Here is a 228,943-nt window from a genome sequence, read left to right as displayed (position 1 = left end):
ATCCGAGGGCGACACGGAGTCGGTCCGCGGCGTCCTCCACGGCGCCGACCGCGACCGCGGCGAGCTCGAGGACGGCGAATCGCGAGGCCAGGAGCCCCGTCGGCCCGATCGCGTCACGGTCGACACCTGGCAGGCTCAGCCCCACGGCATGGCGCAGGGCGTCGTCGACGAGGAAGGAGCTGGCCATGGGCATCAGGCTAGACCCACAGCGGACGGTGTCGGTGTGACCATCGCGCTGGACGACGAAGGCCGTGGTCCCCGTACGGGAGGACCACGGCCTTCGGCTACCACATCCGACTAGAGGACGTCGCCCACCTTGTGGACGCGGATGTCGTTCGTCGTTCCGGGGATCCCGGGAGGGGAACCGGAGATGATGATGACGGGCTCGCCGACCGCGGCCTTACCGGTGGCGACGAGGACCTCGTCCACCTGGGCGACCATCTGGTCGGTGTGCGTGACGCGCTCCACCACGAAGGACTCGACGCCCCAGTTGAGCGCCATGCGACGACGGATCGCCGGGTCGGGCGTGAACGCGAGGATCGGGATCCGGTTGCGCAGGCGCGCCATCCGGCGCACCGACTCCCCCGACTCCGTGAAGACGCAGAGGAACTTCGCCTCGACGAAGTCGGCGACCTCGACCGCCGCGAGGGTGATCGCACCGGCCTGCGTGCGCGGCTTCGTGCCGAGCGGCGGGACACGGTCGAGACCGTGGATCTCGGTCGACTCCACGATGCGGGCCATGGTCTGGACCGTGATCACCGGGTAGGCGCCGACGCTGGTCTCGCCACTCAGCATGACCGCGTCCGCGCCGTCGAGCACCGCGTTCGCGACGTCGGAGGTCTCAGCGCGCGTCGGGATCGGGCTGGAGATCATCGACTCGAGCATCTGCGTCGCCACGATGACCGGCTTCGCCATGCGGCGGGCCAGCTCGACCGCGCGCTTCTGCACGATCGGGACGGCCTCGAGCGGGAGCTCGACACCCAGGTCGCCGCGGGCGACCATGATGGCGTCGAACGCTTCGACGATGCTCTCGAGGTTCTCGACGGCCTGCGGCTTCTCGATCTTGGCGATCACGGGGACCTTGCGGCCCTCCTCCGCCATGATCTCGTGCACGCGGTCGATGTCCGCTGCGTCACGGACGAACGACAGCGCGATGAGGTCGGCGCCGAGACGCAGTCCCCAACGGAGGTCCGCTTCGTCCTTCTCGCTGAGCGCTGGGACGTTGACGGCGACACCCGGGAGGTTGATGCCCTTGTTGTTCGACACCGGACCGGCGACGATCACGCGGGTGGTCACGACGGTGTCGTCCGCTTCAACGACCTCGACCTTGACCTTGCCGTCGTCGATCAGCAGGAAGTCGCCCGGCTTGACGTCCTGGGGCAGGCCCTTGAAGGTCGTCGAGGAGATCTCCTTCGTCCCGAGGATGTCCTCGGTGGTGATCTTGAAGATGTCGCCGACGGCGAGGTCGTACGGGCCGCCCTCGAACTTGCCGAGGCGGATCTTCGGGCCCTGGAGGTCGACGAGGACGGCGACCGCGCGGCCGGAGTCCTCCGTCGCCTTCCGCACGTTGGCGTAGATGGCCTCGTGCACGTCATAGCTGCCGTGGCTCAGGTTCATCCGGGTGACATCGACCCCCGCATCGATGATGGCCCGGATGTTCTCATAGCTGGAGACCGCAGGGCCCAGCGTTGCGACGATCTTGGCTCGTCTCATGTGTGTGTGTTCTCCATGGTTTCTGCGCACAAGGCGCTTCGGTACTCACTGCTCGGCATGATGCGTCCGACGCTTGTCGTCCGCTTGAAAGCCTAGAGGGAGATGGGCTGGTCCGTGGGACGGACCGGGGAGGGAAGCTGGGTGGCGCCTTCGAGGTACTCGTCGACCGCCGCTGCGGCTGCACGACCCTCGGCGATCGCCCACACGATGAGCGACTGACCGCGACCGGCGTCGCCGGCCACGAACACGCCGGGCTGGTTCGTCTGGTAGTCCTGCTCCCTGGCCACGTTGCCGCGACCCGTGAACGGGAGCTGGAACTGCGACTCGAGGGCCGCCTCCTCCGGGCCGGTGAAGCCGAGGGCGAGCAGCACGAGGTCCGCGGGGATCTCCCGTTCGGTCCCGCTCTTCGGGACGCGGCGGCCGTCGACGAACTCCGTCTCCGCGACGCGGATGGCTCGCACCTCCCCGGCGTCGTTCGCGAGGAACTCGACGGTGGACACCAGGAACTCGCGGTCGCCACCCTCCTCGTGCGCGCTCGCGACCTCGAACAGGGTCGGCATCATGGGCCACGGCTGGTGCTCGGGTCGCTCCCCCGCCGGCTGGGTGCCGATCGCGAGGTTCGTGACGGACGCGGCACCCTGACGGTGGGCCGTGCCGATGCAGTCGGCGCCGGTGTCGCCGCCGCCGAGGACGACGACGTGCTTGTCCTCGGCCGTGATCTGGTCCGAGACCGTGTCTCCCGCGCCGACCCGGTTCGCCTGGACGAGGTATTCCATCGCGAAGTGCACGCCCGAGAGGTCGCGACCCGGGATCGGGAGGTCGCGAGGCACCATCGCGCCGGTGGCGATGACGACGGCGTCGTACCGGGCGCGGAGTTCGTCCCAGGTGATGTCGACACCGATGTTCACGCCGGCGCGGAAGCGGGTCCCCTCGTCCTGCATCTGCTTCAGCCGGATGTCGAGATGCTTCTTCTCCATCTTGAAGTCCGGGATGCCGTACCGCAGCAGACCGCCGATGCGGTCGTCACGCTCGTAGACGGCCACGGTGTGGCCCGCCCGGGTGAGCTGCTGGGCAGCCGCGAGACCGGCAGGTCCCGATCCGACGACGGCGACCGTCTTCCCGGTCAACCGCTCCGGCGGGTGCGACTCGACCCAACCGTTGGCGAAGGCCTGGTCGATGATCGACACCTCGACCTGCTTGATGGTGACCGCGGGCTGGTTGATCCCCAGGACGCACGAACTCTCGCAGGGGGCCGGGCACAGGCGTCCAGTGAACTCCGGGAAGTTGTTGGTGGCGTGCAGGCGCTCGATGGCCGAACGACCCTCGCCACGCCACATCAGGTCGTTCCACTCGGGGATGAGGTTGCCGAGCGGGCAGCCCTGGTGACAGAACGGGATGCCGCAGTCCATGCAACGCCCGGCCTGCTTCCGCACGGTCGCCGGATCGCTCTGCTCGTAGACCTCTTTCCAGTCCATGATGCGGACCGGCACAGGCCGACGTTTCGGGAGCTCCCGCTCCGGTACCTTCAGAAATCCCTTGGGATCAGCCACCGGTCACCTCCAAGATTCGGTTCCAAACGATGTCGCCGTCGGGGTCGAGCCCCTCGTCGAGCGCGGTCTGTCGGGTCGCCAGGACCGCTGCGTAGTCGCGCGGCAGGACCTTGACGAATCTGGCGACCGTGTCCTCGAAGTCCGCGAGCAGGCGGCCGGCGAGCGGCGACCCCGTCTCGAGGACGTGTCGCTCGAGGAGGTCGTGGACGATCTCGACGTCGGCGCTGTCGAGCTCCGACAGGGTCAGCTCACCGGAAGCGAGCGAGTCGCGGTTCACCTGGTCGCGCTGCAGGTCGAACACGTAGGCGGTCCCTCCGGACATGCCGGCACCCAGGTTCCTGCCGGTCTGCCCGAGGATGAGCGCGAGCCCACCGGTCATGTACTCCAGGGCGTGGTCGCCGACGCCCTCGACGACCGCCGTGGCACCGGAGTTGCGCACCAGGAAGCGCTCGCCGACGATACCGCCGAGGAACATCGTGCCCTGGGTCGCACCGTAGCCGATGACGTTGCCGGCGATGACGTTGTCCTCCGGAAGGAACGCGGCGCTCTCGGGAGGCCTGACGACGATCTGCCCACCGGACAGGCCCTTGCCGACGTAGTCGTTCGAGTCGCCGACCAGGCGCAGCGAGATGCCGCCCGGGAGGAACGCGCCGAACGACTGCCCGGCCGAGCCGCGCAGCGTGACGTCGATGCTGCCTGCGGGAAGGCCGTTCTCGCCGTGACGGCGGGTGACCTCGTGGCCCAGCATGGTGCCGACGGCGCGCTCGGTGTTGCGGATGGGCAGGTCGACGGAGAAGTGACCGCCGTGCTCCAAGACCTCCGCTGCTGCGGCGATGAGCTGCTGGTCGAAGTGCTTGTCGAGTTCGTGCTCCTGCGCCCGACGGTTGATCCGCGGTTCGTCATCGGCGAAGACGGGGCCGACGAGGACGGGCGACAGATCGAGACCGGACGCCTTCCAATGGCTGATCGCGCGATCCGCGTCGATCAGCTCGTTGTGGCCGATGGCCTCCTCGAGCGTGCGGAACCCGAGCTCGGCGAGGTACTCGCGAACCTCCTGAGCGATGAACTCGAAGAAGTTGACGACGAACTCCGGCTTGCCGGTGAACCGCTGCCGGAGCACGGGGTTCTGGGTCGCGACGCCGACCGGGCAGGTGTCGAGATGGCAGACGCGCATCATGACACAGCCGGAGACGACGAGCGGCGCGGTCGCGAACCCGAACTCCTCCGCACCGAGCAGCGCACCGATGACGACGTCACGACCGGTCTTCATCTGACCGTCCACCTGCACGACGACGCGGTCGCGCATGTTGTTGAGCATCAGGGTCTGCTGGGTCTCGGCGAGACCGAGCTCCCAGGGTGTGCCGGCGTGCTTCAGCGAGTTCAGCGGGCTCGCGCCCGTCCCGCCATCGTGGCCTGAGACGAGGATCACGTCGGAGAGCGCCTTCGCGACACCCGCCGCGACCGCACCGATGCCCGACTGGCTCACGAGCTTCGTGTGGATCCGGGCCTTCGGGTTGGCGCGCTTCAGATCGAAGATGAGCTGCTTGAGGTCCTCGATGGAGTAGATGTCGTGGTGCGGCGGCGGCGAGATCAAGCCGACACCGGCCGTCGCGTGCCGGGTCCTGGCCACCCACGGGTAGACCTTCGTCGGCGGCAGCTGCCCACCCTCGCCGGGCTTGGCGCCCTGGGCGAGCTTGATCTGGATGTCGTCGGCGTGCGTCAGGTACATGCTCGTCACGCCGAACCGGCCCGACGCGACCTGCTTGATCGCACTGCGTCGTGTCGGATCCAGCAGACGATCGACGTCTTCGCCGCCCTCGCCGGTGTTCGACTTCGCGCCGATGCTGTTCATGGCGATCGCCAGCGTCTCGTGGGCCTCTCTCGAGATCGAGCCGTAGCTCATCGCCCCGGTCGAGAACCGCTTGACGATCGAGGAGACAGACTCCACCTCGTCGAGCGGGACCGGCGGACGGGCGCCGGTGCGGAGGGTGAACATCCCTCGGAGCGTCATGAGCTGCGCAGCCTGCGAGTCGACCAGGTGCGTGTACTCACGGAAGATGTCGTACCGGCGGGTCTTCGTGGCGTGCTGGAGCTTGAAGACGGTCTCCGGGTTGAAGAGGTGCGGTGAGCCGTCGCGGCGCCACTGGTACTCGCCACCGGACTGCAAGCGTTCGTGCGCGGTCGACGCGGCGTCCTCCGGGTAGGCGTAACGGTGACGCTTCGCGTTCTCCTCGGCGATCACGTCGATGCCGACACCGCCGAGCTTCGTCTCGGTGCCGGTGAAGTAGGTCTCGACGAGCTGCTCGCTCAGGCCGACCGCTTCGAACGCCTGTGCGCCCGCATACGAGGAGACGGTCGAAATGCCCATCTTGGACATGATCTTCAGAACGCCCTTGCCGAGCGCCTTGATCACGTTCTTCACGGCCTGCTCGCGCGTGACACCCTGGATGAGACCGCTGCGGACGAGGTCCTCGCAGCTCTCCATCGCCAGGTACGGGTTGATCGCCGATGCGCCGTATCCGATCAGCAAAGCGACGTGGTGCACCTCGCGGACGTCGCCGGCTTCGACGACGAGCCCGACCTTCATCCGGTTCTCGGCGCGGATGAGGTGGTGGTGGACCGCGGCGAGAGACAGCAGCGACGGGATCGGGGCGAGATCGGAGTTCGAGTCGCGATCGCTGAGCACGATGAACTCCGAGCCCGCGAGGATCGCCTCGTCGACCTCGGCGCACATCTCACGGAGCCTCGACTCGAGGCCTGCAGCTCCGTCCTCGACCCGGTACAGCGCCCGCACCGTGGCCGTCAGCGGGCTCCCGGGGGTCGGGTCGATGTGCTGGATCTTCGCGAGCTCGTCGTTGTCGATGACGGGGAAGTCGAGCACGACCTGCTTCGCATGCTCCGGACCCCAGGAGAGGAGGTTGCGCTCCGGTCCGAGGCCGAGCTTCAGTGAGGTGACGACCTCCTCGCGGATGGAGTCGAGCGGCGGGTTCGTCACCTGCGCGAACTGCTGCACGAAGTAGTCGAACAGGAGCCGTGGGCGATCCGAGAGCACGGCGATCGGCGTGTCGGAGCCCATCGCCCCGAGCGGCTCCGCGCCGTTCTGGCCCATCGGCTGGAGGAGGATGCGCACCTCCTCCTCCGTGTACCCGAACGTCCGCTGACGGCGGGTCACCGAGGCGGGCGTGTGCACGATGTGCTCACGCTCGGGGAGGTCGCTGAGGTTGATCCGGCCCTGCTCGAGCCACTCACCCCAGGGGGCGGAGGCGGACAGCTCATCCTTGATCTCGTCGTCCTCGATGATGCGTCCTGCGACGGTGTCGACGAGGAACATCTTGCCCGGGCGCAGACGGCCCTTGCGCTTCACCCGACTCGGTTCGATGTCGAGCACGCCGATCTCACTGCCGAGGACGACGAGACCGTCGGTGGTCTCCAGCCAGCGTCCCGGGCGCAGCCCGTTACGGTCGAGCGTGGCGCCCACGAGCGAGCCGTCGGTGAAGGTGAGGGCGGCCGGACCGTCCCACGGTTCCATCTGCATGGAGTTGAACTCGTAGAAGTCGCGCCGCTGCTGCGAGAGACCGGTCTGCTTCTCCCAGGCCTCGGGCACCATCATCATCATCGCGTGCGGCAGCGACCGACCCGTCAGCGTCAGCAGCTCGAGCACCTCGTCGAAGGACGCGGAGTCGCTCGCGCCAGGCGTGATGATGGGGAGCAGCGGCCGGACGTCGCCGATGAGTTCGGACTCGAGCTGCGACTGACGGGCGCGCATCCAGTTGCGGTTGCCCTCCACCGTGTTGATCTCGCCGTTGTGCGCCATCATCCGCAGGGGCTGCGCGAGCGGCCACGACGGGAACGTGTTGGTGGAGTACCGGGAGTGCACGATGGCGAGCTTGGTCGCGAACCGTTCGTCGGAGAGATCCGGGTAGAAGGGTTCGAGCTGCAGGGTGGTGACCATGCCCTTGTAGACGAGGGTCCGGCTCGAGAGGGAGATGAAGTACGCACCGAGTTCGCGCTCCGCGCGTTTCCGCAGCCGGAAAGCGAGGCGGTCGAGTGCGATCCCGGACGGCTTCGAGGGGTCCGAACCGGTGACGAACAGCTGCTCGAAGGCGGGCATGGCGGCGCGCGCGAGCTTGCCCAGTTCGTCGGGGTCGACCGGGACCTCACGCCAGCCGAGCACCGTGAGCTGCTCGTCGGCGGCGATCGCGGCGATCTGGGACTGGAGGAGCGCTCGTGCCGAGTCGTCGGTGGGCAGGAAGGCGATCCCCACGGCGTACTCGCCGAGGGGCGGGAGTTCGAACCCGGCGACGCCGCGCAGGAACTCATCGGGCATCTGGGTGAGGATGCCGGCGCCGTCACCGGTGCCCGCGTCAGAACCGATCGCACCTCGGTGCTCCAGGTTCCGGAGCGAGCCGAGGGCCGCGTCGATGATGCTGTGCGAGGCGTCGCCCGTCAGGGTCGCCACCATCGCGAGACCGCAGGCGTCCTTCTCGTTCGCCGGGTCGTACATGCCCTGCTTGGGCGGGACTGCGCTGAACGAAGCGTACGGTGCATGCGCCATGGGATTACCGTCCTCACGAATGGGGGATCAGAAGCGGGACGTCACTGGCCCTGGAACGAAACGGTTGGTGAACCCCGTGCGTCGTCGGGATCCGCCCGGCCGGAGAGAGGGTACGCCTGGCCTAGGAGGGTGAGCCGGTCTTGCTTGTGGCGACCGTGTCCTTGGACGTCGGAGTGGACGATGCAGCGCTCCGTGATCCACCGGCATCATCGCCGGTCGCGGCACTGCGCAGCCCCAGGTTCTCCGCGTCGGTGTCGTAATAGTCTACCGCAGCCTTCGGATCGTTCCAGGCGCGGCCGGCGACATAGGCCGACGGCTCCGTGCCGGTGTGACGACGCGACTGGATGACGATGATGGCGATACCCACGACGATCGCGAGGATGGCGGCCCACACGTTGGCGCGGATGCCGAAGAGGTACTCGCTCGGGTCGATCCGGATGGTCTCCCAGACGGTGCGGCCGGCGCCGTACCAGATGAGGTAGACGCCGAAGAGCCGACCCCACTGCGGGTTGAAGCGGCGGCCGATCCACAGGATGACGGCGACGCCGAGGAGGTTCCAGACGATCTCGTACAGGAACGTCGGGTGGAACAGCGTGCCGGCCGGCAGGCCGATCGGGAACGCCGGGTTGCTCGCCTCGATCTCGAGGCCCCACGGCAGGTCGGTCGGCAGACCGTACAGTTCGTGGTTGAAGTAGTTGCCCAGGCGGCCGAAGGCCTGTGCGAGCAGCAGCCCTGGTGCCAGCGCGTCGGCGAAGGTCCAGAAGCGGATGCCCGTCATCCGGCAGCCGATGTACGCGCCGACGGCTCCACCGAGGAGCGAACCGAAGATCGCGATGCCGCCCTCCCAGATGTAGAGCGTGCGCAGGAGGTCGGCGCCCGGGTAGAAGTAGTCGCCTGGGTGCGTCAGGACGTGGAAGATCCGCGCTCCGATGATGCCGAGCGGAATGGCCCACAGGATGATGTCGAGCACGATGCCCGGCTCGGCTCCGCGCTTGGTCAGTCGGCGGGACGTCAGGATGGTCGCGACGACGATCCCGGCGATGATGCACAGCGCGTACATGTGCACCGTGAACGGACCCACGCTGAACGACGCGATGTCCGGGTTCGGGCTCGGGATGCTGAGGGGTGCAATCACTGCAGTGGTCGCCTTTCGTTACGAACTCTGATCGAGTGTACGGCCTTCGGCATCACGGACGTGCTGAGGCTACCCTCAGCGCGCCCGTCGACGGAACGCCGCGACGGGTCCGGGCTTGCGGCTCAGCGGTTGGTGCCGGCTGCGAGCGACCGGACGACCTCGGTGACGGCGGGAACGCCACCGTCGGCGAGGGCCTTGACGAAGACGGACCCGACGATCGCGCCGTCGGCGTACTCGAGGACGGATCGCACCTGCTCGGCCGTCGAGATCCCGATCCCCACGCAGGCGTGCGAGGCGCCGGCTGCACGGAGGCGCCCGACGAGCGTCTTGGCGGCGGCGTCGAGATCCTGCCGCGCTCCCGTGATGCCCATCGTCGAGACGGTGTAGACGAACCCCTTCGAGTGCCCGGTCACGAGCGAGAGGCGCTCGTCACTCGATGTCGGGGCGGCGAGGAAGACGCGGTCGAGCCCCAGTCGCTCGCTGACGTCCAGCCACTCCGCGGCGGCGTCCGGGGTGATGTCCGGCGTGATGAGACCGGCTCCCCCTGCTGCCGCGAGGTCTGAGGCGAAGCGCTCGACGCCGTACTGCGTCACCGGGTTCCAATAGGTCATGACGAGCACCGGGACGTCGACCGCGGCGCGGATCGCACTGACCGCCGTGAAGACGTCGCGCAGTCTGAAGCCGCCCGCCAACGCCGTCATGGTGGCGGCCTGGATGACGGCACCGTCCATGACCGGATCGGAGTAGGGCACACCCAGCTCGAGGACGTCGACGCCGTTCTGCGCCAAGGCGATGGCGGCGTCGATGCTCGTCTGGAGGTCGGGGAACCCGACCGGCAGGTACCCGATGAGTGCGCCGGCTCGTTCGGTCGCTGCGGCGTCGATGGCCGTCGAGACGGCCGACGCCACGGCGGCGTCCGCCTGCTGAGCGGTCATGCGTTGTGTCCGGCTTCGTCGAGGAGCCCGAAGTAGGCGCCCGCGGTCTCGACGTCCTTGTCGCCGCGTCCCGACAGGTTCACCAGGATGGTCGCGTCTGGACCCAGCTCCTTGCCGAGGACGATGGCACCCGCGAGGGCGTGCGCCGACTCGATGGCCGGGATGATTCCCTCGGTACGGCTCAGGAGCCTGAATGCCTCCATCGCCTCCGCGTCGGTCGCGGGGACGTACGTGGCGCGTCCGGTGTCGGCGAGCCACGCGTGCTCAGGGCCGACGCCCGGGTAGTCGAGCCCGGCCGAGATGGAGTGCGACTCGACGGTCTGGCCGTCGTCGTCCTGGAGCACGAAGGTCCGGGCACCGTGCAGGACGCCGGGGCGACCACGTCCGATGGAAGCGGCGTGCCGAGGGGTGTCGACGCCGTCGCCGGCCGCCTCGACGCCGTAGAGCGCGACGTCCGCGTCGTCGAGGAAGGCGTGGAAGATGCCGATGGCGTTCGAGCCGCCGCCGACGCAGGCGACGACCGCGTCGGGGAGGGACCCGTTCAGCTCGAGGAGCTGGGCGCGAGCCTCCTCACCGATGATCTTCTGGAAGTCGCGCACCATGACGGGGAAGGGGTGTGGTCCTGCAGCGGTGCCGAAGAGGTAGTTCGTCGTCTCGACCGAGGCCACCCAGTCGCGGTATGCCTCGTTGATCGCGTCCTTGAGCGTGCGCGAGCCGGAGGTGACCGGGACGACGGTGGCGCCGAGGAGTCGCATGCGTGCGACGTTGAGCGCCTGTCGTTCGGTGTCGACCTCGCCCATGTAGATCGTGCAGTCGAGACCGAACAGGGCGGCCGCGGTCGCCGTGGCGACCCCGTGCTGACCTGCCCCGGTCTCGGCGATCACGCGGGTCTTGCCGATGCGCTTCGTCAGCAGCGCCTGGCCGAGGACGTTGTTGATCTTGTGGGAACCCGTGTGGTTGAGGTCCTCGCGCTTGAGGAAGATGCGCGCTCCCCCGGCGGAGGCTGCGAACCGCGGGACCTCCGTGATGATCGATGGCCGGCCGGCGTAGTCGCGCAGCAGCGTGGTGAGTTCGGCCTGGAAGGTCTCATCGACCTTCGCGGCCTCGTAGGCGGCCGCCAGCTCGTCGACCGCGGCGATGAGCGCCTCCGGCATGTAGCGTCCGCCGAAGTCGCCGAAGAACGGGCCGGCTTCGTCTCGCAGGTGGGTGGGCTCGGTGTCCGCGGGCGTGGGGGGTGACAGGGTCATTCGGATGCTCCCAGGAACTGTTCGAGGGTGGCGACGGGGTCGCCGGTGACGAGTGCTTCGCCGACCAGCACGACGTCCGCGCCGTCACGTCGGTAGGCGGCGACGTCCGACGCGCCGAGCACGGCGGACTCGGCGATCTTGATCGCGTCGGCGGGGAACCGGTCCGTCAGCGAGCCGAAGAGGTTGCGGTCGAGTTCGAAGGTGCTGAGGTTCCTCGCGTTGACGCCGATGAGCCGGGCGCCGATGTCGCTCGCCCGAGCGAGTTCGTCGGCCGAGTGGGTCTCGACCAGGGGCGTCATGCCGAGCTGGACGACGAGCTCGTGCAGCGACAGCAGGGTGGACTGGTCGAGGCCGGCGACGATGAGCAGGACGAGGTCCGCGCCCGCGGCGCGAGCCTCGAAGACCTGGTAGGGCAGCGAGATGAAGTCCTTGCGCAACACGGGGATCCGGATCGACGCACGAACGGCTTCGAGGTCGTCCAGCGAACCGCCGAACTTCCGACCTTCCGTGAGGACGCTGACCGCGCTGGCGCCGCCCTGCTCGTACAACGAGGCGAGGAGCGCCGGGTCGGGGATGTCGGCCAAGGCACCTCGAGAGGGGCTCGACCGCTTGACCTCGGCGATGATCTTCACCCGCTCGGCAGGAGCGAGCGCGGCAAGCGCGTCGATCGCCGGAGGGGCATGGACCGCCAGGGCCTCGACGGCTGCAGCCGGACGGCCCGCGAGGCGCCCGAGGGCGTCCTCCTTCGCGCCGGCCATCAGGTCGGCGAGCATGTTCAGTGCTCTTTCGCCAGGGTCTCGGAGCCGCCGACGCCGTACCCGGCCTTGGCGAGGATGCCGCCGGTGATCCAACCGAGGAGCAGCACACCGGCCGAGATCCAGACGAGCAGGGGCATGTCGAGCCAGAAGAAGACCGTACCGGCGGCGAACGCGACCAACATGATGATCACGGCGGTCCAGGCGGCGGGCGAGTGTCCGTGGCCGGGGTCCGAGGGGTCGGTGCTCATGGTTCTCCTTCTGTGCGGGTGCGGATTCCAGTGTACCGGCAAGACGTGGACGCTTCCGTGCGTGGGCCACGAGTTCCCAGGTGGCTTCAGGACGTGCCTCGACTCAGCGGGTCGGGTCGTCGCCGCGACTGAGGTCGTCCCAGGCGCCGACGGGATCGGCGCTCGGCGACGCCTCGACCTGCGTGAAGCGCACGGCCTGGTACTTGCGCGACGGGCCGGGCCACATCCGGTGCGTGACCGCGGTGGCGAGGCCGGCGAGACCGAGGACGATGCCGAGGACCAGCGCGACGGCCGGCCACGCGGTGAGCGACGTCGCGGCGACGAGGTCGACGGTCGACTGGTTGCCGGCGACGCCCGTCGCCTCCGTCACCGCCGCTGCGCCGGCGGTCGCGGGAGCGGTGAGGACGGTGATCGCCGAGATCGCGACGCACACGCCGATCACCGCCTCGAGCACGCCGAGGATGATCCGGAAGACCGGTCCGGCGATCGCCAGGGCGGCGACGAGCGCCAGGCCGGCCAACGCGAGGGCCGAGAGGGCTGGGGCCGCGACGGATCCGACCACGTCGAGGGCGCCGGAGTGCGGTCCGACGCCGACGAGGCTGATCGAGAGCCAGGACTGCGTCCACGCGGCGAGGATGAGGGCGTTCGCCAGGACCGCGATGACGAGCAGCAGCGTCTTCAGACGGCGCTGTCGGCTGCGGACGGCTCGTGCCTCGAGGTCGTCGGCCGGGGACTCCTCCGGCACAGGGGGTTCTTCGTTGGTCTCGGTCATGCTCGAACTCGATTCATGGTGTCGACGATGGCGCGGCGACGACGTCGAGGCTCCGGGCGTCGAAGCAGCTGCGGGTACCCGTGTGGCACGCTGCACCGAGCTGGTCGACCTCCACCAACAGGGTATCGCCGTCGCAGTCGTAGGAGACGCCCCGCACGAACTGCGCGTGCCCGGAGGTGTCGCCCTTGCGCCAGTACTCCTGGCGGGATCGCGACCAGTAGGTGACGCGTCCCTCGGTCATCGTGCGTCGCACGGCCTCGGCGTCCATCCAGCCGAGCATGAGGACCTCCCGCGAGTCCCACTGCTGGACCACGGCGGGGATCAGCCCCTGCGCGTCGAAGGTGAGCTGCCGGATCGCGGTCTCCGGGTCGGCACCGACGGGGATGGTGATGTCGGCGCTCATGCTCGGACCGTCCAACCCGCATCGGCGAGCTCCTGTTTGACCTGGCCGATCGTCAGTTCCCCGTTGTGGAAGACGCTGGCTGCGAGGACAGCGTCCGCACCCGCGGCGATCGCCGGAGGGAAGTCGGCGAGCTTGCCCGCCCCGCCCGACGCGATCACCGGCACCCGGCTCACCTCGCGCATGGCGCGGATGAGCTCGGTGTCGAAGCCGGCCTTGGTGCCGTCGGCGTCGATCGAGTTCACCAGCAACTCCCCCGCGCCGCGTTCGATCGCCTCGGCCGCCCAGGCGAGCGCGTCGAGTTCGGTCTCACGACGACCACCGTGCGTCGTGACGATCCATCCCGACGCGCTGCCGGCGTGCCGCTTGACGTCCAGTGACAGCACCAGCACCTGCGCACCGAACCGGTCGGCGATCTCTCCGATGAGCTCGGGCCGCGCGATCGCTGCGCTGTTCACCCCGACCTTGTCGGCTCCGCTCGCGAGGAGCCGCGACACGTCGTGCGTGGTCCGCACGCCGCCGCCCACGGTCAGCGGGATGAAGACCTGTTCCGCCGTGCGGCTGACGAGGTCGTAGGTGGTCTCGCGTTCGGAGACGGTCGCGGTGACGTCGAGGAAGGTGAGTTCGTCCGCGCCCTGCTCGGCGTACCGCTTGGCGAGCTCGACGGGATCGCCCGCGTCGCGGAGATCGAGGAAGTTGACCCCCTTCACGACGCGGCCGTCGGCGACGTCGAGGCAGGGGATGACTCTGGTGGCGAGTGACACGATGGCCTCCGCGGGGCGACTGGAGCGGTCTGGGATGGGGTGGATACTCAGAGTCGAGCCGCGTGGATCGCCGTGACGAGGATCGCGCGCGCGCCGAGCTCGTAGAGGCGGTCCATGACGTCGTTCGCCTCGCCGCGCGGGATCATGACCCGGACGGCCACCCACTCGGGGTCGCGCAGCGGCGAGATCGTCGGCGACTCGATGCCACCGGCGACCGCGGTGGCCTGCTCCAGGAGCCGGACGGGGAGGTCGTAGTCGACGAGCACGTACTGCCTCGCGACGAGGACGCCCTGCAGACGACGGATGAGGGTGGCCGTGCTGGGCTTCGTCTCGGGAGAGGCGATGAGGACGGCCGTGGAGTCGAGGATCACGGGGCCGAAGATGCCGAGGCCGGCCTTCCTGAGGGTCGTGCCGGTGGAGACCACGTCGGCGACCGCGTCGGCCACCCCGAGCTGGACGGCGGATTCGACCGCGCCGTCGAGGTGGACGAGCGTCGCGTCGACACCGGCGTCGCGCAGGAAGTTGCCCACCAGGCCGGGGTAGCTCGTGGCGACGGTCTTCCCGGCGAGGTCGGAGAGTTCCGCGAACTCCCCCGCCGGACCGGCGAAGCGGAAGGTGGAACCCCCGAAGCCGAGTTCGGCGAGTTCGGTCGCCGCGGAGTGCGAGTCGAGCAGGAGGTCGCGGCCCGTGATGCCGATGTCGAGTGCGCCCGATCCGACGTACGTGGCGATGTCCCGCGGGCGCAGGTAGAAGAACTCGACGTCGTTCCGCGCGTCGACGACGTGCAGCTCCTTGGTGTCGCGACGGGTGGCGTACCCGGCCTCCTGGAGCATCTCGACGGCGGTCTCGGACAGCGAGCCCTTGTTGGGCACGGCGACTCTCAGCATGTGGATCTCATCTCGTGACGTGGTGGCGAGCGGGGTGCGCGGACCCGTGGCGTCGGGGTCCGTCCGTGACGGTTTCCGGAAGCAGCGGTGCTCCGGACGCGTCTGGCCTACAGATGTCGGTAGACGTCGGCGGGGGTGAGCCCCTTCGCCACCATCATCACCTGCACGTGGTAGATCAGCTGGGAGATCTCCTCGGCCGTCTCGATGTCGCTCTGGTACTCGGCCGCCATCCAGACCTCGGCCGCCTCTTCGACGATCTTCTTCCCGATGCCGTGCACGCCGGTGTCGAGTTCGCGGACCGTGCCGGACCCCTCCGGCCGGGTCTCGGCCTTCTGGCGCAGCTCGTCGAACAGCTCGTCGAAGGTTTTCACGTGCTCCAGGGTACCGGTTCCGAGCGGAGGTGCGCGCCGCCGGGGTGGACGGAGCGGGTCAGGGGCTCAGTGGCTGTGCGTCGACGCCTCGGCGGCGGCCCGCAGGAGCGCGATGTTGGCCGCCGGGTCGGACCCGCCGTAGACCGCTGACCCGGCGACGAAGGTGTTCGCGCCGGCTTCCGCGGCGATCCCGATCGTGTCCGCGGAGATCCCACCGTCGACCTGCAGCCAGACGTCGAGACCCGTACGCGCGACCTCGGCGGCGAGCGCGCGCAGTTTCGGCATGGTCTCCGGCATGAACGACTGCCCACCGAAGCCCGGTTCGACCGTCATGACGAGCACCTGGTCGAACTCCGGCAACAGCTCGAGGTACGGCTCGATGGGCGTGCCCGGCTTCACGGCGATCCCGGCGCGCGCCCCGATGGAGCGCAGGCGCCTGGCCAGCGCCACGGGGTCGCTGGCCGCCTCGGCGTGGAACGTCACGGAGTACGCGCCGAGCTCGGCGTAACCGGGGGCCCAGCGGTCGGCGTCAGAGATCATGAGGTGGACGTCGAGCGGGATCGGCGAGACGTCCTGGATCCGTCCGACCATCTGCGTGCCGAAGGTGAGGTTCGGGACGAAGTGGTTGTCCATGACGTCGACATGGACGAGGTCGGCGGTGGCGATCCGGTCCAGGTCGGCCTGGAGGTTCACGAAGTCGGCGGACAGGATGCTCGGGTTGATACGCACGGACATGGGAACGAGCCTAGCGATCGACAGTGGGTTCGACCGACGGCGACGGCTTCCGCAGCAGCGCGATGAACATGGCGTCGGTCCCCTGCCGGTGCGGCCAGAGCTGCACGGCGCCGCCTGGGGCGGCCGCATCGAGCGGTTCCACCGTGACCCGGTCGAGGACTTCGGCCGTGTCGATCCGCTGCATCGTCGGGTGGGCGCGGAGGGCGCTCTCCACGATGAGGGCGGTCTCGGCGACGTGGGGTGAGCAGGTCACGTACGCGACGATGCCGCCGGGCGCGAGCGCCAGGATCGCGGCGTCGAGGAGCGACGACTGCAGACGGGTCAGGTCGGCCACGTCCTTCTGGGTCTTCCGCCAGCGCGCCTCCGGTCGTCGTCGCAGCGCTCCGAGGCCCGTGCACGGGGCGTCGAGGAGGATGCGGTCGTACCCTTCCGGACGTGAGGCCGCGAGCGTCGCGCCGTCGGCGGTCGACACCGCCACCTCGAGCGGTACCCCGGCGAGCGCGCGCTCGACGAGGCGTGCCCGAGCGGGGACGAGTTCGTTCGCGTCGAGGTGGGCTCCCCCGGCCAGGGCTTCGGCGGCCAGGAGGGCCGCTTTCCCGCCGGGTCCTGCGCAGAGGTCGAGCCAGCGTTCGCCGGCAGTGACCGGCTCGGCCCGGGTGAGCGCGAGTGCTGCGAGCTGCGAGCCTTCGTCCTGCACCCGGAGGCGGCCGCCGCCGGTGCCGACGAGCTGGACCGGGTCTCCGCCGGAGCTCCGGAATCCGTAGGGCGAGAACCGGTTGGGCTCGGCGTCGGTCGGCCGTTCGGCGAGGCCTGGCAGCGCGACGAGGTTGACCTGCGGCGCGAGGTTGTCGGCGCCGAGGGCGGCTTCGAGCTCGTCGCCGTGCCCTTGGAGGTCGAGGGACTGGCGGATGGCCCGGACGACCCACGAGGGGTGGGCGGTCGTGACGGCGAGGCGATCGGTGTCGTTCGTGACCTCGCCGAGCAGGAGGCGCTCCCACTCGGCGGGTTCCGTCCGTGAGATGGTGCGCAGCACACCGTTGGTGAATCCGGCGGCCGACCGCGACCCGGCCGAGCGGGCGAGTTCGACCGACTCGTTCACCGCGGCGTGGCCGGCGACACGCATGGAGAGCAGCTGATGTGCGCCGAGCCGGAGGACGTCGAGGATCGCGTCGTCGATCTCCGTGACGGGGCGCTTCGCGACGAGCGCGATCACCCGGTCGTAGTAGCCGCGACGACGGAGTGTGCCGTAGGTCAACTCAGTGGCGAGTCCGGCGTCCGCCGGATTCAGCTTCGCCTCCGCGAGACGGTGCGGGAGCAGGAGGTTCGCGTACGCGTCTGAGGTGCTGACCGCGTGGATGACGTCGAAGGCGACCCGACGGGCGGGTTGCACGGTCGACGAGTCGCGCGGCCGGGTGGGACGCTGCCGCCCTCGTCGTGGTTCCTCGACCCGGGGACGTCGGTCGCGGCGCGGTCTGTTGTCGGGTTGCTGCGCGCTCATGCGGTCACCAGCCGTTCTGCACCGTTGGCGGCGCCCCGCCACCAGTCAGCGGCCGACATGGTGGTCCGCCCGGCCGGCTGTACCTGGAGCAGCTGCAGCGGGGTGTCGCCGGTCCCCACGAGCACCAGGCCGTCGACCTGGACGACCGTGCCCGGTGCCGGCGGATCCATCGTGTGTTCGGGCGCCAGAGCGGCGGCGTGCACCTTCAGCCGTGCGTCGTCGATGACGGTGTACGCGCCGGGCTCCGGCGTGACCCCCCGGATCTGTGACCACACGTCGTTGCCGGGACGGTCCCACTGGATGCGGCCGGCGAGGCCGTCGAGCTTCGGTGCGAGCGTGGGCGGCCCATCCTGTGGCACGGCGACGGCGGTCCCCGCGGCGATCCTGGCGACGACGTCCACGGTCAGCGGCGCCCCGAGTTCCGCGAGGCGGTCGAGGAGTTCCCCCGCGGTCTCCCCCGCGCCGATGGGCGTCTCGATCGTTGCGAAGACGTCGCCGGCGTCGAGCGCCGGCACGAGCTGGAAGACCGACGCCCCGGTGACCTGGTCCCCGGCCATCACGGAGCGCTGGACGGGAGCGGCTCCGCGCCAGGCCGGAAGCAGGGAGAAGTGGAGGTTGATCCACCCGTGCTCGGGAGCCGACAGGAGCGGCTCACGCACGAGCCCGCCGTACGCGACGATGACACCGAGATCAGGACGCAGGGCCGAGATGTGCGCGGTCGCCTCGTCGTCGAGCCTCGCAGCGCGGATGACGTCGAGCCCGAGGCGCTCGGCGGCTGTGGCGACGGGTGACGGCGTGAGGACGCGTTTGCGACCGATCGGCGCGTCGGGACGGGTCACCACGGCGGTGATCTCGTGCCCGGCTTCGACGAGTGCCTCGAGGGTCGGAACGGCGACGGCCGGGGTTCCGGCGAAGACGAGCCTCACGCGGTTCGGCATTCGTGGTCGGGGTGGATCATGACAGCATCTCCGGATCGTCGAATCGTACTCTGAGTGTAGGCGGGGCCTTCGGCGCTCGCCTGCCGGGGGTCGGTCGTCGGCGCTTCGCCGCTTGGGCGACGACCGTCGCTCGCAACTGCTCCGCGACCGCACGGGCGTGTCCGTAGTCGACGCGGAGGATCGCGACGGTCTCTCCCGCGTCGTCGACCGTCGGGCCGAGGACTCGGCTCCGGTACTCCGGCGGCAGGCCGGCGAGGGCGGCGTCGACCGCCTCGCGGGTGCCGGTGAGCGTCGCGCTCCTGACCGCCGGTGGGAAGCCGAGCTCGCGGCGTTCGGCGAGTTCTTCACTCGCGAACCGTGGCTGTTGCCAGAGGGCGAGGGCGTTCGCGACCGGCGCTTCGACGCCGATGAGCAGCACCGGAGCGCGTGGCGCCGCCAGCGCTGCGGCGTTCGACCACCATCGGAGGCAGTCCTCGGCCACGCGGAGCGATTCACGCGCGAGCATGCGGTCGGCGTCGACCAGGAGGACGGCTGCGTACCCGCCGTCCGCGATCGGTTCGGCACCCCGCGTCGCGATCACGAGGGCCGGTTCCGGCCCCACCTCGAGCTTCGGAGCGTCGCCGTCGGAGACCACGACCCGGTATCGGGGGAAGGCACGACCGAGTTCCTCCGCGGTCCGACCCGTCCCGGCCGCCGTGACGCGGAACGCGGTGTCGTGGCACGTCTCGCACGACCACCCGGTGGCGAGGTGACCGCACCAACGGCAGGAGGGCTGCGACCGTGCCGTCGCCAGGTGGAGTGGACCGTGACACACCGAGCAGTGCGCCCTCGTCCCGCAACGGCGGCAGGCGAGATGCGGCGCGTACCCGGGACGTGCGACCTGCACGAGCACCGGACCGTGGTGCAGCGCCTCGTCGACGGCCCGCCACGCGCTCGACGGGATGCGGGCCTGGCTCGTCATGGCGTCGTCACCGCTCGCGCGGGACACCACCACCCTCGGACGGACGGGGGGCGTCGGCGACACCTCGCGCAACCATCCGAGCTCGACCAGCCGCTGCGTCTCGGTGCTCCGCGAGTGGGCCGCGAAGACGAGGGCGGCACCGCTCATCTCCTGCCTCGTCAGAGCGACGTCGCGGGCGTGGACGTACGGGGCGAGCTGTTCCTGATGGAGTGGATCGCCGTCGTCCCAGAGGGCGATGAGGCCGAGGTCGTGGGCGGGCGCGTACACGGCCGAACGATTGCCCACCACGATCCGCGGAACGGGGTGCAGTCCGTCCAAGTAGGAGCGGTACCGCGCCGCGGGGGTCTGCTTCGCGTCGGCTCGAGCGACGGCGGACCCGGCCCCGAGGTCCTCCAGAGCGGCGAGGAGGTGCTCGACGTCGCGATAGTCGGGCACGGCGAGGATCGTGCTGCGTCCCGCCGCGAGCTGGTTCACCGCGAGGGCCGCGAAGGTGAAGGACCAGTCGGGCAGCGACGTGCCGCCCGAGGTGGCCGTCAGCGCCGGGATCGCCGTGACCGCGTACCGCTCACCAGGCTCGACGCGGTCGAGCGTGCCGGGGGCGAAGCCTGGGACGGTGCGCCGCTCGATGACGACCGGTTCCGGTGGCGCGGTCGCTGCCCACGTCTTCTCCACCCGGACCTGCCGTGGCGGGATCGCGAGGCGCAGGACGTCCATCGCGCTGCCGGCGCTGCGATCGGCGACGCGGCGGGCGAGCGTCCAAAGGTCCGGGGTCAGCACGGGTACCGACGACACCACCGACTGCACCGGACTGAGCGTCCCACCGAACTCGCTCGAATCCGTGAGATCGACGATGAACCCGTTCGCCGACCTCCCCGCCGACCGGAACGGGACCGTCACCCGGGCACCGAGCACCGCGTCGTCGGCGAGCTCGGCGGGGACGGCGTAGTCGAACAGGTGGTCGAGCTGCGGCAACGGCGAGTCGAGTACCACCCTGGCGACCCTCGCGCCTGCCACGACTAGAGCCCGGCTGCTGACCGCAACGCCTCCACCCGGTCGAGACGCTCCCAGGTGAAGTCGGGGAGCTCGCGGCCGAAGTGCCCGTAGGCGGCGGTGGCGGCGTAGATGGGCCGGATGAGGTCGAGGTCGGCGATGATCGCGGCGGGCCGGAGGTCGAAGACATCCCGGATCGCTCGGGTGATGTCGGCTTCGGGCACGTGTGCCGTTCCGAACGTCTCGACGTAGAGCCCGACCGGCGCCGCCTTGCCGATGGCATAGGCGACCTGCACCTCGAGGCGCTCCGCGAAGCCGGCGGCCACGGCGTTCTTCGCGACCCATCGCATCGCGTACGCGGCCGAGCGGTCGACCTTCGACGGGTCCTTACCGCTGAACGCGCCGCCGCCATGACGCGCCGCGCCACCGTAGGTGTCGATGATGATCTTGCGTCCGGTGAGGCCGGCGTCGCCCATGGGGCCACCGACGACGAAGATGCCGGTCGGGTTGATCAGGTGGGTGACGTTCGAGCTGTCGAGTTCGACGGTCGCGAGGACCGGCTCGATGACGTGGCGCTGGACGTCGCGACGCAGCTGCTCCGTCGAGACACCCGGTCGGTGCTGGGTCGACACGACGACGGTCTCGACCGTCTTCGGGATGAACCCCTCGTAGCCGATGGTGACCTGGGTCTTGCCGTCCGGACGCAGGTAGTCGAGCTGGCCCGACTTGCGGACCTCGGCGAGTCGCTCGGCCAGGCGGTGCGCGATCCAGCTCGGAAGCGGCATGTACTGCGGCGTCTCGGTCGTCGCGAACCCGAACATGATGCCCTGGTCGCCCGCACCCTGGAGGTCGTAGGCGTCCACGCTGGACTGCTCGCGGGACTCGAAGGCGTGATCGACCCCTGCGGCGATGTCGGCGGACTGGGAGCCGATCGATACGCTGACCCCGCAGGAGTCCCCGTCGAAGCCGATGTCCGACGAGGTGTATCCGATCGCACGGATGCGGTCGCGGACGATCGTCGGGATGTCGACGTAGCCGCTCGTGGAGACTTCACCGGCGACGTGGACGAGGCCGGTGGTGACGAGCGTCTCGACGGCGACTCGGCTGCGCGGATCCACCTCGAGGAGTGCGTCGAGGATGCTGTCCGAGATCTGGTCGCAGATCTTGTCGGGGTGGCCCTCGGTCACGGATTCGGAGGTGAACAGGCGCAGCTCGGTCATGCGGTCTCCCGTCGGAAGTGGTGGAGCGGAGGTGGAGGGGCGGCCGTCGCAGACGTCGAGGCCAGAGCCTTCATCACTCTAGCCCAGGCCTCCGACGTGGCATCCGTCCGTGACGCGGGACGTCATCGGCGGCACGCCGTGCCCGGACACGACGAATCCGCCGGTCGTCTCGCGCCCGGCGGATTCGTCGTGGTGAGGGTGCTACTCGGCGATCGGCTTGATCTGGAGCTTGTCCTCGTTGATCTCGTGCATCGCGATGGAGAGCGGCTTGTCCTCGACGGACGAGTCGACCAGCGGCCCGACGTTGTCGAACAGGCTGCCCTCGTGGAGGTCGGCGTAGTAGTCGTTGATCTGGCGCGCGCGCTTGGACGCGAAGATCACGAGCGCGTACTTGGACTCGACCTTGGTGAGCAGGGAGTCGATGGGCGGATCGATGATGCCCTTGAGCTTGTCAGCCATGCAGGTTCACACTCCTCGTGTGGTTGTGTTCGGGGAAGATCTGATCGATGCGGGGTGCGCGTCGGACGTCAATCCCCGTGAATCTTCATCAAGTCTACGACCTCTTGGGCCGCACGGGCCACGTCGTCGTTCACGACACGGTGGTCGAACTCGTCGGCAGCGGCCAGTTCGACCTTCGCTGTGCGCAGTCTACGCTCCCGTTCCTCCTCGTCCTCGGTGCCCCGACCCACGAGCCGACGGACGAGTTCGTCCCAGCTCGGCGGGAGGAGGAAGACCAGGGTCGCCTCCGGCATCGCCGCCCTGACCTGCCTGGCGCCCTGGATGTCGATCTCCAGGAGCGCGCTGTCTCCGGCGGCGAGGGCACGCTCGATCGGCTCGCGCGGCGTGCCGTAGCGGTACGCGTTGTGCACCGTCGCGTACTCGAGCAGCCGGTCGCCGGCGATGAGCCCGTCGAACTCGTCGTCGTCCACGAAGTAGTAGTTGACCTCGTGCTGTTCACCCGGGCGCGGCTTCCGCGTCGTGGCGGAGACGGAGAGGTGCACCTCCGGATAGTGGTCGCGGATGTAGGCCGCGACCGTGCCCTTGCCGACGGCCGTCGGGCCGGCGAGCACCACGAGTCGGCTGCGGGTCGTGCCCGGGTACCGTTCCGCGATGAACGCGCGGAGGCGTTCCCGCTGCAGTCGGCCGAGTCCGCCGAGGCGTTTGACGGAGGAGATACCGAGCGATTCGAGGATGCGCCCGAGCTTCGTGACCCCGATACTCGGGATGCTCAGGAGGTACTCGGTGACGCGGACGCCGCCTTCGATACCGTCCGGCTCGGCCGTCGCGGCGTCGAGGACCTCGAGCGGCGTGCGCGCGCCCGAGGCGATGGAGGCCTTCACAGTGGCGCGCGCGCGGCGCTTGCGCACGGCCTCCCGGGAGGCGGCTGCGCGGTCGACCTCCGGCATGTTCCTCGCGCGCTGGTCCGGTTCCTGGTCAACCACGGGCGCTCCTCACGGCTGCGGCGGAGCGCTCGACGGCGTCCGCGATCCCCGAGGGTCCGGCAGCGAGGATGCTGCGGGACTCGGAGACGATGACGCCTGGAGCGAGGTCGCCGTAGATGGACTCGAGGTCGGCGACCGCTGCACCCTGATGGCCGAAGCCGGGTGCGAGGATCGGGACGACCGATGAGAGCGGCACCTCGGTCAGGCCGAACTCCTCGGGGTGGAGCGTCGCACCGATGACGGCACCGATCGACCCGGTCGAACCGGGGTGGTGCCGCCGGTTCCAATGGTCGATCTCCTCGAGGATCAACGCTGCGACGGTCGTACCGGTACCGTCCTCGGCGAGCTGGACGTCGTGTCCTTCGGGATTCGAGGTCGCCGTGAGCACGAACAGTCCCTTGCCCTCGTGTTCGGCGAGCTCGAGCGCCGGCTGGAGCGAGCCGAAACCCAGGTACGGGTTCACGGTGAGGGCGTCGACTTCGAGCGGGGACCCCGGCGTCAGCCAGGCCTCGGCATACCCCTCCATGCTCGTGCCGATCTCACCGCGCTTCGCATCGCCGATCACGAGGAGTCCGGCGTCGCGTGCCGCGGCGAGGACACCCTCCAGTGCGACGTAGCCCGCCGACCCGAACCGTTCGAAGAACGCCACCTGCGGCTTGACGATGCCGGCCCGGCCCGCGGTCGCCTCGACGACGGCCAGCCCGAAGGCCCCGGCGCCGGCTGCGGTGTCGGGCAGACCCCACGCCTTGAGCAGGAAGCGGTGCGGATCGATGCCGACGCAGAGCCGACCCGACCGGACGAAGACCTCGTCCAGCCGGGTTCCGAAGGAAGCCGTCACGAGCGTGCAGCCCGATCGAGCGCGTACTCCTGGAGGGAACGGACCTCGAAGCCCCCGCCGAGTGCCTCGAAGGAGCCGACCGCGGCCGTCAACTGCGCGATCGTCGTGAAGAGCGGCTTGTCCGCAGCGACCGCGGCCGCGCGGATCTCGTAGCCGTCCGCGCGGGCGGACCGGCCACTCGGCGTGTTGATGACCATGTCGACCTCGTCACGGTTGATGAGGTCGACGATCGAGTCGTCCTCCCCCGCCGCGGTCGTCTCGCTGTACTTGCGGACCGTGCGCGCGCTGATGCCGTTCCGGTTCAGGACCTCCGCCGTGCCGTCGGTCGCGAGGATGTCGAAGCCGAGCTGCTGGAGGCGGAGCACCGGGAGGATGATCGAGCGCTTGTCGCGGTCGGAGACCGAGACGAACACCGTGCCGCTCGAGGGCAGGCCGCCGTACGCCGCCTCCTGGCTCTTCGCGAACGCGCGCGGGAAGTCCTTGTCGATGCCCATCACCTCGCCGGTGGAGCGCATCTCCGGCCCGAGCACACTATCGACGATCTGGCCGTCCTTCGTGCGGAACCGCTTGAAGGGCAGCACGGCCTCCTTCACGGACACCGGTGAGTCGATCGGCACGCGCGACCCGTCGACCGGGGGCAGGAGTCCCGAGTCCTTGAGTTCGGCGACCGTCGCTCCGGTCATGATGAGGGATGCGGCCTTCGCCAGCGGGATGCCGAGCGCCTTCGAGACGAACGGCACGGTGCGGGAGGCCCGCGGGTTGGCCTCGATCACGTAGAGGATGCCGGCGCCGATGGCGAACTGCACGTTGAGCAGGCCGCGGACACCGATCCCCTGGGCGATCGCGAGCGTGGCGGTGCGGACCCGGTCGATCTCGGCACGGCCGAGGGAGACCGGAGGCAGGGTGCAGCTGGAGTCGCCCGAGTGGATCCCGGCCTCCTCGATGTGCTCCATCACACCGCCGATGTAGAGTTCCTCACCGTCGAACAGGGCGTCCACGTCGATCTCGATCGCGTCGTCGAGGAAGTGGTCGACGAGCAGCGGCTGCGCCGGGCCCACGATGCCCTGGTCCTCGATGCGCACGAAGTAGTCCTTCAGCGAAGCGCTGTCGTAGATGATCTCCATGCCGCGACCGCCGAGGACGAAGCTCGGACGCACGAGGACCGGGTAGCCGATCTCCTCGGCGACCCGAAGGGCGCCCTCGATCTCGACGGCGGTGCCGTTCTTCGGTGCGACGAGCCCGGCGGCGTCGAGGATCTGCTGGAACTGTCCGCGCTCCTCGGCGAGGTCGATGGCGGTCGGCGTGGTGCCGAGGATCGGGACGCCGGCGGCTTCAAGCCCCTTCGCGAGGCCGAGGGCCGTCTGACCGCCCAGCTGGACGACGACCCCGACGAGCTCGCCGGACTCGCTCTCCGCGTGGATGACCTCGAGCACGTCTTCGAGCGTGAGCGGCTCGAAGTACAGGCGGTCGCTCGTGTCGTAGTCCGTGGAGACCGTCTCGGGGTTGCAGTTGATCATGATGGTCTCGAAGCCGGCGGCCTGCAGCGCGAACGAGGCGTGCACACAGGAGTAGTCGAACTCGATGCCCTGACCGATCCGGTTGGGACCGGAGCCGAGGATGACCACCTTGCGACGGTCGCTCGCGACCACCTCGGTCTCCGTGTCGTAGCTGGAGTAGTGGTACGGCGTGAGGGCGGGGAACTCCCCGGCGCAGGTGTCGACCGTCTTGTACACGGGACGCACGCCGAGGATGTGCCGGACCTCTCTGACCTCCTGCTCGCCGAAACCGCGCAGCTGACCGATCTGCGCGTCGGAGAAGCCGTGGTTCTTGGCGGTCCGGAGCACCTCGGTGTCGAGGCGTTCGGCTGCGGCGATCCACTCGGCGACGTCGTTGATGAGGACGATCTGGTCGATGAACCAGGGGTCGATCTTGGTCGCCTCGAAGACCTGCTCGGCGGTCGCACCCATCCGGAGCGCCTGCTGGACCACGACGATGCGGCCGTCGGTCGGCGTCTTCGAGATCTCGAGCAGCTCGTCGGCGCTGCGGGGCTCCTCGCCCCAGTGGAAGCTGGAGCCGCGCTTCTCGAGCGAGCGGAGCGCCTTCTGGAGGGCCGTGGCGTAGTTGCGGCCGATCGCCATCGCCTCGCCCACCGACTTCATGGTCGTGGTCAGCGTCGGGTCCGCGGCCGGGAACTTCTCGAACGCGAAGCGCGGGACCTTGACGACCACGTAGTCGAGCGTGGGCTCGAAGCTCGCCGGGGTGACCTTGGTGATGTCGTTCGGGATCTCGTCGAGACGGTAGCCGATGGCCAGCTTCGCCGCGATCTTCGCGATCGGGAAGCCGGTCGCCTTCGAGGCGAGGGCGCTCGAGCGGGAGACGCGGGGGTTCATCTCGATGACGATGATGCGGCCGTCGGCCGGGTCGACCGCGAACTGGATGTTGCAACCACCGGTGTCGACACCGACGGCGCGGATGATGTCGATGCCGATGTCGCGGAGCTTCTGGTACTCACGGTCGGTGAGCGTCAGGGCGGGAGCCACCGTGATCGAGTCTCCCGTGTGGACCCCGACGGGGTCGACGTTCTCGATCGAGCAGACGACGACGGTGTTGTCGGCCGTGTCGCGCATGAGTTCGAGCTCGTACTCCTTCCAACCGAGGATCGACTCCTCGAGGAGCACCTCGGTGGTCGGGCTCTGGTGCAGGCCGTCGCCGACGATCCGCCGGAGCTCCGCCTCGGTGTACGCGAAGCCGGAGCCGAGACCGCCCATGGTGAACGAGGGACGGACGACGAGCGGGTAGCCGAGGTCCTCGGCGTAGCCGACGGCCTCCTCGACCGTGTGGGCGATGTACGAGCGGGCCACGTCGGCGCCGGCGTCGAGGACGAGCTGCTTGAAGATCTGGCGGTCCTCGCCCTTGTTGATCGCCTCGAAGTTCGCGCCGATGAGCTCGACGTCGTACTTCTCGAGGATCCCGTGCTCGTGGAGCTGGATCGCCGCGTTGAGGGCCGTCTGGCCGCCGAGCGTCGGGAGGATGGCGTCGGGCTTCTCCTTCGCGATGATCGTCTCGATGACCTGCCACGTGATCGGCTCGACGTAGGTCGCGTCGGCGAAGTCGGGGTCGGTCATGATCGTCGCCGGGTTCGAGTTGACGAGGATGACGCGGACGCCCTCCTCGCGCAGCACCCGACAGGCCTGGGTGCCCGAGTAGTCGAACTCCGCGGCCTGCCCGATGACGATCGGCCCGGAGCCGATGACGAGGACGCTGTTGATGTCGTCGCGCTTGGGCACTAGTTGTTCTCCTTGGTGCTGGAAGTGGTGGCGTGGCCGGTCACAAGGTCGCGGAACCGGTCGAACAGGTAGACCGCGTCGTGCGGACCGGAGGCGGACTCCGGGTGGTACTGGACCGAGAAGGCGGGGATGTCGATGCAGTTGATGCCTTCGACGACCTCGTCGTTCAGGCTGTAGTGGCTGACCTCGGCGAGGCCGAACCCGGCAGGCGTCTCGTGACGGCCCTCGATGGGCAGGTCGACCGCGAACCCGTGGTTCTGGGAGGTGATCTCCACCCGACCGGTCGCCTTGTCGAGGACCGGCTGGTTGATCCCGCGGTGCCCGAAGGGCAGCTTGTAGGTGTCGAAGCCGAGCGCGCGGCCCAGCAGCTGGTTGCCGAAGCAGATCCCGAAGTACGGCACGCCGGCCCGGAGCACGTCCTGCAGCAGCGCGACGTGCGCGTCGCTGGCAGCGGGGTCGCCGGGGCCGTTCGAGAAGAACAGGGCGGAGGGCTCGAGTGCGAGGACCTCGGCCGAGGTCACCGACTGCGGCAGCACCACGACGTCGAAGCCGCGGGCGGCGAGGTGGTTGAGCGTCGAGGTCTTGACGCCGAGGTCGAGGACCGCGACGGAACCGACGCGCTCGCCCACCGCCTCGACGGTGTACTGCTCGGTGGTGGAGACCTGACCGGACAGGTTGAGACCGGCCATCTGCGCGCCGGCGCGGACGAGACTGAGCTGCTCGGCGCCGGAGAGCTCGAAGTCCTCGCCGGAGAACACGCCGCCGCGCATGGAGCCGGCGGAACGGATGTGGCGGGTCACCGCGCGCGTGTCGATGCCGCTGATGCCCACGACGCCGTCCTGGACGAGTTCGTCGTCGAGCGAGCGGTCGGCACGGAAGTTGGAGACGACGCGCGAGGCGTCGCGCACCACGTACCCGGCGACCCAGACGCGGGCGGACTCCATGTCCTCACGGTTGACGCCGGTGTTGCCGATGTGCGGCGCCGTCATGAGGACGATCTGGCCGGCGTAGGACGGGTCGGTCAGCGTCTCCTGGTAGCCGGTCATGCCGGTCGCGAAGACGACCTCGCCGAGGGTGCGGCCGGTCGCACCGTAGGCGTGCCCGACGTACCGGTTGCCGTCCTCGAGGACGAGTACCGCTGGACTGGGTGGGGTGAAGGAGGTCATGGTCGAGCCCTCTCGTGAGGCGGTGGGGTGCGGTCGTCGGTCGAGGAGGCCTCGACGACGGTGTCTGGGGTGCCGGTCGGCCGGAGTCCGGCGTCCGCGGCGGGGATGATGCTCGTGACGGCGTCGATGATGCGGGCGCGGTCGGCCTGCTCGAGGACGCGGAAGGTGCTGTCGGCGATCACGGACGGGACGGGGTGCCAGCTCAGACGGAGGAGCCCGCCCGGCTCGACGACCCGGTCGATCGTGAGGTTGGTCTGGTCGATCCCGACGATGCGAGTCGCCGGGATGAACGTCGGGCGCTCCCTCGGGACGTCGACGACGACACCGGCGGCTCCGAGCTCGAGCGTCACCCGCGAGCGGTAGCGCAGGCCTTCGAGGGCCAGACGCTCGAGCGGCTGATCGTGTTTCGAGGTCGCGACGTAGAGCACCTCGACCGTCAGGGACGGGACCGGACGGGGCTCGGGGAGCTCGGGAAGCGGTCCGATCAGGGCGTCGCGCGAGACCCGGCGTCGCCAGGCGAGCGCCATGAGCGCGAGGACGCCGAGGAGGAACACGGCGACGAGGATACCGGCGAGGATGCGCCCGTCCATCAGTGCTCGACCTCGGCGGAGCGCGCGGCGCGTCGTGCGGCGGCCGCGACCCGCTCCGACGGCAGCACGGCGCCGTCCAGCACGGTCGCGTAGCCCCGGTGGAAGGTGGCGATGACCCGGCCGGGCAGCTCCAAGCCGAGGTAGGGCGAGTTCACGCCCTTGCCGGCCAGGTCGACGGTGCCGAACGGCCGGGTGGCGGCGGTGTCGTACAGCACGAGTTCCGCGGGAGCGCCCACCTCGATCGGAGAGCCCTGACCGGTGATCCGTCCGATCCTCGCCGGCGTCGCCGACAGCACCCGGGCGACGTCGTTCCAGTCGAGCAGCCCGGTCGCCACCATCGACGTGTGCACGACGGACAGGGCGGACTCGAGGCCCACCATGCCGTTCGCCGCGGCGTCCCACTCGCAGTCCTTCGCCTCGACCGGGTGGGGTGCGTGGTCCGTCGCGACGATGTCGATCGTGCCGTCCGCGAGGGCCTCGCGCAGTGCCTGGACGTCCTCGGCGCGGCGCAGCGGCGGGTTCACCTTGTACCGGGCGTCGTAGCTCGCCACGGACTGCTCGGTGAGCAGCAGGTGGTGCGGCGTGACCTCGGCGGTGACGGGGATCCCGCGGGCCTTGGCCCACCGGATGACGTCGACGGAACCGGCCGTCGAGACGTGACAGATGTGCAGGCGGGAACCGACGTGCTCGGCGAGGAGCACGTCCCGCGCGATGATCGACTCCTCGGCGACCGCGGGCCAGCCCGTGAGGCCGAGCTCGCCGGAGAGGGCGCCCTCGTTCATCTGTGCGCCCACCGTGAGCCGCGGTTCCTGCGCGTGCTGCGCGATGACGCCGTCGAAGGCCTTCACGTACTCCAGCGCGCGGCGCATGAGCAGCGGATCGGAGACGCAGAGGCCGTCGTCCGAGAAGACCCGCACCTTGGCGCGCGAGGAGGCCATCGCACCGAGTTCGGCGAGCCGCTCCCCCGCGAGTCCGACCGTCACGGCACCGATCGGCTGCACCGTGGCGTAGCCTGCGAGTTCACCGAGCGACCGTTCCTGCTCGACGACGCCGGCGGTGTCGGCCACCGGCGAGGTGTTGGCCATCGCGAACACCGCAGTGAAGCCGCCGGCCGCCGCGGCACGAGTGCCGGTGAGCACCGTCTCGCTCTGCTCGAAGCCGGGCTCGCGGAGATGCGTGTGGAGGTCGACGAGCCCGGGCAGCGCCAGCAGGCCGTCCGCATCGACGACGGTGGCACCCGCGGCACTCAGGCCGGAGCCGAGCTCGGCGATCCGTCCTTCGCGCAGGAGGAGGTCGGTGCGTGACCCGTCGGCGAGCGTCGCTCCGGAGATCAGCGTGACGTCAGAGTTCGATACGGGCTCAGACACGGGTGGATTCCTCTCGATCGCCGGACAGCAGCAGGTACAGCGCGGCCATCCGGACCGACACCCCGTTGGCGACCTGTTCGAGGACGGTGGACCGGGGCGAGTCAGCTGCCCCGGACGAGATCTCCAGTCCGCGGTTCATCGGTCCGGGGTGCATGACAATGCTAGCCGGGTCGAGGCGCGCGAGCCGTTCATCGTCGAGCCCCCAGCGCCTGGAATACTCCCGGCTGTTCGGGAAAAAGGCGGCCTGCATGCGTTCGGACTGGATCCGGAGCATCATCAGGACGTCGGGGCGCTGGGCGATGGCGTCGTCCAGGTCGTAGCGGACGGTCGCCGGCCAGGGGCCGAGGTCCACCGGGAGCAGCGTCGGCGGGGCGACGAGGGTGACCTCGGCGCCGAGGGTGTCCAGCAACCAGACGTTCGAGCGGGCGACGCGCGAGTGGAGGATGTCACCGACGATCGTCACCGCGACGCCGTCGAGCGCCCGTCCGCGTGACCCGCCACCGTGGATGCGCTTACGCATCGTGAACGCGTCGAGGAGGGCCTGCGTCGGGTGCTCGTGCGTGCCGTCACCCGCGTTGAGGATGCCGGCGTCGATCCACCCGCTGTCCGCGAGCGTCTGCGGAGCCCCTGAGGCGGAGTGCCGGATCACGACGGCGTCGGCGTGCATGGCGGCGAGCGTCTGCGCGGTGTCCTTGAGGCTCTCGCCCTTCGAGACGCTCGACCCCTTGGCGCTGAAGGTGATCACATCGGCCGACAACCGCTTCGCCGCAGCCTCGAAGGAGATCCTGGTGCGGGTCGAGTCCTCGAAGAACAGGTTCACGACCGTCTTGCCTCGGAGCGTCGGAAGCTTCCTGACCTCGCGCGACTGCGTGTCGGCCATGTCCTCGGCGACGTCGAGGATCTCGATCGCCTCGTCGCGCGTCAGCGTCTTCGTCGACAGCAGGTGCCTCACTCGCCGCTCCCCTCGATCGTGACCGCGTCGACCCCGTCGAACTCGGCGAGCCTGACGTAGATGCGCTCCGCCTGTGAGGACGGCAGGTTCTTGCCCACGAAGTCGGGTCGGATCGGGAGTTCGCGGTGGCCGCGGTCGACGAGGGCGGCGAGCCGCACGACGCGCGGGCGGCCGAGGTCCGTGAGGGCGTCGAGGGCGGCGCGGATCGTGCGTCCCGAGTACAGGACATCGTCGACGAGGACGACCGTGCGGCCGTCGATGCCCTCCGGTGGGAGCGTCGTCGGCTGCGGTGCACGGGTCGGGTGCTTCGCCAGATCGTCGCGGTACATCGTGACGTCGAGGGCACCGGAGCGGATGGTCGCGCCGGAGATGGCGGAGATCGAGGCGGCGATCCGCTTTGCGAGGATGACCCCGCGGGTGGGGATGCCGAGGATGACGAGGTCGTCCGCTCCGCGGTTGGACTCGAGGATCTCGTGGGAGATCCGAGTCAACGCCCGCGTGATGTCAGCTTCGTGCAGCACGGTACGTGCGCTCATCGCCGACTCCCTTCTCCGCCTCTCTGGACGGTCTTAAAGGTTGTCTTGGTCAACACCCGAGCCTAGCAGCCGGATCAGGCCTCGTAGAGCTCCAACGGGAGACCGTCGGGGTCGAAGAAGAACAGCATCTTCCGCGAGGTGTGCGGATCGATCCGGACCTCTTCGACGCGGACACCCAGCTCGACCAGACGGGCACGGCCGGCGTCGACGTCGTCGACCGCGAACGCGAGGTGCCGCAGGCCGAGCGCTTCCGGCCCTGATGCGCGCGCCGGCGGATCCGGGAAGGAGAACAGCTCGATGAGGTATTCGCCGTTCAGGGCGAGGTCGCCCATCCAGGAGTCACGCTCCGCGCGGTACACCTCGGTGATCAGCTCGCAGCCGAGCACGGAGGTGTAGAAGCGCTTCGACCGCTCGTAGTCGCTTGCGATGATCGCGATGTGGTGCACGCGCTTCAGCGGGAGAGCCCGGCTGGTCTCGTCGCCCACGGTCATCGCGGGTTGATCTGCGAGATCTTGCCGAGGAGCCCGTTGATGAACCCCGCCGAGTCGTCGGTCGACAGCGTCTTGGCCGCCTCGACCGCTTCGTCGATGGCGACGCCGTGCGGCACCTCGTCGTTGAACAGGATCTCCCAGATGGCGATCCGGAGGATGGCGCGGTCGACCGTCGGCATCCGCGCGAGGGTCCAGCCCTGGGCGTACGTCTCGATCTGCTCGTCGATCTCCTCGGCGTGGTCGCCGACGCCGTCGACGATCTCACGGGCGTACAGCCAGGAGGCCTGGCGGTCGGGTTCGCTGACCGCACGTGCCGCCTCAGCCGAGAGGACCTCGGCGAGGGTCTGCTGACGGACGTCGGCTTGGTACAGGAGATCGAGGGCGCGCTTCCGCGCCTTGGTGCGAGCGCTCACTCGTTGACGCGACCGAGGTAGTCACCCGTGCGGGTGTCGACCTTGACCTTGGTGCCGGTCTCGAGGAACAGCGGGACCTGGATCTCGTAGCCGGTCTCGACGGTCGCCGGCTTCGTGCCACCGGTCGAGCGGTCGCCCTGGAGACCGGGCTCCGTGTAGGTGACCTCGAGGATGACCGACGCGGGGAGCTCGACGTACAGCGGGTTGCCGTTGTTGAGGGCGACCGTGACGTCCTGGTTCTCCAGGAGGAAGTTCTTGGTGTCACCGACGACGACGGCGGGGATCGTGATCTGGTCGTAGTCGCTCTTGTCCATGAACACGAAGGAGTCGCCGTCCGCGTACAGGTACGTGAAATCGCGGCGGTCGACGTTCTCGACGTCGATCTTCGTGCCCGCGTTGTACGTCTTGTCGACGACCTTGCCGGTCATGATGTTCTTCATCTTGGTGCGGACGAACGCGCCACCCTTGCCCGGCTTGACGTGCTGGAACTCGATCACCGTCCAGAGCTGCCCGTCGATGTTCAGGACGATGCCGTTCTTGATGTCAGCGGTAGAAGCCATGCGCGAGAATGTCCGTTCGTGGAAAGTGTGCGGCCGGATACGACCCAACGAACGAGTGTAACCGCTGGGAGGACCGCTGACCAACGCGGCCGTGGCGTTCCGGGCCGTGTCGGTCGTCAGGCGGCGCTGCGCCGCACCACGAGGTCGAGGGCCAGACGGTAGGAGTCGAACCCGAATCCGGCGATCACCCCGGTCGCGACCGCCGAGATGACACTCGTGTGCCGGAAGACCTCCCGGGCGTGCGGATTCGACAGGTGCACCTCGACGAGGATGAGGCCCGCTTTGGTGACCATGGCCGCGGCATCCCGGAGGCCGTAGCTGTAATGCGTGAACGCGGCCGGATTCAGGATCACGGGTGTCCGTGCATCAACGGCCTCGTGGAGCCAGCCGATGAGTTCGCCCTCGTCGTCCGTCTGGCGCAGGTCGATCCGCGTCCCGGAGTCCGCCTCCCCCTCGAGCACGGTGCGCAGCGCGTCGAGGTCGGCCGAGCCGTAGACGTCGGGTTCGCGGCTGCCGAGGCGTCCGAGATTCGGTCCGTTGAGGACGAGCACGGTGGTCATGTGTCGAGGGTATCCGTTCGGGACGAGCGCTCGGGGCGCGCGTGGGTGTCGATCAGGAGCCGATCTCCTGGTAGGCGGCGAACAGCAGCGAGGTCTCGGGACCCTGCAGGACCGTCGGCTTGGCCAAGTCGTCGAGCACGATGAACCGCAACATCGATCCACGGGTCTTCTTGTCGCGCTGCATGGTGGCGAGGAGGGTGTTCCAGCGACCGACGGGATAGGAGATCGGCAGGCTGAGCAGCTCCAGGACGCGGCGGTGGCGGTCGACGACCTCGTCCGACAGCCGACCCGCGAGGCGGGACAGCTCCGCGACGTACATCATGCCGATCGCGACGGCGGCACCGTGCCGCCACTGGTAGCGCTCGGCGTGCTCGATCGCGTGACCCAGCGTGTGGCCGTAGTTCAGGATCTCGCGGAGTCCCTGCTCGGTGAAGTCCTCGCTGACGACGTCGGCCTTCATCCGGATCGCCAGTTCGATGCACCGGCGGAAGGCCGGGGTCGTCGGATCGGTGGCCGCGTCGACGTCCGCCTCGATGAGGTCGAGGATCTCGGGGTAACGGATGAACCCGGCCTTCGCGACCTCCGCGAAGCCGGCGAGGATCTCGTTCTTCGGCAGCGTGTCGAGGGTGTCGAGGTCCGCGACCACGGCGGCGGGTGCGTAGAACGCGCCGACGAGGTTCTTGCCCTCGGCCGTGTTGATGCCGGTCTTCCCGCCGACGGCCGCATCGACCATGCCGAGGACCGTCGTCGGGAGCTGCACGAGTCGCACGCCGCGCAGCCAGGTGGCCGCCACGAAGCCGGCGAGGTCGGTGACGGCGCCACCGCCGAAGCCGATGACCGCGTCGGATCGCGTGAAATCGGCCTGGCCGAGCACGCCCCAACAGAACGCGGCGACCTCGACGCGCTTGCCCGCTTCGGCGTCGGGCACCTCGGCGAGGAGCACCTGGTACCGGTCGCTGAGGGACTCGCGCAGTTTCGAGGCCTTCTCCCCCAGTGTCGACGGGTGCACGATGAGGACGCGCTGTACGCCCGTGCCGAGCGCGTCGACGATCGTGTCCTCGAGCCCCCGGCCGATCGTGATCGAATACGGCGCGGAGCCCGTGACCTCGATGACGGTCCGCTCGGACGAGGTGGTCGGTTCGATGCTCATGCAGGCTCCTTCACCCAGGCGACGAGCTCGTCGACGATGCCTGAGATGGGTCGGTGCGAGGTGTCGAAGGTGACATCCGCGAGTCGTTCGTAGAGGGGGCGTCGGGCTGCGGCGATACGGGACCAGGCTCCGGGATCGTCGCGCAGGAGCGGACGCTTGTCGAGGTTGGCCCGAGCCAGCACGGCCTGCTCGGTCACGGTCAGCAGCACGACCCGCGCGTCGGTGAGTTCGTTCTGCGTGTGCTCGTCGAGCACCGCTCCTCCGCCGAGTGACACGATCGCCGGCTGTCCGAGTGCCGCCGCGACCGCCTCCCGCTCGAGGGCGCGGAAGCGGGCTTCACCATGTTGCTCGAAGATCCGCGCGATCGGGCCGTGTTCGCCGGAGACGACGTTGTCGGTGTCGATGAACGGGAGCCCGAGGCGTTTCGCGAGCTGCTTGCCGACTCGGCTCTTCCCCGAGCCCATCGGTCCGATGAGGACGACCGGGAGCCGCAGCCCGTCGGCCTGATCAGGCATCGGCGCCGGAGGCGTGGTCGCCTCGCGTGCGCAGGTTCGACGGGATCGCCGCGAGGTATCCGTCGAGGTTGCGCTTCGTCTCGGTGACCGAGTCGCCGCCGAACTTCTCCAGCACCGCCTCGGCGAGCACGAGGGCGACCATGGCCTCTGCCACGACGCCCGAGGCGGGCACCGCACAGACGTCGGACCGCTGATGGTGGGCGGTCGCGGCCTCGCTCGTCGCGACGTCGACCGTCCGGAGCGAGCGCGGGACCGTCGCGATGGGCTTCATGCCGGCGCGGACGCGGAGGACCGTGCCCGTCGTCATGCCGCCCTCGGTGCCGCCGGCGCGATCGCTCTGACGGGCGATGCCGTCGGCCTCCTGGACCAGTTCGTCGTGCGCTGCCGAGCCACGGCGTGTCGTGGTGAGGAAGCCGTCGCCGACCTCGACGCCCTTGATGGCTTGGATGCCCATGAGCGCGGCCGCGAGCCGGGCGTCGAGTCGCCGATCCCAGTGGACGTACGAGCCGAGCCCCGGTGGGAGGCCGTAGGCCAGGACCTCGACGATGCCGCCGAGGGTGTCGCCGTCCTTCTTGGCCGCGTCGACCTCGGCGACCATCCGCTCGGACGTGGCGGCATCGAAGCAGCGCAGCGGATCGGTGTCGAGTGCGTCGACGTCGGACGGGAGCGGCAGCCGGGCGTCTTCCGGAACGCGGACGGGGCCGATCGACAGGGTGTGGCTGACGAGCGTGATCCCGAGCTCAGCGAGGAAGGATCGCGCGACGGCACCGAGGGCGACACGGGCTGCGGTCTCCCGAGCGCTCGCGCGCTCGAGGACGGGGCGGGCCTCGTCGAAGCCGTACTTCTGCATGCCGGCGAGATCGGCGTGACCGGGGCGAGGACGGGTGAGCGCCGCGCTGCGACCGCGGGACTTCTCGGAGACCTCGGTCGGCTCGGGGCTCATCACCTCTTCCCACTTCGGCCACTCGGTGTTGCCGACGCGGATCGCGACCGGGCTGCCCATCGAGAAGCCGTGACGGACGCCACCCGAGAGGTGCAGCTCGTCCGCCTCGAACTTCATGCGGGAGCCGCGGCCGTACCCGAGCTTGCGGCGGGCGAGGTCGGCACGGATGCCGTCCATGGACACGGGGACGCCGGACGGGAGTCCCTCGAGGACGGCGATGAGTTCCGGGCCGTGAGACTCTCCGGCAGTGAGCCAACGAAGCATGGGTCCTATCCTTCCACAGTGCTGGGACCCACCAGTGCGCGGGAGGCTGGACGTCGGCCGATCGTGATTCGATCGGTCATCTCGACGGGCGGGCCCCAGCGACCGGTGTCCCCGCCGCGTCCAGGTCGACGGCTGCGAGCATCGCGCTGAGGACCGCCGGTTCGTCGTCGAGCGGGACCGAGGGGTCGCCGTCCACGAAGATCCGCACCTGCAGCAGCGCCTGATGGACGAGCATCGACAACCCGCTGAGTACGGACCCTCCGGCCGCCGACCAGGCCGTCGCGAGCGCGCTCGGCCAGGGATCGTACGCGACGTCGAGGAGGAGCCCGCCGGGCGCGAGCGTCAGGACCGGACCTGGCTCGGTGAGCGCACCGCCAGGGAGCGTGCTGATGACGAGTGGTGCGTCAGGCATCCGACCGCCGATCGGTCCCGAACCGAATCGCAGCCCCAGGTGCTCGGCCAGCGTCTGGAGCGGCTGCGCCTGCGCCGGCGTGCGAAGTGCCACGTGCACCTCCTGGGCGCCGAGCTCTGCCACCGCCATGACCGCGGAGGACGCCGTCGCTCCCCCGCCGAGCACGACCGCGGCGGTGACGGTGTCGACACCCGCCGCACCGATCGCACGCACGATCCCGCCGACGTCGGTGTTGAATCCCTCCACCCGCCGTGAGCCGTTCTCGGTGTACCCGATGCGAAGGGTGTTGACGGCTCCGGTCTCGTGAGCCGCACGGTCAGCGTGGTCGACGAGTTCGAGCGCGCGATGCTTCAACGGCATGGTCAGGGAGAGGCCACGCCAGGCCGGGCCGAGGTCCGCGAGGAAGCCTTCGAGCCGCGCGGCGTCGAGTTCGTGCCGACCGTAGCTCCAGTCGAGGTCCAGCACGCGGTAGGCGGCTGCATGCAGCGCCGGTGACTTGGAGTGCTCGATGGGAGACCCGAGCACGGCGAGGTGCGATCGGCTCTCGCCCCCGTCAGTCGCTTCCGTCCCACGCATGGTGTCCTGCACGGCCGCTACTGGTACTCGGGGTGTTCGTCCATCCAGGACAACCACTTGTCGACCGCCGCCTCGTGCTCCTCCTGGGTGGTGGAGAAGATGGTCTCGCCGGAATCGAGGTTCCAGGTGACGAAGTAGAGCCAAGGCCCGTCCGCCGGGTGCAATGCGGCGTCGATCGCCAGGTCCCCCGGGTTGGAGATCGGACGCACGACCATCCCCGGGTGGACGTAGGTGTTGTATGGGTTCGAGGCGTCCTCGCGCTCGGCGTCCGTGGTCGAGACGCGGTGCGTGTTCCCCGTGCCGTAGGCCACCGTCGCGTCGGACTGCAAGAGGCCGCTCTCCCACTGGGACGGGTCGAGACGGTTGAGGAAGACGCGCGAGACCTTGTAGTAGTCGTCGCGGAGGCCGGCCTCCTTCTGGATGAGCGAGGCGAGGACGATCGTCTTCCAGCGGTCCTCGGGCTTCACGCCGGCGTCGTCGAGGGCCTGGAAGGAGCGGTTCACGAGGGTCTGCAGGACGGCGTGCGCGTCGCCGCCGTCCGGGAGGCTGTACGTGGCCGGGAAGAGGAAGCCCTCGAGGGAGGTCGCCTCGGCGGGCAGACCGAACGACGCGACGTCCGCAGCCGCGGCCTGCAGCTCCTCCAGCGGGATGCCGGTGCCCTCGGCGATCGACGGCAGGGCGTCCTGCTCGGCCGTGCCTTCGGGGATCACGAAGGTGTCCTCCATGCGGTTCGCCTCGTCCGTCAACGCCGCGAGGGCGGAATCGGCACTCATCTTGAGCTTCAGCTTGTACGCGCCGGGGAAGAACTCCGGCTGGGTCGGCTGCGCGAGGAGGAGGTCGTAGAACGCGTCGAACGACTTCGTGACGCCGGCGTCGTGCAGGTTCGTCGCGATGTCCTCGCCGATGTCGCCCTCGTTGATCATCACGACGACCTCACCGCTCCCGGCGCCCTCGAAGTCGTTGGGCTCCTCCCAACCGAGCACCTTCCGGATCTGCGGCTCGTAGCTCGTCCAGACGACCGCGGCACAGGCCACGAGACCGCCGACGACGACGATCGAGACGATGAGGGCGATGAGTCCACGACGACCGCGGCGCCGCTTCGGTGGCTCGCCGCCCGCCAAAGCGCGGCGTCGTCCGCGGTGGATCGGCTGCGCGCCGGCGTCGTCGGCGGAGTCGTCCTCGAGGAGCAGGTCCTCGAACGCCGGGATGGTCGTCGTCCTGGCCGGCTTCGGCGACGGCTCTTTGCCGAGCGAACGGGCCTCGGACGACTCGGGATGGACCGGCACCGGGGTTGGTGCGCTCGGCTCGGGCGACTCAGGGATGGCCGGCGAAGCATCGGACGGCTCGGACGGCAGCGGGCCGAGCGGGGTGGTCGGAACCGATGCGGATGGGTCCGAGGGGGCTGATTCCGACGCGGTGGCGCTCGGGGTCGCTTCGCCGGATGCCTGCGCGGTCTCACGGTCCGCAGCATCCGCGGGGTCGCCCTGGTCGGCCGGCGTCGATGCGGCGGCGGCTGCTTCGCGTCGCTGGCGGGCCTCCCGACGGGACATCGGTACCGGCGGCTCGGAGCCCGCGGCGTTCCGCTCGGACGTGAAGAGGTCCGCCAGCGGGTCGTCTTCTGGGCTGTTCTGAGGTGTCAGATTCGACACAGGCACGTCCTGTTCACGGGTCGACGGGGGTTCCGGGGGGACGCCCCGAACCGCGTTCGGCGTCGAGGGCGTACTGCAAGAGTATGACGGCCGCCACTTGATCGACAATCGAACGCGTCTGCTTCTGTCGTTTCCCAGCCGAGCGCAAGGCGCTGTGCGCGGTCACCGTCGTCAACCGCTCGTCGACCAGTCGGCCTGGGACACCCGTCAGCCCCACCAGCCTCGCCGCGAACTCCCTGGCGTCCTGCGTGGACGCGGTGTCCTTGCCGGACAACGCGATGGGGAGTCCGACGACCAGCTCGACGGCGCCGAGGTCCGTCGCGATCGCGGCGATCGCCCTGATGTCGGCGTCACCCCCGAGGTCGCGCTGCACCGTCTCCACCGGGGTGGCGAGCAGGCCGTCGGGGTCGCTCCGCGCGACCCCGACCCGCGCCTTCCCGACGTCGACGCCGAGGCGTACGCCCCGGCGGAACGCCTCCACGTCAGCCGATCTCACGGGCGACGGCCGCGAGCGCGTCGCCCAGCGCGGAGGCGTCGACGCCGCCACCCTGTGCCATGTCGTCCTTGCCGCCACCGTTGCCACCGAGCACGCCGGCGGCGACCCGCACGAGCGCGCCCGCCTTGAGGCCCGCGTCGCGAGCGCCCTGGTTCGTCGCCACGACGATCGCAGGCTTCCCGGCGACGACGGCACCGAGCGCGACGACCGCCGGCGCGGCACCGAGGCGTTCCCGCAGCTGTGTGACCAGCGTGCGGACGTCGTTCGGAGAACCGAGCTCGCCGAGGTGCTCGGCCACGAGCGACACCGCTCCGACCTGGTGCGCGGTCTGCACGAGCGCCGGGAGGCGTTCACTCAAGCCGCGGGCTTCGAACGCCGCGATCTTCTTCTCGGCGGCCTTGAGGCTCGCTACGAGCTCGGAGATGCGCTCGGGCAACTGCTCCTTCGGGGTCTTCAAGCTGCTGGAGAGCTGCGACACGAGTGCCCGCTCAGCCGTGAGGTCACGGAAGGCCTCCAGCCCGACGAGGGACTCGACACGACGGTTCGTCGAACCGACCGAGGACTCGCTGATCAAACTGATGAGCCCGATCTCGGCGCTGGAGTCGACGTGCGTCCCCGCGCACAGTTCGCGAGACCAGGGGCCACCGATGTCGACGACCCGGACCGTCTCGCCGTACTTCTCGCCGAAGAGCGCCATGGCACCGAGCGCCTTGGCGTCGTCCAACGCCATCTCGCGGGTGGACACCTGGAGGTTGTCGCGAATCGCGTTGTTCGAGATCTCCTCGATCTCCGTCTTCGTCGCCGGAGAGAGCGGCTGGTTCCAGGTGAAGTCGAGCCGCAGGTAGCCTGCCTTGTTCGACGAGCCGGACTGGTGCGCGCTGGAACCGAGGACCTGCCGGAGGGCGGCGTGGATGATGTGCGTCCCCGAGTGCGCCTGCTGGGCCCCTCTCCGGTAGCTCGCGTCGACGACCGTGGTCGCCGGGGCGTCGAGACCGACCTCGCCTTGGCTCACCTGCACCTTGTGCGCGATGAGGCCCTTCACCGGCTTCTGGACGTCGAGGACCTCGAGCTCGAACCCGGGACCGACGATGACGCCCTGGTCGGCCTCCTGACCGCCGGACTCGGCGTAGAGGGAGGTTTCCGCGAGGATCACCTCGGCGATGTCTCCGGCGACCGCACGCTGGACGGGGTGTCCGTCGACGATGATCCCGAGGATGCGGCTCTCCGTCTCGAGCTCGGTGTACCCGGTGAACACCGTCTCGCCCTTGGCGCGGATGTCGCTGTACACGGAGAGATCGGCGAGGACGCTCTTCTTCGCCTTCGCGTCGGCCTTCGCCCGCTGGCGCTGTGCCGTCATGAGGGAGTCGAACGCGCCTCGGTCGACGGAGAGGCCCGCCTCCTCCGCGATCTCGAGCGTCAGGTCGATGGGGAACCCGTAGGTGTCGTGCAGGAGGAAGGCCGAGTCTCCGGCGAGTGCCTGCCGACCGGATTCCTTGGTCTTCTCGAGGGCGAGGTCGAGGATCGTCGTGCCACTGGCCAGCGTGCGGAGGAAGGTCTCCTCTTCGGCGTAGGCGCTCTGCGAGATCCGGCCGAAGTCGGTCTCCACCTCGGGATAGGCCGCCTTCATGGCGTCGCGAGAGGCGGAGAAGAGCTCGGGGAAGGTGGCCGTGTCGACACCGAGGAGGCGCATGGCACGGACGGTCCGACGCATCAGACGGCGCAGGATGTACCCACGGCCCTCGTTCGACGGGGTGATCCCGTCGCTCATGAGCATGAGCGAGGACCGCACGTGGTCGGCGATGACCCGCATGCGGACGTCGTCGTCGTGATCCGCGCCGTATCGACGGCCGCTCAACTCCGCCGCGCGGTCGAGCACGGGCCGGACCTGGTCGATCTCGTACATGTTCTCGACGCCCTGCTTGAGGAAGGCGACGCGCTCGAGACCCATCCCGGTGTCGATGTTCTTCTTCGGGAGCTCGCCGACGATGTCGAAGTCGACCTTGCCGCGCACGTTCTCGATCAGGTACTGCATGAAGACGAGGTTCCAGATCTCCACGTAGCGGTCGTCGTCCGTGGCGGGACCACCGTCGATGCCGTACTTCGGGCCTCGGTCGAAGAAGATCTCCGAGCAGGGTCCGGCGGGACCGGGCTGGCCGGTCGACCAGTAGTTGGTGTCCTTGTCGAGACGCTGGATCCGGTGCTCCGGCAGGCCGGCGACCCGCTTCCACAGGTCGATCGCCTCGTCGTCGTCCTTGTAGACGGTGACCCAGAGGTCCTTCTCGTCGAAGGCGAGGCCGCCACTCGACTCGCTGCCGGTGAGGAGCTCCCAGGCGTAGGTGATCGCCCCCTCTTTGAAGTAGTCGCCGAAGGAGAAGTTCCCGTTCATCTGGAAGAAGGTGCCGTGACGCGGCGTCTTGCCGACCTCTTCGATGTCATTGGTCCTGATGCACTTCTGGACGCTCGTCGCACGATCGAACGGGGCGGGGACGACCCCGGTGAGGTACGGCACGAAGGGCACCATGCCAGCGACCGTGAAGAGCAACGACGGGTCGTCACTGACGAGGGAGGCGGAGGGGACGACGGTGTGCCCCCGATCGCCGAAGAAGGTGAGCCAGCGGGAGCGGATGTCAGCGGTGTCCATGGTGTCCGTACGTCAGGGGGTGTGCGTGTCGATGTTCGTGTAGCGGCGGCGCCCGGGTGGGCGGCCCGTCACGGCTTGGTGAGGCCTTCGGCGGCGTCCTCGACGCGGGAGACGACGGTCTCCGCCGAGTCGCGCAACTGCGCCTCGCGCTCCTTGTAGGCGTCGCCGACGGTTTCGGTGAACTCCCTGATGCGGGAGTCGAGCTCGGAGAAGAACCGCTTGCCGGACTGTGTCTTGTTGATCTCATGGGCGACGACGAAGCCGGCGCCGATACCGACGATCAGCCAGAACACGTTCTTCATGGGGACTCCTCATCTGCGGTGCGATCGCCCGGGTGTGCTCGGGCGTGCCAAGCAACCATCGTAGTCGAGCCCTGGAACCGGATGGCGTCGGTGAACGACGAAGAGGCACCGGCCGGAGCCGATGCCTCTTCGTGGTTCGCCCGGGACCGGGCAGCAGTCCTAGCGGGCTGCGTAGTACTCGACGACGAGCTGGACCTCGCAGGTCACGGGGATCTCGGCGCGCTTGGGGCGACGCTCGAGCCGTGCCTGGAGCTTGTCGAGCTCGACCGAGAGGTACGACGGCACCTTCGGAAGGACGTCGACGTGGCCGCCGGCTGCAGCGACCTGGAAGGGCTCGGTGCCCTCGGAGCGCGGCTTGACGTGGATGAGCTGACCCGGCTTCACACGGAACGACGGGCGGTCGACGAGCTGGCCGTCGACCATGATGTGACGGTGCACGACCATCTGGCGGGCCTGGGCCGTGGTGCGGGCGAAACCGGCGCGGAGGACGAGCGCGTCGAGACGCGTCTCGAGGATCTCGACGAGGTTCTCACCGGTCAGGCCCTGCGTGCGACGCGCCTCCTGGAAGGCGATCTTGAGCTGGGCCTCGCGGATGCCGTACTGGGCACGCAGACGCTGCTTCTCGCGCAGACGGACGGCGTAGTCGCTGTCGGCCTTGCGCTTGGTGCGGCCGTGCTCACCGGGAGCGTAGGGACGCTTCTCGAGGTACTTGGCAGCCTTCGGGGTGAGGGCGATGCCGAGGGCCCGCGAGAGGCGGGTCTTGCTGCGGGTACGTGACTTGGTAGACACGGTTTCCTTTCAATGAAGTCTCAAACGATGAATGACCGACGCGAGAACGCGCCGGTGATCCGGAATCACACCGGACAAAGTCAGAGGGGTCCGCCGGGGCTGTTCGGCTACAGAACGCGCCCGTCGAACACGGTGATCGAGCAGCCGCGCAGTCACACCGGTTCTAGGCGGATCAATACTAGCACGAGGTGCCCTCTGAACACGGACGGCGACGCGGCTGGCTCACTCGCCTCTGACGATCTTGCGGAGCTTGTCCAATCGCGCCGAGATGTCGCGCTCGTGACCGTGGTCGGTGGGCTCGTAGTAGCGCACCTCGGTGAGCTCGTCGGGGAGGTACTGCTGGGCGACGACGCCGATCGGGTGGTCGTGCGGGTAGCGGTAGCCCTTGCCGTGTCCGAGACGCTTGGCGCCCGCGTAGTGGGCGTCACGCATGGGCTTGGGCACGCGACCGAACGCTCCGGCGCGGACGTCGGCGATGGCCCGGTCGATCGCGACATACGCCGCGTTCGACTTCGCCGCCGTGGCCAGGTACACCACGGCTTCGGCGAGCGGGATCCTGCCTTCCGGCATGCCGATGAACTGGACGGCGTCGGCCGCCGCGACCGCGATCGGCAGCGCCTGCGGGTCGGCGATGCCGATGTCCTCGGCCGCCGAGATGATGATCCGGCGAGCGATGAAGCGAGGGTCTTCCCCGGCCTCGATCATGCGAGCCAGGTAATGCAGCGCGGCGTCGACGTCCGAACCCCTGATGCTCTTGATGAACGCGCTGATGACGTCGTAGTGCTCGTCGCCGTTCCGGTCGTATCGCAGCAGGGCGCGGTCGACCGCCTGGGACACGAGCTCGTCGGTGATGACGGGACCGCGCGGTGCGGCATCATCTGCGTCCGACGCCTCCTCGTCCTCGTCCTCGTCGTCGTCGCCGACGTCCAGAAGACCGACGTCGTCGAGGTCGAGCTCGTCCGGGTCGATCGCGGCCCCGAGGTCGGAGTCGGCCGCGATCGCCGCCGCCTCCAACGCGGTGAGGGCTCGGCGGGCGTCGCCGGAGGAGAGCTGGATGATCGCAGCCCGCGCTTCGGGGGTGACCGTGAAACGACCGGCGAGGCCACGTGGATCCGTGACGGCGCGGTCGATGAGGATGCCCAGGTCGTCGTCGCTGAGCTGCTCGAGCGTGAGCAGGAGCGAACGGGACAGCAACGGGGAGATGACGGAGAACGACGGGTTCTCGGTCGTGGCGGCCACGAGGATGACCCAGCCGTTCTCCACTCCCGGCAGCAGGGCGTCCTGTTGCGCTTTCGTGAAGCGGTGGATCTCGTCGAGGAAGAGGACGGTCGAACTGCCGTAGAGGTCACGGCTCGACATCGCCTCTTCCATGACCTGACGGACATCCTTCACACCGGCGGTCACCGCCGAGAGCTCGACGAAGCGTCGGCCGGAGCTGTGGGCGATCGCCTGGGCCAGTGTCGTCTTGCCGGTGCCCGGCGGGCCCCAGAGGATGACCGAAACGGCCGCCTGCGTCCCCTCGCGGTCGCTGGCCAGACGGACGAGCGGTGAACCCGGGCGCAGCAGGTGCTGTTGACCGGCGACCTCCTCGAGGCTACGAGGGCGCATGCGCACGGCGAGTGGGACCGGTGCGCCGGCGATGCCGGGTCCTCGACTGAACATTCCTCCAGGCTAGCCGCAGCCTCGGACACGGTTCCACGAAGCGTCGTTTGGTCCGCGCGGAGCGGTCCCCGTAAGGTTCTCCTGGGCAGCCCCCCACAGGCGGGATGCTCAGACGACAGCGCGATGCCGCCGCTCACCGCGGCGGCACCTGGAGGGAACGACGTGGCAACGAGCAAGGGTCCGGACAAAGAGGCACGCGCAGCACGCGCACGGCTGCGTGCCTACAACGCCCGTCGCACCGTGCACGAGCACCGCTCGAAGCGGCGTGTGCGGGACAACGTCATCGCGGCTGCGGCGCTCGTCCTCGTCCTGGCCGGGGCGACAGCCGCACAGGTCTTCTTCTTCGCCGGCGGCCCAGGTGCCCCGGTGGCGACGCCGACCGCGTCCGCCGAGGCGGGAGCGTGCGGCGTGACCGGCGCGACCGACGGAGCGAACACGGGAACGGTGCCCGCGACCACGGTCGCCGAGGATCGCGACTGGACCGGCGAGATGACGATCAACGACGTCGTCATGAATTTGACCCTCGACGGAGCCTGCGCACCGCAGGGCGTGTCGTCCTTCATCTCCCTCGCGCAGTCCGGCTTCTACGACGGGGTGACCTGCCACCGCCTCACGACGAGCGGGATCTTCGTCCTCCAGTGCGGCGACCCGGACGGCACCGGCACCGGTGGACCCGGGTACAGCTACGGCCCGGTCGAGAACGCCCCGACGGACGACGTCTACCCGGCCGGCACCATCGCGATGGCCCGTCAGGGCGGGAACGGGTACAGCAACGGCTCGCAGTTCTTCCTCGTCTACCAGGACTCGACCATCCCGTCCGACGCCGCAGGCGGGTACACCGTCCTCGGGCAGATCACGAGCGGTCTGGACCAGCTCGTCTCCGGCGTCGTGTCCGGCGGCGTCGCGGACGGCAGCGGCGACGGGAAGCCGGCGGTGCCGGCAACGATCACCTCGGTGACGGTGCAGTAGCCGGTGCAGTAACCTGCACCAGACGGAACCGACCGGCGCAAGCGGTCTCGCCGAGCCCTGCTCGGGGTAATAGGCTTGTGGATCGATCACGATCGCCATCAACGGCGGTCAACACACAGCAAGGGTGATGCGCGTGACCAGTCCAGAGATCGAACCGTGGGGCCGTGTCGACGACGACGGTACCGTCTACGTCCGTGAGGCGGACGGCGAGCGAGTGGTCGGCCAGTATCCTGACGGCTCCAAGGAGGAGGCGCTCGCCTACTTCGAACGGAAGTTCACCGATCTCGCCGGGCAGGTGACGCTGCTCGAACAGCGCGCCAAGCGCGGTGCCCCGGCAGCCGACGTCGCCAAGGCGGTCAAGTCGATCACCAAGCAGGTCGAATCGGCGAACGCGGTCGGCAACCTGCAGGCCCTCCTGACCCGCCTCGCCGCCCTCGACGGCACGGTGACCGAGTTGACGGAGGCGCAGAGCCAGGAGAGCAAGGCGGCCCTCGACGAGGCGGTCCGAGCTCGCCTCACCATCGTCGAGGAGGCCGAACAGCTCGCGCAGCAGGATCCCGCGCGGGTGCAGTGGAAGCAGACCTCCAGCCGACTCGACGAGCTGTTCGCCGAGTGGCAGCGCCAGCAGCACGACGGACCACGGCTCCCGAAGAACGACGCGAACGACCTGTGGAAGCGGTTCAGGACCGCCCGCGCGGCGATCGAGCAGCACCGGCGCGCCTTCTACACCGAGCTCGACTCGGTGCACAAGGAGGCCCGCGCGATCAAGCAGAAGCTGGTCGAGCGCGCCGAGGAACTCATCGCGAAGGGTGCTGACGGCATCCCGGCCTACCGCAGCCTGCTCGACGAGTGGAAGCAGTCCCCCCGTGCCGGGAAGCGTCAGGACGACGCGCTCTGGGCCAAGTTCAAGGCCGCCGGCGACGCGATCTACGGTGCCAAGGCCGAGATCGACGCACGCGACAACGAGGAGTTCCAGGGCAACCTGGATCTGAAGCTCGCGCTGCTCGCCGAGGCCGAACCGATCCTGTCGAACACGAACCGCGATTCGGCCCGCAAGGCGCTCACTGACATCCAGCGTCGTTGGGACGAGATCGGCAAGGTCCCTCGCGAGCAGGTGCGGGTCGTCGAAGACCGACTCCGCAAGGTCGAGTCACACGTGAAGCAGCTCGAGGACGAGCACTGGAAGCGGAACAACCCGGAGACGAAGGCGCGCACCGAGGGGCTCGCGAGCCAGCTCGCCGACGCCATCGCCAAGCTCGAGGACGAGGTGGAGGCTGCTCGCGCCTCCGGCGACGCCGACCGGCTCACGGCGGCCATCGAAGCCCTCGACGCACGGAAGGCGTGGCTCGGCGCGATCCGCTGAGCGAACACGCTCCACGCGCCGTCCGCCGGTCGCGTTCTCCACAGATGCATCCCACGATCCTCCTGCAGGAGCACTCCTGCAGGAGGATCGTCGTATGTCCACGGCACTTCCGACTCGCTCCCCTGGCCGAACCCCCACCAGCTCGACTACGGGGGCGCACTCCGGTCGCCTGGCGGTCTACCTGCAGCCCCCAGAGCTCTCGGTCGCCGAGTTCGCCGCCGCACGCTTGGACGGCGAGGTCTTCGCCTTCGAAGACGGCTACTGCAGTGTCGACGAACCGGACACGGTCCGGCTGCGTGCCGCTGTCCTGACACGGTTGTCGGGTCTGGACGGTGCGACCATCGCCGAGACGAGTGCTGCCTGGCTCCATGGCGCGGCCCTGGTCGCACCTCGCGTCCACACGGGGTTCGTGACGCCGGACCGCCGGAGTCGACGGGTGGCCCGGGTACAGCTCCGCCAGGTGTCCTTGCGACCGGATGACAGCGAGCCGTGCGGCCCGCTGCGGGTCACGACGCCCACCCGCACCGTGGCCGACCTGGCTCGGCGGACCGGCGCGGACGCCGAACCGGCGTTGGCCACGATCCGCAACTACTTCCTGCTCGGTCTGACCAGCCCTGAGGAGGTCGTCGCCTGGGTCCGCTCGGCACCGCGGGTCCTCGGGGGCTCGCGGATCCTCCGCGTCGTGTCGGGCGCGACCGAGGTGATGCTCTCCGGTCTCGAACCGAGCGCCGGGGAACTCGCCTCGTGGTCGCTCCCGCTCAGCCGCCGTTGACGCGGTAGACGTCGTAGACCGTGTCGATGCGCCGGACGGCGTTGAGGACGCGGTCGAGGTGGGTGGTGTCGCCCATCTCGAACACGAAACGACTGATCGCCAGACGGTCGCTCGAGGTGTTGACCGTCGCGGAGAGGATGTTGACGTGGTACTCGGACAGCACCCGAGTGACATCCGAAAGGAGGCCGGCGCGGTCCAAGGCCTCGACCTGGATCTGCACGAGGAACACGCTCTTCGACGACGGCGCCCACTCGACGTCGATCATCCGCTCGGGCTCCTGCAGCAGGCTCTGCACGTTGTGGCAGTCGCCCCGATGGACGGAGACGCCGGACCCCCGGGTGACGAACCCGACGATCTCGTCCCCCGGCACCGGGGTGCAGCACTTGGCGAGCTTGACGAGGATGTCGGGGGCACCCAGCACCAGGACGCCGGAGTCGCTGTTCTGCAGCCGCTCGCGTCGGCTCCCACGGACCGGAACGGTGTACTCCGCGTGCTCGCTGTCCGCATCCTTCTGCAGCAGCGCGACGACCTTCTCGAGCACTGACTGCGTCGACACGTGGCCCTCGCCGACGGCGGCATAGAGAGCGGTGACGTCCTCGTAGCGCAACTGCGCCGCGACCTCGGCGAAGGAGTCCTGGTTCATCAGCTTCTGCAGGGGCAGGTTCTGCTTCCGCATGGCGCGTGCGATGGCGTCGCGACCCTGCTCGATCGCCTCGTCCCGACGTTCCTTGGTGAACCACTGACGGATCTTGTTGCGGGCCCTGGGACTCTTGACGAAGTTCAACCAGTCCTGGCTCGGACCAGAATCGGGGTTCTTCGAGGTGAACACCTCGACGACGTCACCGGTGTTCAACGAACTCTCGAGCGGCACGAGACGACCGTTGACCCGGGCTCCCATCGTGCGGTGGCCGACCTCCGTGTGGACCGCGTACGCGAAGTCGACCGGGGTGGCGCCGGCGGGCAGCCCGACGACGCGGCCCTTCGGGGTGAAGACGTAGACCTCTTTCGCGCCGATCTCGAAGCGGAGCGAGTCGAGGAACTCCCCCGGGTCGGCGGTCTCGGCCTGCCAGTCCGATATGTGTGCGAGCCAGGCCATGGAGTTGTCGGGTTCAGTGGAGGTGGCGGTCTTCCCGCTGTTCATCCGCTCCTTGTACTTCCAGTGCGCCGCGACACCGAACTCGGCTCGCTGGTGCATCTCGTTCGTCCGGATCTGGATCTCCACCGGCTTGCCACCGGGGCCGACGACGGTGGTGTGCAGCGACTGGTACAGGTTGAACTTCGGCGTCGCGATGTAGTCCTTGAATCGACCGGGGACGGGCGTCCAGCGCGCGTGGATCGAGCCGAGGACCGCGTAACAGTCGCGCAGCGAATTGACGAGCACCCGGATGCCGACGAGGTCGTAGATGTCGTCGAACTCGCGGCCCCGGACCACCATCTTCTGGTAGATCGAGTAGTACTGCTTGGGTCGACCGGCCACCTTGCCGCGGATCTTCTGTGCCTTGAGGTCTTCGTTCACCGCATCGATGACGTGCTGCACGTACTCCTCGCGCTGCGGCGTCCGCTGCTTCACAAGGGACTCGATCTCGGCATACAGCTTGGGGTACAGCACGGCGAACGAGAGGTCCTCGAGCTCCCACTTGATCGCCTGGATACCGAGCCGGTGGGCGAGCGGCGCATAGATCTCGAGCGTCTCGGTGGCCTTCTTCGCGGCCTTCTCCGCGGGGACGAAGCCCCAGGTGCGCGCATTGTGCAGACGGTCCGCGAGTTTGATGATCAGGACCCGGATGTCCTTCGACATCGCGACGATCATCTTGCGGACCGTCTCGGCCTGCGCGCTGTCGCCGTACTTGACCTTGTCGAGCTTCGTCACCCCGTCGACGAGCATCGCGACTTCGTCGCCGAAGTCCGCGTGCAATTGGTCGAGCGAGTACTCGGTGTCTTCGACCGTGTCGTGCAGGAGTGCCGCGACGATGGTCTTCGGGCCGATACCGAGATCGGCCAGGATCTGGGAGACGGCGACCGGGTGGGTGATGTAGGGCTCGCCACTCTGGCGCTTCTGGCCCGAGTGGGCCCGCTCGGCCACCGTGTACGCGCGCTCGATGAGCGCGAGGTCCGCCTTGGGGTGGTGCTGACGTACCGTCCGCATCAGCGTGTCGACGGCTCCCGCAGGCTGCGCCTTCGAGAAGATCCGAGGGACGAGACGGCGCAGGGAGGCCGTCGAGGATGTCGTGGTGTCCGCCATCTCAGGCCTCCCTGCGTCCGTGCACGCGGTTGTTCGTCGCTGTCAGGTCAACGCGCCAGCGGCGCGTCAGCTTCCGTGCGTTCGCCGTCGGCGGCATCCGATCCCTGGGCCCGCTCGCGCGCCTGCAGCACGCGCTTGTCGTGCTTGGCGATGCGAGGCTCGTTGTGCCGGAAGTTCGCGTAGAGCGGCGCGGCGACGAAGATCGTCGAGTACGTCCCCACCAGGATACCGACGAGCAGGGCGAGGGAGATGTCGCGCAGGGTGTCGGCTCCGAGTACGAAGGCGCCGAAGAAGAGGATCGCGGCGACCGGGAGGGCAGCCACGACACCCGTGTTGATCGAGCGGACGAGGGTCTGGTTCACCGCGAGGTTCACCGACTCCCCGAACGTGCGCGCAGCGCCATCGGCGTCGAGCGTCGTGTTCTCGCGGATCTTGTCGAACACCACCACGGTGTCGTAGAGCGAGAAGCCGAGGATGGTGAGGAACCCGATCATCGCCGCCGGGGTGATCTCCCACCCGGTCGCGGCATACACACCCGCGGTGATCACGAGGTCGTGCATGAGGGACAGCAGGGCAGCCGCCGACATCTTCCAGGTGCGGAAGTACAGCGCCATGAGGATCGCCGCGAGCACCAAGAAGACGATCAGTCCGACGATCGCCTGCTTGGAGACGTCCTGACCCCAGGACGGACCGATGAACGAGCTGGTGATGTCGGACTGCTCGACCCCGTAGGCGTCGGCCAGTGCCGCGGCGACCTGCTGGGTCACCTTGTCGTTCTCGAGCTGATCGGTCTGGACGCGGACGGCGTCTCCACCCACGACGGTCACGTGGGTCGTCGCGCCGGCGACGACGGAGGAGACCGCGTCTTCCGCGAGGGTCTGATCGGTGCTCTTGACGTCGGCGATCTGGAACTGCGAACCACCGCGGAACTCGATGCCGAAGTTGAAGCCGCCCTTGACGACGGGGATCAGGATGGAGGCGACGACCGCGATGATGGCGATCGTGTACCAGATCTTGCGCTTACCGACGAAGTCGTAGGAGCGCTTGCCCGTGTAGAGCTCGTTTCCGAACCGTGCGAACGCACCCATCAGGAGTCCTTCCCATCGGTCGGCAGATCGTCTGATCTGGTCTCGGAGCCGCCGCCGACGAGCGCGGCCTGCTTCCGCTCGGCGATCGTCTGCCGCTTCGCCGCTTCCCGGCTGCTGGACGCCGACTTGGCTCCGGGGACGCCAGCGGGCTTCCGGAACTCGGCGCGACCGCGATAGATCGCCCCGAGCGCGGACGGGTCGAGACCCGTGAACGGCTTGCCGCTGTTGAACAGCTTCGTCTGCCCGAGGAGCTGCATCATCGGGTGGGTGAAGAGCAGGACGACGATGACGTCGATGATGGTCGTCACGCCGAGGGTCAACGCGAACCCGCGGACGTTGCCGATGGCGAGGACGTAGAGCACGACCGCCGACAGCAGGTTGACGCCCTTCGCAGCGTAGATGGTGCGCTTCGCGCGCTTCCAGCCGGCCTCGACCGCGGACTCCAGCCCGCGGCCGTCGCGGAGTTCGTCCTTGATGCGTTCGAAGTACACGATGAACGAGTCGGCCGTGAATCCGATGGCCACGATCAACCCCGCTATACCGGCGAGCGAGAGCCGGAAGCCCTGTCGCCAGGACATGAGCAGGATCACGATGTACGTCAGGACCGCAGCCGCGACGAGCGAGGCGATGGTCACGGTACCCAACAACCGGTATTGGAACAGGGTGTAGATCACGACGAGGATGAGTCCGATGAGCCCGGCGATCAAGCCGCTCTCGAGCTGCGTGGACCCGAGGGTCGCCGAGATGGTGTCCTGGCTCTGGACCACGAAGCTGATGGGCAACGCACCGAACTTGAGCTGATCGGCGAGGGTCTTCGCGGACTCCTCGGTGAACGAGCCGCTGATCTCAGGCTTGCCGTCGGAGATGACGGCGAGGGACTGCGGTGCGGAGATGACGTTGCCGTCGAGGACGATCGCGAACTGGTTCTGCGGGCTCTGCAGCGCGGTGAGTCGGCCGGTGACGTCGGCGAAGAGCTTCGTGCCCTGCTCGTTGAAGACCGGGTAGACGGCCCACTCGCCGGTGCTGGCGCCGTTCTGCGTGGTCTTGATGCCGGCGCTCGCGTCCGAGAGGTCCTGACCGGACACCTCGACGGGACCGAGGACGTACTTGAAGGTGCCGTCGACGTCGCAGGTGACGAGCGGTTCCGCAGCCGGTGCTGCGGTGGCGTCCAGCGAGTCGGCCTCGGCGGCGCAGTCGTACGACTGGAACTGCGCGTACAGTGCCGGCGTGACCTGGGAGAGGTCGCTCGCGTCGGTGGGGGCGGCCGTCGGGGTGCTCTGCAGACCGGGGTCGGGTGTGGGGTACGGCGTCGATGCGCCGTCCTCGCCGATGAAGGTGTTCGACGGCTGGCCGGGTGTCAGCTGCTGCGACGTCAGGACCGGCCGGAACTCGAGCTTCGCCGAGGACTGGATGCGCTGCAGCGTCGCCTCGTCGGGCGTGCCGGGGATGGCGACGACGACGTTCTGGCCCTGCGTGGTGATCTCGGCTTCGGAGACACCGGACGCGTCCACGCGCTGCCGGATGATCGCGACCGCCTGGTTGAGCTGCTCGTTCGAGACCGTCTGGCCGGACTCGAGCTTCGGCGCCAGGATGATCTGCGTGCCACCCTCGAGGTCGAGGGCCAGCTTGGGCGCCCAGGAACTGTTCCCCCAGAGTACTCCGGCCGCGTTGATCGCGAACAAACCGATGAGGATTACGCCAAGCCACGTGAGCGAACGCCACGCTTTCTTGACCGGAGTCGACTTTGCCAAACTCGGAACTCAGCTTTCTCTGCGAGCAGACGCACGACGGCGCCTGCTCGGGAAGGGATTGGGACTAGTCGTCGCTCTTCTGCGGCTTCGAGGAGTCCTCGACGCGCTGACCGTACTCGGCCTTGGTCTCGACGCCTGCGGCGTCGTCCGGGATCGACTCGACGACGGGAGCGTCATCGGTGGTCTCGGAGACGGCCGGGGGCACGACGGCACCGGCGTAGCGGGGGTCGATCGTGACGATGACCCCGGGAGCGATCTCGACGTCGGCCTTGCGGGCGTCGCGGTCCATGGAGATGAGCGTGCCGTACACGCCGAAGCCGGTGAGCACCTCTGCACCCGGGAGGAGCTTCTGCTCCGTCTCCGCGGCCTGCTTCTTCCGCTTGTTGTTGCTCACCATCATGAACACGATCATGACGCCGGCGAGGCCGAACAGGACGAGGGTCATTGCATCCACGATGGGAACCTTCCAGAGGAGATTGAGGGCGGGAGACGTTGGGAACGCACCGCCAAAGGGAAATTATAGGCCATCGAGGGTGGCGCCGGGCTGGGAACGTGTTCTCCCGAAGTGGCGCCAGGCGGACGGCGTCGCCACACGGCCCCGCGGCGTGCGCGTGATGAGGCCGATCCGGACGAGGAACGGCTCCACGACCGACTCGATCGTCTCGGGTTCCTCCCCCACGGAGACGGCCAGGGTGCTGAGGCCGACCGGTCCTCCGGCGAAGCGGTCCAACATGCCCTCCATGACCGAGCGGTCGAGACGGTCGAGGCCGAGGGCGTCGACGTCGTAGAGCTCGAGGGCAGCCCGGACGGTGTCGAGATCGGCACGGCCACCGTGCACCAGCGCATAGTCGCGGACACGACGCAACAGCCGGTTCGCGATCCGAGGGGTTCCCCGACACCGTCCGGCGATCTCCGCGACCGCGCGGGCGTCGATGTCGAGCCCGAGCATGTCGGCTGTCCGATGGAGCACCTGCTGGAGCTCGGGCTCGTCGTAGAACTCGAGGTGCGCGGTGAAGCCGAAGCGGTCACGCAGCGGGTTGGGCAGGAGCCCGGACCTGGTCGTCGCACCGACGAGCGTGAACGGGGCGAGCTCCAGCGGGATGCTCGTCGCGCCGGCGCCCTTGCCGACCATGATGTCGATGCGGAAGTCCTCCATCGCGAGGTAGAGCATCTCCTCCGCCGGCCGTGCCATGCGGTGGATCTCGTCGATGAACAGGACCTCGCCCGGAGTCAGGGAGGACAGGACGGCGGCGAGGTCGCCGGCGTGCTGGATCGCCGGGCCGCTCGTCAGCCGAAGCGGTTTACCCGTCTCGTGCGCGACGATCATGGCGAGGGTCGTCTTGCCGAGTCCGGGCGGACCCGCGAGGAGGATGTGGTCCGGCGTGCGGTTCTGCATCCCGGCTGCGGTGATCAGCAGCTGCAGTTGCCCGCGCGCCTTGGACTGCCCGACGAACTCGGACAGTGATCGCGGACGCAGCGCTCCTTCGAACGCCAGTTCGGCGTCGGACTCGGATGCCGGGTTGGTGAGGTGTTCCGGGGTGTCCGTCACGAGGTGCGGCCTCCGGCATGCGGCGGTCCGAGTCTCCCGAGGGCGAGACGGATGAGCGACGGCACCGCGGAGAGGTCGGCTGCGCTCGCCTCGGCCGATGCCTCGACGACTGCCTGTGTCGCGGTCTTCTCAGGCCACCCCAGGCCGATGAGGGCCGTCACGACCTGATCGGCTACCGCGGCCGCGTTGACCGTGGTGGCCGGGGCCTCCGGGGCTGCGCGCGTGACGCGCAGCTTGCCTGCGAGCGAGAGCGTGATGAGCTTGGCGGTCTTCGGTCCGATCCCGGAGACCTTCCGGAAGGGCGCGTCGTCGTCGGCGGCGATGGCGGTCGCGACCTGCTCCGGGGTCAGCGCCTCGAGCACGCCGAGCGCCGACTTCGGGCCGACGCCGGTGACGCTGACGAGGAGTTCGAAGACCGACAACTCCTCGGCTGACCGGAAACCGAACAGGGACAGCGAGTCCTCGCGGACGATGAGCGTGGTGGAAAGGAGGGCCTCGGAGCCGACGCGCAGCGACAGCGCATGCGCCGGGGTCACTTGGACGGCGAACCCGACCCCGCCGACCTCGACCACCACGAGGTTGCCGACCGCGCTCAGGACGGTGCCACGGAGGGAGGAGATCATGCTCCCAGCCTAGGGCTCTGGGCGGAGCGGGCTCGGACCGCCGCCTCGCGAGGACCCCCGCCGCGCTCCGCAGCAGCCCAGGCGAGCTGCGCCGGGGTGAGGGTGGCGCTCCCCCGTGGCTGTGAGCCGGCCGGCGCCGCTGCGGTCGATACGACCGGTCTCCAGGCGTGACAGATGGCGAGTGCCAGGGCATCGGCGGCGTCGGCCGGTTTGGGCAGCTCCTCGAGACCGAGGATTCGGGCGACCATCGTCTGCACCTGGAGCTTGTCGGCGCGCCCATACCCGGTCACGGCGGCCTTGACCTCGCTCGGCGTGTGCAGGCCGACGGGGATCCCGTTCGCGGCTGCGGCATGCAAGGCGAGGCCACTCGCCTGGGCCGTGCCCATCACGGTCCGGACGTTGTGCTGCGCGAACACCCGCTCGACGGCCATGGCGGTCGGCGACGTGCGTTCGATCGCCTCGGTGATGCCCTGAGCGATCATCAACAGTCGTTGTTCAAGAGGCGCGTGGGCGTCGGTGCGGATGACGCCGTACTCCACCATGGTGGCCTTGCGTCCCGGCATGACGTCCACGACGCCCACCCCGCATCGGGTCAGGCCGGGATCGATGCCGAGGACGCGCAGAGTCATGGTCCGACCCTAAGCGAGCCCCGGCAGACTGACGGCTCCCCGAGACGGAGTGTCGTACATCCGTTCGAACGCTGCTCGCTGAAGCAAGACGGGCGACTACTCGTCGTCGGACTCCAACTCGGCCTGCACCTCGGGGGTCAGGTCGAAGTTGCTGTAGATGTTCTGGACGTCGTCGTTGTCCTCGAGTGCATCGATCAGCTTGAAGACCTTCCGGGCGGTGTCGGCGTCGATCTCGACCTTGAGGCTCGGGACGAAGGCGACATCGGCCGAGTCGTAGTCGATGCCCGCCTCCTGCAACGCGGTGCGGGTCGCGACCATGTCGCTCGGCTCGGTGACGACCTCGAAGGTCTCGGCCTCGGCGTTGACCTCCTCGGCGCCGGCGTCGAGCACCGCGGCGAGGACGTCGTCCTCGGTGGTGCCCTCGGCCTGGACCACGATGAGTCCCTTGCGCTGGAAGTTGTAGGCCACGGAGCCCGGGTCGGCCATGGTGCCGCCGTTGCGGGACATCAGCGTCCGGACGTCGGCAGCGGCTCGGTTCTTGTTGTCGGTGAGGCACTCGACGAGGAGCGCGACGCCGTTCGGGCCGTACCCCTCGTACATGATCGTGGTGTAGTCGATGACCTCACCGGTGAGGCCTGCGCCACGCTTGACGGCGCGGTCGATGTTGTCGTTCGGGACCGAGGTCTTCTTCGCCTTCTGGATGGCGTCTTGCAGCGTCGGGTTGCCCGCGAGGTCTGCACCGCCCATCTTGGCGGCGACCTCGATGTTCTTGATGAGCTTGGCGAAGGACTTCGCGCGACGGCCGTCGATGACCGCCTTCTTGTGCTTGGTCGTGGCCCACTTGGAGTGTCCGGACATGTGCTCCCTAACTGCGTGAAAAGAACCTGACCAGTCTAGGCCAGCGTCCCGGAACTCGCGATCACGGTGCGCGTCGCGGCGGTGCCGCGCCCGAGATTCAGACGGCCGAACGGACCGTGTCGAGGAAGTAGGCGTGGAAGCGGGTGTCCCCGGTCACCTCCGGGTGGAACGAGGTGCCGAGCAGTCGCCCCTGCTGGACGGCGACCATCCGGCCGTCCGGCAACGAGGCGAGTGGCGTCACGTCGGGACCGGCCGCCTCCACGACCGGCGCGCGGATGAAGACCGCGTGCACCGGGGGTTCGCCGAGGACCGGGATGCGCAGCTCGGTCTCGAAGGAGTCGAGCTGCGAACCGAAGGCGTTGCGGCGGACGGACACGTCGAGTCCGCCGAGACCGTGCTGTCCGGCGATGCCGTCGAGGATGCGATCCGCCAGCAGGATCAGGCCGGCGCAGGTGCCGTACACCGGGAGTCCCTCGGCGATCGCCTGGCGCAACGGGTCGACGAGGTCGAAGGCGCGCGCGAGTTTCTCGATGACACTCGACTCGCCACCGGGGAGGACGAGTCCGTCGACCTCCGACAACTCGGACGGACGCCTGACCAGCCTGACGTCCGCTCCGAGGTGTTCGAGCACCGCCGCGTGCTCGCGGAAGTCCCCTTGGAGCGCGAGGACCCCGACCCGCGGTCGCGTCGTCATCGCCCGACCTGGGCCGAGGCGTCGCGCAGCGCCGGGAGGCCGCTACCAGCCACGCTCGGAGAGCCGGTGCGGGGCCGCGAGGTCGGCGACGTTGATGCCGACCATCGCCTCGCCGAGTCCGCGCGAGACCTCGGCGATGACGGCTGGATCGTCGAAGAACGTCGTCGCCTTGACGACCGCCGCCGCACGCTGCGCGGGGTTGCCCGACTTGAAGATGCCCGAGCCGACGAAGACCCCGTCTGCTCCGAGCTGCATCATCATCGCGGCGTCGGCAGGGGTCGCGACGCCGCCGGCGGTGAACAGCACCACGGGCAGCTTGCCGGTCTCAGCGATCTCGACGACGAGGTCGTAGGGCGCCTGCAGCTCCTTGGCGGCGACGTAGAGCTCGTCCTTCGACATCGACGACAGGCTCGCGATCTCCGAGCGGATCTTCCGGATGTGCTTCGTCGCCTCGGAGACGTCGCCGGTGCCGGCCTCTCCCTTCGAACGGATCATCGCGGCGCCCTCGGTGATCCGTCGCAGCGCCTCGCCCAGGTTGGTCGCGCCGCAGACGAACGGGACGTCGAAGTTCCACTTGTCGATGTGGTTGGCGTAGTCGGCCGGGCTCAGCACCTCGGACTCGTCGATGTAGTCGACGTCGAGCGCCTGCAGCACCTGCGCCTCGACGAAGTGGCCGATACGGGCCTTCGCCATGACCGGGATCGACACCTCGGCGATGATGGACTCGATGAGGTCGGGGTCGCTCATCCGGGCGACGCCACCCTGCGACCGGATGTCGGCGGGAACGCGCTCGAGGGCCATCACGGCGACGGCCCCGGCGTCCTCGGCGATGCGGGCCTGCTCGGCGGTGACGACGTCCATGATGACGCCGCCCTTGAGCATCTCGGCGAGGCCTCGCTTCACGCGGTTCGAGCCGTGCTGTCCAGTGGTCGTGCTGCTGTCGGTCATGGTGGCGAGCGTATCCCCGAGTGGCCTGGTGATGCTCCGTCCAACGGCCGGAAATTGGACTTGGGCTCGAGCGGTCTCGGCCCGGATCGGATCAGTCGGCGGTCGGCCAGGCCTCCGCGATGGATCGGCGCACGTCGCCGAGGAGCTGCGGGAGCGCCTTGGTCTGGGCGATGATCGGGAAGAAGTTCGCGTCCGTCGCCCAGCGCGGGACGATGTGCTGGTGGAGGTGCGCAGCGATCCCGGCACCGGCGACCGCACCCTGGTTCATCCCCAGGTTGAAGCCGTCGTTGTTCGACACCGATCGGAGGACCCGCATCGCCGTCTGCGTCAGACTCCCGATCTCCGCGACCTCGGCAGGCGTCGCGTCGTCGTACATCGCGACGTGGCGGTATGGGCAGACGAGCAGGTGCCCGGAGTTGTACGGGAACAGGTTGAGGAGCACGAAGGCGTGTTCTCCGCGGTGCACGATGAGCGCGGACTCGTCGTCGAGGGTCGGTGCGATGCAGAACGGGCAGCCGTCGTCGGACGGTTGACCCTGTTTGATGTACACCATCCGGTGGGGCGTCCACAGGCGCTGGAACGCGTCCGGGACGCCCACCAGGTGGGAGGTGTCGATCGACTCGAACGACTCCGGATCCGTGCCCGAGGTCATGCGGGCAGGTCCGATGCGGTGTTCACCTGCAGCTTCGCCGCGATGGCGGCACGGATGCGTCGCACGGCGTCCGCGACCGGGACGCCGTTCTCCTGGGTGCCGTCGCGGAAGCGGAAGCTCACCGCACCGTTGGCCTGGTCCTCCTCGCCCACGATCAGCTGCACCGGGGTCTTGGCCTTGGTGTGGTTGCGGATCTTCTTCTGCATGCGGTCGTCGGAGGCGTCGAGCTCGGCGCGGACGCCGGACGAGCGCAACTCGGCGACGACCCCACCGAGGAACTCCTCGTACTGCTCGGACACCGGGATGCCGACGACCTGGACGGGGGCGAGCCACACGGGGAACGCTCCGGCGTAGTGCTCGAGGAGGATCGCGAAGAAGCGCTCGATCGAGCCGAGCAGTGCCCGGTGGATCATCGCCGGGCGCTTCCGGGTGCCGTCCGCCGCCGTGTACTCGAGCTCGAAGAGCTCGGGCAGGTTGAAGTCGAGCTGCACGGTGGACAGCTGCCACGTGCGTCCGATCGCGTCCCGGGCCTGCACGGAGATCTTCGGACCGTAGAACGCCGCGCCCGCCGGATCGAGGACGAGCTCGAGGCCGGATTCGATCGCGACCTCCCGCAGGGTCTCCGTCGCTTCGTCCCAGACCTCGTCGGTGCCGACGTACTTGTCGGGGTCCTTCGTCGAGAGTTCGAGGTAGAAGTCGTCGAGGCCGTACCCACGGAGGGTCTCCAGGACGAACTGCAGCTGACGCCCGACCTCCTCCTTGACCTGGTCGTCGGTCACGTAGATGTGGGCGTCGTCCTGGGTGAGCCCACGGACGCGGGTCAGGCCGGAGAGCGTCCCGCTCTTCTCGTACCGGTAGACCGTGCCGAACTCGGCGAGCCGGAGCGGGAGCTCGCGATAGCTGCGGCCCCGCGCCCGGTAGATCAGGTTGTGCATCGGGCAGTTCATGGGCTTCAGGTAGTAGTCCTGCCCCTGACGCGTGACGTGGCCGTCGGCGTCGACCTCCTGGTCGAGGTGCATCGCCGGGAACATGCCGTCCTTGTACCAGGCGAGGTGCTGGCTGACCTCGAAGAGGTGCCCCTTGGTGATGTGCGGGGTGTTGACCAGCTCGTAGCCGGATGCGAGCAGGCGCTCCCGCATGTAGTTCTCGATCTCGTTGCGGATGATGCCGCCCTTGGGATGGAACACCGCGAGACCGGAGCCGATCTCCTCCGGGAAGCTGAAGAGGTCGAGTTCGGCACCGAGCTTGCGGTGGTCGCGCTTGGCCGCCTCCTCGATCCGGGTCTGGTAGGCGCGGAGCTCGTCCTTCGTCGCCCAGGCCGTGCCGTAGATGCGCTGCAGCTGCGGGTTCTTCTCACTCCCCCGCCAGTACGCGGCGGCGAGGCGGGTCAGAGCCCAGCCGTTGCCGATCATGCGGGTGTTCGGGAGGTGCGGTCCGCGGCAGAGGTCCTTCCAGACCGTCTCCCCCGTCTTCGGGTCGACGTTGTCGTAGATGGTGAGCTCGGCGCCGCCGACCTCGACGTTCTCATCGTCGGCCGCCGAACCGCCCTTGAGCCCGATCAGCTCGAGCTTGTAGGGCTCCCCCGCGAGTTCCGCGCGGGCCTCGTCCTCGGTCACGACGCGGCGCACGAACCGCTGGCCCTGACGGATGATGCGCTCCATCGTCTTCTGCAGCACCTTGAGCGCCTCAGGCGTGAAGGGCGCGGCGACGTCGAAGTCGTAGTAGAAGCCGTCGGTGACGGGCGGTCCGATGCCGAGGTTGGCATGCGGGTCGATCTGCTGCACGGCCTGTGCGAGCACGTGGGCGGCCGAGTGGCGCAGGATGCTGAGACCGTCCGGCGAGTCGAGGTGGACCGGTTCGACGGTGTCCGTCTCCGTCACGGTGGCCGCGAGGTCCTTCAGTTCGCCGTTGACGCGCATGGCGACCACGGATCGGTCGGTGAACAGTGCGAACCCGTCACTCACGGATGATCTCTCTTTCTCAGGTGAAACCTTGGCCGTGCAAGCCTATCGTCGTCCGCGGCGGCGAGACGCTGCGGCCATGGTCCGCACTCGGCCGCATCGCTAGAGTGAAGGCCTACGACGTGACGGGGGTGGCGCTGATGACGGCTGGGCAGAGGACCGGGGCGGCGACAGCGCTCTTCGCCGCACTGCCCGCAGTCGCCCTCGTGCACATCGTCGCCCTCGCCTCCGGCCAGGAGTGGCTGTCGCTCCTCACGAAGCCGTTCATCATGTTGGTCCTCGCGCTGGCGCTCGTCTGGTCGATCCGACGACTGACGGCCGCTGCGGTCACCGCGCTCGTCGCGATCCTCTGCAGCTGGGCGGGCGACATCGCCCTCATGATCCCGGGGCAACTCGCGTTCGGCGTGGGGATCCTGTTCTTCATGCTCGCGCAGGCCGGCTACGTCGTCCTCTTCGTCCGGCATCTGCGGACCAGGAAGCGTCCGCCCGTCTGGGCCCTCGTGTACCTGGTGTGGCTCGTCGCCGGCGTCGCACTGCTCAGCCAGCAGGACATGGGGGCGCTCTATCCGGCGGTCGTCCTCTACGCCATCGTGATCGGGGCCATGGCGGCGGCCTCGACGATGACGACGCCGACGATCGCCGTCGGCGGTGCGCTGTTCCTGGTCTCGGACTCGCTGATCGGGCTCGACCGCTTCGTCCCCGCGGTCACGGTCTGGGCGGCGGACGAGATCATCATGGCCACCTACGCTGCTGGCCAGGGCCTTATCGTGTGGGGTGTCGCGGAGATCCTGCGCCGCCGCGAACGGTCGGTCGTCTCCGTCTGAGCGGAGATCCGACCCGTGCGTCGGGGTTCAACACGAAGGGCCCGAGCTGATCGCTCGGGCCCTTCGTGTTCCTGTGGGCGATACTGGGATCGAACCAGTGACCTCTTCCGTGTCAGGGAAGCGCGCTACCGCTGCGCCAATCGCCCAGGTGAGTGGTGTTGTACCGAGGTGGCGACGGGATTCGAACCCGTGTGGACGGCTTTGCAGGCCGCTGCCTAGCCTCTCGGCCACGCCACCACGTGTGACTGAACACACTGTCGAGCGGGACGTTCACACGATCCTGCTGACACTCGAGCGGATGACGAGATTCGAACTCGCGACCCTCACCTTGGCAAGGTGATGCGCTACCACTGCGCCACATCCGCATTCACACCCGTTTCCGGGTGCTTGGAAACTCTAGCCGATCTTCGAGCCCCCTGGTGACACGTCCGCCTCGGCGAGTCACCAGGATCCTTGATGTTCCGGGGAAAAACGCGGGTGAAAATCGATGTTTCCGGGCGCGTCGCGGTGCGGTGCCGAGTCTCCGGCGGCGGGCGATGTGGGGAAACGGCGACGGCCCCGGACGTGTTCGTCCGGGGCCGTCGTGATGCTGGTGGGCGATACTGGGATCGAACCAGTGACCTCTTCCGTGTCAGGGAAGCGCGCTACCGCTGCGCCAATCGCCCGGGTGGCGTGTGTGGACACGACGCCGGGATGTTGCTGATGGAACCGATGCTACCGAGTGGAGGTGGCGACGGGATTCGAACCCGTGTGGACGGCTTTGCAGGCCGCTGCCTAGCCTCTCGGCCACGCCACCATGTGTGACCGAACACACTGCCGAATGGGGTTCCTCACGGAACGACACCACTGACACTCGAGCGGATGACGAGATTCGAACTCGCGACCCTCACCTTGGCAAGGTGATGCGCTACCACTGCGCCACATCCGCATTGCTCGCATCACTGCGTGCTCGAACGACTCTAGCCGAAAGCGGGACCGATGTTCAAACCGGCGCGCACGCCGCGCTGTGCGCGTGGCCGATGTGCGTTCGACACTCGGCATCGGCTAGTATCGTGACTCGCGGCTGTTCGGCACCCCGGTGCGAACGACCTGCGGGCGATTGGCGCAGTTGGTAGCGCGCTTCCTTCACACGGAAGAGGTCATCGGTTCGAGTCCGGTATCGCCCACAGCACACTCCTGGTCCGCCAGGAGTTTTTTCGTTGGTCAGCACCCGTCCCCGCGGGTGCAGGCCGTTCCGGCTCGGCCTCCGCCTCCGGTCATGCGTGGGTCCGGCTCGGGAAGAAGTGTCGCTCGACGGGCTCGCCCTCGGTGTGCTCCAACGCTGCCGAACGGATGTCGCGGTCGCGGCCGGTGAGACGCTGCGTCTCCTGCCGCCGGAACTCCCCCCACGACGGCACCATGAAGGTCTCCAGCTGCACGTCGGCAACCTCGCCGCTCCGGTACAGGGCCCATCTGGATGCGCCGGTTCGGCGACGGGAGCTCTCGACGCGACCCATCGCGGTCTGGAACGCGGCGAGCGAGTCGGGGTGGACCGTGTAGGAGATCTGCACGAGCACCGGCCCGTCGGTCGGCTGCGGCTCGAACACCAGCGTGGGCGTGGGCCACGACATCGTGATGCTGCGGTCGATGGTGCCCGTTCCCGGCAGCAGGGGCAGCACCCGCACACTGACCGCCACGAGGAGCAGCAGGACCGCCGAAGCGGCGTAGGCGACCGACGTCCCGAGTGCCTGCGCGGCGAGTCCCCAACCGATCGACCCGATGGCCATCGTTCCCATGAAGACGAGGATGTAGATCGAGGCTCCGCGGGACCGCACCCACTGCGGCAGGGTGAGCTGCAGGGCGGCGTTCAGCACGGTGAGCGTGCCGATCCAGGCCAGCCCCGCGAGCACCAGCAGGACGAGGGTCGGTACGACTGGCAGGAACGCCGCCGCGAGCGACCCCGCGGCGAAGAGCAGCGCACTCGCCGCGATGACGAGGTTGTCGGAGAACTGGCGTCGAGCGAGCGGCAGGGCGAAGATGCCCAGGACGGCACCGAGGCCGAGCGCGCCGAGCAGGAAGCCGTACCCGCTCGAATCGAGATGGAGCCGCTTCGCGGTGAGGGGCAGCAGCGCCCAGAGTGCGCTGGCCGGGAGGGCGAAGAGTGCGGACCGCAGCAGGATCCGGCGGACGAGGTGCGCGGAAGCGACGTAGCGGACCCCCGCCTGCAGTGCGGCGCCGAACCGCTCGCGGTCGTCGAGACCGGTCTGCGCCGGCCGCTTCCACCACACGAGGGCGATCACGGCCCCGACGAAGCTCAGCGCGTTGATCCCGAACACGACGGGCGCGCCGAAGGCCGACAGCGCGGCGCCGGCCAGGGCGGGACCGACCGCGCGAGCACCGTTCACCGTCACCCCACCGAGCGCGGACGACGCCGCGATGAGGTTGCGGGGCACGAGCTCCGGCTGGATCGCCTGCCACGCCGGCGATGTCAGGGTGGAGGTGATGCCGAGCAGGAAGGTGAACCCGAGGATCGTCCAGGGGGTCAGTGCACCGGTCGCCGCCACCACCGTGAGGGCGGCTGCGAGGACGGCGCTCGCCGACGACCCCCAGATCAGCAGTCGTCGTCGGTCGAGCGAGTCCGCGAGGACCCCGGCCGGGAGGGCCACCAGGATGGCCGGTGCGAGGCTCGCGGTCTGCACGAGGGCGATCACCGCCGCTCCTGCAGCGGTTTCGACCAGGTACCACTGGGCTCCGACGGTCTGCATCCAGGTCCCGATGTTGCTGCCCAACTGGGCGAACCACAGCACCCTGAAGGCGGTGATCGCCATGGGTGCCCATGCCGACGGTTGCGCGGGTGGGGTTGCAGAAGGTGCAGGCATGGTCGAACGATAGGACGCGCTCGTCGGTCGTGCATCGTCGCTTTGTCGCAAACGCGGATGAACCGAGATCCGACTCCACCAGCGGCCCGCGACCTCGGCCCATGCCGGATCATCGGCGAATCGTCAAGGTGTGTGACCGCGGAGAACGGCTGATTAGCGTGGGTGGATGGCCATCACGGAACTCATCCTCGTCCGCCACGGTGAAAGCGCCGGCAACGTCGCAGCACACGAAGCCGAACGCACCGGGGCTCACCGGATCGCCGTCCCGGATCGCGACGCCGACGTCTCGCTGTCACCCCTCGGGGTGGAACAGGCCGCCGCGGTCGGCACCCGTCTGGCGGGTCTGGCACCGACGGACCACCCGGACATCGTGTTCAGTTCGCCCTTCCGACGCGCCCACGAGACCGCGGTCGTCGCCCTCCGCGCGGCCGCCATGGACGCCGACGGCTTGCGCCCGCTCATCGACGAACGACTCCGCGACCGCGACCTCGGGATCCTCGACACGTTCACCTCACTCGGCGTCGATGCCGAATTCCCGGACGAGGCCGCCAGACGGCGCTTCCTCGGGAAGTTCTACTACCGGCCGCCGGGAGGTGAGTCGTGGACCGACGTGGCGCTCCGCATCCGCTCGTTCGTCCGGGACCTCGACCGATACCCGGACCGCACTCGCGCCCTGGTGGTCTGCCACGACGCCGTGATCTCGCTCTTCCGCTACGTGTGCGAGGGGTGGGACGAACACCGCGTCCTCGAGGAGGCGGCGTTGCGCCCCACCCCGAACGCCTCGTTCACCCACCTGGTCCACGACGGTCGGGCTTGGCGAGCGCGGGCCGCGAACGCGACGGCCCATCTGCAGCAGGAGCTGGTCGCGGTCACCGAGCACGCGGGGGTGCCTGATGTCCACCACTGAACCCGTCGCCCTCACGCCGGGCGCGCTCGCCGCCTGGCCGCTTCCTGATCCCGGCTCGTCCAAGGACGATCGCGGATCGGTGCTCGTCGTCGGCGGAGCTCGGAGGACCCCTGGGGCCGTCGCCTTGGCCGGGCTCGCCGCATTGCGGGTCGGTGCGGGCAGGATCACCCTCGCGGTCGGTGAGTCGGCGGCGTCCGCGCTCGCCGTGGCCTTCCCGGAGGCGGGCGTGATCGGCCTGGCCGAGACCACCGACGGAGCCGTCCGGGGTGACGCCGTCGACCGTCTCGACGACGAACTGGACGTCGACTGCGTCCTGCTCGGCCCCGGCCTCGACGACGCGGATGAAGCCGTCGCCCTGCTCCGGCGGATCCGGCCGTCGCTGGGCGCGGAGACGGTCGTGATCCTCGACGCCTTCGGCCTCGGGGCGCTCTCGCACCTCCCCGAGTTCTCGACGGGGCTCGAGGGCCGGCTCGTCTTCACTCCGAACGTCGCGGAGGCGGCGATCCTGCTCGACGTCGACGAGGCGGACCCCGAGACCGCGCCAGGCGAGCTGGCACGACGCCACGGTGCCACCGTCACCTGCCAGGGACGGATCTCGGACGGGCGTCAGGACTTCGTCGCGCCCGGTGGCGGCCCGGTCCTCGGCACCGCCGGGAGCGGAGACGTCCTCGCCGGAGCGATCGCTGGGCTCGCTGCGAGAGGACTCTCCCCGCTGGCGGCGAGCTGCTGGGGCACCGTGCTCCACGCCTCGTCCGGCGATCAGGTCGCCGAACGGGTCGGACCCTTGGGCGCCCTCGCCCGTGAGTTCGCCGACGAGTTCCCGATGCTGCTGCAGTCCTTCGACCGCTCGAGCGACGAGGCCCCCTAGGAGACCACCGGCCAGCGCCAGGAGGTGATCTCGGGCGCATCCTCACCGAACTCGCGCGTGTGCTCCTGTGCACGATGCCGGGCGTCCTGCATCTCCTGGCGGAGTTCCGCGTACCGTTCGCCGAGCCCGGGAGTCCGGTCGATGGCGTCGCAGACGAGCGAATAGCGGTCGATCCGGTTGAGCATCACCATGTCGAACGGCGTGGTCGTGGTCCCGTTCTCCAGGTACCCGCGGACGTGCAACTGCTCGTGTCCGTGGCGTTTGTAGGTCAGCCGATGGATGAGCCACGGGTACCCGTGGTACGCGAAGACGACCGGCCGATCCGTGGTGAACACGCTGTCGTACTCCGCGTCCGAGATGCCGTGGGGATGCTGGTCCTCACTCATGAGCCGCATGAGGTCGACGACGTTCACGACGCGGACGGCGAGACCGGGGATGCGCTCCCGGAGGATGCTGACGGCGGCCAGCGTCTCCAGGGTGGGGACGTCCCCCGCGCAGGCCATCACGAGGTCCGGCTGCTCCCCCGGGCGCTCCGAGCCGGCGAAGGGCAGGACACCGAGCCCGCGGGCACAGTGCTCACGCGCGTCGTCGACGCCGAGCCAGACCGGCTCGACGTCCTTCCCGGCGACGATCACATTGATCTCGTCCGTGCTCCGCAGGCAGTGCTCCGCGACGACGAGGAGCGTGTTCGCGTCGAATGGGAGGTAGACCCGGATGACGCCCGGCTTCTTGTTGACGACGTGGTCGATGAACCCAGGATCCTGATGGGAGAACCCGTTGTGGTCCTGACGCCACACGTGGCTCGTGAGCAGGTAGTTCAAGCTCGCCACCGGGCGACGCCATTCCAGTGCACGAGCGCCGTTCAGCCATTTCGCGTGCTGGTTGAACATGGAGTCGACGATGTGGATGAAGGCCTCGTAGCAGGTGAAGAGACCGTGCCTGCCCGTCAGCAGATAGCCCTCCAGCCAGCCCTCGCACTGGTGTTCGCTGAGCATCTCCATCACGCGGCCGACGCGGGCCAGATGTTCGTCTCCCGGGACGGTCTCCGCGTTCCATTGGCGCTCGGTGACGTCGAACACCGCCTGGAGTCGGTTGCTGGCGAGCTCGTCGGGAGCGAAGATCCGGAAGCTCGTCGGGTTCCGTCGGATGACGTCGGCGAGCCAGTGGCCGAGGACACCGGTCGCGCCGGCATCGACAGCGCCGGGCGCTGCGGAGACGACCGCGGCGTCGTCGATCGGCGGCAGGTCGAGGTCCGTGCGCAGGAGGCCGCCGTTGGCGTGCGGCGTCGCGCTCATCCTGGCGTTCCCGCGCGGTGCCAGGGCGCGCACCTCGGTGATCACCGCCCCATGCTCGTCGAACAGCTCCTCGGGCCGGTAGCTCCGCATCCAGGCCTCGAGGATCGCCGTATGCTCCTCGGTGTCGCGGGCGTTCGCGAGCGGGACCTGGTGCGCATGGAAGGTCCCTTCGACCTGTGCCCCGTCGATCTCCTCGGGGCAGGTCCACCCCTTCGGGGTGCGCAGGACGATCATCGGCCAGACGGGCCGCTCGGTGTCCCCCGCAGCGGCTCTGGCCTTGATCGTCGCGATGCGGTCGAGCACGACGTCGAGGACCTCGGCCAGGCGCCGGTGCACGTGCATGGGATCCTCGCCGTCGAAGCCGCCCTCGACGAAGAACGGCTCGTGACCGTACCCGCGGAGCAGGCTGTCGAGCTCGGCCTGCGGGATGCGGGCCAGGAGCGTCGGGTTCGCGATCTTGTAGCCGTTCAGGTGGAGGATCGGGAGGACCACGCCGTCCTGAATCGGGTCGATGAACTTGTTGGAATGCCAGCTCGTCGCGAGCGGGCCGGTCTCCGCCTCCCCGTCGCCGACGACCGCGGCGACGAGGAGGTCGGGGTTGTCGAAGGCGGCGCCGTAGGCGTGACTGAGGACGTATCCCAGCTCGCCGCCCTCATGGATGCTCCCCGGGGTCTCGGGTGCCGCGTGACTCGGCACCCCGCCCGGGAAGCTGAACTGCCGGAAGAAGCGGGTGAGGCCCGCCTCGGACTCGGCGACGTCGGGGTAGATCTCGCTGTAGGTGCCCTCCAGATAGGCGCTCGCGAGGATCGCCGGACCACCGTGACCGGGTCCGGCGATGAACATCGCCGACTGCCTGCGTTCCACGATGACCCGGTTGAGGTGGGCGTAGGCGAGGTTCAGACCGGGAGCGGTCCCCCAGTGACCGAGCAGCCGGCGCTTGATGTGGCCCGCCTCGAGCGGGCGCCGGAGCAGTGGGTTGTCGAGCAGGTAGATCTGCCCGACCGACAGGTAGTTCGCGGCACGCCACCAGGCGTCGACCTGCGAAAGGGTCGCGTCCGACACCGGTGCTCCGCCCTCCCGCGATGGCCAGGAGCCGGTCGGTGATGCGTGCTGTTCATCATGCGTCATCGTCCAACCGTCCCAGAATCCCGGATCGGACGACAGGGGTGGCGCTCGCGCGGAACGGCGTGCAGGCATCCGGCTCGGCGGCCCCGGTCCGACCCGTCGCTCCGTCGGCGGCATGGTGGTGCAGCGGGGCTGCCGCGTCAAGGGTCCAGGGCAGTCTGATCATCGGCCCTATCGTCGGATGACGGCGTGTTCATACGCCGTCATATCCGTGCGCATCGCGCCCGCAGTCGAACAGGGGATTCCGCCATGCAGTCGATCGTGACGCCACATCCCGGGGCCCGAGTCGCCGAACCCTCGACCCGCCCGATCCGGGTCGTGTCGGTACCGGCGGCGCACCCCTACGTCCGCCGGATCTCCGCGTCGACCGAGATCGAGGTGCTGAGCGATCCGCCGGTCGACGGCGCACCGGCCGGTGTCTGGTGGCCACCGGTCGCCCTCGACCCGGCGTGGATCCGAGCGAACGCCGCCGAGGCGGACCTCCTCCACATCCACTTCGGGACGGAATCCTTCCCACCCGGGTACGTCACCGCGTGCCTCGCGGCTGCACACGAGGTGGGCTGGCCCGTCGTGTACACCGTGCACGACCTCGAGCACCCGCAGCTCGAGGAGCAGGCAGCCTACGACGACCAGCTCGACGAGCTCGTCCGCGGTGCCGACGCCCTGGTGACCCTCACGCAGGGTGCCGCCGACGGGATCCGTGAGCGCTGGGGTCGCGACGCGACCGTCATCCGGCACCCGTCGCTGCTTTCGGACGAGGTCCGTGTCCCGGCCGTCCTGGCCTCCGCCGAGATCCGCGTCGGCGTCCACCTGAAGGACCTCCGTCCCAACGTCGACGCGGTCGGCACCGTCACCACGCTCCTCCACGCTGTCGGGCGACTCCGTGCCAAGGGCACCGCCGTCGTCGCCGAGGTACGGCTGCACCACTCCGTCCGCGATCGGGAGGCTCGGGACGCGGTCCGGCGGCTCGCGGCGGCGTCGGACGCCGCCCTCCTCATCGAGCACGAACGTCTGGACGACGACGGACTCGCCATCGCCCTCAGCCGACTCGACGTCTGCGTCCTCCCCTACCGTCACGGCACGCACTCCGGTTGGCTCGAGCTCTGCTGGGACCTCGCCGTCCCCGTCGCGGTCCCGGACGGGGTCGGGCAGTACGCCGAGCAACACGCTGACGACACCGTCGTCGCCTATCGCCCGGGAGACGCCGCCGCTCTGGAGCGTGCCCTCGACGACCTCGTGCAGGCGGAGGGCACGACCCGTCCGGGTTCCCCCGACCGCCTCACCGCCGTGGCGGAGCGTCGCTCCCGCCGCGCCACCACGGATGCCGACGGGGTCGCCGCCCACCTCGCGGTGTACCACCGGGTCCTCGCCGAGCGGGCCTCGTGACGGCCGGTCGCCGACTGCGCGTCGTCGTCGTCGCCCCGCTGCGGTTCCCCATCCGGCGCCCGCACGCCGGCGGACTCGAATCCGCCGTCTGGTCGGAGGTGGCGGCGCTGCGGGCCAGGGGCCACGAGGTGACGTTCATCGGTGTCCGCGGATCCGACTTCGTCGAGCGTGGCAGCGCCTTCGAGCTCCCCGAACTGCGGTGGCCGCGTTGGGCCTCGCCGGACGACGAGCGCTACCCGCCGAGCCACGCGACACGCTCGATCCCGGCGCTCCGGCGTGCGCTCGAGGCGGTCTCCGCCCGACCGGGACGGTACGACGTCGTCTCGAACCACTGCCTGGACGCGCTCCCGGTGGAGTTGGCACCCCGGCTGGGCGTCCCGATGATCACCACGCTGCATACCCCGGTCGACGCCTCGGTGGCTGCTGCGGCCAACCGTTCCGGTGCTGCGGGAAGCCGATTCCTGTCGGTGAGCGAGTACACCCGACGGACCTGGGCGGACGCGGGTGTCGAGTCCGAGGTGCTGCTCAACGGCATCGATCCGACGGCATGGCCGGCAGGACGTGGTGGTGAGGACCTCGTCTGGTTCGGCCGGATCGTCGCGGAGAAGGCACCGCACCTCGCGGTCGATGTCGCGCGGCGACTCGGACGACGCCTCGTCATCGCCGGCCGGGTCGGTGATCCGGCCTACGCCGAGCGCGTCCTGGCGCCTCTGCTCGGTCGCGACGTCCGCCATGTCGGCCCCCTCGAACCGACCCGGCTCGCCGCACTCGTCGGCCGCAGCGCCGCAGCCGTGTCGACGCCGGCCTGGGCGGAACCGTTCGGGCTCGTGGCGCCGGAAGCACTCATGACGGGGACGCCGGTCGTCAGCTTCGCCGTCGGTGGCGTCCCGGAGATCGCACAGGCGAGCGTTGGCATGCAGGTCGTCGCCGCCGGTGATCTGGCCGCGATGGCGGACCGGGTCGACGGGCTCATCAGGCAGTCGGAACTGGATCGCGGGTTCCGGAACACGATCCGGGCGTCGGCCCTCGCGCGGTTCTCCCTCGAAGCCCGGGTGAGCCGACTCGAACGCCACTTCGACGCGCTCCTGGCCGGTTCGCCCGTGCTCGGCACTGGGCGTGTCGACGAGCTGACCTCGTGAGGCCGCTGATCGGGTGGTACGTGCACCACCATGGTCGGGGTCATGTCACGCGACTGCTCGCCGTCCTCCCCCACCTCGACGCCGACGTCGTCTGCTTCAGTTCGCTTCCGCGCCCTGACGCGCTTCCGCAGCACTGCACCTGGGTGCGGCTCGACCGTGATGACGAGGTACCGGAGGGTGGACCGCGGCCGGACGAGTCCGACCCGACCGCCGACGGACTGCTCCACTGGGCGCCGCTCGGACACGTCGGGCATCGAGCGCGTCTCGCGACCATCGCCGAGACGCTCGCACGGCGACGCATCGACACGATGGTGGTCGACGTGTCGGCCGAGGTCGTGTTGCTCGCCCGGCTGCTCGGCGTCGCCACCGTGGTCATCGCGCAGCCGGGCCGACGCGACGACCCACCACACACCCTGGCGTTCCGCGCTGCGTCGCGGATCATCGCGCCGTGGCCGGCCGGGTTGCTGGACCTCGACCACCTCCGGCCCGTCCAGGACAAGGTGGTCCACACCGGTGGGATCAGCCGGTTCGAGGGTCGCGACCGTCCGCGCCCGGGCAGCGAGCGGAGCGGCGTGCTGCTCCTCGGCGGGGCGGGCGGTAGCGCGGTCTCGGTCGAAGCGATCGAAGCCGCGGCTCGTGCAAGCGGGCGTCGTTGGGCATCCCTCGGTGCCGGTGCCGGATCCGTCTGGGCCGACGACCCGTGGGACGCGCTGTGCCGCGCCGAGGTGGTCGTGTCCTGGGCCGGTCAGAACGCCGTCGCCGACCTCGCCGCCGTCGGAGCCAAGGCCGTGGTCGTCCCGCAGGAACGGCCGTTCGAAGAACAGGCGACGACGGCTCTGGCCCTCCAGCGGGCCGGCCTGGCGATCGTCCCGGACGGCTGGCCGGATCCCGACGAGTGGCCGGGCCTCGTCGACCGCGCAGCGACGCTCGAACCCGATTGGGACCGATGGCAGGTGGTCGGTGCGGCTCGCCGGGCGGCGGCGGTCATCGAGGCCGTCGCCGCCGACGCGCCGTCCGGAGGAGACCGATGAGGATCGCCGTGGTCACGATGTGTTCGAGCCCGAGGCTGCTACACCTCGAACGTCAGCTCGAGGCCGTCGGAGCATCGATCGGCACGTCGGCGGACGTGGTGGAACGCGTCGTCGTCTGGATCGGTCACGACGAACCACCGGACCTCGACGCCGAGCGGGTGCTCCATGTCCCGCCCGGACCGGACGGGTTGCGACTGGCGGCCGGCCGCAACGCCGGTGCGACGCTCGCGATCGAGCACGGGGCCGAGCTCCTGGTGTTCCTCGACGCGGACTGCGTCCCCGGACCGGCGCTGCTCCCCCGCTACCGCGAGGCGTCCGACCGGCACGTCGACGCCGTGCTCTGCGGGCCGGTGACCTACCTCCAGCCGGGGACAAACGTCTCCGATGTGCGCGTACTGGCCGCCGCGACCGCGCCCCATCCGGCCCGACCGGATCCCCCGGCGGACGACGAACGTGTCGCGACGGCGGACGAATACCCGCTGTTCTGGTCGTTGTCCTTCGCGACCAGTGCCGCGACCTGGTCCGCGACCGCCGGGTTCGATGAGGGGTATGAGGGGTACGGCGGCGAGGACACCGACTTCGCGTTCGCCCTCCGCGAGGTGGGAACACCGCTGGTCTGGGTCGGTGGCGCACACGCCTATCACCAGTACCACGAGACGCAACGCCCACCGTGGCAGCACCTCGACGACATCCTCCGGAACGGAGCCCGCTTCGCCGAGCGATGGGGCACGTGGCCCATGACGGGGTGGCTGGAGGCGTTCGCCGAGGCCGGAGCCGTGCGGAACGTCGGCGGTGGTTGGGTCCGCGTTCAGCCGGCCCGGCCGAGCAGTCCGTCGACGGCGGCCACCAGATCCCTGGCGACGGGATCGGGCGCGTAACGGTCGACGGTCTGCGCCGCGACCGATGCCCGGTGCCTCGCGGCGACCGGGTCCTGGAGGATCTCACGGAGCGCCTCGGCGAGCGCACCGACGTCGCAGGGCCGCACCATCGAGCAGTCGACGCCGTCGGTGCAGAAGTCGTCGTACCCGCTGCCGGACGTCACGACGAGCGGTGTTCCGATCGTCCGTACCTCGAGTGCGACGTTCCCGAACCCCTCCCACCGCGACGGGCACATCACCACGGATGCCGATGCCACGGCCCGGAACAGCTCGTCCCCTGGCACGTGTCCCAGCCAGACGACCTGGCCGCGTGCCGAAGCGGGGACCAGGTCGAGGAGCGCGGCCACCTGCGGTTCGAACCGGCCGTCGCCGCTGGCTCCGGCGAGGACGAGGCGGGCGTCCGGCGCGTCCTGCACGAGTCTGGCGTAGGCCGAGACCGCCTCGACGACCCCTTTGCGTCGTTCGAGTCGTCCGAGGAAGAGCACAGTGGGCGCCGATCCGGACGGCCATCGCTCGGGAAGCGCGGAAGTCGTAGCGGCGATCCGGACGGCTGCCACGTCGATGCAGTTGCGGACGACGACGAACGGCGGCAGGTCGCCGACGAGGTCGTGCGTCCGGGCGAGCATGGCGGTCGAGATCGCGACGAGGGCGGCGGACCTGGTGATCTGGCGGGTCTCGAGCGCGTCCTGGACGACCACGGCGAAGCGGTCGGCCGCTGGGAAGTCCCGGAGGGTGAACCCCGAGATCCGGTTGGACAACCGCAGGCTGGTCGCCAGGTTGGTCACGAGCGGTGCCGACCGCGGCAGCGCCGATCCGAGGGCGCTCCACTCGGGCAGGAGGACGCGGTCGTATCGCCGTCGTCGGTACGCCCGGCGGACGACCCGCGCGTTCCGGATCATCGTGCGCACGCGCGAAGACCGTCCGAGGGTCTCGGCGGTCGCCACGAGCCGGACACCGCCGAGGTCCACGTCGGTCGACAGCCCGCCGTCGGCACAGACGACGAGGTCGACGTCGACCCCGGCTCGGACGAGCGCGGGGAGGAGCGCCGCATAGTGCCGTCCGATCCCACCCGTGTAGTTCGTCAGCCCCGCGTACTCCGTCGTGGCCACGAGCCAGCGCTGCCGACGCGGCCCGCCGAGCGGCTCGGTCATCGGTACCGCCTCGGCACCGTCCACCAGGAGCCGAACTCCGCGTTGTACGACTCGGGGTCGAAGGGGCTGTCGCCACCGGCGGGGTAGCTCGTCAGCTCGCCGAACACGATCCGATCACCGAGGTCGTAGAGGTCGACCCGCACGAAGTCGGTTCCCGCCGCCAGCCGTTCGGCCATCCCGATCATCTCGTCGAGCCGCTGGGGCGCCTGCGGTTCCGGATCGGCCCACGGCGGGCCGCCGCTCATCGGGAGGTGGCTCCAGTTCGGTCGGAAGAAGTCCTGGGTCCGGCGTCCGAACCGGCCGGCGTCGACCTGGATGTACCGGCAGCGTCCGTGGAACACGAACAGCTTGTAGTCGTCGGGAATGCCGCCGTCCGGTCCGGTCAGCAACTCCTCGACGATGATCCGCCGTGGCACCTGGCCGTAGACCCACTCGCGGTTCGGTCCCTGTCCGTACAGCTGGGCCACCCAGCCGTCGGCGATGGAGACGAGTGCATCGCGGCTGACCGCTTCAGGACGGACGTGTCGGTACACCCAGCTACCGGGCTCGGTGGGCAGCCGGGTATCGGCCGAGGCCGCCGGCGAGACGACGATGGCCGCGCCACTCCCATGCGTCGGCTTCACCACGTACGACTCCGGGAGGTCCAGCTCGCGCAGCGCGCGTGGATCGTCGAGGACCCCGTACGCCTGCGGAAGCGCCGAGGAGCCGATGCGCGAGGCGACATACTCGCGGACGGCGGCCTTGTCGGCGAAGGTGACGATCATCGGCCGCCGGTCGCGGAGCATCTTGTACCGGACCTTCTCCCGGAAGGTCTGCGGCCGACGGGTGCGCCAGCGTCGGGCGGCGAGCACGAGTGCGCTGCGTTCCCGCCAGCGCACGCTCGGCGACCCGGTGGGAGCCGCCGTCACCGCCGCATGCAACCGCACGGTGTGATGCGCCCATCGGACGATCGGCAACTCCTGCGGCCAGTGCACCCGTAACGTCGTCCACCCACGACGGAGACGGACCGCCAGCGATGCGGCATCACTGAACGGGCGCATCGACATCCCCATCCCGAGCTCCCGGTCGTAGCGGACGCGTCGGTCGAGGCCCAGGTGAGCCGACACGTCCAGGTCGTCGTGCAACTCGGCATCGTGGCGATGCACCGCGTGGGCGATCTCGTCCCACGTCGCCCGGCGGATCGCGCAGTTGGATCCGAAGATCGGCGTCTGCGCGAGGGCCGCGCCGACGAGGAGTCGGTACGCGCCGAGGTAGACGGCCGCGAGCGGCGCCCGGAGCGGACGAGGACCGTCGATGAACGTCGCCGGTCCCGTGAGCGCGTCGAGCTCGGGCTCCGCCCGGAAAGCCTCGGCGATCCGGCTCAGCCAGTCGGGCGGTGGCACGCAGTCCGCATCGAGCCTCGCCACGACGGTCGCCGTCGCCCGGTCGAACCCGGCTGCGTTGGCGGCCGGGATGCCGGGCACCGGCTCGTCGATGAGGACGGCCCCGTACCGCTCCGCGATAGCGGCGACCTCTGCCCGGTCGAGGCTGCCGTTGTCGACGACGATGATCGACGCCGGCTGGGTGTCCTGTGCCCGCAGCGAGCGCAGGCAGCGGCGCAGGAGCGCGGCGTCGTCCTTCACCGGTACGACCACGTCGACCGTCACGGTCTCGAGGTCGGTGCTCTCGATCGTCATGCTTCCCCTCCATCGGCGAGTAGCTGTGCCTCGGCGAACACCCGAGGGTGCGCGAGGATCCGGAAGTGGCCGCCGGTGTCCAGCTGCACGTTCTTGGCCCCGTCGAGTCGGCTTCCTCCGGGGATGTGCGGGTCGAAGCGGCCGTAGACGGACACGATTCTCGGGTTCACGGCCGCCTCGCGGGTCAAGGCGAGGATCGTCGGGTCGTTCGGGATGAAGATCCGCAGACTCGGGAGGAGCATGAGCCTCGCGTAGCGCGATCCGGCGAACGGTGCGGCGACGGCCAGCATCCCGGCGATCCGGTCGCCGCTTCCGCCGAGCGACATGACGTACTTCCCCACGAGGCCGCCCTTGCTGTGTGCGAGGAGCACCGCGTCCTCGAGGTCGGTGGCCTCCAGGTAGTCGGCGACCAGGCGGGCCGCGACCGGGACCGTCCGGTCGTTGCGCCCGAGCGGGTCGATCACGTGCACCGGGTGACCGTCGTCGTGGAGGCGACGGATGAGCGGCTCGAGGAAGCGCCAGGTCTCGAAGACGCCCGGCAGGACGACGACGGGTGATCGGTCGCCGGAGAGGAACCCGTGCGGGTCCGTCCGGCTGACGAACGCCCGCACCTGCCAGACGACGGCGTAGGCGTAGTCGCGGATCCACCAGCCGAGCGTCCGCAGTGCGGACCGGATCACCGTCGCACCGCCGTCCGCCTCAATCGTCTCCCCGCCGAAGGCCGGGGCGTGCACCTGTTCCCATCCCATCACCGTATCGGGGGCGCTCGGCACGGCCGCGGACCTTGACAGGAGGCCCTGCTCCACCCCGCTGGCCGTCGAGCGGGGCGCGACGCTGATAATCTTGCTCCTGCAGTGGCCTCGGGGTGTTCGTGTGCCCGGACGATCGAGGAGCGCAGTGGGAGAGATCGACGGCGAGTTCGACCGTGTCCGGAACGCTCTGGAGCGGCCAGCCATCCGTTTGCTGAGTCGTCCAACGGCGCCGGCCGTCGTCGCGATCTTCCGCACCACCTTCGGTCGGGACGTCCAGTTCGTCGCGGCCGATCGTTTCCACCTGCAGGTGGAGGAGTATCTCGCGGAGCTCGGAGCCCGTGGCGCCCGCATCCCGGCCGGCGGTGACGAGCGCGGTGGTGGCCGGACCCTCTGCCGGGAGTGGGTGCACGATCAGTGGCTCGTCCGCACCAGCACCGACGACGGCGAGGAGCAGTACTCGCTCACGTCACACGCGCTGGAGGCGGTGTCGCTCGTCGACGGACTGGCGCACGACCGGGCGTTGATCAGCGAATCGCGGCTGACGATGATCCTCGACTCCGTCCGTCGCTGGGCGCTGCAGGCCGACCCCGATCGGGAGGAGCATCTGCGGCGCATCGACGCTCAACTCGCCGAACTCCAGGCGGAGCGCGAGCGTGTCGCGGCCGGTGGGACGGTCGTCGCCGCGAGCGACGACCGCATGCACGACGGCTACGCCAACATCGCCGACCTCATCCGCCAGCTCCCGAGCGACTTCCGTCGGGTCGAGGAGTCCGTGATCGCGATGCACCGGCGCATCGTCGAGGACTTCCGGAACGACACCCGGCCAATCGGTGAGATCCTCGACGACTACCTCCGACGCACCGACGAACTGATGACGGCCACCGCCGAGGGTCGAGCGTTCGAGGGTGCGTTCGAGCTGCTGCGCAACGACGAGCTGCTGCAGGACCTCAAACGCGACCTCTCGACGATCCTCGACCACCCCTTCTCCTCCCGCCTCGGCCCGGCGGAGCTCCGGGGCTTCCGCGGCGCCGTCGGGATCATCCGGCAGGGCATCGACGACGTCCTCGCACAGCGGCGTCGGCTCACCGCGACGCTCCGCGACCACATCGTCCATCACGACGTCGTCCAGGACCGCGAGCTCGACACGACGCTGCGCGCGCTCAACCAACGACTCGGCATCTGGATGCGGACCGCTGGTCCCCGCGCGACGGTCGACGTGCCGCTGCTCCCCGAGGCGATCGACGTCGAACACCTGCGTGAGCGCTTCTACGACCCCGACGTCGAGGCCGCTCCCCCGCCGATCACCACGGCGCCGGAACGGACGGACGTCGCGTCCATGTCGCTCGACACCTTGCGATCCCAGGGCGGCCCGCTCCTGGACGAACTCAGAGCGGGGCTCCTCGCGGCGGCGACGTCCGGAGCCTCGGACGCCCACACGGCGTTCACCGGGCTCGACCCCGAGTTGCGGCGCCCCGTCGAACTGTTCGGTCTGGTCCATCTGATGACGCAGCTCGGCGCGTACGACGAGGCGGGTCCCCGACGCCGCTATGAGACGGTCCGCCCCGACGGGACGACGGCGGCCTTCGACCTTCCGGCCTTCCCCCTCGACGAGACCGGCATCACCGGCTTGACCCGGGCCACGACGACCTCGACCACGGCGGCCCGCGATCGCGCGTCGCGCGGAACGGAATGACATGACTATCGAACCGGAACCCAACCTCAGCGGATCGGCCGACGCGGCGACCGACGGCGACCTCGGAGCCGTCCCGGTCGCGACGCCGGACCGCCCCTCGGACGCCGAGTCGTTCGCGCTCTTCGAGGGCGACGAAGGTCGACTCGACGCCGCTCAGCGCCGCGCGCTGGTCGCCCTGCTGAAGCACCGGTACGTCAGCCCGGCGCTGCAACCGGCGGAATGGCGGACCATCCTCGAGTCGGAGGCCCTGCTCGGATCGCGGCTGAACGAACTGTTCCTGGAACTCGTGGTCGACCGGTCCGCCGAGGTCGCCTTCAAACGCCAGGCCGGCTCCGAGAGCGGCCGGCGTCCGTTCCCGACGCTGCTCCACGACACGAGTTACAGTCGCGAGGAGACGATCCTGCTCGTCTACCTGCGCACCCGCTTGCGCACCGAACTCGCGAACGGCGCTCGCGCCGCCATCGTGGAGCACGACGAGCTCCTCGGCTTCGTTGCGAGCTTCCGCCCCGAGCACGCCACCGACCGGGCCCGCGACGACGGCCGGGTGGAGCGCGCGATCGAGAAGCTCCTGACCGCCCGTGTCCTCCTCCGCACCAAGGACGCCCGTCGTCATCGCATCGCCTCCGTCGTCGAGACGCTCCTCCCGCTCGAACGCCTCCAGGAGCTGCTCGAGTGGCTGGAGACACAGACGCCCGCGGCCGATGCATCGCAATCCGAGCAGGAGCCGGACACGCCGTCCAGTCCGGGGGCAGCAGCCACCGACGGAGACGACGACGCCGAACCCGACGAGGACGACCCGGACGACCTGGCTCCGGAGACCGCGTCACGACCAGGAGAGGACGGACGATGAGCCGCCCCACCGACACCGACACACTGCTCGACCTCGTCGAGCAGTGGCGCATCGAGCGCATGCAGCTCATCAACTGGGGTGGGTTCGACGGGTACCGCTCGGTCGACTTCGCCTCACGGGCGACGCTCATCTCCGGCGCGTCCGGCACCGGCAAGAGCTCACTCATGGACGCGTATCTCGCGGTCATGATGCCGTCGGACGTCCCGTTCAACGGGGCATCGAACGATGCGGCCGTGGGACGAGCGCGCAACCCGGACCAGCGGAACCTGCTGACCTACCTGCGCGGCAAGGTCGACTCGGCCAGGGACCCGCAGACCGGCGCCATGCGCGACATCAACCTCCGTGGATCGGAGCAACTCACCTGGGGCGCCGTTGCGGTGACCTTCCTCAACGACGACGACCGACGGTTCACCGTCGTCCGCGCGTACCTCGTCCCTCGACGCGCGCTCCGCACCGGCGACCTGTCGATGACGATGGCGACGGTCGACGGACCCTTCGACCTCACCGAGCTCGAGGCGTTCGTCGCCAAGCGGTTCGACGCCGGCGAGCTCCAGGGTCGGATCCCCGGGTTCGTCGTCCGCGACACCTACGCGGAGCTGTCCTACACGCTGCACACCCGCCTCGGCATCGGCGCCGGCGGTGACGGCGGCCGTGCGATGCGGTTGTTGGCGCGCATCCAGGCCGGGCAGCACCTGCCCACGGTCGACGGACTGTACAAGTCGATGGTGCTGGAGCGACCGAGCACCTATGAGGCGGCCGATCGCGCGCTCTCCCACTTCGAAGCGCTCGGCGAGGCCTACCTCGCCATGGAGACCGAGAGCCGGAAGGCGCGGGTCCTGGAACGGCTCGGCGAACTCCGCCGGGACTACGAGGACGGACACCGGGCCGCAGCCGAACTCGAGCGGCTCGGCTTCGCTGAAGACGGCGAAACGCCCTTCGCCGTGTGGCGCAGTCGCGCGCACGAGGCGTTGCTCGACGAGGCCGTCTCTCGGAACCGCCGGGAGAAGCTCGCCGCCAGTGCCACCCTCGAGGCGGCTCGAGCCAGGGCGACCGCCGCCGGAATCCGGGTGCGGGAGCTCGAACGCCAGGTGTCCGAGCAGGGCGGGAGTGCGCTGCGCCGGGCGGAGGAACGTCGCGAGGCGGCGGAAGCGGCCCACGCCGAGGCCGTCCGGGCGCGAGCCCTGTTCGACGAGCGGACCGAACCCCTCGACGAACCGCTCTCCGATGAGGCCTCGTTCGTGGCGGCGCTCAGCCGCAGCGAGGAGTTCCTCGACGACGACGACGCGGCGCTCGAGGCCATCGAGGCCGAACGCGCCGAGCTCCACCGCGAAGCGTTCCCGCTCGAGGAGCGGAACACCGAACTCCGGCTCGAGCTGCAGTCGCTCCGTGGTCGCGACGGCGCGGTGCCCGATCGGCTCCACCGGGCGAGACTCGCGCTGGCCGAAGCCGCCGGACTCGATCCGGAGCAGCTGCCGTTCGTCGCGGAGCTCATCGACGTGGCGCCGACGCACGCCGCCTGGCGTCCGGCGATCGAGGTCACCCTGCACGGACTCGCCAGGACGGTGCTGGTCGACGAGGACCACCTCGACGCGTTCGGGCGGGCGATCGACGCGGTGCGCATCCCGGTCCGCCTGCAGTTCGAGGGGGCGCGGCTCGGCGCGAGCACGGCTCCGGCGCCGGGTGATCCCGCCTTCGTCTCAGGCCGCGTCACCTACAAGGCCTCGCCGTTCAGTGCCTGGGTCGAGCAGCGGGTGACGTCGGACCGCATCGACGCCCGATGCGTCGACTCGCCGTCCCAGCTCTCGGGAGGTGGCCGACGGGTCACGGCCAGCGGCCAGCTGCGCGACGGACGTCGTGGCTCACACGGTGATCCCGGCGGCGCTCCGATCCTCGGCTTCACGAACGAGGCACGGATAGCGTCCATCGAGTCCGAGATGGCCGAGCTCCGCGGGCGACTCGAGCTCATCGCCGGTCGCCAGGCCGCGGTCCAGCGGCGCCTGGCGGGCCGGGAGGCAGAGCGTGCCGCCCATCGCTACCGCCTCGACAGCGAATGGTCGCGGATCGACGTCGACGGAGCCGCAGCGCGTCGGGATGCCGCCACGGCGGACCTCGAACGTCTGCTCGACGCCAGCGACGTGCTGCAGGAGCTGCAGGGTTCGGTGACGGCCGCCCAGCGCGAACTCGATGCCGCGAACGCCGAGCGGTTCCCCGCCGAGGACCGCGTCCGACGCTTGGACGAGGAACACGGTTCGCTCGTCGACCAGCAGGACGCGGCGACGACCGTGATCGACCGCTTCGAGCGTTCCGGCGTCGACGAGGTCTCGGCCGATGACGTCGAACGCATCGAGGCCGCCCTCGCCGCCGCGGGAGGCGTCCCCTCCCTGGCCGGCTTCGCGGACGCGATGAAACGGCTCCGCACCCGTCTCGGTGACGAGTTGAGCGCCGCCGTGCGCCTGGCGGAGCAGGCCGCCCTCGCCCAGGTCCACGTGTTCGAGCACTACCAGTCGATCTGGCACGACCCCAACCTCGGCACGACGCTCGAGTCCTACGGGGACTACCGCGCCATCCTCGACGGCATCCTCGGCACCGGCCTGCCCGAGCGCCGCCAGGAGTGGCGCCGCCGGTTGTCCCAGTGGAGCGGTGAGGACCTCGTGCCCCTCAGCAGCGCGTTCGACAGCGCGGTCGAGGAGATCGAGGACCGGCTCGTCCCCGTCAACGACATCCTGCGCGACCTCCCGTTCGGGCCCGCGCATGACCGGCTGAAGATCGTCCTCCGCCGGGTGCACCGCGAGGAGGCCGCCTCCTTCCGACGGGAGCTCCGGGCGCTCTCCGGCGAGGTGACCGCCGAGCTCGACGACGACGCCCTGGAGGGCCGGTTCCAGCGCCTGCGCGGCTTCATGGAGTCGATGCGGGACACCGCCGCCACCTCGAGTTCGGCGTCCACCCGCGACCAGGTGCTCGACGTCCGTCGACACGTCGAGATCACCGCCGTGCGGTACGACACCTCCGGTCGCGATGTGAGCGTCTACTCCTCGCTCGGCGACAAGAGTGGTGGCGAGACCCAGGAGCTCGTCGCGTTCATCGTCGGTGCCGCCCTCCGCTACCAGCTCGGTGACGAGGACCGGCCGCGGCCGCGGTTCGCGCCTGTCCTGCTCGACGAAGGCTTCATCAAGGCGGACTCGGAGTTCGCCGGCCGGGCCGTGGTCGCCTGGCTCCGTCTCGGGTTCCAGCTCGTGATCGGCGCCCCGCTCGACAAGGTGACGGCGCTCGAGCCCTACATGGATCGCCTCCTGTCCATCCGGAAGGACCCGGAGACACGACACGCCTGGGTGGCGGAGATCGAGCGTGCCGAGCCCGTCGAGCCGCTCGAACGGATTGGGTGACCCGGAGCTCGGGTGGCGACCGCCCGCACTCGACTTGACTCCGGAAGGAATCGAACATATGTTCGAATCATGCCGGATCCGAGTGCTGCATCGCGTGTCGAGGCCCCGCCGATCCGTATCGGCGAGGCCGAATGGATCATCATGCGCGAAGAACCGGACCGGCCTGCCGCGCTGGTGAAGTACTTCGCGCCCAGCGGAGCGCCGGCATACTTCCGGTGCGTCTCGTGGGCACCGCGTTCAGCGGATCGCCGACTGATCGGCCGCTTCGCGACGCTCGCGGAGGCGGAGCGATCCGTGCCCGTCGGCCGACGGACGGCTCCGTCGCCGAAGCCGGCCACGGGCGATGATCCGTGGGAACACGGCCAGGTGCCGTGGGACGCCGCGCCTCGTCGGAGCGACCGCTACGCCTGAACCGTGCGGCTCGCGGTCGTCAGCGCCATCCGTATCGCGCGCGCAAGGCCGCGGCGACCCGGCTGAAGCGGTCGCGAGGGACCTGCGCCGCCTCTCGCCGCATCCCGTCCGGGTGGACGTGGAACACCCGATCGAGGTTCGCCCAGCTCGGGCGGCCGGCATTGTCCCAGTGACCTGAGCCGAGCGGGACGAAGTCGCCCTCCTGCGAGTGGTCCTTGCTCGTCAGCTGCACCGCGAGTACCCGGTCGCCGGTCGACCGGGCCACGATGAGGACCGGGCGGTCCTTGCCGCGCCCGTCGCGCTCCTCGTACGGGACCCAGGTCCAGACGATCTCCCCCGGGTCGGGGTCGCCGTCGACGACCGGCGCGTACTCGAGCGAGACGCCGCGGACAGCCCGCGGATCCACTTCAACCGTCGCGGTCGGACCGGTCCGTCCCGGTGAGGCGGTCGTGGTCGCGGTGGAGGCGTGCGTCGTGGTCGGAGCGGACGAGCGGCGAGCCGTGCGAGCGGCGCTCGAGGCGGCGCTGGTCGACGGGCCGAGGAGGGCACCCGCCACCCGGCGGAGGATGGAGACGAAGGTTGGCACGCCGTCACCCTACCGTCCGCCGCCTGACCGTCGGTCCTGGCCCAGGGCCTGCAACGCGGAGTGGGTGCCGTCCAGTTGGACGACACCCACTCCGTGGTGCACTGCGATGCGCGTCAGTCGACGAGGGCGTACCCCTCCTCGCCGTGCACGGAGGTGTCGACGCCGGCGATCTCGTCCTCGTTCTTGACGCGGAAGCCGATCGTCTTCTCGATCGCGAAGCCGATGATGAAGGCCACGACGAAGGAGTAGACGAGGACGGCGAAGGCGGCGATGGCCTGGACAGCGAGCTGCTCGATGCCGCCGCCGACGAAGAGGCCCGTTCCGGTGGCGAAGAAACCGAGGTACAGCGTGCCGATGAGGCCACCGACGAGGTGGATGCCGACGACGTCGAGCGAGTCGTCGAAGCCGAGCTTGAACTTCAGCTCGACGGCGATGGCGCAGACGGCGCCGGCCACGATGCCGAGCAGCAGCGCCCAACCCGGAGTCAGGTTCGCGCACGCCGGGGTGATGGCGACGAGACCCGCGACGGCACCGGATGCGGCGCCCACCGAGGTCGCCTTGCCGTCCTTGAACTTCTCGACGACGATCCAACCGATGATGGCGGCAGCGGTCGCCCCGACGGTGTTGACGACGATGAGTCCGACGTTCGCGAGTTCGTTCAGCCACTCCGCACCGGCGTTGAAGCCGAACCAGCCGAACCACAGGATGGCCGCACCGAGGAGGGTGAGCGGCACGTTGTGCGGCTTCGTGATGCCCTTCTGGAAGCCGATGCGCTTGCCGAGGACCAGCGCGAGGGCGAGGGCCGCGGCTCCGGCGTTGATGTGCACCGCGGTTCCACCTGCGTAGTCGATGACGCCGATGCCGGCGTCCTCGCCGAACAGCGTCGTGCCGAGGTTCATGATCCAGCCGCCGCCCCAGACCCAGGCGGCGATCGGGAAGTAGGCGATGGTCGCGAAGAGGCCGGCGAAGATCATCCAGGAGCCGAACTTCGCGCGGTCGGCGATGGCGCCGGAGATCAGCGCGATCGTGATGATCGCGAAGGTGGCGCCGTAGGTCGCTCCCACGAGGTCGGTGTTCGCCGTCTCGCCGCTCGCGAGCGCGGTCATCCCGAAGTCGGAGAACGGGTTGCCCGCGAACTCCAGTGGGCTGCCGACGGCCGACATGTTGAAGCCGTAGAGGATCCACAGCACGCTGATGAGGCCCAGTGCGCCGAAGCTCATCATCATCATGCTGACGACGCTCTTCGCCTTCACGAGGCCGCCGTAGAAGAATGCGACGCCGGGGGTCATGAACAGCACCAGAGCGGTTGCCGTGACTCCCCAGGCGATACTGCCTGTATCCATTGGATCTTCCTCACACATCGTGGTCTTGCAACGGGTGACCGAGACGGTGAGGGCGGCTGAGCTCGGTCCGACCGTCCGACTCGGTACAGCGACCAGTCTGCGGAACGGAGGTTTCGGCGCGACGGTGAGCGTGTTTCCGATGTGTTACGCGAGCGCCGCCCAGGTAAACAGCGTGTTTCCTGACCCGGCGGGACCGGTCACTCCATCGAGGTGAGGGCGATCATGCGCGACATCGCCCGCAGGTACTTCTTGCGGTAGCCACCGTTCAGCATGTCGCCGCCGAAGACCTCGTCCAGGGCGGTCCCGGTCGTGACCATGGGGATCTGGGCGTCGTACACGCGGTCGATGAAGGCGACGAGGCGCAGCGCCTGGCCCTGGTCGGTGAGGACGTGCACCTCGCGGAGCGCGATGACGTCGACCCCCTCGAGCAGTCCGATGAACCGGGAGGGATGCACGGCCGCGAGATGGGTGATGAGCTCGTCGAAGCCGTCGACGGTGACGTGGCGCCCGGCGGCTGCGGCGTCCGCGACGCGTTCGTCGAACCGCTCGTCGGAACTCACGACCGCGTGTCCCTCGATGCTGCGGCGGCGGTAGTCGGTCCCGTCGATGCGCAGCGTCTCGAAGTTGGCGCTGATGGCCTGGATCTCGCGGAGGAAGTCGGCTGCGGCGAAGCGACCCTCGCCGAGGGCGTTCGGCGGCGTGTTGGAGGTCGCCGCGATCCGGGTGCCGGTCGAGACGAGTTCGCCGAGCAGTCGGGTCATCACCATGGTGTCGCCTGGGTCGTCGAGCTCGAACTCGTCGATGCAGATGAGCGTGGCACCGCTCAGTTCGGCGACCGTCGCCGCGTACCCGAGCGCGCCGACGAGTGCGGTGTACTCGATGAAGGTGCCGAAGTACTTCTTCCGACCGGGTGCGTCGTGCCAGAGCGCCGCCAGCAGGTGAGTCTTACCGACACCGAAGCCGCCGTCGAGGTAGACGCCGGGCTTGGCCTTCGGTTCCTTGGACTTCCGTCGGCCGAAGAAGCCGCCTCCGCCGCCGGCCTGCGGAGCGAAGAATCCACGCAACTGTTCGACGGCGGCCGCCTGGCCCGGGTAGTCGGGATCGGGACGGTACGAGTCGAAGCTCGCCTCGTGGAACTGTCGCGGCGGCGTCAGGCTGGCGACGATCTCGGCTCCGCTGACTGCCGGATTGCGGTCCGTGAGGCTGCGGTTCCCGGTCGGGACGGAGGACGTGGTCACGGCAAACCTCTGGCTCTGAGTCTGGTGCAGGGTTACGGCGTCTGACGGATCGGTGCGGGGCGACGGCCCGGACGGCGTACTGTCGAAGGGACAGGCTTCCAGCCTAGATGCACGACACCCGAGCCCCATCGCAGCCAGCTGCACGACCGGAGGTACCCATGACCGTCGACGCCGATTCGACCTCGACCAAGTTCGCCGCCTACGCCCACCCCGAGCGCCTCGTCACGGCGGATTGGCTGGAAGCGCACCTGGGCGAACCGGGGCTCGTCGTCGTCGAGTCCGACGAGGACGTGTTGCTGTACGAAGCCGGTCACATCCCGGGTGCGGTGAAGATCGACTGGCACACGGACCTCAACGACCCCGTCGAGCGCGACTACATCGACGGCGCAGCCTTCGCGGAACTGCTCGGCTCCCGAGGGATCTCCCGTGACGACACGATCGTCGTCTACGGCGACAAGAACAACTGGTGGGCCGCCTACGCGCTCTGGGTGTTCAGCCTCTTCGGACACGAGGACGTCCGCCTGCTGGACGGCGGGCGCGACAAGTGGATAGCGGACGGCCGGGCGATCACCCGCGACGTCGCCGACCGCGAGGCGACCACCTACCCCGTCGTCGAGCGCGACGACTCGAAGCTCCGCGCCTACAAGGACGACGTGCTCGCGCACCTCGGGAAGCCGCTCATCGACGTGCGCTCCCCCGAGGAGTACAGCGGCGAGCGGACGACCGCTCCCGCCTACCCCGAGGAGGGTGCGCTCCGCGCCGGGCACATCCCGAGCGCCCAGAGTGTCCCGTGGGGCAAGGCCGTGGCCGAGGACGGCACGTTCCGCCCGGTCGAGGAGCTGGACGCGATCTACCGGGACGGGGCCGGTCTGGCCGAGGGCGACGAGGTGATCGCCTACTGCCGCATCGGTGAGCGGTCGAGCCACACCTGGTTCGTGCTGCAGCACCTCCTGGGCTTCGACGACGTCCGCAACTACGACGGCTCGTGGACGGAGTGGGGCAGCGCCGTGCGGGTGCCGATCACGCAGGGCTCCGAGCCCGGTGCGGTGCCGACGCGCTGACCGCGCGTTCCCTGACCGCCCTCCGAGACCCGTCCGCGGCTCGGAGGGCGGTTCCGCGTCCGGTGGCTGCGATACTGGAGGAACCATGACCGATGCCCTCCTCGCCCCGAACCTCGCCGAGATCCGCGACGAATTCCTCGCCGTCGAGGAACGATCCCGGCTCCAACTGCTGCTCGAGTTCAGCGACGAGTTGCCGCCGCTGCCCGAGCGCTACCGCGACCACCCGGACCTCATGGAACGCGTGCTCGAGTGTCAGGCGCCCGTGTTCTTCTTCATCGAGGTCGACGAGGACGGGATCGTGCACCTGTTCGCCACGGCGCCGGAGGAGGCACCGACGACGCGCGGGTTCGCGAGCATCCTGGTCCAGGGGCTCGAGGGCTTGACGGTCGACGAGGTGCTCGCCGTCCCGGACGACTTCCCGCAGATGATCGGACTGTCGCGCGCGGTCTCCCCGCTCCGACTGCGAGGGATGTCGGCCCTCCTCGGTCGCGCCAAGCGTCGCCTCCGCGAGTTCGCCTGACGGTGCCGCCACCCCTGCTCGCCCGCCGAGCCGGCGTACGGTCGCGGGAGCACCCGCGGAATCCCGTTCAGTGCCCGGGTGGGAGCGGCACGATCTCGTCGAGCCAGTCCGACACTGCCGCGGTCCAGCGCTCCGGGTCGTAGTTCCAGAGCTTCGTGTGTCTGGCGACGGTGAACGGGACGAAGGTCACGATGTCCGGGCGGGCGAGCGCGAGGGCCCTCGACGGTCCGGCCGGGACGTACCCGTCGTCGTCGCTGTGCATCAGGAGGATGGGCAGCGCGAGGTCGGCGGCGTTGGCGACGTAGTCGAGTCTGGCGAGGTCGATGCTCGTCGCCTGTCCGGTGAGGAGTCTCCCCCACCGACGGCTGATGGCGAGCAGCGCGACGCGCCCCACCACGCTCGGGATGCGGTTCTCCCGGGCCTGGTGCTGCAGGACGTCCACCCAGTCGATGACCGGCGAGTCGAGGGCGACGGCACGGATCAGCTCGGGGTGCGTCGTCCGGCGTGAGGCCTGCAGCACGATGGCACCGCCCATGGACCATCCCATGAGCACCACGTCCGCGGCACCCTGTTCGCGCACCCAGTCGATCGCCGCGTCGACGTCCCGCCACTCCTCGTCGCCGAGGGCGTACCGGAAGTCGAGTGCCGGCGGTGCGTCCCCGTCGTTCCGGTAGGAGACGAGGAGGCAGGAGTACCCGGCGTTCCGGAAGCTGGGTACGGCCCGCAGGGCTTCGGACCGGGTGGTTCCCCGACCGTGCACGAGCACGGCCCATCGCGTCGACGGGCCTTCCTCCGGATGGATCGCCCACGCCGGGGCGGGGCCGAGCGGTGTCGGTACGAGCACATCCTCCGCGGCGAGACCCAGTTCGTCGGGCCGCCGGAAGAACCACCCGCTGAACTCGGCCTCCTGACCGACCCGGAGCGCGTCGACGTCTCCGCCCAGCAGCGTGCGGACGACGGTGTGCTGGCGCATCTCGACGATGTCGCCCAGTTGCACGTAGGCGGCCCGCCGGGTGACCCAGCTGCCGTACCGGCCGGGGACCACGGTGTCCGGGGTCGCGACCAGTTCGAGCGTCCCCGCCTCTCGATCGAGCGCGAGGATGCGCGCCTCGCTCGGTCGGTCGCGGGCGGGCACCACGACCTTCCGAGCGATGGTCGCCACGATCGCGAGCCCCAGAGCGCCGACGGCGGCCGTTGCGCCACCCGCGATCAAGACCGCGTCGGTGACCGGTGAACGTCGCCGACGGACCTCGCTGATCGTCGATCCAAGACCGCCCGTCCACGACCCGGGTCCGCGTCTCCGCCCGGCGTGCCTCTGCCCATTCATCGGGATGTAACTCTAGTCTTCAGTCGTGGTAGAGAGTCCGACGACGGCAAAGGTTCCCGAAGAGTTCGCCCGAGCGGTGGACGCTGTTCGCGCGGCTGCCGTCCGACCCGATCTGCGGGTCACGGAGATCCCTGCGCCGAGCAACCTCGCGCCGTTCGCGATCGCCCTCGCGGCGGACGTCTCGCCGAGTCGACACGACGCGGACTCGGACCTCGGCACGGGACGCTTCGTGCTCCTCTACGACCCGGAGGGCTCGGAGGCCTGGGGTGGTCGCTTCCGCGTCGTCTGCTTCGCGCAGGCGCCGCTGGAGACCGAGATCGGCCTCGACCCCTTCCTCGCCGACGTCGCCTGGTCCTGGCTCGTCGACGCATTGGACACCCGGGGTGCCACCTACCAGGCCGCGTCCGGGACGGCGACGAAGATCATCTCGAGCGGCTTCGGCGAACTGGCTCGCCAGGGCGACGGCGCCCAGATCGAGCTCCGGGCCTCGTGGACCCCGCTCGAGAGCGACGTCGCGGCGCACGTGGAAGGATGGGGAGAGCTGCTGTGCATGCTCGCCGGCTTGCCTCCGACCACCGAAGGGGTGTCCCTGTTGTCCGTCAAACGAGCTCACCGTGAGTGACGCGGCCCCCGAACCAGCACCGCTGCTCGACCCACCCGCGCCCAGCGGACCACGGATCGTCACCGACACCCGCGAGGTCTACCTCGCCTCGCTCGAGGTCCTGGCAGCCGGGAACGGCCCGTTCGCGCTCGACGCCGAGCGTGCTTCCGGGTACCGCTACTCCCAGCGTGCCTACCTCATCCAGGTCTACCGCCGCGGCGCGGGTGTGTTCCTGTACGACCCGCCGGCGATCGGCTCCATGGCCGAACTCGGCGAGCTGATCCAGGGTGAGCGGTCGATCCTCCATGCCGCGAGTCAGGACCTCGCCTGTCTCCGCGAGGTGGGCGTCGATCCGAGTGAACTCTTCGACACCGAACTCGGTGCGCGGCTGCTCGGCCTGCCGCGGGTCGGGCTCGGCGCCGTGGTCGAGGAGCTGCTGGGGATCCACCTGGCCAAGGAGCACTCCGCGGCCGACTGGTCGACCCGTCCACTGCCTGCCGCCTGGCTCGAATACGCGGCGCTCGACGTCGAACTCCTCGTGGATGCCGCGGAGGAACTGGCGGCCCGCATCGAGGAGGCAGGCAAGAGCGACATCGCCCGTCAAGAGTTCGAGGCGACCCTCGCGCGCGAGGCCAAAGCGCCCCGGGCTGAACCGTGGCGTCGGCTCTCCGGACTCCACGCCGTCCGCGGGCAGCGGAACCTCGCGGTCGCCCGAGAGCTGTGGCTCGCTCGTGACGCCCTCGCACAGCGCCGCGACACCGCGCCGGGTCGACTCATCCCCGATGCGTCGATCACCGCCGCCGCGAAGGCGAACCCGGCGTCGAAGCGCGACCTCGCGGCACTCTCCGACTTCCGAGGTCGTGCGAGCCGCACGGAGCTCGACCTCTGGTGGAATGCGATCCACACGGGCCAGACCACCGAGGACCTGCCCGGCGCCCGCCCGAGCAGCGACACGCTCCCTCCCCCGCGCAGCTGGTCCGACAAGAACCCGGAGGCGCACGCCAGGTACACCGCGGCCCGGACGCGGATCCTCGCGACGGCGGAGTTCCTGACGATGCCCGTCGAGAATCTGCTCACCCCCGAGACGCTGCGCCGCCTGGCGTGGTCGCCGCCCGAGCCGCTCTCCGTCGAAGCGGTCGCCGCAGCCCTCGCGGAGCACGAGGCTCGGCCCTGGCAGATCGATGCGACGGCACGCGCGATCACCGACGCCTTTGTGGAGTCGGCCCAATCGCTCGAGGAGCCTGCCCCGGACGCTTCGTAGGAAGCGTTGCACCCGGGTGTCGGCACGCGTCCGCCGCCTAGGATCGGGGCGTACCCGAGAATGAGGAGGCAACGTGGCCGAACAAGCCGACGTCGTATTCGTTGATGGAGTCCGGACGCCGTTCGGACGAGCCGGCGAGAAGGGCATGTACTGGAACACCAGGGCCGACGATCTGATCGTCAAGGCGATCATCGGATTGCTCGAACGCCACCCTGGTCTGCCACTCGACCGGATCGACGAGGTGGCCATCGCCGCCACGACCCAGCAGGGTGACCAGGGGCTCACGCTCGGCCGCACCGCGGCACTGCTCGCGGGCCTGCCGAAGTCCGTCCCCGGCTTCGCGATCGACCGCATGTGCGCGGGGGCGATGACCTCGGTCACCACCCTGGGCAGCGGCATCGCGTTCGGTGCCTACGACCTCGTCCTCGCCGGCGGTGTCGAGCACATGGGCCGCCACCCGATGGGGCTCGACGCCGACCCGAACCCCCGCTTCCTCGCCGAGCGACTCGTGAGCGAGGACGCGCTGAACATGGGCAAGACGGCGGAACGCATCCACGACCGGTTCCCGCACCTGACGAAGGAACGCTCCGACCGCTTCGGCATGCGGAGTCAGCAGAAGGTCGCGGCGGCCTACGAGGCGGGACGCCTCCAGCCGGACCTCATCCCGGTCGCCCTCCGGAGCGACAGCGGTTGGGGACTCGCCACGAGCGACGAAGGTCTGCGGCCCGAGACCACCATGGAGGGTCTCGCCGGACTGAAGACGCCGTTCCGGCCGCACGGCCGCGTCACGGCCGGCAACGCCTCGCCGTTGACCGACGGAGCGACCGTGAGCATGCTCGCGAGCGCCGAGACGGCCAAGGAGCTGGGCCTGACGTCGAAGATGCGGCTCGTCAGCTTCGCCTTCGCCGGTGTCGAACCGGAGATCATGGGCATCGGCCCCGTTCCGTCCACCGAGAAGGCCCTGCGCAAGGCGGGTCTCTCCATCGACGACATCGGCCTGTTCGAACTGAACGAGGCCTTCGCCGTCCAGGTGCTCTCCTTCCTCGACCACTTCGGCATCGACGACGAAGACCCGCGGGTGAACCCGTGGGGCGGCGCGATCGCCGTCGGACACCCGCTCGCGGCATCCGGCGTCCGGCTCATGATCCAGCTCGCCGCCCAGTTCGCCGAGCACCCCGAGGTGCGGTACGGACTCACCGCCATGTGCGTCGGGCTCGGCCAGGGTGGCACCGTGATCTGGGAGAACCCGCACTTCACCGGCAAGAAGGGACGCAAGTAGATGACCGACTACACGACCATCGACTTCTCGGAACTCGTCGCGATCAGCGGCGACGACGAGGTCGTCACCCGCTCGTACGTCAAGGACGTCACGATGGCGAGCGGGCGCACGATCGCGCTCATCACCCTCGACAACGGACGCGACCACACCCGGCCGAACACCCTCGGCCCGGTGACCCTGCTCGAACTCGACGGCGTCATCGAGGCGCAGCGGACGCGTGCCGACGCCGGCGAGATCGACGGCGTCGCCATCACGGGCAAGCCGTTCATCCTCGCGGCGGGCGCCGACCTGAGCAAGGTCGGCGACATCCCGTCCCGTGCGGTGGCCACGAAGCTCGCCCAGCTCGGCCACCACGTGTTCGGCAAGCTGGAGGACCTCGGCGTCCCGACGTTCGTCTTCATCAACGGGCTCGCGCTCGGAGGAGGCCTCGAGATCGGCCTCAATGCGAACTACCGCACCGTCGACGCCTCTGCCCCCGCGATCGCCCTCCCCGAGGTGTTCCTCGGGCTCATCCCCGGGTGGGGTGGCGCCTACCTGCTCCCGAACCTCATCGGGATCGAGAACGCGCTCAACGTCGTGATCTCCAACCCGTTGAAGAACAACCGGATGCTCAAAGCGCAGGACGCCCTCGCCTACGGGATCGCCGACGTCATGTTCCCCGCCGCCACCTTCCTCGAGGACTCCTTGCGCTGGGCCGACGGCGTGCTTGGCGGGACGGTCACCGTGCACCGCAAGAACGTCCCCGGCAAGGTCGAGCGCACGATCAAGTGGCCACTCGCCATCAGCACCGCCCGCAAGATGCTCGAGAGCAAGATCGGCACGGTCGCGAAGTCGCCCTACGTGGCCCTCGACCTGCTCGAGGCCGCCCGCAGCGGCACGAAGGCGCAGGGCTTCGAGCGCGAGGACCGGGCGCTGTCCGAGCTCATCGTCGGCGACCAGTTCCAGGCGAGCATGTACGCGTTCGACCTCGTGCAGAAGCGCGCCAAGCGGCCCGCGGGTGCACCGGACAAGCAGCTCGCGCGCCGGGTCACGAAGGTCGGCATCGTCGGTGCCGGGCTCATGGCCAGTCAGTTCGCATTGCTCTTCCTCCGACGTCTGCAGGTCCCGGTCGTCATCACCGACCTCGACCAGGGGCACGTGGACGCCGGTGTCGCGCGGATCCACGGCGAGATCGACACCCTCCGCGAGAAGGGTCGCATCTCCCCCGACGAGTCGAACCGCTTGAAGGCGCTCCTGTCCGGCACCACGGACAAGGCCGACTTCGCGGACTGCGACTGGGTCATCGAGGCCGTCTTCGAAGAGGTCGGGGTCAAGCAGAGCGTGTTCGCCGAGGTCGAGCAGTACGTCTCGGAGCAGACCGTCCTCGCGACGAACACCTCGTCACTCTCCGTCGAGGAGATCGGCGCCAAGCTCGCGCACCCCGAGCGCCTCGTCGGCTTCCACTTCTTCAACCCGGTGGCCGTCATGCCGCTGCTGGAGGTGGTGCGGACACCGCAGACCGACGACGAGACGCTCGCGACGGCCTTCGCCACGGCGGCGAAGCTGAAGAAGAGTGCGATCCTCACCGCCGACGCACCCGGCTTCATCGTCAACCGGCTCCTCGCGAAGGTCATGGGCGAGGCGGCTCACGCGCTCGACGCCGGTACCCCGGTGCTGACCGTCGAACGCGCCTTCGCGCCCATCGGCCTCCCCATGACGCCGTTCCAGCTCATCGACCTCGTCGGGTGGAAGGTCGCCGCCCACGTCCAGGACACGATGGTCGGCAAGTTCCCGGACCGCTTCTTCGCCTCCGAGAACCTGCACCGACTGGCCGCGCTGGACTCGGTCGTCGAGAAGGACAAGGGCGGCAAGGTGACGGGCTTCACGAAGCAGGCGCAGAAGGTGCTCGTCACGGGCGATGCTCCGCTCTCGGAGGCCGAGATCCTGCGTCGGGTCGAGGACGGCCTCGCGTCGGAGATCAAGCTCATGCTGGACGAGGGCGTCGTCGCAGCGGCACAGGACATCGATCTCGGTCTCATCCTGGGGGCCGGCTGGCCGTTCCAAGACGGTGGGGCCACGCCGTACCTCGACCGTGTGGGTGCCAGTGAGCGCTCCTTCGGCGACACCTTCCACCACCCGCCCATCCGCGGCGTCCAGGCGTAGTCCGCCCGGTATCGCGAGAGCGGGGTGTCGTCCACGATCAGTGGACGACACCCCGCTCTCGTGGTGGTGGCTTGAGCGAGATTGGCGCTCAACCGCTCGGAGCTCAGCGGTTGACGGTGGTCATGTCCGGGTACCGGTCGCCGGCCGGGAGTCGGAGCGCGTCGAGTCGAGCGAGCGCGTCGGACGACAGCGTGAGTCCGTCGGCGCCGAGGTTCTCCTCGAGGTACGGGATCCGCTTCGTGCCGGGGATCGGCGAGATGTCGTCACCCTGGGCCAGCAACCAGGCGAGCGCCACCTGGGCTGGTGTCGCATCGAGGGACGCGGCGATCCGGTCGACCTCCTCGACGATCGCGATGTTCGCGGCGAGGTTGTCCCCCGTGAAGCGCGGGTTGGCCCGTCGGAAGTCGGTTTCGTCGAGCACGTCGAGCGATCGGATCGTGCCGGTGAGGAACCCTCGACCGAGCGGCGAGTACGGGACGAACCCGATGCCCAGCTCACGCACGGTCGGCAGGATCTCCGCCTCGGGGTCGCGGCTCCACAGTGAGTACTCCGTCTGCAGGGCGGTGATCGGGTGCACGGCGTGTGCACGCCGGATCGTGTCCGGGGCCGCCTCCGACAGGCCGATGTACCGGATCTTTCCCTCGGTGACGAGCTCCGAGAGCGCACCAACCGTCTCCTCGATGGGCACGCCCGGATCCACGCGGTGGAGGTAGTAGAGGTCCACGACGTCGGTCTTGAGCCGGCGCAGCGATCCCTCGATCGAGAGGCGGACGTTCGCAGCGCTGCCGTCGGCACCGGGCTCCCCGTCGCTCGAATTGCGGATCGTGCCGCACTTGGTCGCGAGCGTCACCTCGTCCCGGCGTGAGCCGAGTGCAGCTCCGAGCAGTTCCTCGTTGAGGTACGGCCCGTACATCTCAGCCGTGTCGAAGAAGGTGACGCCGAGGTCCAAGGCACGGTGGATCGTCGCGGTCGACGCTGCGTCGTCGAGGGCGGCCCCGGTGTAGAAGGCGGACATCCCCATGCAGCCGAGGCCGATCCGGGCGATGTCTGGTCCGGCAGTGCCGAGTGTGATGTGCTTCATCGTGTTGCCACCTGTTCTGTGTAGAGTTCGATCTTGCGATCGATGACCTCCAGCGACTGCTGCATCTCCTCGAGGCGGGCCAGGAACGAGATCCGATGCCGCAGCAGCAGCTCGAGTCTCGCCTCGGCGGTGTCGTCACCGCGCCCGGCCAACGCCGTGTAGTCACGCAACGTCGCGATCGACATGCCCGTCGATCGGAGCCTCGTCAGGAACACGACCCAGGACACGTCGCCGTCGGTGTAGCGGCGGTGTGTCGATGAGCTGCGGCCGATCGGACGTGGCATGAGACCCGCGCGCTCGTAGTACCGGAGTGTGTGGACGCTCAGCCCGGTGCGGTCGGCGACGTCGGAGATGGCGTAGCCCTCGTGGAGAGTGGTCATGCCCACACGATACGACTTCGAGTGCGCTCGAGGTCAAGCGCGTCGCAATCCGCGATCAGGCGCCGTGCGGCCCCGTCGTGCTCCGCTCCGACGACGCGTCGTCCTCGACGCGGTCGCCGGGCAGTGGTCGGGCGACGGGGATGCGACTCCCGAGGACCTGCGCCACCACGTCTCGGGCGATCTGTTGCGCGGTGAGGCCTGCGTCCTCGAGGATCTCCTCCCGGGAGGCGTGGTCGATGAACTCGTCCGGCACACCGAGTTCGTCGACGGCCGTGTCGACACCGGCCTCGCGGAGGGTCTGCCGGATGCGGGTGCCGATGCCTCCGACCCGGATGCCGTCCTCGATGGTGATCACGAGCCGATGTGCGGCCGAAAGCCCGACGAGGGACTCGGCGACGGGGACCACCCAGCGGGGGTCGACGACGGTCGCGCCGATGCCCTGCTGGGCGAGGCGGTCCGCCACCTCGATCGCGATGGGCGCCATCGGACCGACGGCGACGATGAGGACGTCCGGCTGCTCGGTCGTCCGGAGGACGTCGACGCCGTCGTGCAGCCGCTCGACCGCAGGGAGTTCGGCGGGGGCGCTGCCCTTCGGGAACCGGACGACCGTCGGAGCGTCGTCGATGGCGACGGCCTCGCGGAGCTCCTCCCGCAGCCGCTCACCGTCGCGCGGGGCGGCGATCCGGATGCCGGGGACGACCTGCAGGATGGCGAGGTCCCAGATGCCGTGGTGGCTGGGGCCGTCGGGACCGGTCACCCCGGCGCGGTCGAGCACGATCGTGACCCCGGCGCGGTGCAACGCGACGTCCATGAGTAGTTGGTCGAAGGCACGGTTCACGAAGGTCGCGTACACCGCCACCACCGGGTGCAGACCACCGAAGGCGAGCCCTGCGGCCGAGGTGAACGCATGCTGCTCGGCGATCCCGACGTCGTGCACCCGCGCGGGGAAGCGTTCGGCGAAGGCGTGGAGACCGACCGGTCGCAGCATGGCCGCGGTGATCGCGACCACGCGGTCGTCAGCCTCGGCCACCGCGAGCATCTCCTCGCTGAAGACCGCGGTCCAGGACGGCCGTGCCGACGCCCCGACCGGTTCCCCGGTCTCGGGGTCGATGACGCCGACCGCATGGAACTGATCGGCGTCGTCGTCTCGAGCCGGCTGGAACCCGCGGCCCTTCTCGGTGATCGCGTGGACGATGACGGGCGCGCCGTAGTGCTTCGCCTGCGTCAGTGCCTCCTCCATGGCGTGGAGGTCGTGGCCGTCGACCGGGCCGATGTACTTGATGTCGAGGTTGGAGTACAGCGCCTCGTTGTTCGTGAGGCGGGACAGGAACCCGTGGGCGCCTCCGCGGACGCCCCGGTAGATGGCACGACCGGGTGCCCCGAGCAGATTGAACGCGCGCTGGCTGCGTTCGCGCAGGTCGCGGTACGTCCGGCGGGTGCGGACGCCGCTCAGGAAGCGCGCCATGCCGCCGATCGTCGGCGCGTAGGAGCGCCCGTTGTCGTTCACGATGATGACCAGTCGGCGGGTGTTGTCGTCGCTGATGTTGTTGAGCGCCTCCCACGTCATCCCACCGGTGAGGGCACCATCGCCGACGACGGCGACGACGTGTCGTTCGTCCTGCCCGGTCATCTGGAAGGCGCGGGAGATGCCGTCCGCCCAGCTGAGGGAACTCGACGCGTGGGAACTCTCGACGATGTCGTGCTCGGACTCGGAGCGCTGCGGGTAGCCGGCGAGGCCTCCACGGGTCCGGAGACCGGAGAACTCCTGGCGGCCGGTCAGGAGTTTGTGCACGTACGACTGGTGACCGGTGTCGAACACCATCGGATCCGCCGGGGAGTCGAACACCCGGTGCATGGCGATCGTGAGTTCGACGACGCCGAGGTTCGGCCCGAGGTGCCCGCCGGTCTTGGAGACGTTGGCGATGAGGAAGGCACGGATGTCTCCGGCGAGTTCGACGAGTTCCGCCTCCGTGAGGCGGTCGAGGTCCCGTGGGCCGTTCACCTGATCGAGCACTGTCACGCTGTCGTCCCTCCACCGTGGGCCTCCCGATCGCTCGGAGCCCGTCGTTCGAGTGTACGCGTCGTGGGCGGGGTGGGCGGCGAACGCCGCAGGCCGGCCCCGACGATTGCTGTCGGGACCGGCCTGGTGGTAGAGCCTCGGCGTCAGACGAGGCTGCGGAGCACGTACTGCAGGATGCCGCCGTTGCGGTAGTAGTCTGCCTCGCCCGGGGTGTCGATGCGGACGACCGCGTCGAACTCGACGGTCTCCTTGCCGGGAGCCGAGTGCTCGCTCGGAGCAGCCGTCACGCGGACCGTCTTCGGCGTGGTGCCGTTGTTGAGCTCCTCGAGGCCGGCGATCGAGACGACCTCCGTGCCGTCGAGACCGAGGGACGACCAGCTCTCACCGGCCGGGAACTGCAGGGGCACGACACCCATGCCGATGAGGTTCGAGCGGTGGATGCGCTCGAAGCTCTCGGTGATGACCGCCTTGACGCCGAGGAGGCTCGTGCCCTTCGCCGCCCAGTCGCGGGAGGAACCGGAGCCGTACTCCTTGCCACCGAAGATGACGAGGGGCGTGCCCTGGGCCTGGTAGTTCTGCGACGCGTCGTAGATGAAGGACTGCGGTGCGTCGGCCTGCGTGAAGTCGCGGGTGTAACCGCCCTCGACGCCGTCGAGCAGCTGGTTCTTCAGGCGGATGTTCGCGAACGTGCCGCGGATCATGACCTCGTGGTTCCCGCGGCGCGAGCCGTAGGAGTTGTAGTCCTTGCGACCGACGCCGTGCTCGTCGAGGTACCGACCTGCGGGCGAGTCGGCCTTGATGTTGCCGGCCGGGCTGATGTGGTCGGTCGTGACCGAGTCGCCGAGCTTCGCCAGGACGCGGGCACCGACGATGTCGGAGACGGGAGTCGTCTCCATGGTCATGCCGTCGAAGTACGGGGGCTTCCGCACGTACGTCGACTGCTCGTCCCACTCGAAGGTCGAGCCCTCGGGGGTCTGGAGCGAACGCCAGCGCTCGTCGCCGTCGAAGACACCGCTGTATTCGTGGTCGAACATCTCCTTGTTGATGGACGAGTCGATCGTGTCCTGGACCTCGGCCGCGTCGGGCCAGATGTCCTTCAGGAAGATGTCATTGCCGTCGGCGTCGACACCCAGGGCGTCGACCTCGAAGTCGAAGTTCATCGATCCGGCGAGGGCGTAGGCGATGACGAGCGGCGGGCTCGCCAGGTAGTTCATCTTCACGTCGGGGTTGATGCGCCCCTCGAAGTTGCGGTTACCCGAGAGCACCGCGGTGACGGCGAGGTCGTTGTCCTGGACGGCGGTCGAGATCTCGTCAAGCAGTGGACCGGAGTTGCCGATGCAGGTCGTGCAGCCGTAGCCGACGGTGTAGAAGCCGAGGTCCTCGAGGTACTCGGTGAGGCCTGCCTTCGCGTAGTAGTCGGTGACGACCTTGGAACCCGGGGCGAGCGTGGTCTTCACCCACGGCTTCGCCTTCAGGCCCTTCTTGCTGGCGTTGCGGGCCAGGAGGCCTGCGGCCAGCATGACCGAGGGGTTCGAGGTGTTCGTGCACGAGGTGATCGCCGCGATGGCGACGGCCCCGTGGTCGAGGGTGAAGTCGACCCCGTTCTCCTCGAGCCTGACCGACGTCGGCTTGGACAGCGACTTCGGCGCGTGGCTGCGGTGGGTGTGGTGGTGCTGGTTGTCCTCGTCCTGCGGCGTCGTGCCGGCGGGGTCGGATGCGGGGAACGAGTCGGCGCCGACGAGGTCGACGATGTCGTGCTCGACGGAGGCGTAGTCCACCAGGTCGCGCTCGAACTGCGACTTCGCGTCGCTCAGCTCGATGCGGTCCTGCGGGCGCTTCGGGCCGGCGATCGAGGGGACGACCGTCGCCAGGTCGAGCTCGAGGTACTCGCTGAAGGCTGGCTCGACGTCGGCATCGTGCCAGAGCTTCTGGGTCTTGGCATAGGCCTCGACCAGGGCGATCTGCTCCTCGCTACGGCCGGTGAGGCGCAGGTAGTCGAGCGTGACGTCGTCGATCGGGAACATGGCGGCGGTCGAACCGAACTCGGGGCTCATGTTGCCGATGGTGGCGCGGTTGGCCAGCGGGACCTCGGCGACACCGGCGCCGTAGAACTCGACGAACTTGCCGACCACACCGTGCTTACGGAGCATCTGCGTGATCGTCAGCACCACGTCGGTCGCCGTGACACCGGTCGGGATCGAGCCGTTGAGCTTGAAGCCGACGACCTTCGGGATGAGCATGGAGACCGGCTGGCCGAGCATCGCGGCCTCGGCCTCGATGCCGCCGACGCCCCAGCCGAGCACGCCGAGGCCGTTCACCATGGTCGTGTGGGAGTCGGTGCCGACGCAGGTGTCGGGGTAGGCACGGAGGACGCCGCCGACCTCGCGGGTCATGGTGACGCGCGCCAGGTACTCGATGTTCACCTGGTGCACGATGCCGGTTCCCGGCGGAACGACCTTGAAGTCGTCGAACGCGGTCTGGCCCCAACGGAGGAACTGGTACCGCTCGCCGTTGCGCTCGTACTCGAGTTCGACGTTGCGCTCGAGGGCGTTCTCGCTGCCGAAGAGGTCGGCGATGACAGAGTGGTCGATGACCATCTCGGCCGGGGCGAGCGGGTTGATCTTGTCTGCGGAACCACCGAGGGCCTCGACGGCCTCACGCATGGTGGCGAGGTCGACGATGCACGGGACGCCGGTGAAGTCCTGCATCACGACGCGGGCCGGCGTGAACTGGATCTCGGTGTCGGGCTCGGCGGTCGGGACCCACTCGCCGATGGCGCGGATGTGCGCGTCGGTGATGTTCGCGCCGTCCTCGGTCCGCAGCAGGTTCTCGAGGAGCACCTTCAGGCTGAACGGCAGCTTCTCGTGGCCCTCCACCGTGTCGATGCGATAGATCTCGTAGTCGGTCGTCCCGACAGTCAGGGTGTCTTTCGCCCCGAAGCTGTTCACGGTGGACATAACGTCTTCTCCTTCATTGGCGGCGGCGAGTACTCACGTGCGTTGCGACCAATCTTGCTTCGGCCGGGGTCTCCGGGGCTAGCAAGGCTTGCCTAACTACAGGGTCGGAGTCGTCGTGTCATCTCTGCACCGCGCATATATCTTGATGTCGAGACAATTCTAGCACCGCGACGTCGCGATCCCGGACAGCACGAGAGCCCGGTGCCGAACGCACGACGGCGTCGGTCCGGGCTCTCGATCAGGGTCACGCGACGGCGGACGACGGGGCCTTCGGGAAGACGGCCCGCACGACGAGCCAGCTGAGGACGAGCAGTGGAGCGTACAGCGGGATCCCCATCAGGAGGCGGAGGGTTCCGAGCAGCTCGACGTTCCCGCTGAAGTACAGCGGGAGCTGGACGAGGAGACGGGCCGCGAACATCGCGACCCACACGAGCGTCAACCAGCGCATGGCGCGACGCTGTCCCGGGTGGGTGCGCCAGCTGGTGCCACTCCCCATGAGATACCCGGCGACGAGTCCGACGGCCGGCCATCCGACGAGCACGGAGACGAGCAAGGCGACGGCATACGCCCCGTTCGTCCAGAATCCGAGGACGTAGAAGTCCTCTGCGCGCCCGGAGAGCAACGCGAGGGCGGCTGAGAGTGCGATCCCGAGCAGCCCGCCGACGGCTTGGGTCACCGGCTGTCGCTGCACGAGTCTCGCGATGGCGAACAGGACACCGAGCGCGACGGGAGCCACGATCGACGGCACCAGGTCGAAGGTGAGCGTGTAGACGATGAGGAAGACGAGTCCAGGCAGGATCGCCTCGGCGATGCCCCGGACACCGCCCATGGCTGCGAGGAGCGCCTTCCCTGTCGGGGCGTCACCCTCCGCCATGGCGCCGAGGCCCGACTTGCGGGCGGCCGCACCGAAGGCGGCGCTCATCGACGAACCCGACTGCGGGCGACCGTCCTCGGGCGCCGGGTCGGCACCATCGGCCGCGGCGGGCCGCTCAGGTTCGTGCGGCCCGGTTCCTGCTGCTTCCGACATGCTCTAGGCGCTCGTGGCCGTCGGCATGCGCAGCGGGATCAGGTCGCGCGGCGGCATCGGCGAGTTGCCCCTGACGACGACGAGGCTGCGGAAGAGGTCGTCGACGAGCGCTGCGGCGTCCGGCTTCGAGGCCCCCTCGCCAGCGACCACGCCACGGAGGAACCATCGAGGACCGTCGACCCCGATGAACCGTGCGAGGTGGGTGGCTTCGGCGCCGGCGGCGCCGCCGGTCGGGACCTCCGCGACGAGTTCCGGACCGAACTCCCCTTCACGCTCGGTGACCGTCCCACCCTGCTGCGCGATCTGCTCGGCGATCTGCGCGCGGGTCTCGTTCCACAGTCCGGTGGACCGCGGGGCTGCGAAGGGCTGGACCTGCAGGGTCGAGCCGGCGTAGTCGAGCCCGACGGCGACGACACGCTTGGTCGCCTCCTCGACCTCGAGACGGAGGTTCAGGCCCTCGCGCGGCAACACCTTGACGCCGCCGAGGTCGATGTACGGACGGACCGGGTTCGCCTCGCTCTCGTCGAACGGGCCGGCGCTGTCGCGGTCCTCCGGCGCGGACTTCGCGTCGTCAGGCAGCTCGGCGTCGACGTCGAGGTCGGGAAGGTCTTCGAGTTCGCTCATGCGAGGGTTCCTGTCTGCGCTGCACCGTGGGTGCTGGTGGATGAGTCGGTGGCGGCGGGTGCGTGAGCGAGGGCGCCACGGCCGGTCGAGCCGAACCCGCCCGTCCCACGTGCGCTCCCCGGCAGGCGATCCACCGGGATGAAGTTGGCACGGGCGACCGGCATCACGATGAGCTGGGCGATCCGGTCGCCGGGTTCGATCGTGAACGCGGCGTCGCGATCCGTGTTGAGGAGGGTGACCTTGACCTCGCCCCGGTAGCCCGCGTCGACGGTGCCCGGCGCGTTGACGACCGTGATGCCGTGCTTCGCCGCGAGTCCGCTCCGGGGTACGACGAAGGCGGCGAACCCGTCGGGCAGGGCGATGGACACGCCGGTTCCGACGAGGGCACGCTCCCCCGGCTGGAGGACGACGTGTTCGGCGGAGACGAGATCGGCTCCCGCATCGCCCGGGTGTGCGTAGCCGGGCAGATCCGGCGCGATAATGAGTACGTCAACGCTTTCGGTCACGAATCGAGGGTAGTGCAGTTCTCTGAGACAAGGCAGACATGCAGCCGTACCGTGAAACCCTCTGGCCCAGTCCCTGGGTCATCATCGCCCTCGCCCTCGTGGTGCCGGCGACCATGCTCGTCCTCGCGCCGGTGTCGCTTCCGGCCGGGGTCATCGGGGCGGTGGTGCTCTACGGCGGTTGCCTCGCGCTCGCCTTCGGGTCGGCGCCGAGGATCGAGGTCTCCGGCGCGACCCTGTCGGTCGGCAAGGCGTCCATCCCGCTCGCGCAGGTCGGCGACGTCGTCGTGTACACCGGAGCGGACGCAACCGCGCAGCTGCGCACCAAGCTCGACGCCAGGGCGTGGCTGATGATCCGCGGGTTGGTCCACAGCCTCGTCAAGGTGGAGATCACCGACCCGGCCGACCCGACGCCGTACTGGTTGTTGTCGTCCCGTCGGCCGCAGCTGCTCGCCGACGCGATCGCCGCTGCACGCTCGACCGTCTGAATCCGGGCGAGCCGCACCCGCCCGGAGCGGCAACGACGGAACCCCTCCGGATCTCGATCCGGAGGGGTTCCGTCTACCGCTGATGCGGTGGTGTCGTCAGGCTGCGCACTCCGCGCAGATCGGGCCGAACTTGCCCTCGTGGTCCAGCTGCGACCGGTGCTTCACGAGGAAGCACTCCATGCAGGTGAACTCGTCCGCCTGAGGCGGGAGCACGACGACGTCGAGGTCGAGGTCGGAGAGGTCGGATCCACCCAGGTTGTAGTCACCCGGGTTGTCGGCGTCTTCGGAGTCGACGACTCCCGACAGCTTGTCTGGAACGCGCTCCTTCAGGGCCTCGATCGACTCGGAATCGTCGTCGGTCTTGCGGGGAGCGTCGTAATCAGTTGCCATGCCTATCCACTTCTCGATGCCGTCGGATACAAAATCGGCGGGCACAGTTTGCATCAGTTCCGCGTGAATAGCAAACCGTGTTCAGGAGGGGGTGCGGAACCTTCCCGTGCAACTGACGGCACGCCCGGTGTATTCCCCGGATCACCCGGTGATCCGTGAGAACGTGGGTCAATCACGTGGCGCGCTGAGAGGCATTCATCATGCAGGAATTGAAGGTAGTCGGGGCGGAGCTCGGAGCTCTGATCGTTGCTGATCGGAACGAGGAGGAGTACCGCCTCATCGTCGACGACGCATTCCACGTCCACCTCCGGCGGGCGAAACCGGCCGGGGCCCCCATCGGCGGCGCCACCAAGATCAGCCCGCGCGAAGTGCAGGCGCACATCCGCAGCGGCCTGTCCGCCGAGGACGTCGCCGCGGTCACCGGTGCGTCCCTGGAATACGTCCAGCGGTTCGAGGGCCCGGTGATGGCGGAACGCGAACACATCGTCGGCACCGCCCTCGGCGTCGCCGTCCTTCCGACGACGGACACCACCGCCGACGACATCGAGGCGACCTTCGGGAACGTCATCCGGGCCCGGCTCGAGAAGCTCGGAGCGAGTGACGAGCGCTGGACCAGTTGGAAGGAGCCGGAGGGCGGGTGGATCGTCAAGCTCTCCTTCACCGCCGATCAGGTCGACCACGACGCCCGCTGGGCGTTCGAACCGAAGAAGCTCGCGCTGACCCCCATCGGCAGCGAAGCCACCACGCTGTCCCGGCAGGGCGACCTCCCGGCCGCCTTGATCCCCCGTCTGCGCGCCGTCGACACCGACGACTCCCCCGACACCTCCCGCTTCGACAGCGGCGCGTTCTCGCTCGACCGGGTGTCCACTGAACCGCCCGCGGACTCGGTTCGGGCGGCGGAGACCCGTCCGATCGATCCACTGCCGTTCGCTGCCGACACCGGCTTCGGTCGCGCGCCCTCCTCGAAGGCGGCGACCCAGGCAGCCATCAACCGCGAGGCCTCCAGCCCCGATCAGCACAACCAGACCGCGGACCTCCTCGAGGCGCTCCGCAAGCGTCGGGGTGAGCGGGAGTCCGCGCCCAGCGAACCCGAACCCGCGGAACGGCCGAGCACGCCGCATGCCGTACCGGACCAGCAGACACCCCTGGCGGTGTTCGACACCGGTGAGTTCGAGGCTGCGCAGCAGCGACGCTCCGGCGACACCGATCCCCTCGGTGACGGCGCGGCACCCGCGGGAGCGAAAGCCCGACGCGGCCGGGCGTCGATGCCGTCCTGGGACGAGATCGTCTTCGGCGCGAAGTCCGACGACGACCCCGTCTGAGCGGCGGAGCGGTCAGGGCTCGTAGCGCCCGAGGCCGAGGAGCGGGATCCGACGTTCGTCGTCGGTGAGTGACCCGTGCTGGCCGATCATGCCGCGTGCACTCTGATCGGTCGGCCGCGAGTCGTAGTAGGCGATGCGTTTCCGGGCGGCCACGATGACGTCTCCGATGCGCGGCAGCACCTCCGGATCGACCTCGCCGTACCAGCCGTGCTCGATCGCCTCGGCTCGCGTCGCGACCCAGGACCGCGCGCCCTCCTCGGACCTCCACGACGCCGCCAGCCGCTCGTGATCCGCGGCGTCCGCGTCGGCGTCGAGATAGAGGTGCAGGCATCGCGGCTCGCCGCCGACGTGCCGCACGCCGTCCACGAGCGCCGGCACCTGATCGAAGAGGACGTGCTGGTGTGCCTGGACGTCGATGATTCCATGGTCGGCGGTGACGAGGGCGCCGACGGTGTTCGGCAGCCGGGCCGACCACCGTCTCAGGTCACCGTCGAGCTCCTCGAGCAGCGCCGTCCAGCGGCCGGACTCCCACCCGTACTCGTGCGCCGCCTGGTCGAGTTCAGGGACGTACACGTAGCTCAGGGTCCGTCCGGTGCTCCCGGCGACGACGTCGAGCGCCGCGTCGAGACGATCGGACATGGAGCGTCCCGCCCGGTAGTCCGCGCCACGGAGGACCGCTCGGGTGAAGCCCGAACCGCGGTACCGCTCCTGGCCGATGGCGGTGGTGGTGACGCCCTCGGCGCGTGCCCGTTCGAACACGGTGGGTAGGCGCTGCCAGGTCTCGGGGACCATGCCCGGGTCCCAGCCGCTCAGCTGGTTGACGACCCGGTCTCCGGCGACGTCCCTGGCTCGATAGCTGACGAGTCCGTGACGGCCGGGAAGCGCCCCGGTGGTCAGCGTCGCGATCCCGGCCGCGGTCGTGGACGGGAACGCCGAGGTCGTCGTGGACCGAGGGCCGAGACGGGGGGCGAGGAAGCGGGCGTGGGCGGCTGCTCCGCGAAGGTTCGCAGCGCCGAGGCCGTCGACGAGGACGACGACGGCATGGTCGGCCGACGGCAGTGATCCACCGCTCGAGGTCAGGGATGCGAGGCAATCCGGAAGGACATCGGCAAGGCTGCGCGAGTCAGGATCGACCGTCGGTAGCATGGAGGTCATCGGGCTCAGTCTCGCACACCGCATGGTCGAGCGAGCCCCGCCATCACCGCCGAGCATCGGCTCGGTGTCCCTCAGCAGAGACACGGAATGACCCGCCAACAGCAGACCCCGCCGACGGAGCCCAGTGGCGAGCGCATCGAGGACATCGATGTCTCGTCGGAGATGCAGACCTCCTTCCTGGAATACGCCTATTCGGTCATCTACGCCCGCGCCCTCCCCGATGCACGCGACGGGCTGAAGCCGGTCCAGCGGCGCATCCTCTATCAGATGACCGAGATGGGTCTCCGCCCGGATCGCGGCCATGTGAAGTCGGCTCGAGTCGTCGGCGAGGTGATGGGCAAGCTACACCCGCACGGCGACACGGCGATCTACGACGCGCTCGTCCGCCTCGCGCAGTCGTTCACCCTGCGTGTGCCCTTGATCGACGGCCACGGCAACTTCGGCTCGCTCGACGACGGGCCGGCGGCCCCGCGTTACACGGAGGCACGGCTCGCCGCCGCCGCCCTCGCGCTCACCGCCGACCTCGACGAGGACGTCGTCGACTTCGTCCCGAACTACGACAACCAGTTCATGCAGCCGGAGGTGCTGCCTGCGGCGTTCCCCAACCTGCTCGTGAACGGCGCCAGCGGCATCGCCGTCGGTATGGCGACGAATATGGCGCCGCACAACCTCGTCGAGGTCATCGGCGCCGCCCGGCACCTCATCGCGCACCCGCAGGCCACCCTCGAGGACCTCATGGAGTTCGTCCCCGGGCCGGACCTGCCGTCCGGCGGGACGATCGTGGGGCTCGACGGCATCAAGGACGCCTACGCGACGGGCCGTGGTTCCTTCAAGACGCGCGCCAAGGTGTCCGTTGAACCGGTGACCGCCCGGAAGACCGGCCTCGTCATCACGGAACTGCCGTACCTGGTCGGGCCCGAGAAGATCATCGAGAAGATCAAGGACGGCGTCACCTCCAAGAAGCTCAACGGCATCTCGGACGTCACCGACCTCACCGACCGGATGCACGGACTCCGGCTCGTGATCGGGATCAAGACCGGCTTTTCCCCCGAAGCCGTCCTCGAGCAGCTCTACCGGTACACCCCCCTCGAGGATTCGTTCAGCATCAACAACGTGGCCCTCGTGGACGGCGGCCCGCAGACGCTCGGTCTCCGCGAGCTGCTCCAGGTGTACGTCGACCACCGCATCAGCGTGGTCACCCGCCGGAGCCGGTTCCGGCTGGCTAGGCGGAAGGAACGCCTGCACCTCGTCGAGGGCCTCCTCATCGCGATCCTCGACATCGACGAGGTCATCCAGGTCATCCGGGCGAGCGACGACTCGGAGCAGGCCCGCGCGAGACTGATCGAGGTCTTCGACCTGTCCCAGCTGCAGGCCGAGTACATCCTCGAGCTCCGGCTTCGACGGCTCACGAAGTTCTCCCGGATCGAACTCGAGGCGGAGCGCGACAAACTGCTCGCGGAGATCGCGGAACTCGAGCGCCTGCTCGGAAGCCAGCGACTGATCCGGGCTGCGGTCTCGGCGGAACTCGCCGCCGCCGCCGAGCAGTTCGGCACCCCACGCCGGACGATGTTGACGAACGCCAAGCCGAGCGTCGCGACGACCGGGCGAGGCAAGAGCGCCCCGATCCTCGAGCTCGCCGACACCCCGTGCCGCGTCTACCTCAGCGCGACGGGACGGGCGCTCCGCGTCGACCTCGACCCGGATGCTCAGGCGCCCCGGCCAGGACGTCGGAGCAAGCACGATGCGATCCTGAGCGTCGTCGAGACCACCAGCCGTACCGAGCTCGGCGCCGTCACGAGCACGGGACGGCTCATCCGGTTCACGCCGCTCGACCTCCCCGCGGTGCCGGCGGCGTCGATCCAGCTCGCGGCCGGCGTCCGGATCGGTGAGTACCTCTCCCTGCCCGACCGCGATGAGCGGGTGCTCGCCATCGTCTCCCTGTCCAGCGAGCAGCCGATCGTGCTCGGCACCGAGACCGGCGTCGTCAAACGCGTCATCCCCGGCGATCTGCCCGCGAAGCCCGACGTCGAGGTCATCACGCTGAAGCCGCGCGATCGTGTCATCGGTGCGGCGCAGGTCGGCGACGATGCGGAACTCGTGTTCGTCGCCTCCGACGCGCAGCTCCTCCGCTTCGCCGCGTCGTCCGTCCGGCCGCAGGGCCGTGCCGCGGGTGGCATGGCCGGCATCAACCTCGCCGCCGGTGCGAAGGTCATCTCCTTCACCGCTGTCCTCCCGGACGACGAGGTGGTCGTCGTCACCGTCGCGACGAACTCACTCACGCTCGCCGGAACGGACACCGGCAGTGCGAAGGTGTCCGAGTTCTCGGAGTTCCCCGCCAAGGGTCGGGCGACGGGCGGGGTCCGGTCTCAACGCTTCCTGAAGGGTGAGGACCAGCTGGCCGTCGCCTGGGTCGGTGCCGCTCCGGCACACGCCGTCGGCACGGACGGGACGCCTCGGACGCTTCCGGAGGTCGGGGCCAAGCGCGACGCGTCCGGCACGCCGCTCGACGCTCCCATCGGGTTCATCGGCAACGCGATCGCACCGCCGGTCGCCCCGCCGGCTACGGACGACACGACCGCCGACGGCGAACCCGCCTGAGTCCCGTCCTGCACCGACGAGGCCCGGTCTGAGCATCCGCTCGCACCGGGCCTCGACCGTTCCCCGGGCCAGCGCCTCATTGCCGGACGGTGCCGAGCCCGGGCGCTGCCGAGCCCGGGTGGGGGTCAGACGTCGATGCTTTCGCGGGACAGTCGGTCGGAGCTGTCCACGATGAACTCCTTCCTCGGGGCCACGTCGTTGCCCATGAGGAGTTCGAAGATGCGCCCGGCCGACTCGGCGTCCTCCACGCGCACGCGGCGGAGCGTGCGGTGGCGTCGATCCATGGTCGTCGTCGCCAACTGGTCGGCGTCCATCTCACCGAGTCCCTTGTATCGCTGGATCGGTTCCTGGTGCTTCTTGCCGGTGCGCTTGAGGTCGCCGAGCACGGCGTGCAGCTCGGCCTCGGAGTAGGTGTAGATCGTCTCGTTCGGCTTCGAACCGGGGTTGATGACGATGACCCGGTGGAGCGGGGGCACCGCAGCGAAGACGCGGCCGGCCTCGATGAGCGGCCGCATGTAGCGGAAGAAGAGCGTGAGGAGGAGGGTGCGGATGTGCGCACCGTCGACGTCCGCGTCGCTCATCAGGATGATCTTCCCGTACCGGGCGGCGTCGAGGTCGAAGGATCGACCCGACCCGGCTCCGATGACCTGGATGATCGACGCGCACTCGGTGTTCGAGAGCATGTCGGAGACGGAGGCCTTCTGCACGTTCAGGATCTTGCCGCGGATCGGGAGGAGCGCCTGGTACGAGCTGTCGCGCGCCAGCTTCGCCGTCCCGAGTGCGGAGTCACCCTCGACGATGAACAGCTCGCTCGATTCGAGGTTGCCCGAGCGGCAGTCGACCAGCTTGGCCGGCAGTGACGAGTTCTCGAGCGCGTTCTTCCGCCGCTGCGTCTCCTTGTGGGTCCGCGCCGAGATCCGGGACTTCATCTCGGACACGATCTTCTCGAGCACGAGCGCCGTCTGCGCCTTGTCGTCGCGTTTCGTCGACGCGAACCGCTCCTTCAGCTCCTTGGCGACCACGTTCGCCACGATGGCCCGCACCGCGGGCGTCCCCAGGATCTCCTTCGTCTGGCCCTCGAACTGCGGCTCGGCGAGCCGGACCGTCAGCACGGCGGTCAGGCCGGCGAGGACGTCGTCCTTCTCGAGCTTGTCCGAGCCGACCTTCAGCCGACGGGCGTTCTGCTCCACCTGGGTTCGGAGGAACTTCAACAGCCCCTGGTCGAAGCCCAGCTGGTGCGTGCCGCCCTTCGGTGTGGCGATGATGTTGACGAAGCTCCGCATGACCGTCTCGTACCCGGTGCCCCACCGCAGGGCGATGTCGACCTCGGCCTCGCGCTCCACCTCGGTCGCGACCATGGTGCCCGACGGCGACAGGACCGGCACCGTCTCGGTGAACGTGCCGCTTCCGGTGAGGCGCCAGGTGTCGGTGAGGGCGGTGTCGCCCGCCAGGTAGTCGACGAACTCGGAGATGCCGCCCTCGTAGCGGTACATGGCTTCGGTCGGTTCCTCGACGGTCTCGTCGCGGATGTGGATGCCGAGCCCCTTGATGAGGAAGGCCGTCTGGCGGGCTCGGCCCAACAGCTCCTCAGCCTGGAACTGCGCACCCTTCGTGAAGATCTGGCGGTCGGCCCAGTAGCGGATCCGCGTGCCCGTCACGCCACGCTTGGTCTTTCCGATGACCCGGAGTTCGCTCTGCTTCTCGAAGGGGGTGAACGGCGCGTCCGGCGTGGGCTCACCGGTGTCGGCGAAGATGCCGGGCTCGCCACGGTGGAAGGACATCGCGTAGGTCTTGCCACCGCGGTCCACCTCGACGTCGAGCCGTTCCGAGAGCGCATTGACGACGGAGGCTCCGACGCCGTGCAGCCCACCCGACGCGGCGTAGGACCCGCCGCCGAACTTGCCGCCGGCGTGCAGCTTCGTGAACACGACCTCGACGCCCGACAGGCCGGTCTTCGGCTCGATGTCGACCGGGATGCCTCGCGCGTGGTCTCGGACCTCGACGCTCTGGTCGGCGTGCAGGATGATCTCGATCTCATCACCGTGCCCGCCGAGTGCCTCGTCGACCGAGTTGTCGATGATCTCCCAGAGGCAGTGCATGAGGCCCCGCGAGTCCGTCGATCCGATGTACATGCCGGGTCGCTTGCGCACCGCCTCGAGGCCTTCGAGGACGGAGAGATGCCGGGCGGAGTAGTCGCTGCTCACCTCTCAAGAGTAGTCTCCGCGTCCGACACGCCGATGGTGACACTCGGCGACGATCCCGCCATCCTGCATTCCGGCCGGCCACCCATCCGGCTGACGGTCTGGTCCGAATGATCTACGCGCAGAGCGAAACGAACGCGCAAAGGCACACCGTTGCGGCGAACGCGTGCTTTCATGAGTACTACGAGTTTCGTAGCCGCCCGAGTCAGGAGGAGCACATGTCACAGACTGCTACCGAGAGCACGCCGAGTGACCTCGACGCCCAGCAACTGACTGCCGCCGATCGTTGCGATCTGTGCGGAGCACAGGCCTACATCCGCGTGCAGATGAACAGCGGTGAGCTGCTGTTCTGCGCGCACCACGGCAAGAAGTACCAGGAGAAGCTGACGCAGGTCGCGACCGACTGGCACGACGAGTCCGCGCGGCTCTTCACCGAGCAGCGCGCGTAGCCTCCCCAGTCATGACGAAGGGCCCCGGATCCGAGATCCGGGGCCCTTCGTCATGGGTTCAACCGATGGACGTGACGACCTGTGCCCGTGTCTGTGCGGCGATCTCGTCCAGGGCGCGCAGTTCCGCCGAATCGTCGAGCATCGACGTCCCACCGGCGACGACGATGGCCTGACGGAGCAGACGGTCGGCCAGTTCGGGGTTCTTCGCCAGCACCGGTCCGTGCAGATGGGTGCCGATGAACGGACCGACCATCGCCCCCTCGGTGCCGTCTCCGTTGCCGCGGCCGTGGCGCACGGCACCGACAGCCTTGACGCCCGTACCGCCGCGGAAGTCCCTCGCGTGGTTCTCGTAGCCCACGAGGACGGGCGACTCCAGTTCGAGGTCGCCGGCCGGTACGACGAGCAAGTCGTCGCTGGCCCGGGCGCCGCGGAGCGGGGCGTCCCCCTCGATGATCGCGAGTCCGTCCACCCAGCTGCCTGGCGCCAGTTCGAGACGACGGGTGAGGAGCTTCCATCCGTTCGCCACCGCGAGGATCGGCACACCCGCCTCCACCCACGCGATGAAGGCGTCGTGGAACGGCCGGAGCGCTTCGAGGACAGCCGGGGCGGACGGGTCGTCGCAGGAACCGAGCACGACGGCGTGGACCGCCTCGGGCAGGTCCGCCACCGACTCGACCGGGACCAGCTCGACGGTGAGTCCTCGAGCGCGACCACGGCGAGCGAGGACCGAGCCGTTCTCGGCGTCGCCGTTGACGTTGCAGCTCGACGGCAGCAGGACGGCGATGATGATCGTCGGCTCGGTCGTCATGCGTCGTCCTGATCGTTCGAGGCGAGCCCGAGGTGCGCGCGCGTGCGACGCATCGAGTCGGCGGTGAAGATGACGGTCTTTCGGCCGACACCAGGGGCGGGGAGTGCCAGGAACGCGTCCAGGGCCGCACCGAGATCCGGCTCGATGCGATCGATCTCGACGCCGTCGTACCCGAGCTGGAGCGCCGCCTCCCAAGCCTTCGAACCGGAGACGACGGCGACACGACCCAGACGGGCCGTGTCGACCGGCCACAGGTAGGACGGGTCGCGGACGTCGCTGCCGACGGCCACCAGGATCTGTTCCGTGTCCGGGGCGAGACTGTCGATGTTGAGTTGGAAACTCGCCGGGTTCTGGACGAGCACGAACTCCACCTCGACGCCACGCACGGTGGTCACTTCGCCACGGCCGAACACCGGAGTCAGGGCCTCGAACGAGGCTGCCGCCGTCGCGAGCCGGAACTCCGGCCCGAGGATGGCCGCAGCACCGGAGATGGCCGCGGCCGCGTCGACCGCGTAGTGCACGCCGCGAGCAGGAAGACGGAACCGCGCGGACTCGCCTCGGTGCGCGATGACCACCTCGTCGCCGACCAGCGACTGCACCACTGTGCCGGCGTCCGCATCGACACGATCCGGAGCGGTCGAGCTGTAGCCGAGGCCACGCGGGCTGGCTTCCAGGACCGAGGCCGACACGCCGTACCGCCACCGGGTCGCGGCGCTCCCAGAGGCGACCGCGTCGACCAGCGCGTCGTCGCCGTTCAGGACCAGCGAACCGGTCGATCGTCCGGCGATCGCATCGAGCATGCGGGACACCATGGCGGCATCGTGGAAGCGGTCGATCTGATCGACCGACACGTTCGTCAGGATGACGTGCGCCGGGCGGAGTCGCGGGGCGATCAGAGCCCCATGGCCCTCGTCCATCTCGAGCACGCCCAGATCCGCGTCGATCCGACCTCGGAGGTCGGCCCGTTCGAGGAGTGCCGAGGTGAGGCCCTGGGAGATGTTCGCCGTGGACGGGTTCGTGAACACGGAGACCTGATGCGCGCGCAGGATGCCCACGAGCATCTTGGTCGTGGTCGACTTCCCGCTTGAGCCACTCACGATCACGAGGCCACGCGGGAAGCTGTTCAGCGTGTCTGGCAGGAACCCGGGAGCGACGCGGTTGACCACGAGGCCGGGAACGGCCGATCCCCCGCCCGGCTTACGCAGCCTGGCGAGGAATCGGACGGCTCGGCCCGCGAGGATGGCGGGGGCGTAGCGCATGCTCCTACTCGAGGTAGTCGCGGAGCGACTGGGATCGGCTCGGGTGACGCAGCTTCGCCATGGTCTTCGACTCGATCTGTCGGATCCGCTCGCGCGTGACGCCGAACGTGTCGCCGATCTGGTCCAGCGTCTTCGGCATGCCGTCTCCGAGGCCGAAGCGCATCCGGATGACACCGGCTTCGCGCTCGGACAGCGAATCGAGGAGCGACTCCAGCTGCTTCTGCAGCATGGTGAAGCTCACCGCGTCGGCCGGGACGACCGCCTCGGTGTCCTCGATCAGGTCGCCGAACTCGCTGTCGCCGTCCTCGCCCAGTGGGGTGTGCAGTGAGATGGGCTCGCGGCCGTACTTCTGGACCTCGATGACCTTCTCAGGTGTCATGTCGAGCTCGCGGCTCAGTTCCTCAGGCGTGGGTTCGCGACCGAGGTCCTGGAGCATCTGGCGCTGCACGCGGGCGAGCTTGTTGATGACCTCGACCATGTGCACGGGGATGCGGATGGTCCGTGCCTGGTCGGCCATGGCACGTGTGATGGCCTGGCGGATCCACCAGGTCGCGTACGTGGAGAACTTGAAGCCCTTCGTGTAGTCGAACTTCTCGACCGCACGGATGAGCCCGAGGTTGCCCTCCTGGATGAGGTCGAGGAACTGCATGCCTCGTCCGGTGTAGCGCTTGGCGAGGCTCACGACGAGTCGCAGGTTGGCGCCGAGCAGGTGGCTCTTCGCCCGGGCTCCGTCCTTCGCGACCCACTGGAGTTCCCGGCCGACGCGCGAACGCTTCTCGAGGTCGGACAGCTGGGAGAGCTTGTCCTCCGCGAAGAGTCCGGCCTCGATGCGCATGGCGAGTTCGACCTCTTCCGCTGCATTGAGGAGGGCGACCTTACCGATCTGCTTGAGGTAGTCCTTCACCGGGTCGGCGGTCGCGCCGGTGATCGCCGCGGAGTAGACGGGGATCTCGTCGTCGTCGCTGTTGGAGAGCACGAGTGCGTCGGTGGGGAGCGTGATCTCGGGGACGGACTTGTCGTCCTCCTCCTCGACCGTCTCCGTCGCCTCGCCGGCGGGTGCGTCGACCACGGCGTCGTCTGCGACGACCTCGACGACGACGTCCTCGTCGTCTGAAGCCTCATCGGGCTCCGAGCCCGCCTTCGGGGCGGCCTTGGCACGCGTGGCCTTCGCCTTGGGAGCGGCTTTCGTGCGCGGCGTGGCGGCCTTGGTGGTCCGAGCCTTCGCTGCGGGAGCCTCCGTGGCCTCGTCTGCCGGCGCTGCTTCGTCTGCGCGAGCGGTCTTGGTGGCCATAGCTGCACCTTCCTGTTCGGACCCGGCTTCGAGAGTCAACGCCGGATCGTCCGTGATTTCGGACATTACGAGGACCCATGTCAAGTCTTGGCGCAGTGCAACCCGAAAAGGGCCGCCGACATTCCGAGAGGTGAACGGGTCCGAGATCCATTATAGCGCGCTACGGAAGGCCATAGAGCCACCGGCGATTTGTCAAGACCCGGTCCGTCGCACGAGGCGAACGCTCAGCGACGGCGACCGAGTCGGGCACGGACGGCGATCCACAGTGGGCCGACCGCGATCCCCTCCTCTTCGACGAAGCGCTTCCGCGTGCGTGACCTGGCCACGAGCAGCATGGCGACGCCGAACCCGATCACGAGGTACTGCACGGAGAACGCGATCCTGAAACTGTCCATCGAGTAGTCGGCGCGAGAGCCGCCACTCACCGCGTCGATGATGAGGCCGATCAGGAACATGATGACGAAGCTCGCGAGGAACCCGCCGACGTTGACGATGCCGTTCGCGCCACCGAGTGCCCGGATGGGGTTGAAGGTCCTGGCGAAGTCGAACCCGATCAGCGACCCGGGCCCGCCGACCCCGACGACGACGAACAGGACGATGACGAGCCACATCGGAGGGACGCCGGGCCACAGGAGCAGGGCCGCCCATGCGAGGCCCATGACCGTCACGATGCAGAGCACCAGGTTGCTGCGTCGATACGGGAACCGTGCGGTGAGCACACCGATGATCGGTCCCGCGATCATGCCGGAGACGACGATCACGATGAGGAGTGACGCCGCCAGCGGCTGCGAGTACCCGAGTGCGTAGACCATGAACGGGAAGCCCCAGAGCAGGGTGAGGACGGTTCCGGAGGACTGGGTCACGAAGTGCGACCAGAACCCGAGACGGGTGCCGGGCCGCCGCAGGCTGACCACGACCTCGCGGACGACGTGTCTCCAGCTCTCCGGCCGAGGCGCCTCGTCCGACCCGGTTGGGCGGTCACGCACGACGATCAGCACGCCCACGAGGGCGAGGAGGACGAGACCCGCTGCGCCGAGGAACGCCGGCGACCACCCGAGGGCGTGCAGGACGAAGGAGAAGGGGACCGCAGACAGGACTTGGCCGATCTGCCCGATGTTCCCGACCCACTGCGAGACGATCGGCACGCGGTACGTCGGGAACCAGGAGTTCACGAGCCGGAGGACCGAGGTGAACACGGCGGCGTCGCCGAGGCCCACGAGCATCCGCCCGATGATGGCGCCTCCCAGTTCGGTCGTGAGCCCCAACCAGATCTGACCGATCATGACGACCGACAAACCGGCTGCGATGAGGATTCGTGGACCGAGGCGGTCGATGAGGACACCGACGGGGACCTGCATCGCGGCGTAGACGATCAGCTGCGCGACCGCCAGCGTCGAGAGCGCGGCGGCATCGATGTGGAACCGCCCCGTGGCGTCGACGGCTGCGACACCGAGGGTCGACCGCTGCATGACCGTGATGAGGTAGGCGAACACTCCGACGCCGAACACCCACCAGACGCGTCGAGATCCCACCGATCCAGTTTAGGCGCTCGAACGGTCCTCGTCGCCGTGCCGCCTGCTGGCGAGGAACTTCTCGAGTTCGGCCGCGATCTCGTCCGCGGTCGGCAGGGCGCCGTCGATGTCGGTCAGCGGTGACTTCGGGGAGTTGTCGGCCATGTAGGCGTCGTAGCGTTCCTCGAGCGTCGTGACGAGCTGACCGAGTTCGTGGTTCGTTCCGACCTGCTCGTCGATCTTGGCGAGGAAGTCCCGGCCGTCCTCGCGGAGGCGGTCCGTCGGGAAGATCAAGCCGGTCGCGGCGCTCAGGCTCTCGATGGCCATGATCGCCGCAGCGGGGAACTCCGTGTCGGCGAGGTAGTGCGGGACGAGGAGGACGAACGCCGCGATGCTGTCGCCGCGTTCGTAGAGACGGTGCTCGAGCAGGTGCAGCACGTTGGACGGCACCTGCGTCCGCGGGCGCCAGACCGACAGCGACTCGATGAGGTCGAAGCGGTTGCCGCTGACGGTGACGCCGATGGGTCGGGTGTGCGGAACCGGCATGGGGATCGCGTGGACCCAGGTCGTGTCGCTCACTCGGAACCGGTCGACGAGTTCCAGCACCGCGGCGACGAAACGCCCCCACAGGAAGTCCGGCTCGAAGCCGGTCAGGAGGAGGAACGGCGATCCGAGCTCGTCATGCGCGAGCGAGAGCGTCAACCGCGGCGGACGGTACTCCGTGAGGTGGTCCTGGTCGAAGGAGATGATCGGGCGGCGTGCGCGGTAGTCGAGCAGCACGTCGGCGTCGAACTCGGCGACGACCGTCGTGTCGAGCACCTCGTCGAGATAGGAGTTCAGCTGCCCGACCGCTCCCCCGGCGTCGGAGAAACCGGTGAGCCCCGCGACCAGGTGCAGGCCGGCCGGCACGTCGATCTCTGCGTGCACCTCGTAGAGGTCGTCTGGCGTAGGCATGGTCCAACTCTAAACGGGGGTGTCGTGGGGCTCCGCCCCTCTGGCCCCTCCTGGTACCGCCGAGAGCGAACAGCGGCGGCAGCGCGTCCGGCCCGCGGTGCGCGTGCCTACGATGGAAGCATGACGATCCCCGCACTGTCCGTCGTGTCCGCCACCGTGGAGCAGCTCGAGGGCGAGTTGCTCGTCCTCGCGGTGAGGCAGGGCCAGGACGGCCCGGAACTCCTCGCTCCCGAGCCCTACACGGTACTGACCGCAGAGCTTCCCGCCTTCGGTATCTCCGGGGCCGAAGACCAGGTGCGCCGGCTCCCCGATCGATTCGGCACCGCGGCGGGTCTCGTCCTCATGGGACTCGGCGCCGACACGGACCCCGCGGCCTTCCGTCGCGCCGCAGGCGCGGTGACCCGAGGGCTGGACGGCCACACCTCCATCACGTTCGCATTGACGGAGGAGACGGCGGAGGCAGCGGAAGCCGTCCTCGAAGGCGCGGCCATCGGCGCGTACCGCTACACCGCTTCCCGGGGCACCGGAACGCCGTCGGCGCCCGACCCCCTCGAGCGCGTCACGGTCGTCGTCCCGCCCGCCCTCGACGCCCCTGGCATCGATGTCGCCCAGCACGCTGCGGCGGTCGCCGAAGCCATCGGGCTCGTCAAGGACCTCGTCAACACCCCACCGAACGAGCTCTACCCGGCGACCTTCGCCGACGCCGCGCGGGCCGCCGTCGACGGCCTCGACGTCGAGGTCGAGGTATGGGACGAGACCCGCCTGGCGGAGGACGGCTTCGGCGGCATCCTCGGGGTCGGGCAGGGATCCTCACGGCCCCCGCGTCTCGTGAAGCTGAGCTACCACCCGGAGGCGGCTCGAACGCACCTCGCGCTCGTCGGCAAGGGCATCACCTTCGACAGCGGTGGGCTGTCGTTGAAGCCGCCGGTGTCGATGGTCGGCATGAAGTACGACATGACCGGGGCGGCCACCGTCCTCGCCGTCCTGGCCGCCGCCGCGCGCCTGGGAGTGCCGACGAGGCTCACCGCCTGGTTGTGTCTCGCCGAGAACCTCCCCTCCGGGACCGCGATCCGACCGAATGACGTCCTCACGATCCGTGGCGGTCGTACGGTCGAGGTCACCAACACCGACGCCGAGGGCCGTCTGGTCCTGGCCGACGGCCTGGTCGCCGCCGCTGAGGAGGAGCCCGACGCGATCATCGACGTCGCGACCCTCACCGGTGCCGCCGTGGTGGCGCTGGGCAACCGCTACACCGGGGTCATGGGCGACGCCGCGTTCGTGACCGACCTCATCGCGACCGGGTCCGGTGCCGACGAGCTCTTCTGGCCGATGCCGTTCCCAGCGGAACTCCGCAGGGTGCTCGACTCGGACGTGGCCGACCTCGCCAACGCGAAGCCGGGAACCACCGCGGGCGGCATGCTCGTCGCCGGGACCTTCCTCCAGGAGTTCATCCCCGAACGCACCGATGCCGAGGGCGTGGCGACCCGCATCCCGTGGGCGCACCTCGACATCGCCGGCAGCGCCATGAACGGCGACGCGGCGTACGGGTTCACCGCCAAGGGACCGACCGGTGTCGCGGTCCGCACGCTCCTCGCAATGGCCGAGGAGATTAGCCACCCGTAGTAAGGTCGATGGGGGCGGTTCGACCTGCCTCGACACCGCCGAACACACCACGACGGTTTCCGATCGACCACGAAGCACACACAAGGAGCAACGGAGTGTCCGAGCAGAATTTTGACCTGGTAGTCCTGGGAGGCGGAAGCGGCGGATACGCTGCGGCGCTGCGCGCTTCGCAGCTCGGCCTCACCGTCGGCATGATCGAGAAGGACAAGGTCGGCGGCACCTGCTTGCACCGCGGCTGCATCCCGACCAAGGCGCTGTTGCACTCCGCCGAGGTCGCCGACGCGTCCCGCGAGTCCGAGAAGTTCGGCGTCAAGTCGACCTTCGAGGGCATCGACATCGAGGGCGTCACGAAGTACCGCGAGGGCATCGTCGCGAAGAAGTACAAGGGCCTCCAGGGCCTCGTGAAGGCTCGTGGCATCACCACGATCGAGGGTGAGGGCCGTCTGGTCTCCCCGACGAGCGTGCAGGTCGGCGACGACCTCATCACCGGCAAGAACGTCATCCTCGCGACGGGTTCGTACAGCCGCTCGCTCCCCGGCCTCGAGATCGGCGGCCGTGTCATCACGAGCGAGCAGGCCCTGCAGCTCGACTTCGTGCCCAAGAAGGTCGCCGTGCTCGGCGGCGGCGTGATCGGTGTCGAGTTCGCCAGCGTGTGGAAGTCCTTCGGCACCGAGGTGACGATCATCGAGGCGCTCCCCCACCTGGTCCCCAACGAGGACGAGGCCATCAGCAAGGCTCTCGAGCGCGCGTTCCGCAAGCGCGGGATCGACTACTCACTCGGCGTCCGGTTCCAGGGCGTCACGCAGGACGACCAGGGCGTGCACATCACGCTCGAAGACGGCAAGACCATCGACGCCGAGCTGCTGCTCGTCGCCGTCGGCCGTGGCCCGTCGACCGCCGGCCTCGGTTTCGAGGAGGTCGGTGTCGCGATCGACCGCGGCTTCGTCATCACCAACGACCGCCTCGAGACGAACATCCCCGGCCTCTACGCCGTCGGCGACATCGTCCCCGGCCTCCAGCTCGCACACCGCGGCTTCCAGCAGGGCATCTTCGTCGCCGAGGAGATCGCCGGCCTCAAGCCGGTCGTCATCGAGGACATCAACATCCCGAAGGTCACCTACAGCGACCCTGAGATCGCTTCCGTCGGTCTGAGCGAGGCGAAGGCGGCGGAGCAGTACGGCGCCGACAACATCACGAGCTACGACTTCAACCTCGCCGGCAACGGCAAGAGCGAGATCATCGGCACGAGCGGCAACGTCAAGGTCATCCGGGTCAACGACGGTCCGGTGATCGGCGTCCACATGATCGGTGCCCGCGTCGGCGAGCTCATCGCCGAAGGCCAGCTCGCCGTCAACTGGGAGGCATACCCGGAGGACATCGCGCCGCTCATCCACGCGCACCCCACGCAGAACGAGGCGCTCGGCGAAGCATTCCTCGCGCTCGCAGGCAAGCCCCTGCACGCGCTGTGACGCGGCCCGAACACCCCAATAAGCTAAAGCACACACAACAGGTTTCAAAGGAGACAAGGTCATGAGCGAATCCGTCAGCCTCCCGGCACTCGGCGAGAGTGTCACCGAGGGTACGGTCACCCGCTGGCTGAAGAATGTCGGCGACACCGTGGAGGTCGACGAGCCGTTGCTCGAAGTTTCGACCGACAAGGTCGACACCGAGATCCCTTCGCCCGTCGCAGGTGTCATCGAAGCGATCCTCGTCCAGGAAGACGAGACCGTCGAGGTCGGTACCGCCCTCGTGACCATCGGTGATGGTTCGGGCGCGGCCGCAGCCGAAGAGCCCGCCCCCGCGGCGGAGCCGGCAGCTGAGGCCCCCGCCGCCGAGCCCGAACCTGCGCCGGCACCTGAGCCCGAGCCGGCTCCGGCTCCCGCCGCTGCTCCGGCTCCCGCTGCTGCTCCGGCTCCGACCGCTGCTCCGGCTCCGACCGCTGCTCCGGCTCCGGCACCTGCTGCCGCTCCGGCTCCCGCCGCTGCTCCGGCACCTGCTGCTTCCGAGCAGCCCTCCGGTGTCGTCAACTCCGGCTACGTCACGCCGCTCGTCCGCCGCCTGGCGAACCAGCACGGGGTCGACCTCAACACCGTCACCGGCACCGGTGTCGGTGGACGCATCCGCAAGGAGGACGTCCTCCAGGCACAGCGTGCCGGCAGCACGACCGACACCGAGACCGCAGCGGCACCCGCCGTCCAGGTCTCGGAACTCCGCGGCACGAGCAAGGCCATGTCGCGTCTGCGCAAGGTCGTAGCCGAGCGCGCCGTCGCTTCGATGCAGGGCACCGCCCAGCTCACGAGCGTCGTCGAGGTCGACGTCACGAAGGTCGCCGCACTGCGCACGGCCGTCAAGGACGAGTTCCTGGCCAAGACCGGCAACAAGCTCTCCTTCCTGCCGTTCTTCGCCCTCGCAGCCAGCGAGGCGCTCCAGACGTACCCGATCATCAACGCCACGGTCGACGGCGATCAGATCGTCTACCCGGAGACCGAGAACCTCGCGATCGCGGTCGACACCGAGCGTGGTCTCCTCACCCCGGTCATCCGTGACTCCGGCTCCAAGTCGATCGCGGAGCTCGGCGCGGAGATCGCCGACCTCGCCCAGCGGACGCGCGACAACAAGCTGCAGCCCGACGAACTCTCCGGTGGCACGTTCACGCTGACCAACACCGGATCGCGGGGTGCGCTCTTCGACACCCCGATCGTGTTCCTGCCGCAGTCGGCGATCCTCGGAACCGGCATCGTGACCAAGAAGCCTGTCGTCGTGACGGTCGACGGGGCTGACGCCATCGCCATCCGTTCGACGGTCTACCTCGCCCTGAGCTACGACCACCGGATCATCGACGGCGCGGACGCTGCACGCTTCCTCGTCCAGGTGAAGAACCGCCTCGAAGCAGGCGACTTCCGCGGCTCGCTCGGGATCTGATCGCAGCACGACCACCCGGGGATCACCGCCTCATCCGGCGGTGAAGACCTCCCGCAGACGCCAGCCCGTCTCGCCCCTCACCACGAGGAGCGTGACGGGCTGGCGTCGTTTCGGCGCAACGTCGTCCGTGGCCGCAGCCTCGGCCGTACCTCGAAGGACTGCCGCGTCGCCCTGGCGGTCGACGAGCTCCAGGGTCGCCGCCTCGATCGGTCCGATCCCGTCGCCGACCTGCTCCTCGTCCCCGAACGGCGATCCCGGTTCGACAGCTTCCCAGAGGCACGTTGCATCCGAACTCGAACGGCACTGGTCGCGTCTGAGCACGAGTGCGCGGGCGGCTGCGAGCGGATCATCGCCCTCCACGGCGTCGACGGCGTCTACGGCCTCGGCGGATGCGGCGGCATCGGCCTGCACGGAGGGGACCGGCGCAGGAGTGGAGGACCGGGGCTCCGGCGTCGAGGGCTGCTGCGAGCTCGATCCGGCGTCGGCGGTGCTCGGCGCCTCCGGCGGCAGGAGCACCATCGCGGTCGACGCCAGCACCACGGCCGCGCCTGCTCCGCCGAGGACCAGGCGACGGCGCGACGGGCTGCCGCGCCGCGCCTCCGGGCGGTCGGCGGCCGCGACGGGTGAGCGGCGACCCGGGCGCACGTCGAGACGCTGACGAAACCTCGCCGCCACGGGCGTGCGGCGTCTCGCCTCGGCGGCAGCACGTCTCGTCGGCGGCGTGGTCGCCCGCATCGCCCGGTCATGTTCGACGGCGGCACGGATGTCGTCGGCTGCGGTACCCGTCGGAGGATCGACGCGGTCCAGGAGGACCGGCAGGGGTCTCGCGAGGGCATGGATCCGTTGCTGCAGGCGGTTGGCGATCTCATGATCGGCGAGTCCTGGTGCGAGCTCCGCGACCCACGGCTCGGTCGTTGGCTGGTCGGCGGACGGCGTCGATCGCAGCACGCCGTCCATGAGTCTGGAGAACGCCGACCAGTCCTCGACGAACCCCGGGTCGGGGCGGCCGGTCCCGCCGCTGAGACCGGGTCGGTCGACGGCGACGGCCTGGGACCAACCGGCGAGGACCGGTCGACCGTCGGCGGCGAACGACACCGCCGTGGCCGCGATGCCACCGTGAGCGATGCCCGCGAGATGCGCCGCGCGGACGGCGTCGACCAGCGGAGCCAGGATGGTTACGGCTTCGCCCGGAGCGATCGACTCGCGGCGTCGCAACAACTCCCCCAGCGTGCCGCCGGCGAGCCGTTCGACCAGCAGGCACGGCAGACCGCCGGGATCCTCGGCGACATCGATGAGTTTCACGATGTGGGGATGGTCGAGACGCGACAGGATGGCCGTTCGGCGCCAGAGGCCCCGCTCGGCGGCGTCCGCCCTGGCGCGGAGCAGCACCGCATCGACGACGGTCGGAGCCAGGACCCCGCCGCCGCGACCGGCGGGATCGGCGTCGACGGGCACCGTCGAGTAGGCCGTCCACTCCTGGCCGGTGCCCAGGCGTCTGACGAGGCGACGGCCTGCCACGGTGACTGCTGCATCGGACGGATCGATCGACGTTTCCATACCCCGATCCTGTGACGTCCGGTATCCGCTGCCTCGGTCCACACCGATGGTTGTGGACAAGGAACCGGAGGGGTGCTCCTGTGGAGCACATCGCAGCATCACGACCCTCCGGCACCGGCTATCCTGGGTGTATGGCTCAGAAGGACGCGCCCCCGGCGGCGCAGAAGGAACCAGGGCGGATCAAGCAGCTCTGGCAGGTGTTCCAGCTCACCCGTCGCCACGACAAGGCGGCGCAGTGGTTGATGCTCGGTGGGTTCATCCTGCCGGTGCTCATCGGCATCGCCGTGGCGCTGCTGTTCTCCGCCGGCAACATCTTCGCGCTCGTCATGTGGATCATCGCGGGCGTGCTCGCGGGCATCCTGGCCGCGCTGTTCATCCTCACCCGTCGCGCGGACAAGGTCGTCTACACGCAGATCGAGGGTCGACCGGGTGCTGTCGGGCAGGTCCTCCGTGCAGCACCACGCTCGTGGCAGACGAGCGAGATGCCCGTCGCCGTGAACCCCAAGACCCAGGACGCGATCTACCGTGCCGTCGGCCGCGGCGGCGTCGCCCTGATCGCGGAAGGACCACGATCGCGGACCTCACGCCTGCTCGAGGACGAGAAGCGCAAGGTCACCCGTATCCTCCCGAACGTGCCGATCACGGTCTTCCACGTCGGCCCCGACGCCGACTCCGTGCAGCTCCGTCAGCTCTCCGGTGCCCTCCGGAAGGTCAAGAAGTCCCTGACCAACCCCGAGGTGCTCGCCGTGAGCAACCGCCTGTCGTCGTTCGGCACCCAGCTCCCGATCCCGAAGGGCGTCGACCCGATGCGGGTCCGCCCGCAGCGCGCACGCTGATCACCTGATATCGCGCGGAGTCTCCCGCGCAACCGCGACGGCCGCCCTCTCCGGAGGGCGGCCGTCGCTGCGTGTACCGATCGTCGACGCGGATTCAGCGCACGCGGAGGAGCACCGTGCCGGCGACCTTGTCGTGGAACCCGCGCTGGTCCGAGTCCCAGACGAGCGCCGGCACGACGACGCACAGGAGCACCGTCCGGACGACGGGTCGCCAGAGCCCGACCCACCCGCCCGTGAGCGGCATCAACCGCATGCCGCACAGGCGGTGACCGATGCTGCCACCGATCGTGGGGATGAACACGAGCTGCATGATCGCGAAGATGACGAGCGTCGCCGTGGCGTCGTAGGCGAAGAAGGCGACGGAGAGCACCACGGCGAGAGCCCAGTCGATCACGAGGGCGATGATGCGCCGCCCGACCCGCGCGACCGAACGGACGCCGCTCTCGGGAAGCCCGAGCCGTTCGCCAGGGAAGGCACTGGGAGGAAGCTCACCGAAGGTCCGTGGATTCTGCGGGGTCTGGGGCACTGTGCCATTCTATTCGGGCGGGGATTCTCGTAACATCCACGAAACATGGGTGTCATGGCGGGGTAACCCCCTCCCCGTAGTCTCACAGGTGGCTGCGCTGTGCAGCCTCCCTGTACCAACCCCATTTGGAGCCATTCACATGTTCAGTGATTCTTCCGAAGTGCTCAAGTTCATCAAGGACACCGATGTCAAGTTCCTCGACATCCGCTTCACGGACCTTCCCGGCGTGCAGCAGCACTTCAACATCCCGGCCAGCACCGTCGACGAGGAGTTCTTCACCGTCGGCCAGCTCTTCGATGGCTCGTCCATCCGTGGCTTCGCCAACATCCACGAGTCCGACATGCAGCTCATCCCGGATGTCTCCACCGCCTACATCGACGCCTTCCGTGCCGAGCGCACGCTCATCATGGTGTTCGACATCTACAACCCCCGCAACGGCGAGATCTACTCGAAGGACCCGCGTCAGGTCGCCAAGAAGGCTGAGAAGTACCTCGCCTCGACCGGCATCGCCGACACCGCGTTCTTCGCCCCCGAAGCAGAGTTCTACATCTTCGACGACGTCCGCTACGAGGTGAACCAGCACTCGAGCTTCTACTCGGTGGACTCCGAAGAGGGAGCCTGGAACACCGGTCGCGCCGAAGAGGGCGGCAACCTCGGCAACAAGACGCCGTACAAGGGTGGCTACTTCCCCGTCAGCCCCGTCGACAAGCAGGCCGACCTCCGCGACGACATCAGCCTCAAGCTGATCGACGCCGGCCTCATCCTCGAGCGCGCTCACCACGAAGTGGGCACCGGCGGCCAGGCCGAGATCAACTACCGCTTCGACACCATGGTCGCCGCGGCTGACGACATCCTGAAGTTCAAGTACATCGTCAAGAACACGGCTGAGCTGTGGGGCAAGACCGCGACCTTCATGCCGAAGCCGCTCTTCGGTGACAACGGTTCGGGCATGCACACGCACCAGTCGCTCTGGAGTGACGGCAAGCCGCTCTTCTACGACGAGAACGGCTACGGCGGCCTCTCCGACCTCGCCCGCTGGTACATCGGTGGTCTGCTGAAGCACGCTCCCGCGGTCCTCGCCTTCACGAACCCGACGGTGAACTCCTACCACCGCCTCGTCCCGGGCTTCGAAGCTCCGGTCAACCTGGTCTACTCGGCCGGCAACCGCTCGGCGTCGATCCGGATCCCGATCACGGGCACGAACCCGAAGGCGAAGCGCATCGAGTTCCGCGCGCCCGACGCCTCCGGCAACCCGTACCTCGCGTTCGCCGCGCAGCTGATGGCTGGCCTCGACGGCATCAAGAACCGCATTGAGCCGCACGAGCCCGTCGACAAGGACCTCTACGAGCTTCCCCCCGAGGAGGCCAAGAACATCCCGCAGGTGCCCGCGTCGCTCGGCGCCGCACTCGAGGCACTCGAGGCGGACCACGAGTTCCTGCTCGCCGGCAACGTCTTCACGCCGGAGCTCATCGAGACCTGGATCCAGTACAAGCGCGAGAACGAGATCAAGCCGCTGGCCCAGCGCCCGCACCCGTTCGAGTTCGAGCTGTACTACGGCGTCTGAGTCCCTTCAGCACCCCGAACCGCCCCGTCATCCTCCCGGATGGCGGGGCGGTTCCGCGTGATCGTGACGACGGGTGTGGCCGGCTCAGAGCCCGTAGAATCCGTGCTCGAAGACCGCGCGGGCTCGACGGGTGGCGGCGAGGTAGTCCTGCTCCAGGAGGCTCGCCGATCCGGTCGGGTACTCCAGCAGCCGTGCGACGCCCTCGAGCTGCAATCGGTCGCTCGGCAGCACGTCCTGGGTCTTGTTCAACCACAGGGTCATCGCCGAGCGGATCCGCGACGCCAGGATCCAAGCCTCACGAAGTCGGTCGGCGGACTCCCGATCGACCAGGTCCGCCTCCACCGCCGCGTCGAGTGCCCGGAGCGTCGACGTCGTCCGGAGCGCCGGGACATGGACTCCATGTTCGAGCTGCAGAAGCTGCACGAACCACTCGACATCGCTGAGCGATCCGCGGCCGAGTTTGAGGTGTCGGGTCGGATCAGCGCCCTGCGGCAGTCGTTCGTTCTCCACCCGTGCCTTGATCCGCTTCACCTCACGGACGGACTGCTCGCTGATGTCCGCCGGATAGCGGACGGTGTCGGCCACCTCGGTGAAGGCGGCGATGAGGTCCGGATCGCCGACGACGCCGGCAGCCCGCAGGAGCGCCTGCGCCTCCCAAGTGAGTGACCATCGCGCGTAGTAGTTCCGGTAGGAGTCGAGGGACCGCACGAGAGGCCCGTTCTTACCCTCCGGACGCAGGTCGAGGTCGAGGTCGAGCGGGAGGCGGGCGTCCTCGCTCAACCGGTTGAGCTCCGCGGCGATCGCGGCCGCCTGCCGTTGCGCGAGCTGTGGATCGACGTCCGGTAGCGCCCGGAACACGTAGAGGACGTCCAGGTCCGACCCGAGGCCCAACTCGGCACCGCCGTACCGTCCCATCGCGATGATCGCGAACTCGATGTCGGCTCCGAGCCCGCCGATACGGCGGACCGCGCCGAGGAGCCCGGCCAGCGTGGCCGTCGAGACATCGGTGAGTCCGGAGGCCAGCCCCTGGACGTCGAGCATGCCGACGGTGGAGGACATCGCGAGGCGCAGGACCTCGCGTCGTCGCACCGCGCGGATGGCCGCAGCTGCGGAGTCGGGCGAGTCGTGTCGTCGGAGGATCGCAGCGATCTCCTCGCCGAGCGCCGCCGACGACCTGGGGCGGAGGTCTTCATCGCCGGCGAGCCACGCAGCGGACTCCGGGATCCGGTCCATCAGCTCGCCGATGAACCGCGATCCGGACAGGACCCGGGTGAGGCGCTCCGCCGCACCCGAGGAGTCGCGCAGCATCCGCAGGAACCAGTGCGACTCACCGAGCGACTCACTGAGCCGTCGGAACGCGAGCAGGCCGTAGTCGGGATCGGCGCCGTCGGCGAACCATCCGAGCATGACGGGGAGGAGATGCCGTTGGATGTTCGCGCGTCGAGACACCCCGGCGGTGAGGGCGCCGATGTGGGCCAGCGCGCCGCGGGGGTCGACGAAGCCGATCGCCGCGAGCCGGGCCTCCGCCTGCCCGCTGGTCAAACTCAGTCCGCTCTCGGGCAGGGCGGCGACCGCCGAGAGCAACGGGCGGTAGAAGAGCCGCTCGTGCAGTTGCCGGACACCGTGCTTCGTCGTCTCCCACCGGGAGACGAGCGCCTGGGCGGTCGTCGCGAGCGTACTCGAGCGTGCCAGCGACCGGAGCGACGGCTCATCGCGCGGCATCATGTGGGTGCGCTGGAGCCGCGTCAGCTGCAAGCGGTGTTCCAGGACCCGGAGGAGCCGGTAGTCGTGCGCGAACTCCTGCGCTTCGGCGCGACCGATGTACCCGGCCGTGGCGAGGCCGTCGAGCGCGGCGAGGGTGCCCCGCTGGTGGACGGAGTCGTCGAGCTGGCCGTGGACCAGCTGCAGGAGCTGCACGGTGAACTCGATGTCGCGGAGACCACCCGGACCGAGCTTCAACTGGTAGTGGACGTCCTCCGCGGGGATGTTCTCGGTGACCCGCTCCCGCATGCGCTGGACCGACTCGACGAAGCCCTCGCGGGAGGCACTCCCCCACACCTTCGGCTGCACCGCCTCGATGTAGCGCGCTCCGAGCTCCAGATCGCCGGCGAGGGCCCTGGCCTTGAGGAGCGCCTGGAACTCCCAGCTCTTCGCCCACCGGTCGTAGTAGACGAGGTGCGACTCGAGGGTCCGTACCAGGGCACCCGCCTTGCCCTCCGGACGCAGGTTCGGGTCGACCTCCCAGAGGCTCGGCTCGAGACCGGCCTGGCCGAGACCGCGCATGGTGAGGACGGCGAGTCGGGTGGCGATCTCGACGGCGCGACCGTTGTCGAGGCCACCCTCGTCATCCCCCGAGCCCTCACCGACGAAGATGACGTCCACGTCGGAGACGTAGTTGAGCTCGCGCGCGCCGGCCTTGCCCATACCGATGATGGCGAACCGCGTCGCCGCGACCTCCTCACGCGGATAGACGCCGGGGCCCCGCACGCCGCTGGTCTGCGTTCTGGCGACCGCTATCGACGCCTCCAGGGCGCCCGCAGCGAGGTCGGAGAGGGCACTGGCGACCCGGTCGAGGACGATGATGGGATCGGGGGCGCAGAGATCGAAGAGCGCGACCTCAGCGAGCAGGCGGCGGTAGACGACGCGGATCGCATCCCAGGCCGGTTCCTCGACGATCTCCGCGAAGCCGTCCGCGGCGCCGACGCTCGCGAGCAGCTCATCGCGAGCTTCGCCGAGGGTCGGGACCCTCGTGACCGGCAACTCGAAGACCGACAACTGGTCGGGGTGCCGCAGGAAGAAGTCGATGAACCCCTGCGATGCGCCCAACAACCGGAACAAGCGTTCGGTCGACGCCTGATCGGCGAGGAGCCCGGCAAGCTCGTCCGGCGACTTCCGGCCGATCATGAGCACGCCGACCAGCGCTGCGTCGGGATCCGCCGCGACGGCGAACGACGGCGTGATGACCGCCGGGTCGACCGGGACGAGCGCGGCGAGTTCCTGCAGCCGATCCCGCGCCTCACCGAGACCGGTGAAGCCGAGCCTCGCGAGGGTGCTGAGTGAGATGTTCTCCCGGACCATACGACCCACCGGCCCCCTCGGTTAGAGCATCTCCAGGTTGCTGGCCAACTCGAACGGGGTCACCTGGGCGCGGTACTCCTGCCACTCCTGGCGCTTGTTGAGCAGGACGTAGTTGAAGACCTGCTCACCGAGCGTCTCCGCGACGAGCTCGGAACCCTCCATGAGGCTCACGGCGCGGTCGAGGCTGGCGGGCAGGGCGTTGTACCCGAGGGCACGACGCTCCGTGTCGGAGAGGGTCCAGACGTTGTCCTCGGCCTCGGGGGGGAGCTCGTAGCCCTCTTCGATGCCCTTCAGGCCGGCCGCGAGCATGAGCGAGAACGCGAGGTACGGGTTGGCCGCCGAATCGATGGCGCGGTACTCGACCCGAGCGCTCTGCCCCTTGTTGGGCTTGTAGAGCGGAACGCGGACGAGCGCCGAGCGGTTGTTGTGACCCCAGCAGACGAAGCTCGGCGCCTCCGAGAGCTTGTTCGGTCCGACGCCACCCCACAGTCGCTTGTAGGAGTTGACGAACTGGTTGGTGACCGCGGTGATCTCCGGAGCGTGCGTGAGGAGCCCGGCGATGAACTGTCGGCCCGTCTTGGAGAGCTGGTACTGCGCTCCGGCCTCGTAGAACGCGTTGGAATCGCCCTCGAACAGCGACATGTGCGTGTGCATGCCGCTCCCCGGCTGGTGGACGAGGGGCTTCGGCATGAAGGTCGCGTAGACGCCCTGCTCGATCGCCACCTCCTTCACGACGGTGCGGAAGGTCATGATGTTGTCCGCCGTGGTGAGGGCGTCCGCGTAGCGGAGGTCGATCTCGTTCTGACCCGGCCCGGCCTCATGGTGGCTGAACTCGACGGAGATGCCCAGGTCTTCCAGCATCCGGACGGAGCGACGACGGAAGTCGTGCGCGGTACCACCGGGGACGTTGTCGAAGTACCCGGCGGAGTCCACGGGCTCCGGACCGTCGACGCCGTACTGCGAGGACTTCAGGAGGTAGAACTCGATCTCGGGGTGCGTGTAGAAGGTGAACCCCATGTCGGCCGCCTTGGCCAGGGTGCGCTTCAGGACGTTCCGCGGGTCGGCCACGGCCGGCTGGCCGTCGGGCGTCGTGATGTCGCAGAACATGCGCGCGGTCGGGTCGATCTCGCCGCGCCACGGGAGGATCTGGAAGGTCGTCGGATCCGGGTGCGCGAGCAGGTCCGACTCGTAGGAACGGCTGAGCCCCTCGATCGCGGAACCGTCGAAGCCGAGGCCTTCGGAGAACGCGCCTTCGACCTCGGCCGGCGCGATGGCGACGGACTTGAGGGTGCCCACGACGTCGGTGAACCACAGCCGGACGAACTTGACGCCCCGCTCCTCGATCGTGCGGAGAACGAAGTCGCGCTGCTTATCCATCTGCCCCTCTTCCTTCGGCCGGCGGCCCATGTCTAGGCTACTGGCTCCGTCCGTCTTCGCGCTCATCAGCACGCCAGGCGGAGGCGTTCGACCGGTCCGTCACCACCAGGCGAGGACATAGATCGTCGTCCAGAGCGCGGTCGCCGCCCACAGCGTCGAGATCGCCACGGTCCTGACCCGCGAACCGCGGCGCGCCCCCTCCCAGACCGGCACCAGGCCCATGCAGCTGACGAGGAGCGCGATCGACAGCCACGGGAGGGCGGCCGGGACGCCGATCAGCCCGACCGCCGGGCTCGACAGGCCGTCGCGCACGAGCAGTGCGGCCGCACCCACGGCCCAACTCGCGCCGAACACCGGCGCGATCCCCAGGCGGAGTCCGGCCTGCACCGGTTCGTGTCTGAGCGCCTGGGCGAACAGTCGGTAGGCCCAAGCGATGGACCACCCGATCGCGACCAGGGCGAACAGGATCGGGAGCACGAGGACGGGCCACGGCCCGCCGATCCCGGCCGTGTCCGCCGACCACCTGGCGCTCGTCGAGACGTCGGCGGCGTCGATGACGGGGATCGCGGCGTCGTCGCCGGCGCACAGTGCCGCTCGGTGGCTCGAGGGTTCGCTCAGCCAGGAGCGGACCATGACCGACGCGCAGGAGCTGTTCGCCGTGGGGACCGCGCCGGAGCCGGGGAAGACCGCGGCGACGGCCGCGGTGGCCAGGTCGGTGGGTGGGGACGCCCAGGCGGCGTCCTGCTCGGGTGCACTGACGACGAGGAGGGGGAGGTCGAGTGGCGGTGGAGTGGGGCTCGCCGCCACACCGAACGCGGTACAGGCCGCCGCGGCGACGTCCTCGAGGAGGGTCGTCGTCTGGGGCTCGGGACCTGTCCGTTCGGTCGCTCCCGGCCAGGCGGCCGTCGAACACCCGAGCACGCGGCCGAGGACGCCACCCCGCGAGAGGTCGTCGACCGCCGCAGCGGCCAGCGGGTCGAGCGGGGCGCGGTGGCCGTCCGCGACGGTCTCCAACAGGACAGGCAGGGCCGCCTGGGTCGTCGGGTCGGACAGACCGTGCGAGACGAGGGCGAGCAATGCGTCGCCACCGATCGTCGTCGGCCGCGCTCCCCCTGTCCGGTGCGGGCTCGCCGTGAGCGCCTCGCTCGCCGCCGTCAGCCGCTCAGCCGACCAGGAGGTGTCGAGGATCGGTGCCGAAGCGGTCGCCGGTCCTGCATCACTCGTTCCGGTCTCCTCGGGGGTCGACGGAGACGGTGCGCGATCGTCGCCCCGCGCGCGGATCATGGAGAGCGAAGCTTCGACCCCTCCGGAGGACACGATCCCCGGCGCGCCCAGATCAGGTCCGTCGAGGAGGACCCCCTCGACGCCCTCCGGGTCGACGCCCGTCGCCGTGAGCGCGACACCGGCCGAGGAACCGACCGCCAGCAGGGTCCAGCGCGCATAGCCCAGTTCCTGCCGGAGGTCCCGCAGGTCCGCAGCCGCAGCCTGCACCCCGAAGTCGCTCGCCGAGAAGCCGTCCTCCTGCCAGGCCTCGGCACAGCCGGTGAAGGCGGCGGCGACGGCGGCGACCCGTTCCTCCCGGCTCCCCTCGGTGCCGAGCGCCGACCGGAACGCCTCGACCGCCGGATCGCATGCCAGCGTCGGGGCCGCATCCGCTCCGCCTCGGCGCTCGACGAAGACCACGTCGCGGTCGGCCGCGAGTCCACGCTCGACCGCCAGCGCGGAGACGTCGAGTTCGGAGAGCGGTGTGTCTCCGGCGAGGTAGACGAGGGGCATCCGACCGGTGTCCAACGTCGCCGGCACCACCACATATGGGAGCGTCGCCTGGGCCGATTCGGCCACCTCCCGCGAGATCGGGACGCTCAGCTCACCGCAGCGAGAGCCACCCGGCACCTCGACCACGCACTCGGCCGTGCGGACCTCGGCCCGAGCCGTCGGCGCGGCGAGCACCGGAAGGGCCGGCAGCAGGATGACGGCGGCCACGAGGACCACGGCCGTTCTCCAGGGCGCGCTGCGTAGCCTTTGCGGACGGTCGATCCTGTGCATGTTCCCCCCGCTCGAGCTTCATCGCTCGGCCCATCCTGGCGGAACACACCGCAGTGGCGGAAGAGGGCAGACCCGCACTCCCATCGCCACGCGAGGCGGGGGATCAGTCGTCGGCGGCTTCCTCGGCGTCCCACTTGGCGCTGTTCGCGCGCAAACGGTCGAGCGCGTGCGAGGCCTCCGCGGCCGTCTCGAAGGGGCCGACACGGTCGACGACGCTCGACTCGAAGCCGAACTCGACCTGACCGGTCTTCGTGTTGTACCAGTACTGCTCGGACGGTTCTTTGGCCACGGCACTGCTCCCCTGCTCGGTTAGGCTCGATCTTATGCCTTTCGACTCCGCAGGTCACCTGATCCCCGGCCTCGTCGGCCGTCCGCGAACGGTGCCGGCGACGATCGCCAGACCGGAGTACGTCGGTCGCGCGGCTCCGGCCGCTGACGACCGAGGTGACCTCTACACGCCCGAGGAGATCGAGCGGATCCGCGTCGCCGGGACCATCGCGGCCGACGCGATCCAGGCGGTCGGAGCGGCCGTCCGCCCCGGTGTCACGACGGACGAACTGGACGCCATCGGACACGCCTTCGTCGTCGGCGCCGGCGCATACCCGTCGACTCTCGGTTACCGCGGGTACCCGAAGTCCATCTGCAGCTCTGTGAATGAAGTGATCTGCCACGGCATCCCGGACGACACCGCGCTGCGTGACGGCGACCTGATCAACATCGACATCACGGCCTACCTCGACGGCGTCCACGGTGACAGCAACGTCACCTTCCTCATCGGTGACGCCGCAGAGGAGACCCGCCTCCTCGTGGAACGCACGAGGGAGGCACTGAACCGCGGGATCAAAGCGGTCGCGCCCGGCCGCCAGATCAACGTGATCGGACGGGCGATCGAGTCCTACGCCAAGCGGTTCGGCTACGGCGTCGTGCGCGACTTCACCGGCCACGGGGTCGGCAGGTCGTTCCACTCGGGCCTCATCGTCCCCCACTACGACGCGGCGCCGCAGTACGACACCGTCATGGAGGTCGGCATGGTCTTCACGATCGAACCGATGCTCACCATCGGGGCGCAGGAGTGGGAGCAGTGGGACGACGATTGGACGGTCACGACGCGGGACCGGTCCCTGACGGCCCAGTTCGAACACACCCTCGTCGTGACCGAACGTGGTGCCGAGGTCCTCACGCTCCCAAGCGGGATCGACACCACTGCAGCGCCCCGAGCGCTCTAGGCTGGACGACATGACGAATGCAGCTCCCCGGTCCGCCGTCGGCATCGACATCGGAGGGACCGGCATCAAGGGCGCGGTCGTCGATCTCACGACGGGTGCGCTCCTCACCGATCGGGTGAAGATCCCGACCCCGAAGGGCGGGGAGCCGAAGGACATCGTCGTGACCGTCCGCGAGGTGCTCGACAAGCTCTCACCCGCCTCCGACGGGCTGCCGCTCGGCGTGTGCTTCCCGGCGATCGTGCGCAACGGCCGGACGATGTCCGCCGCGAACGTCTCCGACGCCTGGATCGGCCTCGAGGCCGAGCAGCTGTTCGAGCAGGGGCTCGGCCGCGAGATCACCTTCGTGAACGACGCGGACGCGGCCGGATACGCGGAGACCGAGTTCGGAGCGGCGAAAGGCGCGTCCGGACTCACGATCCTGACCACCCTCGGCACCGGTATCGGCACGGCGCTCATCTACAACCGCACGCTGATCCCCAACGCGGAACTCGGGCACCTGGAGATCGACGGCAAGGACGCTGAGACCCGTGCGTCCTATGCGGTCAAGGAGCGCGAGGACCTCAGCTGGGAGAAGTGGGCCAAGCGCCTACAGAAGTACTATGAGCGTCTCGAGTTCTACTTCTCGCCCGACCAGTTCGTCGTCGGTGGCGGGGTGTCCAAGCACGCCGACCACTTCCTGCCGCTGCTCAAGCTCGACACCCCCATCATCCCGGCCGTGCACCGCAACAACGCGGGCATCCTCGGCGCGGCCTCACTCGCCGCCGGCCCTGCGGAACGCATCGCCTGAGCACGGCGGTCGCGCTGCGGCGGTGTCGTCGCAGCGCGGGCGCGGGGTGTGAACGGGTCGACCGGTACGCCGGGTTCTGTCCCACGGTCTCGCGGGTTTCACCGAACGGCTCGACGAAGTCGTGGCCGTACCGGGGGTGTGAACGGGTCGACCGGTACGCCGGGTTCTGTCCCACGCTCTCGCGTTTGGACGGCCATCTCTCTCGGGACGACGTTGCCGCCGCCCTCTAGCGGTCTACCCGGGAACTTGGCGAGCAGCCTCAGCGTTCCCTGTTGACCTTGCTCCGGACGAGGTTTACCGAGCCGACCGGGTCACCCCGGTCGCTGGTGGGCTCTTACCCCACCGTTTCACCCTGACCGTGGTCGCCCACGGCGGTCTGTTCTCTGTGGCACTGTCTCGCGGGTCACCCCGGGTGGGTGTTACCCACCGCCCTGCTCTGTGGAGCCCGGACGTTCCTCGGCACCGTGACCCGGAGATCGCGGTGACGCGACCGTCTAGCCGGCCCGTTCACGGAGTCGAGTCTACCGGCCCACGGCCGGCGCTCTGGACCGGGCGTGCTGCTCAGCCCGACCCGACGGGTCAGATGAGCCCGGACTCGTCCGTCCGCACGACGATCGCGGCGCACTCGGGGCACTGCACGACGTCTTCGGACGGCGCGGCGCGGACGGCCTGCAGGTCGTTGCCGGTGAGGGACATCTTGCAGGCGCCGCAGGTGCCGGCGCGGAAGAGGGCCGCGCCGATGCCACCGCGGGCACGACGCTGGTCGTAGAGCGCAAGCAGATCGGCGGGGATGCCCGGCGCGAGCGACTCGCGGTCGGCGATGAGCCGCGCCCGTTCCGCTTCGAGTTCGACGAGCTGCGCATCGCGCTTGGCGACGACCTCGTCGAGCAGCTCCTGGAGCCCGGCGCGCTCGGCGTCAACCTGCGCGACGGCTTCGTCGGCCGTCTCCACCCGCTCCATGACGTTCAGCTGAATCTCTTCGAGGTTGTTCTGCCGGTTCTGCAAAGAGGTGATCTCGCTCTGCAGGGCCTCGACGTCCTTGACGGAGGTCGACGATTGGAGGCGGTCGGCGTCGCGCTTCAGGCGGGCCTCGACGACGGCGACGTCGGACTCGATGCGTCCGAGCTCGGTCTGCGCGTCGTCGCGCACGCCGACGCGCTCCAACCGGCGGAGCCGAACGGTCTCGATCTCGGCCTGTAGCTGCGCGATCCGGGCGACCTCGGGGAGGTTCGACGCACGGTGGGCCGTGCGCTGCACGCCGGTGTCGATGCTCTGCAGGGTGAGCAACGTCTTCTGATCTGCTGGGCTGGCTTTCACGTCTGTTCCAAACTCTCGACTCATCACCCTACCGGCCGCGTCGACTCCTGGGTGACGACGAAATCCCACGGGTCGGTGCGCTGTCCGCTGACCCGGATGTCGAGCTCCGGGAGCTCCCGTCGCAGCGCGACGGCTGCGACCTCCAGCCAGAGTGACTCGCTCGCCCAGTGCGAGACGTCGATGAGCGCGGGCCCGCCGGCGAGGATCGCCTGCTCTCGCGCCTCGGACGCCGGGTGGTGGCGCAGATCCGCCGTGACGTACAGGTCGGCTCCTCGGACGGCGTCGTGCGAGAGCAACGAGTCGCCCGCTCCGCCGCAGACCGCGATCCGCCGGACCGGCTGGTCGACGTCGCCGGCCACGCGCACGCCGGTCGCCGTCGCCGGGAGGACCTCCGCGAGCAGTCGGGCGATCCGGCCGAGGGTGGTCGGTTCGGCCAGGTCGCCCACGCGGCCGAGGCCGGTCACCCCGTCGGGGGCTGGGACGACCGGGGCGGCGTCCAGCAGGCCGAGGCGGCGTGCGAGCACGTCCGAGGTGCCGTCGACGACCACGTCCGCATTCGTGTGGGCGGCGATCAGGGCCGCGTCGCCGCGGATGAGCCGCGCGATGAGCGCACCCTTGTAGCGGTCGCCCGCCACGGTCGTGACGCCACGCATGAGCAGCGGGTGGTGCACGAGCAGGAGCCCACCGGGCTCCTGGAGCAGCTCGTCGACCGTGGCACCCACGGCGTCGACCGCCAGCAGCACCCGCGCGACCGGCTGATCGGGGTCGCCGACCACGAGGCCGGGCGCATCCCAGTCCGATGCTCCGGACAGCGGCCAGAGCCGCTCGACGACGGCATTGACCTCGCGGAGTGTTCTCGTCACCCGGCAAGCCTACCGACGATGGACGATCAGGCGGCGGCGGGCATCTATGGTCAGTGCCGCACGATGAGCAGGACGGCGAGGGTCACCATCACCACGGCGATCGCGGCGTCGAGCACCCGCCAGGCGACCGGTTTCGCGAAGAGGCCCTTCAGGAGACGGGCGCCGAAGCCGAGCGCGGTGAACCACGCCACGCTCCCCAGCACGGCGCCGGCCGCGAACCACCACCTGCCTTGTTCGCCGTGCGTGTTCGCGATCGATCCGAGCAGGAGCACCGTGTCGAGGTACACGTGGGGGTTGAGCCAGGTGAGGGCGATCACCGTGAGTACGGCCGCCCGGAGCGAGGTCTTCGTCCCCGGCCCTTCGGCCGTGAGACCACTCGGTGAGATCGCTCGGCGGGCGGCGAGCAGCCCGTAGGCGACGAGGAAGGCGGCACCGGCCCAACGGAGGATGTCGAGGACGAGGGGGAAACGCTCGATCACGAACCCGATCCCGCTGACGCCGGCCACGATCAGGACCGCGTCCGACAGTGCGCAGACGAGGACGACCGGGAGGACGTGCTCACGGCGGATGCCCTGACGGAGCACGAACGCGTTCTGCGCACCGATGGCGACGATCAGCGAGAGGCCGAGCCCGAAACCGGCGAGAGCGTCTTGGATGGCGGTGGTCATGAGGCGACCGTAGAACACATCCGAACATGAGACCAGTTCACGTTTCTCACGGTCCATGAGAAACTCTGATGATGGACCTCCAGTTCGATCAGCTCCGCGCCTTCCTCGCCGCCGTGGACCGAGGCTCGTTCGACGCGGCGGCCCGCGAGCTCTCGGTGACGCCGTCGGCCGTCAGCCTGCGGATCAAAGCGCTCGAGCAGCACGTCGGCCGGGTCCTGCTCCTGCGGACGAGACCCATCACCACCACCGCGTCCGGCGAGACCATCCTCCGCCTCGCGCGGGCGGTGCAGCTCCTCGAGCGTGACGCCTCCAGGGACCTGCACCCGGACGGAACGGCTGGCGACGCCGCTCCAGCCGCCATCCCGATCGTCGTCAACGCCGACTCGCTCGCCACCTGGCTCCTCCCGGTGCTGGCCGAGCTGGCCGCCACGGAACCGGTCGCCTTCGACCTCTCGCGGGAGGATCAGGACCACTCCACCGCCCTGCTGCGGGACGGGACGGCGATGGCTGCGGTCACCTCGAGTTCGGAAGCGGTCCAAGGCTGTACCGTCCAGGCGCTCGGCCGGATGCGGTACCGACCCGTGGCGTCGCCGCGGTTCGCAGCGCGGTGGTTCGCCGACGGGGTGACGGCAGCCGCACTGGCCGATGCTCCGGTGGTCGTGTTCGATCGGAAGGACGACCTCCAGGACGCCTACCTCCGTCGCCGCGGTGTCGACCCGGTCGCCCCGCCCCGACACCATGTCCCGGCGTCGGCGGACTTCGCGACCGCGGTCCTCCTCGGTCTCGGCTGGGGCATGCTCCCGGATGCGCAAGGTGCGGCACCGGCCGCGGCGGGTGACCTCGTGGCCCTCGACGACGACGGCGTGCTCGACGTGCCGCTGTACTGGCAGCAGTGGCGACTGGACTCGCCGCTCCTCCAGACCGTCGCGTCGGCGGTCATCGCCGGTGCTCGCGAAGCACTCCTCTGAACGCCAGCCGAGAGCTCGGGAGCAAGGTGCGCGGACCGGGCGTGACGGTGCCAGGATGGAGCAATGGATATCGCGTACACAGCAGTTGCCCATGCCACCGGAGGCGGACGAGACGGACACGTCCGCAGTGAGGACGACCTCCTCGACTTCGACACCCGGCCCCCCAAGGAACTCGGCGGGAGCGGCGAGGGCACCAACCCCGAACAGCTCTTCGCCGCCGGCTACGCCGCGTGCTTCCTGAGTGCCCTGCACTCCGTCGCACGGAGCTCCAAGCTCGACACTACCGACGCGGCGGTCTCCGCCAGCGTCGGCATCGGTTCGAACGGTGAAGGCGGATTCGGCCTCGCGGTCGAACTCGACGTCTACGTGCCCAACGTCTCACACGACGAGGCACAGCAGCTGGCCGACCAGGCGCACCAGGTGTGCCCCTACTCGAACGCCACGCGCGGCAACATCGAGGTCACCGTCTCCATCGTCGACTGACGTCGCACCGCTCCCGCAAGCCCTGTCGATCGTCGTGCCCGCTGGCTAGGCTGGCGCGCACGACGATCGAGAGGAACGCACCGTGTCGGATTTCGGAGCAGTCGAAGGCATTCGCGACGAGGGCGCGGCAGCGATGCTGCCGGGTCTCCCCGATGATGCGGTGGAGGACGAACAGCTCGAGGACGAGGCACCGGAACCGACGGCTGCCGACGACAGCACCACTGCGGACTGAATCGCTGCCTCCTCGCCGCTCCGGTGGGATCGTCAGCGCGCCATGGCCGCGGCGATCACGCCGACGATGCCGAGCTGCATGACGAGCACGAGGCCAACGGTCAGGAACAGGGTGCTCCAGAGCACGATGTTCCCGAGCAGTACGCCCACGAAGGCGGCGACGCGACCTCGAGGTCGGTCCACCGGACGCGCCACGGCCACCCGTTCGGCGCGGGCGATGCGGGGCGTGGACATCGTGAAGGTGATCGGGCTGGTGTCCAAGTGCGTGGTCATGGGTCCAGTGTCCGTCGCGACCACCAGGGTCGGCATCGGACGATGAGACGATCATCGCGCCCGCGGGGTCATCCTCTGAGCTGACCCGCGTCCGCACCTGGGACCAGGGCGCCCTCCCCCGTTCGGCGGTGAGGCGGGCACGCTCCGCTCAGGAGGCCGTGAGACGGATCCCCCACGACAGCGACCACTGCTCCTCGGGTTCCAGCCAACGCAGACCGGTCCCGCTGTTCAACGCGTCCGCCGGAGCCGTCATCGGCTCGACCGCGATCGCCTGCACGGGACCCTCGGACGTCGGGAAATCGCGCGGGGTGTAGACCTGGACGAACCGGAAGTCGTCGTCCGCCCAGAGCTCGACCCCGTCGCCATCCGGAGCGGTGAGCCGATGCCTGACGGCTCCGTCGATCGCGCGGACGTCGCCGAGTCCGACATCGATCGCGAGGTCGCCCACGCGGGCGCCCGAGCGCAGGTCGTGGTCCGTGCCGTCGACGGGGTGGGAGGCGACCGGGATGCGCTGCTCGTCGGTCTCGAACCAGGAGTCGGCGGCGATCGTGATGGTGAGGTCCGCCGTCGAGACGCCACCGAGCGCGAGATAGGGGTGCGCACCGACGGCGACCGGTGCCGGTCGCTCCGATCGGTTCACGATCGTGTGGGTGACCCGCAGGCCGTCGTCGACGAGGGCGTAGGCCACCGAGGTGTCGAGGTGGAACGGATAGCCGTGCTGTGGGAACACCGATGCGAGCAGCGTGACGCCGCCGTCCGTGCGTTCCCCCGCTCGATAGCCGGTGTTGCGGAGCAGACCGTGCGAAGCGTTCCCCGTGGCAGCCTCGGTGACGTCGAGCTGCTGCGGCTCACCGTCGAGCGACCACCTCGCGTCCCGCACCCGGTTCGGCCAGGGCACGAGGATCAGGCCGCAGCCCTTCGGCGCGACGACGTCCTCGCCGAAGGATTGGACGAGTGAGCGCCCGCCGACGGAGAGTTCGCGCAGTCCGGCGGCGAGCTCGGTGACGGTCGCCCGGACCTCGCCGTGCGGACCGTGATGGCTGAGGCGGTACTGGACTCCGGAGACAGGCGACATGTCGTCAGCCTACGACGGCTGCCCTCCATGCGGCGTGGAACCCGCGCGCTCCGTCCACTGCTCGACAGCGGTGGCGATGCGGACGAGGCCGCGCTCGAGCTCCACGAACCCGGAGCTCAACGGGGCGAGCCCGATGCGGAGCCCGTCCGGGTGCCGGAAGTCGGGGATGACGCCCACCTCCCACAGCTTCGGGGTGATCTCACGGAATGAGGGATGGCCGAGGGTCACGTGGCCGCCGCGGCGCTCGGGCTCCCGCGGGGTCATCACCCGCACGCCGAAGGCCGCGAGGTGCTCGTCGACCCAGGAGATGGTGAAGGCGGTGAGTGCGAGGGACTTCTCGCGGATGGCCGGGACACCCGCGGTCTCGATGAGCGAGAGGGCGTCCTCGAGGGGCAGCATCCCGACGATCGGCGGGGTGCCGCTGAGGAATCGGCGCATCCCCTCCGCCGGCCGGTACGTGTCGGCCATCGCGAACACGTCGGAGGCCCCCATCCAGCCCTGGACGGGCTGCAGGAGCCGATCCTGATGCCGTTTCGCGACGTAGGCGTACGCCGGAGCGCCGGGACCGCCGCCGAGGTACTTGTAGGAGCACCCGACCGCGAGGTCGACGCCCCAGGCGTCCAGCTCGACCGGGACCGCGCCGGCGGAGTGGCAGAGGTCCCAGAGCACGAGGGACCCGGCGTCGTGCGCCACGGCCGTCAACCCGGCGACGTCGAGGAGGGCTCCCGACCGGTAGTCGACCTGGCTCAACACCACGAGGGCCGTCCGTTCGTCGACGACCTCCCGCAGCTGTTCTGCCGTGACGCCGTGGACCGGGTCGGCGTCGATCCACCGCACACGGAGACCGCGCTCGGCCGCGATCCCCTCGACCACGAAGCGATCCGTCGGGAAGTTCCCCACGTCGATGACGATGTCCTCGCGGACCGGTGCCGTCGTTCCGTCGGCGGTGCTCGCGTCCACGGCAGCGCGGATCAGTTTGTACAGGAGCACGGTGGTCGAATCGGCGACGACGGTCTGCCCGCCGGCCGCCCCGAGCACGGCTGCTCCGAGGCGGTCGCCCAGGGTCAGCGGCATCGCGAACCACCGGTCGTCCCAGGAGCGGATGAGCCTCGTGCCCCACTCCTCGGTGATGAACGCTTGCAGGCGATCCGCGGTGGCCCGGAGCGGCCGCCCCAGCGAGTTCCCGTCGAAGTACGCCGACACCCCGTTCGCGGGCACGAAGGCCGCGAGGTGCTCGGCGAGCGGATCGGCCGCGTCGAGCGCGAGCGCATCCGGACGGGCGGGCGTGACAGGGAGGGTGGCGCTCATGGTGCGACGCTAACCGGCCGCGATGCGTGCCGCAAGGAAGTGCACACCGTTCGGCTTGCTAGCGTTGCCGCATGCCAACGCTCCTGCACCTCGACTCGTCCGCCGATCTGGCGACCTCCCGCTCCCGCCGCCTGTCGCAAGCGGTGGTCGACGCCTGGCGGGATGCCGATCCCACCGGTGTCGTCGTCCGACGGGACCTGCATCTGGACCCCGTCCCGCACCTCGCGGACGCGAGCCTGCACTGGCCCGCCGCCGATCGGGAGCTCGGCGCGAACCCGCCCGCCGAGGCGGAGGCTCTGCAGCGCGTCCTACTCGACGAGCTCCTCGCCGCCGACATCGTCGTGATCGGGGCACCGCTCTACAACTTCTCGATCCCGTCGTCGCTCAAGGCCTGGATCGACCACATCCACGTCCCCGGCGTGACGTCGGCGGACACCGGTGCCCTGACCGGCAGGCCGGTCGTGATCACCACCAGTCGCGGCATCGCGTACGACGCCGGCACGCCCACGGAAGGGTGGGACCACGAGGTGCCGGCGCTCCGCACCCTGTTCGGTGGCGCGCTCGGCATGGACGTCCACGTCATCACGACGAGCCTGACCCTGGCCGACCGCGAGCCAGGCCTCGCCGGCCAGCGCGACCGCAGCGCGCAGGAGCTCGACGAGGCCCTGCGACTGGCGGCCGAGACCGGCACCCGACTGGCCGTCGCGACCGCCTGAACCCGAGATCCGTGCACCCGGCGCGGATCGGACCAGCCTGATCGTCGCCGTGCTCCGAACTCCTGTCGAACCACGACCAGGGAGTTGCACATGCGATCGAAGCATCAGACCGGCATCAACCAAACGGGGCGACGTCTCGTCGTCCTCGCCGCAGCCCTCGCCGGCATCGTCTCGGCCGCGGTGTTCCTCGCCGTCGCAGAGCTCGCCGCGCTGCTGTTCGCCCGCGGCAGCAGCCCACTGCTGACCGTCGGCTCCTTCGTCATCGACATCGTCCCGCGCTGGGCGAAGGAGTTCGCGATCGAGGCGTTCGGGAGCAACGACAAGATCTTCCTGCTCGTCAGCCTCGGCGTCGCCGTCGTGATCGCGGCAGCGGTCGCCGGGGTCCTCCAGCAGGTCCGACCGCCGCTCGGCGTCGTGATCCTGGTGGCGGCCGGCGTCTTCGCCGGAGCGACGACGGTGACCCGTGCCGGTGCGACGCCGCTCGCCGTGGTCCCGGTGATCCTCGGGCTCGCAGCCGGCGTCATCACCCTGATCCTGCTCGGCCGACGGCTGCCGAACCGCCGTGCGGCCGGAGCCGAGGCCCGGGAACGAGACGGGTTCGACCGCCGCGGCTTCTTCCGGGTCGCCGGCATCGCCGCCGCCGGTGCGGTCGTCGTGGGCGTCGGTGCCCGGATCATCAACGTGACGACCTCGTCGATCACCGCGGTCCGGGACGCGCTGAAGCTCCCCGCTCCGAAGTCGACCGTGACGATCCCGGACGGCGCCGAAGTGGACGTCGACGGCATCAGCCCGCTCTTCACCCCGAACGACACGTTCTACCGCGTCGACACCGCGCTCACCGTGCCGACCATCGACCCCGGCACCTGGTCGCTCACGATCGACGGCATGGTCGGCGAGCAGGTCCAGATCTCGTTCGACGAGCTGCTGGCCATGGGGCTCGACGAATACGTCATCACGATGACCTGCGTCTCCAACGAGGTCGGCGGCAGCCTGCTCGGCAACGCGAAGTGGCTCGGCATCCCCGTCCGCGACGTGCTCAAGCGCGCGATGCCGGACTCGAAGGCCGACATGGTCCTCTCGACGAGCGTCGACGGCTTCACCGCCAGCACGCCGCTCGAATCGCTGACCGATCCGAACCTCGACGCGATCCTCGCGGTCGCGATGAACGGCGAACCCCTGCCCCTCGAGCACGGCTTCCCCGTCCGCATGGTCGTGCCAGGGCTGTACGGGTACGTCTCGGCGACCAAGTGGCTCACGAAGCTGACGGTGACCACGTTCGACAAGGACGAGGCCTACTGGACGCCCCGCGGTTACGACGCGAAGGCGCCGATCAAGCTCTCCTCGCGCATCGACACGCCTCGCATCGACAAGCAGGTCACGCCGGGTCCCGCGAAGATCGCCGGTGTCGCCTGGGCGCAGACCGTCGGCGTCGCCAAGGTCGAGGTCAGCATCGACAACGGCGACTGGCAGAGCGTGAACCTCTCGACCGCCATCAACGACGACACCTGGGTGCAGTGGTGGATGGACTGGGAGGCGACCGCCGGGACGCACTACGTGGCCGTCCGCGCCACCGACAAGGCCGGGAACCTGCAGATCGAGGAGCAGGCGCCGATCGCGCCGAACGGCTCCTCCGGATGGCAGCGGACGCTCGTCCGCGTCGGCTGAGCCGACCGGCCCGCGCGGTCAGCCGCGCGGGTCCACCGGCTGGAGCTCCGCGATCTTCGGTTCGCGACCGTCGCCGGAGGACCGCCCGGTCAACCGGCGTCCGATCCACGGCAGCACGTGCTCGCGATAGTAGGCGGCCGTTCGGCGCTGGCGTGGGCCGGGCGGCGCCGCCGCGACGTCGTCGATCCCCCACTCCTCGGGCACCGGCACCCCGACGGCCGTGAGGACGTTGCTCGCCACGCGGGCGTGGCCGAGCGCGTTGAGGTGCAGGCGGTCCACGGACCAGTAGCGGAGATCGCCCAGCGGCTCGTCGGCCCAGTTGTCGACGAAGGTGACGCCGTCGCGCGGGTACCGGACGCGGACCGCTCGGGCGAGCTGCTCACCGCGGCGCGCGAGGAGCGAGCCCATCGGGATGTGCGCGGACGGGTTCGCCCCGCTCAGGAGCAGGACGTGCGCTCCCCCGCTGCGCAGCCGCTCGACCGCACCGTCGAGTCGATCGGCGACGCCGTCGATCGACACCCGAGGGCGCATGATGTCGTTCCCACCGCCGTTGAAGCTGACGAGGTCCGGCCCCATCGCGATGGCCCGATCGAGCTGCTCGTCGAGGATCGGGATGAGCTTGCGGCCACGGATGGCCAGGTTCGCGTAGGCGACCGGCTCGGTGCTCGACCGGGCGAGCCCGAGCGCCACGAAATCGGCCCATCCGCGCAACGAGCCGTCGTCGCGGACGTCGCCGTACCCCTCGCTGAAGCTGTCGCCGATGGCCACGTACCGCCTGAACCCGTGCTGCGTCATACCTGCACCCTACGCGCGACCGGGTGTCGACTCGGACGAGTCGTTCCGGGCCGGACGTCCGGCTCAGGCCGGTCTGGTCTCGCCGTCCGCGGCCGGCCGCCATCCGAGCGCCGGCCCGAGGGCGCCGGCGATGTCGGTGAGCAACTGCGTATAGTCGTCGGGTTCGAGGGTGAACGGCAACGCGAATGCGACCTCGTCCACCTCCTGGAACCCGGCGTGCTCGTGCAGTCGCTCCGCGATCTCGGCACTCGTACCCAGCAGGTCCTCGGCGAACAGCATGCGGCGCGGACCGTGCGCGACGCCGACGCGGTGCCGCCTCGACTCGACGTAGTCGCGGTACCGGCTGCGTTGCGCGGACGTGGCGGAGTCGGTCGGCATGACCACGAGGCCCTGCGACACGCGGGCCCGCGCGCCGTCGGGGTGCCGCTCGCGGAACAGCCTGACCTGCGCCGCTTGGTTCGCGGCGAAGTCGGTCGTGCCGTCCTCCGCCGCGATGACGCTGCTGGTGAGCAGGTTGAAGCCGTGCTCCCCGGCCCAGCCGGCCGAGCGGAGGCTGCCGGCGCCGTACCAGAGCCGCTCGGCGAGCCCGGCCGCGTGCGGCTCGACGCGCGAGGAGTAGTCCTCCTGCCCCTCGCGACCGGCGGTGTCGCTCACGACGTCACCGCGGATGAAGGACCGCAACCGCAGGACGCGGTCGTACCCGAGGTCCTCCTGCTCGAGGGTGGTGGGATACAGGGCGTCCTTGAACGCGTCGAACCGCATCGGCTCACCCGTGCTGAAGCCCGGCAGCAGGCGTCCGCCGGCCAGCACGTCGACCGTGCCGAGGTCCTCGGCCAGTCGGAAGGGGTTCTCGGCACCCAGCGGGGTCACCGCCGTCCCGAGCGCGATCCGCGTGGTGCGTTGGCTGGCCGCGGCGAGGACGGCGACCGGGGACGAGATGCCGAACTGCAGGTGGCGGTGTCGCAACCAGGCGCTGTCGAACCCGAGGTGCTCACCGAGATCGATGAGTCGCAGCGTGGACTCGTGCCCGCCCGCCGGATCCTCGGGGTCGAACAGGCCCATCGTGAGGAAGCCGAGTCTGCGGAGCGGTGCTGAGGATCGGGGCATACTCCGACCCTACGACGGCAGTGCGACAGGATGCGCCCTCGGCAGGACGTCAGCTCGGTGCGCCGAGCAGCACGGTGAACATCGCCCCGATGCTGCCGAGGATGAAGAGCATGGTGCCGAGCTGCATGGTGAGCGACTTGTTGCGGGACGCCGTCGGGACGTCCACCTCCAGGATCGGGCATCCGGACCAGCCCAGCAGCCCGATGCTCAAGCCGACGATGACGGAGCAGCACCACCACAGCACGCGGAGCCCCTCGGTGAGGATCGCGGGGCGCCAGCCGGAGGCGAGCAGCAGCCCCAGGGTGATCGCGGTACTCCCGACGGCGACACCGAACCAGACGGTTCCGGTACGCATGATGCGCTCGACGGTGCGCTCGGATGACATGAGGTCGTGTGACACGTGGTGCGGCTTTCTCGGGGTCCCGGATCCTGACACGGGCCGCGGCCGGTGTTCCCGCTCTCTCGCAACCCCGAACAGGATCCTAGACCCGCGAAAGCGGCGCGACGTCCTTTCCCTCGGGGCTTGCATCCGGAGCGGTCACGCGACACACGGCGTCCGTCGGGATCCGTTCCGCATCATGCCGACGGGGCCCGCGCCGCCCATCGGGCGAGCGACGCGACGAGGGCGCGATGCTCGGGAGCGGCGTACGAGCGCTCATCGTGTCCGAGGGCGTCGACGGCGATTCGCGCGGCTCCGGCCTCACGGACCCACACCGCGGGGAACCGCTCGCCGTCCACTTCGTGTTCGGCGACCGTCGTGCTCCGACCGATCGCCTGCAACCGCAGGTACTGCTCGTCCTCGATCGGCACGTCGGCGACCCGCCCGCCGTCGGGCATTGTGAGCCCGCGGACGACGGAGTGGCCGATCGGCGGATGCCAGGACACACCGGGAAGCCACATGGCGCCGATCGCCGGGGCCCACTCGGGATAGTCGCGGAGTGAGGCGAGCGCGGCGTGCACGGCGAGCACGCCGACGCCTCGGCGCAGCGCCTCGGCGAATCCCTCGACCGAGGCGGCAGGTGCCCGGCCGGACTCCTCCGACCGCCACGGGTCACCGGCGTTCACGATCAGCAGGTCGACGTCGGCGAGCCTGGTCATCGCGCGGTCGACATCCTCATCGACCTCGACCGCGAAGCCGGCGTTCCGAGCGATCTCCGCGAGGATCGGGCTCGTCCTCGGATAGGGGTGCCAGGGGTCGCCGTACCGACCCGTCCCCGTGGCGATCAGTGCCTTCACCGCTGCTCCATTCCTCGGTCGGTGGTGGATGTCGTGACGGCCTGCCGGGTCACGGGCTCGGGACGTCCAGCTCGTCGTTGGCGACGAGCCAGCGGAGCGCGTCCCTGACCGCATCCGTCGAGGTGTGCTTCGGTGCATACCCGAGCAAGGCGCGGGCTTTCTCGATGGAGACGCAGTGACTGCGCACCAGGTGCTCCCACGAGGTGTTCGAGTGTTCTTCGCTCGTGGTGGAACGGAACTCCTCCCAGGTGACCGGCGTGAGGCTGGCCGACCGCCCGAACCAGGATGCCGCCGCTTCGGCGAACCCGCGCACGGTGATCGCCGAGGCCGAGGTGACGTTGAGGTCCTCGCCGGCCACGCGGTCCCGGTGCGCCACCGCGAGCTCGAACGCCTGGGCGACGTCGTCGGCGTGGACGTGGTGCAGCATCTCGGCGCCGAGGCCTGGGACGCGCAGCGGCTGCCCGTCCGCGAGGATCCGCCAGACGTCGGGGTCGAAGTTGCCCATCGGGTTCACCGGCGCCCAGCCAGGCCCGACGATGTGGCCGGGGTGGAGCGACGTCGTCACCAGGCCGCTGTTGGCGGTCTCTGCCTGGAGCATCCGGGCGATGCGGTCCTTCTCGACGCCGTACTCCCCGAACGGCGGCGTCCCGCCACCCTCGACGATGGGTACGACGGCGCTCGGACCGTACCGCCAGATCGACCCGCAGTGCAGCAGGTGTCCGACGCGGCCGCGGAGGCCTTCGACGAGCGCCTCGGCGGACGGCAGGGTGAAGCAGACCAGATCGATCACGACGTCGCAGCCGAGCGCGGCGATCCGTGCCGGGAACGTCCCCGCCCGGTCTTCGGCCTCGCGGTCGACGACGAGTCGCTCGACGTGATCCCATTCCGAGGCCTCGGCGTAGGGCGCGCGCGTCCCACGGCTGACACTGACGACCTCATGGCCGGCCCGGACGAGTCTCGGAACGAGGAACGACCCGATGTGGCCCGTACCCCCGATGACGACGATTCGCATGATGATCCTCCGTTCGCGCACGCCGACGTCCTCGGGGCTGCGCCTGCACGGCAGGCTAGTCGAGTCGCGCGGGTGTTGCAGGACCTTGCCGCGGACGGCGACGGACGTCAGTCGTCGGCGGGGCGTCGCCGTTGCTGCTTCGTGGCCGAACGCCGTTGCTTCGCCGCGGTGTGGCGTCGAGCCGATCCACGGGTCGGGCGGGTGGGCCGACGAGGCGCGGCGGACGGCGCGAGCGCCGCGCGCAGGCGTCTGGCCAACGCGTCCAGGGCGAGCTCACGGTTGCGCAGCTGGGACCGTTCCTGCGACACGGTCACCGTGATGGTGCCGGCGACGAGCCGGGCACCGAGCTGGGCGAGGAGCCGCTCACGCTGCGCCTCGGAGAGCACGACGGACTCGGCCACACTCCAGGACAATTGGACGCGACTGTCCGAGGTGTTGACGTGCTGCCCTCCGGGCCCCGACGACCGCGAGAACCGCCACCGGAGTTCGGCGGCGGGGATCGTCAGCTGAGGCGACACCTCGAGGTCCATGGTGCAAGCGTCTCACGAGGCGACGGCGCCCCGGCGTCCACGGCGGCTTCCGAGCATCCGCCTCCTATCCTTGGGGCTGTGAACGCCGCACCAGCCGGACCCGGCCCCCGACGGGCCGCCGTCGTCGTCAACCCCTCCAAGGTGGATGTCGCCGCGCTCCGCGCCGCCGTCGCGGACGCCGAGGCGGTCCATGGACTGTCCCCCTCGACCTGGCACGAGACGAGCGCCGACGACGACGGCCGTGCCGCGGCCGAGGCCGCCATCGCGACCGCACCCTCCGTCATCCTCGTCGCCGGCGGGGACGGGACGCTCCGGGTCGCCGCCGGGGTCTTCGCCTCCACCGGCATCCCCCTCGCGCTCGTGCCGGCCGGGACCGGCAACCTCTTCGCGCGAGCGCTCGACCTGCCGCTGAACGACCTGCGTCGGTCGGTCGAGATCGCTTGTTCGGGGCGCGATCAGCTCGTCGACGTCGGTCAGGTGCGTCTCGGCCGTTCGGACGGCACGCACGGGGACGAGGTCTTCCTCGTGATGGCCGGCATCGGACTCGACGCGCACATGGCCGGCCACACCAACGCGTGGCTGAAACGACGGATCGGGTGGCTGGCGTACTCGGACCCCATCGCGCGGAGCATCTTCGGCAACCGCCAGTTCGACCTGCACTACCGCCTGGACGACCTCCCGGAGGCGACCGCCCGGGCGCACACGATCATCGTCGGCAACTCCGGGACGCTCACCGGAGGCGTCCTGCTGCTCCCGGAGGCGGTCGTCGACGACGGCCTTCTCGACGCCGTCATGCTCCGGCCGGGACGCGGCCCGGGGTGGACGAACATCGGCTACCGCCTGACCTTCAACCGGATGCTCCACCGCACGAGGTTCGGTCGGCTCGTCGGGCGGTTCTCGCCGAAGGTCCGCGCCATCAGCTACGCCCAGGCGACGTCGATGCGGGTGCGACTGGACGAGCCCCAGGAGATCCAACTCGACGGGGACTCCCACGGCGCCGTGACCTCGGTCGCCCTGACCAACCTCCACCACGCGCTGATCGTCCGGGTATCGGACGGCGCCGCTCCGCGTCCGCTCGCCGACTGACCCCGCGACCGGGCGCAGCGGGTCACTCCGTGGGTGCCGCGTCGGCGTCGATGGAGCCTGCGAGCCGGTCGATCCGCTCGAGGGCGCGGTCGAACACCGGCACGAGGTCGAACAGTGCCGGCTCCGCCCGGCGGACCTCCTCGAGCGATTCGTGGGCGCTGCGCACCGAACCGAGGTCGAAACTGACGTTCGTGCGCGCGCCGGTGATCGCGGCACGGAGGGCGCCGATCGCGACCGCCACGTCGGCGATCAACGCCGGATTGCCGTGCTCGGCCAACCAGGCGAGATCGTCGACGGCCTCGACGGCGTGTTCCCCGAGCCGCGCCGAAGCGGCGGCCGCCTCGATCGACGCCGCGCGGATCGCCTCGTCACGCTCCGGACCCCGTGGCCGCCGGAAGGCGCTGCCGAACGCGTGAGAGGCCTCCGCGTCGGCATCGGCCAGGCGGAGGGCGAGTGCTGAACGTGCCTCGGCCCTGGCGCGCAGGGCGGTGACCGTCGCCTCCGGATCGTCGCCGGATCCCGAGGTGCTTCCGCTCCGCTCGGTTCCGCCCGCCGACGCATGCTCCGGCTCCGTGTACCCCGCGACCATCGCCGTGAGGCCGGCGGCGATCGACAGCATGAGGCCGGACGCGGCACCACCGCCGGGGTTCCCCGTCGCCCGCCCCAACGCCCGCATCCACTCGGAGACGCTGGAGCGCTCCGTCGACACCTCGTCCTGCTCCGGTGATCCCGTCATGGAGACCATTCTCGCTGCGGTCGAGCGCCGGGCGGCAGGGCTTGCGGGGGTGCGTTGCGGCCAGGCTCAGCTGGAGGCGCGGACGATGAGCTCCGTCGGGAACTCGGCACGGTCCCCCGGGTCGGCGCCGGGTTCCGCATCGAGCACGAGCTGCACGGCTCGCGCCGCCATGGCCCGCATGGGTTGCCGGACCGTCGTCATCGGCGGGGGCATGAGCCGGGACTGCGGGAGATCGTCGAACCCGACCACCCGGACGTCGTCGGGGATGCGCAACTGCAGTTCCTCGACCGCCCGGTAGACGCCGTACGCCATCTCGTCGTTGCAGCTGAAGACGCCGATCGGCAGCCCGCCCTGCCGCAGCAACCGACGGACGGAGACGAACGCGCTCTCGGAGGACCAGGGCGACGAGATCTCCTCGACCGTCGCACCCTCGGCGAACCGCTCGACCGCGGTGCGGAACCCCGCCTCACGCGCACGGCCGAACCGGTACTTCGGTCTCCCGGTGATGATCAGGAACCGCCGGGTCCCGCGACGGGCGAGGTGCCGACCCGCGTCGAAGCCGCCCTGCCAGTCCGTCGAGCCGACGCTCGGCAGGCTTCGCGCGGGCTCGGCACGCGGGTCGAGCAAGACGACCGGGATATTCGCCGAAGCGAGGATGTCGAGCTGCGAGACGTTGGGGCGGATCAAGCACACGACGACGCCGGCCGAGCCGCGTGCCCGCGCGCGGTTGGGCCAGTCGTCGACCATCGAGTCGCTCTCCGGGGTGAGCACGAGGTCGTAGTCGGCAGCGGCGGCCGCCCGCCGGACGCTGGTGACGACGGTGTTCGCCCAGGGATCGTCCCATTGGCTCATCGCCAGGTCGAGGAGCCGAGGCACGGACCGCGGCCGGCCGCGCCGCTGTGCCGATCGGTCGTACCCGAGTTCGAGCGCGACCGCGAGGATGCGGTCCCGGGTCTCGGGGGCCGCGTGGCGCTTGCCGGACAGGACGCGCGAGACGAGGGAAACCGAGAAACCGGACCTCGCAGCGACGTCTGCGAGCGTCACCCCCCGATCATCTTCGTGATCGGGCGTCGTCGTCATGTCCCCATCGTCTCGCACGTGCGGCCCGCGCGCCCGCAACCCGCTCAGGCGTTACTCGCCGTCAGCACCCTGAGTTCGGTCATCCGCGGGGTCTCCTCCCCCGACGGGGCGACGATGGTGAACCGTCTGACGCCCCAGCCGGCGGTCGTCGGGGGCAACGGAATCTCGACCCAGGCCCGGTCTCCATCGCGTCCGCCGAGCTGCTCCTCAGCGACCAGGCCGTCGATCTCGATCGCGAACCCCCGAATGTCGTCGGCGGGCAGCCACGAGACCCTGACGACGCGCGCCAGCAGGTGCGGGTCCACGAGGGTGACCGACATCCGGTCCGAGGTGCTGCGCCACCGGACACCGCCCGCTGCTCCTGAGCGGGTCGACGCGCCTCGGAACCCGTGATCGGCCTCCGGTTGTTGCTCGCCCAGCGCGACGCGGTCGACCGTCCGTCCGTCGAGCGTCGCGGCGATCCGGTCCCGATCGGCCAGACGCGCACGGCGCTCCTCGACGGACCGCTGGTCCGAGCCGGCGGCGACGGGGAAGCTCACGGTGTACCTCGCGTCGTGGAGTCCGGCGAACGGCTCCAGCCGGATCGGTCCCCGATCCGAGTCGACCAGGAAGGAGCCGTCCGCATCGCGGCGGGGCACGGACGACCGCGGGATGATCGGCGCCGTGGCGAGCGGGGTGAGCGGGCCGACCGCCGTGTGTGCGGCGCGCGGTCGGTCGGCGATGACCGTCTCGGCGTCGAGCGCCGACCCGCGTACCGCGAGGACGGACGGACCCCAGAGCAACGCCGTCCAGTCGGACCCGTCGGGGAACGGTTCCGACCGTCCGCTCATCCCGAGCTCGAACGACACGACGTCTCCGTCCTCCCACCCGCGGTCCAGGACGAGGTGCCCGCGGTCGACCGTCGCCTGGATCTCGATGCCGTTCACCCGCACGAGCGGCACCGAGGCGGTCCACCCCGGCACGCGGATGTGTACTGGGAACCGCCTGCCCCGCTCGAGCCGGAAGGTCAGTGCCACCAGGCCGTCGGATGGGAACGCGGTCTCCTGCTCGAGCACGAGGCCGAGCTCCGGGATGCGGACGGTCGACGACGCGAAGAGCTCCACCGACACCGCCTCGCCGTCGAGCCGGTACAAGGACTCCCCGTGTTTCGCGTGGCTCTCGAGCCCCGTCCCGACGCAGCACCAGAAGCTGTGCTGCGGCGCGGAGTACACGCGGTAGTGATCCGGCCGCATCGACGTGAAGTAGACGAGACCGCCGTGTCCGGGATGCTGCGCGGACAGGAGGTGGTTGAAGAGGATGCGCTCGATCATGTCGGTGACGTCCGGATCGGCCGCGTCCGCGGTGAGCCGCCTCCCCAGCTTGATCAGGTTGTAGCTGTTGCAGGTCTCGGGGCCTTCGCGGTCCTCCGACATCGGCGTGAAGTCGTCGACGGCGTGGAAGTGCTCACGCACGCTGTTGCCGCCGATCGCCACCGACCGGCGCGTCACGATGGTCTGCCAGGCGAACCGGGCGGCCCGCCCGAGCGCGGGATCACCGTTGCGAGCGGCCAACGCGGCGAAACCGACGAATTGCGGGATGCGAGTGTTCGCGTGCAAGCCGGTCAGTTCGTCGGAGGAGCGCGACAAGGGGCCGCTGAGGGCTGCGCCGGTGAAGCGAGCCGACATGGCGAGGTGGCGCGGGTCTCCCGTCAGGTCGAACAGATCGACGTAGGCCTCGTTCATCCCGCCGATCTCGGTCTCGAGCATCAGCTGGAAGTGCTCCTCGTCGATGCCGGACGCCAGTGCCTCCCACCAGTCCGCCAGGCGCACGACGACGTCACGGGCCGCCTGGTTCCCGGTCAGGCGCGCGGCGTCGATGAGGCCCCCGTACAGCTTGTGCAGGTTGTACCAGGGCACCCAGCGGTCGCCGCCGAAGATCGATGCCGTGATGCCCTCCGCCACCTCCGCCCACAGTTCGGCGCTCCTCGGGATGCCGCCGACGTATCCCGTGCCGAGGTGGGCCTGCGCACGCGAGAGCTCTGCGACCGTGTACGCGAGCCGCGACGCAAGGACCTCGTCGCCGGTCGACGCCACCATGAGGGAGCAGGCCGAGAGGTAGTGACCCGCGGTGTGGCCGTCGAGCCCGCGCCGCTCCCAGTCGTCGTAGGACGCGGCGCGAGTCGGGAGTCCGGCCTCGCGGAGGAACGGAGCGAGGAGCCGGTCCGGTTCGAGGGCGTGAAGATAGGCACGGTCGGCCTCCTGCGCCTGCAGGAGCGGGCCCCCGGTGAGTGTCACCTGGGAGACGGGGATGAACGGCATGGCTCACCGACCTCCCGTCGGGGCGACCGCGAGGCCGTCGACGCGATCCCCTGTACCGAGTCGGTGCCAGTCCACCCTGAGGCTGCGTGGGCCGGTGAGGACGCGCCGCGCACCGGTCACCTCGATCGTCCGGGCGACAGGCCGGTCGCCGGCCGAGGGACCGGCTGACAGCGTGGACCTGCCCGGCTCGACGATCCGCCGGCCGTCGACCCCGGTGAACGAGAGCCGGTCGGCGGACACGGTGAACCGGACCGTCGCCGTCGTCCCCGCCGCGAGGTCGATGCGCGCGAACGCGAGGAGCTCGACGGCGGGCCGGACGACCGAGGCGACGAGGTCCGTGCCGTAGAGCTGGACGACCTCGACGGCGTCCGTGGCACCGGCGTTCTCGACCGTCACGTCCACCAGGAGTTCTCCGTCAACGGCGAGTTCCGGGGCGGCCTCGAGCGAGCGGTAACGGACGTCCCCGGCGGTCAGTCCGTGACCGAACGAGTAGAGCGGCGTGGGATCGAGCACGCTGATCCCCCGCGACGCGAGGCCGAGTGGTGGTTGCAGCGACGTGCCCGACATGGCCGGTGACCGAGGGATCTGGACCGGGAGCCGTCCGCTCGGCGCGACGCGTCCGGAGAGGACACCGGCGACGGCTGCGGCACCCTCCTGGCCGGGGAAGAACGCCTGCACCACCGCATCGGCGGTTACGTATTCGCCCAGCGCGTACGGGCGTCCGGACAACACGACGAGGACGACCGGTGTGCCCGTCGCGAGGACGGCGAGCACGAGCTCGTGCTGTCCACCCGGGAGCCGGAGGTCCTCGGCGTCGCACCCTTCGCCGGAGGTGCCGTCGCCGAAAAGGCCGGCGATGTCGCCCACGGCGAGCACGACGACGTCGGCCTCGGCCGCCGCCTTCACGGCCGCCGGGATGCCGGCACGGTCGGTGGTGGTGATGCCGCAGCCCTCCTCCGACACGAGGTCGGCACCCGGGAACTCCGTGCGCACCGCGTCCAGCAGGGTCGGGATCGCGATCCCGAGATCGTGGCCCGGATGCTTCGACAGGACGTGGTTCGGGAAGGCGTAACACCCGACGAGACTGCGGAACTGGTCGGCGGCCGGGCCGATCACGGCGATGCGTGACCGCGCGTCCAACGGAAGCGCGCCGCTGTTCCGGAGGAGCACGATCGACTCCTCGGCGAGACGGGTCGCGATGGCGCGGTTCCGCGGACCGTCGAGGTCGGTCGCCGCGGCGTCCTCCGGCACCAGCGGTCCCCCGTCGAGCAGGCCGAGCTCGACCTTCTGCCGCAGATGCCGGAGGACAGCCCGGTCGACGAGCGCTTCGCTGACGGTGCCGTCCCGGACCGAGCCGACCAGAGCGGCGCCGAACCCGACGGTCTCCGGGAGCTCGACGTCGATCCCTGCGGTGAGGGCGAGGGCTCCGGCTTCCGCTGCACCCTCGGCGACCCGGTGCATCGTCGCGAGGAACGGGATGGCCCAGTAGTCGGCGACCACGGTGCCGTAGAAGCCCCACGCGTCGCGCAGGACGCCCGTGAGCAGCTCGACGCTCGCTCCAGCAGGGACACCGTCGAGGTCGGTGTACGCGTTCATGACGCTCCGCGCGCCGCCGAGCCGGATGGCGGTCTCGAACGGGGGCAGCACGACGTCGGCGAGCTCACGATGTCCGATGCTGACCGGACCGTGGTTCTTCGCCCCGCGCGAGGCGGCATAGCCCGCGAAGTGCTTGAGCGTCGCGATGACGCCCGTACGCTCGAGCCCGCGGACGTAGGCGGCGCCGAGCTGACCGACGAGGTACGGGTCCTCCCCCAGCGTCTCTTCGACCCGCCCCCAGCGGTAGTCGCGCACGACGTCGAGGACCGGCGCGAGTCCTTGATGGACCCCGACCGAGCGGAGGTCGTCGCCGATCGCCTCGGCCATCCGTTCGACGAGGTCCTCGTCGAAGGTGGCGGCCCAGGCGAGCGGCGTCGGGAACGCGGTCGCCCCGTACGCGGCGAAGCCCGTCAGACATTCCTCGTGGGCGATCGCCGGGATGCCGAAGCGGTTCCCGTCGACGACCTGCTGCTGGAGCTCGCGGAGTCGGCGCACCCCGTCCGGCACCGTCACCGGTTCGGTCCCGAAGATCCGGGTGAGCTGCCCGAGCCCGCCGACGAAGCCGTCGTCTGTGGGAGATGACACCGTCTCAGCGGCTGCGGTGGTCTCGGTCGCCTCGACACTCGGGGCGAAGTCACCTCCGGAGTCGGTGAACCACACCGAGCCGAGCTGCGCCACCTTCTCCTCGAGGGTCATCGCTTCCAGGAGCGCCTGCGCCCGCTCCACCGGAGCGAGACGGCGATCGTTCCAGCGACCCCGCTCGACCGGCCGCGTGGCCGACCGGGGGCCTTCGTGTTGCAGGGTCATCCCTTGAACGCTCCGTCCATGATCCCCGTCACCATGCGCTTGCCGACGAACACGAAGGCGATGAGCAGCGGGATGGTGGCGAGGAACGAGCCGGCCATCGCGAGACCGAGATCGATCGACCGCTGCGACTGCAGTGCCTTGATCGCGATCTGGACGGTGTACATCTCGGGCGACTTCAGGACGATGAACGGCCAGAGGAAGTCGTTCCAGGACCCGACGAACCCGAGCAGCCCGAGCACGAACGCCGCGGGACGGATGACCGGGAAGACGATCCGCCAGAAGATCTGCCAGGTGTTGGCACCGTCGAGTCTGGCCGCCTGCAACAGCTCGTCGCTGACGGAGCTCGAGATGTGCTGCCGCATCCAGAAGATGCCGAACGCGCTCGCGAGCCCGGGGACGATGAGCGCCTGCAGGGTGTCCACCCAGTCGAGGGCGCTGATGATGAGGTACTGCGGGATCACGCTGAGCTGCGTGGGCACCGTCATCGTGAGGACCACCAGGATGAACAGCGCGTTCCGGCCCCGGAACTCCAGTTTCGCGAAGGCGAAGCCGGCCAGCGCGCACAGCAGCGCCGAACCGACACCGATCGACAGCGCGACGATGAGGCTGTTGATCATCGACTGGACGAACGGCACCGTCTCGAGGACGAGTCCGACGAGGTGGAACAGGTTGTCGCCCGGGTACAGCCGCGGCGGCAGGGTCGTCGCCGTAGCCGAATCCGTGGTGGCGACCACGAACATGAAGTACAGCGGGAACATGCTCACGATGACGGCGCAGACGAGCAGCACGTAGGTGTACCACGGGATGCGGCCGATCCGGCCGCTGTTCCGCTTCCGGCCGGCGGCGGTCGCGCTCGCCTGCAGCTGGGTGGAGTTGAGCGTCTCGGACATCAGCGTCCTCCTCGGGTTCGGGTGGACAGGAAGAAGTTCAGCAGGGCGACGAGTACGACGATCACGAACAGGGCGACGCCGATCGCCGACCCGTACCCGAACTCGAACTGGCCGAAGCCCTGCTCGTACAGGAACAGCGTGAGGGTCTGACACTGCCGGGCCGCACCACAGGTGAGACCGGTGGCCGGATTGACCAGCAGCGGTTCCGTGAACACCTGGAGCCCGCCGATCGTCGAGGTGACGATCGTGAAGACGATGATCGGCCGGAGCGACGGGATGGTGATGTAGACGAACTGCTTCCAACCACCCGCACCGTCGACCGCGGCGGCTTCGTAGACATCCCGCGGGATCGCCTGCAGGGCCGCCAGGTACAACAGGGTCGTGTACCCCGTCCATCGCCAGACGACCATCAGAGCGACGAGGAACCAGGAGCCGACCTTGTCGTTCAGGAAGTCGACATGGTCGCCGCCGAAGAAGCTGATCAGGTAGTTGAACAGGCCGTAGTCGCGGTCGAACAACTGGGCGAACACGATCGTGGTCGCCGCGACCGAGGTGATGTACGGCACGAGCATGGCCATCCGGAAGCCGGTCGCGAAGCGCAGCCGCACGTGGTTGAGCAGGTGCGCGAGCCCGAGCGCGATGACCAGTTGCGGCACCGTCGAGATGATGAAGATCGCGAAGGTATTGAGCATCGCGTTCCAGAACCGGGGGTCGGCGGCGAGTCTCGTGAAGTTGTCGAAGCCGATGAACGTCTGTTGCCCGATCGGGTTCCAGTCGAACAGGGAGACCACGAAGGTGAACAGGAGCGGGATCAGGCCGAAGACGGCGAAGATCAGGAAGAACGGGGCGATGTAGATGTACGGGGCGAAGCGTTCCGGCAGCGTGTTGCGGATCCGCGTCCCGATACCGGGGGGCGACTGCTTCGGCAGCAGCCGGGGTGGGGCGATGAAAGAGGTCACGATGATCCTTCGGGGGCGTTCCGGCGTGCTGCTCGGCCGGAACGCCCCGGGTCGGAGCGGAGGTGAGGACGGGGGTCGGGTCAGTCGCCGAGGGCGTCCTTCACGGCCTTCATCGCGACGTCCCACGCCTTGTCCGGTGGGGTGTTACCCGCCTCGACGTCGGTGACGGTGTTGATCATCGCCGAGCCGATCGTCGCGGTCTCCGGACCGTTGAAGAACGGCTTGAACTCCTGCAGGGACTTGCCGAGCACGTCACCGATCTTCGAGTCGCCGAAGAACGGGTCGGTGTAGTCGGCGATCGCCGTCGACTCGTACGCGGAGACCGTGCTGGGCAGGGCGCCCGTGTCGGTGAAGTTCTTCAGCTGCGACTCGGGTGACTGCATCTCCTTGATGTAGGCCCACGCGGCCTCCGGGTTCGCCGCGCGCTTCGGGATGGCGAGGTAGCTGCCACCCCAGTTGCCGGCGACCTTGGGCACCGTCGTCACGCGCCACTGGCCCGAGGTGTCGGGCGCGTCCGTCTTGATGCTCTTCAGCATCCAGGAGGGAGCCGCCATCGCGGCGAAGGCGCCGTTGGTCTTGCCCGTGCTCCAGCCGGTGGAGAAGGCGGGGACGTTCGCGGTGATGCCGGCCTCGATCGCCTTGATCGAGATGTCGAACGCCTCCCTCACCTGCGGGTTCGTGTCGTACACGAGTTCGCCCTCCGGCGTGTAGTACTTCTCGTCGACCTGGTTCACGGTCTGGAAGAAGACCGAGGTGCCGGCGTTGTCGAGGAACGGCTTCCCGGTGGCGGCGACGTACTGCTGCCCGACGGAGATGAAGTCGTCCCAGGTCGGCCACAGCGCTGCGACCTCGTCCGGGTCCGACGGCAGGCCGGCGGCCTCGAAGAGGTCGGCACGGTACGCCATCGACATCCCGCCCACATCGGTCGGGACCCCGACGACGGCGTCGTTCTGGGCCACCGCCTGGTTCCAGACCCATGGCAGGTAGTCCTTGGAGATGTCGTCGGCACCCATCGTGCTCAGGTCGACGAAGTTGTCGGGGTTGGCGACGAAGTTCGGCAGGTCGTCGCCCTGGATGAGCACCAGGTCGGGGACCTTGCCGCCGGCCAGCGCGGCGGTGAGCGCCTGGGCGGTCTCCTGCGTGCTGCCGACCTCGGTGAGCTTGACGGTGATGTCGGGGTGCGCTTCCTGGTACTTCTCGACATCGGCCTTCTGGTTGATGCCCGTGAAGGACCAGAACTGGAAGGTCTTGTCATCGCCGCCGCCGGACCCGGAACAACCGGTGACCAGGGCGCCGACCATGACGGCGACGGTTGCTGCTGCTGCAAGACGGAATTTCACTGGAAATCCCCCTCCTATGCGGGATCGTGTTCCGCGGTGTCGCGCTACGTTGCGGTCACCGGCCGGAGAGCGATCTCCGGCTCGCGCCGATGTCGACTGGATCGGGAAGCATCCGGACCGTTCGGGCGTGGTGATCACCATAGGCAGCGGGGTTCCGGGGCACCAGATCAATATTGCGCAACTCGGAGACCGCTCTCTCGGACTCTGCGATGCTCGTTGCCAGACCACCGGCAGGTGGACGATCGCAAAGGAGCGAGGATGCGCAAACCGACCCTGGTCGACGTCGCCCGAGAGGCCGGCGTCTCCCGAGCGACCGCTTCGCGGGTCCTCGCCGGTGCCTCGACGGTCGACGCCTCGATGGTCGTCGCCGTCCGGGAGGCGGCTGTGAAACTCGCCTACCGGACGAACGTGGCAGCCCGATCGTTGGCCGGTGGCCGGACCGGCGCCGTCGCGATCGTGCTGGCGGCCGGCGAACTCGAACCGTTCTCCGGATCGTTCGTCGCGGCGCCGCTCAAAGGTGCGACCGCAGCGCTCCTCTCGGCGGCCCAGCAACCCGCGCTCTTCCTCGCGGACCCGCACCAGCTCGACGCGCTCGTCGCCTACCTGGCAGCCCACTACGTGGACGGGGCGGTGGTGATCCTGCAGCACGAGATCAGCACGATCACCCAGGCGCTCGCTCCGGTGGACCTTCCGATCGTCTTCGTCGGCCGCCCGATGGGTGAGCACACGGAGGACGTCACCTTCGTCGACTCCGACAACTACGCTGGCGGTCGTCTCGCGGCCGAACACCTGATCGCCCTCGGCCGCACGCGGATCGGCGTCATCTCCGGCCCCGCCGACATGGCCGCCTCCAGCGATCGCGTCCGAGGTTGGCGGGACGTCCTCACCGAACGCGGGCTCGACACCCGGGCGATCGCCCGAGGCGACTTCACCATGCCGAGCGGGTCGTCGGCCATGGCACGGCTGCTCTCCCGATACCCGGACCTCGACGCCGTCTTCGCGGGCTCGGACCTCATGGCGGTCGGGGCGATGCGCGTCCTCGAGGCCAGCGGCCGAACCGTCCCGGACGACATCGCGCTCGTCGGCTTCGACGACACGGTGGTCGCGGCCACGGCGGAACCGCCCCTGACCTCGGTCCGTCAACCGTTGGAGCAGATGGGCCGGGTCGCGGCTGAACTCGTCATGGAGCTCATCGCCGGCCGGACAGCTGCCCCGCGCTGGCTCGACACGACGCTCGTCGTCCGCGACTCCGCCTGACCGTCGGCCCACCCGACCCACCTCATCGACCGGTTCGGAGGAACCATGTCCGATCTCCCAGCGACGCCCGAGCTCCGCGTCGTCCATCTGCAGTGCGACGGCGTCTCCGTCGTCCTCGTCCAACGCGGGACCCGTCTCCCGGTGATCGCGCACTGGGGAGCCGCCGTCCAAGGCGACGACGCCGACTGGCTGGCCTCGGCCGCGGCCAGCGTGCGCGGCGACCTCGTCGACGGCTCGGACGCACCGTACGAGCCGAGCATCCTGCCCGAACACGCGCTGGGCTGGTCGGGTCTCCCCGGCCTCCGGGCACATCGGGCCGGAACCGCCTGGTCGTCGCGCTTCGACGTCGCCTCGGTGGAGGTCGACGGTCGAGCCCTGCGGGCCGACGAGGTGCTGCAGTGCGGTGCCGCGCCGGTCACGGTGACGGCGGTCGACGCACAGACCGGCACCGCGGTGCTCCTGGAGGTCGAACTGACGCCGAGCGGTCTGCTGCGCACCCGCGCGACCGTCGAGAACCGCGGTGACGACCTCCTCGAGGTCGAGGGCGTCGTCTCCGCGCTCGCGATCCCGACCTCGGCGCGCGAGATCCTCGACTTCGCCGGGCGGTGGGGCACCGAGAAACTGCCGCAGCGTCATCCGGTCGTGACGGGCACGCACCTCCGCGAGTCGCGGCACGGCCGCCCCGGTCTCGACGCCACCGGGGTGACCGCGGTCGGAACGCCGGGGTTCGACGGCCACCAGGGTGAGGTGTGGCTGTGCCACGTGGGGTGGAGCGGCAACCACACCATCGGCGTCGAACGCACCGACGGACACCTCGCGATCCGTGGCGGCGAGCTGCTCCTGCCCGGCGAGATCCGACTCGGCCCGGGCGAGGACCACCGGACGCCATGGGTGTACGGCGCCTACGGTGTCGGCCTCGACGACGCGTCGTCCCGCTACCACCGGTGGCTCCGCTCGACGTCGCGAGCCGCTCGTCGTCCGCGCCCCGTCACCCTGAACGTCTGGGAGGCGGTCCTGTTCGATCACGACCTCGACGTGCTGACCGAGCTGGCGACCCGCGCCGCGGATCTCGGAGTCGAACGCTTCGTGCTCGACGACGGGTGGTTCCGTGGTCGCCACGACGACACCCGTGGCCTCGGTGACTGGACTCCGGACCCCGAACGCTGGCCGGACGGTCTCGCACCACTCGCCGACCGGGTCCGGTCACTCGGCATGGAGTTCGGGCTGTGGTTCGAACCGGAGATGATCAACGAGGACTCCGACCTCGCCCGGGAGCACCCGGACTGGATCCTCCGCGCGCGGGACGAGCTCCCGCCGCCCGTCAGGCACCAGCAGGTGCTCGACCTCGCCAATCCGGCGGCCTTCGAGTACCTCCTGCGATCCATCGACACGCTGGTCACCGAACTGGGGATCGCGTACCTCAAGTGGGACCACAACGGCGACCTCGTCGACGCCGGCCATCCGTCGTCCGGCCGGGCGGCCGTACACGACCAGACCGAAGCCCTCTACCAACTGCTCGACGAGCTCCGGTCGAGGCACCCGCAGCTCGAGATCGAGAGCTGCGCATCGGGTGGCGGCCGCGTCGACCTCGGCATCCTCGAACGGACCGATCGTGTCCACACCTCCGACAACCACGACCCGATCGAGCGCGCACGGATGCTCCGGTGGACTGGACTCCTCGTGCCGCCCGAGATGCTCGGATCCCACGTGGCCTCGGCACGATCGGCCACGACCGGACGCACGCACACGCTCCACACCCGCAGCGCGATCGCACTGCTCGGGCACTTCGGCGTGGAGTGGGACCTGCGGGAGCTCGACGAGGACGAACGCGCGGTCGTCGCCCGGTGGATCAGCGTGTTCAAGCGTCATCGGACCCTCATCGCCTCCGGCCGCGTCGTCGGCGACGGCGAGTGGGACGACGACGCCCCGACGCTGCGCGGCGTGGTCGCCGAGGACGGTGGCACCGCGCTGTACACCCTGGTGACTCCCCCTCGGTCGGCCGACTCCCGGCGTCGGGTCCGCCTGCCCGGACTCCGCCCGGAAGGCCACTACCGCCTCGCCGTCGCGCAGGACGACTCCCTCGGCCCTCGCTGGGTGATCCCCACCTGGCTCCGGGAGGCACCGCCACTCGACGCCGACCTGGCCACGCTCGAGGCGGCACCCGTGCTGAGCGGTGGCCAGCTCGCCGGAGTCGGCCTCGACCTCCCCACCTTCCAGCCCGATCGCGTGATCACGATCCTCGTGACCGCTGTCTGACCCACGACCCGCTCCACAGAACAGGACCACCCATGGACTCCACCGCGACCGTCGCCATCGATCTCGACCGCCCAGGCCCCACCATCAGTCGACACGTCTACGGCCACTTCGCGGAGCATCTCGGGCGCGGCATCTACGACGGTTTCTGGGTCGGCGAGGACTCGCCCGTCCCGAACGTCGGCGGCATCCGGCTCGACGTCGTCGAGGCACTCCGCGAACTGCACATCCCGAACCTCCGCTGGCCGGGTGGCTGCTTCGCGGACCGCTACCACTGGACGAGCGGCGTCGGACCTCGCGAGGACCGCCCGAAGCTCATCAACTCGCAGTGGGGCGGGACGAGCGAGACGAACGCGTTCGGCACCCACGAGTTCATGGAACTCTGCGATCTCCTCGGCGCCGACGCCTACATCTCGGGCAATCTCGGTTCGGGCACGGTGCAGGAGATGGCCGACTGGATCGAGTACCTGACCGGTGCCGGTGAGACGCCGATGGCGGAGTTGCGCCGAGCGAACGGGCGCGATGAACCCTGGGACGTGCCGTTCTGGGGGTTGGGCAACGAGCCGTGGGGGTGCGGCGGCAACCTGCGCGCCGGCGCCTACGCGGACCTGGCACGCCAGTTCGGCACGTTCTGCGAGAGCGGTGGGAAGGTCCCGCTCTACCGGATCGCGGCCGGTGCCGACGGCTTCGACGTCGCCTGGACGAAGACCCTGATGGAGGTCGTGGAGGACGTCGCCACCCACCCGTTCTCGGCGACGCCCTGGGAAGCCGTCTCGGTGCACTACTACACGATCGGCGGCAGCTGGAAGGCGAAGGGCAGCGCGACCGGGTTCGACGCCGCCGAGTACTGGAGCACGATCACCGCGGCTCAGGGGGTCGAGCGGCTCCTGTCGTCGCATGCCGCCGTCATGGACGTGTACGACCCGGAGGAACGGCTCGGCATGGTGCTCGACGAGTGGGGCACCTGGTGGGACGTCGAACCAGGTACGCATCCCGGGCACCTGTTCCAGCAGAACACCATCCGCGACGCCATGGTCGCGGCCTGGCACTTCGACGTGTTCCACCGGTTCGCCGGACGGCTGCGCATGGCGAACATCGCCCAGACGGTCAACGTGCTGCAGGCGATGCTCCTGACCGATCCCGACGGCGGCGAGATGGTCCGCACGCCGACCTTCCACGTCTTCGAGATGAACAGCCGGCACCAGGACGCCACCTCGCTCCCGACCCACGTGGTCGGACCGAGCCGAGTGGCCGACGCCTCGGCTCCCGGGATCCCGACCGTCTCCGCCTCGGCGAGTGTCAAGGAGGGCGTCCTGCACTGCTCGCTGACGAACGTCGACCTCGACGCGCCGCTCGTCGTCGAGATCGACCTCCGAGGCGGGTCGGTGACGGAACCGCACGGGCGACTGCTCACCGCCGCGCGGCCCGACGCCCACAACCGCCCAGGCGAGACCGACGCCGTGTCGCCACGAACGCTGACCGACCTCCACGTCACCGCCACCGGTCTCCGGGTGACGCTGCCGCCGCACTCCTTCGCCACGATCACCGCTCAGGTCGCCGCCTCATGAGCGTGGTGGATGACGCGGACACCGCCATGCGTGCCGAGCGTCGGACGCAGGCCGCCCGTCCGCCCATGGGTTGGAACAGTTGGGACTGCTTCGGCGGGTCCGTCACGGAGGACGAGGTGCTCGCCAACGCGGCCTTCCTCGCCGAGCACCTGCTCCCCGTCGGCTGGGACACGGTGGTCGTCGACATCCAGTGGTACGAAGCGGCGCCAGGGGCCGACGACTACGAACGCGTCTCCCGTCCGACGCTCGACGCCTGGGGTCGGCCACAACCAGCGCCGAACCGGTTCCCGTCCGCGGCGTCCGGCGGGTTCCGCGCCCTCGCCGACCGGGTGCACGCGCTCGGACTCCGCTTCGGGGTGCACCTCATGCGCGGCGTTCCGCGCCGGGCCGTCGAGCTCGACCTGCCGATTCTCGGCTCGACGGCCACCTGCGCCGAGATCGCCGATCCGAGCAACGTGTGCCCGTGGAACCCGGACAACGTGGGCGTCGACATGAGCGCGCCTGGCGCCCAGGCCTACTACGACTCGGTCATGGCGCAGCTCGCCGACTGGGGCGTCGACTTCGTCAAACTCGACGACGTGCTGTACCCGCCCATCCAGACCGCGGAGATCGAGGCCATCTCGCGGGCGATCGACGCGAGCGGTCGCCCGATGGTGCTCAGCCTGTCCCCCGGCAAGCGGCTCTCCACCGAGCATCTGGACACCCTGCGATCGACCGCTCAGCTGTGGCGGATCTCCGACGACCTCTGGGACGACTGGTCGGCGGTGCACGATCAGTTCCAGCGACTCGCCCGCTGGGCACCCCACCAGCGCCCGGGGGCGTGGGCCGATGCGGACATGCTGCCGCTCGGGCGGATCGGCATCCGCGCCCACGTCGGTGCGGACCGGGTGAGCCGCCTCACCGCGGCCGAGCAGCAGACGCTCATGACGCTCTGGTGCATCGCCAGATCGCCGCTCTTCGTCGGGGGTCATCTCCCCGACACTCCGGCGCACACGCTCTCGCTCCTCAGCAACCCGGAGGTGCTCGCGCTGCTCGGCAGTGACGGCAGCCGGGAGATCATCCGCGACGGCGACCTCGTCGTGTGGGCGGCGGAGCTCGGTGAGACCCGATGGCGTGCGGTCTTCTGGCTCGGCGATGCGGACGTCGAGCTGCGGGTGCACCTGGCCGATCTCGGGTGCGCCGACCGGTCGTCCGTCACCGAGCTGTGGAGCGCCCAGCCGGTACCCGTCACGGGTGGCGCCGTCGACCTGTCCCTGTCCGCGCACGGCGCCGCCCTCCTCCGGATCGACGACTGATGGGCCCCGATCCACAGCCGCCCGTCGCACGGCATCGGCTCGAGCTCGAGGAACCGGCCACGCGGTTCGTCGACCGGTTCCTCATCGGGAACGGTACGCTCGGCACGGCGCTCGACGGCGTGCCGGGACGGGAAGGCATCGACCTGTCTCTCGACACCCTGTGGTCGGGAGGTCCGACCCGGCCGGACGGTGCGTCGCCACCGCGCTCGGCTCACAGCGCACTGGCTTCGGTGCGTCGGGCGATCGCCTCCGACGACCCGCCGGCGGCCGACGCCCGCGCGGCCGCCCTCCGCGGGACGACGTTCACCGAGTCCTTCCAGCCGCTCGGCCGGCTCACCGTCGACTACGCGTCACCCGACGACGGTGCGCGCACGCGGCGGACCCACGATGTCGCGCGAGGTGTGGTGGAGACGCGGAGCACGTGGAGCGGGCGGGCGGCGACGCTCACCGCGTTCGTGTCCGCACCCGACGAGGTGCTCGTCGTTGAGATGGCGGGCGACGGGGTCCGTGAACCGATGCTCGGTTTCCAGACACCGCACCCGTCGACCACGACGGAGGACGCCGTCGGCGACATCCGCTGGTGGTCGTCGACGGGCCGCGCACCCTCGGGGGTCCGGCCCTCGTACCTCGGTGGCGACGACCACGAGGCCGTCCGGTATGCGACCGACGTCCCGGACGCCGACGGTCTCGTCGATGCGGGCATGGCGTGGGCGCTGATGATCGCGGTGCAACCGATCCCTGGCGGGTTCCGCCTCGTCGCCGGGGCGCGTTCAGGACACCGCGGCTGGAACGAACGGCCGCTCGGCGATCCGTCATCGCTGCTCGCCCGGACGCGGACGACGGTCGCGCGTGCGCTGCGGCGACCCGCCGACGAGCTGCTCGCGAGGCACGTGGCCGACCACCGGTCGCTCTTCGACCGGGTCGAGCTGGACCTCTCGGCATCGGCGTCCGCGTCGGCCGACGCTGCGGAGCGCTACTTCGACCTCGGACGGTCGCTCCTCATCGGGAGTTCGCGAGTCGGCGGTGAACCGACGAACCTCCAGGGGGTCTGGAACACTCAGGTGAGGCCACCCTGGAGCGCGAACTTCACCACCAACATCAACCTCCAGATGGCCTACTGGCCGGCGGAGAGCACGGGACTCGGTGGCCTGGCCGAGCCGCTCGCCCGCTTCATCGGTGAGCTGGTGACGGCCGGGCGGAGCACCGCCCGAGACGCCTATGGTCTCGCTGGTGCGGCGACCCACCACAACAGCGACCTCTGGCGACACACGGACGCCGTGCCGCTCGACGCCCACTGGGCGAACTGGCCGAGCGCGCTCCCCTGGCTCGTCGCGCACCTCCACCGCCATCTCGACGACAGTGCCGCCGATCATGACGCGCAGGTGGCGGTCCTGCGCATCGTGGAGCCGGTGGTCGCGTTCGTCCTCGGGATGCTCGTCACCGATGACGACGGATCGCTCGTGGTGAATCCGTCGACCTCCCCGGAGAACCGGTTCGTCGTCGGTATGGGTACCTCGGCTGCGGTGGCCGCCGGGGCGACGATGGACCAGGAGCTGGTGCACGAGTGCCTCCGCGACTACCTCGGCCTCGCGGAGCGGGTCGGTGCCGGCATCGCTGACGTCGACCTCGTGGGTCGAGCTCAGGGGGCCTTCGACGCCCTCCGCCTCCCGCGGATCGGTCACGACGGCGCCCTCCTGGAGTGGGCCGAGGAGCACGAGGCGACCGAGCCCGGCCACCGCCACCTCTCCCACCTGTACGGCCTGTACCCGGGGACACGGATCACCGAGACGGGGACACCGGAGGACTTCGCCGCTGCCCGATGTGCCCTGCGACAGCGACTCGAGCACGGTGGCGGTGGAACCGGATGGAGCATGGCGTGGGTGCTCTGCCTGGCCGCGCGACTCCGAGAGCCGGAACTCGCGTCGCACGCGCTCGACGCCCTGCTCGGACCGCTGTCATCGGCCTCGCTGCTCGACCTCCACCCCATGGGCGACCTCGACGCCGTGTTCCAGATCGACGGAAACCTGGGCGGGACCGCCGGTGTCGTCGAGCTGCTCGTCCAGGGACACGGCGGCGTCGTGTCGCTCCTCCCGACCCTCCCGGCGGCGTGGTCGGCCGGGACATTCCGGGGGTTCCGGGTCCGCGGAGCGCACGTCGTGGACGTCGAGTGGCGGGATCATCGCCCCGTCGCGGCGACCCTGCAGCTGACGGCCGGCGACGTGATCGTCGAGCTACCGGATGACGGATCGACGATCACCATCGTCGGACCGCACGGGCCGTGCCAGCCCGAGCTCGCCACCGGTGCACCCACCGGACGGCGGCGTATCGTCCTGCGCACACGCGGTGTCCACGAGCTGGCGTTCTCCGCGTGAGACGACGGGGATCAGCCCTGACGTGCCCGGCGGGCCTCAGCTCACTCGGCCTGGGCTTCGGCCTTCGCCGCGGCGATGGCCGCGTGCACCTCGGACATGTCGAGACCGCGCACCTGCGAGATGAGGTCCTCGAGCGCGGGTGCCGGGAGGGCTCCGGCCTGGGAGAAGACGAGGACGCCGTCGCGGAACGCCATGAGCGTCGGGATCGACGTGATCTGCATGCCGCCCGCGAGCTCCTGGTTCGCCTCCGTGTCGACCTTGGCGAACACGACGTCGTCGTGGGTCTCGCTCGACTGCTCGAAGACCGGCGCGAACGCCTTGCACGGGCCGCACCAGTCCGCCCAGAAGTCGACGAGGACGATGCCCTCGGCCGACACGGTGTCCTCGAAGTTCGAGATGGTCAGTTCCTGCGTGGTCATCGTGCACCCTTCGGGTCGGTGGTCGGACGTGTCGCATCCGAGTGACGAGCCTACCCGCGGACGACGGATCGTCGTCCCTCGAGCGCCTCCTGGTCACCGTCCGGGCGGGAGCTCCGGGAGGAGCAGCAGGCGGCGCTGCGTCCGTGACATGGCGAGGAGGACACCGCCGAGCACGCCGAACAGTACCCCGCCGGCGATGACGACGATGCCGATGGCGGCACCGAGGAGGGCGTAGCTGTCGTCGGAGCTGTTGATGACGAGCACGACACCGACGAGGAGCCCGAGCACGCCGATTCCGAGGATCACCCAGCACAGGACGAGATACGTGCGGAACGCGCGCGCCCCGTGGAACGTCGGTCGGATGCCGTACTGGGTGCCGACGTACTGGGCCCACCGTGAGCCGGTCCACCATCTCGTCGCCCGCGACGACACGTCATACCAGCCTGCACCGGGGCCGTCCTGCTCGCCGGGCAAGGGCCGGACCGCGTCGATGACCGTCGACTCACCGGTGGGCCGAGGGATCCGGCGCACCGCGGCCGTCTTGGCGGCGATGCCGAACCAGAGGATCGACACGAGCGCCAAGGGGACGCCGTTGGCCGACAGGTGGCTGGACAGGAGTCCCAGACTGAACTGCAACAGCGCGAGGACGAGGAACACCGAGGCGAACACCCACGCCAGGGTCGGCTGCTCGGTGGTCGCCCAGTCCGTGCCCGGCTTGCCGTCCTTCACTCGCAGCCCCGTCCAGTGCGAGCCGTCCCACCACCGCAGCTGATCGGACCCGGCCGGATACCACCCAGGCTGCGGGCCGGATGGCGACCCGGTCGGCGAGGTCGACGGCGCAGGAGCCCGGTGCGGCGGCGTGGGCCCGACGATCGGGCCGGCAGCAGCCACCTGCCCGGTCCACCGTGTTCCGTCCCACCAGCGCAGTTCGCCCGGCGTCCCCGCGTCGTACCATCCCGGTGCAGCAGTCATCGCCGCTCCTTCCCCCGAAGTCCCCGCTCATGACGACCATGCAGCGACCCCAGTGTTCCCGGTCGGGACCGACGGGGCAAGCCGCCATTGTCGTCCGGACCCCTGACGGGTAGGTTGACGGCGACACGATGAAGGGACCACCGTGGCCAAGCGCAAGACGCCCGAGCAGCTCGCCGACGAGGAACGTCGGTACGAGCTCGCACGATCAGCGAGCACCTTCGACGACTTCGTCGTCCTCGCGAGCGACCCCAACCAGGCGATCCGCGCCGCCGCGGCGCACAACCCTGCGGCGGATGCCGCGGCGTTGGAACTGTTCCTGCAGGACCGGTTCTGGGGCGCCCGCGTCGAGATCGCCCTGCACCCGAACGCCACCGATGAGCTGCTCCGCCGGCTCCTCGAGACAGATCCGCGGAAACGCGGCGTCGTGCACAACGAGGCGAAGCGACGGCTCATCGAGCACGGCGTGCGCTTCGACGACGACGGCCTCCCGATCGAGGATGCCGCAGCTCCCCGCTGAGCCTCGAGGCAGGGCTTGCTCCCTCAGAGGTGCAGGTGGGTGCGCACCCAGCGTCGTCCGGTGCTGGCGGTGAGGTGTTCGGCGAGCGCATCGGCCACCGCTGGACTGTCGGTGTCGAGGGCGACCGCCAGTTCGCCGATCGCCACGGAGTCGAGGAGGTTCCAGTCGCCGACGGACGCCTGGAGTCCGCAGTCCGGGCACCGTGCAAGCTGCTCGTCGCCGTCCCACCAGGCGGCGAGGACGGGCGTGGCGACCTCCGCGCTGAGGCGTGAGCCGCACGATGGGCAGGCCGGGTCGGTCGTGCCGTCGCCGACGCCGTAGGGCTCGCGTGCCGCCAGGATGACGAGCGAGTCCCGCGCGTGCACCGGAAACCGCGATGTCGCCGTCTGCCCGAGCAGGAACGCGACGCGATCCGCGTACAGCCAATCCGTGCCGGTGTCGCTGCGGGAGATCCAACCGTCCGACGACAGCGACTGCTCCAGCTGCGCCGATGCGGACTCGACGTCTGCCGCGCGCACGTCGAGGTCGACGATCAACTCGCGGTGGTCTCCCATGCACCGATCCTAGGCGCGTCGCCGAAGAGCGGAACGAAGCTCGTCGGAGCGGGGCGGCTACCATGACGGACATGGCAGGCTCAGCGACCCGACGTCTCGACGACGTGGACGGTCGTCCGGTCCGGGGCGCTCGGTGAGCACCTACGGGCAGGCGGACTGGGACGAGAGCATCGAGCACCCGTCGTCGGTCGTCGACCCGTATCTCATGGGCACCGGGGTCGTCACGGACGAGGACACCGGGAGCCGCCCGCTCTCCCCACCGCATCGGCACCCGGACGCCATGCTCGCCTGGTGTTACCGCGGCACGGTGTGGGTGCATCTCCCGAACGCGATGTGGCGTCTCGCCCCGGGGCAGGGGGTGTGGATCCCCGCGCACATCCCGCACACCGCGCACCATGAACGCGATTCGACGGGCTGCTACACGTACCTGCCGAGCGCCTCGCTGATCGTGCCGGTCGACGAGGTGAGGCAGGTGCTGGTGCCACGCGCCGTCCAGGAGATGCTGCTCCATCTCGGGGTGAACGACATGCCCACCGACCTTCGCGTCCGCGCGCAGGCCGTCCTCATCGAGATGCTGCAGCAGCCCGCGCCGGGCGCGACGGACGGATGGGGTGAGGTCCCGATGCCGTCCGACGAGCGTGTGCGCCCGCTCGTCCGCGCAGTCCTCGGTGACCCGGGCGACCCGCGGAGCGCGTTGGACCTGTTCGAGGCGCACGGTCTGCACGAACGGACCGTCCTGCGGATCTTCCAGCACGACACCGGGATGGGCTTCGCGCGGTGGCGGACGAGCGTCCGGATGACGCTCGCGGCACGCCTGATCGTCGACGGCACGCCGATCGGCGCAGTGGCGCAACGCTGTGGCTACGCGTCCTCGAGCGCGTTCTCGGCGAGCTTCCGTACCCGCTTCGGGATGACGCCGCGGGAGTACGTGGCGCGCGTCCAGGCGGATCCGGCGCACCAGCGCTACTGGCGCTGATCGGCCAGGAGCTGGGCGCCGACTGGCGGATTCCCGACAGAAGTCGTCGGTTCGCCGACACCGCGCGCCGACGGAGCGCCCTACGATCGTTCTGTTAGGACATGCTTACCTAACTTCTGACCGCGCAGCAGCGGCCCTCTCCCCCACCACTCCGAAGGAGCTCCATGTCGCACGTTCTCGCGCGCCCGAACATCCGCCGCCGATCATCGCTCGTCGCGGTCGTCGTCGCCACCGCCCTCGCCCTCGTCGGGTGTTCCGGCGCCGCCGGTGGCACCGGATCGACCACGGCCGCGGGCGACGGCGTCGTCATCGAACACGCACACGGCGAGACGGTCATCCCGGAGAAGCCCCAGCGGATCGTCGCCCTCGGATGGATGACGCCCGACATCGTCGCCGCCCTCGGCACGAACCCCGTCGGTGTCGAGGAGGTCTGGGGTGCCGGCGAGAGCGGCTACCAGCCCTGGTTCGAGGACTACGTCACCGATGCGTACGGCGAGCTGCCCGAGATCATCCCCTTCGTCGACGACGGTCCCAACTACGAGGCGATCAAGTCCCTGAAGCCCGACCTGATCCTCAGCCTGTACTCGGGGGTGACCGACATCGAGTATGAGCGACTCACCGAGATCGCCCCCACCGTCCCGTACATCGAGGGCCCGTGGAACCCCGGCACCTGGGAGGGCATGACCCGTACCGTCGGTAAGGCGATGTCGGAGGAGACCAAGGCCGAGGAGCTCATCGGTGAGACCGAGACGCTCATCACCTCGCTCGCCGACGCCCACCCGGAGTTCGACGACAAGACCTTCGTCTGGGGCCTCACGCTCAACGAGGGTGGGACCGACCTCGGCGTCTACCTCGAGTACGACCCGCGGGTGCGCATCACCGAGGCACTCGGGTTCACCTCCACGTCGGCGATGGACAGCTTCCTGCAGAGCGCCGAAGGCGACAACTGGTACACCGGGGTCAGCCTCGAGCAGCTCTACGACGTCGACGCCGACCTCTTCGCCGCCTGGGGTGGGAGCGCGGCCGAGGGCACGTACACGGTCGAGAACGCCGTCGTCTCCCGTTGGGCACCGATCGCCGCAGGCTCCTACGTGATCTACGCCGACGCGGCGAAGGCCTCGGCGATCAGCGCCCCGACCGTCCTGTCCCTGCACTACGTCCTGCCGGGCTACGTCGACGACCTCGCAGCCGCCCTCCAGGGCGAGCCCACCATCGACGGGAAGTGACCCCGACGATGTCACAGCCGCCAGCTGCTCCAGCCACGCTGGACCTGGCCGATGGCACCGACGTCCCGACGTCCGGCGCGGGGAAGCGCTCGAGCGACTCCCCGCACCGGACCGCGGTGCTCGCGACCGGTCTCCTCGTCGCGACCCTGATCCTGGCCGCCGCCGCCATCGCCTCCCTCGCCGTCGGCAACCGCGCGATCGACCCGGTGACCGTCCTCCATGCCCTGTTCTCCTCCGACCTCGAGAACCCGCTGCACCTGATGGTCGTCGAACTGCGCGTGCCCCGCACCCTCCTCGGGGTGCTCGTCGGTGCCGCGCTCGCCGTGTGCGGCGGTCTCATCCAGGCCTTCACCCGCAACCCCCTCGCCGACCCGGGCATCCTCGGGGTGAATGCCGGGGCCTCCTTCGCCGTGACCTTCGCGGTCGGGGTGCTGGGACTGACGACGCCCGGCGCCTACGTGCCGTTCGCCCTCGCCGGTGCCTTCGTCCTCACGCTGCTCGTGTACGTCCTCGGATCGGTCGGCTCCTCGGGCGCGACGCCCATGAAGCTGACCCTCGCCGGGGTCGCACTCGGTGCGGCCTGCACCGGGTTCACGACGGCGATCGTGCTCCGCGACGAGGGCACGCTCCAGGTCATGCGGTTCTGGAGCGTCGGGTCGATCGGTGGGCGGACCCTCGACCAGCTCGTGTGGGCCGCACCCCTGATCGTCGTCGGCCTCCTCATCGGCCTGGCCTGCGCCCGGTCGTTGAACGCCCTGACCCTCGGTGACGACCTCGCGCAGGCGCTGGGAGCCCGGGTCCGCAGTACCCGCGTGTGGGTGGTCGTCGCGGTCACGATCCTGGCCGGCACCGGGGTCGCGGCAGCGGGGCCCATCGCCTTCGTCGGCCTCATGATCCCCCACGTCGTCCGGTGGTTCACCGGGCCGGACCAGCGCTGGGTGCTGAGCTACTCGATGGTGGTCGGCCCGGCCTTCCTCCTGCTCGCGGACGTGCTCGGCAGGATCGTGCTGCCATCCGGCGAACTCCGGGTCGGGATCGTCACGGCCCTGCTCGGCGCGCCCATCCTGATCATGCTCGTACGCCGCAAGCGGGTGAGCGGCCTGTGAGCGTCGTCGATCACGGGCGCCGCCAGATCCGCGTGGATACCGCCCATGTCGCGACCCTCGTCCCCGTCCGTTCCGTCGTCGTCAGCCTCGCGCTCGTCGTGGTGATCGTGGTCGCCGGGCTCGCCGCGACGACGATCGGCGCGTACGCGATCGGCTTCGACGCGGTGCTCCGAGCGATCGTCGACCCGGCCTCCGATCCTGACGTCCGCCAGGTCGTGTCCGAGTGGCGGCTCCCCCGGGTGCTGTTCGCGGTGCTCTGCGGAGCGGCGCTCGCCCTCTCCGGTGGGATCTTCCAATCGCTCACCCGCAATCCGCTCGGCTCGCCGGACATCATCGGATTCGGTGTCGGAGCGCAGTTCGGCGTGACGCTGACGATGCTCGTCCTCGGGCTCAACACCTACCTGTTCAAGGCGGCCGGAGCACTCGTCGGCGGGCTCCTGACGGCCCTCATCGTCGCCGTGCTCGCGAACCGGCACACGATGTCGTCCTTCCGCCTCATCATCGTGGGCATCGGCGTCTCGGCAGGGCTCGGCTCACTCACGTCCTGGATCCTCATCTCGGTCAGTGTCGAGCAGGCGATGATGGCGGCCACCTGGGGTGCTGGATCGCTCGCCTCGCTCGGCTTCGACCAGCTGCTCCCCGCCGCCACCACGTTCCTCGTCCTCGCGGTGCTGGCACGCCCGCTCCGCCGCACCCTCCCGGTGCTCGAGATGGGCGACGACGCGGCCACCGCGCTCGGCGTCCGGCCCGGGCGCACCCGCCTCGGCGCCATGGTGATCGGCGTGGCCCTCGTCGCCCTCGTCACGGCCGCGGCCGGCCCCATCTCGTTCATCGCCCTCGCGGCGCCGCAGATCGCCCAACGGCTCACCCGCTCGAACACCCCGATGGGGCTCGCCCCGGTGATGCTGACCGGGGCGGCCCTGGTCGTCGTCTCCGACGTGGTCGCCCAGCTGGTCGCCGTGCCGGTCGGCGTGGTGACCGTGTCGGTCGGCGGCATCTACCTCACCTGCCTGCTGGCGGCGCAGTTCCTGCGCCGCACGTGAAAGGACCATCATGACCACGACGCTCCTCGCCCACGACCTGAGCCTGGGCTACGGGGACACCCCCGTCGTCTCGGGGCTGTCGCTCGAGATCCCCGACGGCTCGTTCACCATCGTCATCGGACCGAACGCCTGCGGGAAGTCGACCCTGCTGCGCGGGCTCGCCCGGCTCCTGCGGCCCGCCACCGGAGCCGTCCTCCTCGACGGCCAGGACATCCGCACCCTGAAGTCCAAGGACATCGCGCGCCGGCTCGGGCTGCTCCCCCAGTCGGCGATCGCCCCCGACGGCATCACCGTCGCCGATCTCGTGGGACGCGGACGGTTCCCGCACCAGAGCGCCATGCGGACCTGGAGCCGAGCCGACGAGCAGGCCGTCGCGGCGGCCATGGCCGCCACCGGGGTCACCGGACTCTCCCGCCGGCTCGTCGACGAACTGTCCGGCGGGCAACGACAACGGGTCTGGGTCGCGATGGCCCTCGCGCAGCAGACCGGGCACCTCCTCCTCGACGAACCCACGACGTTCCTCGACATCGCGCACCAGATCGAGCTGATGGAGCTGTTCACGGATCTCCATCGCGACGGGGCGACCCTCGTCGCCGTCCTGCACGACCTGAACCACGCGGCACGGTACGCGACGCACCTGGTTGCCATGCGGGACGGCGCGATCGTCGCGCAGGGCGATCCGCAGGAGATCATCACCGCCGAGCTCGTCGAAGCGGTCTACGACCTGCCGTGCCGGGTCATCACCGATCCCGTCTCCGGTACGCCGTTGGTGCTCCCACTCGGGCGGCGGGACCGATGAACGGGTCCCGCGCTCGGCTCGTCGGTATCGCCCTCGTTGGGGAGGGGCGCGGGCCTGCACTCGCGGCCGCGACCGCCCTCCTCATCGTGCACGCCCTGTCGGAGGCGGCGGTCCCCGTCATCATCGGCGCGACCGTCGATCAGGCGGTGGTCCCCTCGGATCCCGTCGCCCTCGCGGTCTGGATGGGCGTCCTGGCGGGGACCTTCCTCGTCCTCACCGTGAGCTATCAGTCCGCGTCGCGCCTCATGGTGTCGGTCTACGGTCGCGGCGAGCAGGCCCTCAGACACCTCACCCTCTCGCGGATGCTCCGGCCACGACTGTCCCGACGGACCCTGAGCCCGGGTGAGGCCCTGACGGTCGTCACCTCCGACACGTATCGCGTCGCCGGGGTCGCGTGGTCGGTCGCGCAGCAGTGCGCCACGATCGCCGCGATCATCGGCGCGGCGCTCGCGATGTCGGTGATCTCCCCGGTCGCGACGGTGGTGGTGTTCGCCGCCACCATCGGCATGATGCTCATGATGCGCGTCGTCTCCCGCCCGCTGGAGCGCCGCGGGCTCGCGGAGCAGCGGGCGGCGACGGAGGCCGGTGCGGTCGCCGCCGACTTCATGAGCGGGTTCCGGGTCCTCGTCGGCATCGGCGGGCGAGGTGAGGCCGAGCGACGATACCGGGCCGCCAGCGACGTCTCGAGACAGGCGTCGACGGTGGCGGGGCGTTCGCTCGCCGCCTCCGAGGCGGTGAGTGGCACCCTGGCGGCGCTGGTGACGGCCGCCCTCGTGGGACTGTCCGCCTGGTTCGCCACCGAGGGCCGCATCAGCATCGGCGAGTTGGTGACCGTGCTCGGACTCGCCCAATTCATCAGCGGCTACCTCGCCCAGGTGGGGGCGTTCCCGTCCAACTGGATCCACAAGCTCGCCTCCGCCAGACGGCTGGCCGCGGTCGTCGACGCCGACGACCTCCTCGACGACGAGCCCGCGGTGCGCGCGCCATCCTCCACCGTGCCGGCGAAGGACGTCGTGCTGTCCTTCCGCGCCGGCGACGCCGAGTCGCGGGTGGACGTGCGGGCCGGCGAGCTGCTCGGCATCCGTCCGACCGACAGCGACGCGGCGCGCGCCCTCTCCCGCCTGCTGGGCATGCGGACCCGCGCGGCCCGCGGCAGCGTCTTGCTCGCCGTCGACGGCGTGCTCGTCGATCAGCAGGACCTCCACCCGGTCGCCTACCGCGGACGAGTGCTCGCCCCGCCGCACGAGCAGCGGGTCATGAACGGCAGCCTGGCCGACGCGGTGCGTGGACACGGCGTTATCGGCGACCCCGACCCGGCGTTCGTCGCCATGGCCGCGCTCGACGACGCGGTGGTCCAGCTCGGCGGCTGGTCGTCGCCCGTCGGCGAGGCCGGCCGACGGCTCTCCGGTGGACAGCGCCAGCGTGTCGGGATCGCGCGGGCACTGCACGCCGAGGCGGAGGTGCTCGTCCTCGACGAACCGACGTCCGCGGTCGACGTGCTGACCGAGACCCGCATCGCGCGTGCCCTGGCGGAGCACGACGGCACCGTCGTGGTCATCACGACCTCCGCCGTCCTGCTCAACGCCTGCGACCGGGTCGTCGGGGTAGGTCACGGAGTGGACGCCGACCGTGGGTGATCAAGACACGACCGGTGCGACCCCCGCTCGGCTGCCGGTCGCCGAGGCGGCCCGGGTCCGCGCCGTCGTCGCCGCCCTGCTGCGCCGGCACCGCGGACGGACCGCTGCCGTGGTGGTCCTGTTCCTCGCGGCCTCCGCGCTCGGGGTCGTGATGCCCACCAGCCTCGGGCGCGTCGTGGACGCCGTCTCCTCGGACGCCGGGTCGTCCGTCGTCGCGGGCTGGGTCGTCGGAGCTGCGGTCGGCGCCGTCACCGCAGTCGTGGTGATGCTCTGGGCCGTGCGCGTCCTCACCGGCCTCGTGCAGGACCTGCTCGCCGAACTACGCGAGGAGGTGTTCGCCTCGGCCATGCGACTCCCGGTGAGCACCATCGACGACGGCGAGAGCGCCGACCTGCTGTCCCGGGTGACCGGCGACGTGGACGCCGTCGCGGAGGCCGGCGGTGGCGTCGCCCCCACCCTGCTCTCCGCCGGGTTCGCCATCGGCGTGTCGGTGCTCGCGCTGGCCGCGCTCGACCCCTGGCTCGCGGTCGCCGGCCTCGCCGCCGCGCCGTGCTACGTCATCGGGACCCGAGCGTTCCTCCGACGCTCCAGGATCGTGTTCCGGGAGGTCCGCACGCGCGAGGCGTCGCGCAGCCAGGCCGTGTTGGACGCCGTCCACGGCGCGGAGACGCTGACCGCGTTCGTCGGCACCGACCAGGCGATCGACCGCGTCGGCGAACGCGCGGCAGCGTCCATCGACGCGCAGATCGAGGGCGTGCGGGTGGCGAACCGGCTCTTCCGGTGGATCAACGGCGGTGAACTCGTCGGGCTGTCGGCGATCCTGGCGACCGGGTTCCTGCTCCACGCGCAGGGGGCGGTCACCGTCGGCCTCGTGACCACGGCCGCCCTCCTGTTCCACCGCCTGTTCGGCCCGGTCGGCCAGGTGATCTTCGGGCTCGACGACATCCAGCGCGCCACCGTGGGGCTGGCACGCCTCGTCGGGGTCATCGACCTCCCATCGGCGTCCTCGCCGACGGACGGCCCACCGGCCGACGGCTCACCGGCCGACGGCTCACCGGCGGACGACGGCAGTGACGACCCGTCGGCGATTCAGGTGCGCGACCTCACGTTCCGGTACCCGACCACCGGACGCGGGATCGTCGGCGTCACGCTCGACGTCCCGCGCGGCACGACCACGGCACTCGTCGGCACCTCCGGTTCCGGTAAGAGCACCCTGGCCCGGGTCGTCGCGGGGCACCATGCGCCGACGTCCGGGAGCCTGCGCGTCGCGGACACCCCGTACTCCCTGTCGCAGGAGCTCCACCACTTCCGCGGGACGATCGCCGACAACCTCCGTCTCGGGGCGCCGGACGCGAGCCAGGAGGAGATGGTCGCCGCGGTGCACGCCGTCGGTGCCGCATGGGCGGTCGCCGGACTGGACGACGGTCCCACTCCGGATCCGACCGATGCGGTCGACGCACCGGTGCCGCTGGACGAGGGCAGGATCCAGCAGCTCGCGCTCGCCAGAGCCCTCCTGGCGGACCCGGCCGTCGTGATCCTGGACGAGGCGACCGCTGACGTCGGGCTGCACCATCGTGCAGCCGTGGAGGCGGCGATGCTGCGGCTCCGGGCCGACCGCACCACCCTCCTCATCGCCCACCGGCTGGAGCAGGCGGCGACCGCCGACCGGATCGCGGTCTTCGCTGGCGGCCGGATCATCGCGCAGGGCACCCATGACGAACTGCTCGCAGCCCCCGGCGCCTACCGCGACTCCTGGCTCGCCCACCGGCAGCACGTCGCCGCATCCACCGACAGCACCGAATCCACCGACCCCATCCCAGAGCCGGAGCACCCATGAACATCCACCGCGGCATCGTCGCCGAGACGAGCGTCCTGAGCCCCAACCTGATCCGTGTCACCCTCGGTGGTCCGGGCGTCGCCGACTTCATCAGCACCGGGACGGGAGACGAGTACGTCCGCGTCTTCTTCCCCCACGGCGACGACCCGAAGGATGTCTCGCTGCCCCTCCCCGTCGGAGACTGGTGGGAGTGGCCCGAGGGCACCCCTCAGGCACCGATGCGGACCTACACGGTCTGCGGCGTCCGCCCTGAGCACGGCGAGATCGACGTCGACTTCGTCGTGCATGACGCGGGCGTCGCCGGCCCGTGGGCGGTGCGGGCTCGGCCAGGGCACGTGCTCGGGCTGAACTCGCCGACCGGGCTGTACGACCCTCCGCAGGACACCGAGTGGCAGGTGTTGGTGGCCGACCTCTCCGGTCTGCCCGCCGTCCGACGGATCGTCGCGCAGACCCCGCGCGGACTGCGGACGCGCGTGGTGCTCGAGGTGCCGTCCGAGCAGGACCGGATCGCGTTCGAGATGGGCCCAGATGTGCTTGTCACCTGGGTGGTGGGCGGGAACGGGCGCGGACCGAGCGCGCTCGGACGGCTGGTCCGAAGTGTCGTCGACGAGCGGCTCCCGCTCGATCAGGGCTACGTCTGGGTGGCGGGTGAGACAGTCGCCCTCCGCGACGCGCGGAAGTACCTGCGCCGGGAGCTCGGACTACCGGCCACGAGGTTCAAGGTCGTGGGCTACTGGACGCCGATCGCCGCCTGGGACGAGAAGTTCGCCGCCCTGCCCACCGGCGTCCAAGCGGAGCTCGACGGGATCTGGACCGCGACCGACGACACCGAGCCGGAGGACGTCCAGATCCGGTTCGAGGAGGAGCTCGACCGACTCGGGCTCTGAGGCCCCCTATCCCTCGAGCGCATGGAGCACCGCGTCGTCGACGATGTGCGAGACGTGGACGTCGGCGACCTCGTAGTGGGCCTCCCGTCCGACGCGCTCCACGGACACGAGGCCCGCCGAACGCAGCGTCCGGAGGTGCTGCGACACCAGCGGTTGGGACAGCCCGCTCGCGTCCGCGAGCTGACCGACCGTGGAGGTGCCTGCGGCGAGGATCCGCAGCAGACGGAGCCGCGACACCGAGGAGAGGGCCTTGAACAGTTCGGCCGCTGGTTCCAGATCCTCAGTCATCTCCCCATATAAGCAGAGACGAATGCATCGCGGGGCCGCGCATCGTCAGGCGAGCACGAAACTCGCCACCACCATGATCGAGCCTCCCGCGATCTTCAGCAGGCCGTCGACCGCCCAGAAGATCCGCACATCGGTGTGCCGCAGCCGGAGCCCGACGAGTGCGTTCGCCATACAAGCGATGGCGAGCAGGAAGCACACCGGTCCGTGGCTCGGTCCGAGGATGAGGAAGTGCGCGCCGACGATGAAGAGGATCCAGAGCCAGAACTCCCGCGAGTGCACGTCGGGCACCTTGCGGAGCACGACGTTCACGAGTCCCGCCTCGACGAGGAAGGCGAGCCCGAGGACCACCCACTGCCAGACCGCCGGCTGCGGGAGCCCGGCGAAGATGACCTTCGTCGCGCCCCCGACCGCCATGACGACGACCCCGAGGCCCGCGCCGACGATGAGTGCCACGAGTCTCGTCCGCCGCTGACGGGTGAACGCACCGCCGAGGATGCCGAGTCCGATGAGCACCAGGAACGCGCCACCGCCGCGCATCAGTGGGAAGAGCTCGGGCATCCTCGCGAAGAGTTCCATGCCCCATGGTGGCAGCTGGACCCCCTCATCGACCAGCCCCGGTCCGGCGGCCACTCAGCCGCCGTCACCCGAGGAGTCGAGTCGGTGCGATCCAGACCGTCGACTCGCCGGGAACCGCGCCGGCTCGGAGCGAACCGAGGACCACCGCTTCGGACTGCGCGTCGAGCGGATACGGGTCCGTGCCGAAGTTCGCCACCACCTGCCAACGGTTCGGTCGGGTGAACCGCAGGACGTCCTCCCGGCCGGTCTCGATCCAGTCGAGCTGTTCCCCGGTCTGCAGCAGCCGTCGCAGCCGGAGCGCCTCACGGTACAGCGAGAGCGTCGAAGCGGGATCCTGCGCTTCGACCTCGACGGCGTGCTGCGCGAACCACCGCGGTTGCGGCAGGTGCGCGACGGCGTCACCGAAACCGAACGAGGCACCGTCCGCCGTCCACGGCAACGGGACCCGGCAGCCGTCCCGCCCGAGGCCGTCGTACGCTCCCCCGCGGAAGAACGCCGGATCCTGGCGTTCCCCGTCGGTGATCTCGGCGACCTCGTGCAGGCCCAGTTCCTCGCCCTGGTACAGGTAGGTGCTGCCCGGGAGCCCGAGGATGAGGAGGGTGGCGGCCATGGCACGGCGCGCTCCGCGGTCCAGATCGACCCCGTCGGCAGGACCACCGGCAGCCACCCACTCCGTGCCCTGCTTCACCGGGCGCCCGGCCACGGGCGGGAGTCCGTACCGTGTCGCGTGCCGGGTGACGTCGTGGTTCGACAGCACCCACGTGGTGGATGATCCGGACGCCTGTGCCTGCGCGAGGTTGTCCGCGATGACGGTCCGGAACTCGGTCGCGTCGAAGTCGGCCTCGAGGAGGTCGAAGTTGAACGCCTGCCCGAGCCCCGATGCCGACGCGTAGCTCGCGCGGCGCTCCGGAGTACTCACCCACGCCTCGGCGACGGCGGTGCGCGGCGGATCGTACTCGTTGAACACCCGTCGCCATTCGGCGTACACCTCGTGCACGTCGTCGCGGTCGAGCAACGGGTGGTCGCCGTCCTGCGGGATCAGTTCCAGTTCCGCGCGACTCGGCAACGGCTCCGAGAAGTCCTTGGTGAGCATGTGCGCCACGTCGATCCGGAAGCCGTCGACGCCGCGATCGGACCAGAACCGGAGGGTCCGGAGGAAGTCCTCGCGGACCTCCGGGTGATCCCAATTCAGATCCGGCTGCTCGGTCGCGAAATGGTGGAAGTACCACTGGCCGTCTGCGACCCGCTCCCAGGAGGAACCGCCGAAGACGGACTCCCAGTCGGTTGGCGGCTCCTCACCCGACTCGCCGGTGCCCTCCCGGAAGAGGTACCGAGCTCGCGCCGCCGAACCGCGACCGGCCGCCAGGGCCTCCTGGAACCAGGCGTGACGGTCGGAGGTGTGGTTCGGCACGATGTCGACGATGACGCGGATGCCCCGCTCGTGCAGGGCTGCGACGAGCTCGTCGAAGTCCTCCAGGGTGCCGAGCCGCGGGTCGACGTCCCGGTAGTCCGCGACGTCGTACCCGCCGTCCGCCAACGCCGAAGGGTAGAACGGACTGAGCCAGATCGCGTCGATACTGAGCGAGGCCAGGTAGTCGACCCGCGACCGGATGCCCGGCAGATCCCCGAGTCCGTCGCCGTTCGCGTCTGCGAAGCTGCGCGGATAGATCTGGTAGACGGCGGCCTGGCGCCACCAGGTGGCGGCGGCCGTCTGCTGAGCGTCGACGAGTGATGCATCGGTCATGGCGTGCGGTCCTTCGGTCTCTCGAGTCGTGATGGCATTGCGGTGTCGGTTCAGCGTCGAGATCCCGACGTCATCCCTTGACCGCCCCCTGGGTCACCCCGGACATGACCCAGCGCTGCGCGAACAGGTAGGCGATGATGGCCGGCGCCATGGCCATGAGGTAGGAGGCGAAGGCGACGTTGTAGTTGCTGCTGAACTGCGTCTGGAAGAGGTTCTGCCGCACCGGGAGGGTCTGCAGGCTCGCATCCGAGATGATCAGCGACGGCATCATGAAGTCGTTCCAGGCGTACAGGAACGCGAAGATGCCGACCGTCGCACTCATCGGTGCCAGGAGCGGGAAGATGAGCCGCCAGAACGTCTGCCAGGTGCTCGCGCCGTCGATCCGGGCGCTCTCCTCGAGCTCGATCGGGATCGACCGGAGGAACGCCGTGAACAACAGCACGCTGAAACTCAGCTGGAACATCGTCGCGAGGATGATCACCCCGAACGGGTTGTCGAGTCCGACGCGGCCGGTGAGCTGGATCTGCGGGAGCGCCACCACCGGGAACGGGATGAACATCGCCGCGAGCAGGTAGAAGAACGAGAAGCGGAACAGTCGGCGGTCCCAGTTGCGCACGATCGCGTACGCCGCGAAGGACGCCAGGATGATCGTCGCCACCACGGTCCCCGCGGTCACGAGGAGCGACATCGCGAAGCCCACGGGGAACTTCGTGAGCGTCCACGCTTGGACGAACCCGTCGATGCTGAACGGTGCGGGCAGGGAGAAGGCGTTCCCGTCGACCGATTGCGTGTCGGTCTTGAACGCCATCGAGATGGTCACGTACAGCGGCAGGAGCACCGTCACGGCGCAGAGCAGCAGGATGACCGTCGTCGACCAACTGACGCGCTCCCCCTTCGTGCGTTGCTTCGTGCTGGCGTTCGCCGTCGTGATGGATCGGGTGCTGAGTGCGGTCGGGGTGGCCATCAGAGTGCGTTCCTTCCGCGCGTCGCCGACAGTTGCACGAGGGCGATGATGATCGTGATGATGAAGAAGAGGGTCGCCGTGGCCATCTGGTAGGCGTAGTCACCGGTCTGGAACCCACGGATGATGGTCATCGAGATGCTCCGCGTGGAGGTACCGGGACCACCGTTCGTCAGGCCGACGATGATGTCGTAGGCGTTCAGGTAGTTCTTGAAGCCGAGGATCACGTTGATGACGACGTACCCCATCACGAGCGGCAGCGTGATCCGCAGCAGCTGCTGACGCTTGTTCGCGCCGTCCAGAGACGCCGCCTCGTACACGTCACCGGGCACCGCGAGCAGGCCGGCGATGTAGATGAGCAGCGTGCCGGGGATCGACTGCCATGCCGTGACGATGACGATGCCGAGCCAGGCGAGGTCCGGGTTGGAGAGGATGCTCGTCTCGAGGAAGGGGATCCCCAGCGCGGAACCGGCGGACGGCACCGAGTTCATGAACAGGAACTGGAACACGTACGCGATGATGATGCCCGAGATCACCATCGGGATGACGAAGACCCCGCGGAGTCCCATCTTGAACTTGATCTTCGAGGTCAGTCCCACGGCGAGCAGGAACGCGATGACGTTCACCACGATCACCGTCACGAGCGAGAACCCGAAGGTGAAGAGGAAGCTGGTGAGGATCGCGGGGTCGCTGAACGCTGCGATGTAGTTCGTGAACCCGATGAACTCGTAGTCGCCGATGCCGATGGAGTCGGTGAAGCTGAAGACGATGCCGACGACACCGGGGACGGTGATCGCGAGCGTGAACAGGACGACGGCCGGGAAGAGGAACAGGTAGTAGATCGGTTCGACGCGCTTGCGGCTGCGGCGGACCTTCGGGTCTCCCCCGGTCACGATGGCGGTGGTGGCGCTCATTCGGATCCCTCCTTGGCCGACACGGGCGGCTGTCTGAACGCGAGCCTGGCCCAGTCAGCGTCCATGGTGCGGAGCATCGACGCCGCGTTGGTGCCGAGGACCAGCGATTGCGCGTAGTTCTCGGTCGGGATGGCACGCGGGTTGAGCACGCCGGGGCCCTGGTAGAACGCACCGGCGTCGTAGTACGGGATCATCCCGGCCACCCGCGGGTCGTCGGGAGCCGTGCCGTCGTCCGTCGGGACGAAGCCGAGCTGCGACTCGTTGTACGCCTGGATGACCTCCGGCTGGTACAGGTACTCGAGGAAGTCTCGGGCACCCTTCGGGTTCTTCGCCTCCTCGGGGATGATCGTCACGAGGTCGAGGTTCACGCGGACCTTCAGGTCCTTCGGGTCCTCCGTCATCGGCAGGGGGAAGGTGCCGAGGTCCAGGTCGGGCGCGGTGAGTTCGATCTGGCTGAACGCCCACGGTCCCTGGAGGTACATGGCGCCCTGGCCTTCGGCGAACGCGACGTTGCCGGCGTCGTAGGTGCGACTCGGCGCATCAGGCTGCGTGTACTCCTTCGCCAGCAACTGCATCTTCTCGACGGGCTCGAGGAAGTCCTTCTCGAAGGAGACCGGGGCGTCCGGCCCGACCTCGGTGCCCTCTTCGGCGAGCTGGTCGTAGAACTCGGGGATGTCGACGGCCCCGCCGACCGCGTAGTCGAACCAGCCCTGGTTGGCGGTCCAGGCGTCGGCGAACGTCGCGTAGAACGGTGCCACCCCGGCGGCCTTGAGGGCGTCGGAGACGGCGATGAGTTCGCTCCACGTCGTCGGCACCTCGAGGCCGTTCTCGGCGAAGATCGTCTTGTTGTAGATGACGGAGGCGGCCATCACCGAGTAGGGCAGCGCACTCGTGCGCCCCTCGCAGACGCCGTACTGGTCGAGCAACGGCTGGAGGTCGTCCCGGATGGTGGCCGCGGCCGCCGTGTCGGAGAGGTCGGACAGCGCACACCGCTCCACGAAGCGGGAGACCTCGTGGTTGTAGTTCGAGAGCATGAGGTCCGGCGGGTTGCCTCGCACGAAGCTCGCAGCGAGCGGGTCGGGCCCCGAGGTGTCCATCACGACCTCGTACTGCTGCTGCGAGGCGTTGTAGTCGGCGACGGCTTCGTTCATGAAGGTGAACGCCTCGCGCTTGCTGAAGGTGAAGTGGACGGTCTCCCGGCCGTCGCTCGAGCAGGCGACGAGCGTGGTCGCGACCAGGAGGCCGCTCGCCACCCCCGCCGTGACGCGTAACGCGCGTTTCAGTTGGTTCGACATCATTGTCCTTCCACGCGGTCCGATCGGACCACTGACTAAATACAGAGAGCAAATCAACTCATGTCGGACACTCTGCCATCCGCACGCGGCAGGGTCAAGCATCGGTTGGATCACGCCGATCCGAGCCGCGCGGGCGTGATCGTTCACGGTCGAGCGCGCCGGCCGGAGCGGTGCCGTCCGGCTGCGCCCCGGACCGATATCGTTGACGCTCATGGACACGACGACGAGCCTCACCGGACCTCCGGTGCAACGAGCCACGAACCTCGCCGCCGTCCTGGCCCACGCCTGGGCCGAGTCGGCGTTCACCGCCGCCGACGTCATGGCGGCGACCGGCCTGTCCCGATCCACGGCGATCGCCCTCTGCGACGACCTGATCGACCTCGGCTGGTTCACCGAACTCGACGACGCACGGCAGGCGGGCGTCGCGTATCGCAAGGGGCGCCCCGCGCGACGATACGAACTGCACGATGCGGCCGGGGTCGTCGTGGGCGTCGACGCGGGCGCCCACTCCATCACGACGATCGCCGCGGATCTGCGTGGACGGGAACTGGCGCGCTCGCATCGGGCGATCGACCCGGCCACCGACGCGGAGGAACGCGTCTCCGTGGTCGACGCGGCGATCACCGAGGTCCTGCAGTCCGACGGCGTCGGCCGGCCGCTCTGCATCACGCTCGGCGTGCCCGCTCCGATCGATGCGCTCGGTCGCTCACCCGAGGGCAACGTCTTCTGGGAGCGCATGAACCCACGGCTCGGCGAACGCCTCCGCGACCACGGCTGCGTGGTGCTCACGGACAACGACGCCAACCTCGCCGCGGTGGCGGAGGGCGCGCTCGGTGCGGGTGCGGGCCTCGACTCCTACATCACCGTGATGACGGGCGAACGGCTCGGCGCCGGCTACGTCCTCGACGGGCGTCTCGTGCGCGGCCGAGGGCGCGCGGGCGAACTGCATCTCCTCGACCTCGTCGACGGTGTCGGTTCCGCGCGGGGCTTCGCCGCGGTCCTCCGCGACTGGGGTCGTGCCCATCGCGAGAGCGGCGGCCTGCCCGAGAGCAGCCCGCTGAGCCGACTCCCGGTCGAGCGGGTCGACGCGTCGTCGGTCCTGGCGGCTGCCGATGATGGCGACGAAGCGGCGCTCGACCTGGTCCGGCGGTTGGCCGACCGCGTCGCACGGATGAGTGCCGTCCTGGGCGGACTCCTGGATGTGGAACGGATCGTGTTCGCCGGCGCCATCGCCCCCTCGATGTCCTTGCTGCTCGGGATCGCTTCGGAGCGCCTCCCCGGGTACATGAGCGCCGAGCCGCCGCTGCTCGTGGCGTCGGCACTCGGTGCGGACATCGTGGCGCAGGGGGCGGTCGCCACCGCCGTCGACCACGTCCGGCGCAACGCGCTGCGCATCGACCTTGCGCGCTAAGTTCCGCGCTCAGTCGCCCGGGTTCCCCCGGGTGAGCTCGGGAACGAGCTCGCTCAAGCCGTCGATCACCGGGTGGCGTCCGTGGGCGGGCGGGTCCTGGTGTCCGTTGCGGAAGCGGACGAAGCGGACCCCGAGGAGCTCGGCGATCTCCTCGTCGTGATTCGTGTCCCCCACCATGACGACGCGCGACGGGTGATGCCCAGAGGCCGCCAGCCAGGAGCCGACGACCTGCTCTTTGGACGCATGGTAGACGTCGGTGATGCCGTGGACACCGGAGAAGTGACGCGTCAGGGCATGTGGTGCCAGTTGACGTTCGAGCACAGCCTCAGGGGTCGCCGAGATGAGGACCTGTTCGACACCGAGCGCGTCCACCGCCTCGAGCGTTTGCAGCGCGTCCGGGTGGAGGGACGCGGTGTCGACACCGATGGCGAACCGGGCCAGATACTCGTCGGCCGCCGCGACGAAGTCAGCTCCACTGATGCCGACCCGCTCGTAGAAGTCGCGGATCGGGAACCCGAACACCCGCCGGTACGCGGCCTCGTCGACGAACCCAGGTAAGCCCCGACCGGCGAGGACCAGGTCCATCGCGGCGCGCGCGACCCCGACGTCGTCGAGCAGGGTGCCGTTCCAGTCCCAGCACACGGCATCGATCGTGGAGGTGCTCGTGTCGGTCATGATCCCTGATTGTCGCAGCACCGGCCGACCGTCCGGCCGGGGCGGTGTGACTCCCCGGCCGAACGGCCATCCGGTGCCCCGATCAGCGCGCCTCAGCCGCTCGGCGGCGACGGACGACCAACCAGGCGCCGACCGCGAGGAGCAGGCCTGCCAGACCCAGGAACCCGACGACCGAGACACCGGTGGTCGAGAGCGAGCCCGGCCCGGTCCCGCCCGCGGCCGGCGTTCCGGCGGTCGGACTCCCGTCGGCAGCCAGGACGGTCAGCGCCGCCTCCGCCGTGATCCCGGAGTCCGCGCCCAGTGCCTGCAGCGTGTGGGCACCGGGGTCCACCGATGCGGGAACCCGCAACGTGGTCGTGAACGCACCCGAAGCGTCCGCGACGACCGTCCCGAGCGCCGTCGGGGTGGAGAAGAGGGTGAGCCGCACCTGCTCCCCCGCGGTGAAGCCGGAGCCGGACACCGAGAACGTCGCGCCGACCCGCACCGACGCCGCATCGATCGTCAGCGTCCCCTCGGTGCCGGGGACCGCGATCCGCTGCGGACCCACGCTCTCGAGGGTCGGGACGACCGGATTCATCAGGCCGGTCTCCGGGTCGAACGTCAGCCGGTCGATCGTCGTCTCGCGGTGCTGGCCGTCACCGCCCGGGATGGCGAACCGGTGGTAGACGATGTACCAGTCGTCGGTGCCCGGCACGTTCAGGATCGAGCTGTGCCCGGTGGCGAGGATGCCGAGTTCCGGTCGCTTCTGCAGGATCACTCCGTGGGCGGTCCACGGCCCGTCGACGCTCGTCGCCGTCGCGTAGCCGACCCGGTAGTTCTCCGAACCGGTGTCGTCGATCGAGTAGGTCAGGTGGTACAGGCCGTCCCGGTAGTTGACGAAGGCGCCTTCACGGAAGTCGGTCAAACCGTCGATCCGCTTGAGCGTGTCCGCCTTGATCGAGAGCATGTCGTCCGACAGCTCCGCGTACACGGGCGAACCGTTGCCCCAGAACAGGTAGCTCTTCCCTGTCACCGGGTCGGTGAAGGTGGCCGGGTCGATCGCCTGTCCCGAGGTCACCGCCTCGTCGTTCAGGATCATCGCATCCGCCTGCGCCGTGAACGGGCCGGAGGGGCTGTCCGCGACGGCGACACCGATGGTCTTCCGATCGACGGTGGGGTTGTGGCCGCTGAAGTAGAAGAAGAACTTGCCGTTCTTCTCACCGATCGTCGGCGCCCAGGCGTTGCCCGTGGCCCACGGCACGTTCCCGTTCGCGCCGTCGAGGGTCAGGATCGGCTCCGCCGAGCGTTCCCAGTCGACGAGGTCCTTGGACGACCAGACGAAGAACTCCTTGCCACCCCAACCAGCGAAACCGTCGGTCGTGGCGTAGATGTAGTACGTGTCGCCCCAGGTGAAGATGTTCGGATCGGCGTAGAGGCCCGGGATGACCGGGCTCTTCATCTCGACCGCGCGCATCGTCCAGGTGACCGGGTCGCCGGAGGTCGGCGTGAGCGTCACGGTGGCCGGGCTGCTCAGGTCGATGGCGGTCCCCGAGGCGGGGCTCGCCGTGACCCCGGCCACGGTCGTGAAGGTCGGGCTGAGCGCCGTGCGGTCCGTTCCAGGCTGGACCGGGAAGACGACCTCGTGGCGGTCGTCGTCGACGATCGGCGCGGCCTTCAGCACGTCCTCCTCGAGACCGATGTCGGTGAGTGCGGCGGTGTTCCCGGATGCGGCGAGCACCTCCTCCGCCGAGAGCGCCCGGTTGTAGATCGCGAACTCGCGGAATGCACCCTTCAGCCGGTTGTCGCCGTCGTAGTTGGAACGACCGAGGTAGTTGGCGCTCGTCCATCCGGCGCCGATGTCACCCGGATCGGACGTGACGGTCCCGGTCCCGACGGCGATCCCGTCGAGGTAGATCGTCGCCGTCGTGCCCTGCAGCGTGTAGGTCAGCGTGACCCAGCGTCCGCGCGTGAGGTCCTTGCCCTGCGACACGGTCTGCTCGGTGCTCCAGTTGCCGGTCGCGAGACTCGTCCGGTACGCGTTCCCGGTGCTGAACAGGTAGCCGTTCCCGGAGCCGTCGGTGGTGTTCCCGAGCCCGTAGATGAAGTACGGGTTGGCCTGCGTCGGGTCGATCCAGACCTGGGCCTCCACGGTGACGTCGGTCACGCCGGCGAGCAGGTTGTCGGGCAGCTTGACGTAGTCGTCGCCGCCGTCGAGCTGCAGTGCGCCGTCGGCGAAGGACGCGCCACCTTCGACCGTGGCGTCGAGCCCGTTGCCGGACACGTCGTTCAGGGTCGATCCCGCGGATCCGGCGAAGTCGTAGCGGACGATCTCGCCGTCCTCGTTCGCGGGCACCGGTTCGGCGACGCCGCCGAGGCTGTCCTGGAGCTGCTGCAGTTCGGCCGCCGTCACGGGGAGCACCGTGCCGTGCCGCGGGCTGGCGGGGAGGTCGTAGTCCTTCGCGACCTGCCAGTCCGGGTTCGCGATGTCCTCGGTCTCGAGCGGGATGTAGCCGCGTCCGCCGTACTCGTCGACGAAGAGGTAGAACTTGTCGCCGTTGACGTCGCCGGGGTTGGCGGCGAACGCCGTCGGCCCCTCGACCGCGCTCGTGCCGGCGTCGCGACCGATGCAGCTGTCGAGCACCGTCCAGGACTCGAGCGTGGCCCGCAGGTCCGTCGAGGACTCCTGGATGATGTCGGCGCACCCGGTGCCACCGGCACCCTCGTCCTTGGTGAAGCGGTAGTAGGTGTCGCTCGACTTGATGACCGTGGAGTCGATCCGCGAGACGCCCTGGTCCTGCCAGACCTGCGGCTCGCTGAAGGTCGTGAAGTCACGGGTGGTCGCGTACATCATGCGGTGGTAGCTGTTCCCGCTGTGGTCCGGGTCGTCGGCCCCGTAGAGCGACGAGGCCCAGAACACGACGTAGGCACCGATGGTGTCGTCGTAGTAGGCCTCGGGTGCCCAGGTGTTGCCAGCGTTGTCGGGCGCGACCTCGATGTGCCGTTGGTCGGACCAGGTCACGAGGTCGTGGGACTCCCACACCTCGAGGTAGTGGCTGCCCTGGCGGACGGAGTCACCCCAGGACGTGCCACTGCCGATCGAGAGGTCGGTCGCGATGAGGTAGAAGGTGTCGCCCTCGGGAGAGCGGATGAGGAACGGGTCGCGCAGCCCCTTCGTCCCCTCGTCGGAGGTGAGGACCGGGCGTCCGGCGTTGAGTTCGTTCCAGTCGAGCGCGTTGTTGCCGTCACTCGCGGCGAAGTAGATGTTCTCGCCGGCGAGGGAGTTGCCGGTGAAGTAGGCGAAGGCGTAGCCCTCGTAGTCGGGCGTCGCGATCGCGGCGCGGACGGTCGCCGTGAACTCGCGCGTCGCGGTGGCCTCGCCCTGCCGCAGTGTGGCGGTCAGGGTGACGGCGGTGTCGGTGGCGGGCCGCGAGACGACCCCGTCCGTGGCGATCACGGCGGGATCGGAGGACATCCACTCGATGGTTGTGCCCTCCGGAGCGCCGGGCAGCGTCAGGTTGCCGCGGACGTCGTCGACGTTGGCGATCGAGAGGGAGGCGGCAGCGGCGTCCAACGCCTCCTGCGCTGTGGGGGCGGCTCGGAGACCCGTCTGGGAGGTGGCCGTCTGGGCGCTCCCCGGTGCTGCGGCGGCAGCGCCGGAGACGCCGACGAGCGGCAGGATCAGGGCCGCGACGGAGGCCGCGACGACCGTTTTGAGGCGCAGTTGAGGCATGGGGGTGGGTTCTCCTGGTTCGGCTTCGTTGTCGAGCGGGGATGGAACGGTGGTGCTGCGGTCGCGGGGGCGACCGGGGTGTCAGGTCTTGCGTTTGCGCGAGACCACGAGTCGCTGGAGGAGGACGAAGACCAGCAGGATGCCTCCGGTGATGATCGTCGTCGCTTCCGGCGGGATGCTGCCGTCACGCGTGATGAGGACGTTCATGAGCCCGAGGACGAGCGCGCCGACGACGGACCCGAGGACGAACCCCGCGCCACCGGTGAGCAGCGTGCCACCGATGATGACCGCGGCGATCGCGTCGAGCTCCCACCCGACACCGGTGATGTTCTGGGCGATGCCGAGCTTCGAGGTGTAGACGACGGCGGCGAGGCCGGCCAGGGTGCCACTGATGATGTAGACCATGAGCTTCGTCCGGACGACGGGCAGACCCATGAGGAGGGCTGACTGCTCCGAGCCGCCGATCGCGTACACGGTGCGTCCCATCCGGGTCTTGTGCAGGACGACGAAGGCCGCTGCGACGACGATGAGCGCGATCACGACGTTCGGGGTGGTGATGAGGTCGTTGATCTTCGGGCCGTCGATCACCTTCCACTCGGTCGAGAGCGAGCGGATCGGCGAGTCGTCGGCGAGGCGCTCGGGGGTCGTGCTGAGCATCGACGCGAGCCCTCGTCCGAGGAACATCATCGCCAGGGTGGCGATGAAGGGTTGCACGTTGAAGTACTGCACGAGCACCCCCGAGAAGACCCCGAAGGCCGAGCCGATGAGGACCATGATCACCATCACGGCGATCGGGTTCCAGCCCGAGTTCGCGAGCATCACCCCGACGAGACTGCTGATCGCGATGATCGCGCCGACGGAGAGGTCCACGCCCCCGGTGAGGATCACGAAGGTGAGCCCGACGGCGAGGACGATGAGGTACGCGTTGTTGATCAGCAGGTTCGAGATGGTGCTCGCCTGGACGATCCGCCCGTAGGCGACCTCGCCGTACACGACCATGCCGATGAAGATGACGACGGCCGCCAACGTCGGCAGGGTCTCGAGGTTCGGCGTCAGACGCGCCAGCAGCGTCCGCCGCGGGGGCGCCGACGCGTCGAGCGTCGGTCGTTCGCTGAGGGTGCTCATGCGGACACCGTTTCCTTTCGCGTGGGGACGGACGCAGTCGGCGTCGTCCGGGAGTTCCGACGCGCGAACAGGGCTCGCACACGCTGGGACTGGAGGAGGCAGATGATCACGATGACGACCGCCTTGAAGGCCGGCGTCGCCGACGAGGGGATGGAGAGGAACACGATCGTCTTGTCGAGCGTGGCGATGAGGAGTGCCCCGATGACGCTGCCGGTGAGGGAGAACTTGCCGCCGGCGAGCGAGGTGCCGCCGATGACGACGGCGAGGATCGCATCCATCTCCGCGTTCAGACCGGTCTTCGCGACCTCGACGGTCATGACGCTCGCCGTGCTGAAGATGCCGGCGACACCCGCCAGGACCGCGCTCACGATGTAGACCGCGATGAGGATGCCGATCGGCCGGATGCCCGCCATGCGAGCGGCCCGCGGGTTGATGCCGATGGACTCGATCATGAGCCCGAGCGCGGTGCGCCGCACGAGCACGGCGACGATCGCGACGATGACCCCGGCGATGATGAAGACCACCGGGAACCCGAACACCGTGCCGTTCGCGAGCCACCGGAAGGGCTCGTTCGTCGCCGAGGTGTTCTGTCCGGAGGTGATGACCTTCGCGAGGCCTCGGCCGGCGAGCATCGTGATCAGGGTGGTGATGAACGGCTGCAGGCCGACGATCGAGACGAGGACGCCGTTCACCGTGCCGAGGAAGGCGCTGATGGCGAGCGCGAGCAGGGCCGCGACGATCGCCGTCCCGGCATCACCACCGCTCTGGTTGCTCATGAACTCCATCGACACGGCGCCCGAGACGGCCATCACGGATCCGACCGAGAGGTCGATGCCGCGGGTGGCGATGACGAGGGTCATGCCGACCGCGATCATCATGATCGGGGCGCTCGCGCGGAGGATGTCGATCGGGTTGCCCGACAGGTTGCCGGTCGTGCCGTTGACGGACACACCGAGGTAGCCGGGGTCCTTCACGAGGTTGATGACGAGGAGCAGCAGCAGCGTCACGATCGCCCAGATGTAGGGCTGGTGGACGATGGTGCTGACGATGCCGCGGGCGGAGGACCCGGAACGCGCCGGACCCTGACTGGTGGCGCTCACGTGGCGCTCCCTTCGGTGGCGATCAGGTCGACGATGGTGTCTGCGGTGACCTCGGGTCCGTTGACGATCTCGCCGATCTTACGATGATCCTTCAGCACGACGATCCGCTCGCTCAAGCGCACGACCTCCTCGAGCTCGGAGGAGATGAAGACGACCGACATGCCGTCCTCGGCGAGGGCGGCGATGGCCTCCTGGATCTCGGCCTTCGCACCGACGTCGATGCCGCGGGTGGGTTCGTCGAGCACGATGAGCTGCGGCTTCGTCGCGAGCCACCGGCCGAGGAGCACCTTCTGCTGGTTGCCGCCGGACAGGTTCTTGATGGGACGCTCCGGGTCGGACGGGCGCACGTTGAGTTCGAGCAGGTACTTGTCGCACAGCTCGTTCTGCTCCCGGCGGGAGAGCGGGCGGGCCCACCCTCGGCGGGCCTGCACCGCGAGGATGAGGTTCTCGCGCACCGTGAGGTCGCCGATGATGCCCTCGTCGCGGCGGTTCTCCGTCGAGAAGGCGATCTTCTTGGACAGTCCGGCCATGGGGGTGTGCACCTCGGCCGGGGATCCGTCGATCGTGACGGAACCGGAGTCCGGTCGGTCGGCCCCGTAGATGAGGCGACCGAGTTCGGTGCGTCCGGAGCCGAGGAGTCCTGCGAGGCCGACGACCTCGCCGGCGTGCACCTCGATGTCGACGGGGTCGATCGAGCCCTTCCGGCCGAGCTCGGTGGCACGGTAGAACGCTGGAGCGTCCGCAGCGCCTGTGCGTCCGCGGTTGGAGCCGAGGGCGGCGAGCGTGCCGTAGTCCTTGCCGATCATCTTCGAGATGAGTTCGGTCCGGTTCAGTTCGGACGTCAGGTACTCGCCGACGAACTCGCCGTTGCGGAGCACCGTGAGCCGGTCGCTGATCGCGTAGACCTGGTCGAGGAAGTGGGAGACGAAGAGGATCGCGACGCCCTGGTCGCGCAGGCGGCGCATGACCTGGAAGAGGCCTTCGACCTCGTTGGCGTCGAGGCTGGAGGTCGGTTCGTCGAGGATGAGCACCTTCGACTTGGTGACCATGGCCCGGCTGATCGCGACGAGCTGTTGCAGCGCGAGCGAGATGCTCGAGAGCGGCTGCTTGGGGTCGATGTGGCCGAGACCGAGGCCGACGAGCGCTTCGTGGGCCGCCTCGTGGGTCTTGCGCCAGTTGATGCCGAACGGTCCGCGGACCTCGTGGCCGAGCATCACGTTCTCACCGACGGTGAGGTTGTCGCAGAGGTTCACCTCTTGGTAGACGGTGGAGATGCCGGCGCTCTGGGCGTCGGCCGTTCCGGAGAAGGAGCGTGGTCCACCCGCGACCAGGATCGAACCGGAGTCGATCTTGTACACCCCGGTGAGGGCCTTGATGAGCGTCGACTTACCGGCGCCGTTCTCGCCCATGAGGGTGTGGACCTCACCCGGGAAGAGGCGGAAGTCCACGTCTTGCAGGGCTTTGACGCCCGGGAACTCGATGGAGATGTGCTGCATCTCGACGATCGGCTCGGTGATTGCCATGTCTGCCTGGTCGTTCTGCCGGGTCGTCCGGCGTCGTCGCTGGGGAGCGTGAGCCCCGAGAGGTGTGGGCCGGTCGCCCGGCAGCGAAGGGGGTGCGCTGCCGGACGACCGGGGTTCATCAGTACGCGCGGGTGGGAAGCGCTTCCTTGGCCGCGTCGGGCGAGTCGAACGTCACGCTCGGCACGACGATCTCGGACTCGACCGAGTCGCCGGCGAGTGCCTTCTTGACGACGTCGATGGCGGTGTCACCGAACAACGGGTTGTACTCCGCGACGAAGCTCAGGCGACCGGCCTCGAGCGCTTCGAGGGCCGCCTTCGTGCCGTCGATCGTGATGATCTTGACGTCGGTGCCGGGCTTCAGGCCGGCCTCCTCCACGGCGAGGGCTGCGCCGAGGCCCATCTCGTCGTTCTGTGCGAACACGAGCTGGACGTCGTTGTTGTTCGCCTTGAGGATCGTCTCGAAAACGCTCTTCGCCTCTTCGGTGGACCAGTTGGCCGACTGCGACTCGAGCTTCGTGAAGTTCGGGTCGATGGTCTCGTCCCAGCCCTTGTTCCGGTCGTTGACGACGGAGAGGCCGGGAGGACCCTCGAGCACGACGTACTTGGCGCCGTCGGGGAACTGACCGTTCGCCCACTCGGCGGCGGAGCCCGAGATGCCGACGTTGTCCGGGGCGATCCGACTCGTGTAGAGCTCGGTGTCGTTCGGCTCGATGCCACGGTCGAGGAGGACCACGGGGATCTCGGCCTCCTTCGCGCGCTTCAGGACGCTCTCCCAGCCGGTCGCCTCGGTGGCGGACAGCAGGATGGCGTCGACGCCCTCGTCGATGAACGAGGTGAAGGCGGTGATCTGCGAGTTCTGGTCGCCGTTCGTCGCCGGTGCGTACTTGAGGTCGAAACCGTTCTCCTTCGAGAACGAGTCCTGGATGTTCTTCTCGTTCGCGGTACGCCATCCGCCCTCGGGCCCGACGGCCACGAAACCGATGGTGGTGAGTTCGCCGTCTCCACCGGCGTCGCCGCCGGCGCTTCCGGAACCACCGGAGCAGGCGGTCGCGCTGATCGCGATGGCACCGACGAGAGCGAGGCCCGCGATGGCGCGGACACGTGCTGTTCTGAACATTGATCTCCTCCTTGAGACCCGCGGTCCCGACATCGGGACGCGGTGTGAATGCGATGTGTGCTGCTGGTGCAACGCCGGTGTGCACTGATTGTTAGCGATCACAATTGCGTTGTGCTGAACATTAGCCAGGGCCTCGACACCATGTCAACAGGCAATGTGAGCCCTCACATTCCTCCGCGATGCACTCCCCCGACAGCTGTCGCTCGCGCTAGAGTCGGGGTCGTCGGCGTCCGCCCGACCGCCCGTCTCGATGGAGAGTCACCCATGACCACACCCGCGCCGCTCGTGCACCTGCGCGGCGTCTCCGTGCGGTTCCCGGGCGTGCAGGCCCTCGACGACGTGGAGCTCCGACTCTTCCCGGGCGAGGTCCACGCCCTGATGGGCGAGAACGGCGCCGGGAAGTCCACGCTGGTCAAGGTGCTGACGGGCGTCCACCACGTCGACGCGGGCCGCATCGGGTTCGACGGCCGCGACGTGTCGTTCGGGGGCGTCGCCGACGCCCAAGCGCACGGGATCAGCACGGTCTACCAAGAGGTCAACCTCCTCCCCAACCTCACCGTCGCGGAGAACATTTTGCTGGGGCGTGAGCCACGGCACGCCTGGGGCGGGATCTCCGGGCGACGCATGCGCGAGCGCGCCAGGGAGCTGCTGGCGTCGGTCGGACTCGACATCGACCCGGCGTCGCAGCTGTCGACCCATCCGCCGGCCGTCCAGCAGCTCGTCGCGATCGTGCGCGCGATCGCGGTGCGCACCCGGGTGCTCGTCCTCGACGAACCGACCTCGAGCCTCGACACCGACGAGGTGACCGAGCTCTTCCGGATCATCTCGATCCTCAAGTCCGAAGGGGTCGCGATCCTCTTCATCTCCCATTTCCTCGACCAGGTCTACGAGATCTCTGATCGCCTCACCGTGCTGCGTGAGGGCCGCCTCGTCGGTGAGTACCTCCCCCACGAACTGCTGCGCATCGACCTCGTCCACAAGATGATCGGCAAGGAGCTCGCGACCTTCGACGAGATCCGTCGCGGGCTCGACACCTCTGACGAGGGCGACTCGCTCGACGGCGAGGAACCGTTCGTCGCTGCGATCGGCCTCGGGCGTCAGGGAGGCGTCGAACCGATCGACCTCAAGGTCTACGAGGGCGAGATCGTGGGGATCGCGGGACTGCTCGGGTCCGGCCGGACCGAACTCGCCAGGCTCCTCACCGGGGTCGACCGGGCGGACACCGGATCCGTGGAGGTGGCCGGAGCACCGACCCGCCTCGGGACTCCGCGGCGGGCGCTCAAACAGCGGATCGTCTACGCCTCCGAGAACCGGCGGACGGAGGGGATCATCGGCGAACTCAGCCTCCGCGACAACATCGCCCTGGCCCTGCAGGCCGACCTCGGCTGGTTCCGCCGGATCCCCCTGCGGCGGCAGAACGAACTGGCCGAGAGCTACATCCAGGCGATGGGGATCCGACCCGCGAACCCCGATGCGCTCATGAAGGAGCTCTCGGGCGGCAACCAGCAGAAGGTGCTCCTGGCGCGGTGGCTGGCGCTCGCCCCGCGGCTCCTCGTCCTCGACGAACCGACACGCGGGATCGACATCGGTGCGAAGGCGGAGATCCAGAAGCTCGTGAGTCGCCTCGCCGAGAACGGGCTCTCGGTCGTGTTCATCTCCGCGGAGCTCGAGGAGGTGCTGCGGATCAGTCATCGCATCGCGGTGCTCCGCGATCGGCGGAAGGTCGCGGATCTGCCGAACCATGATCTGACCGTGTCGAAGCTCCTGGCCGCGATGTCGGAGGCTCCGGACGAACGGGTGTCTGACCAGCGTCCGAGCGCCCAGCCGGACGGACCCCGTGGCTGAGGCGTCCCGCCATGCGACGATCTTCGACGTCGCCCGGCTCGCCGGGGTGTCCCACCAGACGGTGTCACGGGTGCTCAACGACCTGCCGAACGTCCGACCGGCGACGAAGGCTCGCGTCGAAGAGGCGATCAAGCAGCTGCGATACGTGCCCTCGCCCGCAGCCCGCACCCTGGTCACGAAGCGGTCGCGCACCATCGGGCTCATCGCCACCGGCGGGACGGAGTTCGGCCCGTCGTCGTCCGTGCTGCATTTCAACGCGGCCGCTCGCGACGCCCGGTGGTCGGTGTTCACGGCGAACATGGTCGACAGCGATCCCGGATCGGCACGCGCAGCCGTCGAAGGGTTCCTCCGCCAGAACGTCGAGGGCATCGCGGTCATCAGCGCTCGGGAGGGCGTCACCGACATCGTCGCCGGCATGGAGCTGAGCGTGCCCCTCGTCGCCCTGCACGCGACGCCTCGAGCGGGCCTGGTGACGGTCGGTGTCGACCAGTACGCGGGCGCTCGCGCCGCCACCGCACACCTCATCCGGCTCGGACACCGGCGTATCGGGCATCTCGCCGGGCCCCCCGACGCCGTCGACGCGCGGGAGCGTGAGCGCGGGTGGCGGGACGAACTCGCCGGGGCAGGCCTCGTCGCGCAGCTCATCGGCACCGGCGACTGGACGCCCACCTCGGGCTACGTGGTCGGTCGGCGTCTCGACGAGGAGGTGACGGCGGTGTTCGCCGCGAACGACCAGATGGCGCTCGGGCTGATCCACGCCCTGACCGAGCAGGGCGTCCGCGTCCCGCTCGACTTCAGCGTCGTCGGATTCGACGACATCCCCGAGGCGGAGCATCTCTCGCCGCCGCTGACGACGGTCCGCCAGGACTTCGAGCTCGTCGGCCGGACCATGCTCGCCACGCTGCTCGACCACGTCAACGGCGAACCGGCGCGGACGACGACGCCCTCGGTCCCGCTCCTCGTGGAGCGGGACTCGACGGCGGCAGCCTCGACGACGATCCGCACCCGCCGGGACCTCGCGCGCGTACGGGTCGACTGAGCCGGAATCCGGTTCCCGATCAGCGGGCCGCGAGCATCCGGTCAGCGGTCCGCACGGACATCGCCATCTGGGCGAGGCCGGGGTTCGCAGCCAGAGCGCTCGGGAAGGTGGAGTTGTCGCAGATCCACAGGTTGTCGATGTCGTGCGACCGACCGTCGCCGTCGACGACCCCCTCCGCCGGATCGGTGCTCATCCGGCACGTCCCCAGCGTGTGCGCGGTGCGCGCGAGCACCCGGGTGCTGCGTGCGCCTGCCGCCGTGAGGATGTCCGTCATCGTTCGGATGGCGTGGCGGTCGATGGCCTCCTCGTTGGCTCCTGGCGAGAAGGTGATCGACGCACGCGGCAGACCCCACTCGTCCTCCTCGGAGGCAAGCTCGAGGCGGTTGCCGTCAGCGGGGAGGCACTCGGCGTTCATGCCGATACCGGCACTGTGGCGCGACAGCTCGAGCTCGTCCATCAGCTCCGATCCCCACAGGCCGCCGCCGCGCACGAGTGCCGTGGCGTAGTTGAAGGGCATGACACCGAGACTCTGCAGGAGGTACCCGCCCACGAAGTCGGCGTCCTCCGGACGCAGGAAGTCCTCGGTGATGAGTGCCGACGGGTAGCCGCGGTACCCGCGGATCTGCTCGTCGAACCGGCCCCACACCTGGACGGCACCGTGGGCGAGGAAGTTGCGTCCCACCTGACCGCTGGAGTTGGCGATGTCGTTGTGGAGCAGGAGGCGGGGCGTTTCGATCCCACCGCCGGCGAGCACGAGCGCCTCGCACCGCTGCCGATGGTCTGCACCGTCCTGCCGGTAGACCACCCCGGTTATCCGGCCCCGGGCGTCGCGCTCGATGGTGTGCACGACCGCATCCGGACGGATCTCGGCGCCAGCAGCGACGGCGGCCGGCAGGTAGGTGATGGCCGTCGTCGCCTTCGCACCGTGGCGTTCGCCCTGGTGGATCGATCCGACGTTCGTCGTCGCGCGCCGCAGGCCGTGGTGGGGCTGGTCGCGGTCGCGGGTGATGATCGCGGCGGGCGCGTCCGTGGCGCGGATCCCGAGGGCTTCGGCACCCTTCGCCATGAGGTCCGCCGGGGCGTTGCGCTGTGGCGGTGCGTACAGATAGGCGCGCGACGGGTCCCAGGGGTAGGGCGTGGGGCCGGAGACGCCGATGAACGCCTCGACCTCTTCGACGTATCGGGTGAGCTCCGCGTGGTCGACTGGCCAGTCCATCCCCTGCCCGGTGTCGCTGCGCAGCCGCAGGTCGCGGACATCGGGGCGCGGGGTGAACGCACCCCAGTGCACCGTGCCACCGCCGACGCCGAAGCCGCTGTTGTTCGGACCGAACGCGGTGGGGGCGTCGCCGCCGCTGAACCGGCTGGACATCCAGTTGATGGTGGTGGCGTCGACCTCGTCCGGCGTGGATTCGGCGGGGTCGTGGTTCGGCCCCGCTTCGAGAGCGACGACGCGGAGGCCCTGCGCCGCGAGGCGTGCCAGCAACGGCGCACCGCCCGCTCCGGTGCCGACCACGACGACGTCGACGCTGTCCTCGAGCTCGTACGTCTGCATGTGGTCGAGGTTCACGCGGCGTCCTCCTGCGTCTCGGGTGCTGGGACGACGCCGAGGTCGGAGGGCTCCCAGTCGTCTCGGGTGTCGGCGGCGAGCTCGTGGTATCCCGCGAAGTCGACGTCCTCGGCTCCGGTCGCGAAGCCGTCGTAGCCGACGCGCGCCAGCGACGCCGGGTGGATGAGCCACTCCCGCACGAGGTCGACGCGCAGGTCCTCGAACCACCGGCTCAGTTCGGCTCCGTCCAGCTGGCCGCCGGGCACACCCTTCCCGTCGATGACCGTGCGGATCAGGGCGTCCTGCTCGTCGGGCGAGGTGGGCCACACCGCCACGAGCTCATCCAGACCGGCGCGGTACGCCTCGTCGTCCGTCAGGGCTCCCATCGGACGCCAGCCGTCGCCGCCGCCAGCCGCGAGATCGGCGTCGACGCGCGCGGCGAGGTCGATCGCCCCGCCGACAGGCTGCGGCACGAGCCGCGCGGCGATCTGTCGCAGGAGGTCGAGCTGCTCCGGCTCCAGCGCACGAGGTCGGTAGTCGGCGTCGTCGGGCAACGCCCGTCGTGCGAGGGTGCTCCGGACGCGCGCCGTGGTCCGTGGTGACGCGATCACGAGCCCCCACTCGGCGGGCACGATCGCGCTGTGGGCGACGATCTCGTCCCACAGCTCCGTGATCGCTCGCGCCACGCGGACGGGACGTTCGAGCGGGAGTAGGTGACCGGCTCCCGGGAGGGACACGAATCGGGCACGCGGGTAGACACCGGACAGCAGGTCCGGCTGCACGGCCGCACCGAGCGCGTCGTCCTGGTCGCCCGCGAGGACGGTGCACGGCAGGTCGAGGACGCCGACGGAGGAGGTGGTGTCCTCCAGGCTGCCCTCCTCCAGCCAGCGGCGCCACGCGAGCGGCGACATGGCCTGCACGGACGCGACGGTCGGCTGCTGGAGCTCGGCCGGGAGCGGGGCACCCACGTTGTCGTCGACGAAGGTCTGCGCATCGGTTTCGGCGATGGAACCGTCCTCGGCCCAAGCGAGCATCTGGCTGCGCTTCTCGTCGGGCATCGGTTCGGGCGTCGGCGGGGAGGGGGCGAGGAGGACGACCCCGAGGAGACCGAAGACGGAGACGTCACCATCACGCACCCGGGACGCGATCCCGGCGGCGACCTTGCCGCCCATGCTGTGCGCGCACAGCAGCCACGGGCCGCCGTCGGCCTCGTCCGCGATCACCGCGAGGGCGGCGTCGATCTGGGCGGACACGGAACCGTCGGTCGCGTCGGGCGATCCTCCCTGACCGGGGAGGGTGACGGGGACGACCCTGAAGCGGTCGCCGAGCTCGTGCGCGAGCGGCTGCGCCGCGGCCGCGTCCAGGCCGAGCCCGGGAAGGAAGAAGACCGTGCACTCGGCCGCGGTCACGGAGTGACCATGCCGCCGTTGACGTTCAGCGTCGCACCGGAGACGTACCCGGATTCCGCTGAGGCCAGGTAGACGTAGGCCGGCGCGAGCTCGGCGGGCTGCCCCGCTCGCTGGTAGGTGTTCTCGTCGTCGAAGCTCTGCATCTGCTCGTCGGACACGCCGTCCGACACCTGCAGTGCCGTCCACACGGGGCCGGGGGCGACCACGTTGACGCGGATCCCCCGGTCGGCGAGCTGCAGGGCGAGGCCCTTCGACAGGTTGTTGATCGCGGCCTTCGTCGCGGCGTAGTCGAGTCGGTCGGGCGACGGCTTGTAGGCCTCCAGCGAGGCCGTGTTGACGATGCTCGCACCGGCACCGAGGTGCGCCAGCGCCGCCTTGGTGATCCAGAAGTTCGCGAAGACGTTCGTCCGGAAGGTCTCCTCGAACTGTTCGTCGCTGAGGTCCTCCACCCGGTCGACGGCGATCTGTTTGCCGGCGTTGTTGACGAGGATGTCGAGGCCCCCGAGGAAGTCGGCGGCCTCCGAGACGAGCCGACGGCATTCCTCGGCGCGGGACACGTCGGCGATGATCGCCAGGCCACGTCGGCCAGCTTCATCGATGAGCGCGAGGACGTGCTCGGCGTCCTCCTCCTCACCCGGAAGATGCGCGATGACCACGTCGGCGCCCTCCCTGGCGAACGCGATCGCCGTGGCGGCACCGATACCGGAGTCGCCGCCGGTGATGAGGGCCTTGCGACCGGCGAGCCGTCCGCTCCCCCGGTAGCTCCATTCGCCGAGGTCGGGAACCGGCGTCATCCGGGCCTGGACGCCGGGCTCCGGCTGGTGCTGGAGGGGTGGTTCGACCCGGGCGTACCGGGTCACTGGGTTGGTCAGCTCGTACTGGTCATGCGGGGACATGACGATCACGCTAGATGAGCGACCATCGGATCCTGTGGGGTTGCGCTCGGACCGTCAGTCAGACATGTCACGGAGCGGACGGCTCCTCCCGGAGCCTCGTCAGCAGAACGAGGAGGTTCCACCCCAGCCGCCGACCCATGCCTCGAGGCGGGGGTCGGACCGGAGCGGGAACACGCCCTCGGCCACCAGCTGCTCCGTCGTGAACGCGGCAGAGCCACCCCATCGCTGCTCTCGACGCGTCGCGCGCCGGGAGCGCAGACGGCCGAGCGAGGTGCCCTCGTCGTCGACGAGCTCGATGGTGCCCACCTCGCCGGTTCCGAGCCTCGCCACCGCGTCCACGATCCACGCGGGGTCGAGGATGACGACGGGCCGCGCGAGGTCCCAGGTCACCCGCGCATCCAGTCGGTCCGAGCCGAGGACCACCCGCGGGTCGTCCCGGAGCTCCGTCGCGCCCGCGTCCTCCAGGACCAATCGGGCCCGAGGGAAAGTGGCGAGGAAGGAGTCCGCTGCGATGAATCCGGCTGCCGTGCTGTGTGCGCCTCGCAGCCGCATCACGACGTCGACCGTGTCGGACCACAAGGCCCTCGGTGCGGAGCCGGGAACGGGGATCGCCGAGAGCAACCGCATGGTCTGGGCGTTCGCGCGGTCCAAGCCGAAGTCGGCGCGCCCGGCCCACTCCGGGCCGTCGTGCCAGGCCACTGCAGTGGAGACGTGGGCGACCACGGCACCGGCCTGCCACATCCGGTGCGCCCACTCCCAGTCCTCCCCGCCGTACGACGTGAAGGACTCGTCGAACCCGCCGACCTCGTCGAACATCCTGCGCGAACACGCGATCACCGCGCCGATGACGAACCGATAGGACCGGTCGTCGGCCTCGAGCAGGTCCTGCGATCTGGCATACGCCTCGGCGAGCCAGCCGGGTTCGGCCAGTTCGCGACCGGTCGCCGCCTCGACGACGGATACGTCCGGGTCGATGCCCGAGAAGTCGGCGTGCCGACGACGGCCTACAGTGACGGCCTCAGGCAGCAGGGCCGGCAGTCGGGTCAGCGCTCGGACGTAGCCCGGCTCCGGGACCGTGTCGGCGTCGAGGAAGCACAGTACCTCGCCGCTGCTCGCCCGCACGCCGAGGTTGCGGACCGCCGCCAGACGGAAGCCCTGGTCCTCCTGCCGGACGAGGATCACGTCATCGGGCACGTCGACGACGCCCGGCGAACCGTCGTCGGCGACGACGATCTCCAGTAGCTCGCGCGGGTAGTCCTGCGCGGCGAGGGCGTGCAGCGTGCGGCTGAGCTCGCCGGGTTGGTCGTAGTGCGCGACGATCACCGACACTCGTGGGAGCGGATCGGGGTGGGTCCCGTCGAGCGTGTCCCAGCGGTTGCCGACGACCCAGGGCCGCCTCATGCGTCCAGCCCGTCCCACCAGCGCAGGTACGAGTCCGTCGCCTCCGTCCACGACATCGGCAGGCGCCGCAAGCCGTGCCAGGTCTGCTGCGGCTGTTCGGCGGCGCTGCGGACCGCGACCGCGAGGTCCGATTCGTCGACGGACGTCAACGCACCCGGGCGCAGGGCGGCCATCTCGTCGATGTACCGATTGCGCATGGCCACCGGTCGCCGACCCCATCCGATCCAGGACGCGAGCGAACCGGATGCGGAGATGTGTCGGTGCGCGATCACGGGGACGGCCACGGCTCTCCCCCGCCGGGCGATCTCCGCGTCGTCGAGCCAGCCGGTGACCTCGACGCCGACACCGAGGGCGCCGGCACGACGGATGAAGGCCTCGAGGTCGGCGGCATGCCCGTCGGAGGCACGACCGAGGACCGTCAGCCGGGTCATCCCGGCGGCCGCTGCGGCGGCCGCCGCCTCGTCGTGTCCCTTGCCGGGGTAGAAGAAGCCCAGGACGCCGACGGATCCGTCGGACTGCTGTCGCTGCTCGCCACCCTGGAGTTCGACCGGCAACGGGATCCGAGCGACCGGTCCCGACCAGACGTCCTCCTCGCGGAGCAGTTCCCGCTCGTGGTCACTGTTGATGACCACGCCCCGCGCGGCGGCCGCCACCCGGGCGTAGGCGGCCCGCCGCCGCGGGAGGTTGTGCGCCCCGTCGGAGGCCTGCGGGACGTCGTGCAGGGTGACGCTCACCCGCAATCGTGCTGCGAGCCGCACGAAGTCGTCGGCAGCCTGCTCCGGTGACCCACCCCAGAGGCGGTCGGTGAAGTGCGCGTGGACGGCTGTGCCGTCGGCGAGGCGATCCAGCCGTGTCGCGTCGACCCGGCGGATGGTCGGATGCCTCGCGGCGACCTCGCTGGCCAGCTCCCGCGCGTAGACGGCGACGCCGTGGTTGCCGGCATGGACGAGGAGGAGCGGTGCCACCATCACGCGGCGCGCCAGACGGCGAGGAGATCCGTCAGCCTGCCGACAGCCGCTGTGACGAGGCCGAGATGGGACGCGTACCAGTCGGTGTGGGCAGCGCGCACCTCGGCGTCGTCGATCTCGGCACCGTCCACGATCCAGTGATCACGAGGCTGGTCAGTGAGCGACCACGCGTCGACCACCTCGGGGATCAGCGGGGCGTGCACAGCGTTCAGGAGGGGCCGACCGGGATCGGTGACGGCTCCGTCGAGGCCCAGTGCTTCGAGCACCCTCGCGCCGAGAGGCAGCCAGATCGCGTTCCCGGGGTGGTTGACCGTGCGGACGTGATCGGCGGTGACCTCGTCGAACAGGTCGGAGACCGCCACGTCGGTGAGGGCCTCACGGGCGCGCAGCACTTCGAGGGAGGATCGGCCGATCGCCCGCACGGCGTCCGGCGGCAACACCGCCGCGACGGGGATGCCGGCGGTGGCCGCGAGCGTCCGGACGTCGTGGTAGTCGACGATCGGCAGGCTCTCCTCGAACGCAGGGATCCGGATGGAGGCCTGGAACGGGTGCAGTCCACCGAACCGCACCGGCGGCAAGGTCAGGACACGACCACCGGTGGCGGCTGCCACCTGCCGGGTCCCGAGGGGCAGACCGTGATAGTCGTCGCGCACCGGCTGCGTCACCACGCTGTGGGCGCTCCGCACGACCTCGTGGAGGCGCTCGGCGTCCTCGGCGGTCATCTCATGCACGGCGGGAACGCGCACGAACCGTCGTTCTTCGGCGTCCATCACCGTGCGGAGGGACTCGGCCTGACAGTTGCCGAGCACCACCCCGAAATCGGCCGGCAGCGGTGCGAGCCCGTAGAACTCCGCGTAGTGCCGTCGACGCGCCGACACAGACGTCTCGGTGGGCGCGCTGATCGTGCCCGGGTCGGCGGTGAGGCTCATGCTCCGACCGTATACCGTCGCCGGAGGCCGGAGGATCGTGTGGCCAGCCGGTTGCGCAGAGGCGCTCGCGTCTGCCAGCCGGTCGGCCGACGCCCACCGTGCGTCTGGCGTGAGCGACGACGGCTATCGGTGATGACAACCGTTATCGATTACATGAAGACATTGCAATTCGTTTATGTATGTGGTGCGATTGATCCATCGCCGGACCTGAAACCTGAAGGAGCACCCATGAGCACCACCGAGATGCACGCCGAGCACACCCTCGCCGACCACACCCACGGAGCCGACTGCGGCCACGAGGCCGTCAAGCACGAGGACCACACCGACTACGTGCACGGAACGCACCACCACGCCGAGCACGGCGACCACTACGACGAGCACGAGAGCGTCGCCGAGCACACCGCCACCGACCACGGCCACGGTGATGACTGCGGCCACGAGGCCGTCAAGCACGGGGACCACGTCGACTTCGTCCACGATGGCCACAAGCACGCCGCCCACGGCGAGCACTACGACGAGCACTGAGCCCGTCCCCGCTGAACGCCTGAGGGCCCCGACCAGACGGTCGGGGCCCTCAGGTGTTCCCGGGCCACCCTCTGACCGGGCAAGCCGGGCATGACCAGGATTCGGCGTCCTACTCCCCCGCGCGAGTCACTCCGCGCCGGTGCTCCTCCGCCGCCGGGAGCGAGACCTCGAAACGGCTCCCCTCGCCGAGGGTGCTGCGCGCGGTGAGCCGGCCCCCCAGCGCCTCGGCGAGGCCGCGGGCGATCGACAGGCCGAGACCGGTGCTCCGTCCGGCGCGGACCCGGGACGGCTCGCCCCGCCACAGCCGGTCGAAGATCCGAGGCAGGTCCGCCGCCGGGATACCCTCGCCGGTGTCGACCACGGCGATCCGCACCGTGCCGTCGACGAGCACCGCGTCGACGTCGATCCGCCCGCCCGCCGGGGTGTGCCGCAAGGCGTTCGACAGCAGGTTGTCGAGGATCTGCCGCAATCGGGCGGGATCGGTCTCGAGGCGCAACGGCCCCGCGATCTGGACGTGCAGCGCGACACTGGATGCCGCCGCGCGCACCCGGTACGCCTCGGCGAGATCGCGCACGACCGCCGCCGCATCGCACCTCCGCAGGTCCAGCACGAGGTCCCCGGACTCCGCCAACGCGAGGAGCTGCAGGTCGCCGGTGATCCCCTCCATCCGTCCCGCCTCATCCAGCACGAGCCGGCGGAGGGCCGCGTCGTCCAATCCGAGGCCGTCGTCCGCAGCCTCGACCCAGCCACGGATGTTCGTCAGCGGGCTGCGCAGTTCGTGGGCGATGTCGCCGAGCAGGCGCCGGCGGGAGGCCTCGTGTCCGGCGACCTCGCTCGACATCCGGTCGAACGCCGCACCGACGCCGGCGAGGTCGTCGCCCGCGGGAAGCTCCGCACGGGCATCACGATCGCCGGCGCTGAACCGCTCGACAGCAGCCTCGAGCCGGCGTGCGCTCCGCAGGGTCGGCACGATGATGAGTGCCGCCGCCACCGACAGGAGCGCCAGCAGCACCACGATGAACCCGGCGACGCGGGCGATCGATCCGGGACTCGCGTCGAGCGGGCCGCGGGCGTCGCCGCGTTCGTCGGTGAGCACCAGGTTGACGGCGGGCGCCGTCGTGGACTTCGCCTGATCGATGCGCGCCTGGAGCAGGCACTCCGCTGCGGTGTCGTCGCCGGTCGGTGCGGTGCGCAGCGCGAGTCCCGCGGGGGCGACCGACGGCGACAGCGCGAGTTCGACGCCGGTGATCAGCGGGGCGTCCGCTGCGAGCAGGCACCCGTTCGTCCGATCACGGAGATCGTCGAGGGCGGACTGCTCGCTCGGCAACGGGGTGTCCAGCGCGGCGCGGCCGCAATCCGGGGCATCCTCGTCACCCGAGACGACCGGCCGGCCGGTCGCCCACACCGCCGTCTCACCGACCGCCTCGCCCAGACACGTCACCACCGCGTCGGCCTGCCGGGCGAGCTGCGCACGTTGCGTCTCGTCGAGCAGGAACGGCCCGGTGATCCCGTCGGGCAACCCCAGCTCGGACGTCACCGGATCGGCTCGGAGCGCGAGCGGGTCGAGCAGCCGGGTGGCGCGCGACGGGCGAGGCAGCTCGGGCGCGGTGTCCGCGATCACCGTCCCGTCGCCGTCGACCACGGCGATGCGGCGTCCCGTCTCCTGACCGAGGACCAACAGCGTCGACCCGACGTCGCTCCAATCCGTGTGGCGCCCGGCCCAGACCGTCAGCGCGTCCATAACCTGCTCGTCCCGCATGAGGTCGGCACCGGACGCCTGCTCGTCGTACCGGTACTCCGACGTCTGGGCGAGCCAGATCGTGCCGCCCACCGAGGCCAGCACGAGCAGGAGCCCGGCCGCGAGATAGCGGGCGAGGAGCCGCGGTACCCGTCGGCGCCCCACCGTTGCCGCTCCGCCGCTGTCAGTCATGTCGTCAGCCATGCTCTCATCGCTTCCCGTCCCGGTTCGCATCCGTGCCCCGATCGCCACGTCACGCGATCAGGTCGCGGCGAGGGCCGTGGTCGGCGACTGCCGAGCGGCACGGATGGACGGGGCGAGCCCTGCGACGGCACCGGTCACCAGCGCAGCGGCCATCCCGGACACGATCGTCTCGACCGGGACGACCAACGGCCAGTCCTGCAGACCGCTCCACGCCCAGGTGCCGAGCAGACCGAGCACCACACCCGTCGCACCACCCAGCGCACAGAGCGTGATCGCCTCCACGAGGAACTGCGCCTGGATCTGACCCCGGTGTGCGCCGAGCGCTCGCCGCAATCCGATCTCCCGGCGACGTTCGAGCACGGAGACGAACATCGTGTTCGCGACGCCGATGCCCCCGATCACGAGCGCGACGGCGGCGAGGGCGAGGAACAGCCCGTCGAAGCTCGACCGGGCAGCGGCCTTGGCGGCGAGCACGGCCGAGGGCTGACTCACCTGCACGAGTCCGCCCGCCCCCGGCGAGAGCATGGCGGCGACGACGGGACGGAGGGCGTCGATGGACGCCTCGACACCGGTGACGTAGGCGACCGTCGGTGCGCCGTCGAAGCCCAGCCAGCGTCGTGCGGCAGCGTCGTCGACGAGGACCGCCGACTGCACATCGGCGGACAGCGGCGTCTCCGCAAGTACGCCGACGACGGTGAACGCGACGCCGCCGACATCGATCGTGACCGGCCGATCGGGCAGCCGCGACAGGCCCAACCGCTCGGCTGCGTCGACGCCGAGCACCGCCGTCGGCAGGTCGGTCCGGTCGAGCCAGCGACCGGAGGTCACCTGGGTCCGCAGCACCCCACGAAGGTCGCCGCGGACGGCAAGCGTGGTCAAGCCGGTCTCCGGGTACCCGCGGAACACGTTGCTGCGAACGGGGGCGTGGGTGTTGCCGACCGTCGCGGCGTCGGTCACGGTTCCGATGCGCTGCAGCATGCCGAGGGCCTCGTCGGGCAGCGGGACGGGCGCTCCGTCGGCACCGGCACGGGGATCGGCACGCAACAGGTCCGCCCCGAGCGCCGTGAGCTGCTCGTCGAGTGCGGCTTGCGAGGACGCGGGCACGGCGGTGACGGTCACAAGGGTTGCGATGCCGATGGCGATGCCGATCGTCGAGAGCACGGCACGCAGGGGTCTGGTTCGGAGCCCGACCGTGCCGACCTCCAGGAGATCACGGATGTCGAGACGTCTGCGGGGCTCACGCATGGGCCATCCTCTCGGTGTGTGCATCGATGTCGGTGTCGGTGATGATGCGACCGTCGCGCAGCTCGATACGACGCGGCAGCCGTGCGGCCAGCTCGGTGTCGTGGGTGATGACGACGACGGTGGTCCCCTCGTCGTGCAACCGTTCGAGCAGGCCGAGCACCCGCTCGCCGTTCGCGGTGTCGAGGGCGCCGGTCGGTTCGTCGGCGAGGACGACGAGCGGGTCGGTCACGATCGCCCTGGCGATGGCGACCCGTTGCCGTTCACCGCCGGAGAGGTCCTGCGCCGCGTGCCCGATCCGGTGCCCGAGGCCCACGCGCTCGAGTGCAGCGCACGCGAGGTCACGGCGTTCCCGCCTCGGAACGCCGCTGTAGAGCAGTGCCGTCACGACGTTCTGTTCGGCGGTCACCCCGTCCGTCAGGTGGAAGCCCTGGAAGACGAACCCGATCGAGCTCCCCCGCACGTCGGACAGCGCCCGATCCGTGAGCTCACGGGTGTCGACTCCGCCGATCCGGACCACGCCGGAGGTGGGCCGGTCGAGCGTGCCCAGCACGTTGAGCAACGTCGACTTGCCGGCGCCGGATCGCCCGACGATCGCGGCGAGCTCACCCGCGTCGATCCGCAGGGAGACGTCGTCGAGCGCGGCGACCCCGCCGGGGTGGATGCGACTGACGTGCTCGAGTTCGAGGGCCGGTGTCGTCATCGTGCCGACACCACGGTCATCCCGGCGTCGATCCCAGCACCGCTGACCTCGACGCGGTCGTCCGCGATCAGCCCGACTTCGACCCCGTGGAGTCGACCGCGTTCGTCCTGCAGGGCGTACCCGCCTTCCGCGAGCGCCACGAGGGCTGCGACGGGCACGATCAGCACGTCCTGCACGGATCGGGTGGCGACCCGGACGGTCACCGCGGCCGCGTCGACACCGTCGAGCGCGGCCTGATCGTCGATCGCGACGACCGCACGGACCTTCGCCTCGGCTCCTTCACCGGTCGTGGTCACCGTGACGATGGATCCGCCGACGGCGCGCCCGTCGGGCAGCTCGATCGTGGCCTTCGCGCCGGCGCCGATGACACCCGCGTCCTTGGCCGGGACCGACGCCTCGACGACGCGGGTCGTGGGCGTGACCGTGAACGGTTGTCCACCCGCCGAGTCGCCGAGGCGTGCGGTCACGGCGGCGATACGACTCGGCGCACTCAAGACGATCACGTCGGCGGGTCCCAGCGTGCCGGTGCACTCCAGGCCCAGCGATTCCTGCCAGTCCCGCACGGCTTCGCCGAACGCCTCCCCGGTCTCGAAGTCCGTCGGATCGCTCCGGCTGAGGTATCCGAGCTCCATGAGGTTCGACGCGACCATGCTCACGTCGGCCCCCTCCATCCCGGATCCGTCTATCGGGCGATAGAGCGGAAGCTCGCCGATCAGGACCGCGACCGGTCGCTCGTTCGCGCGGAGAGCCACGGATCCGCGGTCGAGGACACCGCCGGCCGGGGGCAAGCCGGTGATGATGCCGTCAGCCTTCGTCGTCACGGGCACCGCGGTACCGAACCCGACGGCACCGTCGAGGCGGGCGGTCTGGACGAGCTCTCCCCGCTCGACGACCACGGTGGCCGGCGAGACCGTCGGCTCGACCGGGGCCGCATCGGCCGCGGGGCGGAGCAGCAGGGTGGCTCCCCCGGCCCCCGCCGCGAGGACGGCGCAGAGGACGAGCGAACCAGCGAGCACGGTCCGACGTCGCGACCGCATCATTCGGCGCTCCCGTCCGAGGTGGAGGCCATACAGGCGTCGACGTACTGCATCCCCAGTGAAATCGAGGTGGCGTCGTTCGATTCGCCGCCGAAGGCGAGGTTGATGCGGCCGAACGTGTCCGCCTCGGTGATCTCGACCTCGCGGACACCGTGGTCGCGCAGGCAGTCGACCACGCGCTGCATGAACCGGAGCGCATCCGGGTTCTGCGCGTCGAGCTCCCACGGGGGCAGCGGTGCCACGCGCAGGCAGAGCGCCTCGGCCTCGGCGACCCCCGCGAGATCCTCGGCGACGCCACCGCTGACCGAACCTCCGTCACCGCCCGTCGGAGCGTCCGGCATCGCAGGACCGTGGTCCGCGAGACAGCGATCCCGCGGCTTCCAGGCCTCCGCCTCCTCCTCGTCCGACATGTCGAGGCGCAGCCGCACGGGCTCGCCGTACTCCGCGAAGAGCGGGTCGACGGCCGCGGTCGGGGTCGGAGCGGCGGTCTCCAGGGTCGCGATGCCGCCGTCGGCGCCCTGGTCGGCGGCGGGTGCAGAGCAGGCGGTGAGTCCCGCCAGGAGCGCCAAGGCACCCGCTGCGGCGGTCAGGGATCGATGGATGGTGCGTGGCACGGTTCCTCCTCAGGTGTGGACGGCTGTGACCCACCCTCGTCGCCGGATGTGAGCGACTTGTGAGCGAACCGTGCCGAGCCCGACCGCATGCCGAGCCCGTACCTAGGATCGGAACGTGACCAGAGTCTTGATCGTCGAGGACGATGCACTGCAGTCGGAGCTCGTGCGCCGCTACCTCGAACGCGAGGGGCACGACGTGACGGTGCTCGCGGACGGTGCCGAGGCGCTCGCGGAGGTGCGCCGCTCGCCGCCGGATCTGCTCGTCCTCGACGTGATGCTCCCCGGCGCCGACGGCCTCACGGTCTGCCGGACGCTGCGCGAGGAGGAGTTCGACCTCCCGATCCTCCTGCTCACCGCCCGCTCGACGGAGAACGACCTGCTGCTCGGGCTCGAGCTCGGCGCCGACGACTACCTCGCCAAGCCGTACAGCCCCCGCGAGCTCGTCGCGCGGGTCCGCGCTCTCCTGAGACGCGCGCGCCGCACCGTGACCGCGTCGACGGTCATCGCGGTCGGCGACCTCGAGATCGACCCGGACCGCCATCAGGCCACCCTCGGGGAGCGACCGCTGGACCTCACGCGTGCCGAGTTCGACCTCCTGGAGGAGTTCGCCCTGCATCCCGGTATCGTCCTCAGCCGTGCCCGCCTGCTGGACCGGCTCCACGGCACGGACCGCTGGATCGGCGACCGCACCATCGACACCCACGTGAAGAACCTCCGGGCGAAGATCGAGACCGATCCGCAGCGTCCGGCCAGGCTGGTCACCGTCTACGGTGTCGGGTACACCCTCCACGCCCGCTGAGACCGGCGCGGGCTCCCCCGGAACGATGTCATGGCCGGGCGCGCTCCGAGCCTGAGCGGGCGGCCTTCACGAGGAGGCGACCGACCACCGCGAGTTCTCGCTGGGTGAGGCCGTTGAGTGGACTGTGCCGGAGCACCGCATCGATCATCGACGATCTGACGGCGCTCCCACGCGCCGACAGGGAGACGACACGCTGCCGGCGATCCGAGACGTCCGGGAGCCGCTCCACGAGCCCACGCTGCTCGAGCTGCCCGTAGAGGAACGTCGCGTTCTGCGGCGTGCAGTGCATGCGTGCCGCGAGCTCCTTCATCGGCAACGCGTCCACATCGGGTTCGACCATCCACAACGCGTACGCGGTGTTCATGGTGAGACCCAGCTCGTCGAGCGCCGGCGTCACCGACTCCGTCGTCCGGGCCGTGACGTCGTACGCAGCCAGCAGCGCGGAAGCCGTGTCCGCGGTCCTCAGGTCCATGGGGAAACCGTAACAGCTCCTTCGAGTCTTGAAGTGTTATGGTCAGCGGGTGATTCAAGACTCGAAGCATATTCCCGACCGGAGGATGACCTGCCATGACCACTGAACGACTGGACTCCCGCGTCATCGCGGTCACCGGAGCCACCTCAGGCGTCGGGTACTTCATCGCCGAACAGCTGGCCGCACTCGGGGCCGAGGTCATCGTGATCGGACGCTCCCCGGCTCGAGCACGAACGGTGATCGAGCTGCTCCCCCATCCGCACCGCCATCGTGCTCTGACGGCGGACCTCAACGACGTCGACACTGTCCGCTCGGCGGGTGCGCACCTGGGCGAGCTCGACCGGCTCGACGGACTCGTGCTGAACGCCGGTGTGGTGGGCCCGAGCCGGACGCGTCGGGTCGGGCCGTTCGACGTCGAGCACACCATGGGCGTCAACCACCTCGCTCACGCGGAGCTCCTGCGGCACGCCCTGCCAGCGCTCGCGCGGACGGTGGGTGCCCGAGTCGTCCACCAGGGCAGCCTCGTCACGGCGACTCATCCCTTCGACCGGTCGGACTGGCTCTCCCAGCGTGACTACCGACCCCGGATCGCGTACACCAACTCCAAACACGCCGTGCAGCTGTTCGGATTCGAGCTGGCCCGCCGGCTCGAAGCCCAGGGCCGCTCGACGCGATCGATCGTCGTGCACCCCGGAGCCGCCATCGACGCCCTCACCGTCGACCGGTCCGGCGTCCACCAGCGCAGCGCATTCGTCAGGGCCGCAGCCGCCGTCATCGGCCCGCTCTTCTCCCGCATCGTCGCCGGCAAACACGAGGCGGCCCGCTCGGCCGTCCTCGCCGTGAGCACTCCCGACCTTCCGCCGCTGGCCTACATCGGTCCGGAACGGCGCGAGGTCGGACCCCCTCACTTGGTCCCCGCGCCGCCCATCAGCCTCGATCCGGCCCTGGGGGCGTTCCTGTGGGACGAGACCGAGCGCCTCATCGGAGCCCCGATCCTCTCCGCGAGCTCCTGAACCCGGTTCTGCATTCCCACGGTATGAAGTTCACACGCCTGGAATGCACTGCGAATCCTGGGTACCGTGGGGCACAACCGAGCGGGTTCAGCCAGTGGAGGTACGTGCGATGTCCAAGAAGAAGACCGACAAGAAGCAGGATGCCAAGGCCGCGGCGAAACTGGCCGAGAAGCAGCAGCGGCGAGCTGCTGAGAAAGCCCTCGTCCGTGCCGAACAGGCAGTGGATGCCGCCCGCGAAGCGGTCCGCTCATCGAGCAAAGAGCTCCGCAAGCACGCGGCTGCGCTCGCGAAACGGACGGAGAAGCTCTCGGCCAAGCACGAGAAAGCCGTCACCGGGTTGGCCGCACAGCAAGCACGGGCAGATGAAGCATCATCCCGCGTGAGGACGCAGCGCCGGTCCCTACTGATTCCGCCGTTGCCCACTCCCACCGGAGGCGTCCCGACGATGATCGAGCTGCGCCAGCTCGCGAAGCAACAGCGCATCGCCGGCTACTCTCGCATGAACAAGGCCACCCTCCTCGCACGCGTCGACCTCCCCGCTGACAGCGAGGCTCAGTGACGCTGACCGGACTCCTCTCAGCGCCGACGCCAGCCCCCGGTCGTCCGCTTCGGTGACAGCTGTGCTCCTGCGCGCTCTGCATCTGAGCGTCGCTGAGGGGGCGAAGCCGTGGCGGAAGGCGGTCGGCCGATGATGAGCGGGCGCAGCATCAGGGCCGCGGTCGCGAGGAACACCACACAGGTGATCGCGACGACAGGGTCGGACAGCGGGTTCGCGGACAGGATGGTCGTGAAGTCGGCTGCAGCGTGGATGAGGATCAACGGAAGCACCCAACGGAAGCGGAACTGGAACGCCGCCAACCCGATGCCGTAGCACGCGGAGACGAGGACGTTGAGGAGGACATCGTCCACTCCTCGTCCAGTCGTCGCGAACAGGGAGAGATGCTGCAGGCCGAACAGGGCACCGGTGAGCACGACGGCGCCGGCGGGACCGAAGGAGCGCCGCATCCGCTCCAACACGACGACACGGCTGATGAGCTCCTCATTCACCCCGACGAGCAACAGCGTCACGGCCCAGAGTCCGAACCCGGGCGGTCGCTCGACGAGACCACCCGGCACCACCCACAACAGCACCTCGAGGATGAACGGCACGAGGAACAGCGCAGCCGTCCTCCCCCGCGACAGGAGGAACAGACCCGACACGCGCCACAGGCCACGCACCGTCACCAAGACGACCGCGAGGAGAACGCACACGAGGTTGGCGAACAATCCCACATACCAACCCGATACTCCCAGCAGTGGTGCGAGCGCAAGCGCTCCCACGATCACCCCGAAGCGCAGAACATGCACGAAGAAGCCGAACCCGAGCGCCCGCCACCGATCAACCATCACCCGCGCACCCTACCGGCGCCCAGCGACCAGTCGGTGAACACCGCACGACGACCTCGCAGAACCCCACGCGTGGAAACCGGAGCGATTTACCCAGCAGGACTCACGAATGGCCACAGAGCAGCACGGTGCCTCCTCGCGCCACACTGAATCCCGACGAGGCGCAGCTGATCGACGGCGTGATCGAGCGCCTCGCAGAGAAGTTCGCGGATTGGCCAAGCCGATAGAGAGGGCGGCGCGCCCGAATCGCCGCCTCCGACCTGCCGGACAAGGTGCGCAAGGACCTGTTCCAGCTGTGGGAAGGCCCGGACGGCGTCGAAGCCGGAGGGTACTCCGCGCTCATTGTGCGAGCCAAGTCCTGAACCGGCGTCCCTATCGTGATTGGTGCAGACATACCCGAAGTCTGTTCCAATGCAGCTCCTTCGGCGTCGTCATCGGCGCGGGCGGGTTGGCGCGATCCGTCGACCGGCATCCGTGGAGATCTACGGCTCCGGGGTGAAGGCGATGCCGCCGGCCGGGTCGCGGGTCAGCACGCCGGTGTAGGAGACGGTCGTGATGGGGAGCGCATCGTCGGAGAACCGGACACGGAACGACGACGTCGCGTGGTACTCACCGTCGATCAGGGTGAACACGGGACCCGGCTCGCGGAACCATTCCGCGGTCACGGAGTCCCCCAGCGGTCCCGGCAGCGAACCTGTCAGCTCCGCCGGGCAGGACGGCCCGACGAACCGCTCGGCCGCGCATGCCGCCTGCAACCCCTCGACGGCGGCGGCGAGTCCCGGCTCCACATCCGTCGTGAACGCCGGCGAGAAGCTGAAGTCGGCCTCGCTCTCGTCTCCTCCGAGGTTCGGGACGTAAGCGGTGAACGCGTCGTCCGTGCCGAGCAGTCTCGTCAAGCCGGTCGGATCGTCGTACCTCACGCCGTACGCGCCGGGGAGCAGCTGAAGCTCAGCGCCGTCCTCGGCGAGCGGGTACTCCAGCTGGTCGTTCACCGTCACCGTCGCGGCCGACTCGATGCCGCCGATCGTGTTCGGGGTGTCGCCCCGCCAGCCGGTGATCCGGAGTTCCCCGTCCTCGCGCGACACCGAGAGTTCGAGCGTGCCAGGCACTTCGGCACCGTCGAACGTGTACTCGACGGTCGCCCTGAACCCTCCGGAGTCGTAGCCCCTCGTCTCGACGATGCGTGCATCGGCCGGCAAGGCGTCGGATGCGCGGTAGAAGTCGTCGTCGATGAACTCCTCGGGGAAGTCGATCGTGGTCAACGCCGCAGCCTTGGTGGCCTCACCCGCTTTGAGGTGTGCGAAGAACTCCTCGACGAGCGCGGTGCTCCCGGAGTCGTCCGTGTCGATCCCCCGTGCGCATCCCGTGAGCGAGACGGCGATGGCGAGCACGCCGACGAGTGCTGTGCGTTTCCTCATGGCCACACGCTACTGGTCCTGCACCGTCGGGCGGATGGGGACCGCTCCCCATCCGCCGTGCCGACCGGTCGTCCGTCCAGCGACGACCTCGCGCCGGAACCCGCCGGATCGGGTGTTGTTGAGGACGAGGTCGTGGATGTCACGGCTGCGGAGCACGTTCGCCGCGTAGCATTCGGCGAGCGGCCCGGTCACCGGTTCACTGATGATGAGCGGGACGAGTTGCTCATACCGACCACCGTGCGAGCGCAGCGCAGCGTGGAGCTGCGTGAGGTCGTGAGCGGAAGCCGTCCGGCCGAGCGCGGTGTCGGCTGCGGCGGTGACGGCGAGGTCGCCAATGCGGTCGAAGGGGTGTTCGTAGATCGTGGCGGAGGCCTCTCGATCCCACACCTCCTCGATCCCGGGGACCGCCGTCAGGGCTCGACGGGCGCGTTCGCGGTCGATGTCGGCGAGGTAGATCCAGGCGAAGGAGCCGAGCGCGCCGTGATGCTTCGTGTACGGGTCGATGATCGGGAGCACGATCTCGTCAAAGGCGATGCCCGCGTCGCGCAGGATGTCCTCGAGGTGGATGACGCGTGCTTCGCCGGTGGCATCGTGCTTGCTGTTCATCCCGTGGTCGGCAGTGATCGCGACGAGGCATCCGGCGTCGAGGTAGTCGCCGAGGAGGCGGTCGAATTCGATGAAGAACTGGTCGGCGAGGGCCTCCCCCGGCGCGGCCGCATGCTGCACCCGGTCGGTGAGCGAGACGTAGATGAGCTTCAGTTCCGGGGTGTGCCGGAGGGCCGCCAGGCCGATGCGCTTCGCGTGCTGCGCTACTACTTCTCCAGCAAGGACGCCGTGGTCGACGCGGCCTTCGCCGGAGTCTTCGACGCCACCAACGAACGCGCTCGAGCGGCCGATCCCTCACCACGGGGCCTCACCGGCTTGCGCGAGCTCGCACGGCAGATCATGCCGCTCGACGAGCGACGCCTGATGGAAGCGCGGATCGCGATCGACTTCCGAGCTGCTCCAGTAGGTGCAGCTTCTCGGTCGATCGTGATGTCGCACTCACTTCGTGGCCCAGTGCGAGCAACATCGGAATCACCGCTCGGCCGAGCACGCCGGACCCGCCGTCAACCAGTACACGCATGCACCAATCCTCGCAGGCCGCCGCGCGACCATCGACCGCCTCGATGACGCCGGTCCGGCCCCTCACTCCTCGCCATGGGCGATCACGGAGCGCGGCACCTCAGACCGAGCCGAGGACGTCGAGCTCCGGCGCCAATTCCATGCTCCGCAGGCGCGCCCGGGAGAAGTCGTAGGGCATCATCCGTACCGACTCGGTGAGGCTCGTCGTCCCGCACGTCGCGCCGGCTCCGTCGTCAGAGACGGGGTGTGCTTCGTCCCAGGCGTCGAACCGCTCGGCGTCGGCCTGCGCCAGGCCGGAGTCCTCGATGACCGTGTTGAGGGCGGTCTCGAAGGCGTGCCGCTCGGCTGCCACCTGCGCCACGCGGGGGTCGTCGACGGCGACCGTGTCGTCGAGCGTCTGTTCGGCGGCGTCGACCCGATCGGCCTCCTCGCGCAACTCGGGGTGGGTGGCCAGGGCGATGAAGCGCGACGCCTGGACGCACGCACTGAGTTCGCCGAAGATCCGCTCCGTCACGAGCAGCGTGTCGAGGTCGTCCTGCCGGAGGGCCCCTTCGGGCAGATCGGCGAGGCGGTCGCTCACCAGGTCGGAGAGCAGTCCCAACCGGCTTCCCTGCGCGCGCATCCGCTGGACGGCGGTGCGTTGCAGCTCGAGTTCGGCCTGCTTGGCGACGAGCGACGCCTCGAGCCGATCCAGGGTCTGCGCGACGTCGCCATCCCCATCGGCGGTGTCGGACGCGGCGGCGAAGGCGTCTCGGATGTCGTCGAGGGCGATGCCGGCGTCGGCCATCCGGCGGATCCACAGCAGCTGGACCATCTCCTCGTAGCCGTAGCGGCGGCGGTCGTCACTCCCCCGCGCGGGCTCCGGGAGCAGACCGATCTGGTGGTAGTGACGGATCGCCCGCGGCGTGGTGCCGACGAAGGCGGCGGCACCGCCGATCGTGACCTGGCGTGGCGGGGTGAATGACGAGAACATGATGGTCCTTCCTCGGTGGGCGGAATACGACCACTGCATCACATGACGCTACGGCAGGTGCAACTCCGTGCCTGATCCGTCGGTAGGCTGCTCCGGTCGGGCCTCCACGGTTCAGCGCAGATACGCGTCGACCAGCAGTGGTCCCCGGATGGTTCTGAGCGTCTCGATCAGCCGGTCGAGCGCCCGGCCGTTCCACGAGGTGAGCTGCAGGTCGTGGGGCCCGAGGGCTTCGAGCTTCCCGGTGCGGAGGCGGACGACCTCCCAGCCGGCGGACCGCAGCGCACGATCCTTCCGTCGGTCTGCCTCTTCGCGGCGACCGACGTGCTCGACACCGTGTCTGCCGATGCTGTCGTACTCGATCGCGATGCGGAGTTCCGGGAAGACCAGGTCGGGCCACACCTCGACGTGATTGAAGAACGGGCGTTGGACGCGCACGGCGTTCATGCCGGTGGTCAGAGCCAGACGCTCGTGGACGTCCGCGCGGAGCCGGTCCTCGACAGCGGAGGCCGGCTTCGGTGCACACGCAGAGGCGAACGCCTCCCCCACCGGCACGTCCGGCGTCTTGTCACACAGCGACGCTTGACGGCGACCGCGACGCTCCCGGACGACACCGGCGCCTGCGAGCACCGGGTCGGTCACCGACTCCCGCATCGGTAGCGCGACGACCCTGGACGGGTTCGCCTCATCGGCGCACTCCGGGCACCAGGCGCTCCGACGGCGCTCTCTCCCGGGCCGCGAGCGCTGCTCCGTCGGGGTCGCGACGAAGCGGTGTCCGCGGTCGCACTGCCACTGCAGCAGGACGTCGGCCGCCGGCGGCACCTGGCTGAGGACGATCCCCGCGTTGAGGTCGGCGTGGTACTGGCGCCACAACGCGGGGAACGGCGCCCACGCATGCCGGTAGGCGCCGACCGGATAGGGCGTCTCGAGGCCCTTCGACCATTGGCGGCGGGCCCACCATGATTCAACACGTTCCGACACGTTCCGAAGCTATGACGGACCGCCGACACCGGTGACGCTGCGGCGACCCTGCCCATGCCGACCCCGAGGTCGACGACCAGCGACTCGGCCGGAGATCGCGTCCTTCGCCGCCTGTTCGTTGGCTTCGCCGAGGACGCCGGCGGTGCCCATCAGCCCAAGACCCTCCCGGCGGCGGACGCTAGATCGCGCTGTCATCTTCCGGTGAGGATCGCCGCGCGTCCGTCGCACGCCGGTATTCACTCCCGGATCTTGTGCGTTCGATGAGCGCGAAGTCGACCAGATACCGGCGCAGGCCGGCAGGATCCTCGTGGAACCGTCGGAGACGCTCGGTCATGTCCCGCTCGTCGAGGGTCTCGCCATCGGCCAGCGTCTGTCCGGCCACCCAGCGGAGCAGTTCCTCTCGCTCGGCCGGCTGGGCCGGGTATTGGACGATCCGACCATCGTTCAGGAATCGATCGACACCCGTTTTCCGAGCCGGAGCTCCCGCCTCGAGCGCCCGGAGCAGCGCGTCAGCGGGTGCCTCGAAGACGCCGTCCTCTTCGACAACGAGCTTGGCGCGCAGCAGCAGCCGGAGCGCCTTCCCCGTGCGTTTCGTGGCCTGCTTCGACGGCTCCAAGGAGGGGCTGGCTCCGAGAACAATCTGCGCGTAGATCGAACGCGCGTCGTCGTTCGCCAGCGCGGCGAGCAGCGGTCGCCAGTCTCCGGTGTCGTGTGTGTTCTCCATCGCTCCCCTGCCCGTACTCCCGTGACCCGCGACGAGACACTACCTGGTGAGGATGCGTTGGAACAGGCGGTGGTCCTGCCATCGGCCCGCGATGCGCAGGTACTCCGGGGCGAGGCCGAACTCGACGAACCCACATCGTTTGAGGACCGTCTGCGATGCGACGTTGTGCGGCAGGGTGCCAGCCTGGATCCGATGCAACCGCAGGTCGTCGCGAGCCAGGTCGACGGCGACACCGACGGCGGCCGTCATGAGCCCTCGACCTGCGTGGTCGGCGTCGATCCAGTACCCCAGGTTCCCGCTCTGGAAGGCGCCCCGCACGATCCCCGTGAGGTTGACCCGCCCGACGATGCGCGACGAATCCGCGAGCACCAGTGGCAGAGCCGCCCCGGCCTCCTGTTCGAGGAGGAGCTGCCGGGTGGCGCCCTCCTGGCCGCCCTCGGTGTAGAACGCCTCGGATCGTTCCGGATCCCACGGCGCCAGATGGTCGCGATTCTTCCGGTAAGCGTCGGCCAGCGCGGCCGAGTCGTCGATCGTCACTGCGCGGAGCACCACTCCGCGGCCCAGGTCCACGTCGGAAGTCATTCCGAGATGCTAACGCGCGGACGGTTGCGCACGACGACCTCCGATCCGCCGGATGTCGACCACACGGGGCCGCACCGTGCACAATGGCGGTGCGTACACCGGCTCTCCTGTCGTCCCACCTGCTGCGAGGAACCCCATGATCACGAACATCGAGATACTCGGTACGGAAGAGCTCCTCCTGGAGCGGAATCCGCGTGCTGCGGCCGTGCATGAGGCGATCATGGCCACCGGCCGCGAGGCAGTGATCGCCCTGAACGAACGGTTCGACGACCCCTCGGACGACGCGGCGATGAAGCGATTCGACGCAGAACTCGAGACGATCGTCGAGCGGAGCATCAGTGAATACGTCCGTCAGGCCCGTGGGCTGTTCAGTGCCGAGGACGTCGCTCTGTGGACCGCGAAGATCACCCGGGTGCCCGGCAGCTACGTCGCGCGAGCAGCGGCCGTCGGCGTGCCTGGGGCCCTGTTCCTGATCGAGGCCATCGAGGAGGCCGAGTCGGACGAGAACAGCACCTTCGTCTCACTCGACGACACCCTCGCGAACATCGCCGGGTATTGCCAGTGCGGCTACGCCTCGAGCCGCATCGTGCCCGAACAGTTGTGCCGCCTGTGCTCGGGCGGTGTCCTGATCGCGTGGAAGACCGAGGAGGATCGCATCGTCGCCACATCGCCCAAGGTCCGTTCCGAACTGCGCGCGGTGTTCGACGAGTTGCTCGACGAACTCGCCACCATCCACCTCGCAGCGGGTGACGGCTCGTCCGAGACTCCGGCGCGCCAGCGCGCGGGCAACGCAGGAATCACCCGGGTGAACGAGACGTACGCCGAGGAGATCGCGCTGCTCGACCTCACGCGATGGCGGGAACTCGGCGAGCTGAACCAGCTCAGCCAGATCAAGGCAGTGAACGCGCACCGCAAGCACTGGTCGCGATGGGGTCTCGGATCGGCCCGGTTGGCGACATTGGCGATGCAGAGCGATCCCGAGATCCAGGCGCGGATGCGCAGAATCGCCGGCAGTCGGCCTGTTCCGAAGCCCACGCTGTTCGAGCGGCTCTTCGCCCGACGATGAGACGAATCGGGTCGGGCTTCGAAAGCTCTGACGACACCGTGATCGCCGGACAGCACGCATACGTTACTGCGGCCGTCCTGCAAGTCTGTGCTGCCATCGTCGGCTCCGTTCGTCGCCGCAATCTCACGTCGGCACGCCGAGCAGTGGTGTGAGATGTTCTTCCAACCTGCCGTTCGCGAACCCCGCCCCCGCGCCCACTGACGAGACACCGCCCGCCGCACTCGCCGCGTTCCTCGACACTCTCACCATCCCGTTCCAGGGATCATCGGGCCTGGACAGCATCATCTATACGGTCGCCGACGGCCGAACCACGCTCCACGCCAACCTCAGCAAGCCGGATGACCAGGTCACCGCGGCCATCCAGGCAGCGTTCGCAGCGTCCGGACTACCCGGCGAACTCACGATCAACCTGCCGACCGAGTAGCTGGGCGGTGACCCGCGAAGTACCGATCGAGGGCATCGGCGTACCGGGCGGCGATCCGTTGGCCGAGGCTCAGCGGACGGTTCGTCTCGTTCATCGGTGACCTCTCACACCTCGGCCGACGTGCACGGGCGCATCGGTCGAAGTCGATCGTCACTCACGGGGAAGGACACGTCGTAGAACAGCTGCGTCGCGCGCATGTCGCCCCAGTCGTCCTTCTTCACCCGGATGCCGGTCGGCGAGACCTCCGCGATACGGACCCGCAACCATGATCCGTCGTCCAGGCGGAGCTCATGAGGCTCGGCGAGGTAGCTCAACCCGATCTCGTCGAGCGTCTCCTCGGCCTCCATCCAGTCCACCGCCCCGGTCCTCCGGCGCCCCAAGAGGTCGATCACGATGAACCCCTCGCCGTCGGGCAGCATCCAGCCCAACCGTTCGCCGTCGCCCGACCGTCGATGTTCGATCCAGTCCGTGTCCATGAGCCGAGGGTAACGCGGGGAGTGTCGACCGCCGACGGAGCCGTGGCAGCGATCTACCCTGGTGGGATCACCGGGACGCCGCCGTTCACCTGGCCGTTCCCGACCCCGCCCTCCCCTGACCTTCGACGACAGGACCGACGATGACCGACGACGCCACCATCGACCGTCTCACCGCGGTGGGTACCCGGTACTTCGGGCAGCTCACCCCAAATGCCGCATTGCGGTCGATCCCGCTCGACGACGATGCCGGGGTGTGCGTCGTGCACACCGTCCGCGGCGGCGGCATGATCTACGTCGCGCCGGATGAAAGTGTACTCTTCGTGGGTTCATCGATGGACTTCGCTGCGGGCCTCACCGAGTTCCTCAGCGGAACCCGCACGGCACCGGAGCGGTTCGTCCGCCCGCCGTCCTGAGCCGTCCGGCCTCGAACCTCACGAGCGCCGTGAGCGGTGGTCTCGCCGCTATCGCCTGGACGAGGAAGGTCGACGTGACCGGGTCCCGACGCCGGCTCGCTGGAGCGCCCGGGCGATCATTCCCGAGAGCACGGCGGCGACGACCTCACCGACGATGCGTCCGAGGAGCGTCCCCAGGACGATGGGCGCCGTGAGGTGCTCCGGTGAGAAGACCGCGAGCGAGACGCCGAAGAGCGCAGCACCGAGGATGACCGCCGCGAGCAGATATCTGGCCTGCACCGTCCGCGGACCCCGGTTTTCGTGGTCCACCTTCCAGACCACGAGGTCGATGACGGTACCGGTGAGGAGGAACGGGACGAGGATGATGACGCCCGAGGGGCTGGTCGCCGCGATGAGGAGTCCTGCGATGCCCGCGGTGACCGTCGCGCTGCCGACGGCACCCGTGTACCGGCGCGCCACGAACGGGAGCACGCCGTGGACGCCCGCGCCGAGCGCGTACAACGGCGGGGACGTCGGCGCCAGCACCGCGAGGAACGTCCCCGTCGCGAGGTGGAGCAACAGGTGCACGGCGGCGAACGCCGCGCAGACGAGCAGCACCCTCGTGGTCAGGCCGAGTTGCTTCACCGTGTTCTCCGTTCAGTTCGTCCAGCCGCCGACTCGCAGCGGTTCGCCCGCGCCTCGACCGGCGAGCGTCTGCGCTCTCGAGGATCGTCGGGTCGTGCTCGTCATCAGTCCCGACGATGCCTGCACCGGGGTGTCGGGACCCCGGGTTAGGACTGCCGCTCGCCGAGGATGTTCGATCAGCTGTGAGGGTCGAGGCGCCCGAAGGCGCAGATGCTAGCCAACCACACCCCAGGGCCGAACCCGGCCAGGGCGATGGGAGTCGTTCGTCGACAGGAGGGACTGGCTGCGACCCCTATCCGACACGCGCGGCATACTGGCCTCATGACTGGTGCACCGACCGCTTTCCCTCCCCTCGTCGTCGGGTCCGACCCGGTTCGCACCGAGCGGGCGACCCGCCCCGCGTTCGTGATGGCTCTCGTGTGCGCCGGCCTGATACCGATCATGGGCGCGCTGCTGGCCGCCCTCACCGCCTCGTCCAGCGGGTTCGCGCTGGGTGCGTTGTCCGCGCTGCTGTTCGGCGTCATCTCGTGGTTCATGCTGTTCCTCGCGCTGCAGCTGGCGACCGTGCGGGGTGCACAGTCCGTGAGGCGCACGGTGATGACCCTCGACGCGGCAGGCCTCAGCGGCAGCATCCAGCAAAGCGAGGTCTTCCTCCCCTGGGTGCGGTCGAGCGCGTCTCGATCCGCTCGCGCGGCCGGTGGCGGATCCTGACCTTCCACCTCCTGCCGGGCGTGACGGCGCAGTCCCCCGGCGTCACCACCACCCTCCCGCAGGCAGCCTTCGCACGACTCGCCAAGCTGGGCTTCCAGGTCGGTGAGGTGGCGATCGACACGCCCCTCGACACGCTCCTGGCCGCGTCCCGTGCGTTCACCGGTGGCCGCCTGCGCTGACCCGAGCTCAGTCGAATACCAAGTGGTCGGTACGTCGCTCAGGCGTCATCACTCACCGGAGAGGCGGCGCGTCGCTCGAGGAGGATGGTGTCGCGCCAGCGTCCCGCGGAGGGTCCGTGACTCATGTGGGCGATGCGCTCGCGTCGCCCGACGATGCGAAACCCGGCTCGTTCGTGCAGCACGAGGCTTGGGAGGTTCTCGGGGAAGACGGTCGATTGGATCGTCCAGATCCCAGCGTGGTCGGCCGCAGCGATGAATGCGGAGAGCAACTGTGTTCCGACGCCGCGTCCTGCCGCTCCTGCTGCGACATAGACGGAATGTTCGACCACGCCACGGTACGCCTGGCGCCCAGAGATGGGCGATGCTGCGACCCATCCGAGGACGGTCCCCGATTCGTCGACGGCGACGAGTCGGCCGATGGTCAGCTTGCCCGCGTCGAACTGTTCCCAGCTCGGTGGTTCGGCCTCGAACGTGGCATTGCCCGTCGCAATGCCCTCGCGATAGATGGTCTCGACAGCAGACCAGTCGGCGGCCTCGAGCGGACGGACGGTGACTGCACCGGTCACGGGCGGATCGCCTGGGAGGCACGTTCGAGTCCGTCGGTGACCACGCGGAAGTACGCCCATCGGCCGCGCTGATCGCGGGTCGCGAGACCCGCGTCGACGAGGATCTTCATGTGGTGCGACACCGTGGGCTGCGACAGCCCGACGGGCTCGGTGAGGTCACAGATGCACGCCTCACCGCCCTCGCTCGCGGCGATCAACGACAGGAGACGGACTCGGGCCGGGTCGCCGAGCGCTTTGAAGGTGTGCGCGATCCGCTCGGCTTCGTCGAGCGCGAGCACCCCGCCGGTCACAGGGGTGCAGCACGCTGCGGCATCGGCTTCCAGGAGGGGTGGTTCGATCGGCATGGCCACAGTCTGACACGTCGTATTGACATCTGTCGATGTTTCGATCAGTCTCGTCGTATTCATGGTTGTCGATTGGAGTCGAAGATGGTGAACGAGCTGCCCGTGATCGTGATTGGCGCAGGCCCCCAGGGCCTGGCTGCTGCAGCGCACCTGGTGGAGCGCGACGTTCCGGTACTGATCCTCGAGGCCGGTTCCTCGACCGCTGCGGCGGTGGCCGAATGGGGTCATGTGCGGTTGTTCTCCGACTGGTCCGAGCTGGTCGACGCGGCGTCCGCTCGGCTGCTCGCTCCGACGGGGTGGACCTCGCCGACGAAGGGGTACCCGACCGGCGCTCAGTGGATCAGCTCGTACCTCGCACCCCTCGCGGATGCTCTCGGAGAGCGGGTGCAGTTCGGTTCCCGCGTCGTCGGTGTGTCCCGCCGTGGTCGCGATCGTTTAGTGGATGCCGGCCGGGCAGAGCAGCCGTTCACGGTGCACGTGGAGTCCGCGGGCGGCGAGTACCGCCTCGACGCTCGAGCGGTCATCGACGCCTCGGGCACCTGGTCGAAGCCGAACCCGGCCGGGGCGGACGGTCTGCCGGCGCTCGGGGAGCGGGCCGCGTCCGAGACGCTCAGCTACCGGATTCCGGACTTCCGGAACCAGGCAGGGTTCGAGGGCAAGCACACCGTCGTGGTGGGGTCCGGGCACTCGGCCGTGACCGCGGTCATCTCCCTCGCGCGGATCGTCCGCCGCAATCCCGACACCACGGTCACCTGGGTGCTGCGTCGCGGCACGGTCGGGAACACCTTCGGTGGCGGTGACGCTGACGAGCTGCCCGCCCGCGGCGCGCTCGGGTTGAAGGCGAAGGAACTCGTCGAC

At 69.6% G+C, this 228,943-nt stretch carries 204 protein-coding genes, 7 tRNA genes, 1 other RNA gene and 1 pseudogene (2 of these 213 running past the window's edge); 65 read left to right on the top strand and 148 right to left on the bottom strand.

The features are described from left to right. The 42 genes and pseudogenes from ITJ57_RS11050 to ITJ57_RS10845 all read right to left on the bottom strand — a co-directional run. On the bottom strand, positions 1-187 hold the 5' portion of the coding sequence (locus ITJ57_RS11050) for a CoA transferase (RefSeq protein WP_194670038.1). The gene continues 1,154 nt to the left of window position 1, outside the view; the window shows 187 of its 1,341 coding nt (coding positions 1-187); its start codon is at positions 185-187; the stop codon falls past the left edge of the window. Positions 188-297: 110 nt separating this feature from the next. Beyond that, positions 298-1,713, bottom strand: a complete 1,416-nt coding sequence (gene pyk, locus ITJ57_RS11045) for a pyruvate kinase (RefSeq protein ID WP_056005715.1) — start codon at positions 1,711-1,713, stop codon at positions 298-300. A gap of 92 nt (positions 1,714-1,805) precedes the next feature. After that, the gene (locus tag ITJ57_RS11040; RefSeq protein ID WP_194670037.1) at positions 1,806-3,263 is read right to left on the bottom strand and encodes a glutamate synthase subunit beta; all 1,458 of its coding nucleotides are present in this window, start codon (positions 3,261-3,263) and stop codon (positions 1,806-1,808) included. Beyond that, positions 3,256-7,818, bottom strand: a complete 4,563-nt coding sequence (gltB, locus tag ITJ57_RS11035; protein ID WP_194670036.1) for a glutamate synthase large subunit — start codon at positions 7,816-7,818, stop codon at positions 3,256-3,258. The genes ITJ57_RS11040 and gltB overlap by 8 nt, the downstream gene beginning before the upstream one ends. Positions 7,819-7,939: 121 nt before the next feature. Beyond that, a complete protein-coding gene (gene lgt / locus ITJ57_RS11030) occupies positions 7,940-8,953 on the bottom strand; it encodes a prolipoprotein diacylglyceryl transferase (protein WP_194670035.1) in 1,014 nt (337 codons plus the stop codon). A gap of 122 nt (positions 8,954-9,075) precedes the next feature. After that, positions 9,076-9,888: a tryptophan synthase subunit alpha gene (trpA, locus tag ITJ57_RS11025; protein ID WP_194670034.1), complete on the bottom strand. Its 813-nt coding sequence runs from the start codon at positions 9,886-9,888 to the stop codon at positions 9,076-9,078. After that, positions 9,885-11,135: a tryptophan synthase subunit beta gene (gene trpB / locus ITJ57_RS11020; RefSeq protein WP_194670033.1), complete on the bottom strand. Its 1,251-nt coding sequence runs from the start codon at positions 11,133-11,135 to the stop codon at positions 9,885-9,887. Before trpB ends, trpA begins: the two co-directional genes overlap by 4 nt. Beyond that, positions 11,132-11,908, bottom strand: a complete 777-nt coding sequence (trpC, locus tag ITJ57_RS11015) for an indole-3-glycerol phosphate synthase TrpC (RefSeq protein ID WP_194670032.1) — start codon at positions 11,906-11,908, stop codon at positions 11,132-11,134. Before trpC ends, trpB begins: the two co-directional genes overlap by 4 nt. Positions 11,909-11,910: 2 nt before the next feature. Then, on the bottom strand, positions 11,911-12,141 hold the full coding sequence (locus tag ITJ57_RS11010; RefSeq protein WP_194670031.1) for a DUF6704 family protein: 231 nt from the start codon (positions 12,139-12,141) through the stop codon (positions 11,911-11,913). A 103-nt stretch (positions 12,142-12,244) separates the two neighbouring features. Further along, positions 12,245-12,913, bottom strand: a complete 669-nt coding sequence (locus tag ITJ57_RS11005; RefSeq protein ID WP_194670030.1) for a Trp biosynthesis-associated membrane protein — start codon at positions 12,911-12,913, stop codon at positions 12,245-12,247. 13 nt (positions 12,914-12,926) lie between these two features. Beyond that, positions 12,927-13,316, bottom strand: coding sequence for a phosphoribosyl-AMP cyclohydrolase (gene hisI / locus ITJ57_RS11000; RefSeq protein WP_056777457.1), 390 nt, complete (start codon positions 13,314-13,316; stop codon positions 12,927-12,929). Further along, entirely contained in the window at positions 13,313-14,077 is a 765-nt protein-coding gene (gene hisF, locus ITJ57_RS10995; RefSeq protein ID WP_194670029.1) for an imidazole glycerol phosphate synthase subunit HisF, read from the bottom strand. Before hisF ends, hisI begins: the two co-directional genes overlap by 4 nt. A 47-nt stretch (positions 14,078-14,124) precedes the next feature. Further along, positions 14,125-14,964, bottom strand: a complete 840-nt coding sequence (gene hisG / locus ITJ57_RS10990) for an ATP phosphoribosyltransferase (RefSeq protein WP_194670028.1) — start codon at positions 14,962-14,964, stop codon at positions 14,125-14,127. A 107-nt stretch (positions 14,965-15,071) separates the two neighbouring features. Beyond that, entirely contained in the window at positions 15,072-15,335 is a 264-nt protein-coding gene (locus ITJ57_RS10985) for a phosphoribosyl-ATP diphosphatase (protein WP_194670027.1), read from the bottom strand. 66 nt (positions 15,336-15,401) lie between these two features. Continuing rightward, on the bottom strand, positions 15,402-16,070 hold the full coding sequence (gene rpe, locus ITJ57_RS10980) for a ribulose-phosphate 3-epimerase (RefSeq protein ID WP_194670026.1): 669 nt from the start codon (positions 16,068-16,070) through the stop codon (positions 15,402-15,404). Between the two features lie 10 nt (positions 16,071-16,080). After that, complete coding sequence (locus ITJ57_RS10975; protein ID WP_194670025.1) at positions 16,081-17,568, bottom strand: RsmB/NOP family class I SAM-dependent RNA methyltransferase; 1,488 nt, start codon at positions 17,566-17,568, stop codon at positions 16,081-16,083. Beyond that, the gene (gene fmt / locus ITJ57_RS10970) at positions 17,565-18,494 is read right to left on the bottom strand and encodes a methionyl-tRNA formyltransferase (RefSeq protein ID WP_194670024.1); all 930 of its coding nucleotides are present in this window, start codon (positions 18,492-18,494) and stop codon (positions 17,565-17,567) included. The genes ITJ57_RS10975 and fmt overlap by 4 nt, the downstream gene beginning before the upstream one ends. Positions 18,495-18,522: 28 nt before the next feature. Further along, positions 18,523-20,457, bottom strand: a complete 1,935-nt coding sequence (locus ITJ57_RS10965; protein WP_370582334.1) for a primosomal protein N' — start codon at positions 20,455-20,457, stop codon at positions 18,523-18,525. A gap of 26 nt (positions 20,458-20,483) precedes the next feature. Further along, positions 20,484-21,677 carry a methionine adenosyltransferase gene (metK, locus tag ITJ57_RS10960; protein WP_194670022.1) on the bottom strand — a complete coding sequence of 398 codons (1,194 nt, stop codon included), beginning with the start codon at positions 21,675-21,677 and terminating at the stop codon, positions 20,484-20,486. Between the two features lie 201 nt (positions 21,678-21,878). After that, positions 21,879-22,136, bottom strand: a complete 258-nt coding sequence (rpoZ, locus tag ITJ57_RS10955) for a DNA-directed RNA polymerase subunit omega (protein WP_056005756.1) — start codon at positions 22,134-22,136, stop codon at positions 21,879-21,881. Between the two features lie 68 nt (positions 22,137-22,204). Further along, complete coding sequence (gene gmk / locus ITJ57_RS10950) at positions 22,205-23,083, bottom strand: guanylate kinase (protein WP_194670392.1); 879 nt, start codon at positions 23,081-23,083, stop codon at positions 22,205-22,207. A 28-nt stretch (positions 23,084-23,111) separates the two neighbouring features. Then, on the bottom strand, positions 23,112-23,957 hold the full coding sequence (gene pyrF, locus ITJ57_RS10945; RefSeq protein ID WP_194670021.1) for an orotidine-5'-phosphate decarboxylase: 846 nt from the start codon (positions 23,955-23,957) through the stop codon (positions 23,112-23,114). Further along, positions 23,954-27,244, bottom strand: a complete 3,291-nt coding sequence (gene carB / locus ITJ57_RS10940; RefSeq protein WP_194670020.1) for a carbamoyl-phosphate synthase large subunit — start codon at positions 27,242-27,244, stop codon at positions 23,954-23,956. The genes pyrF and carB overlap by 4 nt, the downstream gene beginning before the upstream one ends. Further along, a complete protein-coding gene (carA, locus tag ITJ57_RS10935; protein WP_056005767.1) occupies positions 27,244-28,410 on the bottom strand; it encodes a glutamine-hydrolyzing carbamoyl-phosphate synthase small subunit in 1,167 nt (388 codons plus the stop codon). The genes carB and carA overlap by 1 nt, the downstream gene beginning before the upstream one ends. Continuing rightward, on the bottom strand, positions 28,407-29,000 hold the full coding sequence (locus ITJ57_RS10930; RefSeq protein ID WP_194670019.1) for a hypothetical protein: 594 nt from the start codon (positions 28,998-29,000) through the stop codon (positions 28,407-28,409). Before ITJ57_RS10930 ends, carA begins: the two co-directional genes overlap by 4 nt. Further along, a complete protein-coding gene (locus ITJ57_RS10925) occupies positions 29,000-30,367 on the bottom strand; it encodes a dihydroorotase (RefSeq protein WP_194670018.1) in 1,368 nt (455 codons plus the stop codon). The genes ITJ57_RS10930 and ITJ57_RS10925 overlap by 1 nt, the downstream gene beginning before the upstream one ends. After that, a complete protein-coding gene (locus ITJ57_RS10920; protein ID WP_194670017.1) occupies positions 30,360-31,319 on the bottom strand; it encodes an aspartate carbamoyltransferase catalytic subunit in 960 nt (319 codons plus the stop codon). The genes ITJ57_RS10925 and ITJ57_RS10920 overlap by 8 nt, the downstream gene beginning before the upstream one ends. Beyond that, positions 31,316-31,861, bottom strand: a pseudogene (pyrR, locus tag ITJ57_RS10915) (bifunctional pyr operon transcriptional regulator/uracil phosphoribosyltransferase PyrR); the annotation flags it as partial. The pseudogene pyrR and the gene ITJ57_RS10920, both read right to left, overlap by 4 nt. 68 nt (positions 31,862-31,929) lie before the next feature. After that, entirely contained in the window at positions 31,930-32,346 is a 417-nt protein-coding gene (locus ITJ57_RS10910; RefSeq protein WP_194670015.1) for a VOC family protein, read from the bottom strand. Next, positions 32,343-32,759 (bottom strand): transcription antitermination factor NusB, encoded by a 417-nt coding sequence (gene nusB / locus ITJ57_RS10905; RefSeq protein ID WP_056005782.1) that lies wholly within the window; start codon positions 32,757-32,759, stop codon positions 32,343-32,345. The genes ITJ57_RS10910 and nusB overlap by 4 nt, the downstream gene beginning before the upstream one ends. Next, positions 32,756-33,319, bottom strand: coding sequence for an elongation factor P (efp, locus tag ITJ57_RS10900; protein ID WP_056005785.1), 564 nt, complete (start codon positions 33,317-33,319; stop codon positions 32,756-32,758). The genes nusB and efp overlap by 4 nt, the downstream gene beginning before the upstream one ends. 116 nt (positions 33,320-33,435) lie before the next feature. Continuing rightward, a complete protein-coding gene (locus ITJ57_RS10895; RefSeq protein ID WP_194670014.1) occupies positions 33,436-33,879 on the bottom strand; it encodes a type II 3-dehydroquinate dehydratase in 444 nt (147 codons plus the stop codon). Between the two features lie 52 nt (positions 33,880-33,931). Continuing rightward, complete coding sequence (gene aroB / locus ITJ57_RS10890) at positions 33,932-35,029, bottom strand: 3-dehydroquinate synthase (protein ID WP_194670013.1); 1,098 nt, start codon at positions 35,027-35,029, stop codon at positions 33,932-33,934. Next, the gene (locus tag ITJ57_RS10885) at positions 35,026-35,544 is read right to left on the bottom strand and encodes a shikimate kinase (RefSeq protein WP_194670012.1); all 519 of its coding nucleotides are present in this window, start codon (positions 35,542-35,544) and stop codon (positions 35,026-35,028) included. Before ITJ57_RS10885 ends, aroB begins: the two co-directional genes overlap by 4 nt. Next, the gene (gene aroC, locus ITJ57_RS10880; RefSeq protein ID WP_194670011.1) at positions 35,537-36,751 is read right to left on the bottom strand and encodes a chorismate synthase; all 1,215 of its coding nucleotides are present in this window, start codon (positions 36,749-36,751) and stop codon (positions 35,537-35,539) included. Before aroC ends, ITJ57_RS10885 begins: the two co-directional genes overlap by 8 nt. Positions 36,752-36,827: 76 nt before the next feature. After that, positions 36,828-37,739 carry a shikimate dehydrogenase gene (locus ITJ57_RS10875; protein ID WP_194670010.1) on the bottom strand — a complete coding sequence of 304 codons (912 nt, stop codon included), beginning with the start codon at positions 37,737-37,739 and terminating at the stop codon, positions 36,828-36,830. Between the two features lie 17 nt (positions 37,740-37,756). Further along, on the bottom strand, positions 37,757-39,388 hold the full coding sequence (mltG, locus tag ITJ57_RS10870; RefSeq protein ID WP_370582333.1) for an endolytic transglycosylase MltG: 1,632 nt from the start codon (positions 39,386-39,388) through the stop codon (positions 37,757-37,759). Positions 39,389-39,401: 13 nt separating this feature from the next. Next, complete coding sequence (gene ruvX / locus ITJ57_RS10865; RefSeq protein ID WP_194670390.1) at positions 39,402-39,869, bottom strand: Holliday junction resolvase RuvX; 468 nt, start codon at positions 39,867-39,869, stop codon at positions 39,402-39,404. A gap of 1 nt (position 39,870) precedes the next feature. After that, the gene (gene alaS, locus ITJ57_RS10860; protein WP_194670009.1) at positions 39,871-42,525 is read right to left on the bottom strand and encodes an alanine--tRNA ligase; all 2,655 of its coding nucleotides are present in this window, start codon (positions 42,523-42,525) and stop codon (positions 39,871-39,873) included. 68 nt (positions 42,526-42,593) lie between these two features. Next, complete coding sequence (locus ITJ57_RS10855) at positions 42,594-42,827, bottom strand: hypothetical protein (protein ID WP_194670008.1); 234 nt, start codon at positions 42,825-42,827, stop codon at positions 42,594-42,596. A gap of 159 nt (positions 42,828-42,986) precedes the next feature. Continuing rightward, positions 42,987-43,616, bottom strand: a complete 630-nt coding sequence (gene rpsD / locus ITJ57_RS10850; RefSeq protein WP_056005806.1) for a 30S ribosomal protein S4 — start codon at positions 43,614-43,616, stop codon at positions 42,987-42,989. Positions 43,617-43,838: 222 nt separating this feature from the next. Then, positions 43,839-45,278, bottom strand: a complete 1,440-nt coding sequence (locus ITJ57_RS10845) for a replication-associated recombination protein A (RefSeq protein WP_194670007.1) — start codon at positions 45,276-45,278, stop codon at positions 43,839-43,841. Between the two features lie 162 nt (positions 45,279-45,440). Here ITJ57_RS10845 and ITJ57_RS10840 point away from each other — a divergent pair, with 162 nt between their 5' ends. The 3 genes from ITJ57_RS10840 to ITJ57_RS10830 all read left to right on the top strand — a co-directional run bounded on the left by ITJ57_RS10840 (position 45,441) and on the right by ITJ57_RS10830 (position 48,382). Further along, entirely contained in the window at positions 45,441-46,247 is an 807-nt protein-coding gene (locus tag ITJ57_RS10840; protein ID WP_285043260.1) for a peptidylprolyl isomerase, read from the top strand. Between the two features lie 133 nt (positions 46,248-46,380). Beyond that, positions 46,381-47,610 (top strand): DUF349 domain-containing protein, encoded by a 1,230-nt coding sequence (locus tag ITJ57_RS10835; protein ID WP_370582331.1) that lies wholly within the window; start codon positions 46,381-46,383, stop codon positions 47,608-47,610. Between the two features lie 94 nt (positions 47,611-47,704). Beyond that, on the top strand, positions 47,705-48,382 hold the full coding sequence (locus ITJ57_RS10830; RefSeq protein ID WP_194670005.1) for a hypothetical protein: 678 nt from the start codon (positions 47,705-47,707) through the stop codon (positions 48,380-48,382). Here ITJ57_RS10830 and ITJ57_RS10825 read toward each other — a convergent pair. The 12 genes from ITJ57_RS10825 to thrS all read right to left on the bottom strand — a co-directional run bounded on the left by ITJ57_RS10825 (position 48,369) and on the right by thrS (position 61,380). After that, the gene (locus ITJ57_RS10825; RefSeq protein WP_194670004.1) at positions 48,369-50,624 is read right to left on the bottom strand and encodes a bifunctional (p)ppGpp synthetase/guanosine-3',5'-bis(diphosphate) 3'-pyrophosphohydrolase; all 2,256 of its coding nucleotides are present in this window, start codon (positions 50,622-50,624) and stop codon (positions 48,369-48,371) included. The two genes, ITJ57_RS10830 and ITJ57_RS10825, sit on opposite strands and share 14 nt — an antisense overlap. A gap of 47 nt (positions 50,625-50,671) precedes the next feature. Beyond that, complete coding sequence (gene secF / locus ITJ57_RS10820; protein WP_194670003.1) at positions 50,672-51,712, bottom strand: protein translocase subunit SecF; 1,041 nt, start codon at positions 51,710-51,712, stop codon at positions 50,672-50,674. Beyond that, positions 51,712-53,463, bottom strand: a complete 1,752-nt coding sequence (gene secD / locus ITJ57_RS10815; RefSeq protein WP_194670002.1) for a protein translocase subunit SecD — start codon at positions 53,461-53,463, stop codon at positions 51,712-51,714. Before secD ends, secF begins: the two co-directional genes overlap by 1 nt. A 64-nt stretch (positions 53,464-53,527) precedes the next feature. Then, a complete protein-coding gene (yajC, locus tag ITJ57_RS10810; RefSeq protein ID WP_228507122.1) occupies positions 53,528-53,908 on the bottom strand; it encodes a preprotein translocase subunit YajC in 381 nt (126 codons plus the stop codon). Positions 53,909-53,980: 72 nt separating this feature from the next. Then, on the bottom strand, positions 53,981-55,012 hold the full coding sequence (gene ruvB, locus ITJ57_RS10805; protein ID WP_194670000.1) for a Holliday junction branch migration DNA helicase RuvB: 1,032 nt from the start codon (positions 55,010-55,012) through the stop codon (positions 53,981-53,983). Next, entirely contained in the window at positions 55,009-55,635 is a 627-nt protein-coding gene (gene ruvA, locus ITJ57_RS10800; RefSeq protein WP_194669999.1) for a Holliday junction branch migration protein RuvA, read from the bottom strand. The genes ruvB and ruvA overlap by 4 nt, the downstream gene beginning before the upstream one ends. Further along, positions 55,632-56,264 (bottom strand): crossover junction endodeoxyribonuclease RuvC, encoded by a 633-nt coding sequence (gene ruvC, locus ITJ57_RS10795; protein WP_194669998.1) that lies wholly within the window; start codon positions 56,262-56,264, stop codon positions 55,632-55,634. Before ruvC ends, ruvA begins: the two co-directional genes overlap by 4 nt. Before the next feature lie 96 nt (positions 56,265-56,360). Next, positions 56,361-57,122, bottom strand: coding sequence for a YebC/PmpR family DNA-binding transcriptional regulator (locus ITJ57_RS10790; protein WP_056005840.1), 762 nt, complete (start codon positions 57,120-57,122; stop codon positions 56,361-56,363). Between the two features lie 97 nt (positions 57,123-57,219). Then, on the bottom strand, positions 57,220-57,816 hold the full coding sequence (gene pdxT / locus ITJ57_RS10785) for a pyridoxal 5'-phosphate synthase glutaminase subunit PdxT (RefSeq protein ID WP_194669997.1): 597 nt from the start codon (positions 57,814-57,816) through the stop codon (positions 57,220-57,222). Between the two features lie 42 nt (positions 57,817-57,858). Beyond that, the gene (gene pdxS / locus ITJ57_RS10780; protein WP_194669996.1) at positions 57,859-58,764 is read right to left on the bottom strand and encodes a pyridoxal 5'-phosphate synthase lyase subunit PdxS; all 906 of its coding nucleotides are present in this window, start codon (positions 58,762-58,764) and stop codon (positions 57,859-57,861) included. A 91-nt stretch (positions 58,765-58,855) separates the two neighbouring features. Continuing rightward, a complete protein-coding gene (locus ITJ57_RS10775; protein ID WP_194669995.1) occupies positions 58,856-59,416 on the bottom strand; it encodes an HIT domain-containing protein in 561 nt (186 codons plus the stop codon). Then, positions 59,413-61,380 carry a threonine--tRNA ligase gene (gene thrS / locus ITJ57_RS10770; protein ID WP_194669994.1) on the bottom strand — a complete coding sequence of 656 codons (1,968 nt, stop codon included), beginning with the start codon at positions 61,378-61,380 and terminating at the stop codon, positions 59,413-59,415. Before thrS ends, ITJ57_RS10775 begins: the two co-directional genes overlap by 4 nt. Before the next feature lie 137 nt (positions 61,381-61,517). On the opposite strand from thrS, the gene ITJ57_RS10765 reads away from it, so the two are divergent. Beyond that, entirely contained in the window at positions 61,518-62,201 is a 684-nt protein-coding gene (locus ITJ57_RS10765; RefSeq protein WP_194669993.1) for a lysoplasmalogenase, read from the top strand. 74 nt (positions 62,202-62,275) lie between these two features. Here the strand turns inward: ITJ57_RS10765 and ITJ57_RS10760 are convergent. The 6 genes from ITJ57_RS10760 to ITJ57_RS10735 all read right to left on the bottom strand — a co-directional run bounded on the left by ITJ57_RS10760 (position 62,276) and on the right by ITJ57_RS10735 (position 63,129). Beyond that, positions 62,276-62,347 (bottom strand) — tRNA-Val (locus tag ITJ57_RS10760). A 20-nt stretch (positions 62,348-62,367) separates the two neighbouring features. After that, positions 62,368-62,438, bottom strand: a tRNA-Cys gene (locus ITJ57_RS10755). A gap of 56 nt (positions 62,439-62,494) precedes the next feature. Then, a tRNA-Gly gene (locus ITJ57_RS10750) sits at positions 62,495-62,566 on the bottom strand. Between the two features lie 225 nt (positions 62,567-62,791). Then, a tRNA-Val gene (locus ITJ57_RS10745) sits at positions 62,792-62,866 on the bottom strand. Between the two features lie 57 nt (positions 62,867-62,923). Further along, positions 62,924-62,997, bottom strand: a tRNA-Cys gene (locus tag ITJ57_RS10740). A 60-nt stretch (positions 62,998-63,057) separates the two neighbouring features. Beyond that, a tRNA-Gly gene (locus tag ITJ57_RS10735) sits at positions 63,058-63,129 on the bottom strand. A gap of 165 nt (positions 63,130-63,294) precedes the next feature. Here ITJ57_RS10735 and ITJ57_RS10730 point away from each other — a divergent pair. Further along, a tRNA-Val gene (locus ITJ57_RS10730) sits at positions 63,295-63,367 on the top strand. 90 nt (positions 63,368-63,457) lie between these two features. Here the strand turns inward: ITJ57_RS10730 and ITJ57_RS10725 are convergent. Continuing rightward, positions 63,458-65,059: an MFS transporter gene (locus tag ITJ57_RS10725; RefSeq protein ID WP_194669992.1), complete on the bottom strand. Its 1,602-nt coding sequence runs from the start codon at positions 65,057-65,059 to the stop codon at positions 63,458-63,460. A 166-nt stretch (positions 65,060-65,225) separates the two neighbouring features. Between ITJ57_RS10725 and ITJ57_RS10720 the strand changes: the two genes are divergently transcribed. Together ITJ57_RS10720 and ITJ57_RS10715 are read left to right on the top strand one after the other, a co-directional pair. After that, positions 65,226-65,966 (top strand): histidine phosphatase family protein, encoded by a 741-nt coding sequence (locus tag ITJ57_RS10720; RefSeq protein WP_194669991.1) that lies wholly within the window; start codon positions 65,226-65,228, stop codon positions 65,964-65,966. Beyond that, positions 65,953-66,834, top strand: a complete 882-nt coding sequence (locus ITJ57_RS10715; protein WP_194669990.1) for an ADP/ATP-dependent (S)-NAD(P)H-hydrate dehydratase — start codon at positions 65,953-65,955, stop codon at positions 66,832-66,834. Before ITJ57_RS10720 ends, ITJ57_RS10715 begins: the two co-directional genes overlap by 14 nt. On the opposite strand, the gene ITJ57_RS10710 is transcribed toward ITJ57_RS10715, so the two are convergent. After that, positions 66,831-69,257 carry a phosphoketolase gene (locus ITJ57_RS10710; protein WP_194669989.1) on the bottom strand — a complete coding sequence of 809 codons (2,427 nt, stop codon included), beginning with the start codon at positions 69,255-69,257 and terminating at the stop codon, positions 66,831-66,833. The genes ITJ57_RS10715 and ITJ57_RS10710 overlap by 4 nt on opposite strands. A gap of 246 nt (positions 69,258-69,503) precedes the next feature. Here ITJ57_RS10710 and ITJ57_RS10705 point away from each other — a divergent pair, with 246 nt between their 5' ends. From ITJ57_RS10705 to ITJ57_RS10690, 4 genes are read left to right on the top strand one after another with little or no spacing between them, the layout of a single operon-like run. Beyond that, complete coding sequence (locus tag ITJ57_RS10705; protein WP_194669988.1) at positions 69,504-70,640, top strand: glycosyltransferase; 1,137 nt, start codon at positions 69,504-69,506, stop codon at positions 70,638-70,640. After that, complete coding sequence (locus tag ITJ57_RS10700) at positions 70,637-71,779, top strand: glycosyltransferase (protein WP_370582330.1); 1,143 nt, start codon at positions 70,637-70,639, stop codon at positions 71,777-71,779. The genes ITJ57_RS10705 and ITJ57_RS10700 overlap by 4 nt, the downstream gene beginning before the upstream one ends. Further along, positions 71,776-72,810 carry a glycosyltransferase gene (locus ITJ57_RS10695; protein ID WP_194669987.1) on the top strand — a complete coding sequence of 345 codons (1,035 nt, stop codon included), beginning with the start codon at positions 71,776-71,778 and terminating at the stop codon, positions 72,808-72,810. Before ITJ57_RS10700 ends, ITJ57_RS10695 begins: the two co-directional genes overlap by 4 nt. Further along, positions 72,807-73,688 (top strand): glycosyltransferase family 2 protein, encoded by an 882-nt coding sequence (locus tag ITJ57_RS10690; RefSeq protein ID WP_228506589.1) that lies wholly within the window; start codon positions 72,807-72,809, stop codon positions 73,686-73,688. Before ITJ57_RS10695 ends, ITJ57_RS10690 begins: the two co-directional genes overlap by 4 nt. Here ITJ57_RS10690 and ITJ57_RS10685 read toward each other — a convergent pair. Genes ITJ57_RS10685 through ITJ57_RS10675 form a run of 3 tightly spaced genes read right to left on the bottom strand, consistent with a single transcriptional unit; the run spans position 73,619 to position 77,264 of the window. Beyond that, a complete protein-coding gene (locus tag ITJ57_RS10685; protein ID WP_194669986.1) occupies positions 73,619-74,839 on the bottom strand; it encodes a glycosyltransferase family 4 protein in 1,221 nt (406 codons plus the stop codon). The two genes, ITJ57_RS10690 and ITJ57_RS10685, sit on opposite strands and share 70 nt — an antisense overlap. Next, positions 74,836-76,515: an ATP-grasp fold amidoligase family protein gene (locus tag ITJ57_RS19385; protein WP_228506587.1), complete on the bottom strand. Its 1,680-nt coding sequence runs from the start codon at positions 76,513-76,515 to the stop codon at positions 74,836-74,838. The genes ITJ57_RS10685 and ITJ57_RS19385 overlap by 4 nt, the downstream gene beginning before the upstream one ends. Next, positions 76,512-77,264 carry a triacylglycerol lipase gene (locus ITJ57_RS10675; protein ID WP_228506585.1) on the bottom strand — a complete coding sequence of 251 codons (753 nt, stop codon included), beginning with the start codon at positions 77,262-77,264 and terminating at the stop codon, positions 76,512-76,514. Before ITJ57_RS10675 ends, ITJ57_RS19385 begins: the two co-directional genes overlap by 4 nt. 148 nt (positions 77,265-77,412) lie before the next feature. Between ITJ57_RS10675 and ITJ57_RS10670 the strand changes: the two genes are divergently transcribed. The 4 genes from ITJ57_RS10670 (at position 77,413) to ITJ57_RS10655 (ending at position 83,604) form a co-directional block, all read left to right on the top strand. Next, positions 77,413-78,960, top strand: coding sequence for a DUF3375 domain-containing protein (locus ITJ57_RS10670; protein ID WP_194669985.1), 1,548 nt, complete (start codon positions 77,413-77,415; stop codon positions 78,958-78,960). 1 nt (position 78,961) lies between these two features. Beyond that, a complete protein-coding gene (locus tag ITJ57_RS10665; protein ID WP_194669984.1) occupies positions 78,962-79,810 on the top strand; it encodes a DUF4194 domain-containing protein in 849 nt (282 codons plus the stop codon). Next, positions 79,807-83,193 (top strand): ATP-binding protein, encoded by a 3,387-nt coding sequence (locus ITJ57_RS10660; RefSeq protein WP_194669983.1) that lies wholly within the window; start codon positions 79,807-79,809, stop codon positions 83,191-83,193. Before ITJ57_RS10665 ends, ITJ57_RS10660 begins: the two co-directional genes overlap by 4 nt. 69 nt (positions 83,194-83,262) lie before the next feature. Beyond that, positions 83,263-83,604: a hypothetical protein gene (locus tag ITJ57_RS10655; protein ID WP_194669982.1), complete on the top strand. Its 342-nt coding sequence runs from the start codon at positions 83,263-83,265 to the stop codon at positions 83,602-83,604. 19 nt (positions 83,605-83,623) lie between these two features. On the opposite strand, the gene ITJ57_RS19805 is transcribed toward ITJ57_RS10655, so the two are convergent. From ITJ57_RS19805 to zapE, 3 genes are all read right to left on the bottom strand, one after another. Then, complete coding sequence (locus ITJ57_RS19805) at positions 83,624-84,190, bottom strand: type II toxin-antitoxin system PemK/MazF family toxin (RefSeq protein WP_370582328.1); 567 nt, start codon at positions 84,188-84,190, stop codon at positions 83,624-83,626. Positions 84,191-84,303: 113 nt separating this feature from the next. After that, on the bottom strand, positions 84,304-85,533 hold the full coding sequence (locus ITJ57_RS10645) for an ammonium transporter (RefSeq protein WP_194669981.1): 1,230 nt from the start codon (positions 85,531-85,533) through the stop codon (positions 84,304-84,306). A gap of 197 nt (positions 85,534-85,730) precedes the next feature. Further along, the gene (zapE, locus tag ITJ57_RS10640) at positions 85,731-86,771 is read right to left on the bottom strand and encodes a cell division protein ZapE (protein ID WP_370582327.1); all 1,041 of its coding nucleotides are present in this window, start codon (positions 86,769-86,771) and stop codon (positions 85,731-85,733) included. Positions 86,772-86,929: 158 nt separating this feature from the next. Here zapE and ITJ57_RS10635 point away from each other — a divergent pair, with 158 nt between their 5' ends. Together ITJ57_RS10635 and ITJ57_RS10630 are read left to right on the top strand one after the other, a co-directional pair. After that, positions 86,930-87,832 (top strand): sulfurtransferase, encoded by a 903-nt coding sequence (locus ITJ57_RS10635; protein ID WP_194669980.1) that lies wholly within the window; start codon positions 86,930-86,932, stop codon positions 87,830-87,832. 85 nt (positions 87,833-87,917) lie between these two features. After that, complete coding sequence (locus ITJ57_RS10630; protein WP_056005898.1) at positions 87,918-88,352, top strand: SufE family protein; 435 nt, start codon at positions 87,918-87,920, stop codon at positions 88,350-88,352. A gap of 67 nt (positions 88,353-88,419) precedes the next feature. On the opposite strand, the gene ITJ57_RS10625 is transcribed toward ITJ57_RS10630, so the two are convergent. Further along, positions 88,420-89,679: a S9 family peptidase gene (locus tag ITJ57_RS10625; RefSeq protein ID WP_194669979.1), complete on the bottom strand. Its 1,260-nt coding sequence runs from the start codon at positions 89,677-89,679 to the stop codon at positions 88,420-88,422. Between the two features lie 25 nt (positions 89,680-89,704). Between ITJ57_RS10625 and ITJ57_RS10620 the strand changes: the two genes are divergently transcribed. From ITJ57_RS10620 to ITJ57_RS10605, 4 genes are all read left to right on the top strand, one after another. Further along, a complete protein-coding gene (locus ITJ57_RS10620) occupies positions 89,705-90,301 on the top strand; it encodes a DUF3000 domain-containing protein (protein WP_194669978.1) in 597 nt (198 codons plus the stop codon). A gap of 22 nt (positions 90,302-90,323) precedes the next feature. Beyond that, positions 90,324-91,541 carry an HRDC domain-containing protein gene (locus tag ITJ57_RS10615; protein WP_228507113.1) on the top strand — a complete coding sequence of 406 codons (1,218 nt, stop codon included), beginning with the start codon at positions 90,324-90,326 and terminating at the stop codon, positions 91,539-91,541. Positions 91,542-91,614: 73 nt separating this feature from the next. Then, the gene (locus ITJ57_RS10610; protein ID WP_194669977.1) at positions 91,615-92,820 is read left to right on the top strand and encodes a thiolase family protein; all 1,206 of its coding nucleotides are present in this window, start codon (positions 91,615-91,617) and stop codon (positions 92,818-92,820) included. After that, positions 92,821-94,962 (top strand): 3-hydroxyacyl-CoA dehydrogenase NAD-binding domain-containing protein, encoded by a 2,142-nt coding sequence (locus ITJ57_RS10605; protein WP_194669976.1) that lies wholly within the window; start codon positions 92,821-92,823, stop codon positions 94,960-94,962. 103 nt (positions 94,963-95,065) lie between these two features. Here ITJ57_RS10605 and ITJ57_RS10600 read toward each other — a convergent pair whose 3' ends face one another. From ITJ57_RS10600 to dut, 7 genes are all read right to left on the bottom strand, one after another. Next, on the bottom strand, positions 95,066-96,043 hold the full coding sequence (locus ITJ57_RS10600) for an aldo/keto reductase (protein ID WP_194669975.1): 978 nt from the start codon (positions 96,041-96,043) through the stop codon (positions 95,066-95,068). Next, the gene (locus tag ITJ57_RS10595; protein WP_194669974.1) at positions 96,040-96,423 is read right to left on the bottom strand and encodes a MerR family transcriptional regulator; all 384 of its coding nucleotides are present in this window, start codon (positions 96,421-96,423) and stop codon (positions 96,040-96,042) included. The genes ITJ57_RS10600 and ITJ57_RS10595 overlap by 4 nt, the downstream gene beginning before the upstream one ends. A gap of 55 nt (positions 96,424-96,478) precedes the next feature. Continuing rightward, the gene (gene dxs, locus ITJ57_RS10590; protein WP_194669973.1) at positions 96,479-98,443 is read right to left on the bottom strand and encodes a 1-deoxy-D-xylulose-5-phosphate synthase; all 1,965 of its coding nucleotides are present in this window, start codon (positions 98,441-98,443) and stop codon (positions 96,479-96,481) included. Between the two features lie 143 nt (positions 98,444-98,586). Further along, positions 98,587-101,400 (bottom strand): aconitate hydratase AcnA, encoded by a 2,814-nt coding sequence (gene acnA / locus ITJ57_RS10585; protein WP_194669972.1) that lies wholly within the window; start codon positions 101,398-101,400, stop codon positions 98,587-98,589. A gap of 244 nt (positions 101,401-101,644) precedes the next feature. Then, entirely contained in the window at positions 101,645-102,427 is a 783-nt protein-coding gene (locus ITJ57_RS10580) for a DUF3159 domain-containing protein (protein ID WP_194669971.1), read from the bottom strand. A 3-nt stretch (positions 102,428-102,430) separates the two neighbouring features. Continuing rightward, a complete protein-coding gene (locus ITJ57_RS10575; protein WP_056005926.1) occupies positions 102,431-103,051 on the bottom strand; it encodes a DUF3710 domain-containing protein in 621 nt (206 codons plus the stop codon). After that, positions 103,048-103,557: a dUTP diphosphatase gene (gene dut, locus ITJ57_RS10570; protein WP_194669970.1), complete on the bottom strand. Its 510-nt coding sequence runs from the start codon at positions 103,555-103,557 to the stop codon at positions 103,048-103,050. The genes ITJ57_RS10575 and dut overlap by 4 nt, the downstream gene beginning before the upstream one ends. Positions 103,558-103,595: 38 nt before the next feature. On the opposite strand from dut, the gene ITJ57_RS10565 reads away from it, so the two are divergent. Further along, the gene (locus ITJ57_RS10565) at positions 103,596-104,042 is read left to right on the top strand and encodes a DUF3093 domain-containing protein (protein ID WP_194669969.1); all 447 of its coding nucleotides are present in this window, start codon (positions 103,596-103,598) and stop codon (positions 104,040-104,042) included. 96 nt (positions 104,043-104,138) lie between these two features. Here ITJ57_RS10565 and ITJ57_RS10560 read toward each other — a convergent pair whose 3' ends face one another. Continuing rightward, positions 104,139-104,432 (bottom strand): DUF4193 domain-containing protein, encoded by a 294-nt coding sequence (locus ITJ57_RS10560; RefSeq protein ID WP_056005937.1) that lies wholly within the window; start codon positions 104,430-104,432, stop codon positions 104,139-104,141. Positions 104,433-104,632: 200 nt separating this feature from the next. Here ITJ57_RS10560 and sepH point away from each other — a divergent pair, with 200 nt between their 5' ends. Next, positions 104,633-105,754: a septation protein SepH gene (gene sepH, locus ITJ57_RS10555; RefSeq protein ID WP_194669968.1), complete on the top strand. Its 1,122-nt coding sequence runs from the start codon at positions 104,633-104,635 to the stop codon at positions 105,752-105,754. A gap of 12 nt (positions 105,755-105,766) precedes the next feature. On the opposite strand, the gene ITJ57_RS10550 is transcribed toward sepH, so the two are convergent. Beyond that, the gene (locus ITJ57_RS10550; RefSeq protein ID WP_228506581.1) at positions 105,767-106,909 is read right to left on the bottom strand and encodes an alkaline phosphatase family protein; all 1,143 of its coding nucleotides are present in this window, start codon (positions 106,907-106,909) and stop codon (positions 105,767-105,769) included. Positions 106,910-106,996: 87 nt separating this feature from the next. Between ITJ57_RS10550 and ITJ57_RS10545 the strand changes: the two genes are divergently transcribed. Then, entirely contained in the window at positions 106,997-109,507 is a 2,511-nt protein-coding gene (locus ITJ57_RS10545) for a DNA topoisomerase (ATP-hydrolyzing) subunit A (protein WP_194669967.1), read from the top strand. Between the two features lie 125 nt (positions 109,508-109,632). On the opposite strand, the gene ITJ57_RS10540 is transcribed toward ITJ57_RS10545, so the two are convergent. Beyond that, the gene (locus ITJ57_RS10540) at positions 109,633-111,711 is read right to left on the bottom strand and encodes a DNA topoisomerase IV subunit B (RefSeq protein WP_194669966.1); all 2,079 of its coding nucleotides are present in this window, start codon (positions 111,709-111,711) and stop codon (positions 109,633-109,635) included. A 215-nt stretch (positions 111,712-111,926) separates the two neighbouring features. Here ITJ57_RS10540 and ITJ57_RS10535 point away from each other — a divergent pair, with 215 nt between their 5' ends. Continuing rightward, on the top strand, positions 111,927-112,157 hold the full coding sequence (locus tag ITJ57_RS10535; protein WP_056011197.1) for a hypothetical protein: 231 nt from the start codon (positions 111,927-111,929) through the stop codon (positions 112,155-112,157). 58 nt (positions 112,158-112,215) lie between these two features. Here ITJ57_RS10535 and ITJ57_RS10530 read toward each other — a convergent pair whose 3' ends face one another. The 5 genes from ITJ57_RS10530 to ITJ57_RS10510 form a co-directional block, all read right to left on the bottom strand. Continuing rightward, positions 112,216-112,965: a hypothetical protein gene (locus ITJ57_RS10530; RefSeq protein WP_194669965.1), complete on the bottom strand. Its 750-nt coding sequence runs from the start codon at positions 112,963-112,965 to the stop codon at positions 112,216-112,218. Beyond that, positions 112,962-114,224 carry a MurT ligase domain-containing protein gene (locus tag ITJ57_RS10525; protein ID WP_194669964.1) on the bottom strand — a complete coding sequence of 421 codons (1,263 nt, stop codon included), beginning with the start codon at positions 114,222-114,224 and terminating at the stop codon, positions 112,962-112,964. The genes ITJ57_RS10530 and ITJ57_RS10525 overlap by 4 nt, the downstream gene beginning before the upstream one ends. A gap of 4 nt (positions 114,225-114,228) precedes the next feature. Next, entirely contained in the window at positions 114,229-115,515 is a 1,287-nt protein-coding gene (locus ITJ57_RS10520) for an RNA polymerase sigma factor (protein ID WP_194669963.1), read from the bottom strand. Between the two features lie 224 nt (positions 115,516-115,739). Further along, positions 115,740-117,047: an MFS transporter gene (locus ITJ57_RS10515; protein ID WP_194669962.1), complete on the bottom strand. Its 1,308-nt coding sequence runs from the start codon at positions 117,045-117,047 to the stop codon at positions 115,740-115,742. Between the two features lie 9 nt (positions 117,048-117,056). Then, complete coding sequence (locus ITJ57_RS10510) at positions 117,057-117,980, bottom strand: proteasome assembly chaperone family protein (protein WP_194669961.1); 924 nt, start codon at positions 117,978-117,980, stop codon at positions 117,057-117,059. A gap of 120 nt (positions 117,981-118,100) precedes the next feature. On the opposite strand from ITJ57_RS10510, the gene ITJ57_RS10505 reads away from it, so the two are divergent. The 3 genes from ITJ57_RS10505 (at position 118,101) to ITJ57_RS10495 (ending at position 122,525) form a co-directional block, all read left to right on the top strand. Continuing rightward, positions 118,101-119,603: a leucyl aminopeptidase gene (locus tag ITJ57_RS10505; protein WP_194669960.1), complete on the top strand. Its 1,503-nt coding sequence runs from the start codon at positions 118,101-118,103 to the stop codon at positions 119,601-119,603. A 95-nt stretch (positions 119,604-119,698) separates the two neighbouring features. Continuing rightward, the gene (gene lpdA / locus ITJ57_RS10500) at positions 119,699-121,072 is read left to right on the top strand and encodes a dihydrolipoyl dehydrogenase (protein ID WP_194669959.1); all 1,374 of its coding nucleotides are present in this window, start codon (positions 119,699-119,701) and stop codon (positions 121,070-121,072) included. 61 nt (positions 121,073-121,133) lie between these two features. Beyond that, positions 121,134-122,525 carry a 2-oxo acid dehydrogenase subunit E2 gene (locus ITJ57_RS10495; protein WP_194669958.1) on the top strand — a complete coding sequence of 464 codons (1,392 nt, stop codon included), beginning with the start codon at positions 121,134-121,136 and terminating at the stop codon, positions 122,523-122,525. A 30-nt stretch (positions 122,526-122,555) separates the two neighbouring features. Here the strand turns inward: ITJ57_RS10495 and ITJ57_RS10490 are convergent, their stop codons facing one another. Then, positions 122,556-124,082 carry a hypothetical protein gene (locus ITJ57_RS10490; RefSeq protein WP_194669957.1) on the bottom strand — a complete coding sequence of 509 codons (1,527 nt, stop codon included), beginning with the start codon at positions 124,080-124,082 and terminating at the stop codon, positions 122,556-122,558. Between the two features lie 131 nt (positions 124,083-124,213). On the opposite strand from ITJ57_RS10490, the gene ITJ57_RS10485 reads away from it, so the two are divergent. Next, complete coding sequence (locus ITJ57_RS10485) at positions 124,214-124,918, top strand: DUF4191 domain-containing protein (RefSeq protein ID WP_056005980.1); 705 nt, start codon at positions 124,214-124,216, stop codon at positions 124,916-124,918. 94 nt (positions 124,919-125,012) lie between these two features. On the opposite strand, the gene ITJ57_RS10480 is transcribed toward ITJ57_RS10485, so the two are convergent. Beyond that, positions 125,013-125,444, bottom strand: a complete 432-nt coding sequence (locus tag ITJ57_RS10480; RefSeq protein WP_194669956.1) for an RDD family protein — start codon at positions 125,442-125,444, stop codon at positions 125,013-125,015. Positions 125,445-125,583: 139 nt separating this feature from the next. Between ITJ57_RS10480 and glnA the strand changes: the two genes are divergently transcribed. Next, positions 125,584-127,008, top strand: coding sequence for a type I glutamate--ammonia ligase (gene glnA, locus ITJ57_RS10475; RefSeq protein ID WP_056005986.1), 1,425 nt, complete (start codon positions 125,584-125,586; stop codon positions 127,006-127,008). Positions 127,009-127,092: 84 nt separating this feature from the next. Here the strand turns inward: glnA and ITJ57_RS10470 are convergent, their stop codons facing one another. The 4 genes from ITJ57_RS10470 to ITJ57_RS10455 all read right to left on the bottom strand — a co-directional run bounded on the left by ITJ57_RS10470 (position 127,093) and on the right by ITJ57_RS10455 (position 133,798). Then, the gene (locus ITJ57_RS10470) at positions 127,093-130,086 is read right to left on the bottom strand and encodes a bifunctional [glutamine synthetase] adenylyltransferase/[glutamine synthetase]-adenylyl-L-tyrosine phosphorylase (protein WP_194670381.1); all 2,994 of its coding nucleotides are present in this window, start codon (positions 130,084-130,086) and stop codon (positions 127,093-127,095) included. 21 nt (positions 130,087-130,107) lie between these two features. Further along, the gene (locus ITJ57_RS10465) at positions 130,108-131,463 is read right to left on the bottom strand and encodes a glutamine synthetase family protein (RefSeq protein WP_056005992.1); all 1,356 of its coding nucleotides are present in this window, start codon (positions 131,461-131,463) and stop codon (positions 130,108-130,110) included. A gap of 99 nt (positions 131,464-131,562) precedes the next feature. Then, the gene (locus ITJ57_RS10460; RefSeq protein WP_194669955.1) at positions 131,563-133,455 is read right to left on the bottom strand and encodes a hypothetical protein; all 1,893 of its coding nucleotides are present in this window, start codon (positions 133,453-133,455) and stop codon (positions 131,563-131,565) included. A 157-nt stretch (positions 133,456-133,612) separates the two neighbouring features. After that, complete coding sequence (locus tag ITJ57_RS10455) at positions 133,613-133,798, bottom strand: SPOR domain-containing protein (protein WP_194669954.1); 186 nt, start codon at positions 133,796-133,798, stop codon at positions 133,613-133,615. A 34-nt stretch (positions 133,799-133,832) separates the two neighbouring features. Here ITJ57_RS10455 and map point away from each other — a divergent pair, with 34 nt between their 5' ends. Both map and ppgK read left to right on the top strand, forming a co-directional pair. Continuing rightward, the gene (gene map, locus ITJ57_RS10450; protein WP_194669953.1) at positions 133,833-134,735 is read left to right on the top strand and encodes a type I methionyl aminopeptidase; all 903 of its coding nucleotides are present in this window, start codon (positions 133,833-133,835) and stop codon (positions 134,733-134,735) included. Positions 134,736-134,745: 10 nt separating this feature from the next. After that, complete coding sequence (ppgK, locus tag ITJ57_RS10445; protein WP_194669952.1) at positions 134,746-135,522, top strand: polyphosphate--glucose phosphotransferase; 777 nt, start codon at positions 134,746-134,748, stop codon at positions 135,520-135,522. 139 nt (positions 135,523-135,661) lie between these two features. Here the strand turns inward: ppgK and rnpB are convergent. The 4 genes from rnpB to ITJ57_RS10425 form a co-directional block, all read right to left on the bottom strand. Beyond that, positions 135,662-136,028: RNase P RNA component class A (gene rnpB / locus ITJ57_RS10440), an RNA gene on the bottom strand. A gap of 73 nt (positions 136,029-136,101) precedes the next feature. Further along, complete coding sequence (locus ITJ57_RS19800) at positions 136,102-136,839, bottom strand: C4-type zinc ribbon domain-containing protein (protein ID WP_194669951.1); 738 nt, start codon at positions 136,837-136,839, stop codon at positions 136,102-136,104. A gap of 23 nt (positions 136,840-136,862) precedes the next feature. Further along, positions 136,863-137,702 (bottom strand): Nif3-like dinuclear metal center hexameric protein, encoded by an 840-nt coding sequence (locus tag ITJ57_RS10430; RefSeq protein WP_194669950.1) that lies wholly within the window; start codon positions 137,700-137,702, stop codon positions 136,863-136,865. Between the two features lie 50 nt (positions 137,703-137,752). Then, positions 137,753-138,370 (bottom strand): LysE/ArgO family amino acid transporter, encoded by a 618-nt coding sequence (locus tag ITJ57_RS10425; RefSeq protein ID WP_194669949.1) that lies wholly within the window; start codon positions 138,368-138,370, stop codon positions 137,753-137,755. A gap of 71 nt (positions 138,371-138,441) precedes the next feature. Between ITJ57_RS10425 and ITJ57_RS10420 the strand changes: the two genes are divergently transcribed. The 3 genes from ITJ57_RS10420 (at position 138,442) to ITJ57_RS10410 (ending at position 140,053) form a co-directional block, all read left to right on the top strand. Then, a complete protein-coding gene (locus ITJ57_RS10420; protein WP_194669948.1) occupies positions 138,442-139,338 on the top strand; it encodes a LysR family transcriptional regulator ArgP in 897 nt (298 codons plus the stop codon). Positions 139,339-139,401: 63 nt separating this feature from the next. Continuing rightward, positions 139,402-139,821, top strand: a complete 420-nt coding sequence (locus tag ITJ57_RS10415; RefSeq protein WP_056006014.1) for an organic hydroperoxide resistance protein — start codon at positions 139,402-139,404, stop codon at positions 139,819-139,821. 82 nt (positions 139,822-139,903) lie between these two features. After that, positions 139,904-140,053, top strand: a complete 150-nt coding sequence (locus ITJ57_RS10410; RefSeq protein ID WP_194669947.1) for a hypothetical protein — start codon at positions 139,904-139,906, stop codon at positions 140,051-140,053. A 32-nt stretch (positions 140,054-140,085) separates the two neighbouring features. On the opposite strand, the gene ITJ57_RS10405 is transcribed toward ITJ57_RS10410, so the two are convergent. The 3 genes from ITJ57_RS10405 to ITJ57_RS10395 all read right to left on the bottom strand — a co-directional run bounded on the left by ITJ57_RS10405 (position 140,086) and on the right by ITJ57_RS10395 (position 142,708). Further along, the gene (locus tag ITJ57_RS10405; protein WP_194669946.1) at positions 140,086-140,325 is read right to left on the bottom strand and encodes a hypothetical protein; all 240 of its coding nucleotides are present in this window, start codon (positions 140,323-140,325) and stop codon (positions 140,086-140,088) included. Between the two features lie 148 nt (positions 140,326-140,473). Further along, entirely contained in the window at positions 140,474-141,400 is a 927-nt protein-coding gene (locus tag ITJ57_RS10400) for an aldose 1-epimerase family protein (RefSeq protein ID WP_194669945.1), read from the bottom strand. A 9-nt stretch (positions 141,401-141,409) separates the two neighbouring features. Further along, positions 141,410-142,708 carry a kynureninase gene (locus ITJ57_RS10395; RefSeq protein WP_194669944.1) on the bottom strand — a complete coding sequence of 433 codons (1,299 nt, stop codon included), beginning with the start codon at positions 142,706-142,708 and terminating at the stop codon, positions 141,410-141,412. Between the two features lie 71 nt (positions 142,709-142,779). On the opposite strand from ITJ57_RS10395, the gene ITJ57_RS10390 reads away from it, so the two are divergent. Both ITJ57_RS10390 and ITJ57_RS10385 read left to right on the top strand, forming a co-directional pair. Continuing rightward, entirely contained in the window at positions 142,780-143,424 is a 645-nt protein-coding gene (locus ITJ57_RS10390) for an FMN-dependent NADH-azoreductase (RefSeq protein WP_194669943.1), read from the top strand. Positions 143,425-143,514: 90 nt separating this feature from the next. Next, on the top strand, positions 143,515-145,089 hold the full coding sequence (locus tag ITJ57_RS10385) for a molybdopterin-dependent oxidoreductase (protein WP_194669942.1): 1,575 nt from the start codon (positions 143,515-143,517) through the stop codon (positions 145,087-145,089). A gap of 18 nt (positions 145,090-145,107) precedes the next feature. Here ITJ57_RS10385 and ITJ57_RS10380 read toward each other — a convergent pair whose 3' ends face one another. The 6 genes from ITJ57_RS10380 to arfB all read right to left on the bottom strand — a co-directional run bounded on the left by ITJ57_RS10380 (position 145,108) and on the right by arfB (position 149,769). Further along, positions 145,108-145,884 carry an SGNH/GDSL hydrolase family protein gene (locus tag ITJ57_RS10380; protein ID WP_194669941.1) on the bottom strand — a complete coding sequence of 259 codons (777 nt, stop codon included), beginning with the start codon at positions 145,882-145,884 and terminating at the stop codon, positions 145,108-145,110. A 63-nt stretch (positions 145,885-145,947) separates the two neighbouring features. Next, positions 145,948-146,991 (bottom strand): LLM class flavin-dependent oxidoreductase, encoded by a 1,044-nt coding sequence (locus ITJ57_RS10375; protein WP_194669940.1) that lies wholly within the window; start codon positions 146,989-146,991, stop codon positions 145,948-145,950. Between the two features lie 49 nt (positions 146,992-147,040). Further along, complete coding sequence (locus ITJ57_RS10370) at positions 147,041-147,391, bottom strand: hypothetical protein (protein ID WP_056006039.1); 351 nt, start codon at positions 147,389-147,391, stop codon at positions 147,041-147,043. A 176-nt stretch (positions 147,392-147,567) separates the two neighbouring features. Beyond that, positions 147,568-148,227: a ThuA domain-containing protein gene (locus tag ITJ57_RS10365; RefSeq protein WP_370582324.1), complete on the bottom strand. Its 660-nt coding sequence runs from the start codon at positions 148,225-148,227 to the stop codon at positions 147,568-147,570. Between the two features lie 49 nt (positions 148,228-148,276). After that, a complete protein-coding gene (locus ITJ57_RS10360; RefSeq protein ID WP_194669938.1) occupies positions 148,277-149,239 on the bottom strand; it encodes an NAD(P)-dependent oxidoreductase in 963 nt (320 codons plus the stop codon). 107 nt (positions 149,240-149,346) lie between these two features. Next, on the bottom strand, positions 149,347-149,769 hold the full coding sequence (arfB, locus tag ITJ57_RS10355; RefSeq protein ID WP_194669937.1) for an alternative ribosome rescue aminoacyl-tRNA hydrolase ArfB: 423 nt from the start codon (positions 149,767-149,769) through the stop codon (positions 149,347-149,349). 78 nt (positions 149,770-149,847) lie between these two features. Here arfB and ITJ57_RS10350 point away from each other — a divergent pair, with 78 nt between their 5' ends. Then, positions 149,848-150,855 carry a diacylglycerol kinase family protein gene (locus ITJ57_RS10350; protein ID WP_194669936.1) on the top strand — a complete coding sequence of 336 codons (1,008 nt, stop codon included), beginning with the start codon at positions 149,848-149,850 and terminating at the stop codon, positions 150,853-150,855. 22 nt (positions 150,856-150,877) lie between these two features. Here ITJ57_RS10350 and ITJ57_RS10345 read toward each other — a convergent pair whose 3' ends face one another. From ITJ57_RS10345 to ITJ57_RS10315, 7 genes are all read right to left on the bottom strand, one after another. After that, positions 150,878-151,591, bottom strand: a complete 714-nt coding sequence (locus ITJ57_RS10345; RefSeq protein ID WP_194669935.1) for a cyclodeaminase/cyclohydrolase family protein — start codon at positions 151,589-151,591, stop codon at positions 150,878-150,880. A gap of 66 nt (positions 151,592-151,657) precedes the next feature. Continuing rightward, positions 151,658-152,635: a LacI family DNA-binding transcriptional regulator gene (locus ITJ57_RS10340; protein WP_370582321.1), complete on the bottom strand. Its 978-nt coding sequence runs from the start codon at positions 152,633-152,635 to the stop codon at positions 151,658-151,660. A gap of 80 nt (positions 152,636-152,715) precedes the next feature. Further along, positions 152,716-154,968, bottom strand: coding sequence for a beta-L-arabinofuranosidase domain-containing protein (locus ITJ57_RS10335; RefSeq protein ID WP_194669933.1), 2,253 nt, complete (start codon positions 154,966-154,968; stop codon positions 152,716-152,718). A gap of 3 nt (positions 154,969-154,971) precedes the next feature. Then, positions 154,972-157,371 (bottom strand): beta-glucosidase, encoded by a 2,400-nt coding sequence (locus ITJ57_RS10330; RefSeq protein ID WP_194669932.1) that lies wholly within the window; start codon positions 157,369-157,371, stop codon positions 154,972-154,974. After that, positions 157,368-158,261 carry a carbohydrate ABC transporter permease gene (locus ITJ57_RS10325; protein WP_194669931.1) on the bottom strand — a complete coding sequence of 298 codons (894 nt, stop codon included), beginning with the start codon at positions 158,259-158,261 and terminating at the stop codon, positions 157,368-157,370. The genes ITJ57_RS10330 and ITJ57_RS10325 overlap by 4 nt, the downstream gene beginning before the upstream one ends. Next, complete coding sequence (locus ITJ57_RS10320) at positions 158,261-159,220, bottom strand: carbohydrate ABC transporter permease (RefSeq protein WP_194669930.1); 960 nt, start codon at positions 159,218-159,220, stop codon at positions 158,261-158,263. The genes ITJ57_RS10325 and ITJ57_RS10320 overlap by 1 nt, the downstream gene beginning before the upstream one ends. Positions 159,221-159,300: 80 nt before the next feature. Further along, positions 159,301-160,560, bottom strand: coding sequence for an extracellular solute-binding protein (locus ITJ57_RS10315; RefSeq protein WP_194669929.1), 1,260 nt, complete (start codon positions 160,558-160,560; stop codon positions 159,301-159,303). 258 nt (positions 160,561-160,818) lie between these two features. Here ITJ57_RS10315 and ITJ57_RS10310 point away from each other — a divergent pair, with 258 nt between their 5' ends. The 5 genes from ITJ57_RS10310 to ITJ57_RS10290 are packed head-to-tail and all read left to right on the top strand — an operon-like array spanning position 160,819 to position 169,305. Then, positions 160,819-161,817 carry a LacI family DNA-binding transcriptional regulator gene (locus ITJ57_RS10310; protein WP_194669928.1) on the top strand — a complete coding sequence of 333 codons (999 nt, stop codon included), beginning with the start codon at positions 160,819-160,821 and terminating at the stop codon, positions 161,815-161,817. A gap of 45 nt (positions 161,818-161,862) precedes the next feature. Then, positions 161,863-164,073 (top strand): alpha-galactosidase, encoded by a 2,211-nt coding sequence (locus ITJ57_RS10305; protein ID WP_194669927.1) that lies wholly within the window; start codon positions 161,863-161,865, stop codon positions 164,071-164,073. A 32-nt stretch (positions 164,074-164,105) separates the two neighbouring features. Next, positions 164,106-165,638 (top strand): alpha-N-arabinofuranosidase, encoded by a 1,533-nt coding sequence (locus ITJ57_RS10300; protein ID WP_194669926.1) that lies wholly within the window; start codon positions 164,106-164,108, stop codon positions 165,636-165,638. Continuing rightward, positions 165,635-166,933 (top strand): glycoside hydrolase family 27 protein, encoded by a 1,299-nt coding sequence (locus ITJ57_RS10295; RefSeq protein ID WP_228506575.1) that lies wholly within the window; start codon positions 165,635-165,637, stop codon positions 166,931-166,933. Before ITJ57_RS10300 ends, ITJ57_RS10295 begins: the two co-directional genes overlap by 4 nt. Beyond that, positions 166,933-169,305: a glycoside hydrolase N-terminal domain-containing protein gene (locus ITJ57_RS10290; protein ID WP_194669925.1), complete on the top strand. Its 2,373-nt coding sequence runs from the start codon at positions 166,933-166,935 to the stop codon at positions 169,303-169,305. Before ITJ57_RS10295 ends, ITJ57_RS10290 begins: the two co-directional genes overlap by 1 nt. 41 nt (positions 169,306-169,346) lie before the next feature. Here ITJ57_RS10290 and trxA read toward each other — a convergent pair whose 3' ends face one another. Next, positions 169,347-169,724, bottom strand: a complete 378-nt coding sequence (gene trxA, locus ITJ57_RS10285; protein WP_194669924.1) for a thioredoxin — start codon at positions 169,722-169,724, stop codon at positions 169,347-169,349. A gap of 93 nt (positions 169,725-169,817) precedes the next feature. Next, positions 169,818-170,696: a DUF2510 domain-containing protein gene (locus ITJ57_RS10280; RefSeq protein ID WP_228506573.1), complete on the bottom strand. Its 879-nt coding sequence runs from the start codon at positions 170,694-170,696 to the stop codon at positions 169,818-169,820. Between the two features lie 142 nt (positions 170,697-170,838). Here ITJ57_RS10280 and ITJ57_RS10270 point away from each other — a divergent pair, with 142 nt between their 5' ends. Then, a complete protein-coding gene (locus ITJ57_RS10270; protein ID WP_194669923.1) occupies positions 170,839-171,213 on the top strand; it encodes a hypothetical protein in 375 nt (124 codons plus the stop codon). Positions 171,214-171,236: 23 nt separating this feature from the next. On the opposite strand, the gene ITJ57_RS10265 is transcribed toward ITJ57_RS10270, so the two are convergent. Beyond that, entirely contained in the window at positions 171,237-171,767 is a 531-nt protein-coding gene (locus tag ITJ57_RS10265; RefSeq protein ID WP_194669922.1) for a hypothetical protein, read from the bottom strand. A 133-nt stretch (positions 171,768-171,900) separates the two neighbouring features. Here ITJ57_RS10265 and ITJ57_RS10260 point away from each other — a divergent pair, with 133 nt between their 5' ends. From ITJ57_RS10260 to ITJ57_RS10225, 8 genes are all read left to right on the top strand, one after another. Next, on the top strand, positions 171,901-172,743 hold the full coding sequence (locus ITJ57_RS10260) for an AraC family transcriptional regulator (protein WP_194669921.1): 843 nt from the start codon (positions 171,901-171,903) through the stop codon (positions 172,741-172,743). A 164-nt stretch (positions 172,744-172,907) separates the two neighbouring features. Next, positions 172,908-173,969 carry an ABC transporter substrate-binding protein gene (locus ITJ57_RS10255; RefSeq protein ID WP_194669920.1) on the top strand — a complete coding sequence of 354 codons (1,062 nt, stop codon included), beginning with the start codon at positions 172,908-172,910 and terminating at the stop codon, positions 173,967-173,969. Positions 173,970-173,977: 8 nt separating this feature from the next. Next, positions 173,978-175,075 (top strand): iron ABC transporter permease, encoded by a 1,098-nt coding sequence (locus tag ITJ57_RS10250; RefSeq protein WP_194669919.1) that lies wholly within the window; start codon positions 173,978-173,980, stop codon positions 175,073-175,075. Then, complete coding sequence (locus ITJ57_RS10245) at positions 175,072-176,118, top strand: iron chelate uptake ABC transporter family permease subunit (RefSeq protein WP_194669918.1); 1,047 nt, start codon at positions 175,072-175,074, stop codon at positions 176,116-176,118. The genes ITJ57_RS10250 and ITJ57_RS10245 overlap by 4 nt, the downstream gene beginning before the upstream one ends. Before the next feature lie 10 nt (positions 176,119-176,128). Beyond that, positions 176,129-176,917: an ABC transporter ATP-binding protein gene (locus tag ITJ57_RS10240; protein WP_194669917.1), complete on the top strand. Its 789-nt coding sequence runs from the start codon at positions 176,129-176,131 to the stop codon at positions 176,915-176,917. Further along, complete coding sequence (locus tag ITJ57_RS10235; protein WP_194669916.1) at positions 176,914-178,554, top strand: ABC transporter ATP-binding protein; 1,641 nt, start codon at positions 176,914-176,916, stop codon at positions 178,552-178,554. Before ITJ57_RS10240 ends, ITJ57_RS10235 begins: the two co-directional genes overlap by 4 nt. Beyond that, positions 178,547-180,391 carry an ABC transporter ATP-binding protein gene (locus ITJ57_RS10230; protein ID WP_194669915.1) on the top strand — a complete coding sequence of 615 codons (1,845 nt, stop codon included), beginning with the start codon at positions 178,547-178,549 and terminating at the stop codon, positions 180,389-180,391. Before ITJ57_RS10235 ends, ITJ57_RS10230 begins: the two co-directional genes overlap by 8 nt. After that, on the top strand, positions 180,388-181,278 hold the full coding sequence (locus ITJ57_RS10225; protein WP_194669914.1) for a siderophore-interacting protein: 891 nt from the start codon (positions 180,388-180,390) through the stop codon (positions 181,276-181,278). Before ITJ57_RS10230 ends, ITJ57_RS10225 begins: the two co-directional genes overlap by 4 nt. 6 nt (positions 181,279-181,284) lie before the next feature. On the opposite strand, the gene ITJ57_RS10220 is transcribed toward ITJ57_RS10225, so the two are convergent. The 6 genes from ITJ57_RS10220 to ITJ57_RS10195 all read right to left on the bottom strand — a co-directional run bounded on the left by ITJ57_RS10220 (position 181,285) and on the right by ITJ57_RS10195 (position 187,056). After that, positions 181,285-181,566: a helix-turn-helix transcriptional regulator gene (locus ITJ57_RS10220; protein ID WP_056006115.1), complete on the bottom strand. Its 282-nt coding sequence runs from the start codon at positions 181,564-181,566 to the stop codon at positions 181,285-181,287. A gap of 45 nt (positions 181,567-181,611) precedes the next feature. Then, positions 181,612-182,142, bottom strand: coding sequence for a DUF6609 family protein (locus ITJ57_RS10215; RefSeq protein ID WP_194669913.1), 531 nt, complete (start codon positions 182,140-182,142; stop codon positions 181,612-181,614). A gap of 64 nt (positions 182,143-182,206) precedes the next feature. Further along, positions 182,207-183,886: a glycoside hydrolase family 13 protein gene (locus ITJ57_RS10210; protein ID WP_194669912.1), complete on the bottom strand. Its 1,680-nt coding sequence runs from the start codon at positions 183,884-183,886 to the stop codon at positions 182,207-182,209. Between the two features lie 70 nt (positions 183,887-183,956). Next, positions 183,957-184,850, bottom strand: coding sequence for a carbohydrate ABC transporter permease (locus ITJ57_RS10205; protein WP_056006121.1), 894 nt, complete (start codon positions 184,848-184,850; stop codon positions 183,957-183,959). Further along, positions 184,850-185,761 carry a carbohydrate ABC transporter permease gene (locus ITJ57_RS10200; RefSeq protein ID WP_056006124.1) on the bottom strand — a complete coding sequence of 304 codons (912 nt, stop codon included), beginning with the start codon at positions 185,759-185,761 and terminating at the stop codon, positions 184,850-184,852. Before ITJ57_RS10200 ends, ITJ57_RS10205 begins: the two co-directional genes overlap by 1 nt. Next, positions 185,758-187,056 (bottom strand): ABC transporter substrate-binding protein, encoded by a 1,299-nt coding sequence (locus ITJ57_RS10195; protein ID WP_194669911.1) that lies wholly within the window; start codon positions 187,054-187,056, stop codon positions 185,758-185,760. The genes ITJ57_RS10200 and ITJ57_RS10195 overlap by 4 nt, the downstream gene beginning before the upstream one ends. 211 nt (positions 187,057-187,267) lie before the next feature. Here ITJ57_RS10195 and ITJ57_RS10190 point away from each other — a divergent pair, with 211 nt between their 5' ends. Next, positions 187,268-188,467, top strand: coding sequence for an ROK family protein (locus ITJ57_RS10190; protein ID WP_194669910.1), 1,200 nt, complete (start codon positions 187,268-187,270; stop codon positions 188,465-188,467). 9 nt (positions 188,468-188,476) lie between these two features. On the opposite strand, the gene ITJ57_RS10185 is transcribed toward ITJ57_RS10190, so the two are convergent. From ITJ57_RS10185 to ITJ57_RS10160, 6 genes are all read right to left on the bottom strand, one after another. Continuing rightward, positions 188,477-189,142, bottom strand: coding sequence for an HAD family hydrolase (locus ITJ57_RS10185; RefSeq protein WP_194669909.1), 666 nt, complete (start codon positions 189,140-189,142; stop codon positions 188,477-188,479). 82 nt (positions 189,143-189,224) lie between these two features. Continuing rightward, entirely contained in the window at positions 189,225-192,851 is a 3,627-nt protein-coding gene (locus ITJ57_RS10180) for a family 43 glycosylhydrolase (RefSeq protein WP_194669908.1), read from the bottom strand. Positions 192,852-192,932: 81 nt separating this feature from the next. Next, complete coding sequence (locus ITJ57_RS10175; protein WP_194669907.1) at positions 192,933-193,976, bottom strand: ABC transporter permease; 1,044 nt, start codon at positions 193,974-193,976, stop codon at positions 192,933-192,935. Beyond that, positions 193,973-195,076 carry an ABC transporter permease gene (locus ITJ57_RS10170; protein ID WP_370582314.1) on the bottom strand — a complete coding sequence of 368 codons (1,104 nt, stop codon included), beginning with the start codon at positions 195,074-195,076 and terminating at the stop codon, positions 193,973-193,975. The genes ITJ57_RS10175 and ITJ57_RS10170 overlap by 4 nt, the downstream gene beginning before the upstream one ends. Further along, entirely contained in the window at positions 195,073-196,599 is a 1,527-nt protein-coding gene (locus ITJ57_RS10165; protein ID WP_194669906.1) for a sugar ABC transporter ATP-binding protein, read from the bottom strand. Before ITJ57_RS10165 ends, ITJ57_RS10170 begins: the two co-directional genes overlap by 4 nt. Before the next feature lie 118 nt (positions 196,600-196,717). Further along, complete coding sequence (locus ITJ57_RS10160; RefSeq protein WP_056777685.1) at positions 196,718-197,716, bottom strand: ABC transporter substrate-binding protein; 999 nt, start codon at positions 197,714-197,716, stop codon at positions 196,718-196,720. A gap of 264 nt (positions 197,717-197,980) precedes the next feature. Here ITJ57_RS10160 and ITJ57_RS10155 point away from each other — a divergent pair, with 264 nt between their 5' ends. Together ITJ57_RS10155 and ITJ57_RS10150 are read left to right on the top strand one after the other, a co-directional pair. After that, positions 197,981-199,561, top strand: a complete 1,581-nt coding sequence (locus ITJ57_RS10155) for a sugar ABC transporter ATP-binding protein (protein ID WP_194669905.1) — start codon at positions 197,981-197,983, stop codon at positions 199,559-199,561. Beyond that, positions 199,554-200,600, top strand: coding sequence for a LacI family DNA-binding transcriptional regulator (locus tag ITJ57_RS10150; RefSeq protein ID WP_194669904.1), 1,047 nt, complete (start codon positions 199,554-199,556; stop codon positions 200,598-200,600). The genes ITJ57_RS10155 and ITJ57_RS10150 overlap by 8 nt, the downstream gene beginning before the upstream one ends. Positions 200,601-200,619: 19 nt before the next feature. Here the strand turns inward: ITJ57_RS10150 and ITJ57_RS10145 are convergent, their stop codons facing one another. From ITJ57_RS10145 to ITJ57_RS10120, 6 genes are all read right to left on the bottom strand, one after another. Next, positions 200,620-202,167, bottom strand: a complete 1,548-nt coding sequence (locus ITJ57_RS10145; protein ID WP_370582312.1) for a GMC oxidoreductase — start codon at positions 202,165-202,167, stop codon at positions 200,620-200,622. After that, entirely contained in the window at positions 202,164-203,555 is a 1,392-nt protein-coding gene (locus ITJ57_RS10140) for an alpha/beta fold hydrolase (RefSeq protein WP_194669903.1), read from the bottom strand. Before ITJ57_RS10140 ends, ITJ57_RS10145 begins: the two co-directional genes overlap by 4 nt. Next, positions 203,552-204,451 (bottom strand): SDR family oxidoreductase, encoded by a 900-nt coding sequence (locus ITJ57_RS10135; protein ID WP_194669902.1) that lies wholly within the window; start codon positions 204,449-204,451, stop codon positions 203,552-203,554. Before ITJ57_RS10135 ends, ITJ57_RS10140 begins: the two co-directional genes overlap by 4 nt. A gap of 99 nt (positions 204,452-204,550) precedes the next feature. Further along, positions 204,551-205,852 carry a glycosyltransferase gene (locus ITJ57_RS10130; protein ID WP_194669901.1) on the bottom strand — a complete coding sequence of 434 codons (1,302 nt, stop codon included), beginning with the start codon at positions 205,850-205,852 and terminating at the stop codon, positions 204,551-204,553. Further along, positions 205,849-206,823, bottom strand: coding sequence for a hypothetical protein (locus ITJ57_RS10125; protein ID WP_194669900.1), 975 nt, complete (start codon positions 206,821-206,823; stop codon positions 205,849-205,851). The genes ITJ57_RS10130 and ITJ57_RS10125 overlap by 4 nt, the downstream gene beginning before the upstream one ends. Further along, the gene (locus ITJ57_RS10120) at positions 206,820-207,749 is read right to left on the bottom strand and encodes a WcbI family polysaccharide biosynthesis putative acetyltransferase (protein ID WP_194669899.1); all 930 of its coding nucleotides are present in this window, start codon (positions 207,747-207,749) and stop codon (positions 206,820-206,822) included. Before ITJ57_RS10120 ends, ITJ57_RS10125 begins: the two co-directional genes overlap by 4 nt. A gap of 228 nt (positions 207,750-207,977) precedes the next feature. Here ITJ57_RS10120 and ITJ57_RS10115 point away from each other — a divergent pair, with 228 nt between their 5' ends. Continuing rightward, the gene (locus ITJ57_RS10115) at positions 207,978-208,274 is read left to right on the top strand and encodes a hypothetical protein (protein ID WP_194669898.1); all 297 of its coding nucleotides are present in this window, start codon (positions 207,978-207,980) and stop codon (positions 208,272-208,274) included. A 109-nt stretch (positions 208,275-208,383) separates the two neighbouring features. Here ITJ57_RS10115 and ITJ57_RS10110 read toward each other — a convergent pair whose 3' ends face one another. The 5 genes from ITJ57_RS10110 to ITJ57_RS10090 form a co-directional block, all read right to left on the bottom strand. After that, positions 208,384-210,204 carry a cell wall metabolism sensor histidine kinase WalK gene (locus ITJ57_RS10110; protein ID WP_194669897.1) on the bottom strand — a complete coding sequence of 607 codons (1,821 nt, stop codon included), beginning with the start codon at positions 210,202-210,204 and terminating at the stop codon, positions 208,384-208,386. A 69-nt stretch (positions 210,205-210,273) separates the two neighbouring features. After that, complete coding sequence (locus tag ITJ57_RS10105; RefSeq protein ID WP_194669896.1) at positions 210,274-211,461, bottom strand: ABC transporter permease; 1,188 nt, start codon at positions 211,459-211,461, stop codon at positions 210,274-210,276. After that, complete coding sequence (locus ITJ57_RS10100) at positions 211,454-212,161, bottom strand: ABC transporter ATP-binding protein (RefSeq protein WP_194669895.1); 708 nt, start codon at positions 212,159-212,161, stop codon at positions 211,454-211,456. Before ITJ57_RS10100 ends, ITJ57_RS10105 begins: the two co-directional genes overlap by 8 nt. After that, a complete protein-coding gene (locus tag ITJ57_RS10095; protein ID WP_194669894.1) occupies positions 212,158-213,201 on the bottom strand; it encodes a peptidoglycan-binding protein in 1,044 nt (347 codons plus the stop codon). The genes ITJ57_RS10100 and ITJ57_RS10095 overlap by 4 nt, the downstream gene beginning before the upstream one ends. Continuing rightward, positions 213,198-213,812 carry a hypothetical protein gene (locus ITJ57_RS10090; protein ID WP_194669893.1) on the bottom strand — a complete coding sequence of 205 codons (615 nt, stop codon included), beginning with the start codon at positions 213,810-213,812 and terminating at the stop codon, positions 213,198-213,200. Before ITJ57_RS10090 ends, ITJ57_RS10095 begins: the two co-directional genes overlap by 4 nt. A 115-nt stretch (positions 213,813-213,927) precedes the next feature. Here ITJ57_RS10090 and ITJ57_RS10085 point away from each other — a divergent pair, with 115 nt between their 5' ends. Next, entirely contained in the window at positions 213,928-214,611 is a 684-nt protein-coding gene (locus ITJ57_RS10085) for a response regulator transcription factor (RefSeq protein ID WP_370582310.1), read from the top strand. Between the two features lie 28 nt (positions 214,612-214,639). On the opposite strand, the gene ITJ57_RS10080 is transcribed toward ITJ57_RS10085, so the two are convergent. Next, complete coding sequence (locus ITJ57_RS10080; RefSeq protein ID WP_194669892.1) at positions 214,640-215,083, bottom strand: MarR family winged helix-turn-helix transcriptional regulator; 444 nt, start codon at positions 215,081-215,083, stop codon at positions 214,640-214,642. 95 nt (positions 215,084-215,178) lie between these two features. Here ITJ57_RS10080 and ITJ57_RS10075 point away from each other — a divergent pair, with 95 nt between their 5' ends. Next, on the top strand, positions 215,179-216,096 hold the full coding sequence (locus ITJ57_RS10075) for an SDR family NAD(P)-dependent oxidoreductase (RefSeq protein WP_194669891.1): 918 nt from the start codon (positions 215,179-215,181) through the stop codon (positions 216,094-216,096). Between the two features lie 109 nt (positions 216,097-216,205). Beyond that, positions 216,206-216,655 (top strand): hypothetical protein, encoded by a 450-nt coding sequence (locus ITJ57_RS10070; RefSeq protein WP_194669890.1) that lies wholly within the window; start codon positions 216,206-216,208, stop codon positions 216,653-216,655. 17 nt (positions 216,656-216,672) lie between these two features. On the opposite strand, the gene ITJ57_RS10065 is transcribed toward ITJ57_RS10070, so the two are convergent. From ITJ57_RS10065 to ITJ57_RS10035, 7 genes are all read right to left on the bottom strand, one after another. Beyond that, positions 216,673-217,482 carry a CPBP family intramembrane glutamic endopeptidase gene (locus tag ITJ57_RS10065; protein WP_228507084.1) on the bottom strand — a complete coding sequence of 270 codons (810 nt, stop codon included), beginning with the start codon at positions 217,480-217,482 and terminating at the stop codon, positions 216,673-216,675. Positions 217,483-217,964: 482 nt separating this feature from the next. Beyond that, positions 217,965-218,900, bottom strand: a complete 936-nt coding sequence (locus ITJ57_RS10060) for a hypothetical protein (RefSeq protein WP_194669888.1) — start codon at positions 218,898-218,900, stop codon at positions 217,965-217,967. 9 nt (positions 218,901-218,909) lie between these two features. Continuing rightward, complete coding sequence (locus ITJ57_RS10055) at positions 218,910-219,686, bottom strand: alkaline phosphatase family protein (protein WP_228507082.1); 777 nt, start codon at positions 219,684-219,686, stop codon at positions 218,910-218,912. 439 nt (positions 219,687-220,125) lie between these two features. Next, complete coding sequence (locus ITJ57_RS10050) at positions 220,126-220,998, bottom strand: MerR family transcriptional regulator (protein ID WP_194669887.1); 873 nt, start codon at positions 220,996-220,998, stop codon at positions 220,126-220,128. A gap of 111 nt (positions 220,999-221,109) precedes the next feature. Further along, entirely contained in the window at positions 221,110-221,976 is an 867-nt protein-coding gene (locus ITJ57_RS10045) for a hypothetical protein (RefSeq protein ID WP_194669886.1), read from the bottom strand. 178 nt (positions 221,977-222,154) lie between these two features. Further along, positions 222,155-222,700 (bottom strand): DUF2087 domain-containing protein, encoded by a 546-nt coding sequence (locus tag ITJ57_RS10040; RefSeq protein WP_194669885.1) that lies wholly within the window; start codon positions 222,698-222,700, stop codon positions 222,155-222,157. A gap of 39 nt (positions 222,701-222,739) precedes the next feature. Beyond that, complete coding sequence (locus tag ITJ57_RS10035; RefSeq protein ID WP_194669884.1) at positions 222,740-223,282, bottom strand: GNAT family N-acetyltransferase; 543 nt, start codon at positions 223,280-223,282, stop codon at positions 222,740-222,742. Positions 223,283-223,418: 136 nt separating this feature from the next. On the opposite strand from ITJ57_RS10035, the gene ITJ57_RS10030 reads away from it, so the two are divergent. Beyond that, the gene (locus tag ITJ57_RS10030; protein ID WP_194669883.1) at positions 223,419-224,348 is read left to right on the top strand and encodes a hypothetical protein; all 930 of its coding nucleotides are present in this window, start codon (positions 223,419-223,421) and stop codon (positions 224,346-224,348) included. Positions 224,349-224,496: 148 nt separating this feature from the next. Next, complete coding sequence (locus ITJ57_RS10025) at positions 224,497-224,772, top strand: hypothetical protein (RefSeq protein ID WP_194669882.1); 276 nt, start codon at positions 224,497-224,499, stop codon at positions 224,770-224,772. 104 nt (positions 224,773-224,876) lie between these two features. On the opposite strand, the gene ITJ57_RS10020 is transcribed toward ITJ57_RS10025, so the two are convergent. Continuing rightward, a complete protein-coding gene (locus ITJ57_RS10020; RefSeq protein ID WP_194669881.1) occupies positions 224,877-225,248 on the bottom strand; it encodes a hypothetical protein in 372 nt (123 codons plus the stop codon). A 140-nt stretch (positions 225,249-225,388) separates the two neighbouring features. Between ITJ57_RS10020 and ITJ57_RS10015 the strand changes: the two genes are divergently transcribed. After that, positions 225,389-225,661 (top strand): hypothetical protein, encoded by a 273-nt coding sequence (locus ITJ57_RS10015; RefSeq protein WP_194669880.1) that lies wholly within the window; start codon positions 225,389-225,391, stop codon positions 225,659-225,661. Positions 225,662-225,709: 48 nt separating this feature from the next. On the opposite strand, the gene ITJ57_RS10010 is transcribed toward ITJ57_RS10015, so the two are convergent. Beyond that, positions 225,710-226,285 carry a hypothetical protein gene (locus ITJ57_RS10010; protein WP_194669879.1) on the bottom strand — a complete coding sequence of 192 codons (576 nt, stop codon included), beginning with the start codon at positions 226,283-226,285 and terminating at the stop codon, positions 225,710-225,712. A 321-nt stretch (positions 226,286-226,606) separates the two neighbouring features. On the opposite strand from ITJ57_RS10010, the gene ITJ57_RS10005 reads away from it, so the two are divergent. After that, the gene (locus ITJ57_RS10005) at positions 226,607-226,996 is read left to right on the top strand and encodes a hypothetical protein (protein ID WP_194669878.1); all 390 of its coding nucleotides are present in this window, start codon (positions 226,607-226,609) and stop codon (positions 226,994-226,996) included. Positions 226,997-227,016: 20 nt separating this feature from the next. Then, a complete protein-coding gene (locus ITJ57_RS10000; protein WP_194669877.1) occupies positions 227,017-227,175 on the top strand; it encodes a hypothetical protein in 159 nt (52 codons plus the stop codon). Between the two features lie 38 nt (positions 227,176-227,213). Here ITJ57_RS10000 and ITJ57_RS09995 read toward each other — a convergent pair whose 3' ends face one another. Both ITJ57_RS09995 and ITJ57_RS09990 read right to left on the bottom strand, forming a co-directional pair. Beyond that, a complete protein-coding gene (locus ITJ57_RS09995) occupies positions 227,214-227,741 on the bottom strand; it encodes an N-acetyltransferase family protein (RefSeq protein ID WP_370582309.1) in 528 nt (175 codons plus the stop codon). Continuing rightward, on the bottom strand, positions 227,738-228,085 hold the full coding sequence (locus ITJ57_RS09990) for a helix-turn-helix transcriptional regulator (protein ID WP_194669875.1): 348 nt from the start codon (positions 228,083-228,085) through the stop codon (positions 227,738-227,740). Before ITJ57_RS09990 ends, ITJ57_RS09995 begins: the two co-directional genes overlap by 4 nt. Positions 228,086-228,169: 84 nt before the next feature. Between ITJ57_RS09990 and ITJ57_RS09985 the strand changes: the two genes are divergently transcribed. After that, on the top strand, positions 228,170-228,943 hold the 5' portion of the coding sequence (locus tag ITJ57_RS09985) for an NAD(P)-binding domain-containing protein (protein ID WP_194669874.1). It continues 546 nt past the right edge of the window; 774 of the gene's 1,320 nt are visible here — the first part of the coding sequence; its start codon is at positions 228,170-228,172; its stop codon lies beyond the right edge, outside the window.

It is taken from the genome of Plantibacter sp. VKM Ac-2880 (genome assembly GCF_015351235.1).
In the GTDB taxonomy this organism is placed as follows: domain Bacteria; phylum Actinomycetota; class Actinomycetes; order Actinomycetales; family Microbacteriaceae; genus Plantibacter.
The sequence above is the reverse complement of the archived record's forward strand: the minus strand, read 5'-3'. Positions and strand labels throughout refer to the sequence as shown.

Excerpts from the sequence above, each read along its gene's own strand:
- pyk (WP_056005715.1), bottom strand. The coding sequence starts at position 1,713 with ATGAGACGAGCCAAGATCGTCGCAACGCTGGGCCCTGCGGTCTCCAGC.
- gltB (WP_194670036.1), bottom strand. The coding sequence starts at position 7,818 with ATGGCGCATGCACCGTACGCTTCGTTCAGCGCAGTCCCGCCCAAGCAG.
- trpA (WP_194670034.1), bottom strand. The coding sequence starts at position 9,888 with ATGACCGCTCAGCAGGCGGACGCCGCCGTGGCGTCGGCCGTCTCGACG.
- trpB (WP_194670033.1), bottom strand. The coding sequence starts at position 11,135 with ATGACCCTGTCACCCCCCACGCCCGCGGACACCGAGCCCACCCACCTG.
- trpC (WP_194670032.1), bottom strand. The coding sequence starts at position 11,908 with ATGCTCGCCGACCTGATGGCCGGCGCGAAGGAGGACGCCCTCGGGCGC.
- ITJ57_RS11010 (WP_194670031.1), bottom strand. The coding sequence starts at position 12,141 with ATGAGCACCGACCCCTCGGACCCCGGCCACGGACACTCGCCCGCCGCC.
- ITJ57_RS11005 (WP_194670030.1), bottom strand. The coding sequence starts at position 12,913 with ATGACCGAGACCAACGAAGAACCCCCTGTGCCGGAGGAGTCCCCGGCC.
- hisI (WP_056777457.1), bottom strand. The coding sequence starts at position 13,316 with ATGAGCGCCGACATCACCATCCCCGTCGGTGCCGACCCGGAGACCGCG.
- hisG (WP_194670028.1), bottom strand. The coding sequence starts at position 14,964 with ATGCTGAGAGTCGCCGTGCCCAACAAGGGCTCGCTGTCCGAGACCGCC.
- rpe (WP_194670026.1), bottom strand. The coding sequence starts at position 16,070 with ATGTCCGTGCGTATCAACCCGAGCATCCTGTCCGCCGACTTCGTGAAC.
- ITJ57_RS10975 (WP_194670025.1), bottom strand. The coding sequence starts at position 17,568 with ATGAGCGCGCAGCAACCCGACAACAGACCGCGCCGCGACCGACGTCCC.
- metK (WP_194670022.1), bottom strand. The coding sequence starts at position 21,677 with ATGACCGAGCTGCGCCTGTTCACCTCCGAATCCGTGACCGAGGGCCAC.
- rpoZ (WP_056005756.1), bottom strand. The coding sequence starts at position 22,136 with ATGGCTGACAAGCTCAAGGGCATCATCGATCCGCCCATCGACTCCCTG.
- gmk (WP_194670392.1), bottom strand. The coding sequence starts at position 23,083 with ATGCCGGAGGTCGACCGCGCAGCCGCCTCCCGGGAGGCCGTGCGCAAG.
- carA (WP_056005767.1), bottom strand. The coding sequence starts at position 28,410 with ATGACCTCCTTCACCCCACCCAGTCCAGCGGTACTCGTCCTCGAGGAC.
- ITJ57_RS10930 (WP_194670019.1), bottom strand. The coding sequence starts at position 29,000 with ATGGACGGGCGCATCCTCGCCGGTATCCTCGTCGCCGTGTTCCTCCTC.
- ITJ57_RS10910 (WP_194670015.1), bottom strand. The coding sequence starts at position 32,346 with ATGACCGTGGGCGACGAGACCAGCCGGGCTCTCCCGCTGAAGCGCGTG.
- efp (WP_056005785.1), bottom strand. The coding sequence starts at position 33,319 with ATGGCTTCTACCGCTGACATCAAGAACGGCATCGTCCTGAACATCGAC.
- ITJ57_RS10895 (WP_194670014.1), bottom strand. The coding sequence starts at position 33,879 with ATGACCACCGTGCTCGTCCTCAACGGACCGAATCTCGGACGCCTCGGC.
- aroB (WP_194670013.1), bottom strand. The coding sequence starts at position 35,029 with ATGAGCATCGAACCGACCACCTCGTCCGAGCGGACCGTCATCGAGGTC.
- ITJ57_RS10885 (WP_194670012.1), bottom strand. The coding sequence starts at position 35,544 with ATGCCTGATCAGGCCGACGGGCTGCGGCTCCCGGTCGTCCTCATCGGA.
- aroC (WP_194670011.1), bottom strand. The coding sequence starts at position 36,751 with ATGCTTCGTTGGCTCACTGCCGGAGAGTCTCACGGCCCGGAACTCATC.
- ITJ57_RS10875 (WP_194670010.1), bottom strand. The coding sequence starts at position 37,739 with ATGCGTGGGACGGAAGCGACTGACGGGGGCGAGAGCCGATCGCACCTC.
- alaS (WP_194670009.1), bottom strand. The coding sequence starts at position 42,525 with ATGGACACCGCTGACATCCGCTCCCGCTGGCTCACCTTCTTCGGCGAT.
- ITJ57_RS10855 (WP_194670008.1), bottom strand. The coding sequence starts at position 42,827 with ATGAAGAACGTGTTCTGGCTGATCGTCGGTATCGGCGCCGGCTTCGTC.
- ITJ57_RS10845 (WP_194670007.1), bottom strand. The coding sequence starts at position 45,278 with ATGTTCAGTCGAGGACCCGGCATCGCCGGCGCACCGGTCCCACTCGCC.
- ITJ57_RS10830 (WP_194670005.1), top strand. The coding sequence starts at position 47,705 with ATGTCCACGGCACTTCCGACTCGCTCCCCTGGCCGAACCCCCACCAGC.
- ITJ57_RS10825 (WP_194670004.1), bottom strand. The coding sequence starts at position 50,624 with ATGGCGGACACCACGACATCCTCGACGGCCTCCCTGCGCCGTCTCGTC.
- secF (WP_194670003.1), bottom strand. The coding sequence starts at position 51,712 with ATGGGTGCGTTCGCACGGTTCGGAAACGAGCTCTACACGGGCAAGCGC.
- yajC (WP_228507122.1), bottom strand. The coding sequence starts at position 53,908 with ATGACCCTCGTCCTGTTCGGCCTCGCCGGCGTCATGATCGTGTTCATG.
- ruvA (WP_194669999.1), bottom strand. The coding sequence starts at position 55,635 with ATGATCTCCTCCCTCCGTGGCACCGTCCTGAGCGCGGTCGGCAACCTC.
- ruvC (WP_194669998.1), bottom strand. The coding sequence starts at position 56,264 with ATGACTCTGCGCGTCCTCGGCATCGATCCCGGCCTGACCCGATGCGGG.
- ITJ57_RS10790 (WP_056005840.1), bottom strand. The coding sequence starts at position 57,122 with ATGTCCGGACACTCCAAGTGGGCCACGACCAAGCACAAGAAGGCGGTC.
- pdxT (WP_194669997.1), bottom strand. The coding sequence starts at position 57,816 with ATGACGACGCGACCGCGGGTCGGGGTCCTCGCGCTCCAAGGGGACTTC.
- pdxS (WP_194669996.1), bottom strand. The coding sequence starts at position 58,764 with ATGACCGACAGCAGCACGACCACTGGACAGCACGGCTCGAACCGCGTG.
- ITJ57_RS10775 (WP_194669995.1), bottom strand. The coding sequence starts at position 59,416 with ATGACCTCGGGCACGGATCCGGAGTCGTTCGAGTCGATCGACACCTCC.
- ITJ57_RS10765 (WP_194669993.1), top strand. The coding sequence starts at position 61,518 with ATGACGGCTGGGCAGAGGACCGGGGCGGCGACAGCGCTCTTCGCCGCA.
- ITJ57_RS10725 (WP_194669992.1), bottom strand. The coding sequence starts at position 65,059 with ATGCCTGCACCTTCTGCAACCCCACCCGCGCAACCGTCGGCATGGGCA.
- ITJ57_RS10720 (WP_194669991.1), top strand. The coding sequence starts at position 65,226 with ATGGCCATCACGGAACTCATCCTCGTCCGCCACGGTGAAAGCGCCGGC.
- ITJ57_RS10715 (WP_194669990.1), top strand. The coding sequence starts at position 65,953 with ATGTCCACCACTGAACCCGTCGCCCTCACGCCGGGCGCGCTCGCCGCC.
- ITJ57_RS10710 (WP_194669989.1), bottom strand. The coding sequence starts at position 69,257 with ATGACGCATGATGAACAGCACGCATCACCGACCGGCTCCTGGCCATCG.
- ITJ57_RS10705 (WP_194669988.1), top strand. The coding sequence starts at position 69,504 with ATGCAGTCGATCGTGACGCCACATCCCGGGGCCCGAGTCGCCGAACCC.
- ITJ57_RS10690 (WP_228506589.1), top strand. The coding sequence starts at position 72,807 with ATGAGGATCGCCGTGGTCACGATGTGTTCGAGCCCGAGGCTGCTACAC.
- ITJ57_RS10685 (WP_194669986.1), bottom strand. The coding sequence starts at position 74,839 with ATGACCGAGCCGCTCGGCGGGCCGCGTCGGCAGCGCTGGCTCGTGGCC.
- ITJ57_RS19385 (WP_228506587.1), bottom strand. The coding sequence starts at position 76,515 with ATGACGATCGAGAGCACCGACCTCGAGACCGTGACGGTCGACGTGGTC.
- ITJ57_RS10675 (WP_228506585.1), bottom strand. The coding sequence starts at position 77,264 with ATGGGATGGGAACAGGTGCACGCCCCGGCCTTCGGCGGGGAGACGATT.
- ITJ57_RS10665 (WP_194669984.1), top strand. The coding sequence starts at position 78,962 with ATGACTATCGAACCGGAACCCAACCTCAGCGGATCGGCCGACGCGGCG.
- ITJ57_RS10660 (WP_194669983.1), top strand. The coding sequence starts at position 79,807 with ATGAGCCGCCCCACCGACACCGACACACTGCTCGACCTCGTCGAGCAG.
- ITJ57_RS10655 (WP_194669982.1), top strand. The coding sequence starts at position 83,263 with ATGCCGGATCCGAGTGCTGCATCGCGTGTCGAGGCCCCGCCGATCCGT.
- ITJ57_RS10645 (WP_194669981.1), bottom strand. The coding sequence starts at position 85,533 with ATGGATACAGGCAGTATCGCCTGGGGAGTCACGGCAACCGCTCTGGTG.
- ITJ57_RS10635 (WP_194669980.1), top strand. The coding sequence starts at position 86,930 with ATGACCGTCGACGCCGATTCGACCTCGACCAAGTTCGCCGCCTACGCC.
- ITJ57_RS10630 (WP_056005898.1), top strand. The coding sequence starts at position 87,918 with ATGACCGATGCCCTCCTCGCCCCGAACCTCGCCGAGATCCGCGACGAA.
- ITJ57_RS10625 (WP_194669979.1), bottom strand. The coding sequence starts at position 89,679 with ATGAATGGGCAGAGGCACGCCGGGCGGAGACGCGGACCCGGGTCGTGG.
- ITJ57_RS10605 (WP_194669976.1), top strand. The coding sequence starts at position 92,821 with ATGACCGACTACACGACCATCGACTTCTCGGAACTCGTCGCGATCAGC.
- ITJ57_RS10600 (WP_194669975.1), bottom strand. The coding sequence starts at position 96,043 with ATGAAGCACATCACACTCGGCACTGCCGGACCAGACATCGCCCGGATC.
- ITJ57_RS10595 (WP_194669974.1), bottom strand. The coding sequence starts at position 96,423 with ATGACCACTCTCCACGAGGGCTACGCCATCTCCGACGTCGCCGACCGC.
- acnA (WP_194669972.1), bottom strand. The coding sequence starts at position 101,400 with ATGTCCACCGTGAACAGCTTCGGGGCGAAAGACACCCTGACTGTCGGG.
- ITJ57_RS10580 (WP_194669971.1), bottom strand. The coding sequence starts at position 102,427 with ATGTCGGAAGCAGCAGGAACCGGGCCGCACGAACCTGAGCGGCCCGCC.
- ITJ57_RS10575 (WP_056005926.1), bottom strand. The coding sequence starts at position 103,051 with ATGAGCGAACTCGAAGACCTTCCCGACCTCGACGTCGACGCCGAGCTG.
- ITJ57_RS10565 (WP_194669969.1), top strand. The coding sequence starts at position 103,596 with ATGCAGCCGTACCGTGAAACCCTCTGGCCCAGTCCCTGGGTCATCATC.
- ITJ57_RS10560 (WP_056005937.1), bottom strand. The coding sequence starts at position 104,432 with ATGGCAACTGATTACGACGCTCCCCGCAAGACCGACGACGATTCCGAG.
- sepH (WP_194669968.1), top strand. The coding sequence starts at position 104,633 with ATGCAGGAATTGAAGGTAGTCGGGGCGGAGCTCGGAGCTCTGATCGTT.
- ITJ57_RS10550 (WP_228506581.1), bottom strand. The coding sequence starts at position 106,909 with ATGACCTCCATGCTACCGACGGTCGATCCTGACTCGCGCAGCCTTGCC.
- ITJ57_RS10545 (WP_194669967.1), top strand. The coding sequence starts at position 106,997 with ATGACCCGCCAACAGCAGACCCCGCCGACGGAGCCCAGTGGCGAGCGC.
- ITJ57_RS10535 (WP_056011197.1), top strand. The coding sequence starts at position 111,927 with ATGTCACAGACTGCTACCGAGAGCACGCCGAGTGACCTCGACGCCCAG.
- ITJ57_RS10530 (WP_194669965.1), bottom strand. The coding sequence starts at position 112,965 with ATGACGACCGAGCCGACGATCATCATCGCCGTCCTGCTGCCGTCGAGC.
- ITJ57_RS10525 (WP_194669964.1), bottom strand. The coding sequence starts at position 114,224 with ATGCGCTACGCCCCCGCCATCCTCGCGGGCCGAGCCGTCCGATTCCTC.
- ITJ57_RS10520 (WP_194669963.1), bottom strand. The coding sequence starts at position 115,515 with ATGGCCACCAAGACCGCTCGCGCAGACGAAGCAGCGCCGGCAGACGAG.
- ITJ57_RS10510 (WP_194669961.1), bottom strand. The coding sequence starts at position 117,980 with ATGCCTACGCCAGACGACCTCTACGAGGTGCACGCAGAGATCGACGTG.
- ITJ57_RS10505 (WP_194669960.1), top strand. The coding sequence starts at position 118,101 with ATGACGATCCCCGCACTGTCCGTCGTGTCCGCCACCGTGGAGCAGCTC.
- ITJ57_RS10495 (WP_194669958.1), top strand. The coding sequence starts at position 121,134 with ATGAGCGAATCCGTCAGCCTCCCGGCACTCGGCGAGAGTGTCACCGAG.
- ITJ57_RS10490 (WP_194669957.1), bottom strand. The coding sequence starts at position 124,082 with ATGGAAACGTCGATCGATCCGTCCGATGCAGCAGTCACCGTGGCAGGC.
- ITJ57_RS10485 (WP_056005980.1), top strand. The coding sequence starts at position 124,214 with ATGGCTCAGAAGGACGCGCCCCCGGCGGCGCAGAAGGAACCAGGGCGG.
- glnA (WP_056005986.1), top strand. The coding sequence starts at position 125,584 with ATGTTCAGTGATTCTTCCGAAGTGCTCAAGTTCATCAAGGACACCGAT.
- ITJ57_RS10470 (WP_194670381.1), bottom strand. The coding sequence starts at position 130,086 with ATGGTCCGGGAGAACATCTCACTCAGCACCCTCGCGAGGCTCGGCTTC.
- ITJ57_RS10465 (WP_056005992.1), bottom strand. The coding sequence starts at position 131,463 with ATGGATAAGCAGCGCGACTTCGTTCTCCGCACGATCGAGGAGCGGGGC.
- map (WP_194669953.1), top strand. The coding sequence starts at position 133,833 with ATGCCTTTCGACTCCGCAGGTCACCTGATCCCCGGCCTCGTCGGCCGT.
- ppgK (WP_194669952.1), top strand. The coding sequence starts at position 134,746 with ATGACGAATGCAGCTCCCCGGTCCGCCGTCGGCATCGACATCGGAGGG.
- ITJ57_RS10425 (WP_194669949.1), bottom strand. The coding sequence starts at position 138,370 with ATGACCACCGCCATCCAAGACGCTCTCGCCGGTTTCGGGCTCGGCCTC.
- ITJ57_RS10420 (WP_194669948.1), top strand. The coding sequence starts at position 138,442 with ATGGACCTCCAGTTCGATCAGCTCCGCGCCTTCCTCGCCGCCGTGGAC.
- ITJ57_RS10415 (WP_056006014.1), top strand. The coding sequence starts at position 139,402 with ATGGATATCGCGTACACAGCAGTTGCCCATGCCACCGGAGGCGGACGA.
- ITJ57_RS10405 (WP_194669946.1), bottom strand. The coding sequence starts at position 140,325 with ATGACCACGCACTTGGACACCAGCCCGATCACCTTCACGATGTCCACG.
- ITJ57_RS10400 (WP_194669945.1), bottom strand. The coding sequence starts at position 141,400 with ATGTCGCCTGTCTCCGGAGTCCAGTACCGCCTCAGCCATCACGGTCCG.
- ITJ57_RS10395 (WP_194669944.1), bottom strand. The coding sequence starts at position 142,708 with ATGAGCGCCACCCTCCCTGTCACGCCCGCCCGTCCGGATGCGCTCGCG.
- ITJ57_RS10390 (WP_194669943.1), top strand. The coding sequence starts at position 142,780 with ATGCCAACGCTCCTGCACCTCGACTCGTCCGCCGATCTGGCGACCTCC.
- ITJ57_RS10385 (WP_194669942.1), top strand. The coding sequence starts at position 143,515 with ATGCGATCGAAGCATCAGACCGGCATCAACCAAACGGGGCGACGTCTC.
- ITJ57_RS10380 (WP_194669941.1), bottom strand. The coding sequence starts at position 145,884 with ATGACGCAGCACGGGTTCAGGCGGTACGTGGCCATCGGCGACAGCTTC.
- ITJ57_RS10375 (WP_194669940.1), bottom strand. The coding sequence starts at position 146,991 with ATGCCCCGATCCTCAGCACCGCTCCGCAGACTCGGCTTCCTCACGATG.
- ITJ57_RS10360 (WP_194669938.1), bottom strand. The coding sequence starts at position 149,239 with ATGCGAATCGTCGTCATCGGGGGTACGGGCCACATCGGGTCGTTCCTC.
- arfB (WP_194669937.1), bottom strand. The coding sequence starts at position 149,769 with ATGGACCTCGAGGTGTCGCCTCAGCTGACGATCCCCGCCGCCGAACTC.
- ITJ57_RS10345 (WP_194669935.1), bottom strand. The coding sequence starts at position 151,591 with ATGACGGGATCACCGGAGCAGGACGAGGTGTCGACGGAGCGCTCCAGC.
- ITJ57_RS10335 (WP_194669933.1), bottom strand. The coding sequence starts at position 154,968 with ATGCCGTTCATCCCCGTCTCCCAGGTGACACTCACCGGGGGCCCGCTC.
- ITJ57_RS10330 (WP_194669932.1), bottom strand. The coding sequence starts at position 157,371 with ATGACCCTGCAACACGAAGGCCCCCGGTCGGCCACGCGGCCGGTCGAG.
- ITJ57_RS10325 (WP_194669931.1), bottom strand. The coding sequence starts at position 158,261 with ATGTCCGAGACGCTCAACTCCACCCAGCTGCAGGCGAGCGCGACCGCC.
- ITJ57_RS10310 (WP_194669928.1), top strand. The coding sequence starts at position 160,819 with ATGCGCAAACCGACCCTGGTCGACGTCGCCCGAGAGGCCGGCGTCTCC.
- ITJ57_RS10305 (WP_194669927.1), top strand. The coding sequence starts at position 161,863 with ATGTCCGATCTCCCAGCGACGCCCGAGCTCCGCGTCGTCCATCTGCAG.
- ITJ57_RS10300 (WP_194669926.1), top strand. The coding sequence starts at position 164,106 with ATGGACTCCACCGCGACCGTCGCCATCGATCTCGACCGCCCAGGCCCC.
- ITJ57_RS10295 (WP_228506575.1), top strand. The coding sequence starts at position 165,635 with ATGAGCGTGGTGGATGACGCGGACACCGCCATGCGTGCCGAGCGTCGG.
- ITJ57_RS10290 (WP_194669925.1), top strand. The coding sequence starts at position 166,933 with ATGGGCCCCGATCCACAGCCGCCCGTCGCACGGCATCGGCTCGAGCTC.
- trxA (WP_194669924.1), bottom strand. The coding sequence starts at position 169,724 with ATGACCACGCAGGAACTGACCATCTCGAACTTCGAGGACACCGTGTCG.
- ITJ57_RS10280 (WP_228506573.1), bottom strand. The coding sequence starts at position 170,696 with ATGACTGCTGCACCGGGATGGTACGACGCGGGGACGCCGGGCGAACTG.
- ITJ57_RS10265 (WP_194669922.1), bottom strand. The coding sequence starts at position 171,767 with ATGGGAGACCACCGCGAGTTGATCGTCGACCTCGACGTGCGCGCGGCA.
- ITJ57_RS10255 (WP_194669920.1), top strand. The coding sequence starts at position 172,908 with ATGTCGCACGTTCTCGCGCGCCCGAACATCCGCCGCCGATCATCGCTC.
- ITJ57_RS10250 (WP_194669919.1), top strand. The coding sequence starts at position 173,978 with ATGTCACAGCCGCCAGCTGCTCCAGCCACGCTGGACCTGGCCGATGGC.
- ITJ57_RS10240 (WP_194669917.1), top strand. The coding sequence starts at position 176,129 with ATGACCACGACGCTCCTCGCCCACGACCTGAGCCTGGGCTACGGGGAC.
- ITJ57_RS10235 (WP_194669916.1), top strand. The coding sequence starts at position 176,914 with ATGAACGGGTCCCGCGCTCGGCTCGTCGGTATCGCCCTCGTTGGGGAG.
- ITJ57_RS10225 (WP_194669914.1), top strand. The coding sequence starts at position 180,388 with ATGAACATCCACCGCGGCATCGTCGCCGAGACGAGCGTCCTGAGCCCC.
- ITJ57_RS10220 (WP_056006115.1), bottom strand. The coding sequence starts at position 181,566 with ATGACTGAGGATCTGGAACCAGCGGCCGAACTGTTCAAGGCCCTCTCC.
- ITJ57_RS10215 (WP_194669913.1), bottom strand. The coding sequence starts at position 182,142 with ATGGAACTCTTCGCGAGGATGCCCGAGCTCTTCCCACTGATGCGCGGC.
- ITJ57_RS10210 (WP_194669912.1), bottom strand. The coding sequence starts at position 183,886 with ATGACCGATGCATCACTCGTCGACGCTCAGCAGACGGCCGCCGCCACC.
- ITJ57_RS10205 (WP_056006121.1), bottom strand. The coding sequence starts at position 184,850 with ATGGCCACCCCGACCGCACTCAGCACCCGATCCATCACGACGGCGAAC.
- ITJ57_RS10200 (WP_056006124.1), bottom strand. The coding sequence starts at position 185,761 with ATGAGCGCCACCACCGCCATCGTGACCGGGGGAGACCCGAAGGTCCGC.
- ITJ57_RS10195 (WP_194669911.1), bottom strand. The coding sequence starts at position 187,056 with ATGTCGAACCAACTGAAACGCGCGTTACGCGTCACGGCGGGGGTGGCG.
- ITJ57_RS10190 (WP_194669910.1), top strand. The coding sequence starts at position 187,268 with ATGGACACGACGACGAGCCTCACCGGACCTCCGGTGCAACGAGCCACG.
- ITJ57_RS10185 (WP_194669909.1), bottom strand. The coding sequence starts at position 189,142 with ATGACCGACACGAGCACCTCCACGATCGATGCCGTGTGCTGGGACTGG.
- ITJ57_RS10180 (WP_194669908.1), bottom strand. The coding sequence starts at position 192,851 with ATGCCTCAACTGCGCCTCAAAACGGTCGTCGCGGCCTCCGTCGCGGCC.
- ITJ57_RS10175 (WP_194669907.1), bottom strand. The coding sequence starts at position 193,976 with ATGAGCACCCTCAGCGAACGACCGACGCTCGACGCGTCGGCGCCCCCG.
- ITJ57_RS10165 (WP_194669906.1), bottom strand. The coding sequence starts at position 196,599 with ATGGCAATCACCGAGCCGATCGTCGAGATGCAGCACATCTCCATCGAG.
- ITJ57_RS10160 (WP_056777685.1), bottom strand. The coding sequence starts at position 197,716 with ATGTTCAGAACAGCACGTGTCCGCGCCATCGCGGGCCTCGCTCTCGTC.
- ITJ57_RS10155 (WP_194669905.1), top strand. The coding sequence starts at position 197,981 with ATGACCACACCCGCGCCGCTCGTGCACCTGCGCGGCGTCTCCGTGCGG.
- ITJ57_RS10135 (WP_194669902.1), bottom strand. The coding sequence starts at position 204,451 with ATGTCCCCGCATGACCAGTACGAGCTGACCAACCCAGTGACCCGGTAC.
- ITJ57_RS10130 (WP_194669901.1), bottom strand. The coding sequence starts at position 205,852 with ATGAGGCGGCCCTGGGTCGTCGGCAACCGCTGGGACACGCTCGACGGG.
- ITJ57_RS10120 (WP_194669899.1), bottom strand. The coding sequence starts at position 207,749 with ATGAGCCTCACCGCCGACCCGGGCACGATCAGCGCGCCCACCGAGACG.
- ITJ57_RS10115 (WP_194669898.1), top strand. The coding sequence starts at position 207,978 with ATGAGCACCACCGAGATGCACGCCGAGCACACCCTCGCCGACCACACC.
- ITJ57_RS10110 (WP_194669897.1), bottom strand. The coding sequence starts at position 210,204 with ATGACTGACAGCGGCGGAGCGGCAACGGTGGGGCGCCGACGGGTACCG.
- ITJ57_RS10105 (WP_194669896.1), bottom strand. The coding sequence starts at position 211,461 with ATGCGTGAGCCCCGCAGACGTCTCGACATCCGTGATCTCCTGGAGGTC.
- ITJ57_RS10100 (WP_194669895.1), bottom strand. The coding sequence starts at position 212,161 with ATGACGACACCGGCCCTCGAACTCGAGCACGTCAGTCGCATCCACCCC.
- ITJ57_RS10095 (WP_194669894.1), bottom strand. The coding sequence starts at position 213,201 with ATGATGCGGTCGCGACGTCGGACCGTGCTCGCTGGTTCGCTCGTCCTC.
- ITJ57_RS10080 (WP_194669892.1), bottom strand. The coding sequence starts at position 215,083 with ATGGACCTGAGGACCGCGGACACGGCTTCCGCGCTGCTGGCTGCGTAC.
- ITJ57_RS10075 (WP_194669891.1), top strand. The coding sequence starts at position 215,179 with ATGACCACTGAACGACTGGACTCCCGCGTCATCGCGGTCACCGGAGCC.
- ITJ57_RS10070 (WP_194669890.1), top strand. The coding sequence starts at position 216,206 with ATGTCCAAGAAGAAGACCGACAAGAAGCAGGATGCCAAGGCCGCGGCG.
- ITJ57_RS10065 (WP_228507084.1), bottom strand. The coding sequence starts at position 217,482 with ATGGTTGATCGGTGGCGGGCGCTCGGGTTCGGCTTCTTCGTGCATGTT.
- ITJ57_RS10060 (WP_194669888.1), bottom strand. The coding sequence starts at position 218,900 with ATGAGGAAACGCACAGCACTCGTCGGCGTGCTCGCCATCGCCGTCTCG.
- ITJ57_RS10050 (WP_194669887.1), bottom strand. The coding sequence starts at position 220,998 with ATGTTCTCGTCATTCACCCCGCCACGCCAGGTCACGATCGGCGGTGCC.
- ITJ57_RS10040 (WP_194669885.1), bottom strand. The coding sequence starts at position 222,700 with ATGGAGAACACACACGACACCGGAGACTGGCGACCGCTGCTCGCCGCG.
- ITJ57_RS10035 (WP_194669884.1), bottom strand. The coding sequence starts at position 223,282 with ATGACTTCCGACGTGGACCTGGGCCGCGGAGTGGTGCTCCGCGCAGTG.
- ITJ57_RS10030 (WP_194669883.1), top strand. The coding sequence starts at position 223,419 with ATGATCACGAACATCGAGATACTCGGTACGGAAGAGCTCCTCCTGGAG.
- ITJ57_RS10020 (WP_194669881.1), bottom strand. The coding sequence starts at position 225,248 with ATGGACACGGACTGGATCGAACATCGACGGTCGGGCGACGGCGAACGG.
- ITJ57_RS10015 (WP_194669880.1), top strand. The coding sequence starts at position 225,389 with ATGACCGACGACGCCACCATCGACCGTCTCACCGCGGTGGGTACCCGG.
- ITJ57_RS10005 (WP_194669878.1), top strand. The coding sequence starts at position 226,607 with ATGACTGGTGCACCGACCGCTTTCCCTCCCCTCGTCGTCGGGTCCGAC.
- ITJ57_RS09990 (WP_194669875.1), bottom strand. The coding sequence starts at position 228,085 with ATGCCGATCGAACCACCCCTCCTGGAAGCCGATGCCGCAGCGTGCTGC.